The following is a 225,614-nucleotide window of genomic DNA, read 5'->3' as shown; positions in this document are numbered from 1 at the left end:
CCCCGCGACCGGCGTGGCGATGCTCGACCCGCAAGGCAAGCCGATGCGTGAGGCCAACCCGGTGTTCGCCCCGGTGTTCACCTTCGATGCGATCCACCAGCAGATAGAAAAAGTCCCACCCGTGGTGGCTACGCCGAAGAAGGAAGACGCCCAGTACAAGTTCACCTGGCTGACCGCCACCGGTAGCGGCATCTTCCTCGCGGCGATCCTTGGTGGGTTGCTGATGGGGTATTCGCCGTTGGCGCTGGCTCAGCAGTACCTGCGCACGTTGTGGGTGGTGCGCTACTCGCTGATCACCATCGTCGCCATGCTCGCGCTAGGCTTCCTGACCCGCTACTCGGGGCTGGATGCGACCATGGGGCTGGCGTTCGCCGCCACCGGCATCTTCTACCCGATGTTCGGCACATTGCTTGGCTGGCTGGGCGTGGCACTGACGGGCTCGGACACGGCATCCAACGTGTTGTTCGGTGGCCTGCAACGGGTCACTGCCGAACAGCTTGGGCTGAGCCCGATACTGATGGCCGCAGCCAACAGCTCCGGTGGCGTGATGGGCAAGATGGTCGATGCGCAGTCCATCGTCGTCGCCTCCACCGCCACCCGCTGGTATGGCCATGAAGGCGAGATCTTACGCTACGTGTTCTTCCACTCGGTGATCCTGGCGATCCTGGTGGGTGCCCTGGTCACCCTGCAGGCCTACGTCGCGCCGTTCACGTCGATGGTGGTGGGCGCCGGCTGAGGCGTGACCCGCGACCGCTCGATGAACCTGGCCCGCAACCAGCGGGTCAGGGGCACCTCGACCAACCGATAGACGCCGATAGCCACCGCGCAGCACAAGGCGATGCTCACCGGCGTCATCACGTAGGCCAGCAGCCCGCGGCTGTCGAACACGTGGAAGACCTTGTTGAAGACCTTCAGCACATAGGGATGAAACAGATACAGCGAATAGCTGGCATCACCGAGCAGCACCACCAGCGCTGGTAGGCGAATGCCCGCCAGCCCTTGCACGCAGGTCAGCAGGATCAGTGCCGCCGGCACGCCCCAACCCAGCGTGCGCCCCATCAAGGCTGCCAGCGTGCCGGCCAATGGCATGTATACCAGGGCCACCAGCCCGACCAGCAGCAACGCCCCCCGAGCGCTGCGCGCCATGCCATGCTGACGCCAGGCCGAAGTGCGTGCGTATAACGCGTAGCAGCCCATGCCGAGGACGAACTCGGCCAGGATCTCCTGGGTGTAGAAGCGCGCCAGCAAGGCCTCGAACGTCACGACCTGGCCTAGCACTACCAACCCCATCAGCAGGCACGAGCAGATCACCAGTCGGTGCCGCTGGCTGATCGCCATGGACAACGCGAACACGGCATAGAAGAACATTTCGTAGTTCAGCGTCCAGCCCAGGTACAGCAACGGCTGTACGTAGCCGCCCTTCTGGTACGGAATGAACAGCAGCGACTTGACCAGGCCTGCGGCATCGGCCGTGGTGTTGTCCAGCAAGCTCGGTAGCAGCAGCGCCACGGCGAACACCCCAAGGGTCCCCAGCCAGTACAGCGGTACCACGCGGATCAGCCGTTTGCCGAAGAAGTGGCGGCTGGAGCCCGCGGTGACCATGGCCATGATGAAGCCACTGATCACGAAGAAGATGTCCACGCCCCAATCGCCATTGCGAAACAGCGGGATGTGGAAGAACACCACGGCGAGCGCCGCGATGGCGCGCAGCATCTGGATGCTGTCCAGTTTGTCGACAGGCGGATTCATGATGGCAACCCTGCTTGGAATGGGTAGGTTATGGGCTAGCGCTGGTTCAGGGCCGGTTCATTCGGGCGCGTCCCGATCAGCGCCTGGCCGGCGGCTTGCCCGGTCAATTCCACATAGCGGTAGGTGAACATCGAAACCACCACCACACTGGCCACGACCGACAGGGCGACCAGGTTGTTACCCAGCACATCGCCGGTATCGAGGAAACGGGTGCCATCGAGCACCGGCGTGATGTCCATGCCCAGTACCTTGGCCGCCACCATGAACGCCGACACGACGCAGAACAGGATGGCCGCATGGGTCAGGTAGATCGAGTACGACAACTTGCCCAGCAGACTGAAGCCACGCCCGCACAACAACCGCGACAAGGCGCCGCCATCATGGGCGAACACCAGGATGACGCTGCCAAACAGCGGGCTGGCGACCATCGCCTTGGCGTCGAAGTCGTTGACCACGAACAGCAGTACCGCCAGCACCGAAATCGCCTCCAACGCGGTCAGCGCCCAGTATCCCGGCTGCCATGCGTGGGTCAGGTAACGATGCACGGCGTAGGCCAGGCAACCCGTGAAGAAGTACGCCAGGCCCCGCAGGGCTTCGATGGTGAAGAACGTGTTGCCGCTGTAGATCAGCGCCAGGGCCACTACGGCCAGGGTCGCCCAGATCCACTGCCGCAGCCTGGCCGCGCCGACCAGGATCAGGGCGAACAGCATGTAGGTGTAGTACTCGATGCTGATGCTCCAGGACGGGTAATTGAACGACAACGGGTTGCTCAAGTGCGTCCAGGATTGCAGCAGCACAGCATTGGGCAGGATCTGCGACGGCGCGAAACGCTCGGTGAACGGCACGTTGTTGAATACCATGCCCTGTTCATAGGCCACATAGCGGCCGCACTCGAGCAGGATGAAGACACCGAGCATGAACAGGTGCAACGGTAGCAGGCGGAAGGTCCGGGCGATAAAGAAGGTGCGAAACTGAAAGGCGGCGCGCGCGGCGTAAGCATGCGTCAATACGAAGCCACTGAGCACGAAGAAGAAGGCCACGAAGACTTCGGCATTACGAAAGAACGCCCACTCGGTAATACTTTCGCTGACCCGCAAATGATAGAAAACAACGGCAATGGCGAACAATCCACGAAAGCTGTCCAGGGCTTGGAATCTAAGGCCTGCGTGCATTGTCGATCCCTCGATTCAAATAACCTTCCATCGTCAAATATTCGTTCGCCATAAAAATGGCGACGGCGGGGATTTATAAAACTCAAACACCGCGATGACACTAGCAGCGCAGACGCAAAGAGCAAGCGCCCCCGCTAACTTTAAAGCCATTATTTATTGGCGCCGTGAAACTGGCGAAGTGCAACATCAATGCAGCAAGTTGAAACAAATAACGCCGCGCGCCCAGCAAATAAACAACTAATCTTTAGCGCTGTTTCAGCCCATTAACACTTTACTGTCCGTGCGCGAGCGAAAGCCCATGAAACCCATCCTTGCCCTGACGCTGTTCGCTTTCGCCAGTCTTGCCCAGGCGGCCCCATGCGCTGGGGCGATGTGCGCGATGGCAGCCTGTATCTGCAACCCGGCCGCGCCGATACCCTGCATGTGACCTGGGTGCCGGCGTGGCAGACCAGTGCCAACGAAGAGCACCTCTACCTGCTCGACGGCCAGGGCCAGTTGCGCGCCGAGCGGTTCATCCCCGCAAGCGAGGGCCACGGTCTGCAGAACTGGCCGCTGCCGGCCAGCCGCAGCAGTTATCGCGTCGAGGTACCGGGTTATAGCTTCCGGCGCTACCGCTTCGAGCACGACGACAGCACCGTGGCACTGTTCGAGCCGGCCAAGGTGCATTTCAGCGCAGAGGTCAGCCGTGATGTCGAGCTGTACTTCAAGGTGCGCGCCGGCGAGCATGCAGTGCTCGGCGGCAAGTACTTCGGTGGTGTGCGCGCCTTGCAGGCGCAACGCCTGGGCGACGCCAAACGACTCAAACTGAAACTCACGCCCTACCCCGACTACCCACGCTTCGATCGCCTCGAACTGCCGGTGTCCGACCAGGACCAGACCTGGCGCCTGCGCCTGCAGGGCAGCGGCAAGGCGGCCTTCTGGCTCGATGGCAGCGCCAACCTGTTCGCCCAGCGACCGGAGCACCTGCAAGCGCTGCGGCAGGAAGATGGCCGCACCGAATTGACCCTGCATGGCGAGCAGCTCGGGCCCACGCCACATCTGGGCGTCGCCCTACCCTACGTGCTGCCCCCACCGGAAAGCTACGCCGCCCTGGATGCCTTGCAACCCAAGGCAGCAGGCTTCTACAGTTCAGTCGACATCCTTGCCGCTCGCCCCCACTACGAGGATGCGTTCCGGCGCTTCTACCAGGAGCGCGGCAAGATCGACCAGAACATCACCCTGCTCGCCGCCAGCGGGCGCAAGGCCGACCTGGCCATCGACGACCAGAGTTTCAAGGGCCTGGATGCCTGGCTCGCCGGCACCGTGGCCCTGGGCGGCAAGGGTATCCATTACCTGTCGTTCGCTGACGAGCCGAACTACAACTACCCCGACTACGCCACCTACAAAGCCTTTTTCGATGCCATGGACCGGCGCGTGCGGGCCTACCCCGGCGCCCGCGAGGCGGGTGTGCGCATCGCCATGCCGGCCAGCTCGCGTTTCGTCAACGGCCCGTTCACCCCGCACGGCGCCCAGCGCCGTGGCATCGACTGGGCGAAACGGATGCTCCAGGAGTCCGGCCCGCAGATCGACGCCCTGGCCTGGCACGAGTGGATGATCCGCGACCTGTTGGCCACCCGCGTGTACCGCGATAGCGTAAGGCGCGCCGCCGAGGTGGTCGGCCTGGATGCCAACGGCCGGCCGCGCAAGGCGTTGTTGCTGGACCAGACCAACATTTCCAGCGGTGGCAGCGTCAGCCCCTACGATCAGGAGACTCATTTTGCCTCGCTGTGGTGGGCTTCGGTGGCGATCAACTCGGCACAGGACGGGCTGCTGGACATGCTCAACTGGTTCCAGGCCGCCGACGATCCCCACCACCTCAAGGGCATGATCCGCATGCCGGCGCCCAATCGCTTCGAGCTAAAGCCCGTGGGCCTGGCCCAGCAATTCATGCAGGCGCATTGGCTGGATCAGGTGCAGCGCATGGACAACAACGCCTTCGAGGTCGACGCCCTGGCCATGGCCCGCCAGCACCAGCGCAGCATCCTGGGTGTGAACAAAGGCACGCGCCTGCAGCATGTGAGCCTCAGCGGCGCGGCTGGAGCCTGCCCGGCCCTGAGCCTGTTCGGCCCGGACAGCCGCAGCCGCACGATGCAGCCGGTGTGCAACGCCGGCCAGGTCGCCTTCGAGCTGCCGGGCGAAACCCTGTTCGCGCTGAGCTGGCAGGTGCCATGAGGCGGCTTACTGGATCCGGTAGGTGAAGGTGTTCCTCACATTGGCCACCGCCACTGCCTGGCCGTTCACCACTCGAGGCTGGTAGCGGAAGCGCTTGGCCGCCGCCAGCGAAGGCTTGATGAACAGCGGATGGCAGTTGCCGACCACCTGTGGGTCGTTGACCCGGCCCTGGGCGTCGACCGTGTAGGCCACGGTGCACTCCCCTTCGAGCCGTCGATCCAACGCTCGTTGCGGGTAGTCCGGCGCCTCCTTGGCGATTGGCAGGTACTGTCGGCTGGCCGCGTCGGCCTCGGCGCGAGCACGGGCTGCGGCCGCTTGGCGATCTGCCTGGGCCTGGCGCTCCTGATCCAGCCGCGCTTGCTCGGCCTTGGCCTGCAGCGCTTGCTCCCTGGCCAGTCGCTCACGGCGTTCGGCCTCCTGGCGTACTTGCTCGACACGCTGCTGCTCTCGTCGCGCCTGCTGCACACGCTTGCGGGCCAGCGCCGCCTCGTCGATTACCGGTGCAGGGGCAGGCCTAGCGGGCTCAGGTTTGACCACCGGCGCAGGCTCGGCCACCACTGGCGGCGCGGCTGCCACCGGCTCGGAAGCAGGCGCCGGGGATGGCTTGGGCAACTCCACCAGCTGTGTCTGGATTACCGCAGCCGGCGCTGGCGGCAGCACCGGCGCCTGCGACAGGTTGAACAACAGGTAGGCAAGCCCGGCATGCAGGGCCACCGCCGTGCCGAGCGCGGCGCCGTGCTCGCGCCAGGCAGGCCAGCGCAGTTGCAACGGCGGTTGGGCGAAGGTCAGGCTGGTCATGGTCAAGGCGCCTCGGTGATCAGGCCCAGGCGGCTCACGCCGCCGCGCTGCAACTCGGCGATACCGGCGACCACCGCGGCATAGTCGGTGTTCTGGTCGGCGCGCAGGTACACCTGGGTCTGTGGGTCTTCGGCGACGATAGCGGCGATCCTCTCGCGCATCTGCGCGGTGTCCACGGCGCTGTCGGTTTGCGCGGTGGTATCGACTTCGCTGCCGAGGTTCCAGTAGTAGCTGCCGTCGGCCTTCACCGACAGCGTGACGATACGCTGCTGGTTCGGCGTCGGCAGCGCCTCGGCCGCCACCTTGGGCAGTTCGATCTGCACGCCCTGCACCAGCATCGGCGCAGTCACCATGAAGATAACCAGCAGCACCAGCATCACGTCGATGTACGGCACCACGTTCATTTCAGCCTTCAGGCCATGCTTGCGGACGGGTTTGACCAGCATCTGCGTTCTCCTCAGGCCGCCGCGGCCAGTGCCGGATTGGTGCCTTGCAGGCGACGTTGCAGGCGGCCCTGCAACTCGTTGCCGAACGCGTAGTAGCGAGTCAGCAACGCCTGGCTACGCGCCGAGAGTCGGTTGTAGGCCATCACCGCCGGGATCGCCGCGAACAGGCCGATGGCAGTGGCGATCAATGCCTCGGCGATGCCGGGGGCGACGGTGGACAGGGTCGCCTGCTGCACCTGGGACAGGCCAAGGAACGCGTTCATGATCCCCCAGACCGTTCCGAACAGGCCGATGTAGGGGCTCACCGAGCCGACCGTGGCAAGAAACGACAAACCCTTTTCCAGGCGCTCTTCCTGCTCGGCTATCGCCACCAACAGGCTGCGCTCGACGCCTTCGAGCACGCTGTCCGGCTGCTGGCCTGGCTGCAGTTGCTGGAAGCTTTGGTAACCGGCGATGAACAGCTGTTGCAGCCCGGCGTGAGATGGCGCTGGTTGGCTCTTGATCGCCTGGTAGAGCTGTCCGACTTCGGTGCCTCGGAACTGGCGCAGGAACGTCCGGCTGTGGGCGTCGGCACGGCGCAACGCGGTGCCGCGCTGCACGATGAGGTACCAGCTGATCAACGAGGCCAATACCAGGCACAGCATCACGGCCTGGACCACCAGGCCGGCATCGCTGATCAGGCCCCAGACGGTGGAGTGTTCGAGCGGGGTTGGGGTTTGCATCGATTGGTATCCTTCTGGTCGGTGCTGCCATCGATTGCATAGTCAATGGCAGCGAGGTTGCGTCTGCATGACAGCGCCGTTTTTTCTGTGACGGCGCTGTCATGCAGGTTCAGGTCAGTCGAGCTTCAGCGCCCTGGCGATATCGGCCCAAGGCACGTACTTGTAGTTCTGGTTGCCCTCGGGCATGCGCTTGCGCCCGTCCTGCACCACCAGCATTCCCTGGGCCCATGGCCCGCCGAGGTTGGCCGAGGTCACCTCCAGGCCATCGGTTTCCGAGGCGCCGTCGATGCCTCGCGCCGCATCCAGGCCGACCTGGAAGCTGCCGCGCAGGCGATACGGCGCCTGGGCCTCGACCACCACGTAGCGGTCGTTGCCCTGGCTGGAAATCACCAGATAATCGCGCTTGGCGCCGTGGTAGAGCGCCAGGCCTTCGATGTCGTCCTTGACCGGCCCGCCTACGGCGATCACCTGTTGCAGTTGCGCCGGACCCTCGGCGCGGGCGTCCAGGGTCCACACAGCCATGTCTTCCTCGGCCACGAACAGGCGTTGATTGCGGTCGTCGGCGACACAGCCTTCGGACTGGGTGCGGGTGCTGAAGCTGCGTACCAATTCGCCAGCGGCCTTGCCGCCATGGCCGTCAAGGCGGTACTGCACGAAGCGCCCATCCTTGTCGTTGGCGATCGCATGGATCGCGCCCTTGGCTTCCTTGAACAGACAAAGACCGTAGATTTCCTTGAGCGGCGTCTGCACCTGGCCGATGTCGCTGAGTTCGCCATTGGCCGGATCGATAGCGAACAGGTGCAGGGTGTTGTGGTCGCGGTTGCTGGCGACCGCCAGGTCGACCTTGCGCTCGCCCAACTGAAAGCCGCTGCGCACATCGACGTTGTTCAGACGGCCGACACGCAGGTCTTGCAACTGCTTGCCTTGCAGGTCATAGGCGAGCAAACCGCCCTTCTTGTCCGTGCCCAGCACGCGGCTGCGCCCAGGTTCGCTCGGGTGCACCCAGATGGCCGGGTCATCGGCGGCATCCCCCAGGCTCGGCACGCCATCGGTCTGCACGCGCGCACTCAGTTGAACCGGGGACTCAGGCGTGGGCGGAACGCTGGGCAACCAGCCCAGTCGCGCTCGATGGGTGCCCTGATCATCGACCAGCAGCAGATCCACGCCCTTCTCGGCCACGCGGGCACTGACCTGCTCCGGCTCGTCCAGCCCTGGCAACGCCAACTTGCCCGCGCGCTGCCACCGGGCGTCGCTGCGTTGGTAAAGGTGCAGAGTGCCGGCGCCAGGGTCCAGCGCCAACAACCCACCCGGTACCACGGCCATGCCGGCTGCGGCCTTGGCCAGGCTGCCGAAGGGTGCGCGCAGGTCCACAGGTTCACGTACCAAGGGTGCCTCGGAACCCGCCTCGTAGCGCCACAGGCCGACGTTTTCTTCGTTCACGTACAGGCTGTGGGTGCTGTCGTCGACCTGGCAGAACGCGCTTTGCGGCGGCAGGCTCAGGGCCCTTACCTGACGTGCCTCGGGCAATGGATGGCCTGCCTGGGCCACCAGCCACTGCTCGCCGATGCCCGCCTCGCCGACCAGGAACAGGAAATCGTTACGGGCGCTGTCGCGGTACAGGCACAGGCCCTCGACGGCGTAGCGGGTTTTCGGCAGGTACAGCGGCGCACGCCACTGGCCGCCTGCGTCGAGCCGGGCCAGCAGCGCCTGCTGGCGGCGCTTGTCGAGCGTGGCGACCAGCAATCCGCTGTCGTCGCTTCGATGGTCGAGGGCCTCGAAACGACCGGCCAGCTCGCTCAGCACACGGCCCTGGTGATCGACCAACTGCAACGCCTTGGCCGCCAGTTGCACGCGTTCGGCATGCTCGATGAAAGGCAGTGGCGCCAGCCACTGGGAGGATGGACTATCGGTCACCCCCGCTTGCAAGGTGAGGCTCGGCGCCGCCTGGGCGCTACTTTGCGCCAGGGCGACGCACAGCCCCAGCATGGACAAGGTAAACATACGCATGGTCAGGCTCTATCCCTGAAGACGATGGATCAGAAGTGAGTAAGGGTCAGGCCGAGCTTGTAGGTCGGGCCGTACTCTTCGTACTGGGCGTTGTAGCGGTGGCTGCCGGTGTAGACGTAGTAGGACTCGTCGGTGATGTTCTGCGCCTCGAAGGTCACCTGCAGTTCGGGGGTGATGAAGTACCCGGCCTTGAAGTCGACGTGCAGCGAATCATCGACGTACTGGTCATGCGCCTTGTCGTCGATGGCGCCGACCTCCAGCAGGTAGCCGGACTTGTAGTTGGCGGCCAGGCGCATGTTGAAGCGGTCGTTTTCCCAGCCGACCATGAAGTTGCCGACGGTGTCGGACTGGTTGGGCAGGTCGATGTCGCGCTTGCCGCCCGGCCCCTTCAGGGTTGCGTCGGACTTGCTCAAGGTCAGGTTGGCGCCCACCAGCACGCCGTTCCAGGGCGCCGGCAGCCAGTCGAACGTCTGCGAGTAGGCAAGCTCCAGGCCGTACAGCTTGGCGCCATCGCCGTTCTCGTAGGTCAGCGCCTCGTCGAAGTCGACCCATTGGCCGCTGCCGGCCAGGTCGGTGCTGTAGATGAAGTGGTCGATGTCCTTGTAGAACAGGAACGCCGAGGCCACGCCGGCACGGCCCATGTAGTGCTCGATCCCCAGATCCAGGTTCATCGACTCCAGCGGCTTGAGCTCGGGGTTGCCGAACGAGGCATCGGTGTCGTCGATGACGAAGCCCGGCGCCAGCTGGCCGAAGGTCGGGCGCACCACGGTATTGGTCCAGGCTGCACGGACCGCCGTTGCCGGCGTCAGCTGATAGCGTGCGTGCAGGCCTGGCAGCCAGTGGTCGTAGCGGTTGTTGCTGCTGATGCCCTCGTACACGCCATCGCGCAGGCCGGTCCCGTTGGCCGAGAACTCGGTGCCCTCGTAGCGCAGGCCGGCGATCAGGCGCCAGTCGCCGATGTCCAGGGTGTTCATCAGGTAGGCGGCGTTGATGTCCTCGCTCATGTCGAAGTCGTTAATGCGCGATGCTTCCTCGTCGTAGAACGCTGCCTTGTCGAGGCCGCCGATCAAGCCCTTGATCGCGCTGGCACTGATGCCGTTGCCGTAATGCCCCAGGGCATAGTCGACACTGCCGCTCTGGTAGTCGACCAGGCTGATGTCATCGAAGTCATCAAAGACCCAGGTCTCGGTGTCGCTGGTCTTGTCGCGGCGGCTGACCTTGCCGCCGAACTTCACTTGCGAGGCATTGCCTTGCCACTCGTAGTCGCGGGCCAGGTCCAGGCGGATGTTCTTTTCCTGGTCCTTGCCATCGACCTTCTCCCACTCCACTTCGTCGAGGGTGAAACGCGTCGGGTCGTAGAAGTCGCTGCCCACGCTGAGCGTTGGCTTGCGCGTGCCGTCGAAACCGACGTCGTCGAAGTCGCCGACGAACTTGGCGCCGGCGATACCGCCTGGGTCGTGCTCGGTGGCCTGGCTGTAGCCGGCCTGGGCGCTGACGGTCCACTGGTCGATGATGCGTTCGCCACCCAGCACGTAGGACTGGATCTCCTGGGTGTCCTCACGCGACTTGATATCGCGCCAGCCTTCGGCCTCGCCCCGCGCGCCGGAGGCCTGGGGGTCGGCGAACTCCAGGCCCATGGCGTTACGCGTTTCGGTGTCCTTGAACCTGCTGTAGAGGGTGCGCAGGTAATAGTTGGAGAAATCGTCGGGCTGGTAATCGAAGTTGAGCCCCAGACCGGTGCGCTCGCGGGTGATTTCGTAGTCGCGTGCCTCGACTTCCTCGAGCCGGGCGCCGTCGCCGAAGTCCCAGTTGCCACCGGTTTCGACGTTGTCCGAGCCGAACTTGCGCTTCTGCCAGCTGAACGCTGCGGCCACACCGAAGTTATCGATGCCATCACCCAGGCTGAAGCGGTCGCTGACCGCACCGGAAAACTTCGGGCTGTTGCGATCGACGTTGGTGTCGTGGCTGGCTTCGCCGCTGAGGGTGTAGAACAGCCCGTCATGGTCGAAGGCCGACAGGCTTTCGACCTCGATGGTGCCGCCCAGGGAGTTGGCGTCCATGTCCGGGGTCAGGCTCTTGACCACCGACAGCGACTGCACCAGCTCGGCCGGCAGCACATCGAGGGCGACGGCGCGGCGATCGCCTTCGGGGGCCGGCACCAGGGTGCCGTTGATGGTCACGCTATTGAGGTCCGGGGCGATGCCACGCACGCTGACGAAACGCCCCTCGCCCTGGTCGCGCTCCACCGACACACCTGGAATTCGCTGCAGGGCTTCGGCGGCGTTGTCATCGGGCAATTGGCCAACGCCGTCGGCATGCACCACGCTCTCGATATTGTCGGAACGCTTCTGCTCCTGCAGCGCCTTGTCGATGCTGGCGGCCTGACCGATCACCTCGACCCGCTCCACCGTCTCTTCCTGGCCCCAGGCGGGGGCGGCAGTGATGGCGACGGTCAGCAGGCTGACCCTGAATCCGGCATTGCGGATGTGACGAAACGGCATTGCCACCTTGAAATCCTCGCTTGCAGTGGCCCGGTGTGATCCCGGGAATGGCTGCGAAAGCTAGAAATTGTGTGTGGCAGTTACGTGACAGGTTCTGGCTCGAAGGCGCTGAAACGCTCGATTTCAGGGTGTTTCGTGGTGAAGTTGAGCTGATATGACCTGTGTAGGAGCGGGTTTACCCGCGAACACCGGCCCCGCCGGTGCCATCCACCGCGGTGTGTTCTTCGCGGGTAAACCCGCTCCTACAGGGGGCTGTATCGCCCGATAAAATCGCGTTTTTTCTGACAGTCACCTGAGCCAAATCGACCCCCTACCGCGTCACTGAACCGTCATCTGGCTTTGTTTCCTTTGCGCCCCAACACGCCTTACGGGCCTATCGAGGAAACCCCATGCATCGCCCCCTGCTGTTCGCTACCCTACTCTGCGCCGCCCTACCCCTGGCAGCCGCGCCGCCCGAAACGCAACCGTTGCCGCGTTCTGCGGGCCTCCCATACGCCGCCAAAGGGCTGGCCGATCGCATTGTGCTGACCCCCGGGCAGGACGCCGCCACGCAGATGGCTGTCAGCTACCGCACCGACCTGGCCCAGGCCGACGCCGTAGTGGAGCTGGGGCCTGCCCTCGCCGGCCCCTCGCTGGCCGCCAAGGCCGGGCAGGTAGGTGGCAGTACCCAGCGTCTGGACAGCGACAACGGCCCCGCCAACTACCATCAAGTTCGCCTGGACCATCTGCTTCCAGACACGGCCTACGTGTACCGGGTAAAAGGCAGTGCCGGCTGGAGCGAATGGCACCAGTTCCGCACCGCCAAAGCCACTTTCGCCCCCTTCACCTTCGTCTACCTCGGCGACACCCAGAACGACATCCTCGCCATCGCCTCGCGCACCATCCGCCAGGCCCTGCGCAGCGTCGCGCATCCGGCCCTGGTGGTGCATGCCGGCGACCTGGTGGCGTCGCGCGACGACCTGGCCCACGACGACGAATGGGGCGAATGGAACCAGGCCGGCGGCTGGTCGTACGCAGCCATCCCTCAGTTGCCGGCGTTCGGCAACCACGAGTACCTCGACACGCTCAATCCGGACGGCAGCGAAAGCCGGACCCTCAGCCCCCATGTGCCCGCCCAGTTCGCCCTGCCACGCAACGGCGCGGCCGGCACCCAGGCCACCAGTTACTTCAGCGACTACCAGAACGTGCGCTTCGCGGTGCTCGACGGCACCTCCGCCCTTGACCTCGGCACCCTGCAGGCGCAAACCCGGTGGCTGGAAGTCACCCTGCGCAGCAGCAAGGCACGCTGGAACATCGTGGTCATGCACCAGCCGGTCTACACCTGCGCCCGCCCGGACGATACCGAGGTGCTGAAAGCCGCGTGGCAACCACTGCTCGAACGCTACAAGGTCGACCTGGTGTTGCAGGGTCACGACCATTGCTATAGCCGCCTCACCCATGCCGAGGGCCGCGCCGCCACCCAGGCCGCGCAACGCGGCAAGCGCGCCATCGGGCCGGTGTACATGGTGTCGGTCACCGGCTCGAAGATGTATGGCCTCAACGACCGTGCCCTCACCCAGCCCGATCGCATTGCCGAGGATACCCAGCTGTACCAGACCATCGAAGTCGAGCAGAACCGCCTGCGGGTGCGCGCCTACTCGGCCGACGACCAGCTATACGACGCCTTCGACATCCAGCGCGACGCCAAGGGTCGCAAATTCCTGCACACGCCCAAGCTGACCCTGGCCGAGGAACGTTTCTGCCGCGAGAGCGCCGGGCCGGACGGATTGCCCTGCACCACGCGGGGCAAGTGAGCGTCATCGGATTGAGATAAACGCGCTGCATGCTGCGCAAAACGCCTGCGCAACAGGCAAGCCAGCGTCGGCCTCGACGACACCGAAGAAGGATGCTCCGCACATGCGTCTCGCCCCCTTACTCAAACAGCACGGACTGACCCTGGCCGGGCTGGTCGTGGCGGCCAACTGCGGTCTGCTCATCTACCTGGCGGCCGGAACCCTCAAGACCTGGGCCGAGATCAACTGGATGGACGTCGCCGGCGAAGGCGGTACCTGCCTGATTCTCTGCGGCTGGCTGGTGATGCTGCTGCGCGGACGTCCGGCCGGGCGGGTCACCCGCCTGCTGTCGCTGGGGCTATGTTGCATCGCCTTTTCGATGTGGATGGATACCCTCGACGAGTTCATCCGCCTGGCGCCCGAGGCGGTCTGGGACAACTGGCTGGAAACCGCGCCGATGCCGGTCGGCATGTTGCTGATGACCCTCGGCATGTACCACCTGCAGCAGGAACAACGCGCCATTACCGAACAGATGCGCAAGCGCGAGCAGTTGTTTCGTGAACACCGCCTGTTCGACAAGTTGACCCCGCTGGCCGGCGCCCAGTATCTGCGCCAGCACTTGCAGCAGGCGCTGCTGCAGGCGGCGGGTGAGCAGCAACCGCTGTCGCTGGTGGCCATCGACCTGGACAGCTTCAGTGAGATCAACCTGCGATACGGCCAGGACGAAGGCGACCAGGTGCTGCAAGTTGTCGCCCAGTTGCTGTTGCTCAACCTGCGCCAGCAGGACATGCTCTGTCGCCTGGCTGGCGACCGCTTCGTCGCGGTGCTGCCCAACACTGGCGAGCGCCAGGCCCAGGCCATCGCCGAAGACCTGCGCCTGAGCGTGACCCACCTCGCCCACCGCAGCCACCGTCATGGCGAACGCCTGCAACTGTCTGCCACGGTCGCCACTGTAATGGCCTTGGAAGAAGACCCGGCGCAGTTGCTCAGGCGCCTCAACCTGGCGTTGAGCCGAGCCAAGCCGCGCCAGGTACGCAGCGCATGAACGGCTACGAAGGCGACAGCCGTTTCATTGCCGCCCACCACCTGCCAGCGGGGCTCATCGACCTGGCCCGCTCGCGGGGTATCGACACGCACCACCTGCTGCGCGGCTGCGAGCTGTTCTATGACGACATCATCACCGGCAACGTGGTGATCAGCCCGCACCAGTTCCTGCGCCTGATCGGCAACGCCCAGCGTCTGCTGGACGCCGCCGACAGCAGCTTTCTCTATGGCCAACGCCTGTGGCCCGGGCACTATGGGCCGGCCAGCCTGCTGCTGGAGCAGGCCGACCATCTGCTCCAGGCCTTGGAGCGAATCGGTCAATATCGGACCCTGCTATCGCCGCTGCTGTCGCCAGTGCTGCACCTGGACGACCGCTACCTGCACCTGCACTGGCGCGAAAGCTGCGCGGTCGATGAGCACCGGGTGTTCCTGCTCGAAGCCAGCATGACTGCGGTGGTGGCACTGGCCCGGCGTCAACAGCAGGTCAAATTGCCCTGGCGCTTCCAGTTCGCCCATGCCGAACCTGAGTATGTGGAGCAATACTGGGTACATCTGGGCGATGCGCTGAGCTTCGACTGTCCGTCGACGGTGATGAGCCTGCCCCGCGAATACCTGCTGCAACCCTGGCCCGCTGCCGGCTCCACCGCCCAGCAAGTCGCTCGCCAGGCCTGCGAGGCACAGTTGGCGGCCTGGGGCTGGCACAGCAGCTTTCTCGACTGCTTGCACGCGCATCTGCTCGGGCTGATCCGCCAGCCGTTGAACCTGGAACGTGTGGCCGCGGCGTTCGGTAACAGCCCCGCGTCGTTCAAGCGGCGGCTGGCCCGGCATGGCACGCATTTTCAGGAACAGCTGGACCTGGTACGCCGGGACTTGGCGTTGTACCTGTATCAGATCAAGGGTTATGGCAACGACGAAGTCGCGCAATACCTGGGTTTCAACGACAACACCAACTTCCGCCGCTCGTTCAAGCGCTGGACTGGCCGGGTGCCCAGCGAGCTTGGGCTGTTACTGGGCTGACCCCATAGGCAGCCACGCGGCGCTCGGATAAAGTTCGCTGCATGGACAAATACACCCCGCGAGCGTGGCTTCCCCACGAAAAACCCACCCTACCCGGTTCGCCCTCGACGCCCCTGCACAGCACGGCCAAACGCCTGGCCTTCGGTGTGGTCGGGTTGCTGGTGGCGATCACCGGTGGGCTGGGCAACGCCCTGGTCACCGCCAACCTGGTGTTTCTCCAGGGCGCCCTCGGTGCCACCAGCGCGGAAATGGCCTGGCTGCCCGCCGCCTACGTGATGACCAACGTCTCGATCAACCTGTTGCTGGTGAAGTTTCGCCAACAGTTCGGCCTGCGTGCCTTCACCGAGGTGTTCCTGGTGCTGTACGCCTTGGTTACCTTTGCCCACCTGTTCGTCAACGACCTCAATTCGGCCATCGCCGTGCGTGCGGCCCACGGCATGGTGGGCGCAGCGCTGAGTTCGTTGGGCTTGTACTACATGATCCAGGCCTTCCCCGAGCGTTGGCGCATCAAGGCCGTGGTGCTCGGGCTCGGGGCATCGCAGTTGGCACTGCCGTTGGCGCGGATATTCTCCGAGGACTTGCTGCTGATCGCCGAATGGCGCGGCCTGTACCTGTTCGAACTAGGCCTGGCACTGACGGCGCTAGGCTGCGTACTGTTGCTCAAGCTGCCACCGGGAGACCGCTACAAAACGTTCGAGCGCCTGGACTTCCTGACCTTCACGTTGATCGCCGGCGGCACTGCACTGCTCTGCGCGGTGCTGTCGCTGGGGCGCATCGACTGGTGGCTGGAAGCGCCGTGGATCGGCATCGCACTGGCGTCGGCCATCGCCTTGCTGCTCACCGGCCTGGCCATCGAGCACAACCGCAGTAACCCGCTGTTGATGACTCACTGGCTGGGCAGCGGCGCAGTATTGCGCCTGGCCTTGTGCGTGGTGCTGATCCGCATGGTCACCTCCGAACAGTCGACAGGCGCGGTAGGTTTCCTGCAGGCGCTGAACATGGGCAGCGAACAGATGCGCTCGCTCTACGCGGTGATGCTGCTCGGCGCCTTGACAGGCCTTGCCATCAGCGCGCTAACCATCAGCCCGCAGCACCTGATGATGCCCCTGGCGTTCTCGCTGCTGGCCATGGCCACGGGCGCGTTCATGGACAGCAGTTCGAGCAACCTGACGCGGCCGCAACAGATGTACCTGAGCCAATTCCTGCTGGCATTCGGCAGCACGTTCTTCCTCGGCCCTGCGATGGTCCTGGGCATGAGCCATGTACGCACCAATCCACGTAATCTGGTGAGCTTCTCGGTACTGTTCGGGATCTGCAACAACCTCGGCGGCCTGATCGGCGCGGCCCTGCTGGGCACGTTCCAGACCTGGCGGGAAAAATTTCACTCCAGCCACCTCACCGAGCAGCTCAGCTACCTCGAGCCGCTGGTCAGCGCGCGCGTGCAAAGCGGCGGCGCGGGCTATGCCGGTATCCTCGCAGACCCGGCCTTGCGCAGCGAAGCCGGCACCCGCCTGCTGGCCACCGCAGCCACCCGCGAAGCCAACGTGCTGGCCTACAACGATGTGTTCATGTTGATCGGCAGCATCGCCGTGCTCACCATGATCTGGATTTTCATGCGCGGCACCTGGCTCTGGTACGCCTCCCGCCAGGCCGCCTCCTCCGATACCACCAGCGGCGCTGCCACCCGATGACCGAAGAAACCCGTACCACGACCACCAACGCCATCGCCGACACCCCGGAAGGCAGCCCAGTGCCCAGCCAACCCGGCCCGCCGCCGCGCTCGCGGCGGGTGCGCATCCTGTCTTCGCTGACCTTCGCCGCCGTGGCCCTGGCCGGCATCCTGCTGGTGCTGTACGCCTGGCGCCTGCCGCCCTTCAGCAGCGCCATCGAAAGCACCGAGAACGCCCTGGTGCGCGGCCAGGTGACCATCATCGGCCCGCAACTGGCCGGCTACATCGTCGACGTGCCAGTGCACGACTTCCAGTTCGTCAAGGCAGGCGACCTGCTGGTGCAGCTCGATGATCGGATCTACAAGCAGCGTCTGGCCCAGGCCATCGCCCAGTTGCAGCAGCAACGGGCAGCCCTGGCCAATAACCTGCAGCAACGCAACAGCGCCGATGCCACCATCGCGCAACGCCGTGCGGCCATCGACGACGCCGCAGCCCAGGCCAGCAAGGCCAGTGCGGACCTGCGTCGCAACCAGGCGCTGGTCACCGACGGCTCGGTATCGCGCAGCGAACTCGACCTGAGCCGCGCGAACCAGGCTGCAGCCGTGGCCAGCCTGGCCCAGGCCAAGGCGGCGCTGGAAATCGCCCGCCAGGACCGCGAGACCGTGGTGGTCAATCGCGCCTCCCTGGAAGCTGCGGTGGAAAACGCCAAGGCGGCAGTGGAACTGGCGCGCATCGACCTGGACAATACCCGGGTCACCGCCCCGCGGGACGGCCAGCTCGGCCAGATCGGCACGCGCCTGGGGGCCTACGTCAACTCCGGCGCGCAGTTGATGGCGCTGGTGCCGGATACCCTGTGGGTGATCGCCAACATGAAAGAAACCCAGATGGCCAACGTGCGCATCGGCCAGCCGGTATCGTTCACCGTGGATGCGCTGAATCACCTGAAACTGCACGGCCATGTGCAGCAGATATCGCCCGCCACCGGTTCGGAATTCGCCCTGCTGCAGTCGGACAATGCCACCGGTAACTTCGTCAAGATCGCCCAGCGCATTCCGGTGCGCATTACCGTCGATGCCGATCAGGCCGACGCCCGTCACCTACGCCCAGGCATGTCGGTGGTGGTGAGCATCGATACCCGTGTGCAACCGACGGCCCAACCATGAAAACCGCGCCATGCAACTGAACAACCTGATCCGCCGCCTCGACCTGGTGACCCTGCAGCTGTTCGTGGCCATCCATGAGGAAGGTAGCCTGACCCGCGCCGCCACCCGTGAGGCGATCGCGCTGTCGGCGGCGAGCAAGCGCCTCAACGAGCTCGAGAGCGCACTGGGCACGCCGCTGTTCGCCCGCCAGGCACGTGGCATGCAGCTGACGCCCGCCGGCGAAACGCTGCTGCACCATGCCCGGCGCATGTTGTTCAACCTGGAGAAGATCGGCCTGGAACTGGGTGAACACCTGCAAGGGGTGCGCGGCTATGTACGGATGCTGGCCAACCTGTCGGCGATCATCCAATTCCTGCCCGAGGACCTGGCCGAGTTCTCCGCGCGCCACGAGCGGATCAAGGTCGAGCTCGAGGAGCGGCCGAGCAACGGTGTGGTCCAGGGGCTGCTCGACGGCGTCGCAGACCTTGGCATCTGCTCCAGCGATTGCGATACGCGCGGGCTGCACACCGTGTGCTACAAGCGCGACCAGCTGGTGCTGGTGGTGCGCGCCGGGCATCCGTTGGCCGAGGCCCGCCAGGTGGCGTTCAGCGACACCCTGGACAACGACTTCGTCGGGCTGCATGCCGCCAGCTCGATCAACATGCGCAGCGTCGAGGCGGCACGCCGGGCCGGCAAGGTACTGCGCCTGCGCATCCATGTGCCGAGCTTCGACGCGGTGTGCCGCATGGTACAGGCCGATATGGGCGTCGGCATCCTGCCGCGCAAGGCCTTCGAATTGTTCGGCGCGGCGCTGGGGCTGCATGCAGTGGCCTTGCAGGACGAGTGGGCCGAGCGCGAGTTGCTGCTGGTGGCGCGTGAGCGCGAGGCCCTGTCGCCGGTGAGCCGCCTGCTGTTCGAGCACCTAAGCGCTGCACAACCCTGAGCCAGCCTTCGCGTTTGGCGAAGGGTTGTTGCCAACACAGGAGTGGTGCGGTAAGCGGCGGCTGCTTAGGCTCTACCTCAAAGTCCAAGAACAAAGAGGTACGCAGCATGCCTGCTCCGCTCGAAGGTATAAGGGTCCTGGAAATCGGCACCCTGATCGCCGCCCCCTTCGCCGCTCGCCTGCTCGGTGAGTTCGGCGCCGAAGTCATCAAGATCGAAGCCCTGGGCCAGGGCGACCCCCTTCGCAAGTGGCGAAAGCTGCACGAGGGCACCTCGCTCTGGTGGTACCTGCAATCGCGCAACAAGAAGTCGCTGGCGCTCGACCTCAAGGCCGCTGAAGGCCTCGACATCGTCAAACGCCTGCTGGCCGAAACCGACGTGTTGATCGAGAACCTGCGCCCCGGTGCCCTGGAAAAACTCGGCCTGGGCTGGGACGTGCTGCACGCGCTCAACCCCAAACTCACCCTGGTGCGCATTTCCGGCTACGGCCAGAGCGGCCCGTACCGCGACCGCCCCGGTTTCGGCGCGATCGGCGAAGCCATGGGCGGTATCCGCTATACCACTGGCGAACAAGGCTCGGCACCGGCCCGCGCCGGGGTGAGCCTGGGTGATTCGCTGGCCTCGCTGCACGCGGTGATGGGCGCCCTGCTCTCGCTGTTCAACGTACGCGCCAATGGCGGCGTCGGCCAGGTGGTCGACGTGTCGTTGGTAGAAAGCGTGTTCAACCTGATGGAAAGCCTGGTGCCCGAGTACGACCTGCTCGGCCATGTCCGCGAGCGCAGCGGCGGCTCGCTTCCGGGTATCGCACCGTCCAACACCTACCGCACCGCCGATGGTGCTTTCGTGGTCATCGCCGGCAACAGCGACCCGATCTTCCGTCGTCTGATGCAGGCCATCGGCCGCCCGGAACTGGGCGAAGCGCCAGAATTCGCCCACAACGATGGCCGCGCCGCGCAGTCCGCATTGCTCGACGACGCCATCGAAACCTGGACCCGCCGCCATGGCATCGACCAGGTGCTGGCCGCGCTGGAAGTGGCAGAAGTACCCGCCGGGCGCATCTACTCGGTGGCCGATATCGTCAACGACCCGCACTACAATGCCCGCGGCATGCTGCTCGACAGCCAGTTGCCGGATGGCACACAGGTGCGCATGCCGGGCATCGTGCCCAAGCTCTCCGCCACCCCGGGGCGAGTCGACTGGCAGGGCCCGGCGCTGGGCGAGCATACCGACGCGCTGCTCGGCGGCCTTGGCCTGGATGCCGAACGGATCGCCCAACTGCGGGCACAGGGGGTGGTGCAATGATCCCTGCCAACCCCGACCGCATGTTGATCCAGGAAGTCGCCCCGCGTGACGGCCTGCAGATCGAGCCCACCTGGGTGCCCAGCGAAGACAAGATCAAGTTGATCGATGGCCTGTCGCAACTGGGCTTCAGCCGTATCGAGGCGGGCTCGTTCGTGTCCCCCAAGGCGATTCCCGCGCTGCGCGATGGCGACGAGGTGTTCCGCGGCATCCAGCGAGCACCGGGCGTGGTCTACGTGGCGCTGATTCCTAATCTCAAAGGCGCGGAACGGGCCCTGGCGGCTGGCGCCGACGAATTGAACATGGTGCTGTCCGCCAGCCAGTCGCACAACCTGGCGAACATGCGCATGCGCCGCGAACAGTCCCTGGCCGGCTTCGGCGATATCGTCCAGGCGGTGCAGGGCCGATCGGTGAGCCTCAACGCCACGGTGGCCACCGCCTTTGGCTGCCCCTTCGAGGGGCGTATCGAAGAAGACCAGGTATTGCGCCTGCTCGATGCCTACCTGGAACTTGGCGTGCAGGGCGTGACCCTGGCCGACACCACCGGCATGGCCAACCCGCGTCAGGTCGAACGCTTGGTCCGGCGTAGCCTGGAGCGCCTGCCAGCGGCGATGCTCACCTTGCACTTTCACAACACTCGCGGCCTTGGGTTGTGCAACGTACTGGCCGCCTTCGAAGCCGGTGCCCGGCGTTTCGATGCCGCGCTCGGCGGGCTGGGCGGCTGCCCGTTCGCCCCGGGGGCCTCGGGCAACATCTGCAGCGAAGACCTGGTCAACCTGTGCATCGAAACCGGCATCGCCACCGGTATCGACCTCGACGGCCTGCTGGCCTTGTCGCGCGGGCTGCCCGCGCTGCTCGGCCACGAAGTCCCCGGGCAACTGGCCAAAGCTGGCCGCAACTGCGACCTGCACCCGCTGCCAGCTGGCCTGCCAGCCTGATTCACCGCTGTAGATCGGGGGCTTGCCCTCGCCAGAAAACAAGAACAACAGGGCCGCCCACGGGTGGCCCGACTGGAGAAACTACCCATGAGTCTTACTGCTCTGCAGTCGGCCGCCGATGGCGTGGCCGACAATGAAAAAGCCCTGATCCGCAAAGTCGCCTGGCGCCTGATGCCGCTGATCATGATCTGTTACCTGTTCGCCTTCTTCGACCGCATCAATATCAGCTTCGCCAAGTTCCAGCTGCAGACCGACCTGGGTTTCAGTGACACCGCCTATGGCCTCGGCGCGAGCCTGTTCGTGGTCGGCTACGTGCTGTTCGAGGTGCCCAGCAACCTGATGCTGTACAAGGTCGGCGCACGCCGCTGGATCGCCCGGATCATGATTTCATGGGGCCTGGCCACGGCGGCAATGGTGTTCGTCACCACCGAATGGCAGTTCTATGCCCTGCGCTTCGTCATTGGTGCGATGGAAGCCGGTTTTGCGCCCGGCGTGCTGTACTACCTGACGCTGTGGTTCCCGCGCCACTACCGGGGCCGCATCACCTCGTTGCTGTTTCTTGCCTCGGCGTTCGCCGGTTTGGTCGGCGCGCCAGTCTCCGGCCTGGTGCTGGGCCACCTGGATGGCGCCTTGCAGATGCGCGGCTGGCACTGGCTGTTCCTGCTCGGCGGGGTGCCGTGCGTGGCCTTGGGCCTGTTGGTGCTGACCCTGCTCAAGGACCGTATCGAGGATGCCGGCTGGCTCGATGCCAGCGAAAAACGCCTGCTGCTATCGCGCATCGACCCGCCACAGGCCGGCCATGGCCAGGGCTCGCTGTTGCAGGCGATCCGCATTCCCGGCTTCCTGACCCTGGGGCTTATCTACTTCCTGATCCAGATCGCATCCTATGGCCTGAACTTCTGGGCGCCTCAGCTGATTCGCAGCGCGGGCACCGAAAACCCTACGGTGATTGGCCTGCTCACCGCCGTGCCGTACATCTGCGGCGCCATCGCTATGATCGTGTGTGGGCGATTGTCCGATGCCACGGGCGAGCGGCGCTGGTTCACTGCCGGATTGATTGCCCTGGGCGCGGTGGGCTTCCTGTGCGCCGGCCTGTTCGATGACAACACGCCGTTGCTGCTCATTTCCTTGGGCCTGCTGGGCGCTGGGGTGGTCGCATCGATCCCGAGCTTCTGCGCGCTGCCACCGAAACTGCTGGCCGGCGCTGGTGCAGGGGCTGCGGGAGGGATCGCGCTGATCAACACCATGGGCCAGTTGGGCGGCATCGTCAGCCCGGTGCTGGTGGGGCGTATCCGCGACCTGACCGGCACGACTACGCCGGCGCTGTACCTGATCGCCGGGGCCTGTGTGGTGACGGCGCTGCTGCTGATGTTCGCCCTGCCTGAAAAATTGCGCAGCCGGGATGTGCCGAATCCGTAAGTCGCTCGTTACCGCATCGCCTCCTTCGCGGGGCAAGCCCGCTCCCACAGGCACGGCACCGGCCATGGTATCAGTGGAGGTCCTGTGGGAGCGGGCTTGCCCCGCGAAGGCAACGCCACGCAGCCTCGGCGCGTTCAGCGCAGATGCCGTCCTGCCATGATTGCGCCGCTCTAGCGCGTGGGGTCTAATTCCGTCCACCGCAACACTTTCGGCAATCCAAGGACGCTTCACCATGCACAGGAAGATCGTACCCCTTGCGCTGTTATCGGCGCTGGCAGGCTGCTCCGGCACCGAGCAGCCCAACAAGGCCACGTTCCAATCGGCCGCCCAGGCCTACCTCGACACGCAATATCCCCACTGTTTCGTGATCAGTGCGTTTCCCACCCAGACCCAGGACTTCGACGTCAACGGCACCAACAAGGCCTTGCACGCCCTGGCCCAGGTCGGTGTGGTCAGCGAAAAGGAAATCTCCCGCACCGAGGTACCGGCCCGCCTGTGGCAACCTGCCCGCACCGACATCTACTACGCCTACGACCTGACCGACGAAGGCCGCAAGTACTACAAGGCCAATGTCGGCAACCTGCCTGATGGCAAGGCCGCCGGCGGCCTGTGCTTCGGCAAGGCCCAGGTCACGGCGGTGGAGCAGTTCAGCGAGCCGATGCAAAGCAATGGTCGAGAAACCTCGCAAGTCACCTACGCCTACAAGGTCGTCGGCTTGCCGCAATGGGCTGCCAACCAGAATGTGCGCGCCGGGATCGCCGAGCTGAACAAGGCCGTCGCCAGCGGCGAGAAACCGGTCAAGGAAACCCACGCCATGGTGCTGACCGACGCTGGTTGGGTACATGAGCGCCTGGTCACGCGCTAGCCCCCCAAACCACCTGCCGCTACGTCTGGAGCCGTCATAGGCTCCACGACAGCACCAGCGGCAACCAGGCGAACGACAGCACCGTCGAGCACATCACCAGGTTCGCCACTTGCTCCGGCGCCCGATTGGCGCGCACCGCCATGAGGTAGTTGAACACCGCTACCGGCATCGACGACTGCACCATCAACACCGCACGCTCCAACTCGCCCATGCCCAGCACCTGGCCAACCACCCAACCTACCGCCGCGCCCAGCACGATACGCAGGCCGCCCAACAACAGGCCACTGCCAACGTGCCGCAGACGCAGGCTGGCCAGCGACACGCCGAGGGTCAGCAACATCAGGGGAATACTCATGCCGCCAAGCAAATCCACGGTATTGGCCAGCCAGCGCGGCAACTCGACGTCGAGGAAGATGATCGGCAACGCCCCAGCCAGGCTGATGACGATGGGGTTGCGCGCAAATGCCTTGAGCGAGGCGGCAGTGCCGGAAATGGCCAGCCCCAGGGTGAACTGGAACACCGACAACGTCAGGAAGAACGCCACCGCCAGCGCCAGCCCGTGCTCGCCGAAGGCGTACAGGCTGATCGGCAGCCCCATGTTGCCGGTATTGGGAAACATGAATGCCGGCAACAATACCCGCCACGGTTGCCCGGACACCCGGCAGACCCCCCAGCCCACCAGGGCCATGCCGACCAGGCAGAGGCTGCACGCGCCGGCCATGCCGAGAAAGGCATCGGCCTGCAACGCAGTGCGGCTCAGCGTCGAGAGCACCAGCGAAGGCGTGCCCACGGTCATGACCATGCGTGCGACGAACTCAGTCGGGTAGTCGAACCCCTTCCGCGCCCAGAGATAGCCTATGCCGGCAACGATGAACACGGGTGCCAGAATGGCCGACAGCGAAGCCAGCATGAACCTTGCCCTCCATGGAAATGCGACATTATGCCGCAGGCATGCCCGGCGTGGGCAGGCTTATGTGGCCGCAGCCGCCATCTACTTGCCTGCCCCGGCCATGAAACAGCGACATTGCGGCGTGCGGCGTCTCGTCGCAGGCGCCAGCCCCTTGGGCAAATCGATTTCAGGGCTTAGAATCGCGCCTCCTTTTCGCCCGTCGCCTTGAACGGTGGCAACCGGCAGCAACGACAGAGTCCGTGCCTGAACACATGCCCGCACATGTGCAATAGGCTCAACCGACCCCGCCCGACCTACTTCCTGACAGGTTTAGCGGTTGAGTCTTGCCCAGGTCGCATCCAGCCCAGGCACACCCGTGCAGCCCACCGGCCCTCCATGGCCCGGTGCGCCGTGCGTGTTCGAAGAGGCGCTCATCCCGTCTTAACCAATTCGAGGTAACTATGTCTCCGCGTTTGCTGGCCATGGCGCTGGCACCCCTGCTCGGGCTGTTCATCATCGCCCTGGGCAATGGCTTCATGTCGTCCCTGACCACCCTGCGCCTGGGCGCCGCCGGTGAATCGGCGACCATGATCGGTATCGTCTCGTCGGCCTATTTCATCGGCCTGACCCTGGGCGCCGTGTTCAACGACCGCTTGATCCTGCGCATCGGCCATATCCGCGCCTACAGCAGTTTCGCCTCGCTGATCGCCGCGACCATCCTGGCCCAAGGCCTGTTCTACGACACCACCTGGTGGATCGCCCTGCGCCTGATCAACGGCTGGGCCACGGTGGGCGTGTTCCTGGTGATCGAGAGCTGGCTGCTGCTGGCCGGCGACGCGAAGATCCGTGGCCGCCTGCTGGCGTTGTACATGATCGCTTTCTACGGTGCCGGCGTGATCGCCCAGGCCACCCTGGGCGAAATCACCGGCTGGGGCGCGACTGCGCCGTTCATGGTCGCCGGCATGCTCGCCGCGCTGTCGGTAATGCCGATCGTGATCCTGCCGCAGGTATCGCCACTGCTGGAGCAGGTCGAGCCGTTGAAGCCACGCCAACTGCTGGGCGTCGCACCAACCGGGCTGGTCGGCTGCTTTGGCTCGGGCGCGGCGATTGCCGGTATCTACGCCCTGCTGCCGTTGTACCTGCAGCGCATCGGCATGGACGTGGGCGAGATCGGCAACATGATGGCCTGGGTGATCCTGGGCGCGATGCTCCTGCAGTATCCGGTGGGCCGCTGGTCCGACCGCAGGGACCGGCAGGACGTGCTGATCGCACTGGCGGCGTTGTGCACCGTGCTGTCGGTGATCATCGTGCTGCTGCCGGCCAACTCGATGCTGTTGCCGGCGATGCTGTTCCTGCTAGGCGGTGGCGTGTTCGCGCTGTACCCGGTAGCGGTCAGCAGCGCCGCCGACCGGGCGCCCTCCGACGCGCTGGTGCCGATGATCCAAGGCCTGTTGCTGATCAACTCGCTGGGCTCGGCGTTGGCACCGCTGGCCATTTCGCCGGTGATGACCTCCTACGGCGAGGTCGGGCTGTTCTGGGCATTCACCGTGATCAACGGGGCGATGTTCGGCTTTTTCCTGTGGCGCCGCGGCAAGCGTCCGAAAGCCGAACACCCGGCACCGTTCGCCGCCACCGCGACCTTCTCGCCTACCGGTGCCGAACTGCGCGTGACCGAGGACCTGATGCACGCAGCCCAGGAGCACCCGCCCTTGGAGCCGGCAGAGGAAATCCCGCCGCAGACAGCGGCGCGTGCCGAGCATCCTTGACCGACACGGTCGTAAAGAAAGGGCCGCGATCGCGGCCCTTTTCATGACCGCCCGTCGGTCAAGCGGCACTGGGCCATCAACCCAAGGCCCAACGAATGACAGATCATTCCCATAGGAGATTGACCATGATCCGCATTCGCCCGCTTTCGCTCAGCCTTGCCCTGGCCCTCGGCTTGACCTCGGCGGCCAGCTTCGCCGCCGGCGAAGGCAGCACCGATACCCGACCCAATGCCACGCAATCGAGCGACCCGACGCCAGGCAAGACCGCCGGTGAAGGTAGCAGCGTCAATACCCCGGGCGGTACTGGCGACAACGACAGCGCCGACACCGGCAGCAATAACGATGGTGCCGACGGCGCGGCTGGCGGCTCCAACAGTACCGGCGAAGCCACGGGCTCCGGCGCCGGTGCCTCGGGCGGCACCGCCGAGGATCAGGACAGCCGCTGACAGGGGCTGGTCTACACTGGCGCTCATTGACCCGGTTGATGCAAGGACACGCCATGACCCTCAAGCCCTGGCTGCTCGCTGCCCTGCTGCCCTGTTGCGCGGTGGCAGCGAACTTCGACGAGGACACCTCCGCTGGCGCCCTGGCGATCAGTTCGACGTCGTTCACCGATGGCGGCATGATCGGCCTGCGACAGGTCGGGCCTGATCCGGCTTGCGGCAGCGGTCAGGAGCTGACGCCGCAATTGAGCTGGGAGAATCCGCCGCAAGGTACACGCTCGCTGGCGCTGGTGATGTTCGACCCCGACGGCGGCAAGGGCCTGGGCGTGGTTCATTGGATCGCCTACAACATCGATCCGCAATCGGACGGGTTACCCGAAGGGGCTGCGGGGCAGACCTCGCAGGCCGCGACGGTGGGACGTAACTCGCGTGGCACCCTCGCCTACCGTGGACCTTGCCCGCCGGCAGGCGACAACCCGCACCATTATGCCTTGACCCTGATCGCTACCGACCTCGCACCGGGCAGTCTGCCCGAAGGGCTGGATCGCCAGGGGCTGCTCGAAGCGTTGCAGGGGCATGCGTTGGCGGCGCAGAGCCTGGTGGGGCGCTATGGGCATTGACGTGTTTGGCACGGGCCATGCCCGTGCCAAACAGCGCCGGTCACTTACCGCCAGTAACGCTCGTCGTCCACCACCTGCTCATGGCCCTTGAACAGCGCTGGTAATTGTTCCTTGAGGTAGTCGATCCAGGTGCGCACCTTGGCATCCAGGTAATGCCGCGACGGGTAGATCGCATACAGCATGCTCTCGCGCAGCCGGTACGGCGCCAGCAAACGGCGCAAGCGGCCCTGCTCGATGGCCTGGCTGGCGGTATAGAACGGCAACAGACCTATGCCCATGCCCAACTCGCTGGCCACCAGCATGGCGTCGGCGACATTGGTCAGGAAGCTGTCATGCGGGGCGATCACGCACTGGTCCACACCCTGGGCGAACACCCAATCCCCTTCATACATCGGGTACGCCATGCGCAGGCAGCGGTGCTCGTGCAAGTCTTGCGGACGCTCCGGCACGCCATGGGCCTCCAGATAGCTGGGCGCTGCGCAAGGAATACTGAAGATATTGCCCAGCGGCACGGCAATCAGCTGCGAGTCGGGCAGCGCTTCGTCCACCGTGATGACCACGTCATGCCCTTCGGCCAGCGGATCGGGATTGCGCTGCGACAGCGTCAACTCCACCACCACCTCGGGGCACAGGGCGTTGTAGCCAGCCACCAGCGGCATCAGCAGCATGCCCAGGCCATGCGGGCAGTGCAGACGCAAGCGCCCGCGCGGCGTCAGGTGCGCACCCCGGGCCTCGTCCACGGCTTCTTCGGTCAGCAGCATGATCTGCCGCGCCCGCTCGAGAAATCGCTCCCCCGCCTCGCTCATGCGCAAACGCCGCGTGGTGCGATGCAGCAAGCGGGTCTGAAGTTGGTTTTCAAGCTCCGCGACAATCCTGGAAACCTGCGCCGCAGAGATATCCAGGGCATTGGCAGCAGCGGCGAAGCTGCCGCACTCGATAACCCGGGCGAAGGTGCGCATGGCGTGCAACATATCCATCAGGCTGGAATCCTCGTTTTATTCTTACGCCAAAGGCAGGAATCTATCACGGCATAGCCCATTTATTGTGGATGACCAATGAATACATCATAAGACACACACAAAAAAAGGAGCCCGTCATGAAACGTTCGATCGCTTTCCTTGCCCTGTCTGCCACCCTCTCCTCGTTCGCTGCACTCGCTGCCGAACCCGCCAGCCAGGCAGTGGAGACCAGCAACTATCAATACGGCATGCCGGTGGATGTCGCCAAGGTCGTATCCATCACGCCAGACAGCAACGCTGCCGATTGCGAAGTGGGCACCACGCACATGGTCTACGTCGACCATCAGGGTGAAACCCACGAAATAGCCTACAAGGAAATGGGTAACTGCTCGCGCCTGTAACTCAGGCCAGGACCTCGCTGATCCAGCTGACCTGCCGCTCGAAATCGCGGGTCTTGTGCTCCGGCACTGCCTCCCGGGCGCGTTTGAAATTAGCCAAGGTCTGTTGTTTCTGACGCAGCATGCGTTGCCATTTGTTCAAGAACGCGGGGCTGCGCTGGCGTAGCAAGACTGGGCCGAAATACAGCTCCTGCTCGCTGTAGGCTGCCCCCTCGCCAGGCTCGGCGACGATGATCTCGTAATCGAAACGGTGTTCGCGCAGCAGCTCCTCGCTGACGATGCGGTAGCCGTTTGCCGCCAGCCATTCACGCAGTTCGCGCTCATCGCCATTGGGCTGCAGGATCAACCGCTCGCGGCCGTTGAGAGACTGTCGGCCACGCTCGAGGATATCGCGAATGGTCTGGCCGCCCATGCCGCAGAAGGTGATGGCGGTAATCCGATCACCCGCCTCGATGGCCGCCAGGCCATCGGCCAGGCGTACGCTGATGCAAGCCTGCAGGCCGTTCTCTCGCACCGTGCGCTGGGCCGAAGCGAATGGCGTCTGCGCCACTTCACCCGCCACTGCTGCCTCGATGACCCCACGCAGGCGCAACGCCACTGGCAGGTAGCCATGGTCCGAGCCGATATCGGCCAGGCGCGCGCCCTGCGGCACATGCGCCGCCACCCGCTCCAGACGCATCGACAATGTCTGTTCGTTCAACGTAAACCCCTTGCGTCACAATCGGCCGCGATTCTGACCTCCAGGGCCGGCCATTACAATGCTCGATGGCCCAGCGGCACCTTCGCCCGGCCGTTGCGCTCGACCCACCCGCTGCGCTCGCGTAGGCTTGCACTTTTCTTACGTCGCAAGGCAAAACGACCTATGGCAAACGCAGGCATCACCTTTACTCCTGACTCCGACGCCGAGTCCATTTCGTCCGACGTCGCCGAATTCAACGGCATTCTGGTCACCACCCAGGTGCCGATCCGCGCTGACGGCAACCTGGAGTTGGGCGACATCGTCACCCAGTGCGAATGCACCCTGCAGGCCCTCAAGGATGCGCTGGAGAAGGCCGGTAGCAGCATGGACCGCGTGCTGCACCTGACCATCTACCTCACCGACATGGCCGACCGCGCCGCGTTCAACGAGGTTTACCAGCGCTTCTTCAGCAAACCCTGGCCAGTACGTGCTGCCGTTGGCGTGGCTTCGCTGGCGTACGAAGGCATGCGCGTGGAAGTGACCGCGATGGCTGCCAAGGCCTGAGCCGATTCCAGGAATGCTGCACGAGCAGGACGCTACCCCATGCCCGCTACCTTTTTTCGCCGCAAGGCGCTGACCGCCCTGCTCCCGGGCCTCGGCCTGTGCTCCCTGGCACAGGCCGAGGCTCCCGGCAGTTTCCAGTTGCTGGAGCCGGTGGTGATCACCGGCACCTATGTGCCCAACCCGACCTTTGACCTGCCGTACTCGATCGACACGGTCGACCGAGCGCAGATCGCCGATGGCCAGTTGGGCGTGAACCTGTCGGAAGCGCTCAACCGGGTACCGGGGTTGGTGGTGCAAAACCGCCAGAACTATGCCCAGGACCTGCAGATATCCTCGCGGGGCTACGGCGCCCGCTCGGCATTCGGCGTGCGCGGCATCAAATTGCTCAGCGATGGGATCCCGGCCAGTACGCCGGACGGTCAAGGCCAGGCCGCCACCTTGAACCTGGATGTGGCCGACCGCATCGAAGTCTTGCGCGGCCCGGCCTCGGCCATCTACGGCAGCAATGCCGGCGGCGTCATCCAGATGTTTTCCCGCGATGGCGCCGGGCCACCGAAGGTGGGGGCCGAAACCACCTTCGGCAGCGATGGTTTCAACAAGAACCACGTCTACAGCGAGGGCGGCGACGATAAGGCCGGCTTCCTGGTAGACGCCTCGCGGATGGACACCGATGGCTACCGCGACCATAGCTCCGCCCGCCGCGACCAGACCTTCGCCAAGGTGCACGTGCGGCCCGACGAGGACAGCCGCCTGGCGCTGATCCTCAGTACGCTGGAACAGAACGGCACTGAGGATCCGCTTGGGCAAACGTGGGAGGCGTACAAGCATGACCCGAGGTCGGTGTCCGAGCGAGCCGAGGAGTACAACACACGCAAGAGCATTCATCACCAGCAGTTGGGCATGAACTACGAGCGCGCGTTTGGTGATGCAACTCTCCAGTTCAACCTTTATGGCGGCAAGCGCAGCGTAATTCAGTATCTATCGATTCCGAGGTTTACCGCCTCCGGTTCGCCCAATCCCGCCAACGAACGTGGCGGTGGCGTGGTCGACTTCGACCGTGAATTCCACGGCGGCACGTTGCGCTGGATCCAGCCCATCACCGCCGCGCCCGGCAACCTCACCGTGACCGTCGGCGCCGACTACGACCGCAGCACCGACGACCGTCGCGGCTACCAGAACTTCAGCGGCGACACTCTGGGCGTCAAGGGCGAGTTGCGACGCAAGGAAAAGGACACCGCCACCAGCCTCGACCCTTATATCCAGGCCCACTGGGAGCTGGACCGCTGGACGGTGGACGCGGGCCTGCGTCATAGCACCATGAAGATGGAGGTCGACGACCACTACCTGGCCAACGGCGACTCCAGTGGTTCGAAGAAATACCAGCGCACCACGCCGACCTTGTCGGTGATGTACGCCTTCACGCCGGACCTGCACGGCTACGTCAGTGCCGGCAAGGCTTTCGAGACCCCGACCCAGGCCGAGATGGCCTATGCCCCGGGCGCGGTGGAGGGCTTCAACTTCGGCCTGGATCCAGCCACCAGCACCCAGTACGAGCTGGGCCTGAAGGCGCGCCCGGATGAACGCACCCGGATCAACGCCGCGATCTTCGAGATCCGCACCAAGGACGAGATCGTCGTCGTTGCCTCGGAAGGTGGGCGCACCAGCTATCGCAACGCCGGCAAGACGCTGCGCCGCGGTTTCGAACTGAGCGTACAGCGTGAGTTGAACGCACAGTGGCAGGCCAACCTCGCCTATACCGTGCTCGATGCCACCTATGACGAAGACTTCAACCAGGGCACGACGACCATCGACAAGGGCAACCACCTGCCAGGCGTGCCGCAGAGCAGCTTGTTCGGCGAGTTGGTGTGGAAGCCGCGCGACGGCGTCAGCATGGGGCTGGAGGGGCAGTACCGGAGCAAAGTCTATGTCGAGGACACCAATGACCAGCATGTCGCGCCCAGCTATGCCGTGTTCAACTGGCGTACCCGCTTCGAGCAGCACTACGGGCCGTGGACCTTCCACCAGTTGGTGCGGCTGGACAACCTGCTGGATCGCCAGTACGTCGGCTCGGTGATCGTCGGGGACAGCAATGGGCGCTATTACGAGGCCGCGCCGGGGCGGTCCTGGTATGCGGGGGCTGGGCTGGAATACCAGTTCTGACAGTGGGGGCGCTTTGCGCCCCTATCGCGACACAAGGCCGCTCCCACAACAGGTTTTGCGCTGTTCCTGAGACCTTGTGGGAGCGGCCTTGTGTCGCGATAGGGCCGCGCAGCGGCCCTGACAATCCCCCGCCTAGCGCTGCACCTGCATCCGCAACACAGCCGCCCCCAGGCACTTGCCATGTGCATCCAGGGCCAGCGACCGCGTCACGCCACCGCGCAGCAGCCCCGGCAACACGAAGTTCAGCGCCTGCAACTGCGGCATCTCGTAGCGCCGTACCGGCCCTGCATCGGCATCGCGCAAATGGGCGAACCAGGCCTCGACCTTCTCCGCCGTGACCTCACGCAACAGCACGGCATAGTCCTCCGTGCGATAGGCAACCAAGGAAATATTCGAGGTATCACCCTTGTCCCCGGTTCGGGTGTGGGCAATTTCATGCAAGGCAACGGTCATGGGCAGACCTCCAGATGGACTTGGGCAATGGCGAACTCACGCGGCAGGTACAGGCTCGCTACCGCCAGCACTTCGCGTACCTGGCGGGTGGCGCCACCGCCACCGGCCGGGCCGTTGGTGTACAAGGTCTCCACTTCGTTGGCCAAGGCCTGGGCTGCCGCCCGCGTGGCGCAGCGACCGGCCACACGCAAACGCACCTCCCAAGGCTCGCCAGGCTGGCAGAAATCACTGCCGTGCAGCGAATCGACGCCCATCAGTTCACAACGCAGCTCCTCGACCGGCACGCCGGTCAAGGCCAGCCGTTGCTCGACGATCTGCCCGGCCAGGCGCGCCCGGGCCAGCGCATTGGGGCCGCCATAGGAAATCTGCCCTTCGCCGATCCAGCCGTCGCGGTAGCCAACGGTCACTTTCAGTTGCTCGGGGCGCTGAGTCCCGGTGGCGCCGCTGACCGCTACCGAGTCCGCGCCCTGCAAGGCAAAGTGCACGCCGGAAAAGTCCGCCACCACATCGGGCGTCAGGTAGCAGCGCGGGTCGTGCACCTCGTACAGCAACTGCTCGGTGCAGGTCGCCACATCGATGCGCCCGCCACTGCCGGCGACCTTGGTGATACGTGCCTGGCCATCGGCATCGATCTCGGCGAGCGGAAAGCCCAGCCGTGCGAGATCTGGCACATCCTTCACGCCGGGGTCGGCGAAATAGCCGCCGCTGACTTGCCCTGCGCATTCGAGCAAATGCCCGGTGAGCGTGCCACGGCCACGGCGCAGCCAATCGTCCGCCGCCCAGCCGAAGGCATGCAGCTGTGGCGCGAGGAATAACGAAGGGTCGGCGACGCGCCCGGTGATCACCACATCGGCATCCTGGGCCAGCGCCTGGAGAATGCCTTCGACCCCAAGGTAGGCATTGGCCGAAACCATGCGTTCGCCCAGGGCCGCCACGCTCAGGCCATTGTCCAGTTGCCAGTGTGGGTGCTCGCGCAGTACGGCGAGCACATCGTCGCCCTCCACCGCCGCCACTTTGAGCCCACCTAGGCCGAGCTCGGCGGCGATGGCCAGCACCTGGCGCGCGGCACCGCGAGGGTTGGCGGCGCCCATGTTGCTGATGATGCGCAGCCGCCGGCCACCCTGGCGAACGAAGGGCAGCACTGCACGCATGCGCGTGGCCAGCAAGGGGTCGAATCCGGCCTCGGGGTCGGCCAGGCGCGCCTGCTGCGCCAAGGCGATGGTCCGCTCGGCCAGGCATTCGAAAATCAGATAATCCAGTTGGCCGTCACGGGCCAGTTCGACGGCAGGCTCCACACGGTCGCCGGAGTAACCGGCGCCGGCGCCGATGCGCAGGGTGTTCATCTTCAGAATACTCCCAGTGCCAGCGCGGTCAGGGTCATCAGCACCGACGCGGCAAACAGTAATGGCAGGGTGAAACGTTGGTGGTCGGCCAGCTCCAGCTTGCACAGGCCAACCAGCAGGAAGGTCGCAGGGGTCAGCGGGCTGACCGGGAAGCCGGTGGTGTGCACGCCCAACAGCGAAGCCTGGGCCACCTGTACCGGGTCCACGCCGAGCGAGCGGCCGACTTCGGCGATCACCGGCATCACCCCGAAGTAGAACGAATCGGGGTCGAACAGCAGGCTCAAGGGCATCGACACGAAGCCCACCAGCGCCGGGATCAGCTTGCCGTGCCCTGGCGGGATCTGCTGCACAGCTACCTCGGCCATGGCCTTGAGCATGCCGGTGCCCTGCATGATGCCGGTGAACACACCTGCAGCCAGGAGGATGCTGGCCATGGTCAGCGCGGTCTTGGCGTGGGCATCGATGCGTTCGCGCTGATGGTCGACGCGGGGGTAGTTCAGGCACAGCGCCGCCACGGTGCCGAGCATGAACATCACCACCGGATCGACCCACCCGGCGATCATCACGGCCATCACCAGCACGGTCAGCAACAGGTTCGGCCAGAACATGCGCGGGCGGCGCAAGGCCTGTTCCTCGGCGCTCAGTACCCGCTGCGGCGCGGCGACATCACTGCCGGCCATCAGCCCCAGGCGTTTTTCCTCACGCCGGCCCAGCCACCAGGCGCAGGCGAAGACGAACGCCAGGCCCACCACTTGCACCGGGATCAAGGGTTGGAACAAGTCCGCCACCGGCACGTGCAGGGCAGCGGAGGAGCGCAGCACCGGGCCGGTCCAAGGCAGGAAATTGACCCCGGCGGCCATCGCCGCGACGCAGGCCAATACACGGCGGTCGATGCCCAGGCGGGTATACAACGGCAGCATTGCCGGCACTGTGACCAGGAAGGTAACCGCGCCCGAACCGTCGAGGTGCACCAGTAGGGCCAGCAGCGCGGTACCGCAGACGATACGCGTGGGCCGAGTGCCGACGGCACGCAGGATGCGGTCGATGATCGGGTCGAGCATACCGGCGTCGGTCATCACGCCGAAGAACAGGATGGCGAAAATGAACATGCCCACCACTGGGGCGACATTCTTGATGCCGGTGAGGATGAATCCACTGGTCTGCAGGCCGAAGCCGGCCACCAGGGCAGCGATTACGGGAAAGGCGATCAGCGCTACCAGCGGTGAAATGCGTTTGCTCATGACTGCAACGAGCAGAGACAGAATGGTAATGACGCCGTATAGGGCGAGCATGGGCGACTCCAGCTTGTGTTTTTTGTTGTTGGCTGGAGTATCGGGAACGGCTGGCTTACGTGTAAATTGCAATTTAACGACGATCACGTTCGAAAAAACAAAATGAAGAATGCCCTGCAACACATCCGTGCCTTCATCACCGTCGCTCAGCGCGGCAACTTCGCCCGCGCTGCCGACGACCTGCACCTCTCGCCCTCGGCGCTGACCGTGCAGATCCGCCAGCTCGAAGGCTGGTTGGGCGTAGAGTTGCTGGAACGCAGCCCGCGTCATGTGGCCCTGACCGCAGCTGGGCGTGAGGCGTTGCCGGCGATGGAGAAGCTGCTGCTCGACCTGGGTAACATCGTCAATGCCAGCCAGGACCTGGCCGCCGTGCGCCGTGGCGTGATCAGCGTGGCCGCCCTGCCCTCGCTGTGTGCCGGCGCCCTGGCCGAACGCCTGGCAGTGTTCCGCCAGCACTACCCCGGCATCGAAGTGCGCCTGCGTGATCTGGTGGCCGAGCGCATCACCGAGCGGGTACGCGAGGGTGATGTCGATTTCGGCCTGGGGGTGCGCGCCAAGCTTGGCCATGGGCTGTCTTTCAGCCCGTTGCTGCACGACCGCCTGTGCCTGTTCGTGCCTGCGGGGCACCCGCTGGCCAGCGGCGAGTTGCACCTTGCCGACCTGCACGGGCAACCGATGATCCTCACTGGCCGCGACAGCAGCGTGCGGGCGCAGATCGAGCAGGTTTTCCAGGCGCGTGGGTTGACCTTGCGGGTGGCCATGGAAGCCAACTACATGTCCACGGTATTGGCGCTGGTGCGCAATGGCTTGGGTATCGCGTTACTGCCGGAGTCGGCGGATGACGGAGAGCGGCGCCTGGTACGTAGGTATCTGCCCGAGCCTGGCCTGGAACGGGAGCTGGGGGTGATCACCCGCAGCGAGAGCAGCCTGTCGCCGGCGGCATTGCGGTTGGTGGAGTGTTTGAAGGGGATCAGCCTTTGATCCTTGGTGAAAGGGCCGGCACAGGCCACCCACCTCTTGGTAGTCAAAGGTGCCACCAACCCATTTCACCGCTACAATGCCGCCCTAAACCGTGACCGCCCGAAACCATAACGATATGTCCCTTCCAAAGAATCACCTGGAACTGCTCAGCCCTGCCCGTGACGTCGCCATCGCTCGCGAGGCGATCCTGCACGGCGCTGACGCCATCTACATCGGCGGCCCGAGCTTCGGCGCGCGCCACAACGCCTGCAATGAAGTCGGCGAGATCGCCGAGCTGGTCGAGTTCGCCCGTCGCTACCATGCACGCATCTTCACCACCATCAACACCATCCTCCACGACAACGAGCTGGAACCTGCGCGCAAGCTGATTCATCAGCTGTACGACGCCGGTGTCGACGCCTTGATCGTCCAGGACCTGGGCGTGATGGAGCTGGACATTCCGCCGATCGAGCTGCATGCCAGTACCCAGACCGACATTCGCACCCTGGAGCGGGCAAAATTCCTCGACCAGGCCGGTTTCTCCCAGCTGGTGCTGGCTCGTGAGCTGAACCTGCAGCAGATTCGCACCATCGCCGCCGAGACCGACGCCGCCATCGAGTTCTTCATCCATGGCGCGTTGTGTGTGGCCTTCTCCGGCCAGTGCAACATCTCCCATGCCCAGACCGGCCGCAGCGCCAACCGTGGCGACTGTTCCCAGGCCTGCCGCCTGCCATACACCCTCAAGGACGACCAGGGCCGTGTGGTCGCCTTCGAGAAACACCTGCTGTCGATGAAGGACAACAACCAGACCGCCAACCTGGCTGACTTGGTGGATGCCGGCGTGCGCTCGTTCAAGATCGAGGGTCGCTACAAGGACATGGGCTATGTGAAGAACATCACCGCCCACTACCGCCAGCAGCTCGACGCCATCCTCGAAGGCCGCCCGGAACTGGCCCGAGCCTCCAGCGGCCGTACCGAACACTTCTTCGTGCCCGACCCGGACAAGACCTTCCACCGCGGCAGCACCGACTATTTCGTCAGTGAACGCAAGGTCGACATCGGCGCGTTCGACTCCCCGACCTTTACCGGCCTGCCCGTGGGCGTGGTGGAAAAGGTCGGCAAGCGCGACATGCTGGTGGTCACCGAAGTGCCGCTGACCAATGGCGACGGCCTCAACGTGCTGGTCAAGCGCGAAGTGGTCGGGTTCCGTGCCAACATCGCCGAGCCTCGTGGTGAATTCGACGAAGACGGCCAGAAGCGCTACCGCTATCGCGTCGAGCCCAACGAGATGCCCGAAGGGCTGCACAAGCTGCGCCCGAATCACCCGCTATCGCGTAACCTCGACCACAACTGGCAACAGGCCCTGCAGCGTACCTCGGCCGAACGCCGGGTCGGCGTGCAATGGCAGGCCGTGCTGCGCGAGCAACGCTTGGCACTGACCGCCATCAGCGAGGAAGGCGTCAGCGTGCAGGTGGCCCTGGATGGCCCGTTCGGCGTGGCCAACAAACCCCAGCAGGCACTGGATCAACTGCGCGACCTGCTCGGCCAACTGGGCACTACCCAATACCATGCCAGCGCCATCGAGCTGGATGCACCGCAGGCGTTCTTCATCCCCAACTCGCAGCTCAAGGCCCTGCGCCGTGAAGCCATCGAGGCCCTGACCGAGGCGCGGGTCAAGGCGCACCCGCGCGGCGGGCGCAAGGCCGAGACCACGCCACCGCCGGTGTACCCGGAGTCGCACCTGTCGTTCCTGGCCAACGTGTACAACCAGAAGGCCCGCGACTTCTACCATCGCCATGGCGTGCAGTTGATCGACGCGGCCTACGAGGCCCACGAGGAACACGGCGAGGTGCCGGTGATGATCACCAAGCACTGCCTGCGCTTCTCTTTCAACCTGTGCCCCAAGCAGGCCAAGGGGGTTACGGGTGTGCGCACCAAGGTGGCGCCGATGCAGTTGATCCAGGGTGACGAGGTATTGACCTTGAAATTCGACTGCAAGCCCTGCGAGATGCATGTGATCGGCAAGATGAAGAGCCACATCATCGACCTGCCGACTCCAGGCAGCGCGGTGGCGCAGGTGGTAGGCCACATCAGCCCGGAAGACCTGCTCAAGACCATTCCCCGCGCGCCGCATTGATCGGCCTGTAAGAGCGGGCTTGCCCGCGAAGAGCCTACCTCGGAGCCTGGCACGGGCTGCGCCCGTGTTCGCGGGCAAGCCCGCTCCTACAGCTACGGCGCTGGTTGGGCGACGGTGGAGTCCTGTAGGAGCGGGCTTGCCCCGCGAAGAAGACACCGCGGTGCAGGCTCCTACAGGGTCTGATCCACTTAGTCGAGCACCTTGCGCACCAGCAGCATGATTGGCTGCTCACCCAGCGATGCCTCCCACAGGCACCGCTCTGCACACGCCACATGGGTGCGCAAGCGTTCGCGCACCAATGCCTCGCCACACAGCGCCAGCATCGTCGACTTGCCATGATCCTGGCCAGGGTCCTTGCCGTTGCCTGGGTCGCCATCGCGCAAATCGTCATGCAGCTGGAAGGCTTGGCCCAGCTCGACGGCAAACCGCTGCAACGGCGCTTGCACCGAAGGCTGCGCTTCGGCCAAGCGCCCCGCCATGGCCAGAATCGCGCCGAACAATGCCCCGGTCTTCAGTTGGTTGGTCTCGGCGATCTGCTCGGCGCTGCGCGGCAAGGCGCCGTCGCGCAGGTCCTGCAACTGACCCTTGACCAAGCCCTGGCTACCGATCGCCTCGGCCAGGGTCGCCACCAGATCGGCTCGCACCAGCGGTGCCACGCCCTCGACACTGGCGACCAGGCCGAACGCCCGGGACAACAGGGCGATAGCCGCCAGCAGCGCGACATCCTCGCCAAACGCCAGGTGCAAGGCGGCGCGCCCGCGGCGCAGGGTGGCGTCGTCCATGCACGGCAGGTCGTCGAGTACCAGCGAGGCGGCATGCACCATTTCCACGGCGCAGCCGACATCCAGAGCCGCCTTGGGGCAGGCTCCCAGCCCTTCTGCGGCGAGTACAAGCAGCAACGGCCGCAGCCGCTTGCCAGGAGCCAGGGTGCAGTCACGCATCGCTGCGGCTACCAGGTCGCGCTCGCCGCCGGCCACCGGCAGCAACGCCTCCAGGCGGGTTTCGATGGCGTGATGCAAGCGCACGAGCGCATCGTGCGGGTCAGTGAGCGCAGTCGATTGGGCGATGGTGGTCATCCTTGCCTCGTAGGTTGTGCGGCACCCGGGCCGCAAAATCGAAGGAACGACTGGCGGGCGCCGTTGCCTCACATGCTGTGTCGTTTTGAGCTTAGCTATACAAAGTGGGCTGCGTTGTACAACGCCTGTCTTTTGCACAGACCCTGCCCACCTCTGGATGATTCCCCTGGCAATGGAGCCGGCATGAAGAAAAGCCTGCTGAGTCAACGCAAGGACGACCACCTGAACATCGTGCTGACCCCTGGCAAGTCATCTTCCGGGGTCGATCCAGGGTGGTCGGCAATCCGCTTCGAGCATTGCGCCCTTCCGGAAATGGCACTGGACGAGGTCGATCTGGGCACTTCGCTGCTGGGCATCGACTTGCGCGCTCCGCTACTGATCAGCTCCATGACCGGCGGTGCGCAGCGCGCCGAGCACATCAACCGTCACCTGGCCGAAGCAGCTCAGGCCCTGGGCATCGCCATGGGCGTCGGCTCGCAGCGGGTCAGCCTGCGCGGCGGGCCGGCCCAGGGGCTGACCGACGAACTGCGACGCCTTGCACCGGATATTCCGTTGTTGGCCAACCTGGGCGCGGCGCAGTTGCGCGAAGCCGATGGCCTGGACCTGGCACGGCGGGCGGTCGATACGTTGCAGGCCAACGCCCTGATCATCCATCTGAACCCTTTGCAGGAAGCGGTGCAGCCCGAAGGCGACCGTGACTGGTGGGGCGTATTGGCGCGGATCGAAGCCGTGGTCGACTGCATTGGCGTACCGGTGATTGCCAAAGAAGTCGGTGCCGGCCTCTCGCCCAGCGTCGCCCGCCGCCTGGTCGATGCCGGGGTGCAGATGATCGACGTGGCCGGCGCTGGCGGTACCAGTTGGGCCGCAGTCGAGGCGCAGCGCGCAGACAGCGTCGCCCAACGCGCGGTAGCCATGGCCTTCAGCGACTGGGGCATCCCCAGCGCGCAATGCCTGCTGGCGGTGCGCCGGGCCTTGCCCGAAGTCGGCCTGATTGCCTCCGGCGGTATCGGCAACGGCATCGACGCGGCCAAGGCGATCCGCCTCGGTGCCGATCTGGTCGGCCAGGCGGCGGGGGTATTGGCCGCAGCCACCACGTCGACCGAGGCCGTCATCGAACACTTCGAGATTCTCCTGCAGCAGCTGCGCATCGCCTGTTTCTGTACCGGCTCGCGCAACCTGGCGCAATTGCGCCGGGCACCGCTGCTTGGGCCGGGGTTGCAACCGGCATGAGCCACTATGCACTGGTCGCACCGCCCTACCCCAGCCACTTCGAAGTGATGCAGACGCTGGCCGGCGAATTGATCGAGCGCGGTCATCGGGTCAGCTTCCTGCACCAACCCGACGCCCAGCGCTGGCTGCGCGACCGGCGCATCGGTTTTCATGCCATTGGCCACGCCGATCACCCTGCCGGGAGCCTCGACCATGCCCTGCGCCTGGCTGCCAACCCTTCTGGCCCCTGGCATATGCGCCGCATGATCCGACAACTGGCGGGCACCAGCCGCATGCTCTGCCGCGAGCTACCCGGTGCGCTGACCGCGCACCAGGTGGATGCCGTGCTCTGCGACCAGATGGAGCCGGCCGGTGCCCTGGCGGCCGAGGCGCTCGGGCTACCCTGCGTGTCGCTGGCTTGCGCCTTGCCCATCAACCGCGAAGCCGGGCTGCCGTTGCCGGTCATGCCCTTTGGCTATGGCCGTGACCCGCGCAGCCAGCGGTTGTTCGAGGCCAGCACACGGGTGCATGACTGGTTCATGCGGCCGATGGCCGAGGTCATCGACGACGCGTGTCGGCGTCATGGTCTGCCTCGGCGCACCGGGCCGCAGGACTGTCTGTCGTCGCTGGCGCAGATCAGCCAGACCCTGGCTGCGTTCGACTTCCCGCGCCAGGCACTTCCAGGGCATTTTCATGCCCTCGGCCCACTGCGCAAGCCACCTGAGCAGGCCGAAGGGCACTGGCCGCTGGACGTGCGCAAGCCGTTGGTGTTCGCCAGCCTCGGCACTTTGCAAGGCCATCGTTTCAGCCTCTTCGTACGCATTGCCAAGGCCTGTCGGCTACTCGATGTACAGCTGTTGGTCGCCCACTGTGGCGGCTTGGACCTGCCCCAGCAAGCGCGCCTGCTGCAACTGGGTGCCAGCGTGGTCACCGATTTTGCGCCCCAGCAGTGGGCGGTGCAGCGAGCCGACGCGGTGATCTGCCATGGGGGGCTGAACACCGTGATGGACGCGCTGGCCGCAAAAACGCCCCTGCTGGTGCTGCCGATCGCCTTCGACCAGCCCGGCGTCGCTGCACGGGTGGCGTACCACCAACTGGGCCTGGCCCTGTCTCGCCATGCCAGCGTCAGCCGCATCGCCGGGGCGCTGGCACGTCTGCTCGCAGAGCCGATGCCCGGCCTCGCCAGGTTGGAGCCGGCATTGCAGGGTCTGGACGACAGCGTGCGCAAGGCCGCCTCGATCATCGAGACAGCCGTGCACGCTGGGCGCCCGGTACCCGCACAGGACGCAGCATGGCCCATGACCTGATCCTCGTCGGTGCAGGCCTTGCCAACGGCCTGATCGCCTGGCGCCTGCGCCAGCTTCGCCCGGACCTGCACATTCTCTGCCTGGAGCAGGCCCAGCAGGCCGGTGGCAACCATACCTGGTCGTTTCATGAAGCCGACCTCACCCCGGCCCAGCATCACTGGCTGGCGCCTTTCGTGGTCAAGCGCTGGCCGGCCTACCATGTGCACTTCCCGGCGTTTTCGCGGCGCTTTGCCTGCGGGTACGCCAGCCTCACCAGTGACCGCTTCGCCACCTGCCTCGAGCAGGCCCTGGGGCCTGCGCTGCGCACCGACTGCCAGGTGGCGCAGGTGTCGGCCGACAGCGTGACGCTGGCCTGCGGTGAGCGATTGCAGGCCCGCCTGGTGATCGATGGTCGTGGCCCGCAAGCCAGCCCGCACCGCGTGCTGGGCCAACAGGCATTCCTTGGCCAACTGCTGCGCCTGACAGCGCCCCACGGCCTGCAGGCGCCGATCATCATGGACGCCCGGGTCCAACAGGGCGAAGGCTACCGATTCGTCTACGTGCTGCCGTTCAGCCCCGACACCCTGCTGATCGAGGACACCCACTACGTCGACCGACAAGCACCGGACCACGCACAGCTGCGCGAGCATATCGCCGACTATGCGCGTCAGCACGGCTGGCACGTGGCGGGCTGCCTGCGCGAGGAGCACGGGGTATTGCCAATTACCCTGGCTGACGACTTTCCCGCCTGGTGGGCAGAACAAGCCGGCCAGCCCGTCTCGGGCCTGCGCGCTGGGCTTTGCCATTGCACCACCGGCTATTCGCTGCCAGAGGCCGTACGCCTGGCCGACTGGCTGGCGACGCAGCCGTTGCTCGATGCCCACACGCTGACGGTCGACCTGGGCCGCTACCTGCAGCAACGCTGGCAAACCCAAGGTTTTTACCGCCTGCTCAACCGCATGCTGTTCCTCGCCGGCAAGCCCCACCAGCGCTGGCAGGTGATGCAGCGTTTCCATCGCCTGCCCGAGCCATTGATTTCGCGCTTCTATGCCGGGCGAAGCCACTGGGGTGATCGCCTGCGCATCCTCACCGGCAAGCCTCCGGTACCTGTTGGCCAGGCGCTGCGCGCGGCGTTGCGCCATTCTCCCCGCTCATTCAAGGAGCCTGCATGATGCAAGGAAAATCCGCCCTGGTGGTGGGCGCCGGGCTCGGCGGCCTGGCCCTGGCCATCCGCCTGCAAGCCAGCGGCATCCGCACCACGCTGCTGGAGCGCCGCGATCAACCGGGTGGGCGCGCATACGTCTATCGCGACCAGGGTTTCACGTTCGATGCCGGGCCCACGGTCATCACCGATCCAACGGCCATCGAGGCGTTGTTCGCACTGGCTGGCAAACCCATGAGCGAGTATGTCGAACTGCTGCCGGTCAGCCCGTTCTACCGTTTGTGCTGGGAAGACGGCGCAAGCTTCGACTACAGCAACGACCAGGCCGAGCTGGAACGGCAGATCCACGCCCTGGAACCCGCCGACGTGGAAGGCTACCGGCGCTTCCTGGCCTACTCCCGGGCAGTGCTCGAGGAAGGCTATGTGAAACTTGGCGCGGTGCCCTTCCTGTCGTTTCGCGACATGCTCCAGGCTGGCCCGCAACTGGCTCGACTTCAGGCCTGGCGCAGTGTGTATGCCATGGTCGCGCGCTTCGTGCGCCACGACCGGTTGCGCCAGGCGCTGTCGTTCCATGCCTTGCTGGTGGGCGGCAACCCCTTCGCCACCTCGTCCATCTACACCTTGATCCACGCCCTGGAGCGCCAGTGGGGTGTATGGTTCGCCAAAGGCGGCACTGGAGCGCTAGTCAACGGCCTCGCCCGGCTGTTCCGCGACCTGGGCGGCACCCTGGAACTCAACGCCGAGGTGACCGCCTTCGAGACCCAGGGCCAACGCCTGACCGGCGCGCGCAGCCGCGATGGCCGCCGATGGACCGCCGACGCCGTGGCCTCCAACGCCGATGTGGTGCACACCTATGCCCAGTTGCTCGGCCAGCATCGGCGCGGCGCCCAGGAGGGGCGCCGGCTGATGGGCAAACGCTTCAGCAACTCGCTGTTCGTGGTGCATTTCGGGCTCAAGCGGGCCCAACCGCAGTTGCGCCACCACACCGTTTGCTTCGGCCCGCGCTACCAGGCGCTGGTCCAGGAGATCTTCAACGGGCCGGCCTTGCCGGAGGATTTTTCGCTGTACCTGCATGCGCCCTGCGCCACCGATCCGAGCCTGGCGCCGCCGGGCTGCTCCAGCCACTACGTGCTGGCCCCGGTGCCGCACCTGGGCAACGCACCGATCGACTGGGAAAACGAGGGGCCACGCTACCGCGACCGCATCCTCGACTACCTCGAGCGTCAGCACATACCCGGTCTGCGTGAAGACCTGGTGACCTGTCGCACCTTCACCCCGCTGGACTTTCGTGATGAGCTCAACGCCCACCTGGGCTCGGCCTTCTCGTTGGAGCCCGTACTGACCCAGAGCGCCTGGTTTCGCCCGCACAATCGCGACGCGCAGTTGCACAACCTGTACCTGGTCGGTGCCGGCACCCACCCAGGCGCGGGCGTGCCAGGGGTGATCGCCTCGGCCAAGGCCACCGCCGGACTGATGCTGGAGGATTTGCAAGGATGAACGACCCTCTGTTGCAGCACGCCGAGCACAGCATCGCGGTAGGCTCGAAGAGCTTCGCCGCGGCTGCCCGGCTGTTCGACCCGGCCACGCGCCGCAGTGCCATGTTGCTGTATGCCTGGTGCCGCCATTGCGATGACGTGATCGATGGCCAGCAAGCCGGCCATGACGCCCTGCCGCTGCCCCCCGAACAAGCCCGGCGGCGCCTGGCCGAGTTGCAGCGACAAACCCGCGAGAGCTATGCCGGGCTCCCGCCCGAAGACCCCGCCTTCGCCGCACTGGGAGAGGTCGCCCGCCGTCACGGCATCCCCCAGGAGGAAGCCTTCGACTTGTTGGAGGGCTTCGCCCAGGATGTATCCGGGCACCGCTACCCGGCCCTGGCGGACGTACTCGGCTACTGCTATCACGTTGCCGGCGTGGTCGGGCTGATGATGGCGCGGGTGATGGGGGTCCGCGACCCGGCGGTGCTGGACCGTGCCTGCGACCTGGGCCTGGCGATGCAACTGACCAATATCGCCCGCGATATCGTCGAGGACGCCCGTGTCGGGCGCTGTTACCTGCCCCAGGCCTGGCTGGTGGAGTTCGCCGTACCCGCCTCGGCCCTGGCCGACCCGCGCCATCGGCTGGCTGTTGCGCGCATGGCGCAACGCCTGGTGGAACAGGCCGAGCCGTACTACCAGAGCGCCCAGGCCGGCCTGGCCGCCCTGCCCTGGCGCTCGGCCTGGGCGGTGGCGAGCGCCGCTGTGGTGTACCGACGCATTGGTGTGAAGGTCCAGGCAGCAGGTGTAGCTGCCTGGGATGGGCGGCTATCGACCTCGCGCTGGGAAAAGCTCGGCGCGATCCTCAGCGGTCTGTGGCGTTCACTGACGCGTCGGCTGCATCGTTACCCGGCGCGTGACCACCAGTTGTGGCAGCGTCCGCTTGGCGCAGAGGCCCACCATGACGCGCCCGCAACTGTCGACGCAAGCGTTCGATAGGCGGCGCGTAGAGAAACCCGAACGACACGCAGCCTGAACGGCCCTGTACCGCGTGGTGCATCAGGTGGGCTTGGTACAAGCGTTTCAAATAGCCGCGCCGAGGCACTACCTTGAGCGGCCAGCGGCGATGTACCAGGCCGTCGTGGGCAACGAAGTACAGCGCGCCATAGGCGGTCATGGCGGCACCGACCCATTGCAGCGGGTACAGGCCGGCATTGCCCAGGGCGATCAGCACGATCGCCAGCACCGCGAACACCACGGCATACAGGTCGTTCTTCTCGAACCAGCCCTGGCGCGGCTGATGATGGGAGCGGTGCCAGCCCCAGCCGAAGCCATGCATGATGTACTTGTGCGCCAGGTAGGCAATGCCTTCCATCGCGGTCAGGGTACCGAAGAAGCTGAGCAGGCTGATGAGCAAGGCAGGGTCTCCATCGTTCGCCATTCGCCATTGCTGCAATGGAGTGCAGCATGGGGCGCAGCGTTCCACGACCGTTCGATGAATTCAACTGAACAGTCCTGGCATGTCCGTGGCCTACCCCTCATGACATCACTGCACAGGAGGCCTGTCATGTCCGATCCCAACCATCCCGATCCGTACGTCGACGATATACCGCACAATCCCGGTGAACCGGTGCCAAAGCCCGACCCCGAGCAGGAAGCGCCGGATTGGCCTGAGGGTCAGGTTCCGCCCGAGGAGCAGTCCGACGGTTGAGCGGCCGGCGCGCGTCATCTGTGGCATGATCGGCGCCACCGCCATTCGAGCCCGTGTGCATGCTGATCGACGAAGAACTGACCCTGAAAAAGCTGGAGACCTTTCTCGCCTTCATGCGCAGCGGCAACCTTGGCCGGGCCGCCGCGCAGTTGTCGACCAGCGCGGTCAGCGTGCACCGCGCCATCCATTCGCTGGAAAGCGCGCTGCGCTGCCCGCTGTTCAAACACGAAGGTCGTCAGTTGATTCCGCTGGAAAGCGCCTACGTGCTGGAAAAGAAGGCCCGCCAGTTGATCCAGGATGCCGAACAGATGGTGCGCCAGACGCGCGAAGCTGCAGGCTTCTATGCCGAGCGCTTTCGCCTCGGCGCGCTGTACTCGCTCACCGTCAGGACCGTGCCGAAACTGGTGATGGGCCTGAAACTGCGCCGCAGCGAACTGAATATCGACCTCAACCTGGGCTCGAACGTCGACTTGCTGGAGCGCCTGAAGAACCACGAGCTGGAGGCGATCCTGGTGTCGCTGGACGACAGCATCAACGACCCAGCCTGTGCCCAGTTGCCGCTATTCTCCGATGACATCTTCCTTGCCGTACCCACCGACTCGCCGTTTGCCGAGCAGGCCGAAGTGGACCTCGCCGACTTCGCCGACTCGACCTTCATCACCCTGACCCAGGGCTTCGCCACCCATCGCGATGGGGCGCGGGTGTTCCAGCAGGCGGGTTTCGAGCCGAAGGTGGCGATGCAGGTCAACGATATCTTCACGTTGCTCAGCATGGTCAGTTCGGGGGTAGGTTTCGCGCTGCTACCGGGAAGGATCGCGGCGGTGTACGAGAATCGCGTGAAGTTGATCCCGCTGCAGCCGCGCTATCGGCTGCAGCAGCATATCGGCGTGGTGTTCCTGAAGGCCCGCGAACGGGAGCCGAACCTGCTGGCATTGTTGGCCGAATGCAGGATGTACAGCCGGGAAAGCTGATTGGCAGCATTCGCGGCGGCGTACCGCCGCGATCAAGCCGCTATTAACCCACCAACCCTCTGACACAGAAGTACAGGATCGAAGGCCCCATCAGGCAACCCAAGCCGGTATGGAAGGTCGCGGTCAGTGCACCATAGGGCACCAGCCGGCGATCGGTAGCCGCGAGACCTGCAGTCACCCCCGACACGGTCCCGGCCAAGCCACCGAACACCATCGCCGAACGCGGGTTGTCCAACGCCAGCAGGCGCGCCGAAACCGGGGTGAACACCATCACCAGAATCGCCTTGATCAACCCCGTGGCAATCGACAGGGCCATCACGTCCGAGCTTGCGCCCAACGCCGCGCCGGTCACCGGGCCGACGATGTAGGTCACCGCTCCGGCGCCGATGGTGGTCATGCTCACCGCATCGCGGTAGCCGAACGCATACGCCACTCCGGCACCGACGATGAATGGCAGCACGGTGCCCAACAGCAACGACACCGCACCAATCATCCCGGCCTTGCGTGCCTCGGTGGCCTGCACCTCGAAGGCGGTGGCGACGATCGCGAAATCGCGCAGCATGGCCCCGCCCATCAGGCCGATGCCAGAGAACAGCGCCATGTCGGCCAGCCCTTTCTGCCCCCCGGTGATGGTGCCGCCGACCCACGCCAGCACCAGCCCGATGACGATGGCGATGGCCGAGCCATGGACGCGGCCGAACGTCAGGTACTTGGACAGCAATACCGACAACCACATGATCCCACCCACCACCGCGAACGCAGTGATCAAGCCGTTATGCTCCAAGGCATTGTCAATGAGTGCCCACATATCAGCGACCTCCCGCAGGTGCTACCTGCGCAGGTGGAGCCGCTGGCACATCGAGCGGCGGCAAAGGCTCACCGCGGTGGCTGCGGCTGATCAAAGCGATGGTCAGCCCACATACCAGTACCGCACCAATCGCCGCCAGCAAGGCCACCGGGCCGCCATGCAGGGCAGTGACGACGTTCTGCTGGGCGGCCATGGCCACCACCACAGGGATGTACATGGCGCCCCAGAAACCGACACCGAACTCGCATTCCTTGCTCATGCCGCCGTTGCGGTGCATGTACAGCCGCGCGCAGATCAGCAGGATCATGGCGATGCCGACACCGCCCACATTGGATTTGACGCCCAGCAGGACGCCCAGGAAGTCGCCGACGATAACGCCGGCCAGAGTGCACACCGCCAACAGGGCCACGCCATAGATGATCATTGTTGTTGTCCTCAGCTTTATGTCGAAGTTGCTTGTTGTTGTTCTTCGCATTGCCGTGCCGTCATCGATTGTGAGCCACCTCCTGGCGCAACAGCGCATCGAGGGTATCGGCCCGGGTCGACTCGACAGGCAACACCCGGCCCTGGTCGAACACCGAACGGGCCAGGCCGCTGAGCACGCTGCCCGGCGGCATTTCCAGGTGCAGACGCACGCCGCGTTCATAGGCGTTGCGCAACGTAGCACGCCAGTCGACCACCCGGGCCATGTTGCCAGCCAGGTCGTCGCGCAGGCGCTGTGGATCGAAGATCGGTCGCGCGCTGCTGCCGCTCAGGTAGGTGATACGTGGACGCCGCATGGGGACGCTGGCGAAGGCGGCGGCCAGTTCGCTGGCCGGGCCGTCCAACAGCCTGCAGTGCGACGGCACGCTCACCGCCAGGCGTCGGGCCACGCCCTGGCCCCGGCTGCGAGCGCGGGCGGCGACCTCGGTCATGGCGGCATCGGCACCGGCAATGACGATCTGGTTTTCACTGTTGAGGTTGGCAACGAACACCTCGCCGCCGACCTCGTCCAGCAAGCGTTCGACACTGGCCAGGTCCAGCCCGCTCAGGGCCGTCATGCCGTAGCCTTGCGGGTAGGCTCGTTGCATCAGTTCACCGCGCAGTGCCACCAGGCGCACGGCGTCGTCGAAGTCCAGGGCTTCTGCCACCACCGCTGCCGGGTAGGCACCGATGGACAAACCGGCCACATAGTCCGGCGCCGGGCTGCGCTGCATTAGCCAGCGCGCCCAGGCGACCCCGGCGAGCAACAGGCACAGTTGCACGGCACGGGTGGACTGCAAGGCCTGCTGGTTGTCCAGGCTCAGTACCTGCTCACCGAGGGCGTCGCTGGCGGCCTCGAGCAAGCACTCGGCGCCTTCGGGCAGGCGATGCAGCATGCCTGCCTGCTGAGCGCCCTGGCCCGGGAAAGCGAACAGGCTGCTCATGCCGCGTCCTCGCAGGCCTGCCAGGGATCGGCCAGCAAGCGTGCGCCGTCGGCGGACTTGAGCAACACGCGCAAGGCGCCGCTGGCCCATTCACGCAAGGCAATGGCGCCGGCGGGCGTTTCCAGTTGCACATCGATGCGGCAGGGACCGCGGTCGAGACTATCGAGCAGGTCACGCGCCGTGCAGCGCGCAAGCGGATGCGGCGTGCGCAACACCAGGTCGAGGTCGCTGCCCTGGTGCAGCACTTCTCTGCCGGTCGCCAGCTGGTAGCCCACCCCGCCGGTCGGCCCCCACGCCAGGCCAGTGGCATCGAGCACCGGCGTGGCACTGGCCAGCGCCTGGAGTGCCGGCCAGGCGCTTTCGCCCTGCCAGCGCAACGCCTCCGGACTGAGCTGGCGCTGCACATCCGCCGCACGCATGCGTGTGCCGAGGCGCTGCTCGCGCCCCTGCCCGCGCACGCCCACCGCAATCCAGCCGGGTGCGCACAACGCCCGGCGCACCACCACCGGCTGCCCTGCAGCCAGTACCTGGCGCGCCCAATCCGGAGCATCGTCAGGCAATGCCGAGGCGGGCATGCCCCAGAGCAGGTCGTGCGGGCGCGCTGGGTTCATTTCAGGCCTCCTGCCACTGCTTGCGCAACTCGGCCCGCACCTCACGCGAGGCGCGGCGGTTTTCCCCGGCCAGGCGTGAGGTCAGGTCGGTGGAGGTGCCGATATCGCGCACCGCTTCGGCGAGGCAGGCGCGGACCTTGACCAGGTCGGCCTGGCTCGGCGAGTCAGCGCTATCGACACTCAAACGGCGCCACAACAAGCCCAGCGAGGCGTAGCTGTCGAGGTCATAGGCCATCGGCGGAATCTCAGCCGCCAGCGCTTCGAGCTCCTCGACACTGCGCAGGGTGATGCGCGCCGCAGCTGCCTTGCCCATGGCATGCACCAGCACGCCACTGTCGTCCAGGGCAATCAAGCGCTGCGCCTGGTACCCATGGGCCAGGAACGCGCCGGACATCGCCTTGCCCACCAGCAGGCCGATCACCGGGTGCCCTGCCAGGCGTGCCTGGGCGTAGGCCTCGACCGCGCCGGCCAGGGCCTGGTGAATGCCCAGCGCCTCCTCCCGGCGGCCATAGGCCTGGCTCGGCACATCGATGATGGCGACGATCGCGCGCTTCTCGCCGTGCTGGTCGGCGGCGACCGCTTCGCTGACGGCCTTGGCCAGGCCCCAGCCTTCGAGTACGCCTACTTCACCATTGCGGGCGCGGGGGAACGGGTTGTCACCATCCGGCACCACGGCGATGAAGCGCGCCAGGCGGTTGTCCAGTTCGGCGTCGATGACCCGCAGCGACGCGGGATAACCTGGCAGGCACTGGCCGGCGGCCAGGCCTGGCAGCCAATCGAGGGCACGGTTCATTGGGCATCTCCTTGGTACAGATCGCGCACGGCGGCGCCATCCAGTTGCATTACATCCAGGCCCAGTCGCGACAGGCGCTCGAGGAACCAGGCATGGCGGCCGGCACGTGCAGCGCTGGGCGCCTCCAGCAGTCGCAGCAATTGCTCGCGTATGAGCTCGAGATCATCGGCCACATAGCTGTCGGCCAGGCCGCTTGCGTAGCGTTGCTGGCCACCGCTGAGGCTCCAGATGAAGGGGCGGTCCTTGGCGTCGTACTCGCCGATGCCGGCCTCCTGCTCGATCACCTGGGGGCCATTGAGCCCCAGGCGCGCCTCGCGGGTGACCAACAGATGGCTGCACAGTCCGGCGGCGATGGACATGCCACCGAAGCAGCCGACCGAACCTGCGATCAGGCCGATCACCGGCTGATGGGCACGCAGCTCGACGATCGCCGCCTGGATCTCGGCAATCGCCGCCAGGCCCAGGTTGGCCTCCTGCAGGCGCACGCCACCGGTTTCCAGCAACAGCACGGCGCAGGTCGGGATGCCATTGCGATTGTCCTCGATGGCCAGCTCCAGGGCGCCGGCGATCTTGGCACCGCCCACCTCCCCCATGCTGCCGCCCTGGAAGGCGCCTTCGATGGCGGCCACCACGGCGTTGCGCCCGGCCAGGCGGCCCTTGGCGATGACCACGCCGTCATCGGCCTGGGGCACGATGCCCTGGCGTGGCAGCCAGGGCGACATGAAGCGGTCGAACGGACCCAGCAGTTCGCGGAAGGTACCAGGGTCGAGCAGTGCCTGGGCGCGCTGGCGGGCGCCCAGTTCGACGAAGCTGCGACTTTGCAGCAAGCGTTCGGTATCAGTCATGGGCGATCTCCTCGAAACCTTGCTCCAAGCGCAGGCGTACCACGCCAGGGGTGGCGCCGAAATCATGGATGTCGATCTTCATGGCCGGCAGCTCGCGGCCTTCGAACAGGCGCTGGAACACCTGCGTCCAGCGGGCAGCGCTACCGTTGACCGAAGTCACCACCTGGATCTGCAAGGTGCCGGGATTGCCCGGTTCGATCAGCACTTCGAGGTCGCCGGAACTCACGCAGCCCACCAGGGTGCGGCCGCGCCCGGGTTCGGCGGCGGGGTATTGAAAGGTCAGGGTTTCCATGTCACAGGCTCCCGGCTTTGTCGAGGAACAGGCAGGCGGCCAGCAGGTCGGCGGCGCCCCCGGAGAAGCGTTGAGTTGCAGCAGCTGGGCGTCCAGCAGGCGCAGTTGGCGACGGCCTGCGAGCGTGGCGCTGCCACCGGCGGTGAGCACCTTGCGCGCACCCTGCTGAACGACTTGCAGCCCCTCGGGGCCGGCGCGCCAGAGGACGCAGGTGTCGCTGAGCGCGGCCATGATCGCCAGCAAGGCGTCGAGCCGTGCGTGGGTTTCGCTGGCACCGCAGGCGCGGCTGCGGCGCAGTTGCGGCAAGCCATGGCCGATCACTGCCGGGAAGCCTTGCTGGGCCTGCTCGCGGGCGCCGCCTGCGCCATAACGTTGGCGTACCTGGCTGCCATGGCTGGTGCTGGCGGCAACCGCTGGGTCGTCGATCAGGGCGATACGCCCTGCCCTTGCAGCCAGTGTTTCGGCGCTGGCCTGGTGGTCCAGAGCACTGGCCGCCACGAGCAAGCCGAGCGCCCAGATAGCGCCGCGGTGGGTATTGACCCCGCCGGTGGTGGCCAGCATCGCCGCTTCGCCTTCGCGGCCGATGCGGCCAAGGGCGGCGCGCAGTGGAACGCCGATCTTGCCGTGGGATTGTGCTGCTTCGGCCATCTGCCGCAGGCACGGCCACAGGGCGAGTGCCGAGGCATGCATGAGGGCCAGGCTCATGTCAGTGTGTACGCCGCTACCGCGACGGTCGACCAGGCCCGGCTTGGGCGACAGGTCGGCTTCGTCCATCAGGGCCTCTACGGCCAGGTCGGCCAGGTGGTCGGCCAGGGCGGTTGGGGCTACCAGGTTCAGGGACTGTGCGTTCATTACCAGCTCCTGAACCGTGCAGGTGGGTTGTACAGGCCACCGGACCACTCGACCAGGTCGGCGATGCTGCGTGCGGCCAGTAGCTCGCGGCTGGCATCGGTGCGGCGGATGCCGAGGTCTTCAGGCAGGGCCACGAGCCCTTGCTGGCGCAGCCGCAAGGTGTCCTTGGGATCGTGCCGCAGGCCGATGGCGGTGACCCCGGCCACGGCAGCGATCATCTGCCGGCGTTCTTCCAGGCTGCGCGCCTTGTACAGGTAGGCGATGCCTTCCTCGGTCAGCAGATGGGTGACGTCGTCGCCGTAGATCATCACCGGCGCCAGTGGCATGCCGGCTTTTTTCGCCACGCCGACGGCGTCCAGGGTCTCGACGAAGGTGGGCTTGCCACCCTCCTGGTAGGTCTCGACCATCTGCACCACCAGCTTGCGGCCGCGTTCGAGCAGCGTGTCGGGCACCGTCATGTCGAGCCAGGCTGGCGTCGCATGGCGCCGCCCACGAGGGTCGTGGCCCATGTTCGGAGCGCCGCCGAAGCCGGCCAGGCGGCCTCGGGTCACGGTCGAGGAGTGGCCGTCGCCATCGACCTGCAGCGTGGCGCCGATGAACAGGTCGACCGCGTACTGCCCGGCGAGCTGGCACATCATGCGATTGGAACGCAGCGAGCCGTCGCGGCCGGTGAAGAATACGTCCGGACGCTGGGCGATGTAGTCCTCCATGCCCAGCTCGGTGCCGAAGCAGTGGACACTTTCGACCCAACCGGTTTCGATGGCGGGAATCAGTGTCGGATGGGGGTTGAGGGTCCAGTTGCGGCAGATCTTGCCTTTCAGGCCCAGGGACTCGCCGTAGGTGGGCAGGATCAGTTCGATGGCCGCGGTGTTGAAGCCGATGCCGTGATTGAGCGACTGCACCTGGTGTTTCTCATAGATACCGCGGATCGCCATCATCGCCATCAGCACGTGCACCGGCTTGATGTGGCGCGGGTCGCGGGTGAACAACGGCTCGATGTAGAACGGCTGGTCGGCCACCACCACGAAGTCGATCCACGAGGCCGGGATGTCCACGCGTGGCAGGTCGTCCACGCGGTCCACCAGTTGGTTGACCTGGGCGATGACGATGCCGTCGCTGAACGCCGCGGGCTCCACCAGCGCCGGCGTGTCCTCGGTGCTGGGCCCGGTGTAGAGGTTACCGTCGCGATCGGCCATGAAGCCGGCCACCAGGGCGACGTTGGGAATCAGATCCACCAGCAGGCGTGAGTACAGTTCGATGTAGGTGTGGATGGCGCCGACTTCGAGCAGGCCATCTTCCAGCAACTGGCCGATGCGCAGGCTCTGCGGCCCGGCGAAAGAGAAGTCGAGCGTGCGGGCGATGCCGCGTTCGAACAGGTCCAGGTGCTCCGCGCGGCTGACGCTGGGCATGATCATGTGCAAATCATGCAGGCGCTCGGGGTCGGCCTTGGCCAGCGAGCGGGAGAGAAAATCGGCTTGCTTCTGGTTGTTGCCCTCCAGCACCACACGGTCGCCAGGGGCGATGAGCAGCTCCAAGGCCTCGACGATTCGCTCGGTGGGCAGTACCCGGCCGTCGGCGAGGTGGCTGACCCGGTCCAGGCGGCGCTGCTTCTCGGCGCGCCGCCGCGACCATTGCGGCGGTGGATTCTTCATTGTGGTCATTGGTGACTCCACGGGTTCGCTGTCGTGCAGGCACATTAGGCGCCGGGGAACGGGAGGATCAATCAAGGTGGGTGGACGATCGTTACGGTTGGAGTAATGAATAGCAGTGATGCTGCCGGCCCCTTCGCGGGCAAGCCCACTCCCACAGGGAGGGTGCAGGATGAATGGAAACGGGCTTGCCCCCGAATAGGGCCTGCTCGGAAAACTTGCTATTGTCAGCGGACGCAAAAATGCACGATGCCCCTGCACTTTTATCCATTGTGCAAGGCAATTACGCATGACAGGATCCCAGCATCCTCCAGCGCACTCCAGAATCACTTGGAAAATCAATAAAAAAGCAGGGAGAACGCGATGACCGCGCACGCTCACATCTCGGCAACGGAACATGTACTGGCCGAGGTTCGCAACCAGATTGGCCGCCTCACCCTCAACCGCCCTTCAGGCCTCAATGCCTTGACCCTGGACATGGTGCGCAGCTTGCGCCAGCACCTCGATCAGTGGGCCGACGACAACCAGGTCCGCGCCGTGGTGCTGCGCGGCGAAGGCCCCAAAGGCTTCTGCGCCGGCGGCGACATTCGCTCGCTGCACGACAGCTACAAGGCTGGCGACGGCCTGCACGACACGTTCTTCGTCGAGGAATACGCCCTCGACCTGTGCCTGCACCACTACCGCAAGCCGGTGCTGGTGCTGATGGACGGCTTTACCCTCGGCGGAGGCATGGGCCTGGCCCAGGGTTGCGACCTGCGTATCGTCACCGAACGTAGCCGGCTGGGCATGCCCGAAGTCGGCATCGGCTACTTCCCGGATGTGGGCGGCAGCTACTTCCTGTCGCGTATTGCCGGCGAGCTGGGTACGTACCTCGGCGTCAGCGGCAGCCAGATCCAGGCCGCCGATGCGCTGTACTGCGGGCTGGCCGACTGGTACCTGCCCAGCGACAAGATCGCCGCGCTGGAGCAGGGCCTGGACCGCGTGCAGTTGGGCGACCATCCACTCAAGGATCTGCAAAAACTGCTGGCCGGCCTCGGTTCGCAGACCCTGCCTGACGCACCGCTTGAGCGACTGCGCCCGGTGATCGATCACTTCTTCGCCCTCCCCGACCTGCCGGCGATCATCGAGCAACTGCGCGCCGTGACCATCGGCGACAGCCACGCCTGGGCCCTGGCCACCGCCGACCTGCTGGAAAGCCGCTCGCCGCTGGCCATGGCGGTAACCCTGGAAATGCTCCGCCGTGGCCGCCAACTGCCGCTCGAAGCCTGTTTCGCCATGGAGCTGCACCTGGACCGTCAGTGGTTCCAGCACGGCGACATCATTGAGGGCGTGCGCGCCCTGATCGTCGACAAGGACAAGCAACCGCGCTGGAATCCGCCAACCCTGGCTGGCCTCGAGCGCCAGCGGGTCGACCAATTCTTCGAAGGCCTGTGAGCCGGGAGTACGCAGATGCAAGACCTGGAACTTAACGAAGAACAGATCATGATCCGCGACATGGCCCGGGACTTCGCCCGGGGCGAAATCGCCCCGCACGCCCAGGCCTGGGAAAAGGCCGGCTGGATCGACGATGGCGTGGTTCGCAAGATGGGCGAACTGGGCCTGCTGGGCATGGTGGTGCCGGAGGACTTCGGCGGCAGCTACACCGACTACGTGGCCTATGCCCTGGCGGTCGAGGAAATCTCTGCCGGCTGCGGCGCCACTGGCGCGATGATGAGCATTCACAACTCGGTGGGCTGCGGCCCGCTGCTAGCCTACGGCACACCCGAGCAACAACAGGCCTGGCTGCCGCGCCTGGCCAGCGGCGAGGTGATCGGCTGCTTCTGCCTGACCGAGCCGCAGGCCGGTTCCGAAGCCCACAACCTGCGCACCCGCGCCGAACGGGTGGAGGGGCACTGGGTGCTCAACGGCGCCAAGCAGTTCGTCAGCAACGCACACCGTGCCGGATTGGCGATCGTCTTCGCGGTCACCGACCCTGAGCTGGGCAAGAAAGGTCTTTCGGCCTTCCTGGTCGAGACCGACAACCCTGGGTTCAAGGTCGACCGCAGTGAACACAAGATGGGCATCCGCGCCTCCGACACCTGCGCGGTAACGCTGGACAACTGCCGCATCCCCGCCGCCAATCTGCTCGGCGAGCGCGGCAAGGGCCTGGCCATCGCCCTGTCCAATCTTGAAGGCGGACGCATCGGCATCGCCGCCCAGGCCCTGGGCATCGCCCGAGCGGCGTTCGAGGCAGCGCTGGCCTACTCGCGTGAGCGCATCCAGTTCGGCAAGCCGATCAACGAGCACCAGAGCATCGCCAACCTGCTGGCCGACATGCAGGTGCAAGTCAATGCCGCACGCCTGCTGATCTTGCATGCGGCGCGCTTGCGCAGCGCCGGCAAGCCGTGCCTGTCGGAGGCCTCGCAAGCCAAGCTGTTCGCTTCGGAGATGGCCGAGCGGGTGTGCTCGATGGCGATCCAGGTGCATGGCGGCTATGGCTACCTGGAAGACTACCCGGTGGAGCGCCACTACCGCGATGCGCGCATCACCCAGATCTACGAGGGATCCAGCGAGATCCAGCGGATGCTGATCGCCCGGGAACTCAAGCACTATCCGTTGTGAAACCGCTTCGCTCGATCAGATCGATAGCATTTAACCATTGAACAGCCCGGGCCACCTGCAGTAAGCTCGGGCTCATTCACTGGAGAGCAACATGTCGAACCCCACCCGCAACCACGCCAACCACACCGGTCGCCCTCAGCGCCGCGTGCTGGCTGTTGCCGGTCGCAAAGCTCCCGCAAGCTTTTATTTTGGGTATTGGTTTAGCCACTAGGCGCCGCTGATACCCACACGGCGCCCACCTTCGAGGGCCGCCGAATACGAGAATACTCAAACCCCCGGTCGGCTCCCCGACCGGGGGTTTTGCTTTTCAGGCTTTCAACAAACACCGATTCGCACCGAGGACAGACTCATGAACTACGCCACCTACTACTACGCAAGCACCTACGCCTGGCGATTTAGCCAATCCCGCTCGGGCCAGCCTGCCGCCTCCGATCGGTCCATCTCCGGTGGCAACGCTGCAGACAACGCACAATCAACGATCAGTCGAACACCTCGATAGGGCCGACCGCGCGGGATAGAACCCGCCGTCCGCCCAGGGAACCTATACGCCATGCAAGCTTCCAACCTCGCCCTGCCCTGACCCAACCGCAAGCTGCCAACACCACCGTCAGCCAGCGCCTGCCCAGCCCGCACCTGCTCAAGCAGCAGATGCCGCTATCGACCGAACTCACCCAACAGGTGCAGCAGCACCGCCTGGCCATCCGCGCCATCCTCGAAGGACACGACCCACGCCTGCTCGTGGTGGTTGGCCCCTGCTCGCTGCATGATCCGCGCTCGGCCATCGAATACGCCGATCGCCTGGCCGCGCTCAGCCGCGAGGTCGACGAGCAACTGCTGCTGGTGATGCGCGCCTACGTCGAGAAGCCGCGTACCACGGTGGGCTGGAAAGGCCTGGCCTACGACCCGCACCTGGACGGCAGCGACGACATGCACGCGGGCCTGGCGCTGTCGCGTGGGTTGATGCTGAACATGATCGAGCGCGGCCTGCCGGTAGCCACCGAACTGCTGCAACCGATGGCTGCGGGCTACTTCGACGACCTGCTGGGCTGGGCGGCGATCGGTGCACGCACCACTGAATCGCAGATCCACCGCGAGATGGTCAGCGGCCTGGAGCTGCCGGTCGGGTTCAAGAACGGCACCGACGGCGGGATCGGCATCGCCTGCGACGCCATGCGCAGCGCGGCCCATCCGCATCGTCACTTCGGCATGGACGCGCAGGGCTACCCGGCGATCATCGAGACCTTGGGCAACGGCGACACCCACCTGGTGCTGCGCGGCGGCCACAAAGGCCCCAACCACGATGCCGCGAGCATCGCCCAGGCACGCCAGGGCCTGGACAAAGCCGGGTTGCAAGCACGCATCATGGTCGATTGCAGCCACGCCAACAGCGGCAAGGACCCGGCACGCCAGCCTGCGGTGTTCGAGGACGTACTCGGTCAGCGTCTGAGCGGTGACCGCTCGATCGTCGGGGTGATGCTCGAGGGCCACCTGTTCGATGGCTGCCAGGCACTGGGCAAGGGCCCGCTGAAATATGGCGTGTCGATCACCGACGGTTGCCTGGGCTGGGAGGCCACCGAAACGCTGCTACGCAACGCTGCAGCGCGCCTGGAGACAGCGCCCCGGCAAGTGCGTTAGGCTTGACCCTTTCAACCCAAGGAGTAGTACCCCATGGCACGCGCAACCGCCCGTCACATCCTCGTTGCCAGCGAAGACAAGTGCAACGAACTCAAGGCCCAGATCGAAGCCGGTGCCGACTTCGCGGAAATCGCCAAGGCCAACTCCACCTGCCCGTCCAGCCGCCAGGGCGGTGACCTGGGCTCGTTCGGCCCAGGCCAGATGGTCAAGGAGTTCGACACCGTGGTCTTCAGCGCACCGGTCAACACCGTGCAGGGCCCAGTGAAAACCCAGTTCGGCTACCACCTGCTGGAAGTGACCAGCCGCCAGGACTGATCGGCTGAGTCCGCTCATGGCCCTATTGCCGGCAAGCCGGCTCCTACAGGCGGTGCACACCTCCTGTAGGAGCCGGCTTGCCGGCGATGACGCCGGTAAAGCCAACCGATATCCGGCACCTACACATCTTCTTCTGGGGCTCGCGCTATCCTGCCTGAGCGTCATCACCCAAGCCGCCCCAGCCACGCCCTCACCGTCTACGGCGAAGCCCCGCGCTATGCCGAAAGCTTCCGCCACTTCGACTACGCAAACCCCGACGCCCCCAAAGGCGGTAGCCTGCGCCGCTCGGCAATCGAGATCGGCCAGTTCGACCACATTCTGCCCTACATCGACAAGGGCATCGGCGTCAGTGAGGTCGACGGTTGGCTGTACGCGCCGCTGGCCATACGTTCGTTGGACGAGCCCTATACCGTCTACGGCCTGATCGCCCAGCGCATGGAGCGCGACCCCTTTGATGCCTGGCTACGCCTGGAACTCGATCCACGCGCGACCTTCGCCGATGGCAAGCCGGTGCGTGCCGAGGATGTACGTTTTACCTTCGAGCGCCTGATGAGCCAGGGCAGCCTCAAGTACCGCACGCAGTTCGCCGACGTGCGCGAGGTCACCGTGGAAGGCCCACGGCAGATTCGTTTCGACTTCAAGCAACCCCACGGCCGCACCCTGGCCCTGGACCTCGCAACCCTCCCGGTACTCCCCGAACACGACTGGCACGACCGCGACTTCGCCAATGGTGCAGGCTTCGACAAGCCGGTCGGCAGTGGCCCCTACCGCATCGGCCGGATCGACAACGGCCGCAGCATCACCTTCGAGCGCGACCCGACATGGTGGGCCAAGGACCTGCCGGTCAACCGCGGGCGGTACAACTTCGAACGCCTGCGCATCGAATACTTCGGCGACACCGAGGTCGCCCGCCAGGTACTCAAGGGCGGCGGCTACGACTACAACCGCGAGTTCTCCGCCACTGCCTACACCCTCGGCTACAACGGCGCGCAACTGGACGACGGCCGCTTGCGCCGCGCCCACCTCGCACCTGCCAAACCGCAGCCGGCGCAAGGTTTCGTCTTCAACCTGGACCAGCCACAGTTCAAGGACCGCCGGGTGCGCCAGGCGCTGGCCATGCTCTGGGACTTCGAGTGGAGCAACCGGCAGATGATGCGCAACCTGTACATCCGCCAGCAAAGCGTGTTCTCCAATACCCCGCTGGCTGCCCGCGATCTGCCCGATGCCGCCGAACTCGAACTGCTCGAGCCTTTGCGCGGCAAGGTTCCTGCCGAGGTCTTCAGCGCGGTCTTCAAGGCGCCGGTCAGCGATGGCTCGGGCATCATCCGCACCCAGCAGTTGCAAGCGCTGGCCCTGCTCCAACAGGCCGGCTGGCGCCCTGAAGGCGACCGCCTGGTGAACGCGGCGGGCGAGCCGCTGGCGTTCACCTTCCTCAATGGTCAGTCGGGCCTGGAGCGCCTGTTGCTGCCCTGGAAGCGCAACCTGGCGCAGATCGGCGTCACGCTCAACATCCGCAACGTCGACTCGGCGCAGTACGTTAACCGCCTGATGGCCCGCGACTACGACATGATCGTCACCGGCTACCCGGTCACGCTGTCACCCGGCGCCGAACTGTACAATTACTTCGGCTCGGCGGCAGCCAACGACCCCGGTTCGAACAACCTCATGGTACTCAAGGACCCGGCGGTGGACAGCCTGATCGATGGCCTGGTACGCGCCGACAGCGAAGCCGACATGCTGCGCCACGCCCATGCCCTGGACCGCGTCCTGCAGTGGAACTACTACTGGATTCCCAACTACTACCCACCGGGCACTTCGACCGTGTGGTGGAATCGCTTCGGCCTGCCCAAGGTCCAGCCGGCCTATGACGAAGGCCTGGACAGCTGGTGGGAGATCAGCCCCAAGGCCCTGACCACCGAACAGATGGCCGAACGTATCAAGGGCTCTCCATGACCTCCTACATCCTGCGTCGCTTGCTGTTGATCATCCCGACCCTCCTGGCCATCCTGCTGGTCAACTTCGCCATCGTCCAGGCCGCCCCCGGTGGCCCGGTCGAGCAGGCGGTGGCCCGTTTGCAGGGGCTGGGTGGCGGTGCACCGGGCGCGCGCGTCGAGGCCGTGCAAGGCCAGTCGCGGGCCACCCGCGGGCTGGATCCGAAGCTGATCGAGGAAATCAAGCATCAGTACGGCTTCGACAAGAGCGCACCCGAGCGACTGTGGCTGATGCTCGGCCAGTACGCCCGGCTCGATTTCGGCCAGAGCTTCTTCCGTGGCGCCAAGGTCACCGACCTGATCCTCGACAAATTGCCGGTCACCCTGTCGCTGGGCTTCTGGGCCACGCTGATCACCTACCTGGTGTCGATCCCGCTGGGTATCCGCAAGGCGGTGCGCCATGGCAGCCGCTTCGATGCCTGGAGCAGTGCGCTGATCGTGATCGGCTATGCCCTGCCCTCGTTCCTGTTCGCCCTGTTGCTGATCGTGCTGTTCGCCGGTGGCACCTCGCTGAATTGGTTCCCGGTACGAGGCCTGGTCTCGGACGATTTCGACCAACTGAGCCTGCTGGGCAAGATCGCCGACTATTTCTGGCACTTGGTGCTGCCGGTCGGCGCCCTGGTGATCGGCGGCTTCGCCACCCTGACGCTGCTGACCAAGAACGCGTTCCTCGACGAGATCTCCCGCCAGTACGTGGTCACCGCCCGGGCCAAGGGCCTGAGCGAGCGCCGCGTGCTCTACGGGCATGTGCTGCGCAACGCCATGCTGCTGGTGCTGGCCGGGCTGCCCCAAGCGCTGATCACGGTGTTCTTCGCAGGCTCCCTGCTGATCGAGGTGATCTTCTCGCTCGACGGCCTCGGGCGCATGAGCTACGAGGCAGCGGTATCGCGGGACTACCCGGTGGTGTTCGGCACGCTGTTCATCTTCACCCTGGCAGGCCTGCTGATCCGCCTGATCGGCGATCTGTCGTACACCGTGCTGGATCCGCGCATCGACTTCGACGCGAGGGCGCACTGATGCTCTCGCCGATTTCTCGTCGCCGCCTGCAGCGCTTTCGTCGCAACCGCCTGGGCTGGGTTTCGCTATGGCTGTTCGCGGGCTTGTTGCTGCTGAGCCTCGGGGCCGAGTTGGTGGCCAACGACAAGCCGCTGCTGCTGGGCTACAAGGGCGAGCTGTACGTTCCCGCGCTCAAGCGCTACAGCGAGCAGGCGTTCGGTGGGCAATTGCCGTTCCAGCCCGACTACCGCAGTGCTTACGTGCGCCAGTTGATCGAGGGCCAAGGTGGCTGGATGCTGTTCGCCCCCATCCCCTTCAGTGCCGATACGCCAAACTACGATTTGCAGGTGCCGACCCCCAGTCCTCCGAGCGCCAACAACTGGCTGGGCACCGACGACCAAGGTCGCGACGTGCTGGCCAGGGTGCTCTACGGCACGCGCGTGTCACTGCTGTTCGCCTTCGCCCTGACGCTCGTCAGCGTACTCATCGGCGTGGCTGCCGGCGCTCTGCAGGGCTACCACGGCGGCTGGGTCGACCTGCTCGGGCAGCGCTTGCTGGAAGTCTGGTCGGGGCTGCCGGTGCTGTACCTGCTGATCATCCTCAGCGGCTTCGTCGAGCCGGATTTCTGGTGGTTGCTGGGCATCATGGCGCTGTTCTCGTGGCTGACCCTGGTGGACGTGGTCCGCGCGGAGTTCTTGCGCGGGCGCAACCTGGAATACGTCAAGGCTGCCCGCGCCCTGGGTCTGCCGGACAGCCAGGTGATGCTGCGGCATATCCTGCCCAATGCGCTGAACGCCACGCTGACCCTGGTCCCGTTCATGCTCACCGGGGCCATCACCACACTCACCGCCCTGGACTTCCTGGGTTTCGGCATGCCGGCCGGCAGCGCCTCCCTGGGCGAACTGGTGACCCAGGGCAAACAGCACCTGGAGGCACCTTGGCTGGGCTTCACGGCGTTTTTCGCCTTGGCACTGATCCTTTCGCTGCTGGTATTCATTGGCGACGCCCTGCGCGAGGCCTTCGATCCACGCCGCTGACCTGGCCGGCGAGCGAGGTTACGGACAGCTTCTACACTACCGGCATCGACCAAGGAGCGACCCATGACCCTCAAAGGCAAGACAGCACTCGTGACCGGTTCCACCAGCGGCATTGGCCTGGGTATCGCCCAGGTCCTGGCCAAGGCCGGGGCGGATATCCTGCTCAACGGCTTTGGCGACCCGGCCGAGGCCCTGGCGCGGATCAGGCAGCATGGCGTGAAAGCCGTGCATCATCCGGCGGACCTGGCGGATGTCCGCCAGATCGAGGCCCTGTTCGCCCTGGCTGAGCGCGAATTCGGTGGCCTCGACATCCTCGTCAACAACGCGGGTGTCCAGCACGTGGCGCCAGTCGAGCAGTTTCCGGTCGAAGACTGGGACAGGATCATCGCGCTTAACCTGTCCGCGGTGTTCCATGGCACCCGCCTGGCCCTGCCAGGCATGCGTGCGCGCGACTGGGGGCGGATCATCAACATCGCCTCGGTGCATGGCCTGGTCGGCTCCACCGGCAAGGCGGCCTACGTGGCAGCCAAGCATGGCGTGGTCGGGCTGACCAAGGTCGTTGGCCTGGAAACCGCCACCAGCAACGTCACCTGCAACGCCATCTGCCCAGGCTGGGTGCTGACCCCACTGGTGCAAAAACAGATCGACGAGCGAGCCGCCAACGGCGGCGACGCCCTCCAGGCGCAGCATGACCTGCTCGCCGAGAAGCAGCCCTCGCAGGCATTCGTCACACCTGAACATCTGGGCGAGCTGGTACTATTCTTGTGCAGCGAGGCCGGTAGCCAGGTTCGCGGCGCCGCCTGGAACGTCGATGGTGGCTGGTTGGCCCAGTGAAGGGCCAAGCGTGCCTGGCAGAGCCCGCCCCCCCATTCTTAGCAAGGAGGCCCTATGCGCCTGAGCCAATTGTCCGCGATCCTCTCCCTGAGCCTGGCGGCCACCGCCCCGCTGATGGCTGCCAGCCTCAAGGATGTCGCCCCGTACCCCGAGGCGGAAAAAGGCTTCACCCGGCAGGTGATCCACCTGCCGGCACAAACCGATGAGTCCGCCTACAAACTGGAAGTGCTCGCTGGCAAGACGCTCAAGGTCGACTGCAACCGCCAGCGCCTGGGCGGTAGCCTCGAAGAACACACCTTGCAGGGCTGGGGCTACCCGTACTACCGCCTGGAAAAAGTCAGCGGCCCCGCCAGCACCCTAATGGCCTGCCCCGATGGCAAGAAGACCGATGCTTTCGTGCCAGTGATCGGTGACGGTTTCCTGCTGCGCTACAACAGCAAGTTGCCGGTGGTGGTATACGTGCCTGAGGGCGTCGAAGTGCGCTATCGCGTGTGGTCGGCAGCGGACGACGTGCAAAAGGCTACAGTGGAGTAAAGCGTTACAGTCGAGGGCCCTACCGCCTGTTGCAGCCGGCTTGCCGGCGATAGGGCCCCACAGGCAACGACAGGAGGTTCGGCATGACCGATGTGCTCTGGCGCCCCTCCACGGCGCTCATCGAGGCCAGCCGGATGGAGGCCTTCCGCCGCCGGGTCAACCTGCGCTACAACCTGCAACTGGCCAACTACGCCGCGCTGCACCGCTGGAGCATCGAGCAGCGCCCGGCGTTCTGGCAGACCGTCACCGACACCTTCCATGTTCGCTGGCACACCCCGCCCACCCAGGTGCTCCACGAGGGCGAGCAAATGCCCGGCGCCCAGTGGTTCGCCCATGCCACGCTAAATTTCGCCGAACATCTATTGCAACGCCGCGACGACCGCACCGCCATCGTCACCGTGCGCGAGGACGGCGGTCGCAGCGCCTTCACTCACAATCAGCTCGCGGCCCAGGTCGCCGGCCTGCAGAAGGCCTTGCTGGCGGCAGGCATCGGCCCAGGTGACCGCGTCGCCGCATTGATGCCCAACACCTGGGAAACCCTGGTGGCCATGCTCGCCTGCACCAGCCTCGGCGCGGTGTGGTCGACCTCGTCCCCCGATTTCGGCCTGCACGGCATCATCGATCGTTTCGGGCAGATCGAGCCAAAACTGCTTATCGCCTGCGCGGGCTACGACTATGCCGGCAAGCACATAGACCTGGTCGACAAGATCAACCAGGTCTGCGCCCAGTTGCCGGCACTGGAGCAGTTGGTGGTCGTGCCCTACACCCGCGAGCACACCACCGCTGGCGAATTCACCGCCCCTCGCGTCAGCCTGTGGCAGGACTTCTACCAGCCTGGCGGTGAACCCCGTTTCGCCTCGCTGCCCTTCGACCACCCGCTGTACATCCTTTATTCCAGCGGCACCACCGGCGTGCCCAAGTGCATCGTCCACTGCGCCGGAGGCGTGCTGTTGCAGCACCTCAAGGAACATGGCCTGCACAACGACCTCAAGGCCGACGAGGTGCTGTTCTACTACACCACCTGCGGCTGGATGATGTGGAACTGGTTGGTCAGTGGCCTGGCGGTCGGTGCCACCCTGGTCCTGTTCGACGGCTCGCCTTTGCATCCTGGCCCCGAGCGCCTGCTCGACCTGATCGACACCGAGGGCATCAACGTCTTCGGCACCAGCGCCAAGTACCTCGTCGCCCTCGAACAGCAGGGGCTCACGCCGGCCCTCAGCCATGACCTGGGCAGCTTGCGCATGATCCTGTCCACGGGCTCGCCCCTGTCGCCGCACAGCTACGACTATGTCTATGCCAAGGTCAAACCCGACCTGTGCCTGGCGTCAATGTCCGGCGGCACCGACATCGTCTCGTGCTTCGTGCTGGGCAACCCGACCTTGCCGGTGCGTCGCGGGCAGATCCAGTGCAAAGGGCTGGGGATGGCCGTGGAGGTCTGGAACGAGCATGGCCAGCCGGTCATCGAGGAAAAAGGCGAACTGGTCTGCACCCGCAACTTCCCGAGCATGCCCCTGGGCTTCTGGAACGACAGCGATGGCAGCCGCTACCGGGGGGCCTATTTCAGCCAGTTTCCGGGAGTCTGGGCCCAAGGCGACTATGCCGAACAGTGCGCCTCGGGCGGCCTGATCATCCACGGCCGTTCGGACGCGGTGCTCAATCCCGGTGGCGTACGCATCGGCACCGCGGAAATCTACCGCCAGGTGGAAAAGGTCGAAGAAGTGATCGAAAGCGTTGCCATCGGCCAGCAATGGCTAGGTGACGTACGCGTGGTGCTGTTCGTGCGCCTGCGCGAAGGCCTGCAACTCGACGAGCCCTTGCGCCAGCGCATCCGCCAGGTCATCCGCCAATACACCACGCCGCGCCACGTGCCGGCAGTGATCGCCCAGGTCAGCGACATTCCTCGCACCCTCAGCGGCAAGCTGGTCGAACTGGCGGTGCGCAATGCAGTGCATGGCCTGCCGATCAAGAATACCGACGCCCTGGCCAACCCCGAGGCGCTCGAACAGTTCCGTGACCGCACGGAATTGCGCGATCAGGCATAATGACGGCCTTTTTTTGCCCGAAGTACAGGTGCCCCATGAAAGCTCAAGCCCGCCATATCCTGGTCAAGACCGCTGAAGAGGCCGAAAAGCTCAAGCAGCGTATCGCCAACGGCGAGGCCTTCGACGTGCTGGCCAAGAAGTTTTCCACCTGCCCCTCGGGCAAGCGCGGTGGCGACCTGGGCGAAGTTCGCCCAGGTCAACTGGTCGGCGCCATCGACCAGGTGATCTTCAAGAAACCCCTGCGCGTGGTGCATGGGCCGATCAAGAGCAAGTTCGGCTATCACCTGGTGCAGACCTTCTACCGCGACTGAGGCTCAGCGCCGCGCGGCCAGCAAGCCCAGGCCCGCGCAACCGAGCAGCGAGGCACTGACCCGGTTGAACAGCCGCCGTGGTCCAGGTTGCTCGAACCAACGCTGCAGATAGGCGCCAAGCCCTGCGTAGATGGCGATGGCCGCCCATTCCAGCAGCAGGAACAGCACGCCCAGCCAGAGAAATTGCTGGCTCACCGGGGTGCTGCTGTTCACCGCGACGAATTGCGGCAGGAAGGCCGTGAAGATGAGGATCGCCTTGGGGTTGCCTGCGGCCACCCAGAATTCCTGGCGCGCCAGGCGCCAGCCGCTGCGGGGCTGCTCGTCGACGTGGGTTGCCGCACCCACCGGTGCCCGCCACAGCTGCCAGGCGATGTAGAACAGGTAGGCGGCGCCGACCACCTTGATCGCCAGGAACAGGTATTCGCTGGTGTGCAGCACCACCGCCAGGCCCATCGCCGCCAGGGCGATCATGCCGGCGAAGGCCAGCAGACGTCCGCCACCGGCCAGGCAGGCGGTGCGCAGGCCGAAGCGGCTGGCATTGTGCAACGACAGCAGGTTGTTCGGCCCCGGCGCCATGTTCAGGGCGAAACAGGCGGGAATGAATAGCAGCAGGCTCGACAGGTCCATTTCGTTCTCCTTGCAACAGCCTGCTACTGTCGAGGCGCCGCAGGCTCGGGTCAAGGTACAGCTGCCGGAGAAATCTGTACGGCCGCACGCCCTGCACTGCTAAGCTGACGGCCTGTCCGAGGAACCATCGATGTCTCGTAACGAGCTTTGGCGCGATCCGGCGCTGCCCTTCGTGGAGAGCCGCCGTGCCTGCCACAGCCGCGCCTGCTACAAGGCCCATAGCCACCCGACCTTTTCCATCGGCGCAGTGGATGCCGGCTACAGCCAGTTCACCGGCGCCGCTGGCGGCCAGCAACGCCTGACGCCTGGTACTCTGGTGTTGGTGCCGGCGCAGCGGGTGCATGCCTGCAACCCCGAACCCGGCCAAGCCTGGAGCTACCAGATGCTGCACGTGCATGCCGACTGGCTGACGGAACTGCGCCTGGAAGCGGGCCTTGCCTGCGCCGCGCCTGGCGCTGCGGCGCGCATCAGTCGCTGCCCGCAGCTGTATCGGCAGTTCTGCGAGCTCAACGATGTGCTGTTCTCCAATGCCGCCACACTGGAAAAGGAAGCTGCGCTGGTGGCCTTCCTGGGTGATCACGCCTTTGCCCAACAGCCTACGCTGGAGGCGGCTCCTGCGCCCGCCCTGGCACCGGCAACGCTGCGTGCACTGACCTCCCGGATCGACATCGAAGGCCCGGCCCAGCTCAGCCTCGACGTGCTTGCCGAAGCAGCCGGTATGGGCCGCTACCAACTGATCCGGGCGTTCCGCGCCGCCACTGGGCTGACCCCACATGCCTACCTGCTCAATGCCCGGGTGAACCAGGGCCGACAGATGCTCGGCCAAGGCCTGGCCCTGGCCGATGTCGCCTACCACCTGGGGTTTGCCGACCAGGCGCACTTCCAGCGGGTGTTCAAGGCCCACGTCGGGATCACACCGGGGCAATATCGCCAGGCTCACGCGCCGGCGCAATAATCTTCAATACGGGTAGGCGCCACACTCGCAGACTGCGCTTTCTTCCACCAGAGAAAGCCAGTTCCATGGAGCAGTTCGTGATCGTCGCCCTCGCCCATTTCCTTGCCCTGCTGTCTCCCGGCCCGGACTTCTTCCTGGTCGCGCGCACCTCGATCAACGCCGGTTGGCGAGCCGCCAGCGGAGCCTGCCTGGGCATCGCCCTGGCCAACGGGCTGTTCATCGCCATGGCATTCGCCGGCCTCGGGGTGCTGCGCGAAGGCAGTGCGTGGTTCATCGCCCTGCAACTGGCGGGCGCCGCCTACCTGCTATACATCGGCGGATTGTTCCTGCGTCATGCCGGGCAATCCGACCTCACCGCCATCGATGGGCGCGCCACCAGCACCAGCGGCTGGCGCAACCTGGGCATGGGTTTCGCCTCAGGGGTGCTCAACCCGAAGAATGCATTGTTCTACGCCAGCCTGGCGAGCATGGTCGCCAGCTCCAGCCTGGCCTGGAAACTGACCTATGCCGGCTGGATGTTCACCATCGTGCTGTTATGGGACCTGCTGGTGGCGCTGGTGATCGGCAACCGTCGCGTGCTGCGGCGCTTCACCCGCGCCCTGCCCTGGCTCGAGCGCGCTTGCGGGGCGATGCTGATAATGCTGGCCTCGGCGCTGCTCATGCGTCTGGCGTGGGGCTGATCACCCTCAAGGAGCCCAGTTCCATCAGGCTGAAATAGCCGTTGGTCCAACCGCCGGTGTCCAGGTGCCAGACATTGCCCAGGCACTTGGCGCGCAGCACCGGCGTGTGGCCCACCAGCAACGCACGCAGGCCTGCGACCGGTTCGCTGTCACCGTCCTTGAGCCGGCGCCGCGACCACTGGCACACCTCGATCACCTGCGGATCGGCCATCGCTTGCAGGCTGGCGCGCAGGGTGGCCCAGTCGGCGAAGGGACTGTCGGCGTGCAACAGGCCGACCAGGCCGGCTTCGGTTTGCACCTCCATGGCAATGGGCAACTGCGCGAACGCCTCGACATAGCGCTGCTGCTGCACCGCCGGCATGTCGATGAACCAACTACCGCCCGCCGCCCGGTACATGTCCAGCTCCAGGCGGCCGCCGCGCAACAGGGTAATCGCCAGCGACTCATGGTTGCCTTGTACCGCATGGAACCAGGGGCGTGCGAGCCATTCCAGGGCCTCTTCGCTATGGGGCCCACGGTCGACCAGGTCGCCTACGCTGAACAGTCGATCGCGGGCCGGATCGAACCCCACGGCCTCGAGGCTTTGCTCCAGGCGCCGGAAGTGCCCATGGATATCACCGACGGCGAGATCACGCCCGTGGGCGTTGGCTGTCACTTGCCGAAACCGGCTCATTACAATGTTCCTCTGCGGTTGCGCCACGGGCAGGGGTAAAATGATCGAACACACAGCCAGCCCGGAGGTGCATCATGCGTACATCCCTTGTGTATGCCGTGCTCGTGGCATTGGCAATGGACAGCATGGCACAAGCCGCCCCCAGCGGGCAGGTCGAGGTCCGTTTCGACCATCCGGAAAAATTCCGCGACGCCAGCCTCGACAGTGCTGGCTACGAGCGCGGCGCCGATGCGTATGTGATGAAAACCCTGACCGAGTACCTGCAGAAGCTGGGTCAGCGTTACCTGCAACCCGGCCAGCACCTGGCCATCGATATCCGCGACATCGACCTGGCCGGCCGTTATGAACCCTGGCACGCCAATGCCTACGATGTACGCTACATGCGCGACATCACCTGGCCGACCATCGACCTCACCTACACCTTGAGCCAGCCGGGCAAGCCCGACCGGCAGGCCCAAGAGCGGGTCAGCGACAAGATGTACCTGAGCCGCCCTGGCCGCGCGGCGAGCAGCAGCGACCGCCTGTATGCCGAGAAGGCCATGCTCGATGACTGGTTCCGCCAACGCTTCGCGGATCGTCCGACGTCTTGACATCCGTGCTGGTACTGGTGAAGCCAGCGGTAGTATGCTCGCTGTTCGATCGGACCAGGGATGGGCACCACCATGAAGCTATGCGCCGTGCAATTGGCTGCATACAAGGGCGACCTGCAGCGCAATCTCGAGCGGCACCTGTACTGCATCGATCAGGCTGCAGCACAGGGCGCAGGGCTGGTGGTGTTTCCCGAGTTGTCACTGACAGGCTACGAGCCTGCACTGGCGCGTCAGGTGGCATTGCCGCTGTCGTCGTCCCGGCTCGATCCCTTGCAGGCGGCCTGCGACCGCCATGGCATCACGGTGGCCGTCGGCCTGCCATTGCCCACCCCCGACGGCATTCGCATCGGCATGCCGATCCTAAGTCCCGGCGCGCCGCGCCTGGAGTACGCCAAGCAACGCCTGCACGCCGATGAGTTGCCGTTCTTCAGCCCGGCAAGCCAGCCGGTGGTGTTCGGGGCCGGTGTGCACCGCATCGCCCCCGCCATCTGCTACGAGTCGATGTTCATCGAGCACTCTGCCCAGGCGCAGGCGCTGGGCGCGGATATCTACCTGGTGAGCGTGGCCAAGACCGCAAAAGGCCTGCGCGAGGGTTATGAGCACTACCCTGAGGTTGCACGTACCCTGGGCATGAGCGTGCTGATGGCCAACTGCGTCGGGGCCTCGGACTGCTTCATCGGTGCTGGCGGCTCTGCGGCCTGGGACAGCCAGGGCCGCATGCTGGCGGCACTTGACGAGCACAGCCAGGGCCTGGTGCTGTTCGACACCATCAGCGCCAGCGCTGTCACCCTGCCGCTGGATGGCCTGTCTTGATGAAGTACCTGCTGTTGGCATTTGCCAGCTATGCCTCGACCTACTACTTCGTGGGTTTGTTGATCCGGGGCCAGTTGGCGAACATCGCCGAAGGTCTGCGCCACCGTCCCGATGCCCCGCCACCAGGGCAGTACCTGCGTGAAGTACGTGACCATGCGCAGCGTGCCCACCGGCACTACACGCTGATGGCCGGCTCGTTGCTCGCTGTGGTGGTGTGCCTGGTCGCTGCCTGGATCAGCTAGAAGGCCAAGGCCAGGCTCTGACGCCCTTCCAACGCCAACAGATACTGCTTGGCCGGCAAGCCACCGGCAAAGCCGGTCAACCCGCCACTGGCGCCGATCACGCGATGGCATGGGGTAATGATCGAGATCGGATTGCGACCATTGGCAGCCCCTACCGCACGCACGGCGCTGGGGTTGCCGATCTGTCGGGCGATGTCGCTGTAGCTGCGGGTTTCGCCAAACGGAATGGTCAACAGCGCCGCCCATACCTGACGCTGGAACTCGGTACCGGCGAAGTCCAGCGGCAAGTCGAAGTGCTGGCGGCTGCCGGCAAAGTACTCGCCTAGCTGACAAGCCGCCTGCAGCAACACCGGATTGGCGTCATCACGGTGCAACTCGCCCAGGCGCACGCGGTTTTCCCGCTCTTCTTCCCACAGTACGGCCGCCAGGCAATCACCACGGGCAACCAAGGTCAGGGTGCCGACCGGAGATTGCATAAAAGAATAGGCACTGGACATGCGCAGGCTCCTGCGAAGATGGCGTTGTCGGCACTGTACGCATCCGCCAGCCACCACGCATCCGCTTTCTTGCGCCACCAACTGGCGGGCCCAGGCCCGAAAAAGTGAATCCCGTGCTTAACCAGCCAGTCAAGAAATAGGAATGCAGGCAATCTCACGAGGTGATAGCCATGACCATCGAAGCAGAGACTCTCGCTCAATTGACCCAGGCATTGCGGGTACGCGGCATGAAACGAGTCGCCGACATCCGTTTCATCCGCGCCCCCTACCGCTGCAACCACCGCTGGGTCTGCAGCGTGCAAAACCTGCGCACCGACGGGCGGTATATGGCGGGTTCATGACGCAATCGATTGCCACCCCATGAGTGAACTTGCTGGTTTACGCCAGCCTGGCTAATACTAAAGTCTCTGCCTGGGGAGGCACGAAACATGCAATCAAGATTCGTTATCGTTCCGGCCGTGCCGATCGAAAAGGAGTCTTTTCGCATCGGTAGCCGCTATTACGCGGCAACCGTATGCGGCGGCTTCGACATCTATGACAACCACGCCAAGGAACGCCTGAAACCCAGTTACCCCAACAAGGCCGAAGCCGAGCAGCACTGCTTGCGCATGAATGCCGAGGCGCCGGTGGTTGAGGGCGGGCTGGAATTTCCCTTCAAGGCGGCGTTTCCGAGCGGTTGACAGCAGCGACGGTGCGCGAGTGGCTTGCCGGCAGTCCAGCCGGCACGGCCATGATTTTTCGATGTTTTGGAACGTTTTCCAATCCCGCATAACCAATAGGTCTTATGCCCCCGCCCGGCTCGAACCGGTACAAGGGACAAGGACACTATTCCAGGGAGTGGAAAACGATGAGCGTCACGCTCAAATGTCTCGAATGCGATGCCACAGACATCGTCAAACCGGTGCGTCCGCACAAGAAATCCATTGTTACCTGCCGATCTTGTGGCGCCATCGCCATTTATGCCGAGGTACTGGAAGCGACCGGTCAGCGTCTGATGGCCGAACTCCAGCAAAAACTCTCGTCACTGAAGGTGGGTTGACTCGTCCCGATTGCCAGCGTCATTCGCGAGGCCTTTAATGATCAGGGGGCCAGTGTTCATGACCTAGGCAACAACGGGAGCACGCCCATGAAAACCCTTCCTCTCACGCTGGCCGCTCTGCTTTTCGCCAGTGCAGGCTGTACCACCAACGCTTCGCGTTACCACGATCAGCCGCTGGTTTCACGCGTCGAAACTGGCATGAACCAGGCGCAGGTCATGCAGATCGGCGGCCCTCCGCTCGGTCAGTCCGCACGCAGTGAAGGCCCGGGCACTTGTTTCGACTACCAGTTCACCAGTGCCAACGAGCACCAGCCCTACAGCGTGAGTTTCGACGCTGCGGGGAAGGTCGAGCAGAAGAGTTTCATGACTTGTGCGCAAGCGGGCCAGGCGGTGCAAAGGAGTCGCGAGCGTGCTAGTAGCATGGGGGGCATGGGGGGATCGGGATACTAGTTGGTCGAAAAAAGCACGGGGTCGGGTTTGTGGGAAAACTCGCCGCCAAGGCGGGTTTTATCCTGGACTTTCGCAGCCAGGGCCTGATGCCTTAAAAAAGGAAGCGTCCTACAGACTGGGCAAAGCTGCGGGCTGTATGAACCCCATACAGACATAGGAGCTTTGTCATGGTCAGCAAGGATCTCAGCCAACTTTCGGTAGATGGCGTGATGTGCATCAGTTTGAACGAGCGGGAGGACCGCCGGAATCTCCTGGCAACACAATTCGCCGAGGCCGGCATCAAAATTGAATTCATGCTGGTCGATCCCGACCCCCACAACCCCGAGCGAGGATGCTTCGAGTCGCACATAAAGTGCGCATGTCTTGCACTTGAACGAGGTTATCGAAACACCTTGGTCCTGGAGGACGACGCCACGCTGGTCGCCTTCCCGTGCGCCAGGATCCAGCAGATCAACCGCTTTATCGCGAGCGACAATCCGGAGCTGTTTTTTCTTGGCGCAACGCTTGGCAAGGTATGGCTCACTTGGCATCGTGGAATTGCCAGGTACAGGGCCAAGGGCACGTTCGCCTATATCTTGTCGGAAGGCGGATGTAGGAAGCTCATCGGTCACGCGCCGTACTCCGGCACTGCGATCGATAAGGTACTGTCGAAAACCTTCAAAGCCTATGGCGTGTTTCCGATGATCTGCCAGCATCAACCGGAATGCCTGGCCAAGAGCGACATCCTTCAATTTCGATCAGCTGGCGACACTGGTGCCGAAGCGGACTTCTGGCAGTCGAACTGGAGGCGTCAATACCATCAGGTCGTGCGCAATCTCGGGAAGACCATATTGTGTCGCGACCTATGAATTAATAAGGTTCTTCACGGATTGGTGGGGGCTTGGCTTGGCTTGGCATTGAGATTGGGAACGGTCCATACATCTTGGGAAAAGTAGGCAAAACCGCTTGCTCCTGCATCCGGCCCTCCGCTGCGCTACGGGTCCCCTCGCTACGGCGCCTTCCGGGCCCGCGCGGCCTACGACTTGCTCCGCAAGTCTACATCTCGCGCCTTCGGCTACGCCGAAGGGTGCTGCGCACCTGGCCCTACTGGCGCCTACGCTCGGCCTCCTGACGTCGCGAAGTTAGGGGCGGCGCCTGCACTGGCGTTATCTTCGAAAGACAGAACGCGCCAGCCGCTCCAGCACGAAGCGAAGGTAAACCGCGAGAGCGCAGCGATTCGCCTGCCGTTGCTCTTGCTCTTGATCTTGATCTACCCGCGACCTCAGGAGGCCGAGCGTAGGCGGCTGGAGGGCCAGGTGCGAAGCACCCTCCGGCGTAGCCGGAGGCGCGAGATGTAGACTTGCGGAGCAAGTCGTAGGCCGCGCGGGCCCGCAAGCCGCCGAAGCGAGGGAACCCCGAAGCGCAGCGTAGGGGCCGTATGTGGGAGCAAGCGGTTTTGCGCTCCTTTGTCCAAGAACAAAGGAGCCCGCCGTAAAGGCGGAAGGGGCCAGTAGCGCCGCTACACTCCTCGGATCAACCACCCAACCTCAATGCCAAGCCAAGCCCCCCACGACAATCCATGAAAAAACAATCAAGAAGCGCTGAACTTGACCTTGGCAACCCGGCTCAGTGCCCACCCCGCGAACACATAGAAAGTGTCCAGGTAAAACAGGCCTTCATAGTTGGGCAAGGACTGCCCTTTTACCAGTAACTCCGGCGTTGGCGGGAACAGCGCATGGACGCCATTGGGCAAGACCGCGAGTGCCAGCAACAACAGGTAGGTCACCACCCGCAGCAGGTTCGACCGGGTAAGCGAGCGATCAGCCCATTTCAGGCCGAAATCGGCGATGACCCCGGCTGCAGGCAATACCCAAAAATGCGTCGGGATGCCAATGAACATTTCTGCCACGATACTTCTGGTTTCCACTCGCAGGCCTCCGCGCAAAGAGCTGAATTATCGCGAGTGGGACTGGCGAATGCAAAATTTGCGCAGCCGCAGGTACTGACCGCCGACTTCAGACCCTGCGACGACGAGACCAGAAACCGCTTGCGAGCAGGATGATGCCCGGCACCAGCAGCCCGACTGCGGTGTAGCCGAATGCCGGCTGGCCAGATGCGCCTATCGCGGCGAATGCAGCACCAACGGCGACCAGCGGTGCGCCTACGAAAATGAATGGGGTCTTGGCTTTCTTGGCCATCTTGGGTCCTCCTTGAAGAAGGCACATTAAATCACATTCATCGCGGTGTCTGCTTCGCGGGTAAACCCGCTCCTACAAGGTTTGTAGGTGTTCTCGTGGGCGCGTTTCAGTCGAGGCATTCCCGCGCTGCCGTGCGCAGCTTGTCCGAGGACAAGAAGCTGCCCTTGTAGAAGGTCGCCCGGCTACCGTCGTGATACGCCACTACCTCCAACACCTCGTCAGACGTCACCGAACTCGGTGCGGTAATGCGGTAGCCATGGGAAATCGATTTCTGCGTGGTCTGCGGCGCCACGGCTTGCCACTTGGGCATTACGCACGCAGCGTAGGCCTCGGGAGATTTGTTGGTGGTTTTACTTCCGGTTGGTTTTCCAGGTGTCGCGCAACCTGCAATGAACGCGATCAGAACCGAGCAACTGAGAATACGAAATATAGGCATTTGAAGTTTATCCATATGAGCTGATGGATTCTACCAATTGCCGCGAAACCGCACTAACCCACCAAGGTAGAACGGTTCGGTTATTTGCTGTCATGAATGACTGTTGAACCCGATATGGCTGAGCGCATAGAGCAAATACGCCGATTGGCCAGTGATGATTGGCAGTTCGATGGCTTCTCGTCGCTGCCTGTCGAGAATGCCCCGCAACCCCTCTGCCACGGTGTGACAAGCCGGGTTGAAGTTACCTTGCGCCTCATAGATACCGCATACCGGACACTTGACCGAGCAGCCGGATGATTCATTCTTTAGAAGTAACGCTTCATTGCCACAGATGAAACAGTCCATTCGGTCTCCTTTCGAGCACGTGGATTGTTATTTAGGCATAGTCGACACCCTGGGCACTTTCCACCCCCTGCTCCCGCGCCAATACAACCTCCTCAAGTTCAAGTTGCGGCAGACGGTTGCCCATCATTGAGCACGGCACCACCAGGACTGCGCATACAGCACGCCGTCGATTTCCTCCATGCCGGTGATGTTCATACCGCCCTGGGCCATGCCGGTAACCCTGGCATCGAGCAGACGGGGAATGATGTCCGGCCCAGGCGTCGGGTTGTGCACCCAGGCCTGGGTGGCGATGCGGCCGAGTGCCTGGCTGTGATGGTCACCAATATGAACGTCAGCCCTCAGCGCCTGTATCTGGCCCAGGTGCCCGGATGGAATAGCCACACCTTTTACGCGGCGGCGGACAAGAAGGAAAAACATAGCGCACCAAGATACTGTATATGGATACAGTATTTCAGCATTCGGCGAGCAGAAAATCCACTACCGCGCAGCGGACTATGCTTAGTTTTTCCAGCGCAGGGACTCAGCCATGTGTGGTCGCCTGACCCAATACCGCGGCATCCATGATTTCGTCGAAACCCTGAGCATGCCCGACGCCTGGCAGAACAATGTCGGTGATGCCCAACTTGGCCGGTTCAACGTGGCGCCGAGCACGCCAGTGGCGGTGCTGCGGGTCGATGACAGCGGCCCACGAGCGGACCTGGTGAAGTGGGGATGGCGGCCACATTGGGCCATCGATCGCCCACCGCCGATCAATGCCAGGGTCGAAAAGGTTGCCCACGGTGCATTCTTCCGGGCGATCTGGCCCCATCGGGCAATCACCCCCGTGGACGGCTGGTACGAATGGGTCGATGAAGGCGGCCCGAAAAAGCAGCCCTACTACATCCGGCGCCGAGACGGTCGCCCTGCCCTTTGCGCCAGCATTGGCCAGTTTGCCGGCAACGAACACGATGGTTTCGTGATCATCACTGCCGACGCGCTGGGCGGGATGGTCGATGTGCATGATCGGCGGCCGGTTGTGCTGTCGCCGGAGTTGGCGAGGGAGTGGATGTCTTCAAGGATGGTTGCAGCGCAGGCCGAACAATTGGCGCTCAACCTGGGGGAGCCGCCGGAAGCATTCATGTGGCATCGGGTTGCAATGCCCGTTGGCAATGTGAGGAACGAGGGGCCCCGGTTGATTGAGCCGATCTGACCCTGCAGACAGCCTGTAGCGCAGCTGTTACACACCGCTTGTCTCGACTTGTGCACCGCCTCCGATCCAGGTCCACGCTTAAATATGCAACTCACACGGAGGCGTTTAACAATGACTTCAAGAATGATGAACGCTCTACTGTCCGGTGCACTGGCAGCAGCTTGCCCTTTGACGTTCGCTGATCAGCAGGAAAAGGAAAGCACGATCAGCGCCGAAGGAACTGCCTTGCCAGCCGACTCGGCCCCTGTGGCGACTGACTTGCAAAAAGCCAGTATGTCCGAGGCTGGAGATGGACAGGTTGAGAGGGTCGGAAGGACTTCTTCCGATTCAATGCATCCAAAAGGCAAAACGAAAAACCAGGTTGCCGACGACTATAAGATCAATACCTTCAGGCGTGTTTACTGAATGATTGTCGCGCCTCACGATGAGGCGGTGATCACCCCTGATTAGCCCGGCTCAGGCCGGGCTTTTTGCACCCAGCCAGGGCCTCGCCAGGATGGCCGGAGCAGAGAGGTGCTTGGCTTTGGCGGCCATATCGGTTTTCCTATTGGCCTTTTAGGCATCACCCGCCAACACGTGCGGTACAAGGACGAACCATGATCAGTTTCCTCGCCAGCCTGTTCAAACCGAAGAAAAAACCGCAGCGCAAAGCCAGGCACCAAGCTGTCAATCGCGGTACTGACTTTGCCACTGGCCAGCCTCAGCCCACCGCTCCACTCAGTACACTCGACAGCTTCGAGGCGTCACGCGGCCACGGCAGTTGCTCGCACCGCGACCACAGCCGATACGACAGCGATAGTGGCTCATCGTCGAGTGACAGCGGTTCGAGCGACAGTGGTTCAGGCGACAGCGGCGGCGGTTGCGACTGAGCGGCCGAAGTGGGCGCCAAGTGTCGCGCTCATCAGCAACGACTTGCGAGCCTGCGCAAGCGCTTGCTCAACCAGAAGCAGATGTTGGGCAGCATGAGGATGACGAACATCTCCCACAGCCCAACCTGCTCGGTGCAGTACAGCACCACGCCTAGAACGGTAATGACCAGGGTGGCCACCCCTGGCAACGTCAGCACGCTCTGCTTCTCTCTCACGTTCGCTCCATCCAACTACCGCAATCCAATGTCACCATCTGCCTGCCAGGTAGAACGCGCCACCGGTGAAACCTGTGACGAACAGCCCACGGAACACATCCATCAGAGAGCCATCGCCCACCAGGTAGGCTTCGAGCTTGGCAGCCAGGAAGAATACCGCGAAGAACAGCGCGACCCCCATGATGCGCCGCTGCAACCTGAACCTGGATTCGTTACTTCCGATCCACACTTTCTCAACTCCTTTGAGTGAAACCATCCCGGGTCCAATGGACATTGCGTCGATCTGGCACTTTGGCAACGATACCGCAAGGAAGCAATTCAAATGAAGTACGCAGGTTTCTGGAAATACGCGTTATGGGCCACTGCACTGGTCTGCAGCGGCATGGCCAGCGCCACGCCCTTGCCACAAGGCTGGCAAATCCGCCCCAGCAATGCCGAGGACATGGCAAGGGGCCTGCCATCGGCACTGCAAACACCCGAGCTGGCAAAGGACGGAAGCAGGCTCCCCGGGGTGGAGATGGTCGTGGACCTGCCCTTCAGCCAGGTACTGCCGGTGGTCGTCGACGCGTTGCGCCCGCTTGGCCCGCTGCGCGACGAGCTTGAACTCCGTTCGCTGTCGACGATGAGCGATGGCTGGGGCAGCGTGTTGTTGTCCCGGCGCCCTGAACTCGCTGCGCAACTGGTCCGCCAAGTCGACCTGCCCAAGCTGCAGGAATACGTACGCGAGGGCGCCCTGGCGGAGTCGGAGGTCCCCGAGCGCCTTGCCGATCTCGAGCGGACCCTGAGGTTCCAGTCCGGCGGTGAACGCATGGCCCCCTTGACCGAGCGCTACAAGTACTGGACCGGGAGCATCAAGCGTGACCATGGATTGCGAGGCAACAGTACGAGCATCGCCATTGCCAGTGTCAGGCAGCTTGACTCTGTCTTCGGGCGCCCCGCCACCGCGATCCACCTGACGCGCAATGACGAATTCCCCAACCCGGACAACAACTTCATCGGCCAGCTGCGCGGTCTCGCCAATTTCGATGTATTCGGGGCCCATGCCCCAAGCCGCCTGGCGCGTAACAGCGTGCCGGAGGCGATGTTCCGGCCAGTGTTCGAGGCATTGAGCCAGCTTCCCGGTGCCAACCTCCAACTTGGCCTGAGCGCGGAGCACTGGCAGGTCCCAGTCGCAACCAAGCCGCTCGCCTTGGTCCGTGAACCCAAGCTTACCCTGCCCCAGCCGAACGCCAAGGAAATCCAGGCCCAAGTGCTGCTGCCGATCAAGGCCATGGACAACTTCTTGGTCATGGCCGATGGCGGCGTCTTGCTGATACGCAGCCATCCCCAGGCCCTGATGCACTGGACACCCGCGCCGGGAAACCAGCCACAGGTGGTGTGGACGCCCTCGGACTTCTTCACCAAGGGGCTGTTGTCACGCGATCCGAGTGGGCAGTCAGCCTACCTGGCGGTCAATCGGCAGCTCGTGCGCTTCGATGTGGCTACCCAGAAACTGGCCACGCATCCCATCGTGTTCAAAAGCTCGCGCGAAGTGGACAAGTACATCGACTACTTCCACCTGGGTGACGGCGTGCCAATGGCGTACGACCACAGCTACCGGGACAAACGCGACACCTTCGACGTCTGGCAGCCAACCACTCAGCCCGCTGGCGATGGTGCCCCGTGGACCTTTGAAAAGCGCTTTGCTTCCCTGCGCCAGGACATGATCCGCGAGCCTGCCCGCGGCAACCGGCAGATCAAGCCCGTACGCTGGGACGGCGAGGTCCCCGGCTTCTGGGTCGAAGACCTCTACGGACTGGCCGAGCTCGACGCCAGGACCGGCAAGGTGCTGCGCGTGGTGCGCTTGCCGCGTCGCTTTGGCGAGGTCGATCCGCACGACGATAGCGGCATGGCACAGTGGACGCCGGAGCCCTTCGGGTCGGCAAAAGGTGGCTGGATTGGAGTCGGCTTCGTACTGATCGAAGGACAAAGACGCACCCCCGGCGTGCATGTCGTCGACATAGCCAGCGGCAAGGTGCGCTACTCGCTGACCCTGCCCGGACAGGATTCGCTTGGCACCGCGGCAGCCTCGCCCGACGGCCGGTTGCTGGCCCTGGCCACCGGCTCCCGGGACAACGCCGCCGTGCTATGGGACCTGCAAACCGGCCGCTCGCTGACCCTACGATCCGACAAGACCGGATGCAGTGACCTCAAGCAGCTGCAATGGACTCCCTCCGGGGATCTTTTGGTAGGACGCTGCTGGAACGGGCTGCTCGGCTGGGATGTGCCTTCGAACGGGTAGATCGAGACGCAGGATGCGGCTATGTTCAAAGCATTCCGGCATCGACCGAGGAGCGACCCATGAGCATCCGCAGCCTGGCGAAAAACCTTCCGGCAGACCCGAGGAACGAGGGTTGGGTGCTCGGTTGGGGCGTGTTGCGAGACCGTCACCCCTGGCATTTCGTCGACGTCTACGCCGACCAGACGACAGCGCAAGCCGAGGCCGAGCGCCGTGGTGATGGCTATGTCGTGGAGTACGGCTCGCACCGCCTGGGGTCGAAAGAGTTCATCTGTGGCGTGACACCACCTGAAGGCTGAACGCTTGCCCCCATGCAACTGCCACCTCACCTATGCGACAATACGCTCAATGTTCGGCCTCAACCCCCGCATTTATCGCCCAACAGCTCGGGCATAGCGTGCAGATGCTCTTATCGACTCATGCGCGCTGGATTAACTCGTCCAACGACTGGCAGGTGCTAGCCAAGCGCCAGATTGGTCCGAAATGGGTCCGCAGCTGCGACGAAGCCACGTAAGTTATTGATAGGTAAGCTCCTTGATCTCCACCGCTAATATCACGATGCAGTTCGGCTCCAAGCCGCTGTTCGAAAACGTTTCCGTCAAGTTCAACAACGGCAACCGCTACGGCCTGATCGGTGCCAACGGCTGCGGCAAGTCCACCTTCATGAAGATCCTCGGTGGCGACCTCGAGCCGTCCGGCGGCCAGGTCATGCTCGAGCCGAACACCCGCCTGGGTAAATTGCGCCAGGACCAGTTCGCCTACGAGCAATTCTCCGTGATCGACACCGTGATCATGGGTCATGGCCAGCTCTGGGAGGTCAAGGCCGAGCGCGATCGCATCTACTCGCTGCCGGAAATGACCGAAGAAGACGGCATGGCCGTCGCCGAGCTGGAAACCGAATTCGCCGAAATGGACGGCTACACCGCCGAGTCCCGCGCCGGTGAGCTGCTGCTGGGCCTGGGTATCCCGCTGGAACAGCACTTCGGCCCGATGAGCGAAGTCGCTCCAGGCTGGAAACTGCGCGTGCTGCTGGCCCAGGCGCTGTTCTCGGATCCGGACGTGCTGCTGCTCGACGAACCGACCAACCACCTGGACATCAACACCATTCGTTGGCTGGAAACGATTCTGACGGCGCGTAACAGCACCATGATCATCATTTCCCACGACCGGCACTTCCTCAACAGCGTCTGCACGCACATGGCCGACCTGGACTACGGCGAGCTGCGCCTGTTCCCGGGCAACTACGACGAGTACATGACCGCGGCCACCCAGTCGCGCGAACAGCTGCTGTCGGACAACGCCAAGAAGAAAGCCCAGATCGCCGAATTGCAGACCTTCGTCAGCCGCTTCTCGGCCAACGCCTCCAAGGCCAAGCAAGCGACCTCGCGCGCCAAGCAGATCGACAAGATCCAGCTGGCCGAGGTCAAGCCGTCGAGCCGCGTGAGCCCGTTCATCCGCTTCGAACAAACCAAGAAGCTGCACCGCCAGGCTGTCGTCGTCGAGAAAATGGCCAAGGCCTTCGACGACAAAGTGCTGTTCAAGGACTTCAGCTTCACCATCGAAGCGGGTGAGCGCGTGGCGATCATCGGCCCCAACGGCATCGGCAAGACCACCCTGCTGCGTACCCTGGTCGGCGAAATGACCCCGGACAAGGGCGAAGTGAAGTGGACCGACAGCGCCGAAGTGGGCTACTACGCCCAGGACCACGCCCACGACTTCGAGGACGACGTGACCCTGTTCGACTGGATGGGCCAGTGGACCAGCGGCGAACAGGTGATCCGCGGCACCCTCGGGCGCATGCTGTTCTCCAACGACGAGATTCTCAAGTCGGTGAAGGTGATTTCCGGTGGTGAGCAAGGCCGCATGCTGTTCGGCAAGCTGATCCTGCAGAAACCGAACGTGCTGGTGATGGACGAGCCGACCAACCACCTGGACATGGAATCGATCGAGGCGCTGAACCTGGCGTTGGAAAACTACCCAGGCACGCTGCTGTTCGTCAGCCACGACCGTGAATTCGTGTCGTCGCTGGCCACCCGCATCATTGAGCTGACGGCCGACGGCGTGGTGGACTTCAGCGGCACCTACGACGATTACCTGCGTAGCCAGGGCGTGTTGGTGTAAGCAATCGAGATCGCCGGCAGCCGGCTCCTACATGCCTGCGTAGGAGCCGGCTTGCCGGCGAACACGGGCAAAGCCCGTGCCATCCCCCAAGGGGCGATCAATTTCGAGCAAGAACGTCCCAGCATGTGGGACTTCCATATGAATAATTCGTTAGCCTGCTTTCATTTATCCTTCGCAGCGGCCATGATGGGGTCACGCCCAACCGCCCGCCCGCGAACGAGCCCATGACCGCGCAAGAACCCGCTCCCACCAGCAGTACCTTCGGCATCACCCGGCAAATACTCTCGATCGTCCTCTACACCTTCGTTGCGTTTCTCTGCATCGGCCTGCCGATCGCGGTGCTGCCCAGCTACGTGCACGACCAGTTGGGCTTCGGCGCTGTCATTGCCGGGGTCACGATAGGCCTGCAGTATCTCGCCACGCTGACCAGTCGCCCCTTCGCCGGACGCGTGGCCGACACGCTTGGCGGCAAGCGCGCGATCCGCTATGGGCTGCTGGGCATCGCCGGCTGCGGCGTTCTCACGCTGTTGTCCGCCTGGACCGTCGCGACCCCACAATTGAGCCTCGCGCTACTGCTGGCCGGGCGCTTGCTGCTGGGCGTGGCCCAGGGCCTGATCGGCGTCGCGACCCTGAGCTGGGGTATCAACCAGGTCGGCGCCGAGCACACCGCGCGGGTCATTTCCTGGAACGGCATCGCCTCCTATGGCGCCATCGCCATCGGTGCGCCAGTCGGCGTGCTGGCCGTGGATCATTTGAGCTTCGCGGTGCTCGGCCCGGCACTGCTGGTGATGGCCGTATTGGCCCTGTTGGCGCTGCGCAAGCGTGACGACGTGGTGGTCACCCGCGGCGAGCGCTTGCCGTTCTGGTCTGCCTTCGGCCGGGTGGCGCCGTGCGGTCTGGGCCTGACCCTGGCGTCCATCGGCTACGGCACGCTCACCACTTTTGTCACCCTCTATTACCTTGAACGTGGCTGGCAGGGCGCGGCCTTGTGCCTGAGCGCCTTTGGCCTGTGCTTCATTGTCTCGCGGCTGCTCTTCGTCAACGCGGTCAACCGCTTCGGCGGCTATAACGTAGCAATCGCCTGCATGGCCACCGAGGTATTCGGCCTTGGCCTGTTGTGGCTGGCCCCTGCTCCAGTCTGGGCGCTGGTCGGCGCTGGGCTGGCCGGATTCGGCCTGTCACTGGTGTACCCGGCGTTGGGGGTCGAGGCGATCAAACAGGTGCCTGCCAGCAGTCGTGGCGCGGGCCTGGGCGCCTATGCGGTGTTCTTCGACATGGCATTGGCCATTGCCGGCCCGGTGATGGGCGCGGTGGCCGTGCACTTGGGGTATGCCTCGATCTTTGGCGTTGCCGCCCTGCTCGCCCTGGCTGGCGTCGGCCTTTGCCTGCTACTTGCCCGACGCCGCTGAGCGCTCGGCCGGCTCCGGCGCACCTAGGGCCTGGCTGAAGAAAGTCGCGGTATCACGCTGCAACGAGTGATGGATATGTTGGCGGTCGACGCCGTCGGCATCCTTGCACAGTGCCGGCATGCGCGCGTGCTGTTCGGCATCGCAGCGGGCCATGAACACGAAGTGCCCGGCGCCGGCCAGCAGCCGGTAGTCCGGCGTCACCGGCAGCTTGCGCGCCAGCGCTTCGGCGTTGCGGTCCACCGCCACCAGTTGGTCGCTGTCACCGCTGTAGATCAGGGCCGGCACCTGCACCCCGGCCAGGGCATGGCGGCCGAACAACAAGCTCAACGGCGCCATCAGCATCACCGCTCCGACCCGTGGGTCGGCCTGGGGTGCCAATTCGCTGCGGTCGGCAATCAACACCCCATGGGTCTTGCAGGCGTCGTGATCCTCGGGCCGCTCCAGGCAGTAACGGCGCAGCCGGTCGAGGTCGGGCTGGGCGCCAGATAGGATGAGCGCCGTCTCGCCCCCAGCGGAATAGCCGATCACTCCAACCTTGCCATCGTTCAGGTACGGCCCTAGCAGGGCATCGTCACGTGCGGCGGTGATCGCTGCACTGACCTGCAACGGGCGGCCATAGAGGTTGCTCAGCGTCCCCAGGCGGCTCGGGTCGCGTGCGTTGTCGCCTGGATGGATCACCGCCACCACGACGAAACCCTCACGCGCCAGCGACGTGGCCAGGTAATGCAGGGCAAGGGGGCTGCCAGTGTTGCCATGGGACAACACCAGCAAGGGGAACTGCCCCATCGCAACCGGCGCTTCCTCGGCCACCCGCAAGGGGTAGCCATCGATGCGCTGTTCGTGGGGTTGGCCGCTGGCCGGATAGAACGCCAAGGCCTGCATGGGCCGGGCATCGACCGGATCGGCCAGGGTCATGTGGTGCAGGCCGGCCACGAATGGAGCGGCCTGGGCGTGGCCGAGCACACCGCTCAGCAGCACCAGGGCCAACAAGGTACGGGGGGCGTTCATCGGCTGGTGTCCCCGCGAGGAAGGATCAGGCCAGCATATGCCGGTCTTGAGCGGGGCAAGATGAAAACTGGATGAAAAGATCGGGGCGCGAGCGGCGCCCCTTTCAAGCGGCGATCAGGCCGCGGCGAACAGCTCGTTGGCGATCTGCGCCTGGGCCTCGTCGATGGCCTTGCTGCGCTGTTCCGGGCCATAGGCCAAGCCGTGGGCGCGGACCACTTCCAGGTCGGTGATGCCGATAAAGCCGAGGAACACCTTGAGGAAGTCCTCATGGCCGACACCGGTAGGCTGGCCAGCGTGCAGGCCGCCGGCGGTGGACACCAGCACCACTTTCTTGTCACCGCACAGCCCTTCAGGGCCGGCTTCGGTGTAGCGGAAGGTCTTGCCCGCGACGGCAACGCGGTCGATCCAGGCCTTGAGCTGGGTCGGCACGCTGAAGTTGTACATCGGCGCACCGATCACCACGGCATCGGCCGCAAGGAATTCTTCCAGGGTCTCGGCGCTGAGCTTGGCCTCGAAGGCCTGGGCGGCATCACGTACGTCTTCCGGAGTACCGGCAGCCACCAGGGTAGCGGCGGAGAAGTGGGCGATGGCATCAGCGGCCAAGTCACGGTAGACCACTTCGACGCTCGGGTCAGCGGCCTTCCAGGCCTCGACCACTTCGCGGCTCAGCTGACGGGAGGCGGAATTGTCGCCCAGGATGCTCGAATCGATATGCAACAGTTTCATGGGACTCTCCTGTGAGTGAAGACCGCGGCGGTGGGCGATCACGATGGGGAGAATCCTACCGAACCCGCTAATAGCTGATAAGACGGCAAAAATGCGTTAGTTTGTCCCATACGTAGGACAGTGGATAAAAAGTGTGCAAGACCTCAACGATCTTTTCTATTTCGCCCGCGTAGTCGAGGCCGGTGGCTTCGCCGCAGCCGGACGCCAGCTTGGCATCCCCAAGTCGCGTCTGTCCCGGCGTATCGCCGAGCTCGAAGAGCGCCTGGGCACCCGGCTGCTGCAGCGCACCACGCGCCAGCTCAAGCTCACTGCAGTGGGCGAGCGCTATCTGCACCATTGCCAGGCCATGCTCATGGAAGCCGAGGCTGCCGACGAAGTGGTGGCGAGCATGAGCAGCGAGCCGCGCGGGCGCTTGCGGGTGTCATGCCCGGTGGCGCTGGCGCACGCCTTCCTGCCGGCGGTGATCAGCCGCTTCCTCGAGCAGTACCCACTGGTGCAGCTCGACATGGTCCTGCTCAACCGCCGCGTCGACCTGATCTCCGAAGGTATCGACGTGGCCTTGCGGGTGCGCGACCTCGGCGACGAGGACCCGACCCTGGTCACCCGCCGGCTGCGCCAGGCGCAGATGCAACTGGTGGCGGCACCGGGCTTTGCCGATCATATCCGCGACCCCGCCGAACTGGCCTCGCTGCCGGTACTGGGCGCTGCCGAGGCCGATCGCCTGGTGCACCTGCGCCTGCTCGGCCCCCAGGGCCGCCAGCAGGAGATCGCCCTGGAACCGCGCCTGGCCATCGACGACTTCGTGGTGCGCAACGCCGCCGTGCGCGCCGGCCTCGGCTTCACGGCCCTGCCGAGCATGTTCTGCGAAGAGGAGCTCGAACGCGGCGAACTGGTCCGCCTGCTGCCGGAATGGTCGCTGCCGGGTGGTTACCTGCAAGCGGTGTATCCGCACCGGCGCGGCCTGCTACCCGCGGTGCGGGCATGGATCGACCACCTGGCGGTCTCGTTCGAGGCCTGTGGAGAGCGCTATGTCTGAAAGCAAGATGAACGAGCAGCAGGTGGCGGCGTTCTGCCTGAGCCTGCCCGGCGCTCGGGAAGACTACAAATGGGGCGGCATTCGGGTGTTCTCGGTGGCCGGCAACAAGATGTTCGCGGTGCTGGACCTGGCGGGAGCAGGATTGTCGTTCAAGGTGGCGGACGAGTTGTTCCTGGGCTACTGCGACCGCCCTGGCATACGCCCTGCGCCGTACCTGGCGCGGGCCCGCTGGATCAGCATGGCGCCACCCTACCCTATGGGCCGTGACGAACTGACCGACCTGCTGCAGCGCTCGCACCAGTTGGTGGTGCGGCGCCTGCCGAAGCGTTTGCAGGTCGGTTTGCTGCTGTAGTCAGCCAAGGCCGCCGAACAGTCGCTGCCACGGCAGGCGGCCGCCCAGCCACAGGAAGTCCAGCCAGAACACCTGGTGCGCCAGGACGATGCCCCAGAACACCAACTGATAGGAGAGCTTGCGGGTCTTGTGCCTGAACAGCTGCTGGGCCACCAGTGCACCCGGCCAGCCGCCCAGCAGTTCACTGGCGTGCAGGACCTTTTCCGGCGTACGCCAGGCCTGGCTGCGCGCCTGTTGCTTGTCCTGCCAGTACAGCAACAGCGTCACCAGGCTCACCAACGGATACAGCGCCAGCGGCACCCAGCCCTGCCCCGACAAGCCCATGCGCGCCGCGCCGAACAGGGGCAGCAGGCACAACGCGGCCAATGCCAGCAATTTCAGGCGTACGTTGCGCACGCCTTGTTCGCGTCCATTAGCGCGCCGCTGTGGCGCTTGCTCGCGGGCCATGCTCAGCCGTGCGCCGTGGACCAGTCGACCCAGCCGAACTGCCAGGTGGCGAGGATCAACAGGCCAAACACGATGCGATACCAGGCGAACACGGCATAGCTGTGATTGGCGATGAACTTGAGCAGGGCACGCACGGCGATCATGGCGAAGATGAACGAGGTGACGAAGCCCAGGGCGAAGACCGGAAGGTCGCTGGGTTGGAACAGGTCGCGGTACTTGTAGCCCGAATACACCGCCGCACCGACCATGGTCGGCATGGCCAGGAAGAACGAGAACTCGGTAGCGGCCTTGCGCGACAGGCCGAACAGCAAGCCGCCGATGATGGTCGAACCTGAGCGCGAAGTGCCTGGAATCATCGCCACGCACTGCACGAAGCCGATCTTCAGGGCATGGCTCCAGCGCATGTCATCGACATGGTCGACCTCTATCCGGTGCTCGCGACGCTCGGCCCAGAGCATGATGAAGCCCCCCACCACCAATGCCAGGGCAACGGTGATCGGGTTGAACAGGTACTCGTGGATCAGATCTGCGAACAACACACCGAGCACCACGGCCGGCATGAACGCCAACAGCAGGTTGCCGGTGAAACGGCGAGCAGTGGGCTGGCTGGTCAGGCCGAACACCACATCGAGGATCTTGCGTCGAAACTCCCAGACCACGGCCAGGATAGCCGCGAGCTGGATGATGATGTTGAAGGCCATGGCCCGTTCACCACCAAACCCGATCAGGTCGGCAACGATGATCTGGTGGCCGGTGCTCGAGATGGGCAGGAACTCCGTCAGCCCTTCGACCACGCCCAAGATGATTGCCTGAAAGGCGCTCCAAAAATCCATCCATTCCCCCGTTGGAGCGCTGCCTTCATGGGCAGCCCTCTAATTCTTGATTTTGCTTGTGTTTGCCACGCATGGCCCAGCGGTTTTTACAGCGACAGGTGGGACAAATGCCAGCAGAAAAGTTCACCCCACCTAAAGGTTTCATCTGACGCGGCCGAGATCCTATCAGAGCGCCCCTGCCAAGGCTTGTGTCGCCAAAGAATAGCGCCCAATAATGGCAGTTAGCCATTGGTCGAGTTTGGCGCGACGCCCAGGCATGTTTGGATGTACCTGAATAAAAAGAACAATCAGGGAGTAGTGATGATGAAGGCATTGAGGTCGATGTCGATCAGCCGCCGTTTGTGGCTGATTCTGCTGGTGGCAATTGCGATGTTGGTGGCCTTGGGCCTGTTGATGCTGCGCCAGATCCATGGCGACCTCTACCAGGCCAAGGCCGAGAAGACCCGTCATGTAGTGCAGACCGCCGCGGGCGTACTGGCCTACTACCAGGGGTTGGAGGCCGCAGGCAGCCTCAGCCGGGAAGCGGCCCAGACCCAGGCGCTGCAGGCCGTGCGCGGGCTGCGCTACGCCAAGGACGACTATTTCTGGATCAACGACCTGGGGCCCAGGATGATCATGCATCCGGCCAACCCCAAGCTCGATGGCCAGGACCTTTCGGCTATCCGCGACCCCGACGGCTTTGCCGTGTTCAACGAGATGGTCACCCTCGCCCGCAGCCAGGGCGAAGGCCCGGTGAACTACCGTTGGCCCAAGCCGGGCGCCGCCGACCCGGTACCCAAGACTTCGTACATCCAGCTGTTCAAGCCCTGGGGCTGGATCATCGGCTCGGGCGTCTACGTCGATGACGTCCAGGCAGAATTCAATCGTCAGTTGCGCGACAGCCTCCTGCTCGGGCTGGGCATCGTCCTGTTGATGGCGCTGGTGGTGATGATGATCGCCCGCAGCATCGCCCAGCCGTTGCAGCAGGCGGTGCAGGCCATGGGCAACATCGCCAGTGGCGAAAGCGACCTGAGCCGGCGCCTGGACACCCACGGCCGCGACGAACTCAGCCATCTCGGCGAGCATTTCAACCGTTTCAACGGCAAGCTCCAGGGCGTGGTCGGGCAGTTGCAGAGCACCGCCCATGCCCTGGCCCAATCGGCTGGCGATGTCGGGGACAACGCCGGTGCCACGCAAGCGCACAGCAGCCAGCAGTCGCTTCAGATGGACCAGGTGGCCACTGCGGTCAACGAAGTCACCTATGCCGTGCAGGACGTGGCCAAGACTGCTGAACAGGCCGCTGGCGAGATGCGCGCCGCGCAGCAGCAAGTGGTACAGGGTCAACAGGCCATCCATGGCAGCTTGCAGCAGATCGACCGCCTTTCGGCGACCATCGAGCAGGCGGTGCAGGTCATTCGCGACCTCGCCGGGCACAGCACGCGGATCGGTGGCGTGCTGGAGGTCATCCGCTCCATCGCCGAACAGACCAACCTGCTGGCCCTGAACGCAGCCATCGAGGCGGCGCGGGCCGGTGAACAGGGTCGAGGCTTTGCCGTGGTTGCCGATGAGGTCCGCCTGCTGGCCCAACGTACCGCTCAGTCGACGGCCGAAATCCACACCATGATCGAACACCTGCAAGGGCAGTCCGATGCGGCAGTGCGGGCCATCGACACCAGCAGCGAGGCCTCGCGGCAGACCGTCGAGCAGGCCCGCGAAGCGGGCTCCAGCCTGGATGCGATCAGCCAGGCCCTGCACAACCTGACCGCGCTCAACGCCTCGATCGCCAGCGCCACCTTGCAGCAGTCGCATGTGGTCGAGGAAATCAACCGCAACGTGCTCGACACTGCCGGGCTGTCGCAGCAGACCGCCGATGCCGCCCGCCACTCCAGCGAAGCCGGCGCCACCCTGGCACGCTTGAGTGAGGAACTGGAGCAATTGCTAAGACAATTCCGCGTTTGAATGCGCGGTGGGTGATGGCATCGACCTGGCATTTCTGCCAGTAGACGCTCTTATCAGGCCGCAACATGGTGAAGCCTCCATCTCCAGGAGGTTCATCATGGACGTTCGTTACCTCGCTGCCACCTTGCTGGTCATCGTGCCCCCTATCGTGACGGCTGATCCTCTCACCACAGCACTCGACCCGCTCGCTACGGTAGAACGCGTCAACCGCAACTACAACACCGTCGACAACCAGTGCCGCGAGCCTGATACCGGAGCACCGCGCGGACATTACTACTGCAGTGGCGTAACGCTGCGCATGGTCGACGACGGTCCTTTCAATCCCTGGGATTACAGCGACTACGCACAACGGACGGGGGCCACATCGTTCAGTTGGATCCGCAAGGACCTGAGCACCAATCGATTGATCCGTCCTGCCGGTTTCATTCTGCGAACCCCCATGGATGCCCGAGCCTTGAACCTGCCGGTTATGGAGACAGGTTTCGTGTGCCTTTACACCTTCGATGGTTTCACCGGCCCCGAGCGCAAATGGTATGGCTGCGGTCGCTATAACAAGCCGCTACCAGACAACTTCCAGAAGCATTCCGGCACTACGCCTGCCAACCGCAACCAGCACCTGGCCTACGGTAGCTGCGACAGCATGGGTGTCGATAATGCCGACCAATGGCACAGGAACTATCGATATGCACGCACCGACATGAATCGGATCCAGGTGACTCAGTGCTCATGGAATGTCGAACAACCCAGTGATTGGAATGCCATGATTCATGCCCACGAGAACCCCAGGACAGTGGCGCGCAACCTGCTGGGCAGGGAAGTGCCGGCCCGCGACAATTTCGCCAGGAAAGAGGCGCTGAACGAAATGTTGCTGCGTAATGCCAGCGACAGCGGGGATGGCAGTGCTCGCTTGCCCTATATCGACGCCGTGGTGTGGGACGTCAATAGCACGTATGCAGCAACCGTTCGAGGGGCGAAACAGAAGGCCAAGCCCGTCAAAGGGCTTGAACCTGCACGCAACTTCCAACGCAAATTGTACGCCCAGGGATATGCCGTGCCAGTACTGCGCCTGGACTTCACCAAACCTGCCAGTCAGCGCTTCAGCTATGCCCCCGAGGATCAGGTAGTTACCCTAGGACATCCCGGCGAGCCTGAGCCTTCCACGCCAGGCAAACCCGCCGCCAACTACATCAAGTCTGCGCAGTGGGTATTGCGCCTAGACCCAGGCACCGGCCGCCAGGAGTGGACCTTGAGCGTAGTGCCTACTGCGGCAGGCAAGGCCTCCCAGCTGAGCGACCAGCAGGCGGTATACGACGAATTGGTGAAAGCCCACGGCAACGACCCGCAATGGCGTGACCACGAGTCGAGTACGGGCAGCATGCGCGAGCAGTTGGCATGCCTGGTCGCCAACTATCCGAAGAAGGACGTCTGGAACCTTGAGCCGTTCCGGCCCAACGTCGGTGCCAGCGAAGCCGCCAAAGCGGGTTGTAATCCCTATGTCGCACAGAGTTCCAGCCTGATCGCCTCTTCAAGATGGTCGCAGTTCCGCGATCAGGACAGCGGCGAGTTGATCTGGGGCTTGCGCGTGGTACCGAGCGAAAAAGGGCGAGCTGCCAGCCAGGAGGCGCTATATGACGAACTGCTGCGACTGCGTGGCAAGGACGTGGAGTGGCAGGAAGGTGGCGAGGGCAGCATGCGCGTGCAGTTGGCCTGCCTACAGGCCAACTACCGCAACAAGGCCACCTGGAACCTCGAACCTCACCGCCCTGCCGTTAGCGCCGAGCAAGCCAAGGCGCAGGGCTGCAATCCCACATGAGCAGGATGGACTAGCCGACCCTGCTCAGATACTGCCGAAAGCGTCTTAGGCTCTGTTCGAAAAGCCTTGATACTCGGTGATGCTGCGTTGAAAACAGCCTCGGAATGCTCATTTACAACCCGTAAACTCCGCTTCCTCGGCTGTGTTCGCCTTGCCTGACCTTCGTCTCAAGACTTTTCATACAGAGCCTAGGGATAACGGACCGCTGGGTGGGGATTGCAACCATCAGATAACGATTGCTGGTGCGTTACGTCGCGACGCACCGGCTCAAGGTTATAGACGGTTTTATCACGCACGGGGCGCCCCTTGTCGAACATCGCCAAATGACAAACCAACTGGCGGCGCATCCCGCCGCCGTAGTTGGCGCCGCTCCAACGCGGATCATTGGCATACTTGCGCACCAGTTCACCGTACATCGCCTCGGTCTCGCTCTTGCTCACCCTGCGTCCGCACGCTGTAGGCGTGACGGACAGACTCCAGGTACCTCGACCGAGATATGGATCGTCACGCTTGACCCACTCTGCTTTTTCAATATAGGAGGGGCAAGAACGGACGGACTCATCGAATGGGCGAGGAAGATCGCGGTGCTGAGCCGTGGCGTCACAGGAAAACCGCGTTTTACGTTGGGCATTCGCGGGAAAGTCCATTTTCACGACCGGAACCCACCGGCCCGTACGCTGGTAGTAGTCGAACTGATTCTTCATCGCATCGCCCTTACCCTCACGATTGCTGTAGAAGAAAGCGGCAATCGGCACATCTTCGTTTTTCTTCCAAGCGACGACCCGAAGTTCGGTCTGGACCTCCCGGCCTTCCCGCGTCTCGGCGATGGACTGACGCGCAGCGATGAACTGTTTGAATGCATCTCGCCGCGCCGTGCGTGGTATCCCGCCAGTCATGCTAAAGGCGCATTGGCGTCTATGCCGGTCCTGCCGGTTGGCGCTCCCCCCCAACGCCGCGTACTGATCCTTCCAACCCGTCAAATCGTCGATGCCCAGACTCTGGCAACTTTGTTCAACCCGCTTCGAACCTGAATAGTCACCGCAACCGCGCTGATCACGGTGATCGGTCCAGGCGTCAATCGGAAATGCACAATACACATCAAGTTTCTTCTGTGGAGCGGCTACAAACTGCCGGGGCGTAAAAAGAATGCCGTTATTGGCTTTCAAACCGGGGTCTTCATAGCCAATTTTATCGCTCCGCATCCAGGAAACAGAAACCCCTCCGGACTTTTCAGACTGTGGGCTTGGATTCCACACGTCATACTCTCCCTTGGGCGCCCGGTGAGTTGCTCTTAACATGATGCCCGAGCAGTCCACCGCGGGGTCGGAACCACAGCCATCGGGGGTGCTGTTGTACCAGGTATCCAGTTTACGTACGACTGCCTCACAACTTTCGGCACCCACTGCACCACTATAGGTAACTAGCAAAATACAAAACACAGGTAATAATTTGCCCGACAATGCGTTCATAGCATCACCTCAAAGTGTCAAATTGATAGATCGACTTACCACTCCGAGGCTATGGCACTGAGCGTTCATTACAACTGGTAAAAATGCTAGTTTTTCAAGTATTGAAACGGCCCAGGCAGCGCTGTACTGATCGCACTCGCAGCATTTCCAGTTTGATAAACAATTACCTGTTCCTGTCTTGGCTACCGGGCTACAATCGCGCCCCTCTTTCACTGTGCTGAGGAGCGCCGATGTCCGGCCTCGAACTCATCGCCGCCGTCCTCGGCGTGACCGCCGTCTGGCTCACCGTCAAACAAAACGCCTGGTGCTGGCCAATCGGCCTGGTCATGGTGTTGATCTATGGCTGGCTGTTCTTCGAGGTGAAGCTGTATTCGGGCATGCTCCTGCAACTGGCGTATGCCGTGCTGACGCTGTACGGCTGGTGGCAATGGAAACGCCCGGACCGGGTCGAGGATGCCCGCCGGGTATCGCGCCTGGGTAGGTCGACGTTGCTCGCCGGGCTCGCCGCAGGCGTGCTGATGAGCCTGGCGCTGGGGGCGAGCATGGCCACCTGGACCGATGCCGCCCTGCCCTGGCTGGACGCAACCTTGACCGGCTTCAGCCTGGTGGCGCAACTGTGGATGGCGCAGAAGCGCCTGCAATGCTGGCCGCTGTGGGTGGTGGTGGACATCGCCTATGTCGGCCAGTACCTGCATCAGCAGATGTATTTCACCGCCGGATTCTTCGCCGTACTCACGGTCATTGCCGTGCGCGGCTGGCTGGAATGGCGCCGCGATCCGGCGTTGGTGCAGGCATGAAGGTACTGGTGCTGTGCGGGCCGGAATCCAGCGGCAAGAGCTGGCTGAGCGGCGTGATCCAGGCGCATTTTGGCGGCGTGGTGGTGGCCGAGTACGTGCGCCACTTCATCGAGCAGGAGCGCCGCGATACCTGCTACGCCGATATTCCTGTCATCGCACGCGGGCAACTGGCCTGGGAAGATCACGCCCGCGAACAGACCCCAGAACTGCTGATCCTCGACACCCACCTGCTCAGTAACATGCTCTGGAGCCAGGCACTGTTCGACGACTGCCCGGCATGGCTGGAGCAGGCGCTGCTGGCTCGTCATTACGACCTGCACCTGGTGCTTAGCCCGCAAGGCGTGGGCTGGGTCGCCGATGGTCAACGCAGCCAGCCGGAGCTGCGTGAACGCCAGCTGTTCTTCGACGACAGCCTGGCCTGGTTGCGGCGCCATCAGCAACCTGTGCAGATCATCGGGGGTGATTGGCCAGCGCGCGAGAGCGCTGCATTGGCGGCGGTGCAGCAGTTACTGGGGGGAAAACGCCCCGATTGCCCTGTCGAGTGTTAACCCGGCGCAACACGTAGTGGGGACCCAGCCCCCGTATCTGCGGGCTTTGCACCAGTTTCGGGGGCAGTGAAAAATTCGTGAAACACCCTCGGCCAATCACCCTCAAACGACGTGATTGCTGGGCCGAAGGGTGATTGGGCGAATAATTTGTATCACCCCTGATACAACGAACTACTCGCCCACTCTAGGAAATATCACTAACCCGTTGAATATCTTCAACTAAGCAAAACCGGCACACCTTCTGCTCTAGCCCATCGCAATGCTGAACGGGACCAGCGCACACAAGAAGGAATTGCCATCGTGGGGAATTTCGACAAAGGCTTCTACAGCCTCCTACTGATCGGTTGCACAATCGGCGCCAGCCTCAGCCTGCCGGCCCAGGCGGAAAACGGCATCATTGTCATCACTCGCGATGTGCAACCGCGCAACGCCACGCGCCCGCCACTGGTCCCCGACCCCTACCCGACCACTGCCAACGCCAACCCTTCCGCACAGGTGCTCAAGCAGACCAATGAACTGAGCGACGGCGATTTCGCCAGCATCAGCAGTGGCGCCGGCATCTCCGCATTGGTCACCCAGCAGACCAACAACATCAACGCTCAGGTGGGCAACCCGCAGCAGCTACCGAACATGGCCGGTGGTCGCTCCGGCGGTGGCGGCAATGGGATCTCCAACATGGTCAACTCGAGTGTCCAGCGCGGCATGGGCGCCCTGAACATCCTCACGGGAGGCAAATGACATGAGGCGCTCACTGCTGATCCTGGCCGTGTGCTGCAGCACCTCGGCCTTCGCCCAATCTCCCGTGGTGGACACCGCTGTCATCGACAGCTCAGCCAGCCGCTACCAGGGCAACATGGCAGTCAACCAGGCTGCCGGCGACCAACAGCAACAGGCCAACGCCCGCGCCTTTGCAGTGGGCCCAGGCGCCAGCGCCAACGTCCAGATCCGCCAGAGCCTGAACACCGTGGCCGACCCTGCACGCGATACCCGCTCGCAGATCAATGGCGATGCCTTCAGCCACGGCAGCGGCGCCCTGGGCGTGAACCAGAGCGCCGGGGCCAACACCCAGCAAGCCAACGCGCTGCGCATCAGCATCGGCTCGCAGCCACAAAGTATCGACGACAGCGTCCTCTTGCAGCAGAACGTGGCGCTGGTCAACAACTCCGAATCACCTGGATCCGTACCCGGCTATCGCCAGGTCACCACCAGCGACCGGGCCTTCACCGGTAGCCGTGGGGTCATCCAGGTGAATCAGAGCGCCGGGGTAGGAAACCGAACTGCCAATACCCTCAGCGTCCGGGTCGCGGACTGACCCAAAACAGGTAAAGACAACACTTAACCTAAAACAACGTACGGAGAATCACCATGAAACCCTCGATGGCACTCAAGCCTCTGGTTTTCGCAATTGCTGCGGTCATGGCTGTTGCTGTACAAGCCGCCAACAACAATAACGGCCACAACGGTGGCCATAACGGCGGTCACAACGGTGGTCACAATGGAGGCCATAACGGCGGTCACAACGGAGGCAACAACGGCAACGACGATCCGACCGTGATCTACATCTCGGCGACCGCCAATGCCATTGATGACCAGGACAGCTCGGACAACAAGATCCTCAACGAAGGCACCCTCAACGGTGCCGAGATGAGCAACTCGGCCACCGGTACCAGCGGCAACGTGGGTGTCAACGTGGCGGCAGGCTCTGGCAACCAGCAGGACAACGCCGCCGCCATCGCCAACGCTGCAGCCGAGTCGAGCCTGGACAACAGCTTCGTGTTCGGTACTGCCACTGCCACCGCCTCGGTCGTTCAGACCAGCAACAACAACAAGGTAAACAACTACGGCTCCCAGGCCGCTGCAGTGATGAGCGGTTCGGGTAACACCGGTAGCGGCAACATGGGCATCAACATCGCTGGCGGCGACCTGAACCAGCAGAAAAACACCATGGCCATCGCCAACGCCGGTGCCGACATCGGCAATGCGGTAGCCACCGCGTCGGCCAGTCAAAGCGGCCCAGGCCTGGAGGTGAACAACCGCGCCGACCGTACCTATCGGGTGGATACGCTGACTTACACCACTCGTTATACCGGTTCCAGCGAGCGTAACAAGGATTCGGAACTGCACGTCGACAAGACCTCGTCCTGGAACAAGTTCGCCAGTGGCAGCAGCAGCTGGGGCGTCACGGGCCATGCCGATTCGGACCTGACCGTCACCAAACACAAGGAATCCACCGCCACCAGCAACTCCACCTTTGGCCTGGAAGTGGGTGCCAATTTCGAGGCCTCCAAGACTCATAGCTGGGAGGGTGGCCGCCGCGATGGCAGCACAACCGACACCGTCAGTGGCGAGCTGACCGCGAACGTTGATGTCGTCAAGAACAGCGAGAAAGGCAACACGTACGACTCTTCCTTCGAGAAAGCCTACGAGTCCAACTTCAACAAGTCGGGCACTTCGGAATTCGAGAAAGAGAAAGGTGGCAACTCCGAGTCGCACAAGGACGTCGTGAAGAGCTACAGCGAGAGCAGCTCCTACGACCTGAGCAACACCGTGTCGTTCCAGGTTCTGACTCCAACCGGCTGGGCCAACCCTGTAACCAACATCGCAACCCTGAGCGGTTCGGTCAATGGCGGCAGTGGCAACCTCGGTGTCAACGTGGCAGCGGGCGTGGGCAACCAGCAGAGCAACTCGCTGGCCATCTCCAACGTCTCGTTCTAACCACTGTGTAGCAGAGGCCCCCTTCGGGGGCCTTTTCCACGAGAGGCGTTCGACATGCGCATTTTGGCCTTGGCATGTTTGCTGTGTGTGGCAAGTGTTGGCGAAGCGGCGCAGATGCCGCTTTCCGTGCTTCCCGGTGGCGCAGTCATCTACAAGCCGATCCAGAGCATCCGCGAACGCAAGTTCGCCGACCTGGTACAACAGAAAACCGACTTCAGTTGCGGCGCCGCCGCACTGGCGACGATCCTGCGCCAGGCCTACTGGCTGGACGTCGACGAACATCAGATCATCGAAGGCATGCTCGCCCATGCCGACCCCGAACTGGTCAAGGTCCAGGGCTTTTCCATGCTGGACATGAAGCGCTACGTAGAAAGCCTGGGCATGCGTGCCCGCGGCTATCGGGTAGCAGCGGACACCCTGACCAGCGTGCGCATCCCGGTGGTAGTGCTGATGGACATCCGCGGCTACAAGCACTTCGTGGTGATGCAGAAGGTCGACAAGGGCTGGGTGTACATCGGCGACCCGGTCCTGGGCCACAAGCGCTACAAGGTCGACGACTTCCTCAAGGGCTGGAACGGCATCATCTTCGCCGTGATCGGCCAGGGCTACGACAAGGGCAACGCCTTGCTCGACCCACCCATGCCGCTGACCGCCAAGAACCGCATCAACAACTTCACGCCGGTACAGGACGCGGAGCTGATGGACTTCGGCTTCATCCAAAGCGACTTCTTCTAACGACTCTTATAACAATGGGCAAGAAGCTCGGGGAGCATCCCATGAAGATTCCAACCTGGCTGACCCTGGCCTGCCTCGCGGCGAGCCTGCCAACCCAGGCGCAGACGTTCGCGCCTATCGAGCTCAAGGACCAGGAACTGGCCAACCTGCGCGGGCGCTTCGTCATGCCCGGACGCATCATCAGTTTTGGCGTGGTCATGTCCAGCACCTGGCAGAACGCCAAGGGCGAGGTGATTGGCGTCAGCTCGACCATGCAGATCCAGCAGAACACCATCAAGCCGCAATTCTACGTGTCGATGATCGATGAAAAAGCCCCCACCAGCGGCCAGTCTTCCGGTAGCGGCAATGTCGCCACCGGCACGGGTAGCGTTTCCGGCGGCGCCGGTCTCGGCACCACCACAGGTGTGACGCAGGTGGTGCGCGCCGCCGGTGACAACAACGCTGCCAGCAACGATGTCGCCATCAACGTCACCAAGGCCAACCAGGCAACCAGCTCGGCCTCGACCACGCCCAAAGGCCAGGTCCTCACACCCGGCTCCACATTGTCCGCCAGCAACGGCGCGGGCTCGATGAGCGTTTCCTCCACCAGCAGCGGCGTACAGATGAACATCGTCGCCAACAATAACCAGGGCGCCACGCTGCAACGGATCGCCCAGGGCGGCTTGCTGCAGAACGCCACATTGCTGGGTGCCGGCAACCAGGTGAAGAACTTCACGTCGCTCAATGTCGTGCTGCGCGACAACGTGTCGACGGCCGGTGCCGTGAGCGGCAATCTGGACCAGCTCAAAGGCCTTCGAACTCTCGGATACTGATCTACGCTTCGTCTCATCAAATGCAGTCGGAAGGGACGGTTAACCATGCACCGATCTTTGACGTTAAAAGCTGTCGTTTGTTTGACGACCCTGGCGCCGGCCAGCTTGCTGTATGCAGCGAGCGACCCGCAGGTCGAAGCTCTTAAACAGGAACTCATGGCGCTCAAGGCACGCTATGAAGCGCAACAGAATGCATTGATGGTGCTCGAACAGCGCCTGCGCCAGGTCGAAGAGGCGCCCCCTGCCCCGGCGCCCCGGCGCCTGACCAAATCCCCCGCCCAAACCGTTCAAGGGGGGCAGTCCGTCGCGGCAGGCGCCCCGGGTACCACCGGCAGTTCATACGGCCAGTCGCTCAAGGACGACTCCGAACCCGCGCAGAGCGTGTCCAACCTGTATGACGAAGCCAGCGGCTTCTTCGGTGGCGGCAAGTTCAGCGTCGAGACCGGGCTCACCTATACTCACTACGACACCCGCGCCCTGGTGCTCAACGGCTTCCTGGCCCTGGACTCGATCTTCCTCGGCAACATCAACCTCGACCGCATCAAGGCCGACAACTGGACCCTGGACCTCACCGCCCGCTACAACCTCGACCAGCGATGGCAGTTCGACATCAACGTGCCGGTGGTCTACCGCGAGTCGACCTACTCCTCCGGCGGTGCCGGTGGCGCCGGCCCGGTCACGTCCGATGCCACGGTCACCCGCGACCCGACCATTGGTGACGTCAACGTCGGCGTTGCGTACAAGTTCCTCGACGAGTCCGAAAGCCTGCCCGATGCAGTGGTCACGCTGCGGGTAAAAGCACCGACCGGCAAGGACCCGTATGGCATCAAGCTGGTCAACGACCCGACCAACGACAACCTCTCGGTCCCCGAAGACCTGCCCACCGGCAACGGTGTCTGGTCGATCACCCCGGGCCTGTCGCTGGTCAAGACCTTCGACCCAGCGGTGCTGTTCGGCAGCCTTTCCTACACCTACAACATGCAGGACTCGTTCAGCGACATCAGCCCCACGGTCAACACCAAGGTGCCGGGCGACGTGAAGATCGGCGACTCCTGGCAGATCGGTGCCGGTATCGCCTTTGCCCTGAACGAGAAGATGAGCATGTCGTTCTCGGTGTCGGATCAGTTCGCCCGCAAGAGCAAGATCAAGCCCGACGGCGGCGACTGGCAATCGGTGCCCAACAGCGACTACAACGCGGCCAACTTCAACATCGGCATGACCTTCGCCGCCACCGACAACCTGACCATCGTCCCCAACCTGTCCATCGGCCTCACCGAGGACTCGCCGGACTTCTCCTTCAGCCTGAAATTCCCCTACTACTTCTGACTGGGCGGGGCGCGCAACGCGCCCACTGTCGGTCTGCCCGCCTTGTTCGCCCTGGCCTGTTATCATCAAGCACAGTTGTGTGACGGTTTAATGGCAAATAAGGAATGCTTGTGAACAACCTGCTCGGCCACCCCCGTGCCCGCCTCGCCAGCCTGGCGATCCTGGTACTGGTCATCCCACTCGGCGCCCGCGCCCTGCTGGGCTGGTCCGATCCGTTCGGATACCTGTCGGACCTGGCGATCGGCAGCCTGCTGCTGTTGCTGCTGCATCGACGTGCGTGGTGGCTGGCATTACCGCTGCTATTGGTCTGGGGCGCCCTGTGGGTGGCTTCAGCGGAGTTGGTCAGTGCCGTTGCCAGGTTACCAGCCGCTGCCGACCTGGGCTATCTAGCCGACTCGCAATTCATGGAGAACTCCACTGGCAGTGGCCTGGCCCATCCTTGGCTACCGGGGCTGCTGGGCGTGGGTCTTGCCGCCTGGCTGACAAGCGTCTGGTGCAGCTGTGGGCAACCCCGCATCGCCCTGCCCCGCAAGGCCTGGGGCTTGGTGCTGGTGTTGTTCGCAACCCATTGGGCAGGCCAGCACCTGGCCCCCTCCGACGCCGACCAATGGCGCCAGTACAACCTGCCGCATCAGGCACTCGCTGCAGGAGTCAGCACTGTGCAACACCAGGCTTGGGGCTGGTTGGGCCAGCATACACCAGTAACGCCGCTGCCCAGCAGTGGCCTGACCCAGTCCGACCTCAACGGCCATAAATTACTCCACGCACCGGGGCAGGCCCGCAATCTCTTGGTCATCACCGTCGAGGGCATTCCCGGGGCCTACTTGCGGCCCAACCGCGAGGCTCTGCCCAGCCATTACGACGCCGATCTCATGCCCAGGCTCAGCCGCTGGGCCGAGCGTGGCATGAACACCCCGGACTACGTACTGCATACCCATCAAACCATCCGCGGCCTGTATGCCATGCTCTGCGGCGACTACGACAAACTCGCCAACGGGACGCCCAAAGGTGTGGAACTGCTGACCCAGAACCTACGCAACCAAGCCTGCCTACCCGCGCAGATGCGCGACGCCGGCTTCAGCACCCACTACCTGCAAGGCGCCGGCTTGCGCTTCATGGCCAAGGACCGAATCATGCCGCATATCGGCTTCGACCAGGTACACGGGCAGGAATGGTTCCGCAACTCCAACTACCTGAAGTTCCCGTGGGGCAAAGATGACCGCGCCTTTTTCGAAGGTGCCCTGGGCTACATCGGCGATCTTCGCAAGCAGGACAAACCCTGGATGCTGACCTTGCTGACCGTGGGCACCCATCAGCCCTACTCCGCCCCCAAGCAGTACCTGCAACGTTACGATAGTGCCAAGGACGCAGCGGTGGCCTACCTGGACGATGCGCTAGGAGCCTTTCTCGACGACCTGGAGAGCCAAGGTGTGCTCAAGGATACCTTGGTAGTGGTGACCTCCGATGAATCTCACGGCATCGATGGCGTACGCCTCGCATCGTCCTGGGGCTTCAACCTCACCCTGGCACCAGAACAGGCTGAACTGCCACGGATCAAGCGCGGCACATACGGACATATAGACCTGGCCACATCCCTGCTCGACTATTTCGCTCTGCCGATTCCCGCCGACCTCGGCGGACGCTCGTTATACCGCGACTACGATAGCGGTCGCGAGATGATCTCGTACACCAACAACATGCTGCGCTACCACAACGGCCATGGCGTGTTCACCGAATGCGACTTCCAGCAACGCTGCCGTGCCTACGCCAGTGAAGGATTCATCGCCGATCGGGCCAGGTACCTCGGTACCGGCAACGACGGTACCGGCCAGCAGATCAGTGACCTCGCGGCAGTACTGGACCAGTCCTTGCTGCGGACCCCACTGAACCTGCGCTACCAGTTCGGCGGTCCGGCTCGTATCAAGCTGCAAAAGAGGATCCACGATGATTGGGCTGATAACCTGATCGGCGCGACATACCTTGAAATGCCCGAAGGGTCGCACACGCGAGTTCGCATCAAAGTGCGCTCACTGGATCGGCGTCACGATGCACTCATCCAACTCAAGGTCAAGGAGCGAGAACAAGACGTGCCTTTGGGCCCTTCAGGGGAAATGCGGGTTACCGTCGACAAACCGCTGGAAATGGAATTCGGCTTCGACAACCCTAGCGTACGCAAGGCGTTTTCCTTCCACCTGCTCGGCTATGGCGGTGGCGCGGTCGAGATCAGCGACTTCAGCGTGATTACCGGGATGCCGGGGGACGAAGAGCCAGCTGCCGAGACCGCTGACGCGGCGGCTGAGCAATCGAGTTGATTGGGCGGATGGGCAGTGTTGCCGATGGCGCTATCGCCGGCTAGCCGGCTCCTGCAAGCCATAGGGCCGGGTGGAAACGCACTCAACGGATCTGGTGCTTGTGCAAAAGCCGATAGAACGTCGGTCGAGACACGCCAAGCACCTTGGCGGCAATGCTCAGGTTGTCGCTGTGCCGGTTCAGTACATCGCACAAGGCCTGACGCTCGGCCCGGTGCTTGTAGTCCTCGAGCGTGCCAAGCGGTTGCTCCTCGGCGTCTATGGTATGCAGACCGAGGTCCTGTGCCTCGATCTGCCGGCCCTCTGCCAGCACCAGGCCACGCCGGACCCGGTTGGCCAGCTCGCGCACGTTGCCGGGCCAGGAATGCCGGCCCATGGCCGCCAGGGCGCTGTCGCTGAACGAACGTGGCCGGCGCCCGGTCTCCAGGCTGTAGAAGTGCGAAAAATGGTTGGCCAGCATCGACAGGTCGCCATGCCGATCACGCAACGGCGCAGTGACCACCTGCAACACATTGAGCCGGTAGTACAGGTCCTCGCGAAAACGCCCTTGATGGATGGCTTTCTCCAGGTCGACGTGGGTGGCGGCCAATACCCGCACATCCACCGGAATCGGCTGGCTACCGCCCACCCGCTCGATGTGTTTTTCCTGTAGGAAACGCAGCAGGTTCGCTTGCAACTCCAGCGGCAGGTCGCCGATCTCGTCGAGGAACAGCGTGCCACCGTTGGCCGCCTCGATCCGCCCCACCTTGCGCTGGTGGGCACCGGTGAATGCGCCCTTCTCGTGACCGAACAGCTCGGACTGGATCAGGTGCTCCGGGATTGCCCCGCAATTGATCGCGATGAACGGCTGCTCGTGGCGCAACGACTGCCGGTGCAGGGTGCGCGCCACCAATTCCTTGCCGGTGCCGCTTTCACCGCGGATCAGCACCGGCGATTCGGTCGGCGCCAGCTTGCCGAGCAGCTTGCGCAGCTCACGGATCGGCCGGCTTTCACCGAGCAGTTCGTGTTCCGGTTCATCGACCCTGACCGTGCCCTTGCCGCGCAGGCGTGCCATGCCGAAGGCGCGACCCAGGGTCACCTGCACCCGCGACACGTCGAAGGGCAAGGTGTGGAAGTCGAAAAACCATTCGCAGACGAAGTCACCGACATTCTGGATACGCAGCTCCTCCGCGCTGAGCACGGCTATCCATTCGGTGTTGCTGCGCTTGATCATGTCCTTCACAGCGTCGGGATGACGCAGGTGCGAGGCCTGCAAACGCAACAGGCCGACATCGCAGGGATACTCCAGGGCAAGATCGAGGCTACAGCTGTGCACGTCCCACCCGGCGCTACGCAAACCGGGTAGAAGGCGGTGGCAGTCGTCGCACGGGTCGACGATGAGCAAGCGGCGTTGGGCTGCGGTTTCGTGCATGACCGTTCCTTGGCGCCAAATTATGGTTTTTTGCGTGAAAACAGTAAGTTGCGACGCCCGAATTAACAGTAGCAACGAACTTGACGCACCCCCCTACCGTTTGTCTGCTAAATGCTGTCGCGCCAAGAGCACCTGGGAATTTTCCCAACTTAACGACGTCACAGGCGGCGGCGGGCAAGAAACTTTGATAACGCCGTAAAAAAATTTACAACTGCCGTGTGACTTGAACACCGACTTGGAGCATCAGTACGAATAACCCCGCGCTGCGCATCGCGATAACACCAGCGAGCCAGAAGCCACGCGGACTACATTTCGATGTTTGGGACCATAGAGAGACCGAACCATGAACGCCCCGCTCCGTGTCAACGAAGCACTGCTGATTGCCGACCACGCCTTCGAACCCTTCCAGTGTGTAGCCTGGGATGCACCCAACGGCACTGGAGAGCTGAGCCTGGCAGTGATCGACCGGACCAGCACGCGTATCGGCAGCAAGCAAGTTTCCTCGCGCATCTATTCCGACCCTGCGCAATGGGCCTGCCTGATCGAAGAAGTGCGAGCCGAACTGTGCGAGAAAGGTTACGACCTGCAACCCTGGTCGATGCCAAAGTAATATCGGGCCTTGCCTTCAAGTGCGTGCATGGCACGCACTTGGGTAACTTCCCCCACTGCGCCCCCTTGTCGGGGATGGCAACTTTCCTTATTGCGACATAGTGTCGCGCCCCTTCTTTAATTACTCTTCAGCGCAAAATGCTCAAGGTGCTGGTAATCGGCCAGTAGTTGCTCGGCCAGTTGCCGTGCCCGGCCAAGGCGCACAGGCGCCAGCTCCATATCGACCAGCACCGTGTCACACGGCATCGGTGCTGGGGCCTGCCAGCGTTGCAGGCGGCCATCGGTAAACACCAGGCATCGCTGGCGTTCATGCGGGTGCGCCTTGCGCCGCGCCAGCAGCCAGTCGCGGGCCTGCTCCAGCGCAGCCAACAGAGGGGTGCCGCCACCGGCACCCAAGGCACGCAACCAAGGCTGCAACGCCGCCGACGCCTTCAACCCGTGCCGTTGCCATTGTGGCGCGCCGCCACTGGCGGTGAGCAGAGCCAGCCGCGCGCGCTGGCGGTATGCCTGGTCGAACAGTTCCGCCAGTACGCCCTTGGTATTGGCCAGTGCCTGATGACGACGGGTCGACGCCGACGCATCGACGATCACCAGCCACAATGCCGGCGCCTGGCCTCGGCGCTGCTGCCAGCACAGGTCCTGGCGCTGACGTGGCCGCCCCTTGAGCAAGGTCGGCAACCAGGCGACGCGACCGCTCGACGAAGGCCGGGGCGCCCACCACGCGGGCCTGTCAGGTTTCCGACATTCGGTCTGGCATCCGCCGCCTGTGGGTGCCGACGGATGCTCAGGGCTTTTTTGCCCAGTTCGGTACCTCGCGGCGCGGGCCGGTGCTGACTGGCTGGGCCGGTAATGCCCCCCAATCACCCTGCCCGCCTTGCTCCTCGGCACTTTTTCGGTCGCCGCTGGTCCGGTCACTGCTGGCTGACGCGGCCGGCGGGCTGGACTGGCTGTCGGGTGGCACACCGCGACGCCGATGGCGCAAGGCGAATTCGGCGACTGCCTCGACATCTTCCTCGGCTATGGTTTCTGCGCCGCGCCAGGCACAATGCGCACGCGCCGCCCGCAGCCAGACCAGGTCGGCTCGCAAGCCATCGACCCCCGCCGCGTAGCAGCGCTCGGTGATCCAGGCCAGAGCCTGGTCGTCGAGGCCGATGGCCGACAAGCGCTGGCGTGCGTCGTGACAGCGCTGGCGCAGTTGCTGCTGCGCCGCTGCCCACTGGGCGCCGAAGGCTTGCGGATCGGTATCGAAGGCCAGGCGCCTGCGAATGATCTGTTGCCGGGCTGCAGGCTCCGGCAATCCGTCGAGCAATACATTCAGCCCGAAGCGGTCGAGCAATTGCGGCCGCAGTTCGCCTTCCTCGGGATTCATCGTGCCGATCAAGACGAAGCGGGCGCTGTGTCGATGGGAGATGCCGTCGCGCTCGATCCGATTGGTGCCGCTGGCCGCCACATCGAGCAGCAGGTCGACCAAGGTGTCGGGCAGCAGGTTGACTTCATCGACATACAACACGCCGCCATCGGCCTGGGCCAGCACACCAGGCGAGAATTGTGCCTTGCCCTGCCCCAGCGCGGCATCCAGGTCCAAGGTGCCGACCAAGCGCTCCTCGCTGGCACCCAGCGGCAAGGTCACGAACGGGCCTTCGCCAAGCAGGTCGGCCAAGCCGCGGGCCAGGGTGCTCTTGGCCATGCCGCGTGGGCCTTCGATCAATACGCCGCCGATCTTCGGGTCGATGGCGGTCAGGCACAGGGCCAGTTTCAGGTCGTCCGCGCCGACCACGGCTGCCAGCGGAAATTGCACGGGTTCAATCATTTCAAGCCTGTTCCTCGCCGTCGAGCAATTGCGCCTCGAGGGCCTCGCGGTAGTCGCCGGGCTGCTCCCAAAGGCCACGCTGCTGGGCTTCCAGCAAGCGTTCGGTCAGGTCGCGCAGCGCTTCGGGGTTGTGTTCGCGCATGAAGTCGCGTGTCGCCGGGTCGAGCACGTAGGCATCGGCCAGCGACTGGTAATGGTGGTCGTCGATCAGATGGGTGGTGGCATCGAAAGCGAACAGGTTGTCGACGGTCGCCGCCATCTCGAACGCGCCCTTGTAACCGTGGCGCTTGGCGCCATCGATCCACTTGGGGTTGAGTGCGCGGGCGCGGATCACCCGGTTCAGCTCTTCCTTGAGGGTGCGTATGCGGGGCCGGTCGACCTGGCTGTGATCACCGTGGTAGCTGGCTACCGTGGCCTCTGCCAGGGTTTCCGAGGCCGCCAGCATGCCGCCCTGGAACTGGTAGTAGTCATTGGAATCGAGCAGGTCGTGCTCGTGGTTGTCCTGGTTGTGCAGCACCGCCTGGACCTGGCTCAGGCGCGTGGCGAACTGCGCCCGGGCGGGGGTGCCGTCATCCTGGCCGCCATAGGCATAGCCACCATGGTTGAGGTACACCTCGGCAAGGTCCTCGCGGCTGTGCCACAGGCGCCCGTCGATGGCGTTCTGCACACCTGCGCCGTAGGCACCCGGCTTGGCCCCGAACACCCGCCAACCGGCCTGGCGGGCGGCCTGCTCAGCGTCGATGCCTTGTGCCTGCAAGGCCTGGCGCTCGGCGCGCACGCGCGCAGCGAGAGGGTTGAGGTCGTCTGGCTCGTCGAGCGCCGCGACCGCCTGCACCGCCGCATCGAACAGGCGGATCAGGTTACCGAAGGCATCGCGGAAGAAGCCCGAGACGCGCAGCGTCACATCGACCCGTGGGCGGTCGAGCAGGCTCAGCGGCAGGATCTCGAAATCGTCGACGCGCTGACCGCCGCTGGCCCATACCGGTCGCACACCCATCAATGCCATGGCCTGGGCGATGTCGTCGCCACCGGTGCGCATGGTCGCCGTGCCCCACACCGACAGGCCCAGTTGGCGCAGGTGGTCGCCGTGGTCCTGCAGGTGGCGTTCGAGGATCAGGCTGGCCGAGGCGAAACCCAGGCGCCATGCCGTGGTGGTGGGCAAGTTGCGCACGTCCACGGTATAGAAGTTGCGCCCGGTCGGCAGTACATCCAGGCGCCCACGGCTGGGCGCCCCACTCGGCCGGCCGGCACGAAGCGCCCGGCCAAAGCGGCGAGCAGGCCATCGCGCTCGGCAGCGCCGCAGGCATCCAGATTGGGCGCGACCTCCTCGCACAGCGCCTGGATCACCTGACCCACGGGTTGCCAGGGTGCATCCAGCGGCAGCTGCAATTGACCAGCCAGGGCCTGTTCGATCAACTGCAGGGCAAACAGCTCCAGGCGTTCGCGGGTGTCCCCGCACGTGCGCCAGGTGCTGTCGTCGAGCGCCTGCAACAGTGTTGGCCGTGGCCCCGTCCAAGGCTGGCCAAGGTCGCAATCGAGCGGATCGAAGCCCAGCGCCAGCGCCTTGGCCAATGCCCGTGGCAGGCTGGCGTTGCCACCACGCCCGTCACCGCGTTCGACACGCAGCAGCGCCAGCAAGGTATCGCGGCGCAGCCGACCTTGCGGCGACTGGCCGAACACATGCAGGCCATCGCGGATCTGCGATTCCTTGAGGTCGCACAAGTAGGTATCCAGACGCGGCAGCCATACAGCGGCGTCGTCCAACTGGCCCTCGAGCTGCAGTTCGCGGTCGATGTGGTTGGCCTTGACCAGTTCGAGTATGTCGCGCTGCAGTTCACGCGCTCGGCGAGGGTCGAGCAACTGCGCCTCGTAGTATTCGTCGGCGAGCCGCTCGAGGTGACGCAGTGGCCCGTAGGTCTCGGCGCGGGTCAACGGTGGCATCAGGTGGTCGATGATCACCGCCTGGGTGCGGCGCTTAGCCTGGGCGCCCTCGCCCGGATCGTTGACGATGAACGGATAGATGTTCGGCAGAGGACCGAGCAAGGCGTCCGGCCAGCACTGCGCCGAAAGGCCCACGCCCTTGCCCGGCAACCATTCGAGGTTGCCATGCTTGCCGACGTGGATCACCGCATCGGCAGCAAAGGCGTGGCGGAGCCAGAAGTGAAACGCCAGGTAGGCATGCGGCGGCACCAGATCGGGGTCGTGATACACGGCGCTGGGGTCTACCTGATAACCCCGCGCCGGCTGGATGCCGACGAAGGTCTGGCCAAACCGCAGGCCCGCCACCATCAATCGGCCTTGGCGGTACATCGGGTCTTGTTCGGGCGGACCCCAGCGCTCCAGCACGGCCTGGCGGTTGGCTTCGGGCAGCCGCTCGAACACGGCCTGGTAGTCGGCCAATGCCAGGCTCTGGGCGCAGGGGCGCAGGTCCAGGTGGTCGAGGTCGTTGGTCACGCCGCCGAGCAAGGCGTGGATCAGTTGCGTGCCGCTTTCGGGCAGGTCGGCCACCGGATAGCCCTCGTCACGCAGGGCAGCGAGTATGTTCAGGGCGGCTGCAGGAGTGTCCAGGCCCACGCCGTTGCCGATGCGGCCGTCGCGGGTCGGGTAGTTGGCCAGCACCAGGGCCACGCGCTTCTGCGCGTTGGGCAGGCGTGCCAGGGCTACCCAGCGCCGCGCCAGTTCAGCGACAAAGTCCATGCGCTCGGGGTGGGCGCGGTAGCAGACGACATCTGCCTGGCTGCGCTCGCTGCGCCAGGCCAGGTCCTTGAAGCTGACGGGGCGGGTAATGATGCGCCCGTCCAGCTCCGGCAAAACGATGTGCATGGCCAGGTCGCGGGCACCCAGGCCCTGCTCGCTGGCCTCCCAGGCCGGCTGGTTGTCCTGGGCACAGATGGCCTGCAACACCGGAATGTCACGGCGCAGCGGCCGCAGGTTGGGGCGCTGCGGACTGGACAGGGCGAAACCGGTGGTGTTGACCACCACTTCAGCGCCCACTTCGTCCAGCCACTGCTCGAGCTGTTCCAGGCAGGCGCTTTCCTTGAGGCTGGCCAAGGCTATAGGCAAAGGGTTGATCCCCGCCGCCTGCAGGCGCTTGCAGAACACGTCGATGAAGCCGGTGTTGGCGGCTTGCAGGTGCGAGCGATAGAACAACAGCGCCGCCACCGGCTGCTCCGGGTGCCACTGGCGGTACCAGTCTTCCAGGGTCGCGCCACCCTTTTCGGGATGGTAGACGGCCGTACGCGGCAGTGCTTGCGGTTCTTCCCAGGGATACTCACGCCCCAGCCACAGACTGGCCATGCAGTTGAGCAGGTTCAAGGCGTTGGCCTTGCCACCCTGACGCAAAAAGTGCCAGAGGCGTTCGGCCTGCGCCGGTTCGACCGTGCCCAGCCCGGTAAGCTCAGGGTCGGGGCGGTCGTCACCTGGCACCAGGATCAACTGCACGCCCCGGGCGGCCAGCTCTACCAGCTGTTCGACCCCATAACGCCAGTAGCCGACACCGCCATGCAGGGACACCAGGATCACCTTGGCATGGCGCAAGACCTGGTCGACGTAGAGGTCGACCGAGGCATGGTTCTGCACCTGCATGGGGTTGGCCAGGCGCAGTGAGGGGAAGTCGTCTGGCAACTGCTCGGCGGTATCGGCGAGCAACGCCAGGTGCGAATCGCCGCTGCATAGGATCACCAGCTCGGCAGGTGTCTGGCCAAGATCGGCAATGCTGTCGTCCGGCACGAAGCCGCCGGGCTGGGTGCGCAGCAGGTGCATCGGTCAGGCGCCCAGGGCCTGGCGCAGGCGCGCCTCCAGTTGAGCTGCGTCCAGGTCCTGGCCGATCAGCACCAGGCGGGTGATGCGCGGCTCGCCTTCGCGCCAGGCGCGGTCGAAGTGCTTGTCGAAACGCGTGCCGACGCCTTGCACCAGCAGGCGCATCGGTTTGCCGGGAATGGCAGCGAAACCCTTGGCGCGCAGGATGCCGAACTCGACCACCAGCTGCGTCAAGGCGTCGAGCAGCAGACTCTCGTCGGCTTCGGGCAGGTCGATGGAGATGGAGTCGAAGGCGTCGTGATCATGGTCGTCATGATCGTCGCCGTCATGATGCGAGTCGTGGTGCGTGCGGCGGCCGTCGATGTGTGCTTCGGCCTCGGCGCCCACACCGAGCAGGACGTCCAGCGGCAGACGACCGCTGGCGGCCTCGATCACCTTGACCGCTGGCGGCAGTTCCTCGGCCACTTCGGCGCGGACCTTGGCCAGGCCTTCGGCATCGATCAGGTCGGCCTTGTTCAGCACGACCAGGTCGGCGCTGGCCAACTGGTCGGCGAACAGTTCGTGCAGAGGCGACTCGTGGTCGAGGTTGGGGTCGAGCTTGCGCTGGGCATCGACCTGCTCGGGATAGGCGGCGAAGGTGCCAGCAGCCACGGCCGGGCTGTCGACCACGGTGATGACGGCGTCGACGGTACAGGCGTTGCGGATTTCCGGCCACTGGAAGGCTTGGACCAGAGGCTTGGGCAGCGCCAGGCCACTGGTTTCGATGAGGATGTGGTCGAGGTCGCCACGGCGGGCCACCAACTCGCGCATCACCGGGAAGAACTCTTCCTGCACGGTGCAGCACAGACAGCCGTTGGCCAGCTCGTAGACGCGGCCGCTGGCTTCTTCCTCGGTGCAGCCAATGCTGCACTGCTTGAGGATCTCGCCATCGATGCCGAGTTCGCCGAACTCGTTGACGATGACCGCGATACGGCGTCCCTGGGCGTTGTCGAGCATGTGGCGGAGCAATGTGGTCTTGCCGGAGCCGAGGAAGCCGGTAACGATGGTGACGGGGAGCTTGGCCAGTGTTTTCATGTCGCGTTGCCCTTGGCATGATGGCGCGGGCATGCGGGACGACAGCCCCAGAGCCTGGCCGGCCGGGCTCGTTCGCCACCGGATCACCCCGCCCGGTTGAAAGTCGAAATCGTCTCGAGGCAGGTCTCCTGGCTCGCACCGGTAGGCCCTGCGCTACAGGGCTTGCGGATGACGCCTTCCCGCACCGGGGCGCAGTGGCTGTGTCGATCCATGGGTGCTTACAGTTGCGGGGGCAGCCGCGGCTTTGACCGCGTTCCCATCTTAGCTTCGGCATGGCCGAAGAACCTCGAAGCGGCAAGGCTACGCGGGGGGTCGCCGGGGGTCAACCGATGGCTGGGAATTTGTGCCGGGGCGTGGTTGACGCGCCCCCCGCCCCGTGCTCTTCTTATGCCCTGCGTTCAGGTGCCCCTACGGGGGTGAAACGGGAAACCGGTGCGTCGCAGGCCCTCGATACTTTCGCTGTACAGGGCCCGACAATTCCGGTGCTGCCCCCGCAACGGTAAACGAGTGAAGGGTCTGGACCACTGTGCCACGCAGTTCGGCATGGGAAGGTGACCCCCTCAGGAGCCCCGCTCCTCCTCGTAAGCCCGGAGACCGGCCTGGCGTTCATGTACACCCCGCGGAGGGCGGGCGCTGTCGCATTCCCCATTCCTGGGGCCCAAGGCGCCGATCGCGCCCGGGGCGACCGCGCCTGCTGCCTACAATAAATGCAGAGGAACGCGTCATGCCCGTCACCACCCTCAAAAACAGCGTCGCCACCCCCACTACCCAGAGCCAGCGCATCATCGTCGCCGTCGGTGCCAGCCTGCTGGGTCTGTGCCTGGTCTACTTCGCCGGCTTCTCGCACATCGAAGCGGTGCACAACGCCGCCCACGACACCCGCCACAGCGCCGCCTTCCCCTGCCACTGAGCCCGCCCGCATGATCAAGCGCATCGCACGTACCGCAGGGTTCAGCGGCCTGCTCGCTGCCCTGTTGCTGACTCTGCTGCAAAGCTTCTGGGTCGCACCGCTGATTCTCCAGGCCGAAACCTATGAAAACAGTGCCCCGGCAACCGAGCACCACGACCATGGCCAGGAAGCTGCGCCAGCACACAGCCATGACGGCGAAGCCTGGTCGCCCGAGGATGGCTGGCAGCGCATCGTCGCCAACACCGGCGGCAACCTGGTCGTGGCAGTCGGCTTCGCCCTGATCCTCGCCGCGCTGTACAGCCTGCGTGAGCCCAACCGCACACTTTCTGGCGGATGGTGGGGCTGGCCGGGTTCGCCGTGTTCTGCCTGGCACCCACCCTGGGCCTGCCGCCGGAACTGCCCGGCACCGCAGCCGCCGAACTTGGCCAACGTCAGGCCTGGTGGATCGGCACAGCCGCCGCCACCGCCCTGGGCCTGGCATTGCTGGTGTTCGCCCAGCACTGGCTGCTCAAGGTACTCGGTGCAGTGCTGCTGGTGCTGCCGCACATAATCGGTGCGCCACAACCGGAGCATCATTCGAGCCTGGCGCCCGCAGAGCTGGAAACCCAGTTCAAGATCGCCTCGTGGCTGACCAACGCCGCGTTCTGGCTGGCGCTCGGCGTGCTCAGCGCATGGCTCTATCGTCGCGCCAACCCGGCCTGATGGCGGCACTGTACATCGGCCTCGGCTGTCGCCGGGGCTGCCCGCTGGAAGTACTCGAATCACTGCTGCAACAGGCGCTGCAGGCCAACGGCCTGCAGCCTTCGGCGATGCGCGGCATCGCCACCCTGACGGCCAAGGCCGATGAGCCGGCGCTGGTGCAACTGGCCCAGCGCCATGGGCTGACTCTGGAGCATTTCGACGCCCGCCAACTGCAGGCCTTCGAAGCGCAGCTCAGCCATCGCTCGGCCGTCGTCCATGCGCATACCGGCTGCTGGGGCGTAGCCGAGAGCACCGCCCTGGCCCTGGCCTGGCAGGCCGAAGGCCAGGCCAGCCTGGTGCTCACTCGCCAGGTGCTCGGCCCGGCTACCCTGGCCGTAGCGCGTGGACGATAATCGCCCTTCATCGTTCAAGGAATCACCATGACTGTTTATTTCATTGGCGCAGGCCCGGGCGACCCCGAGCTGATCACGGTCAAGGGCCAACGCCTGATCCGCCAGTGCCCTGTGGTCATCTATGCAGGCTCCCTGGTGCCGGCGGCGGTGCTCGAAGGTCATCAGGCCGAAACCCTGATCAACAGTGCCGAACTGCACCTGGAACAGATCATCGCAGCGATGCGCGCAGCGCATGACAAGGGCCAGGATGTGGCGCGTGTGCACAGTGGCGACCCGAGCCTGTACGGCGCCATCGGTGAACAGATCCGCCACCTGCGGGAACTGGGCATCGACTACCAGATCATTCCCGGCGTCACCGCCACCGCCGCCAGCGCAGCGTTGCTCGGCTGCGAGCTGACCCTGCCAGACGTGGCGCAGACCGTTATCCTGACCCGCTACGGCGATACCTCGCCAATGCCCGCCGGTGAGCAACTGGCCGATTTGGCGCGCCACCGCACCACCCTCGCCATCCACCTGGGCATCAAGCACCTGGCGCGGATCGTCGACGACCTGCTGCCGCACTACGGCCACGACTGTCCGATCGCCGTGGTCCACCGCGCCACGTGGCCCGATCAGGACTGGGTCCGTGGCCGTCTCGACGACATCGTCGGGCAGGTCGCCGCCAAGGGTTTTCGCCGTACCGCGCTGATTCTGGTGGGGCCTGTGCTCGGCGATGCACCTTTCGCCGAATCGGCCCTCTATCGCGCCGGGCATGCCCACCTCTACAGGCCGCGAGACTGACATTGCCAAGCGTCGGTGGCCCATAGCAGACTCCAGGTTCACGCCCACGACCTGGAGTTCTACCCATGCTGGAGCTGCGCCCCAATTGCGAATGCTGCGATGCCGATCTGCCTGGCGATAGCCCCGACGCCGTGATCTGCTCGTTCGAATGCACCTTCTGTCGTACCTGCGCCGACCAACGCTTGCACGGCCAGTGCCCGAATTGCTCGGGGCAACTGGTCGCCAGGCCAACCCGGGTCGGCTTGGCCCTCAACAACAACCCCGCTTCAATCCAGCGCGTACACAAACCCCACACGCACTGTGCCTGACACCTGCGCCTTGACATGAAATGCGCTCGTTTATAACGCGGGCGCGACCTTTTCCATTCTCCCTGTAGGGTTTTTCAACAGAGTAAGGTGTGATTTTCCACAGTTCTATACTCGCCATTACCAAGGCGGCGGAATGGCCGTATCTTGCGCGCTGCCAGCTATCGTCTGCAGGCCTCTTCCCGCCAGACGCGAGAAACGGACCACATTCCGACAGGAGTTTTCTACATGACCACCGTACTGATCGTCGATGATCATCCTATCGTGCGCCTCTCCCTACGCATCATGCTGGAACGCGATCGCTTCCAGGTTGTAGGAGAAGTCGATGATGGGAAGGAAGTCGCCCAGGCCGTACGTGACCTTGAACCGGATGTCGTCATCCTCGACATTGGCCTCCCCGGGCTCGATGGCATGGAGGTGATCAAACGCCTGCAAAAGCTTGAACCGCAACCGAAGATCATGGTGCTCACCGGACAGGCAGGCGACCTTTATGTCAGGCGCTGCCTGGACGCCGGCATCGCCGCCTTCCTCACCAAGGACGAAGACCTCGACGCCGTGGTGTTCGCCTTGAAGGCGCTGGTGAAGGGCTATTCCACCTTCCCACAGATGTCGGTCAACAGCAGTACGCTGGAAAGCGAAGCCTATCGCCTGGGCAGCTTGTCCAACCGCGAGATGGAAGTGCTGCGCCGCCTTGCCCGTGGCGAAAGCAACAAGTTCATCGGGCAGCAGATGAACGTCAGTGCCAAGACCATCAGCACCTACCGTGGCCGGATCATGGAAAAGCTGCGAACCGAGTCGCTGGTGGAAATGGTCGACCTGGCCAAACGTAACCAGGTGAACTGAACGGGCGCTGTGATGAAAGTCGTCCTCTGCTGCCTGCTCCTGCTGCTCGCCTGCCTCGCCACCGACGCCATCGCGCAGGCCGATGGCCAGCCGCGCCACCTGCTGGCGCGCTCGATCAGTGCCGTACCGCCGGTCAAACTCGACGCCCAGGACCGGCAGTGGCTTCAACAGCGCAAGGTGTTGAGGCTGGGCAGTTCGGCGCCCGACTACCCCCCCTTCGAAATGAATGCCAGCCTGGCAGACTATGAAGGCCTGAGCGCCGATTACGCCGGGCTGATCGCCGAACAGCTTGGCATCACCATCGAGGTCCGGCGCTTCGCCAGCCGCCACGAGGCGATTGCCGCGTTGCGTGAGGGACGCATCGACCTGCTGGGCAGCTCCAATGCCTTCGAAGCTGCCGATGCCCAGCTCGCCTTGAGTCAGCCCTACGCCGATGACCTGCCGGTAATCGTCGTCCGCGAAGGACGCAGCCTCGAACACAACCGCGACCTCGAAGGGCTGCGCTTGGCCATGGTCGACCACTACCTGCCGGCTGCACAGGTCAGGGCGCTTTATCCCAAGGCTCAGCTCAGCCTGTATCGCTCCACGCTCACTGGCCTCGCGGCCGTCGAACTGGGGGAAGCGGACGCCTACCTCGGCGACGCGATCAGCACCGACCACCTGATCGGCAAGAGCTACCAGGGCACCTTGAAGATCGACCATTTCTGTCAGGCACCCTCTGCGGCGTTCGCTTTCGCTCTGACCCATGACAATTCGCGCTTGCATCGCCTGGTCGACGCGGCCCTGCTGAGAATCACCGAAAGCGAGCGGATGAACATCCTGCGGCGCTGGAGCAGCGGCAACACCAGCCTGTTGCTCAATCGTTACCCTGCGACGCTGACCGAGCCAGAACGCAGTTGGATCGCTGCCCACCCCACCGTCAGTGTACTGGTCAACAGCGCCCTTGCCCCACTCACATTCAACGACAACCAGCAGCACGCCAGCGGTATCACCCTTGACCTGCTAAAGCAGATAACCCTGCGCACCGGGCTGCACTTCGACATCGTCGAGTACGACTCGGTACAGAAGATGGTCGACCTGGTAGCGCGCGGCAAGGCGCAGATGATCGGCGCCTTGGGCTATGGCGCCGAACGCGCCACCAAGGTGCGCTATACCCGCCCCTACCTGGTCAGCCCGAGGGTGCTGGTGACCCGCGCCAAGGGTGTCTTGCCCAGCCAGGCCAAGGCCCTCGATGGCAAGCGCGTGGCATTGCTACGCGGCTCACCACAACGCGTAGAGATCCAGCGCCAGTATCCCCGCGCCGAGGTAGTCGAGGTGGACAACCCGCTTGGCCTGATGGAGGCCGTGGCCAATGGCGATGCCGACGTCGCCCTGAGCAGCCACATCAACGCCAGCTACTACATCAACCACGTTTTCAAGGGCACGTTGCAAATTGCCGCGGTACTTGGCGATGACCCGGCCGTCGCGGCATTCGCGGTGGCGCCCGACCAGCCAGAGTTGCAGGCGATCCTCGACAAGGTACTGCTGAGCATTCCCCCGGACGAGCTGGACCAACTGATCAATCGCTGGCGAACCAGCACCCTGGTCAGCGACAGCCCCTGGCGCAACTACCGCACCCTGGCCCTGCAGGTGCTGATCCTGTCCGCCCTGCTGCTGGCCGGCGTGGTGTTCTGGAACAGCTACCTGCGCAAGCTCATACACCAGCGCACCGAGGCCCAGCAAGCCCTGCAGACCCAGCTGGGGCTGAGCCGAGGCCTGTTGGAACAGTTGCGCCAGGCCAAGGACGACGCGGTGCGCGCCAGCCAGACCAAGAGCACCTTCCTGGCTACCATGAGCCATGAAATACGCACCCCGATGAACGCTGTCATCGGCTTGCTGGAACTGGCACTGGAAGACAGCCGGTCCGGTCGCTGCGACATCGAGACGCTGCGCACCGCGCACGACTCGGCCATCGGCCTGCTCGAACTGATCGGCGACATTCTCGACATTTCGCGCATCGAATCGGGGCACATGACCCTGCAACCGGTGCCGGTCGATCTGGTCGCCCTGGTCAACGCCTGCGTGAGGGTATTCGAGGGGAGCGCGCACCTGAAGGGGCTGCACCTGCACAGCGAGGTGCCGAACGAGCCTTGCTGGGTACGCGCCGACCCACTGCGGCTCAAGCAGATTCTTTCCAACCTGCTGAGCAACGCGATCAAGTTCACCGACCGTGGCGAGGTCCAGATCAGCTTGCGGCTCACGCCGCGTCCCACCGACATCGGCGTAAGCCTGGCCGTACGCGACACCGGCATCGGTATCGCCGCGTCCGATCAGGCCCGCCTGTTCAGCGCCTTTGCCCAGGTCCAAGGCCCAAGGGCCCAGCAGGGTGCCGGGCTGGGTCTGGTAATCAGCCGCACGCTGGCACAACTGATGGGCGGCGAACTTCATCTGCAGAGCGTCGAAAGCGTCGGTACCCGTGTCGAGGTACTGCTGAACCTCCCCCCCTGCGAGCCTCCCGAACTGCCCTCACCTGCCACCCACACGCCTCCAGAGGCCGCACGTGCGCTGGATGTCCTGGTGGTGGACGACTTCCCGGCCAACCTGATGCTGCTGGAAAAGCAGCTCGCCAACCTTGGCCATCGCGTCACCCTGGCCGAAAACGGCGAGCAGGCATTGGCATTGTGGCAATCGACGCCGTTCGAACTGGTGCTCACCGATTGCAGCATGCCGGTCATGGACGGCCATGCCCTCGCCCGCGCCATCCGCGCCAGCGAACAGTCGCGGGGCCTACCGCCCTGTCGAATCCTGGGCATCACCGCCAATGCCCAGGCTGAAGAGCGTGAACGTTGCCTGGCCAGCGGCATGGATGATTGCCTGTTCAAGCCGATCGGATTGCAAACCCTGAGACAGCACCTCACAGGCGCGACGCCGGGTGCCGCGACGCCCCGCTACTTCAACCTGGACGAACTGCGTCACCTGACGCAGGACGACGAGCAACTGACCCGCAGACTGCTGGAACAACTGGCCAAGAGCGCTGGCGAGGACCTCGCCGCCCTCCAGGCACTGAGCGACGAAGCCAGCGATACGGCACTGCGCGCGTTGGCCCACCGTATCAAGGGCGGCGCGAAGATGCTCAAGGTGCGCCGCATCGTCAGCCTCTGCGAAGCCATCGAGCAGGCCCAGGCCCGGGGCGAACCCACTGGCGAGCTTCGCCAGCAATTGCAAGTCGGCCTGCAGACCCTGAGCGACGAACTGGCCGAAGTCCTCAATGCAATTGCAGTGTCGAGGTGATCTCCCCGATCGCATCCACTACATGTCGCGAGCCCTGCTGAATCTCCATGATCACCGTGCCGGCTTCGTTGGCCAACTCGACCCCACGGCCAGTACGCGACAGGCTCGACTGCATACTGGCCACCGCGGTGAGCGAAAGGTCGTGGTTCTGTCGCACCACGTCGACGATTTCCAGCGTCGCCTTGCTGGTACGCGCCGCCAGGCTGCGCACCTCGTCGGCCACCACTGCGAAGCCGCGCCCATGCTCGCCGGCCCGGGCAGCCTCGATGGCCGCGTTCAGGGCCAGCAGATTGGTCTGATCGGCGATGCCGCGGATGGTCAGGACGATCTGCCCGATCACATCCGACTGCTTGCTCACCGCATCGATGCTGCGGGCGGCGTCGTTGAGCTCCCGGGAAATCTGTTCGATCACCTGCACGGTCTGCTGGACCACTTCGGTGCCCTTGCGGGCGCAGGCGTCGGTCTGCACGGAGCTTGCGTGGGCGGCCTCGGCGGCGCTTTGCTGGGTGGTGACCTGGGCGGTGATGTCGCTGGCGAACTTGACCACCTTGTACAGGCGGCCCTTGTTGTCGAAGATCGGGTTGTACGAAGCCTCGAGATAGACGGTCTGCCCTTGCTTGTTGATGCGCTCGAAGCGGTGCGAGTGGTACTCGCCCCGGTTGAGTGAGGCCCAGAACTCGCGGTAGGCCGCGGACTCGCGCTCGTGGGGCAGGCAGAACAGGCCATGGTGACGACCGAGCACCTCCTCAGCGCGGTAGCCCATGGTCGCCAGGAAGTTGTCGTTGGCCTTGATCACGCGCCCTTGCGGGGTGAACTCGATCACCGCCATCGACCGACCGATGGCCTTGAGCAGGCTCTCGCTCTCGTGCTCCTCGATCACCCGTCGGGTAATGTCCGAGGCCACCTTGATGACGCTGGTGACCTGCCGCTGCGCATCGAACACCGGCATGTAGCTGGCCTCCAGCCACACCTCCCGGCCTGCCTTGTCCAGGCGCTCGAAGGTGCCGCTGATCGGCTTGCCCTCGCCCAGGTCGTGCCACAGCCGTTGGTAGTCAGCGCTTCTGGCGTAGGCCGGGTCGCAGAATATCCGATGGTGCTGGCCGCGCAGCTCGTCGGCGCTGTAGCCCAGGGTCTCGCAGAAATGCTCGTTGGCTTCGAGGATCGTGCCATCCGGGGCGAACTCGATCATGGCCATCGAGCGACTGATCGCTGCCAATTTGGCCTCGGCACCGGCCAAGGCCTGCCGACTGAGTTGGATCTCGATCAAGTCTGACTTGCGATGGAAATCGAACATGACGCGGGCCCCTCACCGTGAGATGCCCTGAGCATAGATCGTTCGCGCATGAGCGCCAGCAAAGTGCTAGCACTTAGTACTTAACCGCTTGTGACTGGCAAGCGGTCTTCACGAGCTCTCCCGCACCACCAACTCGAAGCCCAGGTCCTGCCGCTCGACCGCCACGGGCTTGCCATCGAGCAATGCCAACAGTGCCTGCGCGGCATGCTTGCCGACGGCGGCGCGGGGGGTGCGGATGGATGTAAGGCGCGGCACCATGTGCGCAGACGCCGGCAGGTCGTTGAAACCGACCATTGCCACCTGCCCCGGCACATCGATGCCTTGACGCAGCGCCTGGAGCACCGCCCCCTGGGCCAGGTCGTCGTTGCAGAAGAAAATGCCGTCGACCTGCGGCGCCTGTGCCAGCAATCGAGTGAACAACGCTCCCCCCAGGGCGATGGACGAAGGCTGCGGTGCGAGCAGTTCCAGATCGTCGGCCTGAAGACCAGCCTCGATCAATGCCTGGCGGAAGCCCTCGGCCCGCTGCATCACCCGCGGGTCGAGTTGTGCGGCGATGAATGCCAGGCGCCTGCGACCCCGCGCGATCAGATGCCGGGCCGCGGCGCGTCCGGCCTCCTGCTGGGAAAACCCCACCGAGAACATGCCCTCGCCGCCCAGCTCCATCATGTGCACGCATGGCACGCCGCTGGCGGCCAGCATCTGCCGCGCAGCGTCGCTGCGTTCGAAGCCGGTGAGCAGGATTCCGCATGGCTGGTAGGCCAGGTAGTTGCGGATGAGGTTTTCTTCCTCGGCCACATCGTAGTGGTAGTTGCCGATCAGCACTTCGAGCCCTCGCGGGCGCATGACCTCGTGAATGGCTTCGAGGGTATCGATGAACAACTGGTTGGACAACGATGGGATCAGCACTACCACCGACTGGCTGCGGGCAGAAGCCAGCGCTCGCGCAGCGGGGTTGGCAACGTAACCGAGGCTGGCCGCGGCGGCCGCGACCTTTTCCGCCAGGGCAGGCGCGACCGTGCTGACGCCGCGCAAGGCGCGGGAGGCGGTGATCGGGGAAACCCCGGAAAGCCTGGCGACTTCCGCCAGGGTGGGGCGACCGGTAGTGCGAGAACCTGTACGAGACATGATTGTTGTAATTTTACTACTTGCAAAGAGACGGGAACGGCCACTAAGGTAGCGCTGTCTCAGGACGCAGGCAATGTAATCTTTGGTCGCAACGGTAGCGACTGAGCGCCAGGCGTCCATACTGCGTAAGGACAAGATCAACAACACCGGGAAGACAGCCTCGCGTTACAACCAAGACAGCGCTGTCTCGCCCCGCAGGAGGTATCGATGAATGCTCCACTGTCCGCCATCGTGGTGATGGGCGTGGCCGGCTGCGGCAAAAGCTGCATCGGCTCTGCCATCGCTGCCCTAAGCGGCGGTCGCCTGATCGAAGGCGATGCTTTCCACCCCGCCGCCAACATCGCCAAGATGAGCGCCGGAATCCCCCTCGACGACGATGACCGTGCGGGCTGGCTGGTCAGCCTGGGCGAGGAGCTCAAACGTGTGGCCAAGGATGGCGTACGCCCCATCCTCACCTGCTCGGCACTCAAGCGTAGCTACCGCGAGACCCTGCGCGCCTCCATGCCGGGCGTCGGCTTCGTATTTCTCGAGCTGACGCCAGCCGACGCCGAGCAACGCGTCCTCGCCCGTCCCGGCCACTTCATGCCGGCCAGCCTGATCGACAGTCAGTTCGCCGCGCTCGAACCGCCCCATGGCGAGCCACTGACCCTGGCGCTGGATGCCACCCGGTCAGTCGAGGCCTTGGCCCAGGCGGTAGACACCTGGGTAAAGCCCTGCGGTGAACGGGAACTGGCGCGAACTGCCTGATTTCGGTGGTTTTTTCCGCTCACCAAAGACAGCGCTACCTTTACATCGCAAAGCGATGAACGTTCAAAAAAGCTACGCCAAAAACAACGATAAGACCGAGGCATAAACACCATGTTCGGACTGGCTACTGATACCTACCTGCTGCTCGACGCTCTCGTCACCATCGTCGGGCTGATTCTGCTGATCACCCATTTCAAGGTTCACCCCTTCGTCGCTCTGACCCTGGCCGCGGGCTTTCTCGGCCTGACCTCGGGCATGCCCGTAGCCAAGGTCATGAAGTCGTTCCAGGACGGTTTCGGCGGCGTGCTCGGCTTCGTCGGCATCGTCCTGGCGCTGGGCACCATGCTCGGCAAGCTGATGGCCGACTCCGGCGGTGCCGACCAGATCGCCCAGACCCTCATCCGCGCCTTCGGCAAGAAGAACGTCCACTGGGCCATGATGTTCGCCGCCTTCCTGGTGGGCATTCCATTGTTCTTCGAAATCGGCTTCGTGCTGCTGGTGCCGCTGGTGTTCATCGTCGCCCGGCGTTCCGGAGTGTCGCTGATCAAGATCGGCATCCCGCTACTGGCCGGGCTGTCGGTGGTCCACGGCCTGGTGCCGCCACACCCTGGGCCGCTGCTGGCCATCGGCATCTTCCACGCCGACATTGGCCGGACCATCTTCTATGGCTTGCTGGTGGCGCTGCCGACAGCCATCATTGCCGGCCCGCTGTTCGGTAACTTCATCGCCCGCTACATCCCCGGCAGCCCCTCCCAGGAACTGATGGACCAGATTGCCAAGGAGTCCGACCGCGGCAACCTGCCCAGCTTCACCATCACCTTGGTCACCGTGCTGCTGCCGGTGGTGCTGATGCTGCTCAAGACCTTCGCCGATGTGGTACTGCCGGCTGAGCACGTGGTGCGCCAGTGGATGGACCTGATCGGCCACCCCATCACTGCCCTGCTCGCCGCCCTGCTGCTGGCCTTCTACACCTTTGGCTCGGCGCGCGGCTTCACTCGCCAGCAGATCATGAAGATGCTCGACCAGAGCCTGGCGCCTACCGCGGCCATCGTGCTGATCGTCGGTGCCGGCGGCGGCTTCAAGCAGATGCTGGTGGACACGGGCGTCGGCAATGTGATCGGGCAGATGGCCGTGCAGGCGCAGATTTCGCCGATCCTGCTGGCCTGGCTGGTGGCAGCGGTGATCCGCATCGCCACAGGTTCGGCGACCGTGGCGACCATCACCGGTGCCGGCATCGTCGCGCCGGTGATCGACCTGGTGCCGGGGGTCAACCGCGAGCTGCTGGTGCTGGCCACGGGTGCCGGCTCGCTGATCCTGTCGCACGTCAACGACGCCGGTTTCTGGCTGGTGAAGCAGTACTTCAACATGACCGTCGCCGAAACCTTCAAGACCTGGAGCATGATGGAGACCATTCTTTCGGTGGTCGGCATCATCTTCATCATGTTGCTGTCGCTGGTGGTCTGACCGCTGATCGGGGTGATGGCACCTTGGCGCCCCGGGTAGGCCGAACGAAGGAAGACGCCTACCCATGCAAAGGAGCCTGCCCGATGAACCGATCGACCCTGCTACTCGCCGCCCTGCTCGCCTCACCCCTGGCCTGGGCGGTGGGCACCGGCCCGACCTACCCCGACGACCCGCACAACCCGGCGCCGCAGCCGGGCGTCGACAGCACCCTCAACCCAATCGAACAGCCCATGCCGCGCGATACCGATCCGCGCCTGCAAGGCACCGACCCGCAAGACCCTCCAGCCCAACAGAACGACAACCGCGACCTGCCGGGAATGGATGGCAGCGGCTCGGAAGGTACGGGCGGCCAGGGCGGTGATGCGGGCAGCGGTAAACCCTGAAGCCGGTACCGCCCATGCCGCCGGTATCGGCCGCATGGGCGCCACGGGCTACCATTGCCGCCTGTCCGGCCGGGTCAGGCCGAGTTTTTCGATGCGATAACGCAGCATGTCGCGTGAGAGCCCGAGCATCCGTGCCGATTTGGTGACATTCCAGTCGGTACGGTCGAGCGTCCGGCACACCAGGTCACGCTCCATGTCGGGCAGGCTGGTACCCGGTTCCGGCTCGTGACGCGGCACCTCCAGAGGCATCGCCGCAGGGGGCGACATGGGTTCGTCGATCAACGTCAGGCACAAGTTCAGTTGGTGCGCCTGGACGACTTCATGGGGCGCCAGCAGCACGGTCTGCTCGAGCATGTTGCGCAGCTCGCGCACGTTGCCTGGCCAGCTGTAGCTCAGCATCATGGCCTCGGCCTCGGCGCTGAAACGCAGGTTCGGCTTGCCATAGCGGCGCCCGTGATGGGCCAGGAAATGCCGCGCCAACAACAGGATATCCTGACCGCGGGCGTACAGCCTGGGCACCTTCAGGGCGATGATGCGCAAGCGGAAAAACAGGTCGCGACGGAACTTGCCCTGTTGCACCATCTGCTCCAGGTTGCAGTTGGTCGCGCTGATCACCCGCAGGTCGACCTTGCGTTCCTTCACCGCGCCGATACGGCGAATGCTGCGGTCTTCCAGCAACTTGAGCAGCTTGGCCTGCAGCAGCAGGTCCATTTCACCGATCTCGTCGAGGAACAGCGTGCCGCCATCGGCGGCCTCGACCAGACCGACACGGCGGTCCTTGGCATCGGTAAAGGCACCTTTTTCGTGGCCGAACAGTTCAGCCTCGAGCAGGTTGGCCGGGATCGAGGCGCAGTTGAATTCGATGAACGGCCCCTTGCTGCGCAAGCCATCGAAATGTAGGGCGCGGGCCACCAGTTCCTTGCCAGTACCGGTCTCGCCCTCGACCAATACCGGCGGCAGGTCATCGCTGGCCATACGCCGCTCGGCGTCGAGCACCTGGCGCAAGGTGTGCTTGAGGCCGAGCATGGCCGGCGACTCGCCGATCAGCGCCTGCAAACCGGACTTCTGCGCTTCGCGCTCCTGATAGAACGACAAGGTGCGCTCCATCCGCTCGGTGGCCAGGGCCTTGTCCAGGGTCAGTTTGAGCTCGGCCAGCACCACCGGTTTGGTCAAGTAGTGGAACGCGCCCTCCTTCATGGCCTGCACGGCATCTTCGACATTGCCGTAGCCGGTCATCATGATCACCTTGAGGTCCGGCGACTGGGCCACCAAGGTACGCAACAAATCGTGGCCACTCATGCCAGGCAACGAGTTGTCGGTCAGCACCGCATCGGGCTGCGCCCGCTTGATCTGCTCCAGCGCAAGCTCGGCGCTGTGGCAGACGGTGACCTCGAACCCCTTGAGGCCCAGGTAGGTCTGAATGTTTTCGGCAAGGATTTCATCATCCTCGACTACCAGGATGCTGTGCTCCATGGTCCCCTCCCGCTGCGATATTGAAAATGAGGCTGACGCGGGTTCCTTCCTCTTCGCGGCTGCTCAGGCTGACCGAGCCGCCAAAACGTTCCATGATCCGTTTGACCAAAGCCAGGCCGACGCCGAGGCCGCCTTGCTTGGTCGTGTAAAACGGTTTGAACACCATGCGCTCCTGTTGCTGGGTCATGCCTTTGCCGGTATCGGTCAGCAGCAACTGGGCACGTTGCCCATCCAGCTGGCTGACTTCGGCGCAGAGCGTACCGCCCTTGGGCATGGCTTCGAGCGCATTGGAAAACAGGCTGTTGAGAATCTGCGTGAGCTGCAGCGGCTGGCTGGCGACCCACTGCACTGCTGGGCCTTCGAAGCGAAACTGCACGCCGTTGCGCTCGATCTGTTGGGCGAAGGCCAGTTGGGCATCCTCGACCGCCGCCACCAGGTCCACCGCCTCGGCTTCATCACTGGTCGGGCGCAGCGACACCAGCAGGTCGCGCACCCAGCGTGACATGCGGTCGACCTGGCAGATGATGTCGACGATGTTCTTCTGAGCCAGGGGGTTGGCGATCTCCTGGGCAAGTTCGGCGCTGGAGCGAATGTTGGCCAGCGGGTTGCGCAGGCTATGAGCCACCGCCGAGGACATCTCGCCAAGGGCCACATAGGTTTCACTGGCCACCAGGCGGTCCTGTTGATTGCTCAGCAACTGCGCCGCGCGGCGCACGATCCAGAACAGGCCGAAGTAGATCAGCGCACCGCCGACCAGGGTCGAGACCCAGATCAGCACGTAGCCACGCTGGATGCGTCGCACCAGGTCGTGCGGCTCCTTGTAGATCTCGACCATCGACATCACCTGCTCGCCCTGGCTGTCGAACAGCGGGATGTAGTTCTCGATGAACAAATACTGGGGCTCGCGCTGGAACTTCTGTTCCTCACGGTCCTCATCGGCCTTGTGGTAGCTGGCCGACACCGCCTTGCGCGAGCGGAACGCATGATCGAGGTCGCCGTCGGCCTCGATTCGCTTGCCCAGCAACTGTGGATTGGTCGACCAGACGATGGTGCGGTCGCGGGCATAGACATTGGCCAGGAGGATGTCCGGCAGATGGGCGACGTGGTCGAGAAACTCCGAGCGGGTCGCCTCGGCGAGCGCCGGGGTGAACTGCAGGTGCTGTTGGTCCAGCCGCGGGTCGAGCAGTTCGCCCATGGTCGTACCCGGTGGCAATTGCGAATGGCGCACCTCGGCCTGGGCGATGGCCTGGATGAACTGGGCCGTCAGCATGGCATCGCGCTGGACGCTGTCGCGCACCACGAAACGGGTCGACACATACCCCAGTCCGCCCGCTACCGCAGCGATGATCAGCAAGCTGATCACCGAAAACCAGCGCAGCAGATTGAACTGGCTGACCGGCGTTGCCGGGCTGCTGGTGGGTGCTGCCGCTGGGGAAACAGGGTCTTCCAGCATCTGCATCGGTTGGGTTCCACACAGGGAGTCCGTTCGAAAAGCGCCTTCGACACGACTGCTACCCAGGGTAGCAATTTAGTGGCGCCTCGCCATGGCAGCCAAGCTGCCGAACATTGCGTATGGGGTGCTGCAAAAACTCAGCCAGGCTTATATCGATAACTGCGAATACATGTAAATCAATGACTTAAATAACCAATAAGATATCAATTCGAGGATAATTCCCCACTTTTGGGTATTTTTCACCCAAAATACTGCAAATACTTATTAATCAGATAGTTAGGAATCTATTCTAAGAACATTTATGAAGACCTAGCCAACTTGAAACTCAGCGATACCCGTGTGCCATGCCCCTCGCTACTGCTAAGCCGAACCGAGCCGCCGAACCGCTCCATTATCCGGCGTACCAATACCAGTCCGACCCCCAAGCCACCTTGCTTGGTGGTGAAGAATGGCCTGAAGGCCAGGCGCGCTTGCTGCTCGTTCATGCCTCTGCCGCTGTCCGCCAGGCGCAGGGTGATACTGCGCCTGTCATGGCGCACGACCTCAACCCGCAGACGGCCGCCCTGCTCCATGGCCTCCAGGGCATTGGCGATGAGGCTGTTGAAAATCTGCGCGAGCAGCGCCGGGTGGCCGAGGACCTGGACTGCCGGTAGCGGCTGGAGGTCGAGGGTCACGCCGCTGCGGGCCAGGGGTACAGCGAAGGCCTGCAGGCTTTCGTTCAGCGCCTGGGCAAGGTCAACCGGCACGGCCTCGTCGTTCAGTGGGCGCAGCGACTGCAGCAACTGGCGGATCCAGTGCGACATACGGTCGACCTGGCTGATGATGTCGTTGACGTTGCGCTGCGCCGGACCTTCGTCGAACGCCTGGGCCAACTCGGCGCTGGAACGGATGCTGGCCAGGGGATTGCGCAAGCTGTGCGCCACCGCCGAAGACACCTCGCCCAGGGCCACATAGGTTTCATTGCTGATCAGTCGCTTCTGCTGTACCGCCATTACCCGGGCGGCGCGACGCATGATGCCGTACAGGCCGACATAGACCAGCCCGGCCCCCACGGCGATGGCCAGCCAGATGAGGATCAGCCCGTGCTCTATGCGCACGATCAGGTCATGGGGCTCCTTATAGATCTCGACCATGGCCGTTACCCGCTCGCCATCGGCGTCGAACAGCGGAATGTAGTTCTCGATGAACAGTTGCTCGGGCGGTGTGACGAATTTCTGCTCGGCCCGGGCCTGCTCGAAATCGTGATAGCTGGCCGAAACCCGCATCTTGTACTCGAAAGCCCGGTCCAGGTCGCTGTCGCCCTCGATCAGCTTGCCCACCAAGGCAGGGTTGCTCGACCAGATCACCGTGCGATCCGGCGCATAGATATTGGCCAGGAGCATGTCGGGCAAATGGGCGATATGGTCGAGGAACTCGCCGCGCGCCTTGCGCCGGGCATCCGGGTCGACATCCGGCAAGGCTGCCTGGTCGGTCCGTGGATCGAGCAACTCGCCCATGGTACGCACGTTGGGGATCGATACGTGGCGCACCTCGGCATCGGCGATCGCGGTAATGAACTGGGCGGTGAGCAGCGCATCGCGCTCGATGCTCTCATCGATAATGAAGCGGCTGGAAATCAGCCCCAGGCCGGCAGCTACCGAGACGATGATGGCCAGGCTGACCCAGGCGTACCAGCGCAGCAGGTCGAAGGGCCGGCGCCCGCTGGAAGCATCAGCAACGGCAGGCATCATGGCGGTCTCGGAACGGGGGGCGATGTCCATGGCGGACTCCACTGCTGGGCACCTGTGAAAGGTTATAGCCCAGAGTTGGGGAGTCGATGGAGAGAATCTGCGGGCGGCCCATGGTCAGCGCTCCTAGAGTGGCGAATCCGCCGCCAGCCCTTGCAGCTTGCGGTACTCGCGCAGCACTGCGGGGACATAGCGACGGGTTTCGGCGAACGGCGGTATCGCGCCACGGCGCAGCACTGCGTCGGGTCCGGCGTTGTAGGCAGCCACCGCCAGGGTGATGTCGTTGTCGAAGAGCTTCAGCATGCGCTTGAGGTAGCGCGCACCGCCCTTGATGTTGTCCTCGGGGTCGAGCCTGTTTTCCACCCCCATCTCTCGGGCGGTGTCCGGCATCAGCTGCATCAACCCCACTGCCCCCGCCGCCGAACGAGCCCGGGGGTTGTAGCCTGACTCGGCCTTGATCAGGGCATGCAGCAACGCCTGGGGCACATCATGGATGCGAGCCGCCGCAGCCACCACGTCGGCATAGGGGCGCCCGGTGATCAACTGGGCGTTGCTCGGCCCGGCCTGGGCGATCGGTTCGCTGATCACCCGTTCATAGTGGCGTCCGGGTCGATGGACGTTGGTCAGTACGTAGCCGCCCTTGGCATCGATGGAAATGTACACATCGGCTTGGGCGATCGTCGCCGCCAGCCACAATGAAACCAGGATGAGTCCACGCATGTCGGTCGCCTCCCCGCCGTGCCCCCGATATGGGGGAAATGCCCCGCAAATCCGGGACTTTATGGCTACGACGCAAGCACCGTGCCGCTTGCCATGGCGCATGGCGCAAGGCCCCGAGGCAGACGTGCACGGCTGTTGCATGGCGACTGCCAGGCATGTCCCAGCAGCGGAGGATTCACCATGCAACGCAGACCCAATCCCCAACGTGGCTTCACCCTGCTCGAGCTTTTGGTGGTACTGGTGGTACTCGGCCTGTTGGCCGGTATCGTCGCGCCCAAGTACTTCAGCCAGCTCGGCCGCTCCGAGGCAAAGGTGGCGCGGGCGCAGATCGAAGGCCTGGGCAAGGCCCTGGATCTGTACCGGCTGGAGGTCGGCCACTACCCCAACAGCGAGCAAGGCCTGCAGGCGCTGGTCGCCGCCCCCAGCGGCGAGGCGCGCTGGTCGGGCCCGTACCTGCAGAAGGCGGTACCCCAGGACCCATGGGGGCGGCCATATATCTATCGCCAACCGGGGGAGAACGGCGGCGAGTACGACTTGTTATCCATGGGCAAGGACGGCCAGCCCGGCGGCGATGGCGAGAACGCCGAAATCACCAGTTGGCAGTGAGGGAGACGGCTCATGCGCTATCACCTCAAGGCCCTGGGCAGCCGGGGCGTGGTGCAACTGCAAATCGAAGCCGAGGACGTCGAACAGGCGCGCAGCAAGGCCACCGAGCAAGGTTTGAAAGTGGTCAGCATTCGCAGCCAGGGCAGCGCCCTGCGTGGCATCGCCTGGCGTCGCGAGGCGGCGTTCGACCTGGTGCTGTTCAGCCAGGAACTGACGACTTTGCTAAACGCCGGCCTGCCACTGATCGATGCGCTGGAGAGCCTGGCGGAAAAAGCCCCCGGCGCAGGCGCACGCAAGGTGCTCGAAGCGCTGGTCCGGCAGCTCTATGAAGGCCGTTCCCTGTCTCAGGCGCTAGGCCAGCAGCCCCGCGTGTTTCCGCCGCTTTACGTGGCGCTGGTGCAGTCCAGCGAACGCACCGGCGCGTTGGGTGATGCGCTGGCGCGCTACATCGGCTACCGGCAGCGACTGGACCTGGTTCGACAGAAGCTGGTGGGCGCCTCGGTCTACCCGTTGCTGCTGTTGCTGGTGGGCGGAGGCGTTGTGCTGTTCCTGCTCGGTTACGTGGTACCACGCTTCAGCCTGGTGTTCGAGGGCATGGGCAGCGAGCTGCCTTGGCTGTCGCGGGTGCTGATGCAGATTGGCCTGTTCCTGCATGCAGAGCAGGTCCCGCTGGCGCTGGGTGCGGCCGGCGCCAGCGGCGCCCTGGTGATGCTGCGCCGCCACCCGTTGGTACGTCGCTGGGTGGCTCGCCAGTTACGGCGCATGCCGGCGCTGCATCAACGGCTGATGATGTACGAACTGGCACGCTTCTACCGCTCGCTGGGCATCCTGCTGCAAGGCGGCATTCCCATCCTGACCGCGATGGGCATGGCCCGCGGGCTGCTGGGCAGTACCTCGGCGCAGGGCCTTGAGCAGGCCAGCCAGCGGGTTGGCGAAGGCTTGCCGTTGTCCGATGCGCTGGAAGCGGCCAAGCTGGTGACCCCGGTCTCGTTGCGCCTGCTGCGCGCCGGGGAGCAATCAGGCAACCTCGGCGAAATGCTCGAGCGCTGCGCGGATTTTCACGACCAGGAGATAGGCCGTTGGGTGGAGTGGTTCGTGAAGCTGTTCGAGCCGTTGCTGATGACCTTCATCGGGCTGCTCATCGGGCTCATCGTGATCCTGATGTACATGCCGATCTTCGAGTTGGCATCGAGCATTCACTGACAACCTCGACGCCTCTACTCAATAGTCGAAACGATCCACCGCCCGCCGCCGCTCGTTGTCATCCCTGCGGTCGTAGCTGGCGGTGGTCTGGATGTTGACGTGGTGCGCCAGCTTCTGTGCGATCGACAGGTCGTGTTCCTCGATCACCCGGGTGATGAAGGCGCGGCGGAAGTCATGCGGCATGATCTTCACCCCCACCTGTGCGCCGCGCTGGCGGGCAATGTAGTAGATGGCATGCTTGGTGATGCGCGCCCGGGTGATGTGGTTGCCACGGCGGATGCGATTGAACAGGAACGGATCGTCGCTCGCCCCTTCGGGGAGCATCTCGCGGCGCAAGTCGAGCCAGGCCTGCAGCTTCTCGAACGCCCAGGCGGGGGCGTACTTGATCAGCTGCCGATTGCCCTTGCCCACCACCTGTACGCTACGGGCCTCGAAGTCGACATCGTCCAGGTCGATGTCCACCGATTCCGACTTGCGCATGCCGGTGCCATATAACAGCGCGATGATCGCCGCATCCCGCACACCCTGGGGACGCGGATCGGCAGCGCACAACTCCATCAGCTCGCGGATCAGGCTGCGGCGCAGGTTGCGCCCCGGTGGCAGACGGCTGCCGGTATCAGGCTTGACCTCGCGAATGCGCAGCAACTGTTCGTGGTCGATCAGGCCCTGACGCCAGGCTTCGTTCATCACGCCGCGCACTGCATTGACATAAAGCGAGGAACTGTTGGGCGCGTAGCCGTCGGCACGCAGCGCCGCGACCAGGCCGATGACATGGCCAGGATCGAGCCGGTGCCAGGGCACGTCGGCGATATCATGGTCGACGAAACCCAACCGGTCGGCGGCATCCTGAAGCACATAGCGCATGGTCTGTTGGCTGGACGGTGCAAGGCGGGCCAGATATTGCAGCAGCGGGTTCTGTGAAAGCTCGGACAAAACGTGGATCCTGTGTCGCGATAGCGGGTCAAATCGACTTCAGCCGAAAGCGAAATAACTACGAAACCTTAGGTCATCGAGACCCGGAAAACAGTGCCATCACCTTGATATTCAAAGGCTTTGGCGATGGCGCGGAGCGTGATAGTACCTCATTGGAGCGCACTTGCAGCCCTGTCGATGCCACCAGCACGCGCCCTTGCTGGTGCAGTCGGACACGCGGCGTCCTCAAAGCGGTCTGCGACCTGGCGCGGTGCCATTGGTCTGATAGTACAGCGCACGGCAAGCGCCAAGCGGCGTCCAGGAAAACGTTTGCAACGTGCGTGCACGCGGGATAGCGCAACTCACGCCCGCGTGATCGGTATCAATTATTTGCGAATTTCTCTTGTTTTCCGGGTGACACGGGATTTTCCGGTGCTATGGTTAGATTCCCGGTGGTAAAGCCCGGGCTACCCTCACCACGTCCAGGAACGGACAAGGAGGCTGGCATGAACAAAATGACGTTCCCCAACGCCTGCCAGGTGATGCGTTGGCACTTCCACCCGCTAGGGTTCGAAGCCAGCATGGACGCACCACGCAGCATGGTTGCCCGCCTGTTCGATCGGGCCAGCGGTGAAACGTTGCTGGCGATTGCCGGCATCCCCTGCACGGCGGTCATGCCGGCAGCCGATGTCGAGCGCATCATCGAGGCAGTCGAGGCGGAGATGGACGCGTTCATACCCAACCTGATGCTCAAGGACGCCGTTTAGGCGGGCACCTCGCGCCCCTGCCCCAACGCCTGCAATCTCGCCATGAACTGCTCGGCCGGCACCGGCTGGCCGAGCAGATAGCCTTGCAATGAATCGCACCCCAGGCCGGTCAGGAACGCTTGCTGGCCATCGGTCTCCACTCCCTCGGCAACGATTCGCAGCCCTAGCGCCTGACCCAGCGCGACGATGGCCGAGACGATCGCCGCGTCGTCGCCATCCTGCTCCAGGTCGCGCACGAAGCCGCGGTCGATCTTCAACTCGTTGGCTGGCAGCCGCTTGAGGTACATCAGGCTGGAATAACCCGTACCGAAATCATCGATGGACAGGTCGACGCCCATGTCGGACAGACGCTGCAGCACCATCAGGCTGGCATCGGCGTCGTGCATGGCAGTGGATTCGGTGATTTCCAGGGTCAAGCGGTTGGCAGGCAGGCCGTTGTCCTGCAGCGCCTGAGCCACGCTGTCGACCAGCCCCACATGGCAGAACTGCAAAGCCGAGAGGTTGACCGCCATGCGCCATTGCTCATGCCCCTGGTCGAGCCACTGTCGCATCTGCCGACAGGCTTCGCCCAGCACCCACTCACCGATAGGAATGATCAGGCCGGTTTTTTCCGCCTGGGCGATGAACCGGTCCGGCAGCATCAGCCCGTGTTGCGGATGCTCCCAACGCAGCAGCGCCTCGGCGCCGATCGGCTGGCACCCCTGGGCGGCGAACTTGGGCTGGTAGTGCAGGCGGAACTGGCGATGTTCCAGGGCCAGGCGCAGGTCCTGAAGCAATTGCAGCTGCTGGCGGGCGTTGCTGTTCATCGACGCGTCGAAGAAGCTGTAGCCGTTCTTGCCGGCGCTCTTGGCGTGGTACATGGCGGCGTCGGCGTTGCGCAACAGTTCGTGCTGATCCAGGCCATTGCCCGGATAGAGGACGATACCCAGGCTGGCCGTGACCTGCAGGTCGTGGCCCGCGACCTCGAACGCCCGCGACACCAGGTTGACCTGCTTGACCGCCACGCCCATGGCGTCATCGGGCTCCTGCAACTCCACCAACAGGACGAACTCATCACCGCCGATGCGCGCCAGTGTGTCCTGGCTGTGCAGGTGCCCGCGCAAACGAGCCGCCACGGCCTTGAGCAGGAGGTCACCGACATGGTGGCCGAAGGCGTCGTTGACCGGCTTGAAGCCGTCCAGGTCGATGAACATCAAGGCAAAACAGCCGCCCTGCTCGGCCACTTTGCCGATGGCCTGGTCGATGCGGTCCGCCAGCAGCGTGCGGTTGGGCAGCCCGGTCAGGGTGTCGTGCAGGGCCAGTTGGGTCAGTTCCTGGTTGGCCAGGGTTAGCGAACGGGCAAGCTCAGCGGTGCGTGCCTCGAGGCGGGCGTCCAGCACCGAGGTCAGCAATGCCACCGCTAGCACCGCCAGGGTGGTGATCAATACCAGGTAAACCAGTCCGTCGCCTTTCAGGCCAGTGGCCAGGGCGCCGCAGTAGCTGCCTTCCGGGAAGTTGGCAGCCGCCATGCCGGTGTAGTGCATGCCGACGATGGCGATGCCCATCAACACTGCCGCCAGACCTCGGATCTGCCGTACATAGGGGGTGTGCTGGCGCAGGCGGAAGGCGATCCACAGCGCCGCTGCCGAAGCGCCGACGGCGATGGCCAAAGAGGCGCCGAACAGGGTCGGATCGTAATCGATGCCCGGCAACATGCGCAGCGCGGCCATGCCGGTGTAGTGCATGCAGCTGATCCCGGCGCCCATGATCAGTGCGCCAAAGCCCAGTTGCAGCCATGGCAGGCTGGGCTGGCTGACCATCCACAGGGCAAAACCTGCGGACAACACGGCGATCAACAGGGAAAACGCGGTCAGCCCGATGTCATAGCCAAGGTCCACCGGGAGGCTGAAGGCGAGCATGCCGATGAAGTGCATCGACCATACGCCGATACCCATGGCCAGTGCCCCGCCACCCATCCACAAGTACACCGCCCGGCCCTTGGCGGTGGCCAGGCGACCGGTCAGGTCGAGGGCGGTATAGGACGCAAGAATGGCCACGCACAGCGAGATCAACACCAGCGAGGACGAATAGCTACCGATCAGCATTTGCAGTTCCAGCGGCAGGCGCAGAAAGCGCCCGGACAAAACTGCAGATTGTACTCAAGCGCTGGCGAAACGCCATGGGGTTTTCGCGAATGGGAATGGGTCCGGCTGACGCCCGCATGTACTGTGATCGCGGCGCAGGCGGCGCAGTGGTGTATGGCACCGGCTTTGCCGTGTTCGCGGGCAAGCCCGCTCCTACAGGTAGCGCATAGTATTTGACGACCGCGCACCCTGTGGGAGCGGGCTTGCCCCGCGAACACCGGCGTAGCCGGTGCCATCGAGCTCAGTCCTTGGCTTCAGCGAACGCCTGTTCGGCCTCCCAGCCACCGCCCAGGGCGGCGATCAACTGGACGCTGGCCACCAACCGCCCTTCCAGCAACGACAGCACGCTGCGTTCGTTGCTCAAGGCGGTGGTCTGTACGTTGACCACATCCAGGTAACCGATCAGCCCGGCCTTGTACTGGTTGTCGGTCAGTCGCAGCGACTCGCGGGCAGCCTCCAGGGCCTCCTGGCGCACCACCGCCTCGTCGGCATACACCTTCAACTGCACCAGGTAGTTTTCCACTTCCTTGAAACCATCGAGCACCGTCTGCCGATACTGCGCCACGGTCTGGTCATAGGCAGCCACTGTGCGGTCCACTTCGGCGCTGCGCTTGCCGGCATCGAACAGGGTCAGCGCCAGCTGCGGCCCTACCGACCAGTAGCGGTTCGGCAACTCGATCCAGTTGCTGAAGCTGCTGCTCGAGTAGCCCCCGCTCATGCTCAACGACAAGTCGGGGAAATAAGCCGCCCGCGACACGCCGATCTGCGAGTTGGCCGCCATCACATTGCGTTCGGCAGCAGCGATGTCGGGACGGCGCTCAAGCAGTTGCGACGGCAACGCCAGAGGTATCTCCGGCAAGGCCGGGATCGACTTGCTGTCGGCCAGGGCGAAATTGGCGGGCACCTTGCCCAACAACACCGCGATGGCGTTCTCGAACTGGGCGCGCTGCCACACCAGGTCGATCAGGTCGGCCTGGGTGCTCTTGAGCTGCGTGCGCGCCTGGGCCACCGCATCCGGGCCGGACACCCCGGCGCGATACTGGTTCTCGGTCAGGCGCAGCGACCGCTCGTAGGTGGCAACGGTGGCCTCCAGCAGGCGCTTCTGCTCATCGATGACCCGCAATTGCAGGTAGTTCTGCACGAGCTCCGACTGCTGGCTCAAGCGAATGGAGGCCAGGTCGGCGAGGCTGGCCTCGGCGCTGGCCTGGTCGGCATTGAGCGTTTCGCGCAACTTGCCCCACAGGTCGATTTCCCAGCTGACGCCGAGCTGCGCATTGTAGGTATTGCGGATACCGCTGCTGTTGTTCGACAGGCTCGAGCTGGAGCTGCCGGTGCCTTGCGCGGAGCGGTTCTTGCTGGTGGTCAGGTCCAAGGTGGGGAACAGCGACGCACGGCTGCTGCGCACCAACGCCTGGGCCTGGCGATACTGGGCCTCCGATTGCGCAACGGTCTGGTTGCTGCGGTTGAGCTCCTCGACAAGCGCGTTCAGGCTCGGATCGCCATAGACCTCCCACCAGGCGCCACGGGCCATGGCATCGGATGGGCTGGCCTGGGTCCAGCCCTCGGCCTGCTTGAACTGCGCGGGCGTGTCCATGTCCGGACGATGGTAGTCCGGGCTCAGGGTACAGGCGCTGAGCATGGCCACGCACAGCCCGGCGCCGATCAGGCGCGAGCCGCGCCCACGGGTCAACGACTGCAGGGCACGGTGTAGGGGAGCTTGGGCAAAGGTCATAGCGGGGTTTCCAGGGCGGCATCGGTGCGCACACCGCGCCAATGGTTGAAACGGTGACGCAGGCGGTCGAGGTACAGGTACACCACCGGCGTCGTATACAGGGTCAGGACCTGGCTGAAGACCAGGCCGCCAATGATGGTCAGGCCCAGCGGCTGGCGCATCTCCGCCCCCTCGGCGCGGCTGAGCAGCAGCGGCAAGGCGCCCAGGATGGCTGCCAGGGTGGTCATCAGGATCGGTCGCAGGCGCAGCAGGCAAGCCCGGCGAATCGACTCTTCGGGCGTGAGCCCCTGGTGACGCTCCAGTTGCAACGCCAGATCGATCATCAGGATGGCGTTTTTCTTCACCACGCCGATCAGCAGGAACAATCCCAGCAGCGAGATCAGGCTGAATTCGCCGCCGGTCAGGTACAGCGCCAGCAATGCCCCGACGCCCGCCGAAGGCAGGGTCGAAAGGATCGTCAGCGGGTGGATGTAGCTCTCGTAGAGAATGCCCAGCACCAGGTACACCAGCACCAGTGCGCCCAGGATCATGAACGGCTGGCCCTGCTGGGTCTTGGCGAACGCATCCGCCGTACCGCCCAGGCGGGCGATCACCGACTCAGGCAGCCCCATCTTGGCAACCGCACGCTCCAGCGCGGCCATGGCCTGGTCGGTGCTGTAGCCCTCGGCGACGTCGAAGTTGATGTCCTGGGAGGCGAACTGGTTCTCGTGGCTGACCCGGTCGTCGGCCAGGCTGTTCTCGTAGCGGGCGATGGTCGACAGCGGCACCCGAGCACCCTCGCTGGTGATCACCTGTACCTGTTCCAGGGTGCTGGGGTCCCAGGCGTACTTGGGGTTGATCTCCAGTACCACTTGATACTGGTTGAGGCTGTCATAGATGGTCGAGATCTGCCGTTGGCTGTAGGCGTTGTTGAGCACCGTGGTGATCATGTCCATGTCGATGCCCAGGCGCTTTGCCTGGTCGCGGTCGACCACCAGGGTCACCTGCTGGGTCCCGCCGCCATCGCGGGCATCGACCGAGGTCAACTCGGGCAGCGTTCGGACCACGGCCGTCACCTTCGGGAACCATTCGCGCAAGGCGCTCAGGTCATCGCTCTGCAGCGTATACACATACTGCGAGGAACTCTGGTCGCGACCACCGCCGCCCAACTGCAGGTCCTGGTCGGCCATCAGGAACAAGCGCCCGCCCGGTACCTTGGGCAGGTCCCGGCGCAAGCGGTCGATGACCTTCTGCGCGGAGATCTTGCGTTCGGCAATCGGCTTCAGGCGCACCAGCACCATGGCATTGTTGGTGCCGCTGTTGCCACCGATGAAGCCAGCCACGCTCTGCACCGCAGGGTCGGCCAGCAAGGCGCGTCGGTAGATTTCCATCTTCGGTTGCATCACGGTGAACGACAGGCCGTCATCGCCACGGATGAACCCCATCAGTTGCCCGGTATCCTGCTGCGGCATCAACGTCTTGGGAATCACCACGTACAACGCGACGTTGACGCCGATGGTCACGAGTAGGCTGCACAAGGTCAGACGCTTGTGCCGCAACGCCCAGCCCAGGCTGCGATCGTAGGCGTGGACCAGGCGCTGGTGCTGCCTTTCGCTCCACTGTTGCAGGCGATTGTGTTGAGCCTTCTGCGGCTTGAGCCAGCGTGCGCAGAGCATCGGCGTCAATGTCAGCGACACCACCAGGGAGACGATGATCGCCGCCGCCAGGGTAATTGAGAACTCCTGGAACAGATTGCGCACGATCCCGCCCATGAACAGGATCGAAACGAACACCGCCACCAGCGAGACGTTCATCGACAGCAGGGTGAAGCCAACTTCCTTGGCTCCAAGGAACGCCGCCCGCATCGGCGGCTGGCCGTCCTCGATGTGCCGCGAGATGTTCTCGAGCACCACGATGGCATCGTCCACCACCAGGCCGGTGGCCAGGATCAACGCCATCAGCGACAGGTTGTTGAGCGAGAAGCCGCACAGGTACATGACCGCGAAGGTACCGACCAGCGACACTGGCACCGCGAGGCTTGGGATCAGCGAGGCGCGCAGGCTGCCGAGGAACAGGTAGACCACCAGGATCACCAGCACCACGGCGATCAACAGGGTGTGCTCGGCCTCCTTGAGGGTGGCCTTGATCACCGGCGAGCGATCCATGGCCACGTCCAGCTTGACGCTGGCTGGCAGCAGCGACTGCAACGCTGGCAACTGCGCCTTGATCTGGTCGACGGTTTCGATGATGTTGGCGCCGGTCTGCCGGTTGATCACCAGCAACACCGCGCTCTGGTCGTTGAAGAAGCCGCTGTTGTAGCGGTTTTCGACGCCATCGGTAATGGTGGCCACGTCGGACAGGCGCAGGATGGTGCCGTTCTCCTGGCGGATCACCACCGGCTCGTAGTCCTTGGCCTTTTCCAACTGGTCGTTGGCACGTACCTGCCAGTTGCGCTCGCCATCCTCGACGAAGCCCATCGGCCGGCGCTGGTTGGCATTGGCCACCGCGGTGCGCACGTCATCGAGGGCAAGCCCGTACTGGTTGAGCAACTGTGGCTCCACCGCCACGCGTACCGCCGGCAACGAGCTGCCGCCGATCTGCACTTCCCCTACCCCGGTCACCTGGGCCAGGCTCTGCGACAGGATGGTATCGGCCAGGTCGTACAACTGGCCCTTCTGCAGCACGTCGGAGGTCAGCGACAGCACCATGATCGGCGCCTGCGAGGGGTCGATCTTCTTGTACGTGGGCATGCTGCGCATGCCGCTGGGCAGCAGGTTGCGCGTGGCGTTGATCGCCGCTTGCACTTCGCGGGCGGCGCCGTCGACGTCGCGGCCCATCTCGAAGCCGATGATGACCCGGGTCGAGCCTTGGCTCGAGTTGCTGGTCAGCGTGGTGACCCCGGCGATAGTGCCGAGCTTGCGCTCCAGCGGCGTGGCCACGGTAGCGGCCATGACCTCGGGGCTGGCGCCGGACAGGTTGGCTTGCACCACGATCACCGGGAAGTCCATCTTCGGCAATGGCGCCACCGGCAGCAGCCCGAAGCTCACCCCACCCAGCAACATGATCGCCAGGCTCAGCAGCATGGTCGCCACTGGCCGCCGAATGAATGGCCCGGACAGGTTCATGCCTGGGCCTGCTGGCTATCGGTGGCCGGGCGCCAGCGGCGGGCAAGGCGGTCGAAGTACAGGTAGATGACCGGGGTGGTGAACAGCGTCAGCACCTGGCTGACCAACAGGCCGCCGACCATCACCAGGCCCAGCGGCTGGCGCAGCTCGGCGCCGGAACCGGTGGCGAGCATCAGCGGCACGGCACCGAACAGCGCTGCCAGGGTGGTCATCAGGATCGGACGGAAGCGCAACAGCGCCGCCTGGTAGATGGCATCGGCCGGCGCCATGCCCTGGTTACGTTCGGCCTCGAGGGCGAAGTCGATCATCATGATCGCGTTCTTCTTGACGATGCCGATCAGCAGAATGATGCCGATGATGGCGATCATACCCAGGTCGTTGCCGCTGATGATCAGCGCCAGCAAGGCACCGACCGCCGCCGACGGCAGGGTCGAGAGGATGGTCACCGGGTGGATGTAGCTCTCGTAGAGCACGCCCAGCACGATGTACATGGTCACCACCGCTGCCAGGATCAGCAGCAAGGTGCTCGACAACGACGCCTGGAACGCCTCCGCCGCGCCCTGGAAGCGGGTCTGCACGCCGATCGGCATGCCGATCTCCTGCTGAACCTGCTCGATCACCTTCACCGCCTCGCCGAGCGAGGCGCCATGGGCCAGGTTGAACGACAGGGTGATGGCCGGGAACTGGCCGATGTGCGAGATGGCCAGTTGCGCCTGGCGCTGCTCGATGCGCGCCAATGCCGAGAGGCGAACCTGGCCGCCGTCGCTGGCCTTGACGTGGATCGATTCCAGCGCCTGTGGGCCGATGCTCCCGGCATCCTGCGACTGCAAGACCACGCGGTACTGGCTGGCCTGGGTATAGATGGTGGAGATCTGCCGTTGGCCGAAGGCGTCGTACAAGGCGTTGGTGATCTGCGAGACGTCGATGCCCAGGCGGCTGGCCATGTCGCGGTCGATCACCAGGTACACCTGCAACCCCTTGTCCTGCAGGTCGCTGGCCACATCCTGCAGCTCAGGGCGCTCCTGCAGGGCGTCGACCAGCTTGCCGCTCCACAATGACAGCAGGTCGGCGTCGGGCGAGGACAGGCTGAACTGGTACTGGGTACGGCTGACCCGGTCCTCGATGCTGAGGTCCTGGACCGGCTGCATGAACAGGCGGATGCCGACCAGCTTGTCGACCTGCGGTTGCAGGCGGGAGATCACTTCACTGGCCGTGACGTCACGGTCGCCATGGGGCTTGAGGTTGATCAGCAGGCGACCGCTGTTGAGCGTGGCGTTGTCGCCGTCGACACCGATGTAGGACGACAGGCTCTGCACAGCAGGATCCTGCAGGATCAGCTTGCTCAGTTCCTGCTGGCGTTCACTCATGGCATTGAACGAGATCGACTGCGGCGCCTCGGAGATACCCTGGATAACCCCGGTGTCCTGCACCGGGAAGAAGCCCTTGGGCACCACCGTGTACAGGAATACCGTGAGTACCAGGCTGGCCACCGCCACCAGCAGGGTCAGCGGCTGGTGCTTGAGGACCCACTGCAAGCCACGCCCGTAGTGTTCGATCAGCCAGTCGATCCACGCACCGCTGGCACGGTAGAAGCGCCCCTGCTCCTCCTCCTTGGGTTCACGCTTGAGCAGCCGTGCGCACATCATCGGCGTCAGCGTCAGCGAAACCACCAGGGAAATCAGGATGGCCACCGCCAGGGTGATGGCGAACTCGCGGAACAACCGGCCGACCACGTCGGCCATGAACAGCAGCGGGATCAGCACCGCGATCAGCGAGAAGGTCAGCGATATCAGGGTGAAACCGATCTGCCGGGCGCCCTTGAGCGCCGCCTGCATCGGCGTCTCGCCTTCCTCGATGTGCCGGGAGATGTTCTCCAGCATGACGATCGCGTCGTCCACCACGAAACCGGTGGCGATGGTCAACGCCATCAGGGTCAGGTTGTTGATCGAGAAGCCCGCCAGGTACATCACCCCGAAGGTGCCGATCAGCGACAGCGGCACGGCAATCGAGGGAATGATGGTGGCACTGACGCGGCGCAGGAACACGAATGTCACCATCACCACCAGGACGATGGCGATCAGCAGTTCGTGCTGCACGTCTTTCACTGCGGCGCGGATGGTCTGGGTGCGGTCGGTGAGCACCGAGACGTCCAGGCCTGCCGGCAGGTTGTCGGTGATCGACGGCAGCATCTGCTTGATACGGTCGACCACTTCGATGACGTTCGCCCCCGGCTGGCGCTGGATGTTCAGCAGCACCGCCTGGTTCTGGTTGGCCCAGGCCGCAAGCCGCTCGTTCTCGGCGCCATCGACGATTTCGGCAACGTCCTTCAGGCGCAGCGGCGCGCCGTTGTTGTAGCTGAGGATGAGGTTGGCGTATTCCTCGGGCGAGCGCAGCTGGTCGTTGGCATCGAGCATCGACACCCGCGTCGGGCCGTCGAAGTTACCCTTGGGCTGGTTGACGTTGGAGGCGCCGATCAGTGTGCGCACGTCGTCCAGGTTGAGGCCGTTGGCGGCCAGGGCATCGACGTTGACCTTGATCCGCACCGCCTGGCGCTGGCCACCGGCAATGCTGACCATGCCCACGCCGCTGATCTGCGCGAGCTTTTGCGCCACGCGGGTGTCGACCAGGTCGTTGAGTTTGGGCAGCGGCATGGTCTTGGAAGAGATCGCCAGAGTCAGCACCGGCGTATCGGCCGGGTTGACCTTGTTGTACACCGGCGGCGCCGGCAGGTCGCTGGGCAGCAGGTTGCTGGCGGCATTGATGGCCGCCTGCACCTGTTGCTCGGCGACGTCCATGTTCATGTCGAGGTTGAAGCGCAGGGTCAGCACCGAGGCGCCGCCGGAGCTGGTCGAAGCCATCTGGGTCAGCCCGGGCATCTGCCCGAACTGACGCTCCAGTGGTGCTGTGACCGCGCTGGTCATCACCTGGGGGCTGGCACCGGGATACAGAGTCATGACCCGGATGGTCGGATAGTCGACCTGGGGCAACGCGGAAACCGGCAGTAGCTTGTAGGCGATCAGGCCGGCCAGGACGATGGCCAGCATGCTCAGCGTGGTGGCGACCGGCCGCAGGATGAACAGGCGCGAGAGGTTCATGCGCCCGCCTTGCCCGGCTCATCGACCTTGCCCTTGGCCTCGCCGCCCTGCAGCTGCGAGCCGGGGGTGGTCGGCACCTGCGAGCTGTCCTGCACGACTTCGACCTGGGTGCCTTCACGCAGCCGGTCGGTGCCTTCGAGCACCAGGCGGTCGCCAGCGGCCAGGCCTTCGAGGATCACGCTGCGCTCGCCATCGCTGGCCCCCACCTTGAGTTTGTGGATGCTGACCTTGTTGTCGGCATTGACCACATAGGCGAAGGAGCCGTCATTGCCGAACTGAACGGCAGCAGAAGGCGCCAGCACCACCTGCTTGAGGGTATCGGCCAGCAGCCGCACGTTGACGAACTGGTTGGGGAACAGCGACAGGTCCTTGTTCTCGAAGCGGCCCTTGAACTTCAAGGTGCCGGTGGTGGTGTCGATCTGGTTGTCGATGCTGCCCAGCACGCCGCTGGCCTGCAGCTTGCTGTCACTGCGGTCCCAGGCTTCGACTGGCAGGCTGGCGCCGCTGCGATAGCGATCGAGCACGGTGCTCAGCTCGGTTTCCGGCAGGGTGAAGGCGACGCTGATCGGCTCGGTCTGGGTGATGACCACCAGCGCGGTGGTGTCGTTGGCCGCCACCAGGTTGCCCAGGTCGAGTTGGCGCAGGCCAACCCGGCCGCTGATCGGCGCACGGATCTGGGTGAAATCGAGGTTCAGGCGGGCGTCGCTGACCTGCGCCTGATTGGTCTTGACCAAACCCTGGAATTGCGCCACCTGCGCCTCCGCGGTATCCAAAGTCTGCTTGGCGATGCTGTCTTCGGCATACAGGCCGCGGTAGCGGGCGACATCGACCTGGGCATTCTTCAACTGCGCCTGGTTCTGCGCCAGGGTGCCCTCGGCTTGCTGCAGCGCAATACGATAGGGACGCGGGTCGATCTCGGCGAGCAGGTCGCCGGCCTTGACCTGCTGGCCTTCCTTGAAGTGAATCTTCACCAACTCGCCGGCCACGCGGCTACGAACATTGACCGTATTGACCGCAGTGACAGTGCCCAAGGCTTTGTAGTACAGCGGAAAGTCGCCGACGGTGGCGGGCTCGACGCGCACCGGCACAGGATCGGTGGAGGCACCGAAGCCTGGACGCCCGTTACCACCTGTTCGTCCTTTCGCTTCCTTATGAGGCATGGACGCGGGCCACAGCCACCATGCCAGCAGGGCCACCAGCAGCAGAATCAGCAGGCCCACGAGCCAGCGACGGGGAGAACGGGAGACGGAAGCTTGCATGGGTTGAACGAGCCTTGTTCGGAAAAGCGACTTGGGGAGGGTGAACGATAAGCATTGGTATCGTTTTAGCAAAGCGCCTTTACAGGGCATTTACCTTAAGCTGACGATGCCAAGATCCTGAACTTTAAATGAAAACGGCCCGGAGGGGTTCCGGGCCGTTACAGGGTGTTGCTTTGAGGGGCGCGCGGCCAAAGAGTTCCTCGCCTCGCCCTCCCCCAAGGCAGTCCTTACTTCAGGACTGCCAGTGCCGCATCGTAGTTCGGCTCTTCGGCGATTTCGCCGACCAGTTCGCTGTGCAGGACCTTGTCGTTTTCGTCCAGCACCACCACAGCGCGGGCGGCCAGGCCGGCCAGCGGGCCGTCGGCGATGGCGACGCCGTAGTTTTCGAGGAACTCACGGCCACGCAGGGTCGACAGGTTCTTGACGTTGTCCAGGCCTTCGGCACCGCAGAAGCGCGCCTGGGCAAACGGCAGGTCGGCGGAGATGCACAGCACGACGGTATTGGCCACGTCGTTGGCCTGGGCATTGAACTTACGCACGGAGGTAGCGCAGGTCGGGGTGTCGACGCTCGGGAAGATGTTCAACACCTTGCGCTTGCCGGCGTAGTCTTTCAGCGACTTGTCGGCCAGCCCCTCGCCTACCAGGGAGAAGGCTGGAGCCTGGGCGCCGGCCTGTGGCAGGTTGCCTTTTACCTGAACCGGGTTGCCTTTGAGAGTCACTTGAGCCATGACGGAAATCCTTATGCGGGGTTTGAAAAGGACAATGAGTTAACCATGAAGGCAGCCGGGTGCCTATGGGACCCAGCGAAATTGTTGGACGTTTTTTTCGACGCAGCGGCCTTTGCTCAAGCCAGGTCCAGCGCGTGGGTCAGGTCGCCCAACAACACCTGGCCGCGTGCCGCCATGGCCTGGTCGCGCTGGGCGTAGGCATCCCTCGCCCACTGTGCCAGCGGGCTCTGCAAACCCGGGCAATCGGCGAACAGGTTGTTGAAGCTGCGATTATCGGCATAGAGCACCCCTACGGTGCGAACTTTCTCGCGCAGCGCCTTGTCCAGCGCGGCCCCGTCGGTTGGGCTCGCGGGGCAGCGTCCGAGGGGCGATCGGTGCGGCCACAAGCTGCCAGGCCGGCACCTGCGCCGAGCTCCGCCAGGCCACCGAGGAAGCCGCGGCGCGAGGTGCCTGGCGCGGGTCTTTGATCGTCCTCGTTCGCTGCTGCGTCGTGCTCGGGTGCGTCGTGCATTGCCTGATCCATGAGTTGTGACATTTTGTGTCGGCGCAGGCTAGCGAGGCTTCATGACGGTTTCGTGTCGACAGGCAAACGAGCAACTTGCCCCGCCGTGCATGAAAAAGCCCGGAGAGCGGTATGCCATCCGGGCCTGGGTGTCACGCGCAGTTAATCAGCCGAGCAGGCTGTAAACCAAGCTGTACACCACCGAGGTCAGCGCCACCAGCCCGATCACCACGACGAACACGTTCGACAGCGCACCACTGTATTTGCGCATCGAAGGTACACGGCGAATGGCATACATCGGCATCAGGAACAGCAGCACGGCGAGGATCGGGCCGCCCAGCGACTCGATCATGCCAAGGATGCTCGGGTTGAGGGTGGCGACGATCCAGCACACCACCAGCATCAGCGCGGCGACCAGGCGATCCAGCGCCTTTGCCGACGGGCGCGCGCCGGTCTTGACAATGATGCCCTTGAGGCCTTCGCTGGCACCGATGTAGTGCCCCAGGAAGGACTTGGCGATAGCCACGAAGGCGATCAGCGGCGCGGCGAAGGCAATGGCCGGGTTGCTGAAATGGTTGGCCAGGTACGACAGGATCGACAAGTTCTGCGCCTTGGCCTCGGCCAGCTGGGCGCTGCTCAGGGTGAGCACGCAGCTGAACACGAAGAACAGCACCATGGCCACCATCAGCAGGTGGGCACGTGCCAGGATCTGGCCGCTGCGCTCGTCGGCGTGTTCGCCGTATCGGCGCTTCTGGTCCACCGCGAAAGCCGAGATGATCGGCGAATGGTTGAACGAGAACACCATGACCGGGATCGCCAGCCAAATGGTGTGCAGGAAGGCCGAGCCCGAGGGCACCTGGCCGACGCTGTCGAGGATGCCGCCAGTCCAGTGCGGCACCAGGTACAGCCCGAGCAACCCGAGAGCGACGATGAACGGGTAGACCAACAGGCTCATGACCTTGACCGTGGCCTGCTCGCCGCAGCGTACGATGGCCAGCAGGCCAAGGATCAGCACGAACGACAGCAGCGCGCGTGGCGGCGGCACCATGTGCAACTGGTGCTCGATGAAGCTGCTGACGGTATTGGTCAGCGCCACGCTATAGATGAGCAGGATCGGGAAAATGGCGAAGAAGTAGAGGACGGTGATCAGCGCACCGGCCTTGATGCCGAAATGCTCCTCGACCACCTCGGTGATGTCGCCGCCGGCGCGGCCGGACAGCACGAACCGGGTCAGGGCGCGGTGGGCATAATAGGTCATCGGGAATGCCAGGGCGGCAAGTATCAGCAACGGCCAGAAACCGCCAAGGCCGGCGTTGATCGGCAGGAACAGCGTCCCTGCACCGATGGCGGTGCCGAACAGGCCGAGCATCCACGTGGTGTCATGACGCGACCAGCTGCCGAGGGCGGCGGGGGTCGATTCGAAGCGTTGTTCGACGCTTGGGGCCTGCTCATTCATTCCGGGTGCAACTCCACTCGCAAGACTGCAACAGGCTGAGAATGGCGAAACAGATGCTTCGCGCACCTCAACCGAAAAAGGGGGCGCGATTGTGCACTGAATGAGGGCAATTGCGAAGCCCCGTCCGAGGGACGGTTGCACTTGTCATGACAATGAAGGTTGCACCAGACCTTGCAGGCCCGGCGTCGATACGCCGCACCTGCAAGGCGGAAGGGCCGCAAAGCAGCCCCCTGGCTGATTACTTCTGTACGGCCGCGAAGGCTTCGGCTACCTGTTGCAGGTTGGCCGGACGCAGGCCGGACATGCACACGCGGCCGCTGTCGATCAGGTACACACCGAACTCGTCACGCAGGCGACGGACCTGTTCGACGCTGAAGCCGGTGTAGCTGAACATGCCGCGCTGGCGCAGGAAGAACTGGAAGTCCTGGCCAGGCAGCAGTTGCCCCAGCGCATCGACCAGCGCCTGGCGCATGTCGAGGATGCGCTTGCGCATGACGTCGACTTCCGCCGCCCACTGTGCATTCAGGGTGGCGTCGCCGAGCACGCCTGCCACCAGCTGGGCACCGAAGTTGGGCGGGCTGGAGTAGTTGCGGCGTACGGTTGCCTTGAGCTGGCCGAGCAGGCTCTGCATGGTGGCCTCGTCGTCGCAGACCACCGACAAGCCCCCTACCCGCTCGCCGTACAGCGAAAAGATCTTCGAGAACGAGTTGCTGACCAGGCATGGCACGCCGGCACGGGCCATTTCGCGGATGGCGAAGGCATCCTCCACCAGACCCTCACCGAAGCCCTGGTAGGCGATATCGAGGAAGGGAATCAGCTGGCGCGCCTTGACCACTTCGACCACTTGCTGCCACTGGCCCTGGGACAGATCGGCGCCGGTGGGGTTATGGCAGCAGGGGTGCAGCAGCACGACGCTATTGGCCGGCAAGGTGTGCAAGGTCGCGAGCATGCCGTCGAAATCGACGCCACGGCTGGCCTGATCGAAGTACGGGTAGGTGTGCACCTTGAACCCGGCGCCTTCGAAGATGGCGCGGTGGTTGTCCCAGGTCGGATCGCTGACCCAGACTTCCGACTGCGGGAAGTAGCGCTTGAGGAAGTCGGCACCGACCTTGAGCGCACCCGAGCCACCCACGGTCTGCACGGTTGCCACGCGGCCGGCGGTCACTGCCGGGTGATCGGCACCAAACAACAGGGCCTGAATCGCCTGGCGATAGCTGGCCAAGCCTTCCATCGGCAGGTACAGCGAGGCTTCGTGAGCCTGGCCAGCCAGGCGCTTCTCGACCGCATCCACCGATGCCAGCTGCGGCACCACGCCGGCCTCATCGTAGTACAGACCGATACTCAGGTTGACCTTGTTGGCGCGTGGATCGGCCTTGAAGGTTTCCATCAACGAGAGAATCGGGTCGCCGGCATAGGCATCGACATGTTTGAACACAGCGTGCAGCTCCTTGGATCAGGACAGTTCGGAAAGGCAGCCCTGAGCATACCCGCTGTTGCGGTGGAGGAACATCACTTGCGTGCAAGGGTGTCTATGCAAGCGTGCATGACTAGGCTCTGTACGAAAAGCCTTGATACTCGGTGATGCTGCGTTGAAAACAGCCTCGGAATGCTCATTTACAACCCGTAAACTCCGCTTCCTCGGCTGTTTTCGCCTTGCCTGACCTTCGTCTCAAGACTTTTCATACAGAGCCTAGGGCCGGCTCAGCCCGCCAACTCCTTGAGCCCCTGCAACTCAAGCTCGCTCAACGCCACCCCTTCGCGCGCGGCAACCTCGCGCTCACGGTAACGACGCTCGCCCGGCATGCGCGACAACCCCACCGCCTGCATCTGATCCACCAGTTCACGGCTGCGTAACGCGAAGCGCTCGCCCTCGGCCTTGCTCGGGTCGATCACGATGATCAACTGCCCGGTCCAGGGCGTCTTCGCCCCAGGGTGCCCCGACCAATCGAACTCCCAGGAAAAGTGCCCGCCGGTGAGCGCCGCAGCCAGCAACTCGACCATCATCGACAGCGCCGACCCCTTGTGCCCGCCAAACGGCAGCAAAGCACCGCCATCGAGTATCGCTGCCGGGTCGGTGGTCGGCTGCCCCGCCGCATCCACGCCCATGCCTTCGGGCAGTTGCTGGCCAGCCCGGGCGGCAATCTGCACATCGCCGTGGGCCATGGCGCTGGTGGCCATGTCGAACACGATCGGGGCATGCCCGGCGCAGGGTGCGGCGAAGGCGATCGGGTTGGTCCCGAACAGCGGCTTGCGCGCGCCATGGGGCACCACGCAGGTCATGCTGTTGACCACGCTCAGGGCCACCAGCCCCTCGTCGGCGAACGGCTCGACGTCTGGCCAGAGGGCGGCGAAATGGTGGGAGTTATGAATCGCCAACACGGCGATGCCGGCGCTGCGGGCCTTGTCCACCAGCATTGCCCGGGCCGCAGCCAGGGCCGGCTGGGCAAAACCGCCCTGGGCATCGGCGCGTACGTAGGCCGGTGCCACATCGCTCACCTGTGGCGTGGCGCGGCCATCGACCCAGCCACTCGACAGCGTCGAGACATAGCCCGGGATACGAAACACTCCATGGCTGTGGGCGCCATCGCGTTGCGCGCTGGCGCAGTTGTGCGCAAGCACACTGGCGACCGACTCGCTGCAGCCATGCTGTTGGAAGATCGCCTGCAACAGCCCCGACAACTCGGCAAACGGCATGCGGACTACGGGGCTGGAGGAAGGTGAGGACATCGGCGGCTCCTTTCTTGGAATGATGGTTGGGCTGCGACATTCAGTTATGCCCACTTCGGTTGGGGCAGGCAAGTCGACTGGCACCCACCTTCTTTGCATCGCTGCAATGATCCGACTGCATCGTTAAATATAATTGACCTATACCTTCGGCAAACCCTTGTCGCCACAGGCTCGCAGCTTCTTCACCCCCCGAAAACAGGGGTGAAACCCGGGTTTGGCCGCCTGAGAGTCGTTTGACATATCGAACGGCTCTGGCAAGCTATCGATAAGCCCCGACCGGATCCCTCTCCGGCAGTGCTCGGGGCTTCAGGTAGCACAATGGCCCAAGCCGTGCACCTGCACGACAACGGCAGGCAGGACCTGCCCCAAGGTGACATATGTCCAACAGCAACATTGGCAACAAGCAACCTTCCCTGCGCAAACCCGTCGTTCTGATGACCATGGGCAGCCAAGAGCGCAAAGGCCATGACTACCAGGTCATGACCCACAAATACATCACCCCGCTGGTCGACTTCGCCGATTGCATCCCCGTGCTGGTGCCGACCTGCTGTGGCACCGAGGCACTCGAGGCCTACCTGGACATGGCCGACGGCGTGTACCTGACCGGCGCCGGGAGCAACATCGACCCTGCCCTGTACGGCCAGGAAAACCAGACCCCCGGCAAAGCCCAGGACAAGGACCGCGACCTGTTCGACATCCCGCTGGTCAAGGCGGCGATCAAGCGCGGCCTGCCGATCTTCGGCATTTGCCGTGGCATGCAGGAAATCAACGTGGCACTGGGTGGTGACATCTACCAGAAGGTCTACGCCGAGCCTGGTTTCAACGACCACCGGGAAAACCCGGAGGACCCGGTCGATGTGCAGTACGCCCAAGTCCATGGCGTGAAGATCAAGCCTGGCAGCTGGCTGCGTGACGCTTTGGGCAGCGACGAGATTCGCGTCAACTCGCTGCACGGTCAGGGCCTGCACAAGCTGGGCGCCGGTATCGAGCCAATCGCCCACGCCGAAGATGGCTTGGTCGAGGCGATTCACGCCCCGAGCATTTCGCCGTTCCTGTTCGCCGTGCAATGGCACCCGGAATGGCAGGCTGCGAAGAACCCTGACTCGATCAAGATCTTCCAGGCCTTCGGCGACGCCTGCCGCGCCCAGGTGCGCAAAGCCCAGGTCAAGCGCCAACAGGCCGCCTGAGCCTAAGCTTCGTTAGCTTTGATCGCGGGGCGGCGCAAGGCCGCCCCCGCTTCCCCGGTCACCCTCTGCTGGTCCCAGAACATCTCCCGTGGAAGCGGGCGGCGGGTTCGTGCCTGTCTCCGCGATCGTTTTTTCTTATCCTCCTCTAGATATACGACGACTGATCGTGGGTTGATCCGATTCACCGGGATTTCCTGTGACCTGATTGTCGTCTGCGCCGGCCCTTTCGCGGGCAAGCCCGCTCCCACAGGGGCGGCGGTGATCTTGTAGGAGCGGGCTTGCCCGCGAAAGGGCCGGCACAGACATACCCCCCACTCCTTTCATCCCCCAACAAAAAATCTGCGCAAGGGGACTAGTCATCGCACAAGTTGTACGATAACTTACCTCTCACCTTAGCTCTCACCCCAAAGCGCCACAGGATGCCTATAACAATGAATCCACAAGAACTGAAATCCATCCTCTCCCACGGCCTGCTGTCGTTCCCGGTTACCGACTTCAATGCCCAGGGCGACTTCCACCAGACTGGCTACATCAAGCGCCTGGAATGGCTGGCCCCATACGGCGCCAGCGCTCTGTTCGCAGCCGGTGGCACCGGTGAGTTCTTCTCCCTCGCCGCCAGCGAGTACAGCCAGGTGATCAAGACCGCGGTCGACACCTGCGCCAAGTCGGTACCCATCCTGGCCGGCGTCGGCGGCTCCACCCGCCAGGCCATCGAATACGCCCAGGAAGCCGAGCGCCTGGGCGCCAAGGGCCTGCTGCTGCTGCCGCACTACCTGACCGAAGCCAGCCAGGACGGCGTTGCCGCCCACGTCGAAGCCGTGTGCAAATCGGTGAACATCGGCGTTGTGGTGTACAACCGCAACGTCTGCCGCCTCAACGCCGACCTGCTGGAAAAACTCGCCGAGCGCTGCCCGAACCTGATCGGCTACAAAGACGGCCTGGGCGACATCGAACTGATGGTGTCGATCCGTCGCCGCATGGGCGATCGTTTCAGCTACCTGGGTGGTCTGCCCACCGCCGAGGTGTATGCTGCTGCCTACAAGGCCCTCGGTGTGCCGGTCTACTCCTCGGCCGTATTCAACTTCGTGCCTAAGACCGCGATGGACTTCTACAACGCCATCGCCCGTGACGACCACGCCACCGTGGCCAAGCTGATCGACGATTTCTTCCTGCCGTACCTGGACATCCGTAACCGCAAGGCCGGCTATGCCGTGAGCATCGTCAAGGCTGGCGCCAAGATCGCCGGTTACGACGCAGGCCCGGTGCGTACTCCACTGACCGACCTGACTGGCGAAGAATACGAAATGCTCGCAGCGCTGATGGACAAGATGGGCCCGCAATAAGCGCCCAAGCGGCCTGCCATTGCCGCGACCGGAGTGGGCTGCCCCCACTCCGGCTACAACTCGTGAGCCCGCACAAAAATAACTAGTGGGAGTATTACCAGCATGCAAGCGACGAAAAAGACGCATGTGCGCTACCTGATCCTGTTCATGCTGTTCCTGGTGACCACGATCAACTATGCAGACCGAGCCACCATCGCCATCGCCGGCTCCAGCCTGCAGAAAGACCTCGGCATCGATGCCGTGACCCTGGGTTACATCTTCTCCGCCTTCGGCTGGGCCTATGTCGCCGGCCAGATCCCTGGCGGCTGGCTGCTCGACCGTTTCGGTTCCAAGAACGTCTACGCCTTCAGTATCTTCACCTGGTCGTTGTTCACCCTGCTGCAGGGCTTCGTCGGCGGTCTGCCGGTAGCCTGGGCGGTGGTGACCCTGTTCACCCTGCGCTTTCTGGTCGGTTTCGCCGAAGCCCCGTCGTTCCCGGGCAATGCCCGAATCGTCGCGGCCTGGTTCCCTACCCAGGAACGCGGCACGGCCTCGGCGATCTTCAACTCGGCGCAATACTTCGCCACCGCGCTGTTCGCCCCGATCATGGGTTGGATCGTGTTCAGCTTCGGCTGGGAGCACGTTTTCGTGGTCATGGGCGCGCTGGGCATCGTGTTCTCGATGGTCTGGCTCAAGACCATCTACAACCCGCGCCAGCATCCGCGCATCAGCCAGGCCGAACTCGAACACATCGAGCAGAACGGTGGCCTGGTCGACATGGACCAGAAGCGCGGCAACGACGGTCCGAAGTGGGGCTACATCAAGCAACTGCTGACCAGCCGCATGCTCCTGGGCGTGTACCTGGGCCAGTACTGCATCAACGCCATCACCTACTTCTTCCTGACCTGGTTCCCGGTGTACCTGGTGCAGGAGCGCGGCATGACCATCCTCAAGGCAGGCTTCATCGCCTCGCTGCCGGCGGTGTGCGGCTTCATCGGTGGCGTGTTGGGCGGCGTGATCTCGGACTGGTTGCTGCGCCGTGGAAATTCGCTGACTTTCTCGCGCAAGCTGCCGATCGTCTGCGGCCTGCTGCTGTCGACCACCATGGTCTTCTGCAATTACGTCGATGCTGAATGGATGGTGGTCGGCTTCATGACCCTGGCCTTCTTCGGCAAAGGCATCGGCGCGCTGGGCTGGGCGGTAGTGGCAGACACCTCGCCCAAGCAGATCGCCGGGCTGTCCGGTGGCCTGTTCAACACCTTCGGCAACATCGCCTCGATCACCACGCCGATCGTCATCGGCTACATCATCAGCGCCACCGGTTCGTTCAAGTGGGCCCTGGTGTATGTGGGTGCCAACGCCCTGGTGGCGGTATTCAGCTATCTGGTGATCGTCGGCCCGATCAAGCGTATCGAGCTGCGCGACGACCCAAAGCCTGAGGCCGAGGCCGCCGGCAACGGTAAACTGGCCACCTCGCAACAATGAGTGAACACGCCCACCCCCGGCCCTGCCGGGGGTGGGCGGAAGTACAAAGCCTGAGCAATCGAAAAAGGGCACGACCATGCAGTTGATCGAACATTCCGACTCGCCCCGCTACGTCCGCCTGCACGACGACGACAACGTCGTGGTCGTGGTCAACGATGGCGGCCTGGGCGAAGGCGCCCGCTTTCCCGACGGCCTGACCCTGGTCGAGGCCGTACCACAGAGCCACAAAGTGGCTACCGTCGCCATCGCCAAGGGCGAGCCCGTGCGTCGCTACGGGCAAATCATCGGCTATGCCCTGGAAGACCTGCGCCAAGGCAGCTGGGTACAGGAGAGCCAACTGGCCATGCCGTCGGCACCCGAGCTGGACAGCCTGCCTCGCTGCGACGCAGTCCCCGCCCCGCTGCCACCGCTCGATGGCTTCACCTTCGAAGGCTACCGCAATGCCGACGGCACCGTCGGCACCCGCAACATCCTTGGCATCACCACCACCGTGCAGTGCGTCACCGGCGTGCTGGAACATGCGGTCAAGCGCATCCGTGAAGAGCTGCTGCCCAAATACCCCAATGTCGACGACGTGGTCGCCATCACCCACAGCTATGGCTGCGGCGTGGCGATCAACGCCCGCGACGCCTACATCCCGATCCGTACCGTGCGCAACCTGGCACGCAACCCCAACCTGGGCGGCGAAGCCCTGGTGATCAGCCTGGGCTGCGAAAAGCTCCAGGCCGGCCAGGTGATGCATGAGAACGACCCTTCGGTCGACCTCAGCGACCCCTGGTTGTATCGCCTGCAGGACGCGAGCCTGGGCTTCGGCGAAATGATCGAGCAGATCATGGACCTGGCCGAAACCCGCCTGAAGAAGCTCGACCAGCGCCGCCGCGAAACCGTGCCAGCCAGCGAGCTAATCCTCGGCATGCAGTGCGGCGGCAGCGATGCGTTCTCCGGCATCACCGCCAACCCGGCGCTGGGCTATGCCGCCGACCTGCTGGTACGTGCCGGCGCCACCGTGCTGTTCTCGGAGGTGACCGAAGTACGCGATGCCATCTACATGCTCACCTCCCGCGCCGAGAACCAGGAAGTCGCAGAGGCCCTGGTGCGCGAGATGGACTGGTACGACCGTTACCTGCAACAAGGGGCGGCGGATCGCAGCGCCAATACCACGCCTGGCAACAAGAAAGGCGGGTTGTCCAATATCGTCGAGAAGTCCCTCGGCTCCATCGTCAAGTCCGGCAGTGGCGCCATCCAGGGCGTGGTCGGGCCGGGCGAGCGGGTTCAACGCAAGGGCCTGATCTTCTGCGCCACCCCGGCCAGCGATTTCGTCTGCGGCACCCTGCAGCTGGCAGCCGGCATGAACCTCCACGTGTTCACCACCGGCCGTGGCACCCCCTACGGCCTGGCCATGGCCCCGGTGGTCAAGGTCTGCACCCGCACCGAGCTTGCGCAGCGCTGGCCGGACCTGATCGACATCGACGCCGGGCGTATCGCCAGTGGTCGTTCGAGCATCGAGGAACTGGGCTGGGAGCTGTTCCACTACTACCTGGACGTGGCCAGCGGCCGCAAGCAGACCTGGGCCGAACAGCACCGCTTGCACAACGACATCACCTTGTTCAATCCGGCACCGATTACCTGATGCAGCGGGCGTGCGCTGTTTGGCTGTACACCTTCCCCCCTGTGGGAGCGGGCTTGCCCCGCGAAGCAGACCACACGGTGCCTGGCACCGGCTGCGCCGGTGTTCGCGGGGCAAGCCCGCTCCCACAGAGCTTCTTCAATTTCTTCCTTCAAGCAACAGGAGCATCCCATGCCTGAGATCCTCGGCCACAACTTCATCGCCGGCCAGCGCAGCGCCGCTGGCCCACAGCGCCTGCAAAGCGTGGACGCCACCACTGGCGAGGCCCTGCCCTACAGCTTCGCCCAGGCCCTGGAAAGCGAAGTGGACCAGGCCGCCAAGGCCGCCGCCGCTGCCTTCGCCGAGTTCCGCCAGCTGTCGCCGGCGCGCCGCGCCGAATTCCTCGATGCCATCGCCGCAGAACTGGACGAGCTGGATGACGCCTTCGTCGCCATCGTCTGCCGCGAAACCGCCCTGCCGGCGGCCCGTATCCAGGGCGAGCGCGGCCGCACCAGCGGCCAGATGCGCTTGTTCGCCCAAGTGCTGCGCCGTGGCGACTTCCTCGGTGCTCGCATCGACCTGGCGCTGCCCGATCGCCAACCTCTGCCAAGGGTGGACCTGCGCCAGATGCGCATCGGTGTCGGTCCGGTCGCCGTGTTCGGCGCCAGCAACTTCCCGCTGGCCTTCTCCACCGCTGGCGGTGACACCGCCGCCGCCCTGGCTGCCGGCTGCCCGGTAGTGTTCAAGGCGCACAGCGGCCACATGGCCACCGCCGACCTGGTCGGCTGCGCGATCCAGCGCGCAGCCGAACGTACCGGCATGCCCAAAGGCGTGTTCAACATGGTCTTCGGCGGCGGCGTCGGCGAATGGCTGGTCAAGCATCCGGCCATCCAGGCGGTCGGCTTCACCGGTTCGCTCAAAGGCGGCGACGCCCTGTGCCGCATGGCCGCCGAGCGCCCACAGCCGATCCCGGTGTTCGCCGAGATGTCCAGCATCAACCCGGTGATCGTGCTGCCGGGCGCCCTGGCCAAGCGCGGCGATGCCATCGCCCGTGAACTGGCAGGTTCGGTGTGCATGGGTGCCGGGCAGTTCTGCACCAACCCGGGCCTGGTGATCGGCCTGCAGTCGCCACAATACAGCCAGTTGCTGGCCGACCTCGGCCAGCACCTCGACCAGCAAGCCGGGCAGACCATGCTCAACGCCGGCGGCCTGCGCAGCTACGTCGGCGGCCTGGAGCACCTGCACGCCCATGACGGTATCCAGCACCTGGCCGGCCAGGCCCAGGAAGGCAGCCAGGCCCGTGCCCAGCTGTTCAAGGCCGACGCTCGCCTGCTGGTGGAATCGGACCCGCTGCTGCAGGAAGAAGTGTTCGGCCCCACTACCGTGGCGGTCGAGGCCGTGGACAATGCCCAACTGCGCGCCGCCCTGCTGGGCCTGCGTGGCCAGTTGACCGCGACCCTGATCGGCGAACCGGAAGACTTCGAAGCTTTCGCCTGGCTGGTGCCACTGCTGGAAGAGAAAGTCGGCCGCATCCTGATCAATGGCTACCCGACTGGCGTCGAGGTGTGCGATGCCATGGTCCACGGCGGACCGTATCCTGCTACTTCCGATGCCCGTGGCACCTCGGTGGGCACCCTGGCCATCGACCGCTTCCTGCGCCCGGTGTGCTACCAGAACTACCCGCAAGCCCTGCTGCCTGAGGCACTGCGTGACGCCAACCCGCTGGGGCTGCGTCGCCTGGTCAATGGCCAGTGGAGCGAAGCGGCACTCTGATTGCCCTGAAACGAAGAAGCCCCGCATTCGCGGTAATGCTGTTCACCTAAGAATGCCGGGGCTGCTGCGCAGCCCTTTCGCGACACACGGCCGCTCCCACATCGTCCGTGCTTGCCCCGTAGATAAGGGCTTTCACGGTCATTGTGGGAGCGGCCTTGTGTCGCGATGGGCCGCAAGGCGGCCCCAATGCCGGCGATGCAGAGCTTAAGTGAACAGCATTACGCATTCGCGGGGCTTTCTTTTTTCTGCAGCGAACCTATCAGGCCCTCTGCGCCTCGGCCGCTTCGTGCGCCTGGCGCAGCCGCTCACGGCTATTGCTCAGGTGCATGCGCATGGCCATCTTCGCCCCTTCGCTATCGCGCCGGGCAATGGCCTCGTAGATCGCCTCATGTTCGTGCATCAGCCGGCTCAGGTAATGGGCTTGGTCGTCGTGGGCCAGCCGCGCCGAATTCAGCCGAGTGCGCGGAATGATGCTGGTACCCAGGTGATTGATGATGTCGGCGAAGTAGTGGTTGCCGCTGGCCTGGGCGATCCGCAGGTGGAATTGGAAGTCTGCGGACACCGCATCGTTGGCATGGGCGGCGCCCTCGTTGAGCTCGTCCAGCGCGGCGCGCATACCCGCCAGTTGCTCGTCGGTGCGGCGCTGCGCGGCCAACCCGGCCGACTCTATTTCCAGGGCGATGCGCAGCTCCAGTACCGCCAGCACTTCACGCAGGGTCACCACCGTTGCCGGGTCGATGCGGAAGCCGCCAGTGGCTGGCGCATCCAGCACGAAGGTGCCGATGCCATGGCGGGTCTCGACCTGACCAGCAGCCTGCAGCCGCGAGATGGCTTCACGCACCACGGTGCGGCTGACGCCCTCCTCGGCCATGATCTGCGACTCGGTCGGCAGCTTGTCGCCGCGCTTGAGCTGGCCACTGCGAATACGCTCGGTCAGCACCGTGACCAGTTCCTGGGCAAGGCTGCGCGGCTTGCGCCGGACCCGTGCCTGTACCTGCTGCTCTGTCATGCCCTGAATTTCACCTTGAAAGACTGCGGTCATCATAGCGCAAGCAGTTGTACGATCACATACGCCGAACGCGGTATTTCCAGGCGTGAACGCCAATCATCGACTGCATAACGGCAAATTGCTGGCCCCCGGCCGTTCGAAGCGGAGGCAAACTCCGTTCTCCATCAGTAGCTTAGGACAGCAACATGCGAGTACTTCTAGCAACGATAGCCGGCGCGGTACTGGCCTCGGCCGCTTGCATCGCACAGGCGAAGGCGCTTAGCCAGAATGAGCGCCAGGTGTGTGGATGGGGCTCGCAGATCGCCGCCGAGGCTCAACAGGCCAAGCTTTCTGGGGTCACGCTATATGCCACGCGAAAAAAGCTGCAGGTCCGCAGGTTCCCCAAGCCGTGGATGCGCATGACCGCCTTCGGCATTACCGAACAGACCTACAATAGCCGCTCGCGGCTCAAACCGGCGGCCATCAAGCAGACCTACTTCGAACAATGCGTGCAGCACGCTGTTGCGAAAAGATAACGTATAAAAACAAAAGGTTAGGAGAAACTCTTAACACACGAAATTAACATCCTCGTGGTTGAGAGCGCTCCTAACCGAGGCGAGCGACTCAGCAGCCGCTCAGGGTCGCCGGCCGACGCTCGCCGACGAAGAACAGTGGGCGCAGGCGCACGCCGATGACGTTGCCGGCATACGCCGCCACCAGCCACAGCCAACCGTGCACGCTACCTGAGGCGATGCCGCTGAAGTAGGCGCCGATATTGCAGCCGTACGCCAGGCGCGAACCATAGCCAAGCAACAGACCGCCAATCACCGCAGCGATCAGGGACGGCAACGGAATCTTCAGGCTTGGTGCGAAACGCCCGGCCAGTCCAGCGGCGAGCAAGGCCCCCAGGACGATACCGAGGTCCATGACGGTGGTGACGTCCTGCCACAGTGGCGAGGCCAGGGCCTTGGCGTTGACCGGCGCCTGCCAGAACACCCAGCTGCCGACATCGATACCCAGCCCCTGGAGGGTCTTGGCGCCCCACAGGGCGAACGCCGAGGTGATGCCCCATGGGCGGCCTGCCAGTGCCAGGGTCGCGTAGTTCAGCAGCGCCAGGGCAATTGCGCCCCACAGCAGCGGCCAAGGCCCACGCAGGAAGCGGCGCAGGCCCTGGTGCTCACTGCTGATCGGTGCCTCCAGGGCGCCGTGGCGGCGCTTTTCGAGCACGATCGTGGCCCAGGCGATGACCGCGAACACCGCCACGCTCACCAGCAGCGCAGGGCCGACACCCCAGCTCTGAACGATAGAGGTTGGCGGCAACGAAGGCAGCGCGAACCACCAGTCGGCATGATGGGTGGCAGTGACCGAGCCGATGATGAAGAACAACAGGGTCACGAGCATCCGCGCATTGCCACCGCCCACGGTGAACAGCGTGCCTGAAGCACAGCCGCCGCCCAACTGCATGCCGATACCGAAGATGAAGGCGCCGAACACCACCGATACGCCCGCAGGTGCCACCAGGCCGGTGACCGGGTTGCCGAACAGGCTGCCGGCCGACAAGGCCGGGAAGAACAGCAGCACCGCTAGGGTCAGCATCACCATCTGCGCACGCAGGCCAGCGCCTCGGCGTTCGTTGATGAACACCCGCCACGCCGAGGTGAAGCCGAACGCCGCGTGGTACAGGGTCAGCCCAAGGGCTGCGCCCACCACCAGCAGCAGCACCTGCTTGAAGCCGGCGTTGAGGTTGAGGAACCAGGCGCCCGCCAGCAGCAGGGCCAGGGCGATCAGGGGTGCGCCCAGGCGGCGCTGTTCGGGTGTGGCGGTTGCAGAAAAACCCATCGGAATACTCGGATTACTATGAAACGGAAAGCGAGTATAACGCCGCCAACGGATCCATGCTGCGCAGTCTTGGAGATTCGGGCCTCGTCGCCGGCCAATCGGCGCCAAGGCCCCTGCCCCACGGTGCCTGGCTCAGGTCAGCGCGAGGTCTCGACGCGCAGCACCTCGGTATAGATCGCATCGACCGTCTGGCCGACCTTGAGGTTTTTCATCCTGGCTTGAAGGTCCGGGTTCTCGACCTTGACCACCTGCACCTTGCCTTGCGGCGGCAGCAAGGTCACTTCGTGCGTGGTGAGGTCGATCTTCTCGACCTTGGAGGTCACCCGCACCTGGCGGAAGGCCTCACCGCCGGGGTTCGGGTTGTCGGCGGTGGCGCGGATGGTGCCTTGCTCGGCGCTCGCTTTCGGCGCCCCACCGACGTTGCTGTTGAGCACATAGGCCACGGCGCGGGTAACGTAGATATCGACGTTGTCACCCACCTTCAGGTTGGGCAACGACTTGGCGTTTTCCGAAAGCTGGAAGGTCACGTCCTTTTCATGCGGCCCTTTCACCGTCACCAGGCGATTGGGCAGGTCGATGGCCGTGACCTGGGTCTTGACATGGCTTTCCAGCGCCTCGGCGCCGATCGGAATTTCGTTGGCCTGCACCGCGAAGCTAGCGGCACCAACCAGGGTAGCGAGGGCAAAGGCACGAGCAAGTGGGCGAATCGGGTTCATAGGCCTGCTTCCATGTGATCGAAACCGGATTGGCGCGTGAACCATTCACGCGCCGCTCCTTCACAATAGCCGGACTTACCGATTACGCGTGACGCGCCACACCGTATTGGCCAGGTCGTCGGCGATGATCAACGCGCCACGTGGGTCGACCGTCACACCCACCGGGCGGCCGCGGGTCTTGCCATCCTCGCCGCGGAAACCGGTTGCGAAGTCCACCGGCTCTCCGGCCGGCTTGCCATCGCTGAACGGCACGAAGATCACCTTGTAGCCCACCGGATTGGGCCGGTTCCAGCTGCCATGCTCGCCGACGAAAGCCCCCTCGGCGAACTGCGTGCCCATGGCCGGGATGGAGAAGCTCACCCCAAGCGCTGCAACGTGGGAACCGAGGCTGTAGTCAGGCTTGATGGCCGCCGCGACCTTGTCCGGGTTTTGCGGTTTGACGCGTTCGTCGACGTTCTGGCCCCAGTAGCTGTAGGGCCAGCCATAGAAGGCGCCTTCGCGCACCGACGTCAGGTAGTCCGGCACGAGGTCCGGGCCCAGCTCGTCGCGCTCGTTCACCACGGCCCACAGCTGCCCGCTGCCCGGCTCAATGGCCAGCGCCGTGGGGTTGCGCAGGCCCGTTGCGTACGGCCGGTGGGCGCCGGTCTGGCTGTCGATCTGCCAGACCATGGCACGGTCGGCTTCGACTTCCAGCCCTCGCTCGGTGATGTTGCTGTTGGACCCGATGCCCACGTACAGGTAACGGCCATCGGGGCTGACCGCCAGGGACTTGGTCCAGTGGTGATTGATCTCGGCTGGCAATTGGGTGAGCACGGTTGGCGGGCCGCCTGCCTTGGTCTGGCCTTCCTGGTAGTCGAAGCGCACCAGGGCATCCTGGTTGGCCACGTACAGCTTGCCGTCGGCGAATGCCAGGCCATAGGGGGCGTTGAGGTTTTCGGCGAATACGCTCATGGTCTCGTAGGTGCCGTCGCCATCGGCATCGCGCAGCAAGGTCAGGCGGTTGCCGCCTTTGACCTGGGTGTTGCCCTTGGCCTTGATCTGGCTTGCGATGACGTCCTTGGGCTTGAGCTTGGCGGCATTGCCTCCCCGGCCCTCGGCCACGAGGATGTCGCCATTGGGCAGTACCAGGGTCTGGCGCGGGATCTTCAGGTCGGTGGCAATCGCCGTGATGCTGAAGCCCTCGGGCACGGTGGGTTTCTGCTCGCCCCAGTGCGTCGGTTCGGCGATCTTCATGCTTGGCAGCAAGCCGCGCTCTGGCGATGGCAGTTTCGGGTCGGGGCCACGCGACTGGGTGGCTTCGCCTTCGCCACCACAGGCGCTGAGCAGCACCGCCAGGCTCAATACGCTCAATACAGGTAGGTGGTTCATGCCGCACCTCCCGAACGCAGGTTGCTCATGCCGGTCCATGCGGCGACACAGGCGAGCACGCTGACGATCACCGACAACACCAGGCCCGACGGCATCACCGCCCAGGCGTCCTTGGCATGCTCGAAGGCGTTGATCAGGCCGAGGATCCAAGTCGCTACCAGCAACAGCAGGTAGACGGTTGGCCGGCCACCCTTGCGCTCGGCCCGCACCAGGTTGGCCAGCGCGAACAGTATCGCCAGCCCGCAGCACAGCAGGGCTCCGGCGATCAGCCAGGCGGCGAAGTTGGCCCATTGGATCTGGTAGCTCTGGTAGTAGGCGATATCGCTCAGCAGTGCGCCGAGGAACAGTGGAACCGAGCCGGCCAGCAGGATCGCGTGCAGCGGGCTGGGCGTGCATCGATAGAGGGTTTGGTCTGGTGCGGTCACGGCGCCTCCTTATCATTCGGTGACCTGGTGCCGATGAACGAGCGCAGTGCCCGGTCCATCAGGCTTGCGCGGGGTGCGCCTAGGAGAAGATAGCCCAGAGGGCTGATAGTTCAGGTTTATCGGACAGCGGCGGTGTGATAAGCGGCAAGCGAAGCGTATTATCGTCAGGCCCAGGATTGGAGACCCGTATGAATAGACTTGCATCGCAGCCCTACGCCCGCTGGGCATTGGGCGCCCTGCTCGGCCTGAGCCTGGTGCTGACCGGGGGTTGTTCGAGCAAGCCCAAGCAGGCCCGCTATGCGGCGGTGGGTTCGAACTGCTATGCCAAGGCCGTACCGCAAAGCGGCGAAGGCGGCCTGGCCTGGGGCAACACCATGAGCATTGCCCGGCAGAAGTCGCTGAACAACTGCATTCGCTATGCCAGCCGCTCGGGTGGCACGCCGGACACCTGCCAGGTGGTGTTGGCCAAGTGCAAGAACTGACTTGGAGCAGTGGGCATCGGCCTTGTGCGAGGACGAGTACCTTGGGGTATGGCACCAGCTTCGCAGGTGTTCGCGGGTGAACCCGCTCCTACAGGTACATCGCCGGCCTTGGCAGCGGTGAAGATCCTGTAGGAGCGGGCTTGCCCGCGAAGAGGACAACGCGGAGCATGGGAAGGCTCATCTGCGGGTAATGACCACCTCCAGGTACTCGCTGGGCACTACCAGCGAATCCCCTCCTCCCCGGTTGTTGTCCTCAAGCAACCGCGCCAGGTCGCGCTCCAGGGCCTCGCCAGCCTGCACATCCAGCGCCGCAAACGCCTTGTGCACCGGTCCATACCAGGTGCGGAACACCTCGATGAAGTGCGCCGCGCTGCGATAGCGGAAGTTGAATTGCTGGCGACTCACATCCATCGCCCCGATCGCATCGCCGAACATCGCCCTCAGCTGTTCCTCGTCCCCCCAGCGCGAGGGCGGCAAAGCCCCGGCAGGTGGCGGTACGTGGCGTCCCAGGGTCTTGAACATCTGGCCGACGAAGCCTTGCGCAGTCCAGTTGGCCAGGCCGATGCGCCCGCCAGCGCGACAGACCCGGGCCAATTCACGCGCCGCCTGCAGTTGATCCGGCGCGAACATCACGCCGAAGGTGGAAAGCACTGCATCGAACGCACCATCGGTGAACGGCAACGCCTCGGCATCGGCCACCTGGAACTGCACATCGAGGCCCTCGGCTTGCGCACGCGCTTCGCCGCGCCTGAGCAATTCGGCCACATAGTCGGTGGAAATGACGCGACAACCGCGCCGCGCTGCAGCCAGGGTGGCGTTGCCGTTACCAGCGGCCACGTCCAGGACCTGTTCGTCCCAGCGCAGGTCACAGGCTTCGGCAAGCCGCTCGCCAACCAACTGCAAGGTGGTACCGATTACCGCATAGTCGCCGCTGGCCCACGCCGCCTGCTGGCGGGCCTTCAGGGCATTGGTATCCAGAGGAGTACTCATGGTCTGCGCCTTCCTGCTGTGCGCGGCCGAGGTCCTTCTGGCGGTCATCGCGCCATGGGTAATGGGAAGAAAGATGGCCGGGCCATGGCCAACCCCCAGCTAAACCCCGCAGCGCGCTGGCGACAACCACCAGCGCGCGAGCGGCAAGATCGATTGGCTATAGGGCCAATGATCGCCAGGTTTATCGCGCGGCCTTGGCGCGTGCGGCGTGCAGCTTCTTGTAGCTCTCGATCAGGCGCAGATGGCGATCGAGGCCTTCGAGCTTCATGCTGGTCGGGGTCAGGCCGTAGAAGCGCACGCTGCCATCCACCGAACCAAGCGCCGCGTCCATGCGCGCATCGCCGAACATACGGCGGAAATTGGCCTCGTAGTCGGCCATCGCCAATTCGTCGTCCAGCATCACCTCCAGCACCACGTTCAGCGCCTGGTAGAACAGGCCACGCTCGACGGTGTTGTCGTTGAACTGGAGGAACGCCTCGACCAGTTCCTTGGCCTCGTCCAGGCGCTGCACGGCCAGGCAGATCAGTAACTTGAGCTCGAGCAGGGTCAGTTGGCCCCAGGCCGTGTTCTCGTCGAACTCGACCCCGATCAGCGTGGTGATGGTGGTGTAGTCATCCACATCACAGTTGTCCAGGCGCTTGAGCAGCAGCTTGAGGCTGCGGCTGTCGAGGCTGTGCAGGTTGAGGATGTCGGCACGGAAATCCAGGGCCCGGTTGGTGTTGTCCCAGATCAGGTCCTCGACCGGATAGATCTCCGAATAACCTGGCACGAGGATGCGGCAGGCGTTGGCACCGAGGTCGTCGTACACCGCCATGTAGACTTCCTTGCCCATGTCTTCGAGGATGCCGAACAGCGTTGCCGCTTCCTGGACGTTGGAGTCCTCGCCATGGCCCGAGAAATCCCACTCGACGAACTCGAAATCGGCCTTGGCGCTGAAGAAGCGCCAGGAGACCACGCCGCTGGAGTCGATGAAGTGTTCGACGAAGTTGTTCGGTTCGGTCAGCGCATGGCTCTCGAAGGTAGGCTGCGGCAGGTCGTTCAGGCCTTCGAAGCTGCGACCCTGGAGCAATTCGGTAAGGCTGCGCTCCAGCGCCACCTCGAAGCTTGGGTGGGCGCCGAACGAAGCGAATACGCCGCCGGTGCGCGGGTTCATCAGGGTCACGCACATCACCGGGAACTCACCGCCCAGCGAAGCGTCCTTGACCAGCACCGGGAAGCCCTGCTCCTCCAGCCCCTGGATACCGGCCAGGATGCCGGGGTACTTGGCCAGCACCTCTTGCGGCACGTCAGGCAGGGCCAGTTCGCCTTCGAGGATCTCGCGCTTGACCGCCCGCTCGAAGATTTCCGAGAGGCACTGCACCTGCGCTTCGGCCAGGGTGTTGCCGGCGCTCATGCCATTGCTCAGGAACAGGTTTTCGATCAGGTTGGATGGGAAGTACACCACCTCGCCGTCCGACTGGCGCACGAACGGCAGCGAGCAGATGCCGCGGGCGGTGTTGCCCGAGTTGGTGTCGTACAGGTGCGAGCCACGCAGCTCGCCGTCCGGGTTGTAGATCTCGAGGGTGTACGGATCGAGAATCTCGGTCGGTAGCGCGTTCTTGGCGCCCGGTTTGAACCACTGCTCGTTGGGATAGTGGACGAAGTCGGCGTTGGCGATGTCCTCGCCCCAGAACTGGTCGTTGTAGAAGAAGTTGCAGTTCAGCCGCTCGATGAACTCGCCTAGCGCCGAGGCCAGCGCCGCCTCCTTGGTACTGCCCTTGCCGTTGGTGAAGCACATCGGCGACTGGGCATCGCGCACGTGCAGCGACCAGACGTTGGGCACGATGTTGCGCCACGAGGCGATCTCGATCTTCATCCCAAGCCCAGCCAGCAGGCCCGACATGTTGGCGATGGTCTGCTCCAGCGGCAGGTCCTTGCCCGGAATGTAGGTCGTGCTGTCGGCCACCGGCATCAGCAGACCCTGGGCGTCGGCATCGAGGTTGTCGACTTCCTCGATGATGAATTCGGGGCCGGTCTGCACCACCTTTTTCACGGTGCAGCGGTCGATCGAGCGCAGGATGCCCTGGCGGTCCTTTTCGGAAATGTCCTCGGGCAGCTCGACCTGGATCTTGAAGATCTGGTTGTAGCGGTTTTCCGGGTCGACGATGTTGTTCTGCGAGAGGCGGATGTTCTCGGTCGGGATGCCGCGGCTCTGGCAGTACAGCTTGACGAAGTAGGCCGCGCACAGTGCCGAGGAAGCCAGGAAGTAGTCGAACGGTCCAGGAGCCGAGCCGTCCCCCTTGTAGCGGATGGGCTGGTCGGCGATCACCGTGAAATCGTCGAACTTGGCTTCGAGCCGGAGGTTGTCGAGAAAATTGACCTTGATTTCCATGCGGGGATTACCGTGAGTTAAGCGTGCAAAACGAAATTGGCCGGCATTATCCGGTTTTTTGCCCGGGAAGTCCTGCTTGCCGGCGCAGCACCCGTCAGAGGCTTGCGCATTTCACCGAATTGCTTGCCCGATCCTCCGAACGTGGCGCGCCGGTCGGACAGCCGGTCATGCCGCTGTGCTAGCTTTTCTGGATTGGGGAACGACGTATTCCCCACCAGATTGCAAACGCCATCAACCGATGATCAGCAGGTGAGCCACGGCGCTCCCTTTCATGGAGCTACCCAACATGGAACTATCCATCATCGAACTACGCATCAACCAGAAGACCTACCAGGTCGAGGCCGAGGCCGACACGCCCCTGTTATGGGTGATCCGCGACGACCTGGGGCTGACCGGGACCAAGTACGGCTGCGGCCTGGCCCAATGTGGCGCCTGCTCGGTGCTGGTGGACGGCAACGTGGTACGCGCCTGCGTGACCCCGGTCGCCGGCGTGGTCGGGCGTGAAGTGACCACCATCGAGGCGATCGAGGAAGACGCGATCGGCAAGCGCGTGGTCGCCGCGTGGGTCGAGCACCAGGTGGCGCAGTGCGGCTACTGTCAGTCGGGCCAGGTGATGGCGGCCACCGCGCTGCTCAAGCACAGCGCCCAGCCCAGCACCGAGCAGATCGATGCCGCGATGGTCAACCTGTGCCGCTGCGGCACCTACAATGCCATCCATGCCGCCCTGCACGACCTGGCTCAAGGGGAGAAGGCCTGATGAACTCGCCTGTCGATACCCCCGCCGATCTGCTCAAGCTGCAACTGGGCGAAACCGTCAACCTGTCGCGCCGGCGCTTCCTCGCCGGTACCGCGGTCGGCGCCCTGGTACTGGGCTTCGGCCTGCCGTTGGGCTCGGCCCGGGTCCAGGCGGCAGCTGCCACCACCGAACGCGGCACCCAGGTGCCGGCGTTCCTGGAAATCCGCCCGGACGGCAAGGTGCGCCTGCTGAGCCCGTTCATGGAAGGCGGACAAGGCCCCTTCACCGCCATGGCGCAGATCGTCGGCGAGGAACTGGACGTCGACCCGGCCAATTTCCTGGTCGACAGCGCACCGCCCGGGGAAGCCTACGTGGTGATGGAAAACGGCATGCGCATCACCGGAGGCAGCATGTCGGTGCGCATGAGCTACCCCACCATGCGCCGCCTCGGCGCCCTCGCCCGGGCTATGCTGTTGCAGGCCGCGGCCGAGCAGTTGGGCGTGCCGGTCAGTGAGCTGTCCACCGAGCCTGGCAAGGTGCTGCACAGTGCCTCGGGCCGCTCGTTGAGCTACGGCGAACTGGCTGGGCGGGCCATGGACCTGCCGGTACCGGACCCTGCGAGCGTCAAGCTGCGCGACCCCAGCCAGTTCCGCTGGATCGGCAAACCGGTGCGCCGCCTGGACGCCTACGACAAGTCCACCGGCAAGGCCGTGTACTGCATCGACATCAAACTGCCGGACATGCTCCATGCCGCCGTGCAGCATGCCCCGCGCCTGGGCATGACGGTCGGCAAGCTGCGCAACGAAGACCAGGTCAAGGCCATGCCGGGCGTCCACTCCTTGCATCAACTGCCGGGCGCGGTGGCCGTGGTCGCCGAACGCTGGTGGCACGCCAAGCGCGCGGTCGAAGCGTTGCAGGTCGACTGGCAGGAGCCAGGCACAGGCAGCAAGGTGCGGCCAATGCCGGCCGACTTTTCCAGCGACGGCTGGCTCGAGCACCTGGCCGCCGCCCAGGGCCCAGCCCGCGATGACGAGAACGAGGGCGACGTGGCCAAGGCCCTGGCGGGCGCCAAGACCACGCTCGAAGCGACCTACCACAACCAGTACCTCAACCACGCCCAGCTCGAGCCCCCTTCCGCGCTGGCCCGCTTCAACCCCGACGGCTCGCTGGAGGTGTGGTTGCCGAACCAGGCGCCAGACATGTTCCGCGACGACATCGCCAAGCGCACGGGCCTCGACCCGGCCCGCATCACCCTGCATTCACCCTTGCTCGGCGGCTTCTTTGGCCGCCACTTCCTCTACGATTCGGCCAACCCCTACCCCCAGGCCATCGCCCTGGCCAAGGCGGTCGGACGGCCAGTGAAACTGATATGGAGCCGCGAAGAAGAGTTCCTGCGCGATGTGCTGCGCCCGGTTGCGGTGGTCAAGTTCCGCGCTGCGCTGGACGCCGATGGCCTGCCGCTGGCGATCGAAGCCGTGAGCGCCACCGAGGGGCCCACCGAGGCACTGGCCGGCAAGCAAGGCGACAAGATCGATCCCACCGCCGTCGAAGGGCTGTCGGGCAAGTCCTACGCCATCGCCAACAAACGTATCGCCCAGATCTACGTCAAGGGCCCGGCCATGCTCGGCTACTGGCGTTCGGTAGGCAATTCGTTGAATGACTTCTTCTACGAATCATTCCTCGACGAATTGGCCGACAAGGGCGGCAAGGATCCCTTCGAACTGCGCCTGCACCTGTTGCGTGACAATCAGCGCCTGACCAACCTGCTCAATGCAGTAGCGGACTTGTCCGGCGGCTGGAAACGCGGGCCGTTTACCGCACAGGATGGCTCCAGACGCGCCCGCGGCATCGCCATGGCCTCGCCGTTCGGCTCGGAAGCGGCGGCCATTGCCGAGGTGTCGATCGAGAATGGCCAGGTCAAGGTGCACGACATCTGGCAGGCCATCGACCCCGGCAGCATCGTCAACCCGGCGATCATCGAGCACCAGGTCAATGGTGCCGTGGCGCTGGGCCTTTCGCAGACGCTGGTCGAGGAAGCGGTATACGTCGACGGCAAACCGCGCGCGCGTAACTACGACCTGTACCCGATCCTGCCGCCTTCGCGCATGGCCCGCGTGCATGTACGCATCGTCGAGAGCGGCGCGAAGATGGGCGGCATCGGCGAACCGCCGCTGCCTGCGGTGGCGCCAGCGGTAGCCAATGCCGTGGCCCAGCTCACTGGCCAGCGCGTGCGCAGCCTGCCCCTGAGCCGCCATACCTTCAGCTGAACGGACAAGGAACGCCCATGCCCAAGAGTCGATTGGCAACAACCGCTGCCTGGCTGGCCCTGCCTTGCCTGGTCGCCGCCGGCCTGCTGGCCTGGTACGTCACCCGCGAGCCAGACACACCCTTCGCTGGCGAATCCTCCCAGGCCCCGGACATGGCGCTGGTCAGCCGGGGCGAGTACGTGGCCCGCCTGAGCGATTGCGTGGCCTGCCACAGCCTGCCCGAGGGCAAGCCATTCGCCGGTGGCCTGGAGATGGCGACGCCGTTGGGCGCCATCCACGCCACCAACATCACCCCGGACAAGGCCACCGGCATCGGCGGCTACAGCCTGGCCGACTTCGACCGCGCGGTGCGCCAGGGCGTGGCACCTGGCGGCCGGCGGCTGTACCCGGCCATGCCCTACCCGTCCTACGCCAAGCTCAGCGATGACGATGTGCGGGCGCTGTATGCGTTCTTCATGCAGGGCGTGCAACCTGCCGAAAAGGCGAACATCCCCAGCAGCATTCCCTGGCCACTCAACCTGCGCTGGCCAATCGCGCTGTGGAATGGCCTGTTCGCCGCCGACACGCCCTACGCCGAAAAGCCCGGCCAGGACCCACTGTGGAACCGTGGCGCCTACATCGTCCAAGGCGCCGGCCATTGTGGCAGTTGCCATACCCCTCGCGGGCTGGCGTTCAACGAGAAAGCCCTGGACGAGCACGGCGACGCGTACCTGGCCGGCGCCCTGCTCGATGGCTGGTATGCGCCGAGCTTACGCGGCGACCACAACACCGGCCTGGGCCGCTGGAGCGAGGGCGAGATCGCCGAGTTCCTCAAGACCGGGCGCAATCGCCACGCGGTGGTGTTCGGCTCGATGACCGAAGCCTTCAACAACTCCACCCAGTTCATGAGCGACCAGGACCTGGCCGCCATCGCTCGCTACCTCAAGTCACTACCTGGCGACCCAGGGCGCGACGGTACGCCCTGGCAGTACCAGGCCGCCGTGGCCAACCCGGATGCCCCTGGCGCCCACACCTATGCCACCCGCTGCGCCTCGTGCCACGGCCTGGACGGCAAGGGCCAGGCACCGTGGATGCCACCGCTGGCCGGCGCGACCTCGGCCTTGGCCAAGGAAGACGCCTCGGCGATCAATATCACCCTCAACGGCTCGCAACGCGTAGTCGCCGCAGGCAGGCCCGATGCCTACCGCATGCCGGCGTTCCGCCAGCAGTTGTCGGACCAGGACATCGCCCAGGTATTGAGCTACGTGCGCAGCGCCTGGGGCAACCACGGCAGCGCGGTCGGGGCCCAGGCGGTCGGCAAGCTGCGCGGCCACACCGACCCGGCCAGCAGCAGCCCGATCATCCTGCACATGCGATGAATTGAGCCCAGGCCACGCTGCAGTGGTCCATACCTTGCAGATAGCCTGATCGACAGAGGTGCAAAGGAGCCCATGGAAAGTATTGACCTGCTGGTACTGCGTACCGCCTACGAATGGCGCAAGGCTGGCGAGCGTGTGCTGCTCGCCACCGTCGCCCGCACCTGGGGCTCGTCGCCCCGGCCGGTGGGTTCGATGATGGCCCTGCGCGGAGATGGCCGGGTGGTCGGCAGCGTCTCCGGTGGCTGCATCGAAGATGACCTGATCCACCGCTACACCACCGCCTACGGCGGCCCCGGGATGCAGGTGGGGCTGCCCGACGTGGTGCGCTATGGCGTCAGCGCCGACGAGGCGCATCGTTTCGGCCTGCCATGTGGTGGCACCCTCGCGCTGGTATTGGAGTTCGACCCCAGCTGGCAAGTCCTCGAGCAACTGCTGGAACGCCTGGATGCCGGCCACCTGGTGCAGCGCAGCCTCGACCTGAACAGCGGTATCGCCAGCCTCGCAGCCAGCGATGCCCCGGCGCAGTTCGACTTCGACGGTCGGCGCATGGTCAACACCCTTGGCCCGGGCTACCGCATGTTGTTGATCGGTGCCGGTGCGCTGGCCGAGTACCTGGCGACCATGGCGCTGTTCAACGGCTTCAAGGTGTCGGTGTGCGACCCGCGCCCCGAATACATGAGCGGCTGGAACGTGGCCGGCGTGGAGAAGATCGTCGGCATGCCGGATGACGTGGTCCGCGCCTTCGCGCCCGACCTGCGCACCTGCATCGTCGGCCTCAGCCACGACCCCAAGCTCGATGACCTGGCATTGCTCGAAGCCCTGCACAGCCCGGCGTTCTATATCGGTGCCATTGGTTCGCGACGCAACAGCCAGTTGCGTCGCGAACGGCTGATCGAACACTTCGGCGAGACCGAGGCCTCACTGGCACGCCTGCACGGTCCCATCGGCATCTACATCGGCAGCAAGACGCCGCCGGAAATCGCCGTCAGCGTCATGGCGCAGATTCTTGCCGCAAAAAACCACATCGCGCTGCCCGGCGAGGTCAGCGTGTCCGTGGCCAAGCGCGCCCGCGAGGTGCAGGTGCCGGCGGCCTAGCCGGCCAGCACCTTGTCGAGAGTGATCGGGAAGTCGCGCAAGCGCTTGCCGGTGGCGTTGTAGACCGCGTTGGCCACCGCTGCGGCGACGCCGAGAATACCGATTTCCCCTACCCCCTTGGAGCCCAGCTCATTGACGATGTCGTCGGGCTCGTCGACGAACAGCACGTCGATGTCGCCGATATCGGCGTTCACCGGAATGTGATACTCGGCCAGGTTGTGGTTCATCGGGCGTCCCAGATGATGGTCGACCTCGGTCTGCTCGTGCAGGGCCATGCTCAAGCCCCAGACCACACCACCGAGAATCTGGCTACGCGCGGTCTTGGGATTGATCACCCGGCCTGCGGCAATGGCACTGACCACCCGGCTGACCCGTATCGTGCCCAGCGTCTCGTCCACTCGCACTTCGACGAACACTGCCGAATGCGTGGCGGTAGAAAAGCCTTGGCGGCGGGCGCCAGGCTCGGCCTGCAGTTGCACTTCGAGCACACCGCCGGGCATGTCCTGCAGCAAGGCGCCCAGGTCATAGCTGCGGTCCCCAACTTGCAAGCGGCCTGCGCTTATGCGAAAACGCTCCGCGGGCTCGCTGGCCACTTCGCCAAAGCGCGACCTGGCGACGTCAACCAACTTGCCGCGCAACACCTCGCAAGCCTGTCGCACAGCGGATCCGACCGAAGACACGGTGAACGAGCCGCCTTGCAGCGGCGCGGTCGGCAGCGAGCTGTCACCCAGCTGGAACGTGATATCGCCGACTGCCATCAAGGCCGCGTCAGCGGCAATCTGGGTCATCACGGTATAGGTGCCGGTGCCGATGTCGGTGGTCGCGCTGCTGACCCACAGGTGCCCATCGGCATCCAGCCGCGCCTTGGCACTGGCCTTCATCTGCATCGCTTCCCAGACCCCACCGGCCATGCCCCAGCCGATCCGTTCGTGGCCTTCGCGCCTGCTACCTGGGCGCGCATCGCGGGCAGCCCAGCCAAAGCGCTCGGCGCCCTGCCGGTAGCAGTCGAGCAAGGCCTTGCTGGAGTATGGCTTGCCCTCATTGCCGTTGCTGTCGGCGAAGTTGGCCTGACGCAAGGCGATCGGGTCCATTCCCACGGTCTCGGCCAGCTCGTCCATGGCGCACTCCAGGCCGATCAAACCGAGTGCCGCGCCCGGAGCACGCATGTCCAGAGGGGTGTAGACATCCAGCGGGACCAGTCGATAGTCCATCGCCACGTTGTCGCAGCGGTAGAGCATGCCGCTCCATTCCACGACGTGCTCGGTGAAGTCCTCGAAGCGCGAGGTCTGGGCCGTCGCCTGGTGGCGCACCGCCTGCAGGCGGCCCTGGTCGTCGGCAGCCAGTTGCAGGCGCTGCAAGGTGCGGGGCCGATAGCCAAAGGTGAACATCTGCTGCCGGGTCAATGTCACGCGCACCGAGCGCCGGAGTTTCAGCGCGGCCATGGTCGCCAGCGCCAGCTGGTACTGAGGCCGCAACCCCGAACCGAAGGCACCGCCGACATAGGCCGCGCAGACCCGCACCTTGTCCTTGGCCAGGCCGAATACCTTGTGCAGGTAGTCCTGGCTGTTCTGGGTGCCCTGGGTCTTGTCGTGCACCTGCAGGCTGCCATTGGCCTGGTAGATCACCGTCGAGGCGTGCGGCTCCATCGGGTTGTGGTGTTCGCTCGGCGTGCTGTACGCCGCGTCCACCTTGAACCGGGCGGCGTCGAAGGCCCGCTGGAAATCGCCGCGGGGCTTGGGGAGCTCGGCAGGCGCCGAGTGAGCACGATCAAGGGCCGCCAGCAGATCGGTCTCGAAGGGCTCAGGCTCTATCTCGACGCGCAGCAGCGCACCTGCGTGCCGGGCCAGTTCCAGGCTCTGCGCGACGACTAGTGCCACGGGCTGGCCACTGTACAGCACGCGGTCGTTGAACAACGGCCGGAACGGCTTGCCGTCAGCGGCATCGGCGTCCTGGTACGGTTCGTCGTCACCGGCCATCGGCGGGCGGTCCAGGTGGTGCAACACGGCGATCACGCCGGGCACCGCCAGCGCAGCACTACAGTCGATGTGGCGGATGCGACCACGGGGCATGTGGCTGCAGACCACGCTGCCGTGCAACAGGTCATCGGCGGGGTACTCTGCTGCATAGCGGGCCTGGCCGGTGACCTTGGCCGGGCCGTCTATGCGATTGAGTGGCTGGCCGCTGCTGGGTTCGAAGTGGGTCATTGGTCGTCTCCCTGAGCCTGTGCCTCGGTCAGTGCGCGAATGATCGCCTGGGTCGCCAACGCGACCTTGAAGGCGTTGCCAGACAGTACCTGGGCGCCCTGCAGCAACGCTCTTGCGACGTGCGCGTAGGTCTGCGGGTTTGCCGGCTGGCCGGTAAAACGCTGTTCCACCCCCGGGTCGCGCCACGGCTTGTGCGCCACGCCGCCCAAGGCCAGACGCAGGCTGCCGATGTGCTCGCCATCGAGTTCGAGCCCGGCTGCTACCGAGACCAGGGCGAAGGCATATGAAGCCCGGTCACGTACCTTCAGATAGTGGCTACGCGCGGCGAACCGGGGCGCGGGCAGCTCGATGGCCAGGATCAGCTCGTCGTCGGCAAGGCAGTTGTCGCGTTCGGGATGCTCACCCGGCAGACGATGGAACTCAGCGAAAGGCACCCAGCGCTCTCCACCCAGCCCACGCACGTGCACCACGGCATCCAGCGCTGCCAGGGCCACGCACAGGTCCGAGGGGTGCACCGCCACGCAATGCACGCTCGCGCCGAGGATCGCGTGGTTGCGGTTGAGCCCGTTGCGCGCTGGGCAGCCGCTACCGGGCAGGCGCTTGTTGCAGGGGCTGCCGACATCGTAGAAGTAATGGCAACGGGTGCGCTGCAGCAGGTTGCCGCCGGTGCTGGCCATGTTGCGCAACTGCGGCGAGGCCCCCGCGAGAATGGCTTGGGCCAGCAGCGGGTAGCGCTGTTCGACAAGCGGATGCCAGGCCAGATCCGCATTGCTCACCAGCGCACCGATGCGCACGCCGCCTGCGGCCGTTTCGCTCACCTCGCGCAGCGGCAGGCCGGTGATGTCGATGATCGTGCGCGGGTTGGCGATGTTTTCCTTCATCAGGTCGAGCAGGTTGGTGCCACCGGCGATGAAGCGCGTCTGCGGCCCGGCCTGGTGCAAGGCCTGTTCGATGCTGGAGGGTTTGCTGTAGGCGAACGGGGTCATGGGCGCGGCCCTCGGCCATCGCGATGAATCAGCGGCAACGCCTGTTCCACGGCCGCGATGATGTTGCCGTAGGCGCCGCAGCGGCAGAGGTTGCCGCTCATGGCTTCACGCAACTGCTCAGGCGAATGGGCCCTACCCTCGTGGGCCAGGCCCAATGCCGAACAGATCTGCCCCGGCGTACAATAGCCGCACTGGAACGCGTCGTGATCGATGAACGCCTGCTGCAAGGGGTGCAGGTGGTCGCCTTCGGCCAAGCCTTCGATGGTGGTCAACTGGTCGCCATCGCACATCACCGCCAGGGTCAGGCAGGCATTGACCCGAACGCCATTGCGCAGCACCGTGCAGGCGCCGCACTGGCCATGGTCGCAGCCCTTCTTGGTGCCCACCAGGTCCAGTTGCTCACGTAGCAGGTCGAGCAGTGTGGTCCAAGGCGCTACAGTCAATCGCCTGGGCTGGCCATTGATGGTCAGGCCAATCGACAGGCCTGGATTGGCATCTTGCAATTGAGTCATCACGAATTGCCTCACGGTCGGTATGCTTGTGTGCAGCGGATGCTGCTTTTTCAGGTCCGACCCAAGGGCTCACAAATGCGTTCAAAGCAATCGACCACTCACGCCTGCCCCTGCCATGCCCTGGTGCTGGCGGCAGGCCAAGGCATTCGTTTTGGCAGCGACAAGCGCCAAGCGCGCTTGACGAGCGGCCAGACCGTGCTCAGCGCCACCCTTGCGCGGGCGCTGGAACACTTCGATGAAGTCACCGTCGTGCTACGTCCAGGGGATGACAGGCAAACGCTGGACATCGATTCACGCGTGACCGTGGTCCGGGCGCAGCAAGCTGCAAGCGGGCTTTCCGCGAGCCTGGCTGCCGGGATCGCCGCGTTACGTGGCTCATCCGCCCAGGCAGCGGCCGTGCTGCTGGGCGATATGCCATGGATTGCCCAATCGACGCTGCGCACGCTCTGTGCCAATGCCCATGCCCAACGCATCGTGATGCCCGTCCACCAGGGGCAACGAGGTCACCCGGTCATCTTCGGGCGGGCATTCTGGGCCGCGCTGGAGCAGGTACAGGGCGACCAGGGCGGTCGCCAGGTGGTCGCGGCCCATGCACAGGCCTGCATGCGGGTCGAGGTGGACGACCCCGGCGTGCTGCTGGATATCGACACTCCGGCGGACCTTGCCGGTCGATTCAGCTCACCTGGTTGAATCCGGCCGCACCTTCGCCGCGCAGTATCCACACCGAAAGGTGCGGCGCGGCACCGGCGCGCATGGCATGCAACTGGTTGCCGGCGTTGTGCACCAGGTTGCCGATACCCGGCGTCCACCAGCCTGCGTCTTCGCGCCACCACTCTCCAGGCGACAACACCACGTAGCACTCGTCCGGCGGATGTCGGTGCACGGGATAGCTGACGCCACTGGCCATCAGCGAAACGCCGATCAATACCGGCCCCAGCGACGCCAGCCCCGCATTGCCGACGATGATGGCATTGAAATGGCCCGCATCGAAGCCTGTGTCGGAGCCATCGCTGGGCCGTTTATACCAATCGAGCTCGGGCACCAGTGCCGCCAAAGTCGTGACCACGCCCGCCAACGCCGGCGTAGTGGTCAAGGCCCGCGTGCTGCTATCGGCAAACCACGCCTGGACCTGTGCAGGAACTTCGGCGGTGGCTCTGCCAGGCACCATCGCCACTTGCTCGCTGGCAAACCCCGTGGCTCCGCGCTGGCGCAGCCAGCGGTCGATTTCGGCGATAAAACGGGCTACGGGTGGGATCGGTTCTGACGAGGTCACTCTGCGTCTCCTGTAGATTGCTGCTGCTCCCAGCGTTGCAGGTTGTGCTCCAGCAGTTGCCGTGGCAATGGCCCCGAGACGATCTGCCTCATCTGCTTCGCCAGAAGCTCACGCAACCGCGGCTGGTTGCAGGGTGAAGCATGGGACAACGCCAGGTAAAGCCCCTCGCTGGACACCGCCGGCGCGAGCACCTTCAGGCGCCCGTCCATGTTCAACTGGCGCGCCAGGGCCATGCCGGGGTACTGCTCGTACACCACGTAGTCGCTCCTTTTGAGCAACAATTTCTCGAATGCCTGGCGGGCGCTGGGCACTGCCTCGAGGTCGAGGTTGGCCTTGGCGAAATCGTCGAACTGCTGGCCATGGCTGTTGTTGACCAGCGTGCCGCCCCTTCGGCCTTTGAGGTCGTCCCATTTCTCATAGGCGAATGCGCCGTCCTCGCGTACCCAGACCACGCTGGGCGTATACAGGAAGGCTGGACTGATGAAGTCCATCGCCTGCTCACGGGCCTGGGTGATGAAATAGCCGGCCAGCAGATCGATATGCCCGGTGCGCACTTCTTCCTGGGCGCGTGACCAGGGACCAGCGTAGACCACCTTCACGTCCAGGCCGAGCGCATCGCCCACTTGCCGGAGCAGGTCGGCATTGACGCCAATCAGGCGCTGCGGGTCCTTTGGGTCGCGCCACAGGTAAGGGGGATATTCGGGGTTGCCGGTGGCGGTCAGTTGCCCGCAGCTTTCCTGCGCCAGCACCCCAGCGGCCGCCAGGCACAAGCACAGCAGCAGGCATGGCCAGCGGTAAGCTCCACGCCCGTGCATTGTCCAGTCCGCCCTGGAGTCAGGCTCAGATCAACGACTTGCCTTGCTTGAGGACCTGTTCACACACCTGCTTGGTGACCTTCTTTTTCATCCCGGCAACGCTGTAGTCGCCCTCGGCACCTGCTTGATAGTCGCTATCGGAGGTACCACCCGAGACCTTGCTGAGCAGCTTGTCCTTTACCGCCGTGGCGGCATCGGCACTGAGGTAGTTGTTTTTCACGCAGTACTCGAGCACTCCGGCGACCTTGCCGGTTCCGCCGGAGGTCAGCCCCCCCAGGTCGGAGAGCCCTGCCCCAAGCGCCCAGGGCGAACCGATGGAACAAGCCAGAGCGATGCAAAGGGTGGAACGTCGAATGGGACTCATGTTGCCTCCTGTAGCGCGTCCGGGATGCGCAGGTATTAGACTCTAGCAGCTATCTGGAACATGGCCTGCTGGCCCCGCTACTGAACCTCTGAATCCGTTGCACCCTCTCACCCCATATGCAGTGCGACTGGCGCGCTGCGTCGACCCTGCTGGAGGATGGCGTAGATGATGAAGATCCTGATGGTCCTGACATCCCACGATCAACTGGGCGATACCGGCAAGAAGACGGGCTTCTGGCTGGAGGAATTCGCCGCGCCCTATTACGTATTCATCGACGCTGGGGCCGATGTCACCCTCGCCTCGCCCAAGGGCGGCCAGCCGCCGCTGGACCCCAAGAGCGACGAGCCGGACGCGCAAACGGCGGCCACCCGGCGCTTCGCCAGCGACACCGAAGGGCAGATGGCACTGGCCGATACCGTGCCGCTGGGGGAAATCGACCCGTACCAGTTCGATGCCGTGTTCTACCCAGGTGGCCACGGCCCGCTGTGGGACCTGGCGGAGGACAACGACTCGAAAATCCTCATCGAGGCCTTCTACGCCGCCAACAAACCGGTAACGGCCGTTTGCCACGCCCCTGGGGTGTTGAAGAACGTCAAGGCGCCCGACGGCCAGCCCGTGGTCAAGGGCAAGAAAGTGACCGGTTTCAGCAACTCGGAGGAAGACGCGGTCGGCCTGAGCGCGGTGGTGCCATTTCTGGTCGAGGACATGCTCAAGGGTCAGGGGGGTCAGTATTCGAAGGCAGCCGATTGGCAGAGCCACGTGGTCGAGGATGGCCACCTGATCACCGGTCAGAACCCGGCATCCTCCGAAGGCGTCGCCGAGGCACTCATCAAGCGCCTCAAGGCCGAGCCCAGCGCCTGAAACGTCCAGCGCGCCGGAGCCTGCATTGCACCGGCTCCGGCGCGCGGGTTAATGCTGTTCACTTAAGAATGCCGGGGCCGCTGCGCAGCCCTCTCGCGACACAAGGCCGCTCCCACATTTTCCGAGCTTGCCCTGTAGATAGAGGCCTTCACGGTCAGTGTGGGAGCGGCCTTGTGTCGCGAGAGGGCCGCAAAGCGGCCCCAATGCCGGCGATATCGTGCTTAAGTGAACGGCATTACGGCGCGCGGGTCGACTGCGGGCGTTACTCGCTCGCCAGGGTCGCGCGGACCTTGGCGACACTGGCCGCGGTCACTTGCGGCGCCTGGTTGCCCCAGCTGCTGCGCACGAAGGTCAGCAACTGCGCCACTTCCTCATCGCTCATGCGCCAGGCGAAGCCCGGCATGCCCAGTTCCGAAGGCGCGCTGGCGGTAGCTGGCAGCTTGCTGCCGTGCAGGACCAAGCGAATCATCGAAACAGGGTCGGCAGACAGCACCGAGGAGTTGCCGGCGATCTTCGGGAATACCCGCGCATAACCCAGGCCATCGGTACGATGGCAGGCGGCGCAGTTATCGACGTACAACTCGGCGCCCCGGCCGCTCTCCTGACCGGCCTGCAATGCCTTGGCGGTCGCCGGATCGGCCTTGAATGACGACACCGAGTCGGCGCTCGCCGGCAGGGTCTTGAGGTACGCGGCAATGGCCAGCAGGTCATCGTCACCCAGGTGCTGGGTGCTGTGCACCACCACATCGCCCATGGCCCCGCCGAGTACCGCATGGGTAGGACTGCGCGCACTGCGCAGCGTCGCGACGATGTCCTCGGCGCTCCAGGCTCCCAGGCCGTCGGCCTGGTTGCCGCGCAGGTTCACCGCCAACCAGCCGTCGATCACCGGGCCACCGGCAAGGAAGGCCTCGCCCGACTCGTCCAGGGCCTTTTCCTGCAGGGTCGCCGCCCTCGGCGTATGGCAGCTGCCACAATGCCCCAGGCCTTGCACCAGGTAGGCACCACGGGCGACTTGCGCGTCCGGGTAGCGGCCGGCGTCGAAGGCCACGGCCTGCGGGGTTGGGGCGAACAGCTTGCGCCAGATCGCCAGCGGCCAGCGCATCGACAGCGGCCAGGGTACATCGTTGGCACGGTTTTCGGCCTGGACCGGTGCCACCCCTTGCATGAAGTAGGCATACAGCGCCCGCACGTCGTCATCGCTGACACGGGCGTAGGCCGGATACGGCATGGCCGGGTACAGGCTGTCGCCGTTGGCGGCGATACCGTGGCGCAAGGCGCGGTCGAACGCGTCCAGCGAGTAGTTGCCGATACCGGTGTCCTTGTCCGGCGTGATGTTGGTGCTGTACAGGGTGCCGATCGGCGAGGCGATCGCCAGCCCACCGGCGAACGGCTTGCCGTCCTTGCTGGTGTGGCAGGCGGTGCAGTCACCGGCATCGGCCAGGTAGCGACCCTTGTCGATCAGCGCCTGGTCAACGCTGGCGATCGGTGCCACCGGCGCCGTTTTGGTCGGCCACAGGGCATACGCCAGCACGGCGATGAACACCAGCAGCGCCAGGCCGAGCAAGCGCAGGAGAAACTTCTTCATGGTCATTTCTCCTTAGGCGTGGACCAGCGGGCCAGGGTTTTTAAGGTACTGCTCGCGAATCGCCTTGGCCGACCAGTACGCCAGCGCACCGACCATGCCGGTCGGGTTGTAGCCATTGTTCTGCGGGAAGGCGTTGGCACCGATGGCGAACACGTTGTGCACGTCCCACGATTGCAAATAGCGATTGAGCGCCGAGGTTTTCGGGTCGCTGCCCATGATCGCGCCACCACAGGTGTGGGTGCTCTGGTACTTGGTGATGTTGTAGTGCTCGCCCGGCTTCTTGGCGTCGCCGGAAAGCGCCGTCGGGTTGAGCACCTTGGACATCTCCAGGGCTTTGCCCACGAGGAACTGCGAGGCCTTGACCTCGTTGTCGTGCCAGTCGAAGGTCATGCGCAGCAGCGGTCTGCCGAAGGCATCCTTGTAGGTCGGGTCGAGGCTCAGGTAGTGCTGCTTGTACGACATGCAGGCACCCTGCACCTCGAAATAGAACGAGTGACGGAACGCATCGCTGGCCGCCTGTTTCCAGGCCGTGCCCCAGTTGGGCGTACCCGGCGGCACATTGATCCCGCGCACAGGCCCCGCGCCCGGCTGGCGCGCCCAGATGATGCCGCCACCGACGAAGCCGGCGCTGGCATTGTCGAGCTGGTTGCCGTTGAGGTTGTCCATGGTGGTGCCGGCACCGCCGATACCGATGAACTGGTTGGCCTGCACGTCCTTGTCGAAGAACAGCACCACACGGTTGAGGTTCTGGTACGAGTAGTTGCGGCCCACCGTGCCTTCACCGGTCTGCGGGTCGTAGGGTTTGCCAATGCCCGACAGCAGCATCAGGTGCACGTTGTACAGCGAGAACGCGCACAGCAGCACCAGGTCGGCCTGCTGTTCGACTTCACGGCCCTGGGCGTCGAGGTAGGTCACGCCGGTGGCCTTCTTGCCGTCGCTGTCCAGGTTCACCTTGAGCACCTGGGCGTGGGTGCGCAGTTCGAAGTTCTTGCGCTGGCGCAACACCGGCAGGATGCTGATGTTGGGGCTGGCCTTGGAGTAGTTCAGGCAGCCATAGTCGCTGCAGAAACCGCAGGCGTTGCATGGGCCCATCTGGCAACCGTACGGGTTGACGTACGGGCCCGAGGCGTTGGATGCCGGGATCGGATACGGATCCCAGCCCATTTCGCGGGCGCCCTTGTAGAACATCTCCGCGCCCAGGTAGTTGGGGTTGGGACCCAGCGGGAACTCACGCGAGCGCGAGCCTTCGAACGGGTTACCGCCCGGCTGGCGCACGCCCTTGATGATGCCGGCCTTGCCCGAGGTCCCGCACACATGCTCGAAGTGGTCGAAATGCGGCTCGAGATCCTCGTAGGTGATCGGGAAGTCCTGGATGCTCATGTCCGACGGGATGAACTTGGCGCCGTAGCGCTGCTCGACGTTGCTGCGCAGCTTGAAGTCCTCCGGCAGCGCACGGAAATGGCAGCCGGACCAGTGGCTGCCGGCGCCGCCGACGCCGGTACCCGGCTTGAACGAACCCATCTGCCGATAAGGCACGGCTGTGCTCCCTGGGTTGTGGCGCGCGGTGACGGTTTCCTGGGCCAGGCTTTGCAGGTAGCGGCGGTGCACCGAACCCTCCAGTTCGTCGACCACCTTGGGATAGGCGAAGTCCGGTTGGGTGTCGCGGTCGGCGCCACGTTCGAGCACCACCACGTGCAGCCCGGCGTCGGTCAGTTCCTTGGCCAGGATCGCCCCGGTCCAACCCATGCCGACGATGACGGCGTCCACTTTCGGTTTTGCATTTGCCATGATCAGCCTCTCCGTCCGGCCAGGTCCACGGGTGGGAACGGATACGGCTTGTCACGCACCGTCACCCAGTCCATGTAATCGGCACGCATGCCGGGGTAGCCGATCATCTTCCAGGCCCCCATGTTCTTGTTGCCACCATGCGAGGGGTCGGCAAAGTAGCCATTGCGCACTTCGGCGAGCAGGCTGCTGAAGAACAGCTTCGAGGAGATGTCGTCCAGCGCCAGCTTGCCGGCCTCCGCGGCCTTGAGCAGGTCTTCCTGCTGGGCATCGGACAGCTCGGCGAAGGCCTTGCCGTCGAACGCCTTGCGGCAGTGGCCGTTGAACGCCTTGATGCCGATGCGCAGGGTTTCGCGCAGGTTCAGTCGCCCCTGGTAGCCGAACTCCGGTGCGGCTTCGAGGAAGGGCCCTTGCATGTACCAGATCGCCCCGTTGGCGTACGGCGTCTGCATGTGCCGGTCGAGGAACTCGGGCACGCCCAGCTCCACGGCGCCAGGGCCGACATGGTCGGATGGAATCAGCCGATCGCACGCGGCGATCACGAAAGCCCATTCCTCTGGGGTGAAAAAGGTCGGTTGGTATTCACCCGCCGCTTGCGCGGGTACTGCCGTGGGCTTGGCCGCTGCGTCGCTGGCGGGTGTCTGGGCGAAGGTGGCGGTGGGAACGCCGGCGCCGGCCAGGGTGACAACCGGGATCAGCGTCAGCGATTTGCGCAGGAAATCGCGCCGTGCGGGGGATGTATCGTCATCGAGCATCTTGCTTCTACTCCTTGGGCTAAACACGGGGAGTGCTTTTTTCTTATGTTTCTCGTCATGAGTCGGGCGGACCGATCCTCGGCACCGCGCGATATGATCGCCAGCTAATCATTACGTAGCTAAGCAATCAGTCGTCACTAAACCAGCAATTGCTGCCCGCGACCACCGCCGCGGACGGCTGAAACGTTTATTCAGATCTTGAACTGGCGGACCAGGGCGCTGAGGTTGCCGCCCAAGGTCGAAACGTCGCGCATGGTACTGGCGCTCTGTTCGGTTTCCTCGGCGAGATTTTCGACGGCACCGGCAATCTGGTGCACGCTGCGGTTGATTTCCTCGGCCACTGAGGTTTGCTCTTCGGCGGCACTGGCGATCTGCGCGTTCATCGCATTGATGGTGGCGATCAGGCCGGAGATCGAGTCCAGCGAGGCGCCGACGGCGTTGGTCTGCTCGTTGGCGCCCTGCCCGGCTTCGGTGGAACGGCGCATCGCCTCGACCGAGGCGTGGGTGCCGGTTTCCAGGCGGGTGATCATGCCCTGGATTTCCTGGGTGCTTTGCTGGGTGCGGCTGGCCAGGGCGCGGACCTCGTCGGCGACCACGGCAAAGCCACGTCCGGCCTCACCGGCGCGGGCGGCCTCGATGGCCGCGTTGAGCGCCAGCAGGTTGGTCTGCTCGGCAATCGAGCGGATAACGTCGAGTACCGAGACGATCGAGCGCACGTCCTGTTGCAGGCTGTCGAGGCTGGTGCCGCTGAGCTGGATGTCCTCGACCAGCGAACTCATGCCGCTGATGCTCGACCCCACCACCTTGCGCGCGGCCTGGCCTTGCTGGTCGGTTTCCGAGGCGGCCTCGGCGGCGCGCTGGGCGCTGCGCGCGACTTCCTGCGCGGCGGCGGACATTTCGTGGATGGCGGTGGCGACCTGGTCGGTCTCTTCGCGCTGGCGCTGCATGGCCTGCTCGGAGCGAAGCGTCTGCTGGGTGGCCTGCTCGACCAAGCCTGCAAGATCGGTGGTCATCTGCGCGATCTGGCGGACCATGCCATGGATCTTCTCCACGAAGCGGTTGAACGAGGCAGCCAGGTCGCCCAGTTCATCGCGGCTGGTGATGGCCAGGCGATGGGTCAGGTCGCCGTCGCCGGCGGCGATGTCGTCGAGGTTGGTCTTGAGCACGCGCAGCGGGCGCACGATGCTGTTGGCGATCCAGGCGCCGACGGCGGCGGTGGCCAGCAGCAGCACCAGGGTCACCACGAATACACTGACCAGGATACTGCGGGTACGTTTGTCGACGGCTGCCTGTTCCAGGGCCATGGCAGCGTCGATGTCGTCCATGTTGATCGCGCTACCCAGCACCAGGTCCCATTTCGGCAGGTACACGGTGTAGCCGAGCTTGGGTACCTGCACCGCTTCGTCACCCGGTTTGGGCGCCTGGTAGTCGATGTAGTGGGTGCCGTTCTTGGCCACCTCGACGAAGGTCTGGTAGTGGTACGAGCCGTCGGGGTCGCGGGTATTCCAGAAGCTGGTGCCGACGCCGGCCGGGCTGTCGCCGCGGAAGACCCGCACGCCCTTGGTGTCGTAGCCGAAGAAGTAGCCCTCGTCACCGAACTTGACCGGCTTGAGCAACTCCAGCGCCTTGTCGCGGCTCTGCATATCGCCCTGGGTGGAGGCATCGTGCAGGGGTTGGATGGTGGTCAGGGCCACGTCCACGTAGTTTTTCAGTACCTGGCGGTTGCGCTCCACCAGTTTTTCGCGTCCTTCCTTCATTTCTGTCGTGGCGCTGCGCTGCAACATCCAGGAGGCGACGCCACTGAGAATCAGGGCAAATAGCAACGCTGGGACGATGGCTAGGCAGAGCAGCTTGCTCTTCACTGTAAGCTTCATGGACAGATCACCTCCTGGTCGTGTGGACTTGTCCTATCGGCCAGATGTGAAACATCTTGAAAGCTTTTGATGGCATTTTGACGTCAAATTTCAGGAAAATCGATTCAGCAGCCCTTTTGCGCGGCGACCTGCATCCGCTGCTCGTCAGCGCTTGACCCGCCGCTCATACGCCGCCAGCACGATGCGCTCCGACTGCACCAGGTAATTCTCCAGCATGCGCGTCGCCTCCTCCGACCGTCCTTCCTCGACACACCGCAAGATCGCCGCGTTCATGTCCAGATAAGGCAGGTGCAGGAACTCCGGGTCGTTGAGTACCCCGAATGCCAAGCGCAGTTCGGCCGAGATCTGCCCATAGAACACCAGCAACCGGGGGCTGTCGGCCAACTCGACGACAGCCCGGTGGAACAGCATGTTCGCCGTACCCACGCCGACCCAGTCCTTGGCTTCGCGCGCCTGCATGCCCGCCTCCACCGCCTCGCGCATGTGCAGCGTCCCGGGATGCAAAGGAAACCCCTGGGCGATGGCCTTGCACTCGATGAAGCGACGAACGCGGTAGATGTCAATGATCGACGCCATGTCCGGCTCGGCGACGGTCACGCCGCGATTGGGTTCGTGCTTGAGCAGGCCTTCGCGCGTCAATACACGGAACGCCTCGCGCAGCGTGTTCCGGGAAATTTGCAAGGTCTCGGCCAGCGCCGCCTCGGAAAGGCGTTGCCCCGGCACCAGCTCGCCTTCGACCAGCATCCTGCGAATGTCTTGCGTGATGGATTCACCCAGAGTGCGTGGGAGTGAAGTGTCAGCGTCGTTCATGGGCAATCCAGGGTAAGGAGACGGATGGATGTTCCCTGAGACCTCGTTACCTGGCAAGGCACAAAGCCACGGCGTGCTTCATCAGGTAGCACGAATGAGTGAAAGTGTAACAATCCGGTGCATAATGCTCATCCATCAAACATAGATTGTTGAACAATCAATGCCGCATGATTCACCGAATAGACACAAATATGAGGTATGTGGCACGGCGCTTGCTCGGCGAAGTCATCTCTCATTGTAGGAATGCTGCTGTGACACAGACCGCTCTAGAGTTCAGCAAGGCCCGGCGATCGTCCCTGATCGCCGCGATCTTCATGATGGCCACCTCAGCCATTGGCCCGGGTTTCCTCACCCAGACCGCCACCTTCACCGCTACCCTCGGCGCTGCGTTCGCCTTCGGCATCCTGGCCTCGATCCTGATCGACTTCGTCGTACAGTTGAACGTCTGGCGCATCGTCACCCTGACCCGCATGCGCGCTTCGGACCTGGCCAACGCCGCCATTCCTGGCAGTGGCTACCTGCTGGCGGTGTTGGTGATCTTCGGTGGCCTGGTGTTCAGCCTGGGCAACATCGCTGGCGCGGGGCTGGGCCTCAACGCCCTGACCGGCATGGACCCGAAATGGGGTGGCGCGCTGAGTGCGCTGGTGGCCATCGGCATCTTCTCTTCGCACCGCGCCGGCGTTGCCATGGACCGCATCATGATCGTGCTCGGCACGCTGAAGATCGGCCTGATCGTGTTCGCGGCGTGTTCCACCCACCCACCGCTGGGTGAAGCCCTGCGCCAGGCGGTATGGCCCGATTTCGTCGACTTCGCCGCGATCACCACCATCGTCGGCGGCACCGTGGGCGGCTACATCACCTATGCCGGCGCGCATCGTCTGCTGGACAAGGGCACCGTGGGCGTGGAAAACATCGAGGTGGTCTCCAAGGCTGCCCTCACCGGCATCCTGGTGACCGGCGTGGCGCGCTATGTCCTGTTCCTGGCCATCCTCGGCGTAGTCGCCAGCGGTGTGGTGATCGACGTATCCGGCCAGGCCGCCAACCCTGCAGCCCAGGCCTTCAGCGCGGCGGCAGGCAATGCCGGGTTGATCGCCTTCGGCCTGGTGCTGTGGGCAGCGGGGATCAGCAGCGTGATCGGCGCTTCCTATACCTCGATGTCGTTCATCACCGTGTTGTCCAAGCAGATCAACGAGCGCATCCGTCACCGCGCCACGGTCGGTTTCATTCTGGTCGCACTCGCCGTATACCTGACAGCAGGCAAACCGCCCGCGGCACTGCTGGTGTTCGCCGGTGGCTTCAACGGCCTGATCCTGCCGCTGGGCCTGAGCATCTTCATGTACGTCGGCTGGCGCCGCTCCGACCTGATGGGCGGCTACCACTACCCGCGCTGGCTGCTGGTACTGGGCGTGCTGACCTGCCTGTTGTCGTGGTACATGGCATTCAAATCGGCCGGTGCCATCTTCGCCTTCATCAACGCAGCCTGAGACTGCCACGGAGACCCTTTTCATGACTGCCATCGACCTCAATAGCGACCTCGGCGAAAGCTTCGGCGCCTGGAGCATGGGCGACGACACCGCGATGCTCGAAATCGTCACCAGCGCCAACGTCGCCTGCGGTTTCCATGCCGGCGACCCCGCCGGGATCCTACGCACCCTGGAGGCTGCGGCCGCACGTGGCGTGGCCGTGGGTGCCCATGTGTCCTACCCCGACCTGGTCGGTTTCGGCCGCCGCAACATGAACGTGCCCGCCGAGCAGCTCCGCGCCGACGTGATCTATCAGATTGGCGCCCTGCAAGGCCTGGCCCGCAGCGTCGGCACCCAGGTGAGCTACGTCAAGCCCCACGGCGCGCTGTACAACACCATTGCCGCCGACCCGGTCCAGGCAGCGGCGGTGATCCAGGCGGTGCTGCGCATCGACCCGCAGCTCAAGCTGGTGTGCCTGGCCAACTCGCCGCTGATCGGCTGGGCGACCGAAGCCGGGCTGAAGTGCGTCGCCGAGGCCTTTGCCGACCGCGCCTACACCGCCCAAGGCACCCTGGTTTCGCGTGGTCGCCCTGGCGCCGTGCTGCACGATGCCGAACTGATCGCCCAGCGCATGCTGCGCCTGGTGCGCGATGGCGAAATCGAAGCCGAGGACGGCCAGGTGATCCGACTGCAGGCCGACTCGATCTGCGTGCACGGCGACAGCCCCGATGCCGTCGATATCGCCCGCAGTGTCAAGCACCGCCTGCTCGAAGCGGGCGCCACCCTCCGCGCATTTTCCTGAGGTTGACCATGAACCCATTCCAGCAAGCCCGCGAAGCCGCCGCTGCCGCCCGCGCCCGTTACCGTGATGGCCTGGTCTCGCCCACCGCCGGTCATGCTCCCGGCCTGACCCAGTGCAACATGATCTGCCTACCACGCGCATGGGCGTACGACTTCCTGCTCTTCGCCCAGCGCAACCCGCAAGCCTGCCCGGTGCTCGACGTCACCGAGCCAGGCGAGCATTCGACGTTCCTCGCCGCTGACGCCGACCTGCGCACCGACCTGCCGCTGTATCGCGTGTGGCGTGACGGGCAGTTGGTCGAGGAAGTCAGCGACGCTCGCCAGCTGTGGGCCGAGCACGACGATCTGGTGAGTTTTCTGATCGGCTGCAGCTTCACCTTCGAGAACGACCTGCTCGAGGCCGGTATCGACGTGCGCCACATCAGCGAAGGCTGCAACGTGCCGATGTACCGCACCCATCGTGCCTGCCGCCCCGCTGGCCGCCTGCAAGGCAACATGGTGGTGTCGATGCGCCCGATCCCGGCCGACCGCGTCGCCGACGCGGCCAAGATCACTGGCCGCTACCCCGGCGTGCACGGTGCGCCAGTGCATGTCGGTGAGCCCGGCCTGCTCGGTATCGCCGACATCGCTCGCCCCGATTTTGGCGATGCGGTGACCATCAATCCAGGGGAAATCCCCGTGTTCTGGGCGTGCGGGGTCACCCCCCAGGCCGTGGTGATGGCCTCGAAAGTGCCGTTCGCCATCTCCCACGCGCCAGGGCACATGTTCATCACCGACGTTCCCGACAGCCATTACCACGTATAGGAGTGGATCATGCGTTTCTATCCGGTCAGCCTGGATGCGCTGTTGGTCGAGCTGGCGAACCTGGACGAGACCCTCGCCCTGTTCGACGCCTTGCAGCAGGCGCCCATCGCTGGCGTAGAAGAGATCGTGCCCGCGGCGCGCACGTTGCTGGTGTATTTTCGCCCCAGTGCGGTCAGCCGCGAGGCGCTCGCCGCACAGATTGCCGGGCGCGATATCAGCGCCACGGCGCGTGAGGCCGGCAAGCTCATCGAGATCCCGGTGCACTACGACGGCGAAGACCTCGACGACGTGGCGCGCGAGCTGGGCATCGGCCGCGACGAAGTGATCCGCCGCCACACCGGCAGCGACTACAGCGTAGCCTTCTGTGGTTTTGCCCCAGGCTTTGCCTATCTCAGCGGCGGTGCCGGCTTCGTCGTGCCCCGGCGCAGCACCCCGCGCACCCGCATCCCGGCTGGCGCGGTGGCGTTGGCCGGCGGTTTCAGCGGCATCTACCCGCAGGCCAGCCCCGGCGGCTGGCAGATCATCGGCGTCACCGCGACCCGCATGTGGGACCTGGACCGCGCCGAGCCGGCCCTGTTGCAACCTGGTTATCGCGTGCGCTTCGTCGATGCGGGGCCGCAGGCGGCGGTGCAGGTGCAGGTGCAAGCTGCCGCCGCGCCGGCCGATTCGGCCACTGACGGCCACCTCGAAATCCTCTCGCCAGGCCTGCAGACCCTGTTCCAGGACCTCGGTCGCCCTGGTCGCGCCGGCCAAGGCGTATCGGCCTCCGGCGCCCTGGACCGGGGCGCACTGCGGGCAGCCAACCGCGCCGTGGGCAACGACCCGGGCAGTGCCTGCCTGGAAGTGCTCATGGGCGGCCTGAGCTTCATTTGCCGAGGCCATACCGTGGCAGCCGTCACCGGTGCCAGCACCGTGATCGAAGTCCGTACCGCCAGTGGCCAGGTGCTGCGCCCTGCCCTGTATGCGCCGTTCACGTTGCAGGCGGGCGATCAGGTCAGCTTGCAGGCGCCCAGCGCCGGCTTGCGTAATTACCTGGCCATCCGTGGCGGCTTCAGCGCTACTCCTGTACTGGGCAGCCTGGCCACCGACACCCTCGCCCAGGTCGGCCCCAAGGCCGTGGCTGCAGGTGATCGCCTGGGTTTCAACGCCCGCGTTGGCGGCGCCGCTGTCTCGCTCGATGAACAACCCGCGTTCGCCATGCCGCGCTCCGGCGAGGTCGTCACCCTGGATGTGGTGATGGGCCCGCGCAGCGACTGGTTCACCCCCCAAGCCCAGGCGCTGCTGGCCGAGCAGCAATGGCAAGTGACCCCGCAGTCCAATCGCATCGGTATTCGCCTGGCAGGCGATCAGCCGCTGCAACGCGCCATCGACGGTGAGCTGCCCAGCGAAGGCACCAGCGTCGGCGCCATCCAGGTGCCCCCCAGCGGGCAACCGGTGCTGTTCCTGGCCGACCACCCGCTGACCGGTGGCTACCCGGTGATCGGCGTGGTCGCGCCGTATCACCTGGACCTGGCCGGGCAGATCCCGGTCAACGCGCATATCCGCTTCAATCCGCTGGGCGCCTTCGAGCCCGTGCGGCCTGCCCATTCCGACGAGATCCAAGCCCGATGAAAAAGGTCCTGATTGCCAACCGTGGCGAAATCGCCGTGCGTATCGCCCGCGCCTGCCGTGACTATGGCGTCGCCAGCGTGGCGGTGTACGCCGATGCCGACATCGATGCCCTGCACGTACGCCAGGCCGACGAAGCCTATGCACTCGATGGCCAGCGCCCAGCCGACAGCTACCTGAACATCGACAAGCTGCTGGCCGTGGCGGCCCGTGCTGGTGCCGATGCCGTGCACCCGGGCTACGGCTTTCTTTCCGAGCGTGCCGATTTCGCCCGCGCGGTGCTCGATGCCGGGCTGATCTGGATCGGCCCCAACCCCGACACCATCGATGCCCTGGGCGACAAGGTGCAGGCCCGGCGCATCGCCCTGAAGGTCGGCGCACCGCTGGTGGCCGGCACCGAGGACCCGGTCAAGGACGCCTCTGAAGTCCTGGCCTTCGCCGAGCAACACGGCCTGCCGATCGCCATCAAGGCAGCCTTCGGTGGTGGCGGTCGCGGCCTCAAGGTGGCCTGGAAGCTCGACGAAGTCAGCGACCTGTACGCGTCTGCAGTGCGCGAGGCGGTCACTGCCTTTGGCCGTGGCGAATGCTTCGTCGAGCGCTTCCTCCACCGCCCACGCCACATCGAGGCGCAGATCATTGCCGACCGCCATGGCCGCGTCGAGGTGGTCGGTACCCGCGACTGTTCGCTGCAGCGGCGTAACCAGAAACTCATCGAGGAAGCCCCGGCGCCATACCTGGATGACGCCCTGCGCCAACGCATTCACGACTCGGCCCGCAAGATCTGCGCCGAGGCCGGTTATGTCGGCGCCGGTACCGTCGAATTCCTGCTGAGCAGCGATGGCACCCTGTCGTTCCTGGAGGTCAACACCCGCTTGCAGGTGGAGCACCCGGTCACCGAGGAAACCAGCGGTATCGACCTGGTGATCGAACAGTTGCGCGTCGCCGATGGCTTGGCGCTGTCGTTCCAGGGCACCCCTGCCCCGCGTGGCCACAGCTTCGAGTTCCGTATCAATGCCGAGGATGCGGGTAACGGCTTCCTGCCCACACCTGGGGCCATCGAGCGCTTCCAGCCACCGAGCGGCCCAGGTGTACGCCTGGACAGCGGCGTGGTCGAGGGCTCGCGGGTGTCGCCCAATTTCGATTCGATGATCGCCAAGCTGATCGTCACCGGTGCCACCCGCGAGCAGGCCATCCGCCGTGCCCGCCGCGCCCTGGCTGAATTCGGCGTCGACGGCGTGGCGACCGTGTTGCCGTTCCACCGAGCGGTGATGGATCACGCAGATTTCACCGCCGACGACACCTTCTCGGTGCACACCCGCTGGATCGAGACCGACTTCGCCGAACACATCACCATTGCCCCGCGTGCCGCCAGCACTGCTGACGCAGGCGTGCTGCGCACCTTCGTCGAAATCGATGGTAAACGCCACGAACTGGGTCTGCCGGCCGGCTTGCTGGCGGGTATCAATCTTGGCGGTGCGGTGCCAGTGGCAGATACCCCTGCCTCCGCCGAAGCCGTGGACGAGCGCGCCGTGGTCACGCCCGTGGCCGGCAACCTGCATGCCTGGGTGGCTGAAGACGGTGCCCAGGTGGAAGCCGGCCAGGTGATCGCGGTGATGGAAGCGATGAAGATGGAAACTTCGATCCTGGCGCCTTGCGCCGGCACGCTGAAAATCACCGAGCAGCCCGGCACTTACTACGATGCCCGCGCCCGTATCGGCCACATCGACTGATCCACCCCGCCTCATCCTGAAGTAACACGCGCACTCGGGCCTTCGCGCCCGAGGGGCCGCGTGCTGCCGGAAAGTGAACTTATGCGCACCTAGAAGCGAGAGCGAAGCGCTGACTCAATGTTTGTTTTTGGCTATCTCGATATCGTTCATAAGCGCCTTCGCCAGAGCATTGAGATAATCCGCAGCCCCTAACAACTTATGGTCATCTTCCATATCGCCTTCGCGTACCAGATGCTTGATGTAACCCAACAGAATGGAGACTTGTTCGTAGGCATCATCGATCGGGATGCCGGGTTGCACGCGGAGCAGGTCCAGAGGTGGGTTGCCGACATCCAGGAAGGTTTCCACGCCGGCGGTCGTAACGGGTTTGGCCTTGTCTGCCATGTCTTCATCCCTCCGGCTGCGTGTGTTCACGGGGGAAGCAGGCCAGTACGTGTTCGACCAGTTCGTGGGCGACTTCAGTGGCGTGCATGGCGTTGCTCAGCATGCCCATGCCGGGTTCGCCTGCACGTGCGCGGCAGTGTTCGTCGATGGTTTCGGCGACGCCACGCAGGAGTTCGCTGGTGTGGGCCAGGGCGTCGGGTGGGTACATGTCGGATTGGACGGTGAAGAATGGGGTGCGGGGGGATTTGCGGTGGGGTGGGTCAGGGACGAGTTTTTTCATGGTGTTGGTCCTTCACTTCGTTAGAGGAACCACCACCTGAACCTTCTCACGGGTTTGGGTGGCGGCCATGCACGGGGTGAGAACCGAGGAAGCAAAGGAAACTCGGCCAGACCGGAGTCTGCCCGCGCACGGCCACCATTAACGCTGACCGCGTCTGCTAATCGTCGGGTTCTCACGCCCGGTCGCCTAAACGACCTGAGAACGTTATCTCTGGGCTATTTGCCCGACAACAGCGATAGTTCAGCAGCGGTCGTAGGATAGATCTCATTCAAATCAATCTTGAAGCATTAAGTTTCAAGTTCGGAAATATCTTACGGAAGATCGGTGTTGGGGCGGCCAGGTGCTTGCCTTGGGAATTATGGCGTTCTTGAGATCGAGCGCCGCCCGCGCGGCGCATCGCGACACAAGGCCGCTCCCACATCTGTTTCGGGCCAATCATGTCTGGTAGGCCATGGTTGTCGGCCTGGTGGGCCCGGCGCGATATTTGTGTTGGCGCAGGGCGCACCCCGATATCCCGTGGTGCCACCAAAAGCGAGCAACCATGGCCTGACAGACAGTGGCACGTTGCAACAAATGTGGGAGCGGCCTTGTGTCGCGATGCGCCGCGCGGGCGGCGCTCGATTTATGCGGCGCTGCGACTCTCCAGCCGGGCACTCTTCAATCCAATCCCCCCTGCACCTCCCGAGGCAACCGACCCCATCCGAGTGCCCAAAACCACCTATCCTTCCAAATGCCATTCCGTCCGTTTGGAGGTGTGCGATGCGTACGTTCTTCCCGGGCTCCCTGGCACTGTGGCTGCTCGCAGTGCCTGCCGTACAAGCTCAATCCGTGACCCCACTCAAGGGCCAGAGCAGCCAGCAGATGCAGCTGGATATCAACGACTGCAACACAGTAGCCACCAACGCCGCGAACAGCGCCTCAACTTCGAGCCCCCACGTCGGTGGCAGGGTCAAAGGCGCTGCCACCGGCGCCGTGGCCGGTGCAACCGCGGCCCAGGTGCGCGGCAACCGTCACGATGAGGTCTACGACCGCGTTGGCGACGACGCCAAGCAGGAGTACCGGCAAAACCGCGCCGGCGACGCTGCCGCAGCCGGCGCCGTGGTTGGCGCCTCGCGCCAGCGCCAGGAGCGCCGTGAGGATCGACGTAACCAAGGCCAGGCGCAGGCTTCGGCACATGCCAGCGCCTACACTGGCTGCCTGCAAGGACGCGGCTATCAGGTCAACCCCTGACAGCAACTGCTGAACCCGGGCGGCGCCCTGGGTTCAGCAGCGTCCTCCGGGCGCAACTGTTCGCCCAGCAACAGCACTCCAACACAGTGTCCTCCACGCTACAGCCGCGCATTGCCCCGCCCGCCTGCAAGCCCGCCAAACAAGGAGATGGCGCAATGGCATGACCCCTGCAACCGCATTGTCACACCTTCACTCGACTGGATTTCGCAATGCGTCTGAACACCCTGCCCCGCGCCCTCAAGGCCCTGAGCGCCGCCGGCCTGCTGGCCCTGGCCTGCAACCCCTGCGCCTACGCCGAAAACGCGCCCAAGGAAGTGCGCCTGGACTACGCCTATTACTCGCCCGTGAGCCTGGTGCTCAAGCACTTCGGCTGGCTGGAACAAGCTCTGCCCGACTCCAAGGTCAGCTGGGTGTTCAGCCAGGGCAGCAACCGCTCGCTGGAATACCTCAACAGCGGCGGCGCCGACTTCGGCTCCTCGGCCAGCCTCTCCGCCGTGCTGGCCCGCGCCAACGGCAGCCCGATCAAATCGGTGTACGTGTATAGCCGCGCCGAATGGACCGCACTGGTGGTAGCCAAGGACTCGCCGCTGAAAACCGTGCAAGACCTCAAGGGCAAGAAGATCGCCGCCACCAAGGGCACCGACCCCTACCTGTTCACCCTGCGCGCCCTGGAAAAGGCCGGCCTGAAGAAAGACGACGTCGAACTGCTGCACCTGCAGCACCCGGACGGCCGTACCGCGCTGGAAAAAGGCGACGTCGATGCCTGGGCCGGCCTCGACCCGCACATGGCTGCCAGCGAACTGCAGGCCGGCTCGCGCTTGCTGTACCGCAACAAGGACTTCAACAGCTATGGCGTGGTCAGCGTCACCGAGACCTTCGCCAAGGAGCATCCGCAAACCATCGCCACCGTGATCAAGGCTTACGAAAAAGCCCGTCACTGGGCCGTCGCCCACCCCGATGAGTTCGCCAAACTGCTGGCCGACGAGTCCAAGCTGCCGTTGGACGTGGCCAAGTTGCAACTGTCGCGCACCGATCTATCCGCCCCGGCACTGACCGCCCAGGACGTGACCGCGTCCAAGGCTGCGGCGCCGATCCTGGTTTCCGAGGAACTGGTCAAGCGTGGCGTCGACGTCAACCAGGTGATCGATCAGCTGATCGACCCCACCTTCGGCAAGGCCAGTATCGAGTGATGAGCACCTCCAGCAAGACCCTCGTAGCCAGCGCCACGCCGGCGCAGGCACGGCCCAGCCAGTGGCCCCGCCGCCTCAAGGGGCTGGCGTTGCCACTGGCGCTGATCCTGCTGCTCGAAGCCGTGGTGCGCCTGGGTTGGATCGCCTCGTACCAGATGCCCGCCCCCAGCGAAGTCGCGCAGACCCTGGTGCAATTGGCTGATGGCGCCTTGTGGAAACACATCGGCGCCAGCCTGTCGCGGGTGCTGGCCGGGTTCGCCATCGGCTCTCTGCTCGGGCTGCTGTTCGCCGCCTGGGTGGGCCTGAGCCGCGAGGCCGAGGCCTGGCTCGAGCCCACTTTCGCCAGCCTGCGCGCGATCCCGAGCCTGGCCTGGGTGCCGCTGTTGCTGCTGTGGCTGGGCATCGGCGAGACCTCCAAAGTTACGCTGATCGCCATCGGCGCGTTCTTCCCGGTGTACCTCAACGGGGTGGCGGCGATCCGCAACATCGACCGCAAGCTGGTCGAGGTAGGCCGCATGTACGGGTTCGGGCCCTTGCGCCTGGCCCGGCGGATCCTGTTGCCGGCGGCCATTCCTGGCGTGTTCACCGGCTTGCGCAGCGCCCTGAGCCTGAGCTGGATGTTTCTCGTGGCGGCGGAGCTGATCGCCGCCACCCGCGGCCTGGGCTACCTGCTCAGCGATGGCCGCGAGACCTCCCGCCCCGACCTGGTGCTGGCGGCGATCATCGTCCTGGCGCTGCTGGGCAAGCTCAGCGATGGCCTGCTGGCCGGGCTGGAACGACGCTGGCTGGCCTGGCGCGACACCTTCGACGGCACGGACCAAGGAGCCTGAAGCATGAACCAACCCTTGCGCGTCACCCCGCAACCTGCGCCTGCGGCGCCACTGCTCGACCTGCAGGTCGAGCGCAAGGCCTTCGGCGATACGCCCGTGCTCGGTCAACTCGACCTGCAATTGCAACCGGGGGAGATCGTCAGCCTGCTGGGCCCCAGTGGCTGCGGCAAGAGCACCCTGCTGCGCCTGGTGGCGCAGCTCGATCACGAATTCACCGGCACCTTGCGCCGCCGCCCGGAACAGGTCGGTTTCGTGTTCCAGGAGCCGCGGCTGATGCCATGGCTGAGCGTTGCCGACAACATCGGCTTCAGTGCCGACAAGGGCTATGACCACGAGCGCGTGGCCCGGCTGATCGATGAAGTTGGCCTGACGGGCTTTGCCGACGCATTGCCCAAGGCGCTGTCGGGCGGCATGGCGCAACGTGTCGCCATTGCCCGCGGGCTGTACGGTCAGCCGCAATTGCTGCTGCTCGACGAACCCTTCAGTGCGGTCGATGCCTTTACCCGCTTCAAGCTACAGGACCTGTTGCTGGAGTTGGCCCGGCGCCACCACACCGCCTTGCTGGTGGTCACCCATGACGTCGACGAAGCGCTCTACCTCAGCGACCGCGTGCTGGTGATCGGCAACCGCCCCGGGACCATTTGCCGGGAACTGCGGGTAACGTTGCCCACCCCGCGTGACCGCCGCGACGAACGCCTCGGCCGCCTGCGCGCAGAGGCCCTGGAGGCCCTGCACAGCGCCCGGGTGATCTGATCCTTCAGCGTTTGCTGAAGGCCAGCCGGGCAGCGAACAGGACGAAGATCAGGCCAGTGGTGCGGTCCATCCACTGGATCACCCGTGGGCGCCGCAACATGCCGGCCAGGGGCTGGGTCGCGGCGATCAGGACAATCGCCCAGAGCAGACCGAGCAGCACGTGGATGCCCACCAGACCGAAGGTCCAGGCCACCAGGGGTTGGCCTTGGGGAATGAACTGCGGCAGGAACGAAACGTAGAAGATCCCAACCTTTGGATTGAGCAGGTTGCCCAGCATGCCCTTGATGAACCAGTTGGCCCCTGCCCCATCGGTAGTGGCGGCAGGTGCGAGCGACTGCCGTGGGCGCAACAGCATGTTGACGCCGAGATAGGCCAGGTACCCGGCACCGCAGTATTTCAGCACGCTGTAAGCCAGTTCCGAGACTGCGATCAACGCCCCGAGGCCGAAGGCCACCGCTGCGCCCCAGAGCAGGCAGCCGGCGTTGATGCCCAAGGCAGCGCGCATCGCCTGCTGGCGGCTTTCCACCGCCGCGGTACGCAGGATCAGCGCGGTGTCCAGGCCGGGAGTGAGCGTCAGCACGGTGGCGGCCAAGGTGAAGGCGATCAGATTGTCGGCGATGGACATATGCTGAGGATCCCGGCAGGTCGGAGGGGCGATTATGCCGGGACAGGCAAGGCATGATCCAGTGCCTGCCCAAGCAAGGTCATTGCGGCCGGCGCATGACCATCAGCTTGCTGACCATGCGCTGGCACACTTCGTCGTGCTGGTTGAGGGTCAAGCACTCGGTGGTCACCATGCCCCGGTCCGGCTTGGAGTTCGAGGGCTGGATCTGCAGTATCTTGCAGATCACATGCAACGTGTCGTTGGGCCGGGTCGGGCGCGGCCACTGGATATCGCCACCGGCACCGATCACGCCACTGCCGATCGGCAGGCAGCTGGTCAGCAGGCGCATGGTGATGGCTGCGGTGTGCCAGCCGCTGGCGGCCAGGCCTTTGAAAAACGTGCCCTGCGCGGCTGCGTCATCCAAGTGGAAGGGCTGCGGGTCGAACTGGCGGGCAAAATCGATGATCTGCTGCGCATCGAGGGCGAATTCGCCGCTGGTGAAGGTCTGGCCTACGTGCAGGTCGTCAAGGTAGATCGCGTTGCCAACGGACATGTCATGCCTCTTTTCGGGTGGTGTCGTCGGCGTTCAGGCTAGCGCAAAGCGCTGCCGGATGGGATCAATCGTTGCCTTGGCGCTTGGCGGCTTTCTTGTTGATGGCCTTCATCCGGGTAGCGGCGCGCTGCACGGTGGCCATTTTTTCCGGGCGCTTCATGCCGCGCCATTTGCGAATTTCCTCGCGGGTGCGGCCGCAGCTGACGCACAGCTCGCTGTTGAGCTGGCAGAGCGAGACGCAGGGGTTGTCGATGTCTTTGGCCATGGGGAGGTTTTCAGTCGAAAGGCGCGCAGGATACTTGAAAGCGCGGCAAGCGCCAAAACACCCCACGCTCGATGTGGGAGCGGCCTTGTGTCGCGAAAGGGCTGCGCAGCAGCCCCAGGATCTTCGCGGCGCTGCCGAAATACTGGGGCCGCTTTGCGGCCCTTTCGCGACGCAAGGCCGCTCCCACATCGACCGGGGCGCATTCGGCTAGAGCCGTGGCAGCTCGATACGCACGTGCAAGCCACCCTCGGCGCCTGGCTGGGCAGGGGAGGTTTTCAGTCGAAGGGCGCGCAGGATACTTGAAAGCGCGGCAAGCTCCAAAATACCCCACGCTCGATGTGGGAGCGGCCTTGTGTCGCGAAAGGGCTGCGCAGCAGCCCCAGGATCTTCGCGGCGCTGCCGAAACACCGGGGCCGCTTTGCGGCCCTTTCGCGACGCAAGGCCGCTCCCACATCGACCGGGGCGCATTCGGCTAGAGCCTTGGCAGCTCGATACGCACCTGCAAGCCACCCTCGGCGCCTGGCTGTGCAGGGGAGGTTTTCAGTCGAAGGGCGCGCAGGATACTTGAAAGCCCGGCAAGCTCCAAAACACCCCACGCCCGATGTGGGAGCGGCCTTGTGTCGCGAAAGGGCTGCGCAGCAGCCCCAGGATCTTCGCGGCGCTGCCCAAATACTGGGGCCGCTTTGCGGCCCTTTCGCGACGCAAGGCCGCTCCCACATCGACCGGGGCGCATTCGGCTAGAGCCGTGGCAGCTCGATACGCACGTGCAAGCCACCCTCGGCGCCTGGCTGGGCAGGGGAGGTTTTCAGTCGAAGGGCGCGCAGGATACTTGAAAGCGCGGCAAGCGCCAAAACACCCCACGCTCGATGTGGGAGCGGCCTTGTGTCGCGAAAGGGCTGCGCAGCAGCCCCAGGATCTTCGCGGCGCTGCCGAAATACTGGGGCCGCTTTGCGGCCCTTTCGCGACACAAGGCCGCTCCCACATCGACCGGGGCGCATTCGGCTAGAGCCTTGGCAGCTCGATACGCACCTGCAAGCCACCCTCGGCGCCTGGCTGTGCAGTGATCGTGCCCTGGTGCAGGGCAACGGCCCGCTGGGCGATGGCCAGGCCCAGGCCGAAACCATCGCCACCGGTGTCGTGCCCCCGGTCGAAGGGCTCGAAAATGGCCTTCAATCGCGCCGGATCCACGCCCGGCCCGCAATCGCTGATGCACACCTGCAAGCGCTCATCGGCCAACAGCGTCGCCTCCACCCGTACCTGCGTGCCCGGCGCGGTATAGCGCACGGCGTTGCGGATGACGTTCTCGAACGCCCGATACAACAGTTCTTCATGGCCCTCGGTGAGGAATGGCCCCTGTGCGGCGAGTACCACCTGACACTGCTTGATACCCGCCTCGAAGCGGGCATCCTCGACGATCTGCGCCAACAGCTCGACCACATCCAGCGCCGAGCACGCGCCCTCGCCCTGCTCTGCCTGGACCCGCGCCAGGGTCAGCAGTTGCTCGATCAGGTCATCCATGCGCCGCGACTCGCGCTCGATGCGCTCGAGCATCTCGTGTCGCTCCGGTTGCTGGCGCAATAGCCCGATGGCAGCGTGCAGGCGCGTCAGCGGCGAGCGCAGCTCGTGGGAAATGTCATGCAGCAGGTTCTGTTGCGCCTGCACCAGCGCCTTCAGTTGGCCGGCCATGCGGTCGCAGTCCTCGGCCAGGTCGACGATTTCGTCCCGGCGCCGGCCCAGGCGCGGTCGCACCCGCACGTCGAAGCGGCCTTGGGCGACCTGGGCCATCGCTGCGCGCAGCCAAGCCAGCGGACGGGTCAGGTAGAAGCTGCAGAGCAAGGCGAACAGGGCGCTCATCAGCGTACCGGTGACCAGGGGGCCCATGCCGCGTGGACGAGGTCCCTGGTCAAGGCTGGTGGCGGCCGATGCCCGCAGCAGCAGTGGTCGACCCTGGGCGTCGAATACCTTGTGCTCGAAACGCGCGTGCGCAACGGCGCGCCCGGCCAGCAACCGGCCCTGTTCGTCGTACAAGCCGACCTGCACATCCGGCGCTTGCGGCGAGACGTCGAGCAACTGCCGCCCGGCCTGTTCGCCATAGCGCTGCAACATGTTCAGTTCGGTGGACAGCAGCGAGCGCAGCGCTGGGGTGTCGCCGCGCAACTCGTCTAGCATGAACGCGCCGGCGCCCACCAGGAAGGTCAGGCAGTTGGCCAGCCAGAAGGCCAGGAACAGCTTCCAGAACAGGCGCCGGCGGATCATTCGACGATCAGCATGTAGCCCATGCCCCGCACGCTCTGGATCCAGCTGCTGCCATCGGCGCGGGGGCCGAGTTTCTGGCGGATGCTGCTGACGTGCACATCGATGCGCCGGTCGTAGCGGGTCAAGGGGCGGCCCAGGGCATTGAGCGACAGGTCCTGTTTGCTCACCAACTGCCCGGCGTTACGCGCCAGGGCTTCGAGCAGGCTGAACTCGGTGCCGGTGAGCTCCAGCCCAATTGCGCCCCACTGGGCCTGGCGTCGACCTGGCCAAAGGGTCAGGCCACCACTGCTGACCCGCTCGGGCACCACGGTTTCCAGTACCACCTGCGGTTGCACCCGACGCAGGATCGCCCGCATGCGCGCCACCAACTCACCGGGCGAGCTGGGCTTGGGCACGTAGTCGTCGGCACCCAGCTCCAGCCCGGCAATGCGGTCGATGTTGTCGCCACGAGCGGTCAGCAGCAACACAGGCACCTGACTGCGCGCTCGGATGCGCCGCAGCACCTCGATACCTGAGATGTCCGGCAGCATCACGTCCAGCACCACCAATTGGTAGGCACCGCCCAGGGCCTGCATCTCGCCTTCCTCGCCAGTGCCCACGGCGGTGGCCGCAAAGCCTTCGCGGGCCAGGTAGAGAGCGAGCATTTCGGTGAGTTCGCGGTCGTCGTCGACCAACAGCACGGGGGTCATGGTGGGTACGTTGCCAGTTGTTTCGAAAGGCCAATGATCGCCCCAGGGGGCCGGGCTGTCACCGCCGGCCACCGCAACTTTACACATCTTTACCCAGGGTTAACGGCGCCGTACACAGCCCGCCCTTATTCTCATCGCCCGCTTGCTGGCAGCCGCCGTGCGCCTTCGGTGACACCTGTCACCTCCCCCACCCGCTCGTCTGGAACCCCCCATGAACTACCCGCGACTGTTGCTCTCCATCCTGCTGCTAAAAGCCTCCCTGGCCCAGGCCGAGCCATTCAGGATCGCCGACATCCGCGTGAATGGCTTGCAGCGGGTCTCCGCCGGCAGCGTGTTCGGCGCCCTGCCCCTGAACGTGGGCGACCAGGCCGACGACAAGCGCCTGGTGGAATCGACCCGCTCGCTGTTCAAGACCGGCTTCTTCCAGGACATCCAGCTCGACCGCGACGGCGACGTGCTGATCATCAACGTGGTCGAGCGCCCCTCGGTGTCGGGCATCGAGATCGAAGGCAACAAGGCGATCAGCACCGAAGACCTGATGAAAGGCCTGAAACAATCGGGTCTGGCAGAAGGCGAGATCTTCCAGCGCGCCACCCTCGAAGGCGTGCGCAACGAGCTGCAGCGCCAGTACGTGGCCCAGGGCCGCTACTCGGCCGAGGTCGATGCCCAGGTCGAGGCACAGCCACGCAACCGCGTGGCGCTGAAGATCAAGATCAACGAAGGCACCGTGGCCGCCATCGCGCACATCAACATCGTCGGCAACGATGTGTTCGACGACGACACCCTGAAACAGCTGTTCGAGCTTCACACCACCAACTGGCTGTCGTTCTTCAAGAACGACGACAAGTACGCCCGCGAAAAACTCTCCGGTGACCTGGAGCGCCTGCGTTCCTACTACCTGGACCGCGGCTACATCAACATGGACATCGCTTCCACCCAAGTGTCGATCAGCCCGGACAAGAAGCACGTGTTCATCACCGTCAACATCAACGAAGGCGAGAAGTACACCGTCCGCGACGTGAAGCTGTCCGGTGACCTCAAGGTGCCGCAAGACCAGGTCAAGTCGCTGCTGCTGGTACAACCTGGCCAGGTATTCTCGCGCAAGGTGATGACCAATACCTCCGACCTGATCACCCGTCGGCTGGGCAACGAGGGCTATACCTTCGCCAATGTCAATGGCGTGCCACAGCCCAACGACAAGGACCACACCGTCGATATCACGTTCGTGGTCGATCCGGGCAAGCGTGCCTACGTCAACCGCATCAACTACCGCGGCAACACCAAGACCGAAGACCAGGTGCTGCGCCGCGAGATGCGCCAGATGGAGGGCGGCTGGGCCTCGACCTACCTGATCGATCAGTCCAAGACCCGCCTCGAGCGCCTGGGCTTCTTCAAGACCGTCAACGTCGAGACTCCACAGGTTGCCGGCAGCGACGACCAGGTCGACGTCAACTACAGCGTCGAGGAGCAAGCCTCCGGCTCGATCACCGCCAGCGTCGGATTCGCCCAAAGCGCGGGGTTGATCCTCGGCGGCTCGATCAGCCAGAACAACTTCCTCGGCACCGGCAACAAGGTCTCGATCGGCCTGACCCGCTCGGAATACCAGACCAAGTACAACTTCGGGTTCACCGACCCCTACTTCACCGCCGATGGCGTGAGCCTGGGCTACAACCTGTTCTACAGCAGCACCGACTACAGCGACTACTACGACGATGGGGTGTCGTACTACGCCATCAACAGCTATGGCGCCGGCGTCAGTTTCGGTTACCCGATCAACGAGACTTCGCGCCTGAGCTACGGCCTGACCCTGCAACACGACGACATCTCGCCCGGCACCTACAGTGCCGACGAGATCTACGACTTCATCGATCGCGAAGGCAAGAGCTTCAACAACCTCAAGGCCTCGATCGGCTGGTCCGAGTCGACCCTGAACAAAGGCGTACTGGCGACCCGTGGCCACTCCCAAAGCCTGACGCTGATGGCGACCACGCCCGGTAGCGACCTGTCGTTCTACAAGATCGACTACACCGGCCAGACCTACCTGCCGGTCAGCAACAGCAGCAGCGTGCGCCTGCACACCAGCCTGGGCTACGGCAACGGCTATGGCTCGACCGATGGCCTGCCGTTCTACGAGAGCTACACCGCAGGTGGCCAGGGCTCGGTGCGCGGCTTCAAGGACGGCACCCTGGGGCCACGCAGCACCCCAGCCACCGGCACCTACGCCAGTGCCGGGCAAGCGTACTACTCCGACCGCGATACCGACGTGCTGGGCGGCAACATCCTGATCACCGGCGGTGCGGAGTACATTTTCCCGATGCCGTTCATCAAGGACCAGAGCCAGTTGCGCAGCTCGGTATTCGTCGATGCCGGCAACGTGTATGCCGATACCTGCTACCTGTCCACCACCCAGGGCTGCGGCACGGTCAGCCTCGACCAGCTGGCGGTGTCGCTGGGCTTCGGAGTGACTTGGTACAGCCCGATGGGGCCGTTGAGCTTCAGCCTGGCGATGCCGATCAAGAAACCGGATAACGCCGAGACCCAGGTGTTCCAGTTCTCGCTGGGGCAGACGTTCTGAGTGGTCGCGGGTATTACTCGTTTTTACCCGCGCTTAACCCTCCTTGACCCTTGGCTCGCCTAATCTTGTAGCCATACGCAAACACCAAAGCAGAGACCCACCATGCCCCCATTCGCCCCCAACGTTCTAGCCTGCGCGGTGCACGACGAGATGCCCGTCTCGTTGCTCGACCTGATACAGCAGCGCCTGGCGAGCCTGCTCGGTACCGGCTACACCGTGGTGCTGGCCGGCAGCGGTGACGGCCTGGGGGCAAACCAGTACCACCTGGCCATCCAGCACGGCCGCAGTGGCCTGTCGTTGGAGGACAACGGCCCAGTGGGTCCGGAGATGGTCGAGCACCTGCTGGCCCTGGGCTGGCGCACCAAGGCCATGCTCGAATCGGACACCTTCAAGCGCATGGGCGGTGATGATCCGACACGCCTGGTTGCCTGGATCAGCGACCTGGACTGCCCGCAAACGCTGAAAGCCTCCGCGCGCCAGTTGCAGGCTAAGAAGTCGTAACGCAGGTTCATCATGCGCAAGGTGTGCAAAGGCAGCGTGGCGCAATCGTTTTCCAGCCCTGGTACTGCACCGACCGCCCGTCGTCCAGCACGCATATCCGCTCCAACCCCCGGCAGTCATGCTTTTCCAACGCAGCAGGTACATCACTCACTGCAGGAGAGCACCCATGCCCAGCTACCCGACGCCTCCCTTCCCAGCGCAGCCGCAAAAGGTTCCAGGCACCCAGCACAAGATGGACCCGCTTCCCGATTGTGGCGAACATAGCTATACAGGTTCCGGCCGCCTGGCCGGCAAGATCGCCTTGATCACCGGTGGCGACAGCGGCATCGGCCGCGCCGTGGCCATTGCCTACGCTCGCGAGGGCGCCGACGTCGCCATCGCCTACCTGGACGAACACGAGGACGCCCAGGAAACAGCCCGTTGGGTCGAAAAGGCAGGCCGCCAATGCCTGCTGCTTCCCGGTGACCTGGCCGACAAACAGACGTGCTACGAAGTGGTCGCGAAAACGGTCGGGAAGTTCGGTCGCATCGATGTCCTCGTCAACAATGCAGCGTTTCAAATGAGCCACGAAACGCTGGAAGAAATCGATGACGATGAGTGGGTGAAGACCTTCGACATCAATATCACCGCCATCTTCCGCATCTGCCAGGCAGCGCTGCCTTCGATGCCCAAGGGCAGTTCGATCATCAATACCAGCTCGGTCAACTCCGATGACCCCTCGCCAAGCCTGCTGGCGTATGCCACCACCAAAGGCGCCATCGCCAACTTTTCCGCAGGTCTTGCACAGTTGCTCGGCAGCAAGGGGATCAGAGTCAACAGTGTCGCACCCGGTCCGATCTGGACCCCGCTGATTCCGGCGACCATGCCTGAAGATGCGGTGTGCAACTTCGGCTCGAAGACGCCATTGGGCCGTCCTGGGCAACCGGTGGAAGTGGCGCCGATCTACGTACTTCTCGGGTCGGACGAAGCCAGCTATATCACCGGTTCGCGGTACGCGGTCACAGGCGGCAAACCGATCTTGTAAACGGTTTGCGCGGCCTGTCGACTCCACGACAGGCCGCCTTGGCCTGCACCCTACCGTGCGTTTTGCCGACCTTTGTCCCGGGCGGTCTTCTGTGCAGTGGAATCGTGAGACGTGCCGCCCGAGCCATCCGGGCGCTTGGCGTCGTTATCCCGCTCAGCTTCGCCATCGGGTCCCGCCCCGGCACCGGGCATCGGCTTTTTGTCGTTCGGCTTGTTCATGATCCTGCCTACCCTTTGCTGTGTTCAGGTGAGCTCGGGCCAGTGCCCCGCTTGATCCCACGCGGGCCGGCAACACCCCAGATGACCAGCCCGACCACCGGGAATATCACCAACAGCAAAGCCCACATGATCTTGGTGGCATCGGATTTGTCGCTACGAAACACGCTGACGATCGCCCATAGGTCGACCAGCAGGATGATCGCTACCACGGCAATCCAGAAATACGTCACGGGGTCAGTCATGACCACTCTCCTCTTCCAATGGCGAACGCAATGACCGGCGCGCGGAGCGCGAGGCCTCTACCAAAGAGGAAGCCATGGCCGCCAGCAAAGTTCAGCCGGCCTCGATGCTGCAAGGATGAGTGGACACCAACATTCCCTGAACCAAAGGCCGGACGTGCACGTCCATCGCTAGGAGGCGCTTGGCGTCTGGGAGACGAAGATGAACGAAGACGAGCAGGTTTCCAGGCAGTATCCGGTCGAAGAGAACATGTCGATGCAGCGCCGTGTCTGGCGCTTCGAACGGGTCGGCTGGTATGTGCTGTTGCTGATCGTGCTACTGGCCCTGGCCGGCGTCTTCGGCAATGGCCCGCTGAGCGATGCCAGGGTCGTGAGCAGTGATGGCCGGCTGCAGGTGGACTACCAGCGGCTGAGTCGCGTGGGCACCACCGACAGCCTGCGCATCACCGTGCGTGGCACTCCCGGCGAGCCGGTGCAGTTGCTGCTGGGTGGCTCGCTGCTGCGCGAGGCCAGCATCGAAACCCTGCAGCCCGAGCCACAGGCCTCACGTTCGCACGGCAAGGCGCTGCTGCTGCAACTGGGCACCAGCGACGACGGCGTCGCCACACTGTACCTGACCTTGCGCAGCGAGCACGTCGGCGGCCTCGAGGGCGTGGCCAGGATCGGCCCGACCACTGCCGTGCGCTTTTCCACCTTCCTCTACCCCTAGGAGCGTTCCATGGACTCGATCCTGCGCGCCGCAGGGATGTACCTGGCCTTGATGGTGCTGTTTCGTGTGGCAGGCAGGCGTTCGTTGGCCGACCTGACCACGTTCGATTTCGTGTTGCTGATGATCATCGGCGAGGCCACCCAGCAGGCCCTGCTCGGCGACGACTTTTCCTTCATCAACGCCATGCTGGTGATCGCCACGCTGATCGTGCTGGATGTGGGCCTGTCGCTGGCCAAGCTCAATTCAAAGCGCCTGGCCCGGCTGCTCGACGGCCATGCCACGCTGGTGGTCGAACAGGGCCGCTTCCTTCACCAGCGTATGCGCCGTGCACGCCTGACCGAGGACGACATCCTCGAATCGGCGAGAGACAGCCAAGGCATCGAGCAGGTCGAACAGATCAAGTTCGCCATCGTCGAGCGCAACGGCAAGATCTCCATCATCCCCCGGGACTGAGCGCCCGCATCGGACTCGAACTCTGCAGCAAGCGAGTCGGTCGGAACTGGATACCCAGGCTAGGAGGCAAACCGTGGACGGAATTTCGATGGATGACAGGCAACACGGCGAACCTCAGCGGGACGACGGCGGATGGCTTGCCCTGGAGGCCTATGCGGCGCTTGGCGACGGGCGCTCGGTGGCGCTCATCGGCCTGGACGGCTCGATCGACTGGTGGTGCGTGCCGCACATGGACTCGCCGCCGCTTTTCGACCGGATACTGGCGCCGCAAACCGGGGGCTACTTCGCCATCACCCCACGCGAGCCGTTCACCTGCGAGCGCCGTTACCGGCCGGACAGCAATGTCCTGGAAACCCTGTTCATCACCGCCAACGGCCGCGCGCGCCTCACCGAATCGCTCAACAGCGGCCCGGCCGGACGCCTGCCCTGGGCAGAGCTGGCGCGCCGCGTCGAATGCCTCGACGGGCATGTCGACCTGGACATCGCCATCGACTTCGGCACCCAGGCCGACACCGTCAGCCCTTACCTGGCGGCCAACGGCAATGGCTGTGTATTCCACGCCGGCGACATCCTGGGGATGTTCCTGCACGACGACCGTTTGCAGATCGAACGCAAGGACGACATGGGCGTGCGCGCTTTCATTGGCCTGGCGCGGGGTGAACGCAGCGTGCTGGCGATGATCGCCGGCCGCAACGAGCCGTTGGTGGTGCCGCCGCTGGAGCTGGTGGACGAGCGTATCGACGGCTCGGACCGGGAGTGGCGGCAATGGTCGCGCAGTCTGGTCTACGATGGCCCGTACAAGTCCTTCGTGGTACGCAACGCCCTGGCACTGAAGTTGTTGCTGTCCTCGCCCAGCGGTTCGATCATGGCCGCCGCGACCACCTCATTGCCCGAGCGTATTGGCGGCCCGAAAAACTACGACTACCGCTTCGCCTGGGTGCGCGACGCCGGCTATACCATCGAGGCCTTTCTCGCCATCGGTGCGCAGCCCGAAGCCAAGGCCGCCTTCACCTGGCTGCTGCGCCGCCTGGCAGAACATGGCGCGCACGTTTTCTACACCCTCGACGGAGCGCTGGGCGACTGCACCCGCGCCATCGACCTGCCCGGCTACAAACAGTCGCCGCCGGTGGTCGGCAACGACGCCAGGGACCAATTGCAGCATGGGGTGTTCGGCGACATCTTCGAGACCGCGCGCTGCTTCATCGACAGCGGCAACATCCTCGATGCCCACAGTGCGCAGTTGCTGGCGAGGCTTGCCGACCAATGCGCGGACTGCTGGCGCCAGGCCGATGCCGGGATCTGGGAACTGCCCCAAACCCAGCACTACACCACGTCAAAGATCAGCTGCTGGCAAGCCCTGAGCCGTGCCATCGAGCTGGCCGATAACGGCCACCTGCCCACAACCTGCCGTGAACGCTGGGACCGTGAGCGTGAACGGATTCGCGATTGGATCGAGCAGCATTGCTGGAGCGAGACTCACCAGGCGTACCTGTTCTACCCCGGCAGCGCCCGCCTGGACGCCTCGATCGCCCTCGCCGTGCGTTTCGGCTACCCCTCGCAGGATCGGCTGCGCAGTACCCTGGAGGCAGTGCAGCGCGAACTCGCTGCCGGGGCATTCCACTACCGCTACAGTCAGGCAGCCGAGGAAGAAGGCTGTTTCCTGGCGTGCACTTTCTGGATCATAGAAGCCTGGGCCCTGCTCGGCCAACGCGAACGCGCCGAAACGGCGTTGCGGCAGGCCGTGGATGGGCTTGCCCATGGAGTGGGCATCTACTCGGAGATGATCGACCCGGACAACGGCCAGTACCTGGGCAACCTGCCCCAGGGCCTCTCGCATCTCGCGGCGCTGCGCGCAGCGCTGGCTATCGCCGGTTACGGCCCCCAGCGCTGAAATCGACCTGCGCGCCGGAGCCGGCGCGCAGGCATCAGGTCACTCGGTCGGTGATTCGGTATTGATGTAGTCCGGCGCGCTCGCCAGGGCAAACGTGCGGCGCTGCTCGCGCCGAGGTTGCTGGCGCGGCGGTAGCGATTCCAGGCGCTGCGGTTGCCCGGTTTCGAGCGCCTGCTCGATGGCCAGGATCACCCGTACGTCGCGCCAACCCTCCTCGCCGTCAGGCTCGGGGGTTTCATCGTTGAGGATGCAATCGGAGAAATAGGCCGTTTCGCCGGCGAACTGGTCCACCACCGGATTGACGTGGACCCGCGTCTCTCCATCGATGGTGGCGCGATAGCTGATCGACACCCCTTCGCCATAGCCAAAGCACGGCGACGCTTCGATTTCGCCCTTGGTCCCCAGCAACTGGAAGCGCTCGGTATCCGGCAGGCTATAGCTCACGGTGAACTGCGCCAGGCGTTCGTCCGGGAAGCGCAGGCTCACCGTGACAGTGTCCCAGGTGTTCATTTGGCTGCCTGGGCTACGGACGCCGAGCGCGGACACCTCGATCGGTTCGGCATTGAACAGTTGGCGCACCATGTTCAGCGGGTACGGCCCCATGTCCGGCACCGGGCCGGCGGCGAAGCCGTTCTGAGTACGATGATTGCTGGCCTTGACGGTCTGGGTGAAGGTCGAGGTGAACAACCGTGGCTCGCCGAAGTTGCCCGCATGCACCCGTCCGATCATGTCCAGCGTGCCGGGTTCGCAGTGCAAGCGGTAGGCGACCATCAGCTTGGCGCCCGAGCGCTTGGCGGCCTCGATCATGGCCAGGCAATCGGCTTCGGTGGTGGCCATGGGTTTTTCCAGCAGCACATGGATGCCCGCCTCCAGCGCCGGCACCACGAATTCGCGATGGCGGAAGTTGGGCGTGGCGACATACACCGCGTCGATTTCACCCGAGGCGAGCAGCGCCGGGTATTCGTCGTAGGCGTAGGCCAACAGGCCATAGTGGCCCGCCAGCACCCGCGCCTTTACCGGGTCACCGGTAACCAGGGCCGTCATCACCGAATTGTCGGTCTGGCCGACACCTGGCATGAACGCACCTTGGGAAATCGCCCCCCCGGCCACTACTGCATAACGAACCTTGCCTTGTGCGTCAGGCATTGACTCCTCCTCGTTTGCGGACAAATGCGGAACTCACGAGGAAGTTGGCAAGCGCAGCAGCGCCGCAGTTCCATCTTTTTGCCCACGGCTGTCACGCCATCAGGCGCGTCGCCTGCTCCACTGCGCCATCAGCGGTCCCTTTCCACCTGCCAGGGGGTCTTCCTCGGGCAGCGGCACCTGGGCGATGCGCATCAACGTGCGGGCGTGGGAGCCCGAAGCGGGCCGCTGGATCTCATAGTTCTCCTGCCCTCGCGGGTAGGCACCGACGACGAGAAAATCGTCGCTGTGCTCGATGCAGCGATGGCCAGTGCCGGCCGGCAGCACCAGCACGTCGCCTGCGCGAATGGTCAGTGTCTGCCCCGACTGGCCGCCCAGGGTGACCCGGGCATGGCCGCTGGCGACCCCGAGGGCCTCGTGGGCGTTGGGGTGGAAGTGGTGGTAGTCGAAGATGCCGCCGCGCCACAAAGCACTCCAGCGGTGCTCGGCACACAGGGCCTCGAATTCGGCGGCTTTATCTTGCGTCGCACCCAGCCGCGAGGGGTACAGCAGGACCGGCAATGCGCTGTTCGGGGTAGCGCCGTCATCGCCAAAGTAAAGGGTTTGCACGGATTTGCCTGGTGCAGGGGACATTGGCCTCTCCTTGGTTGCCAATCGGTGTGGGACATCTATCGCGGTTGGCAAGCCGGAAGCGGTCGGGGTTCCATCTTTTCGGTGATTGGATCCAACTCACTCGAACTCCAAGCTGTAACCCACCCCATACACCGAGCGCAGCGGATCCTGCCCAGGCGCGATCGCCGTCAGCTTGCGCCGCAGGTTCTTCACATGGCTGTCGACCGTACGGTCGGCCACCACGCGGTGGTCCTGGTAGATATGGTTCATCAGCTGATCGCGCGAGAGCACCTGCCCCGGGCGGGCCGCCAGCGCCGCCAACATGCGAAATTCCACCGGCGTCAGGTCCAGCGCCACGCCTTGGTAGCGGGCATGGAACGTGCGCGCATCCAGCTCCAGCCCGAGGGTCGGTGCCTGCGCGCCGCTGCGGCGCAACACTGCCTTGACCCGCGCCACCAGTTCGCGGGGCGAGAAGGGTTTGCAGATATAGTCGTCGGCGCCCAGTTCCAGCCCCAGCAGCCGGTCGATCTCGTCGACCCGGGCGGTCATCATGATCACCGGCATATGGCTGAAGCCACGCAGCTCCCGGCAGATATCCAGGCCATCGCGGCCCGGTAGCATCAGGTCGAGCAACATCAGGTCGTAGTGCTGCTGGCGGATCGCCGGGATCACCGCCAGGCCATCGGCCAGATGTTCGACCTGGTAGCCACCTGCGCGCAGGTAATCGCCTACCAGCGCTGCCAGCTTGGGTTCGTCCTCGACCAGGAGAATCTGCGCCTGGGTCATTCATCATCTCCTGCAACGGGAAGTGCCAGGGCCAGCAACAGGCCGCCCAGGGCCGAAGGTTGGGCAGTGAGCTTGCCGCCGTGCACCTCGGCGATGCCTCGGCAAATGGCCAGACCCAGGCCGGTGCCGCCGCTGGCCCGGTTGCGCGAGCGTTCGGCGCGATAGAAGCGCTCGAACAAGCGCGCCAGCGACTCGGCATCGACGCCCGGCGCGCTGTCTTCGCACTGCACCAGGATCTCATCGCCGACCTGCAACGCGCGCAATATCGTCTGCCCGCCCCGGTCAGTGTAGCGTCGGCTGTTTTCCAGCAGATTGTGCAGCAGTTGGTTCAACCGCGACTCGTCACCCAGCACCCACAAGGGCTCCCCAGGCAACTCCAGGTGCAACTGCAGGCCGCGTTCGGCGAAGCTGGCGGCGAACGCCTCGGCGACCACCGGCAACAGCACGCACAAGTCGATGCGTTCACGCCGGTAGGTGGGCCCACCGACTTCGGCCAGCGACAGGTCGAACAGGTCGTCGACCAGCTTGCTCAGAGCCCCCACCTCGCCCTGCAACGAGCGCAAGGCCTGGCCATCGAGCGGGCGGATACCGTCTTCCATGGCCTCGAGCTCGGCGCGCATCACCGCCAGCGGGGTGCGCAGCTCGTGGGAAATATCGGCCATGAAGTCGCGGCGCATACGTTCGTTGCTGGCCAACGTCGCCGCCATGCGATTGAAGTCACCCGCCAGTTGCCCGGCCTCGTCCGCCGAGCGCACCGGCAGATGAATGGCGTAGTCCCCGGCAGCCAGGCGGTGGGTGGCACTGGCCACTTCACGAATCGGTCGCAACAACGCCCGGCTGAGCCACCATGCAATCACCGCCGTGCCCAGCAGGCAGGCCAGGCCGATGAGCAGGCTCGAGCGCAGTTGATTGAGCTGGAAGCGCCGGTCGCCGACGCTGGCCACCGACTGCAACGGCGCCAGCGCCATCCAGCCGACCACCTGGTCCTGGTGATGAATCGGGCGCAGGGTCATCTCCGCTTCGGGCGCCTGGTAGCCGATGATCGGCCGCCGCTCGGCGTCGAGCAGGGCAAAGCGCACGAACGCGCCGGTCAGGTCGGACACAGTCAGCAGCCGGGGGTCGAAGGTCTTGTCCGGGGTGGCATCCTCTGGGCGCAGCAGTTCGAACCATTGGTCCTTGTCCTGGCGGATGAAGTCCCAGCTACCGTGCTCGGCATAGGCCTGTTCGACCCGCGGGACGATGCGGTCCATGCGCTCCTCGGCCTGCTGGTTGAGATAGCCGAGAAAGCCGTACTTCAAGCTCAGATAGGCGGCGAAGACCATGCCCAGCACGGCGAAGGTGCACACCGCGAGCATGGCGAGGAAAAACTTGCTGGAAAGGTTGATTCTCATGGTGACGCCGCGCTGCGTAATTGCCGACATTGAAGCGCGCCACTCCCCTGCCCGCAAGGCGCATTGGCCAATCTCCATGCTTTCTGCACATTGCCTGCACAATTGCCGAGCACCCTGGCACCAGTCAAATTTCCTGGCTCGGAGCCCTCGGATGCCCACACTGTTCCAGACCCTGTTCATTACCCGCTCGCCCCTGGCGCGCGCCTTTCTGCTGGGCGCCGGCCTACTCGCCATGGCAGGTTGCCGCGAGGACAATCAGCCACCCCCCGCCGCCGTACAGGAAGTGGCCGTGCTCGACGTGAGCAGTGAACCGCTGGCCCTGAGCACCACCTTGCCCGGCCGGGCCAATGCGCACCTGATCGCCGAGATCCGTCCGCAGGTGGGCGGCATCATCCAGAAGCGGCTGTTCACCGAAGGTGACACGGTCAAGGCCGGCCAGGCCCTGTACCAGATCGATCCGAAGCCGTTTGAGGCCACCCTGGCCCAAGCTGACGCCTCGGTCAATTCGGCACGCGCCACACTGAAGGCTGCCGAGCTCAAGGCCAAGCGCGACGCCCAATTGGTCAAGCTCGACGCCATCAGCGCCGAAGACAACGAAAGCGCCCAGGCCGCCCTGCTCGAAGCACGCGCCAGTCTGCAATCGGCCCAGGCCAGCCAGCGCACGGCCAAGATCAACCTCGACTACACCCGCATCAACGCCCCGATCGAGGGCCGTACCGCCACCTCGTCGGTCACCCCCGGCGCCCTGGTAACGGCCGAGCAGACCACCGCCCTGACCACGGTGCAGCAGCTCGACCCGATCTACGTCGACTTCACCCAGCCCAGCGCCACCCTGCTGCGCCTCAAGCGCGAGCTGGCCGAAGGCAAGCTCGCACCGGCCGAGCAGAAGGATGCCGCACGCATCACCCTGCAACTGGAAGACGGCAGCACCTACGAGCACGAGGGCACCCTGACCTTCAACGGCGTGAGCGTGGACGAGAGCACCGGCAGCGTGACCTTGCGCGCCCTGGTCCCCAACCCCGAGGGCCTGCTGTTGCCGGGCATGTACCTCAAGGCCACCTTGCAGGAGGGCGTGCAGCAGAACGCGATCCTGGTGCCGCAACAGGCCGTGGCCCGCGACGAGCGCGGCGGCGCCACCGCGCTGGTGGTGGTCGACGGCAAGGTGCAGCAGCGCGAACTGACCCTCGACCGCGCCGTGGGCAACCGCTGGTGGGTCAGCCAAGGGCTCGCCGAAGGCGACCAGGTGATCGTCCAGGGCCTGCAGAAAGTGCAGGTCGGCCAACCGGTCCAGGTGCGCGATGCCAGCCTGACCGCAACCAACGACAGCCACTGAGGGCGCTCCCATGGCACGCTTCTTCATCGACCGACCGATCTTCGCCTGGGTCCTCGCGATCCTGGTGATGCTCGGCGGTGGCCTGGCGATCTCCACCTTGCCGCTGGCCCAGTACCCCAATATCGCGCCGCCGCAAATCACCCTGAGCGCCACCTACACCGGTGCCTCTGCCAAGACCATGGAAGACTCGGTGACCCAGGTCATCGAGCAGCAGATGACCGGCCTGGATGGGCTGACCTACATGTCGTCGAGCAGCAGCTCGGCGGGCAGCGCCACCATCACCCTGACCTTCGAGGCCGGGACCGACATCAACACTGCGCAGATGCTGGTGCAGACCAAGCTCGAGCAGGCCAAGGCGCGGCTCCCCGACACCGTGCAGCAGCAAGGGATCAAGATCCGTAACTCGGCCAGTGACTTCCTGATCATCGTCTCGCTGGTTTCGGACAACCCCAACGTCAGCGCCACCGACATCAGCGATTTCATCTCCAGCACCCTTTACGACCAGATCAGCCGGGTCAACGGCGTGGGCCAGGTGACCACCCTGGGTTCGAGCTATGCCATGCGCATCTGGCTCGACCCGGACAAGCTCAAACAGTACTCGCTGATGCCGTCCGACGTCACCAGTGCCCTCCAGGCGCAGAACGTCGACACCTCCGCCGGCCAACTCGGCGCCCTGCCCGCCCGCACCGGCCAGCAACTCAACGCCACCATCAGCGCGCGCAGCAAGCTGCAGACTGCGGCGCAATTCCGCGACGTGGTGCTCAAGCATTCCAGCAATGGCGCTGTGGTGACCCTGGCTGACGTAGCGCAGGTGGAACTGGGCAGCGAAAGCTACGATGTGGTCGCCGAGCACAATGGCCAGCCTTCCGGGGGCATGGCAGTGAGCCTGGCCACCGGCGCCAATGCCCTGGATGTATCGGAAGCGGTACAGGCCAAGCTTGCCGAACTGGAGCGGTTTTTCCCCAGCAACCTGCAATTGCGCACCGAGGTTGCCTACAACACCGCGCCCTTCGTGAAGATTTCCATCGAGGAAGTGGTCAAGACACTGTTCGAGGCCATCGTCCTGGTGGTGTTGATCATGTGCCTGTTCATGCAGAACCTGCGCGCCACGCTGATCCCGGCCATCGCCGTGCCGGTGGTATTGCTGGGCACCTTCGGCGTGCTGGCATTGCTGGGTTACTCGATCAATACCCTGACCATGTTCGGCATGGTGCTGGCCATCGGCCTGCTGGTCGACGATGCCATCGTGGTGGTGGAAAACGTCGAGCGGATCATCGCCGAAAAAGGGCTGCCGCCGCGTGAGGCGACACGCCAATCGATGGGCGAAATCAGCGGCGCGCTGGTCGGCATTGCCGTGGTGCTGTCGGCGGTGTTCGTGCCGATGGCCTTCTTCGGCGGCTCCACCGGGGTGATCTACCGGCAGTTCTCGGTGACGCTGGTGGCGGCCATGACCCTGTCGGTACTGGTGGCCATGACCTTGACGCCAGCGCTGTGCGCCACCCTGCTCAAGCCCGGTGCCACCCATGGCGAGCCTCGTCGCGGATTCTTCGGTTGGTTCAACCGCAACTTCGAGCGCACCGCGCAACGCTACCAGCGCGCTGTCGGCGGCGTCTTGGCCAAACCCCTGCGCAGCCTGCTGGTGTACGCGCTGGTGCTCGGCGGCGTGGCGCTGATGTTCCACAAACTGCCGACCGCGTTCCTGCCCGAGGAAGACCAGGGCATGCTGATGATGCAGATCACCCTGCCGGTAGGCAGCACCGACGAACGCCTGCAGACAGTGATCCGCGAGGTCCAGCAATACATGTTGCAACAGCCGGAGGTGGCATCGCTGCTGAGCGTACGCGGCCTGGGCAATGGCGGTAACGCGCAGAATGCCGGGCGTGGTTTCATCAAGCTCAAGGACTGGGACGAGCGCCAGGGCGAGGAGCACAGCGCCGCCGCCGTGGCGCGCAGGGCCAACATGGCATTGTCGAAGATCCTCGATGCCAACGTGTTCGTGATCGCGCCTCCCGCCATCCAGGGTCTGGGCCAGAGTTCTGGCTTTGACGTGCAACTGCAAGACCTCGGCGGCCTGGGCCATGCGCAGTTGCTCAAGGCACGCGACCAGTTCATCGCGCTGGCCGCCAAGGACCCGCGCCTGGCCAACGTGCGCGCCCAAGGCCTGGAAGACACGCCGCAACTGAACATCGACATCGACGACCGCAAGGCCGGTGCCATGGGCGTGGCCGCCAGCGATATCAACGACACCCTGAGCACGGTGATGGGCGGTAGCTACGTCAACGACTTCCTCGATGCCGGGCGGGTGAAGAAGGTCTACCTGCAAGGTGAGGCCAGCAAGCGCATGCAGGCCGAGGACATCGGCGACTGGTACGTGCGCAACGACAGCGACGCGATGGTGCCGCTGTCGGTATTCACCAGCACCCACTGGACCACCGCTTCGCCGCTGCTCGAACGCTTCAACGGTTTCGGCTCCTACGAACTGGTTGGCGAACCTGCCTCGGGGGTGAGTTCGGGCGATGCGATGGCTGGCGTCGAGGAGATCATGGCGCAGTTGCCCGAAGGCATCGGCTATGCCTGGACCGGGCAGTCCTACCAGGAACGCCTAGCAGGCAACCAGGCCCCGTTGCTGTACGCCATTTCGATGTTGTTCGTGTTCCTTTGCCTGGCGGCATTGTACGAAAGCTGGTCGGTGCCGTTCGCGGTGATGCTGGTGGTGCCGGTGGGTATCCTCGGCGCCCTGCTGCTGACCGGCCTGCGCGGGCTGTCGAATGACGTGTACTTCCAGGTCGGCCTGTTGACCACCGTGGGCCTGGCGGCGAAAAACGCCATCCTCATCGTCGAATTCGCCAAGGAAGGCTACGAGCGGGGCCAAGGCCTGCTGGAGGCAACCCTGGAGGCCGTGCGGATCCGCCTGCGGCCGGTGCTGATGACATCGCTGGCGTTCATCCTCGGCGTGCTGCCGCTGGCATTGAGCAGCGGTGCCGGTGCCGGCGGGCGCCAGGCGATCGGTACCGGGGTACTGGGCGGCATGCTCGCCGCCACGGTGCTCGGCCTGTTCTTCATTCCTTTGTTCTATGTGCTGGTGCAACGCCTGGCTGCACGCCGCGTTAACGCCCAAGCACCGACTCCTGCTAGCGGAGAAGCCTGATGCGCCTGTCCCCTCTGTATTTGTTGTGCGCCCTGGCGCTGACCGGTTGCGTCAACCTGGCGCCGGACTACCAGCAACCGGCGGCGCCGGTGGCCGAGCAATGGCCGGCATACGCCAGCAGCGGCCAGCAGAGCGCCGATATCGCCTGGCAGTCGCTGTTCGTCGACGCCCGCCTGCGCGATACGGTGGCGCTGGCCCTGGCGAACAACCGCGACCTGCGGGTAGCGGCGCTGAACGTCGAGTATCAGCGGGCGCAGTACCGCATCCAGCGCGCCGAGCTGTTCCCTGCGGTGTCGGCCAGCGCTGACGGCAGCCGCCAGCGCTCGGTGTCGAGCAGCAGTTCCGGGGTCAGCAGCCAGTACAGCGTCGGCCTTGGTGTGAGCAGCTACGAGCTGGACCTGTTCGGCCGCCTGGACAACCTCAAGGATGCCGCCCTGCAAGACTACCTGGCGCTGGAACAGACCCGTCGCAGCACCCAGTTGAGCCTGGTGGCCGAAGTGGCCACGGCGTGGATGACCTTGGCCGCCGACCAGCAATTGCTGGCCCTGGCCAACGACACCTATGCCAGCCAGCAGAAAACCTACGCGCTGGTGCAGCAAAGCCACGCCCTGGGCGGTGACTCCGGGCTGAGCCTGGCGCAAGCGCGCAGCACGGTGGAGTCGGCCCGGGCCGATGCCGCCAACTATGCGAGCCAGGTCGAGCAGGACCGCAACGCCCTGGAACTGCTGGTCGGGCAGCGCCTGGAGGACCGGCTGCTGCCCGATACCGGCAAGCTCGACACTGCGGTGCTGGTCGGCGTGCCGGCGGGTCTGCCGTCGTCACTGCTGCAGCGACGCCCGGATGTGCTGGCCGCAGAGCATACGCTCAAGGCGGCGAACGCCGACATTGGCGCCGCACGCGCGGCGTTCTTCCCCAGCGTGACCCTGACCGCCACCGGCGGCAGCGCCAGCGGCGAGTTGTCCGGGCTGTTCAAGGGGGGCAGCAAGGCCTGGAGCTTCGCCCCATCGATCAACCTGCCGATCTTCAATGCCGGCAGCAACCGCGCCAGCCTCGATGCCGCCAAGGTGACCCGCGAGATCGAGGTGGCGACCTACGAAAAGACCTTGCAGACCGCCTTCAGCGAGGTGGCCGATGCGTTGTCGGTGCGGGCCCATATCAGCGAGCGGCTCGACGCCCAGCGTAACCTCACCGAAGCGACGGACAAGGCCTTTGAGCTGTCGTCAACGCTCTACAAGCAAGGCTCGGAAAGCTTCCTGGAAGTACTGGACGCGCAGCGCTCACTGTACTCGGCGCAGCAGTCGCTGATCAGCCTGGAACTGGCCGAGCAGGTCAACCGGGTGACCTTGTACAAGACGCTGGGCGGCGGCTGGGAGGGCTGACGCCATCATTGGCGCCCCTGCAGAAACATCACGCCAACTGCACGAACAGCGCATAGACACCCAGAAATATCCAGCACACCAGAAACACCCACGGCGTGCGCAAGGAAAATAGCAACGCTTTGCGATAGCCACGCTGTGAGGTTTCGGTGTCGCTGAACAGGGGGGATTCGTCGTACGCTATGCCCATCATCGGCTCGCTGCGCAGCAACTGGCTCTGCTTGAACTGCCAGTGTTCGATGATCTTGTAGGCGGCATGAATCCCGGGCCAGGCGTTCAAGGAGCTGAATGCACCGAGCAGGGCCAGAAACGGCGGCACCACCAAGGTGAAAGCCTTACCCCAGTCCGGGTTGAGGTTGGCCATCGAGGAGCAGAAGGCGATCACCAGGAACGCCTGGGCAGCCAGATAAGCATCGGTGCGGTTGGCGAGGATGCTGGTTTCGTACTGGATCTCACGCCGGTAGAAATCCAGACGGTCCTTGGGCGAGCCGAATACTTTGCTGTTGCTTTCGGTCAGCTCGCTGATTTCATGGTCGGGGGTTGCGGGCGTAATGATACGTGGCACGGTACGGGCTCCTCGGCGATCGGCCTTGGCACAGGAGCGGCGTCACCTTTCGCCACTCCCGCAGCTGCCAGTTACAGCGATTCCGAGAACTTCTTAGGGTCCACGGGCAACGGCACGAACTCAGGGCCTTGCCCCGACCGATGCCAGCGCACATTGGACAATCCGTAGCGTTCGGCCATGGGCCGACTGACCTTCTTGATCTTGTGTTGCCCAAAGCGCGGAATGATGCCTACGCCAGCATCGCAACTGGCCCAATGCCAGGCTTCGGCGTTGTCCATCCGCTCGGTACGCAGGATAAACGTTCGGTACTCCCCGTGAAGCTCGTATTCAATTACGTACAGGTTGGTTCCAGCCATTAGTGACTCCTCAGTCAGCACTCGCCTAATGGAGCAGAGCCATGAGGAAAAAATTCAATCGGATCGCCCGGCGTAGAGGTCTGCCCCAGGTTTGCCGAATGCATCCGCTGAACCTGCACGTCACGGAACGAACAAGCCTCGCCTCGGTACAACCCCTGCAGGTAGCTGCGGGCCTGCTCCATGCTCAGCGCGTGGTCTTCACTCTCCATATGGCAATGTCCAGCCTGGTTGTCACAGATGTAGCTGATCAGAAACGGATTCCTGGCCATGTTCGGTCTCTTCACAGGAGGATTCTGGAAGCCGGGGCATAGCCGCCCCGGCCTGGTTCAGGCGTACTCAGCGCTCGCTGTCTTCGCTTTTGCGACCACCGCCGTGGCTGTGCTGGCCACCCATGCGGCCGGCCTCGGAGGCGCGTTCGTGATCGTTGGCGAAGTTGCCACCGGAGGACTTGCCACCTTTGTGTCCGGCCTCGGATGCTTTTTCAGAATCCTTCTCGAAGCTGCCGCCGGACATCTGTCCACCTTTGTGTCCGGCCTCGGAGGCCCGTTCTCGGTCATTGGCAAAATTGCCACCCGAAGCTTGTCCGCCCTTGTGACCGGCTTCGGAGGCTTTCTCGCGGTCGTTGGCGAAGTTGCCGGGGTTGTTCTGGGCGGTACCGCCCTGCTTGCCATGTTTGTCATCGTGGCTGTTGGTCATGATCCTTCACCTCATGTCATCACACAGGAAAGTCTGTGTTCAGCTACGACGCCGCAATCCGGCCCGATCCCCAGTTTGATTCGCACCTGCCTGACGAGGTGCACGAAAGGACTGCCGGGCCAATATCCATCGCGCTGTTGGCCCACACCGGGTATGCCGCTCCCCGAAAAGCAGCGAGCCTCTCTGGCCAGCGCGCCAAAGGTCCGCGCCCAGCGCGATCGATAGCCATCCCAGAGCGCTTGAAATCTCCCCCCGGCAACCGCTAGCCTGCGTCACCTGCCCTGGATGGACCCTGCCGTATGCAACCGCGCGACATTGCCGCCTACCTGTTCCTGGCCATTGCCTGGGGCTTTTCCTTCCTGGTGGTGTTGAAAGTGGTGCATGCCTTCGGCTGGGTGGGGGCCGTCACCTTCAGGGCATTCGTCGCTGGCGGCACCTTGGCGTTGCTGGCCGCCCTGGTCGGCCGCAGCCTGCGCCTGCGACCGCTGCTCAAACCCTTGCTGGTAGTGGGTGCCACGACCGTGGCCGGGCAGTTGGTCGGCCTGTCCTATGCCACCCCGCGCATCGGCACCGCCATGTCGGCCATCCTGGTGGCCACCATCCCGCTTTTTTCGATGATCATCGGTCGCCTCTGGGGGTTGGAGAAGATCACCGTGCGAGGATTGTTCGGGCTGCTTCTGGGCGTGCTCGGCATCGTCATGCTGGTGGGTTTCCCGGCCCAACCGGTCACCGAGACGTTCATCCACGGCTGCATCGCCTCGCTGTTCGGTTGCCTGTGCGCAGCCTTCGGCAGTAACTATGCCAGCCTCCACCTGCGTGGGCAGGACCCTTGGACCGTGACCGGCGGGGCGTTCCTGGCCGGCGGCGTGCTGACCTTGCCACTGCTCGTGCTGGTACCGGTACCTGCCATGCCACAGGCCAGTGACTGGCTATACCTGCTGCTCAGCGGCAGCGTGATGAGCGCGACCACCTATGTGCTGTACTTCGGACTGGTGGCCCGCATCGGCGCGACCCGCACCATCAGCGTGGAGTTCGTGGTCACGCTGGTCGCCGTGCTGATCGGCGCACTGTTCCTCGACGAAGCGCTGAGCCTGCTGCAAGCTGCCGGAGGCGTGGTGATCCTGATAGGCTGCATGCTGGTGCTGGGGCTGCTACCGACCCGCTCCCGGCGCCTGCCAAGCTGACCCAACGGCAAGCCCAGCAACCCTTGAGTGCCTATGCTAGAGGCCAGCCACTGCCCGGGAGCATACGATGCGCGACCCTGAAAACGCCTTGCTGCAAAGCTGGCAACACAATGCCCGGGCCTGGATCGACACCGTGCGCGGCGGCGCCATCGAAAGCCGTCGGCAGGTTACCGATCAAGCCATCCTCCTGGCGATCCTTGGCCGCCAGCCCGAGCGGGTGCTTGACCTGGGCTGTGGCGAAGGATGGTTGCTGCGGGCATTGGCAGACCGCGGTATCGACGCCACTGGCGTAGATGGCGATGCCGCACTGGTCGCCGCTGCCCAGGCAGCGGGCTCGCCGCGTGTGCATCAGGCCAGCTACGCGCAACTGGCCAACGACGGAGTGGATGTCGGCAGTGGATATGACCTGATCTGCGCCAACTTCGCCCTCCTGCATCAGGACATCATCCCATTGCTGGCCGCGATGAAAGCGCTGCTGGCGCCAGGCGGGGCGCTGCTGATCCAGACCTTGCATCCCTGGAGCGTGGCGAACGGGGACTACCAGGATGGCTGGCGCGAGGAATCGTTTGCCGGTTTCAGCGGCGATTGGCAGCCGATGCCGTGGTACTTCCGTACCCTGGCCAGTTGGCTGAACGCGCTGGACATGGCCGGCTTCGGCTTGCTTAGCCTACAGGAACCGCAGCACCCGCAGAGCGCCGTGCCGCAGTCGTTGCTGATGGTCGCCGGCTGAACCTCAGCGCTGGGCCGTGACTTTTTCTGCCGGTGGCGTCAGCTGCAACACTCGGTTGCGACCACCCTCGGCCAGCAGGTACCCCCCCTTGCCATCGGGCACGATGGACTGCGGGGCCTTGAGGAACGTCAGCACCGTGTGCTGGCTGCCATCGGCGTCGACCCGCACCAGGCGTGAACGGTGGGTATTGTCCTCGCTGATCCACAGGCCTCGCTGGTCACAGAGCAAAAAGGTAGGGTTGCGCAAGCCACTGACCACCACCGGGTCCTGGCCATCATCGGACAGCGCGCGGACGACGCCCGCGGCTTTCTCGGTGTACAGCAACCGACCATCACCGCAGCGCGTCAGGCCTTCGGTTTCACTCAGGCCCGAGCGCAGCACGTCGAGCTGGCCGCTCTGCCAGTCGTAGCGCAGCAGACGGCCATTGCCCTTGCGGTCTTCGATGGCGAACAAATGATCGGCTTCGTTCCACAAGCCCTGCACGCTTTCGCCATCGAACAAGCGAGTCACCTGGCCGTTACGTGACAGGCTCACCGGCGCGTGCCCGCCTTCCTGGCTGAATACCCATCCCCCCTGCGCTGCCACCATGCCGTCGGGCTTGGACAGGTTGGCCACCAACACCACTCGATCGCCTTGCGGGGTGATCTTGAGGATGCTGCCGCGACCATCATCCAGCTCACGGCTGACGATCAGGCTGCCGTCGGCCTGGGGCAACAAGGACGCCGCCTTGTCGACCTTGCTGTGCAGTACCTCGACTGCCCAGCCATCGGAGGCCTGCACCGGATAGAAGGTTTGCCAGGCGAAGAAGCCCAAGGTGGCGGCAAGCAGGCCTGTGGTGGTGGTCAGGGCGACGCGAACGCCGCGCCGGCGCAGGATGGGCATGTAGTGGCTCCTTGATTGGCGCAAGGATCCTAGCAAGCGGATGTGAAAAAAATGTCGTGACCGGCCCGGCAACCGGGCGTTGCCAGCACGCTCCCCACGCGACACCGCGATAAAACACAAAAAGATATAAAAAGAACAAAACATTCTAACCAAATGGAATTAAAAAATTGAAAGCCCAACGCCACCTGCTTAGGCTGAGGCTCTCTTTCATTCTCGCTCAAGGAGCGTCGTTCATGCCCGCCCGCGTCTTCTCTCCCCTGCGCCGCCTGTTGGTAGGCGGCCTGCTGGCCGGTGTCGCCAGCGCCCTGTTGCCTTGGTCCAGTGCGCTTGCCGATGACGGCAAGACCCTGCGCATCGGCTACCAGAAGTTCAACAGCATCAACATCCTCAAAGGCAGTGGTGCCTTGGAAAAAGCCCTGGCGCCACAGGGCGTGAAGGTAAGCTGGCACGAGTTCGCCGCCGGCCCGCAGCTGCTCGAAGCACTGAGCACCGGCGCCATCGACCTTGGCCACGCCGCCGACGCCCCCTCGGTGTTCGCCCAGGCTGCAGGCAAACCCGTGGTCTACCTGGCCGCCGAGCAGCCCTACCCACGCGGTATCGGCCTGGTGGTGCGCGAGCAAGACCACCTTACCGGCGTGCAAGACCTCAAAGGCAAGCGCGTGGCCACCGGCCGTGGCTGGAACGCCCAGTACCTGCTGGCCGTTGCGTTGGAGCAAGCTGGCCTGAGCTACCAGGACATCACCCCGGCCTACGTCAACAATGCTGCCGACGCCGTGGCCGCCCTGCAATCGGGCAGCGTCCAGGCCGTGACCTTGTGGGATCCGTTCCTGGCGGCTGCCGAGAGCCAGCCTGGGCTGAAAAACCTGCGCGATGGTAGCGGGCTCTCCAACAACCGTACCTTCTATCTGTCCACCGCCGACTTCGCCGACCACAACCGCGACCTGCTCAAGACCTTCTTCGGCGAACTGGCCAAGGTTAGCCAGTGGGCCAACGCCAAGCCTGCCGAAGTCGCCGCACTGCTGGCACCACAACTGGGGATCAAGGCCGACGTGCTGGAAATCGCCAGCGAACGGCGTAACTACAATGCCGTGGCCATTACCCCGCAGATCGTCGCCGAGCAACAGAAGCTCGCCGACACCTTCCAGGGCCTGGGCCTGATCCCACACAAGCTGCAAGTGGCCGACGCGGTCTATCCCGCTTCCGTACTGCCCTGACAGGAGTTTGCCGGCAATGCCCCGTCCGATCCGCTTCAACGCCTTCAGCATGAATGCCGCCAGCCACCAGTCCCCTGGCCTGTGGCGCCATCCGCGCAACACCAGCGTGGCCTTCAACCGCCTGGACTACTGGACCGACCTCGCCCGCCTGCTCGAACGCGGGCTGTTCGATGCCCTGTTCATCGCCGACGTACTGGGTATCTACGACGTCTACCAGGGTGGGCCCGAGGCGGCCTTGCGCGGCGGCGTGCAAGTGCCGGTCAACGACCCGCTGCTGCTGGTGCCGGCAATGGCCGGGGTGACCGAGCACCTGGGTTTCGGCATCACCTTCTCGCTCACCTACGAACACCCCTACCCCTTCGCCCGGCGCATGTCCACGCTCGACCACCTGAGCAACGGTCGGGTCGGCTGGAACATCGTCACCGGTTACCTCGACAGCGCCGCACGCAACCTTGGCCTGCCACGCCAGCTGGGTCACGATCAGCGCTACGACCTGGCCGAGGAATACCTGGAGGTGCTGTACAAACTCTGGGAAAAAAGCTGGGAAGATGACGCGGTGCTGCTCGAGCGCGAAACCGGCCGCTATATCGAGCCCACGCGGGTTCACCCGATCGGCCACGTTGGCGAACACTTCCAGGTACCGGGCATGCACCTGTGCCAGCCCTCACCGCAACGCACGCCGGTCCTCTTCCAGGCAGGCGCCTCGGCGCGGGGCCAGCAGTTCGCCGCCAGGAACGCCGAGTGCGTGTTCATCAGCGGGCCGACCCCGACGGTGCTGCGCCGCTACGCCGATGGCATCCGCCAGGCCAGCGAGGCGGTCGGGCGGGGCCGCGACGAGGTACTGATCTACGCCCAGGCGCTGCTGATCGTGGCCCCCACGCACGAGGAGGCCCAGGCTCGTTTCGCCGAGTACCGTCGCTACGTCGACCTCGACGCCGCCCTGGCGCTGCTCTCGGGCTGGACCGGCATCGACTTCGCCGGACTGGAACCGGACGCGCCCATCGATTATGTGGAAAACGACGCAGGCCGTGCTGCCCTCGCAGCATTCACCGCAGCAGACCCGAACCGCCGCTGGACGGTCCGCGAGGCTGCAGAGTTCATCGGCCTGGGGGGCCGCGGACCGGTACTGGTTGGGTCGCCGAGCGACATCGCCGACCAGCTCGAGCAGTGGATCGACCAGACCGGCATCGACGGCTTCAACCTGACCTATGCCGTGCAACCAGACGACCTGACCCAGGTCGTCGATCTGCTGGTGCCTGAATTGCAGCGGCGCGGCCGCTATCCAAGCGCGTACCGCGACGGCACCTTGCGCCACAAGCTGTTCGGCCAGGGCGATCGCCTGGCAGAGACACATGCTGGGCAACAGGTCAGCATTCAGTAAATGGATACTGGGTATTTCAACATTTAATTTGTGGATGCTGCGGACAGGCTCTTATGCTGTCCGTACATCCCCTGCGCGCACCGGCCGGTGTGGTACCAGGCATGGGGAGAGAACAACAAGTCGAGATCGTCCATGTCGAACCATTCGTACTTCGCCCCCCACGGTGGGCACCCGGCTCAAACCGA

General features: G+C 64.5%; 209 protein-coding genes, 10 pseudogenes and 2 riboswitches (2 of these 221 running past the window's edge). Of the genes and pseudogenes, 119 read left to right on the top strand and 100 right to left on the bottom strand.

Features of this window, described 5'->3' with window-relative positions; all coding sequences use genetic code 11:
• Positions 1–736, top strand: partial view of an L-lactate permease gene (locus E6B08_RS13755; RefSeq protein WP_136914519.1) — the final stretch only. It extends 1,022 nt beyond the left edge of the window; 736 of the gene's 1,758 nt are visible here — the last part of the coding sequence; the start codon falls outside the window, past its left edge; its stop codon occupies positions 734–736.
• Here the strand turns inward: E6B08_RS13755 and E6B08_RS13750 are convergent.
• Positions 694–1,749: an acyltransferase family protein gene (locus E6B08_RS13750; protein WP_136914518.1), complete on the bottom strand. Its 1,056-nt coding sequence runs from the start codon at positions 1,747–1,749 to the stop codon at positions 694–696. The two genes, E6B08_RS13755 and E6B08_RS13750, sit on opposite strands and share 43 nt — an antisense overlap.
• Before the next feature lie 35 nt (positions 1,750–1,784).
• Positions 1,785–2,921, bottom strand: coding sequence for an acyltransferase family protein (locus tag E6B08_RS13745; protein ID WP_136914517.1), 1,137 nt, complete (start codon positions 2,919–2,921; stop codon positions 1,785–1,787).
• A 357-nt stretch (positions 2,922–3,278) separates the two neighbouring features.
• On the opposite strand from E6B08_RS13745, the gene E6B08_RS13740 reads away from it, so the two are divergent.
• Positions 3,279–5,132 carry a hypothetical protein gene (locus E6B08_RS13740; RefSeq protein WP_136914516.1) on the top strand — a complete coding sequence of 618 codons (1,854 nt, stop codon included), beginning with the start codon at positions 3,279–3,281 and terminating at the stop codon, positions 5,130–5,132.
• Positions 5,133–5,138: 6 nt separating this feature from the next.
• Here E6B08_RS13740 and E6B08_RS13735 read toward each other — a convergent pair whose 3' ends face one another.
• The 5 genes from E6B08_RS13735 to E6B08_RS13715 all read right to left on the bottom strand — a co-directional run bounded on the left by E6B08_RS13735 (position 5,139) and on the right by E6B08_RS13715 (position 11,606).
• Entirely contained in the window at positions 5,139–5,930 is a 792-nt protein-coding gene (locus tag E6B08_RS13735) for an energy transducer TonB (protein WP_136914515.1), read from the bottom strand.
• A gap of 2 nt (positions 5,931–5,932) precedes the next feature.
• Positions 5,933–6,376, bottom strand: a complete 444-nt coding sequence (gene tolR, locus E6B08_RS13730) for a protein TolR (protein ID WP_136914514.1) — start codon at positions 6,374–6,376, stop codon at positions 5,933–5,935.
• An 11-nt stretch (positions 6,377–6,387) separates the two neighbouring features.
• Positions 6,388–7,098 (bottom strand): protein TolQ, encoded by a 711-nt coding sequence (gene tolQ / locus E6B08_RS13725; protein ID WP_136914513.1) that lies wholly within the window; start codon positions 7,096–7,098, stop codon positions 6,388–6,390.
• Positions 7,099–7,212: 114 nt separating this feature from the next.
• Complete coding sequence (locus E6B08_RS13720; protein ID WP_416194383.1) at positions 7,213–9,105, bottom strand: phytase; 1,893 nt, start codon at positions 9,103–9,105, stop codon at positions 7,213–7,215.
• A gap of 29 nt (positions 9,106–9,134) precedes the next feature.
• Complete coding sequence (locus E6B08_RS13715; protein ID WP_136914512.1) at positions 9,135–11,606, bottom strand: TonB-dependent receptor; 2,472 nt, start codon at positions 11,604–11,606, stop codon at positions 9,135–9,137.
• A 389-nt stretch (positions 11,607–11,995) separates the two neighbouring features.
• Here E6B08_RS13715 and E6B08_RS13710 point away from each other — a divergent pair, with 389 nt between their 5' ends.
• The 10 genes from E6B08_RS13710 (at position 11,996) to E6B08_RS13665 (ending at position 23,714) form a co-directional block, all read left to right on the top strand.
• Positions 11,996–13,399, top strand: a complete 1,404-nt coding sequence (locus E6B08_RS13710) for a purple acid phosphatase family protein (protein WP_136914511.1) — start codon at positions 11,996–11,998, stop codon at positions 13,397–13,399.
• Between the two features lie 103 nt (positions 13,400–13,502).
• The gene (locus E6B08_RS13705; RefSeq protein WP_136914510.1) at positions 13,503–14,423 is read left to right on the top strand and encodes a GGDEF domain-containing protein; all 921 of its coding nucleotides are present in this window, start codon (positions 13,503–13,505) and stop codon (positions 14,421–14,423) included.
• Positions 14,420–15,439: an AraC family transcriptional regulator ligand-binding domain-containing protein gene (locus E6B08_RS13700; RefSeq protein WP_136914509.1), complete on the top strand. Its 1,020-nt coding sequence runs from the start codon at positions 14,420–14,422 to the stop codon at positions 15,437–15,439. Before E6B08_RS13705 ends, E6B08_RS13700 begins: the two co-directional genes overlap by 4 nt.
• Before the next feature lie 41 nt (positions 15,440–15,480).
• Positions 15,481–17,130, top strand: coding sequence for an MFS transporter (locus E6B08_RS13695; RefSeq protein ID WP_136914508.1), 1,650 nt, complete (start codon positions 15,481–15,483; stop codon positions 17,128–17,130).
• Complete coding sequence (locus E6B08_RS13690) at positions 17,127–18,272, top strand: HlyD family secretion protein (protein WP_136914507.1); 1,146 nt, start codon at positions 17,127–17,129, stop codon at positions 18,270–18,272. Before E6B08_RS13695 ends, E6B08_RS13690 begins: the two co-directional genes overlap by 4 nt.
• Positions 18,273–18,282: 10 nt before the next feature.
• Positions 18,283–19,194: a LysR family transcriptional regulator gene (locus E6B08_RS13685; RefSeq protein ID WP_136914506.1), complete on the top strand. Its 912-nt coding sequence runs from the start codon at positions 18,283–18,285 to the stop codon at positions 19,192–19,194.
• 107 nt (positions 19,195–19,301) lie between these two features.
• The gene (locus E6B08_RS13680; protein WP_136914505.1) at positions 19,302–20,495 is read left to right on the top strand and encodes a CaiB/BaiF CoA transferase family protein; all 1,194 of its coding nucleotides are present in this window, start codon (positions 19,302–19,304) and stop codon (positions 20,493–20,495) included.
• On the top strand, positions 20,492–21,430 hold the full coding sequence (locus E6B08_RS13675) for a hydroxymethylglutaryl-CoA lyase (RefSeq protein WP_136914504.1): 939 nt from the start codon (positions 20,492–20,494) through the stop codon (positions 21,428–21,430). Before E6B08_RS13680 ends, E6B08_RS13675 begins: the two co-directional genes overlap by 4 nt.
• An 87-nt stretch (positions 21,431–21,517) precedes the next feature.
• Positions 21,518–22,849 (top strand): MFS transporter, encoded by a 1,332-nt coding sequence (locus E6B08_RS13670; protein WP_136914503.1) that lies wholly within the window; start codon positions 21,518–21,520, stop codon positions 22,847–22,849.
• A 232-nt stretch (positions 22,850–23,081) separates the two neighbouring features.
• Positions 23,082–23,714, top strand: coding sequence for a hypothetical protein (locus tag E6B08_RS13665; RefSeq protein ID WP_136914502.1), 633 nt, complete (start codon positions 23,082–23,084; stop codon positions 23,712–23,714).
• Between the two features lie 34 nt (positions 23,715–23,748).
• Here the strand turns inward: E6B08_RS13665 and E6B08_RS13660 are convergent, their stop codons facing one another.
• The gene (locus E6B08_RS13660; protein WP_136914501.1) at positions 23,749–24,624 is read right to left on the bottom strand and encodes an AEC family transporter; all 876 of its coding nucleotides are present in this window, start codon (positions 24,622–24,624) and stop codon (positions 23,749–23,751) included.
• A gap of 440 nt (positions 24,625–25,064) precedes the next feature.
• Between E6B08_RS13660 and E6B08_RS13655 the strand changes: the two genes are divergently transcribed.
• From E6B08_RS13655 to E6B08_RS13645, 3 genes are all read left to right on the top strand, one after another.
• A complete protein-coding gene (locus E6B08_RS13655) occupies positions 25,065–26,369 on the top strand; it encodes an MFS transporter (RefSeq protein WP_136914500.1) in 1,305 nt (434 codons plus the stop codon).
• Between the two features lie 125 nt (positions 26,370–26,494).
• Positions 26,495–26,815, top strand: a complete 321-nt coding sequence (locus tag E6B08_RS13650) for a hypothetical protein (protein ID WP_136914499.1) — start codon at positions 26,495–26,497, stop codon at positions 26,813–26,815.
• Between the two features lie 53 nt (positions 26,816–26,868).
• Complete coding sequence (locus E6B08_RS13645; RefSeq protein WP_136914498.1) at positions 26,869–27,432, top strand: YbhB/YbcL family Raf kinase inhibitor-like protein; 564 nt, start codon at positions 26,869–26,871, stop codon at positions 27,430–27,432.
• A gap of 44 nt (positions 27,433–27,476) precedes the next feature.
• On the opposite strand, the gene E6B08_RS13640 is transcribed toward E6B08_RS13645, so the two are convergent.
• Positions 27,477–28,409: a LysR family transcriptional regulator gene (locus E6B08_RS13640; RefSeq protein ID WP_136914497.1), complete on the bottom strand. Its 933-nt coding sequence runs from the start codon at positions 28,407–28,409 to the stop codon at positions 27,477–27,479.
• Between the two features lie 119 nt (positions 28,410–28,528).
• Here E6B08_RS13640 and E6B08_RS13635 point away from each other — a divergent pair, with 119 nt between their 5' ends.
• Positions 28,529–28,792, top strand: coding sequence for a DUF2790 domain-containing protein (locus E6B08_RS13635; protein WP_136914496.1), 264 nt, complete (start codon positions 28,529–28,531; stop codon positions 28,790–28,792).
• Position 28,793: 1 nt separating this feature from the next.
• On the opposite strand, the gene E6B08_RS13630 is transcribed toward E6B08_RS13635, so the two are convergent.
• Positions 28,794–29,489, bottom strand: a complete 696-nt coding sequence (locus tag E6B08_RS13630; RefSeq protein WP_136914495.1) for a tRNA (adenine(22)-N(1))-methyltransferase — start codon at positions 29,487–29,489, stop codon at positions 28,794–28,796.
• A gap of 162 nt (positions 29,490–29,651) precedes the next feature.
• On the opposite strand from E6B08_RS13630, the gene E6B08_RS13625 reads away from it, so the two are divergent.
• Positions 29,652–30,032, top strand: coding sequence for a RidA family protein (locus E6B08_RS13625; RefSeq protein ID WP_136914494.1), 381 nt, complete (start codon positions 29,652–29,654; stop codon positions 30,030–30,032).
• A 39-nt stretch (positions 30,033–30,071) separates the two neighbouring features.
• Positions 30,072–32,192, top strand: a complete 2,121-nt coding sequence (locus E6B08_RS13620) for a TonB-dependent receptor family protein (RefSeq protein WP_136914493.1) — start codon at positions 30,072–30,074, stop codon at positions 32,190–32,192.
• A 132-nt stretch (positions 32,193–32,324) separates the two neighbouring features.
• On the opposite strand, the gene E6B08_RS13615 is transcribed toward E6B08_RS13620, so the two are convergent.
• From E6B08_RS13615 to E6B08_RS13605, 3 genes are read right to left on the bottom strand one after another with little or no spacing between them, the layout of a single operon-like run.
• Positions 32,325–32,645, bottom strand: coding sequence for a hypothetical protein (locus tag E6B08_RS13615; RefSeq protein WP_136914492.1), 321 nt, complete (start codon positions 32,643–32,645; stop codon positions 32,325–32,327).
• Entirely contained in the window at positions 32,642–33,988 is a 1,347-nt protein-coding gene (locus E6B08_RS13610) for an acyclic terpene utilization AtuA family protein (RefSeq protein ID WP_136914491.1), read from the bottom strand. Before E6B08_RS13610 ends, E6B08_RS13615 begins: the two co-directional genes overlap by 4 nt.
• A gap of 2 nt (positions 33,989–33,990) precedes the next feature.
• A complete protein-coding gene (locus E6B08_RS13605; protein ID WP_136914490.1) occupies positions 33,991–35,280 on the bottom strand; it encodes a CitMHS family transporter in 1,290 nt (429 codons plus the stop codon).
• 102 nt (positions 35,281–35,382) lie between these two features.
• On the opposite strand from E6B08_RS13605, the gene E6B08_RS13600 reads away from it, so the two are divergent.
• Entirely contained in the window at positions 35,383–36,261 is an 879-nt protein-coding gene (locus tag E6B08_RS13600; RefSeq protein ID WP_136914489.1) for a LysR family transcriptional regulator, read from the top strand.
• Between the two features lie 115 nt (positions 36,262–36,376).
• Complete coding sequence (locus tag E6B08_RS13595; RefSeq protein ID WP_136914488.1) at positions 36,377–38,377, top strand: peptidase U32 family protein; 2,001 nt, start codon at positions 36,377–36,379, stop codon at positions 38,375–38,377.
• Between the two features lie 188 nt (positions 38,378–38,565).
• On the opposite strand, the gene E6B08_RS13590 is transcribed toward E6B08_RS13595, so the two are convergent.
• Positions 38,566–39,453, bottom strand: coding sequence for a polyprenyl synthetase family protein (locus tag E6B08_RS13590; protein WP_136914487.1), 888 nt, complete (start codon positions 39,451–39,453; stop codon positions 38,566–38,568).
• Positions 39,454–39,636: 183 nt separating this feature from the next.
• On the opposite strand from E6B08_RS13590, the gene fni reads away from it, so the two are divergent.
• From fni to E6B08_RS13565, 5 genes and pseudogenes are all read left to right on the top strand, one after another.
• The gene (gene fni / locus E6B08_RS13585) at positions 39,637–40,683 is read left to right on the top strand and encodes a type 2 isopentenyl-diphosphate Delta-isomerase (protein WP_136914486.1); all 1,047 of its coding nucleotides are present in this window, start codon (positions 39,637–39,639) and stop codon (positions 40,681–40,683) included.
• On the top strand, positions 40,680–41,969 hold the full coding sequence (locus E6B08_RS13580; RefSeq protein ID WP_136914485.1) for a glycosyltransferase: 1,290 nt from the start codon (positions 40,680–40,682) through the stop codon (positions 41,967–41,969). The genes fni and E6B08_RS13580 overlap by 4 nt, the downstream gene beginning before the upstream one ends.
• Positions 41,954–43,120: a lycopene beta-cyclase CrtY gene (gene crtY / locus E6B08_RS13575; protein ID WP_136914484.1), complete on the top strand. Its 1,167-nt coding sequence runs from the start codon at positions 41,954–41,956 to the stop codon at positions 43,118–43,120. The genes E6B08_RS13580 and crtY overlap by 16 nt, the downstream gene beginning before the upstream one ends.
• Positions 43,117–44,607: a phytoene desaturase gene (locus tag E6B08_RS13570; RefSeq protein WP_136914483.1), complete on the top strand. Its 1,491-nt coding sequence runs from the start codon at positions 43,117–43,119 to the stop codon at positions 44,605–44,607. The genes crtY and E6B08_RS13570 overlap by 4 nt, the downstream gene beginning before the upstream one ends.
• Positions 44,604–45,524, top strand: a pseudogene (locus E6B08_RS13565) (phytoene/squalene synthase family protein); the annotation flags it as partial. The gene E6B08_RS13570 and the pseudogene E6B08_RS13565, both read left to right, overlap by 4 nt.
• On the opposite strand, the gene E6B08_RS13560 reads toward E6B08_RS13565, so the two are convergent.
• A complete protein-coding gene (locus tag E6B08_RS13560) occupies positions 45,448–46,023 on the bottom strand; it encodes a sterol desaturase family protein (protein WP_416194382.1) in 576 nt (191 codons plus the stop codon). The pseudogene E6B08_RS13565 and the gene E6B08_RS13560 sit on opposite strands and share 77 nt — an antisense overlap.
• 126 nt (positions 46,024–46,149) lie before the next feature.
• Here E6B08_RS13560 and E6B08_RS30845 point away from each other — a divergent pair, with 126 nt between their 5' ends.
• Both E6B08_RS30845 and E6B08_RS13555 read left to right on the top strand, forming a co-directional pair.
• The gene (locus E6B08_RS30845; protein ID WP_192938662.1) at positions 46,150–46,293 is read left to right on the top strand and encodes a hypothetical protein; all 144 of its coding nucleotides are present in this window, start codon (positions 46,150–46,152) and stop codon (positions 46,291–46,293) included.
• A 59-nt stretch (positions 46,294–46,352) separates the two neighbouring features.
• Positions 46,353–47,264, top strand: coding sequence for a LysR substrate-binding domain-containing protein (locus E6B08_RS13555; protein WP_136914482.1), 912 nt, complete (start codon positions 46,353–46,355; stop codon positions 47,262–47,264).
• Between the two features lie 43 nt (positions 47,265–47,307).
• On the opposite strand, the gene madM is transcribed toward E6B08_RS13555, so the two are convergent.
• The 9 genes and pseudogenes from madM to mdcA form a co-directional block, all read right to left on the bottom strand.
• Positions 47,308–48,072 carry a malonate transporter subunit MadM gene (gene madM, locus E6B08_RS13550; protein WP_136914481.1) on the bottom strand — a complete coding sequence of 255 codons (765 nt, stop codon included), beginning with the start codon at positions 48,070–48,072 and terminating at the stop codon, positions 47,308–47,310.
• 1 nt (position 48,073) lies between these two features.
• The gene (gene madL / locus E6B08_RS13545) at positions 48,074–48,496 is read right to left on the bottom strand and encodes a malonate transporter subunit MadL (protein ID WP_136914480.1); all 423 of its coding nucleotides are present in this window, start codon (positions 48,494–48,496) and stop codon (positions 48,074–48,076) included.
• Between the two features lie 61 nt (positions 48,497–48,557).
• Positions 48,558–49,478 carry a malonate decarboxylase subunit epsilon gene (gene mdcH / locus E6B08_RS13540; protein ID WP_136914479.1) on the bottom strand — a complete coding sequence of 307 codons (921 nt, stop codon included), beginning with the start codon at positions 49,476–49,478 and terminating at the stop codon, positions 48,558–48,560.
• On the bottom strand, positions 49,475–50,089 hold the full coding sequence (locus E6B08_RS13535; protein ID WP_136914478.1) for a malonate decarboxylase holo-ACP synthase: 615 nt from the start codon (positions 50,087–50,089) through the stop codon (positions 49,475–49,477). Before E6B08_RS13535 ends, mdcH begins: the two co-directional genes overlap by 4 nt.
• A 1-nt stretch (position 50,090) precedes the next feature.
• Positions 50,091–50,882: a biotin-independent malonate decarboxylase subunit gamma gene (gene mdcE, locus E6B08_RS13530; protein WP_136914477.1), complete on the bottom strand. Its 792-nt coding sequence runs from the start codon at positions 50,880–50,882 to the stop codon at positions 50,091–50,093.
• Positions 50,879–51,727: a biotin-independent malonate decarboxylase subunit beta gene (locus E6B08_RS13525; protein ID WP_136914476.1), complete on the bottom strand. Its 849-nt coding sequence runs from the start codon at positions 51,725–51,727 to the stop codon at positions 50,879–50,881. The genes mdcE and E6B08_RS13525 overlap by 4 nt, the downstream gene beginning before the upstream one ends.
• Positions 51,720–52,019: a malonate decarboxylase subunit delta gene (locus E6B08_RS13520; RefSeq protein WP_136914475.1), complete on the bottom strand. Its 300-nt coding sequence runs from the start codon at positions 52,017–52,019 to the stop codon at positions 51,720–51,722. Before E6B08_RS13520 ends, E6B08_RS13525 begins: the two co-directional genes overlap by 8 nt.
• A 1-nt stretch (position 52,020) precedes the next feature.
• Positions 52,021–52,871, bottom strand: a pseudogene (locus tag E6B08_RS13515) (triphosphoribosyl-dephospho-CoA synthase).
• Positions 52,871–54,532 carry a malonate decarboxylase subunit alpha gene (mdcA, locus tag E6B08_RS13510; protein WP_136914474.1) on the bottom strand — a complete coding sequence of 554 codons (1,662 nt, stop codon included), beginning with the start codon at positions 54,530–54,532 and terminating at the stop codon, positions 52,871–52,873. Before mdcA ends, E6B08_RS13515 begins: the two are co-directional and overlap by 1 nt.
• 351 nt (positions 54,533–54,883) lie before the next feature.
• On the opposite strand from mdcA, the gene E6B08_RS13505 reads away from it, so the two are divergent.
• The 11 genes and pseudogenes from E6B08_RS13505 (at position 54,884) to E6B08_RS13455 (ending at position 66,816) form a co-directional block, all read left to right on the top strand.
• Complete coding sequence (locus tag E6B08_RS13505) at positions 54,884–55,954, top strand: enoyl-CoA hydratase/isomerase family protein (protein ID WP_136914473.1); 1,071 nt, start codon at positions 54,884–54,886, stop codon at positions 55,952–55,954.
• A gap of 15 nt (positions 55,955–55,969) precedes the next feature.
• Positions 55,970–57,121, top strand: coding sequence for an acyl-CoA dehydrogenase family protein (locus tag E6B08_RS13500; RefSeq protein ID WP_136914472.1), 1,152 nt, complete (start codon positions 55,970–55,972; stop codon positions 57,119–57,121).
• Positions 57,122–57,671: 550 nt separating this feature from the next.
• Positions 57,672–58,756, top strand: a pseudogene (locus E6B08_RS13495) (3-deoxy-7-phosphoheptulonate synthase).
• A 33-nt stretch (positions 58,757–58,789) separates the two neighbouring features.
• Positions 58,790–59,071, top strand: a complete 282-nt coding sequence (locus E6B08_RS13490; protein WP_009686645.1) for a peptidylprolyl isomerase — start codon at positions 58,790–58,792, stop codon at positions 59,069–59,071.
• A gap of 150 nt (positions 59,072–59,221) precedes the next feature.
• A complete protein-coding gene (locus tag E6B08_RS13485; RefSeq protein WP_136914470.1) occupies positions 59,222–61,024 on the top strand; it encodes an extracellular solute-binding protein in 1,803 nt (600 codons plus the stop codon).
• On the top strand, positions 61,021–62,079 hold the full coding sequence (locus E6B08_RS13480) for a microcin C ABC transporter permease YejB (RefSeq protein WP_136914469.1): 1,059 nt from the start codon (positions 61,021–61,023) through the stop codon (positions 62,077–62,079). Before E6B08_RS13485 ends, E6B08_RS13480 begins: the two co-directional genes overlap by 4 nt.
• Positions 62,079–63,095 carry an ABC transporter permease gene (locus tag E6B08_RS13475; RefSeq protein WP_136914468.1) on the top strand — a complete coding sequence of 339 codons (1,017 nt, stop codon included), beginning with the start codon at positions 62,079–62,081 and terminating at the stop codon, positions 63,093–63,095. The genes E6B08_RS13480 and E6B08_RS13475 overlap by 1 nt, the downstream gene beginning before the upstream one ends.
• A 63-nt stretch (positions 63,096–63,158) precedes the next feature.
• Positions 63,159–63,929: a 3-hydroxybutyrate dehydrogenase gene (gene hbdH / locus E6B08_RS13470; protein ID WP_136914467.1), complete on the top strand. Its 771-nt coding sequence runs from the start codon at positions 63,159–63,161 to the stop codon at positions 63,927–63,929.
• A 54-nt stretch (positions 63,930–63,983) separates the two neighbouring features.
• Positions 63,984–64,463 carry a serine protease inhibitor ecotin gene (gene eco, locus E6B08_RS13465; RefSeq protein WP_136914466.1) on the top strand — a complete coding sequence of 160 codons (480 nt, stop codon included), beginning with the start codon at positions 63,984–63,986 and terminating at the stop codon, positions 64,461–64,463.
• A gap of 83 nt (positions 64,464–64,546) precedes the next feature.
• A complete protein-coding gene (locus E6B08_RS13460) occupies positions 64,547–66,505 on the top strand; it encodes an acetoacetate--CoA ligase (protein WP_136914465.1) in 1,959 nt (652 codons plus the stop codon).
• A gap of 35 nt (positions 66,506–66,540) precedes the next feature.
• On the top strand, positions 66,541–66,816 hold the full coding sequence (locus E6B08_RS13455) for a peptidylprolyl isomerase (protein ID WP_046786145.1): 276 nt from the start codon (positions 66,541–66,543) through the stop codon (positions 66,814–66,816).
• A 3-nt stretch (positions 66,817–66,819) separates the two neighbouring features.
• Here the strand turns inward: E6B08_RS13455 and E6B08_RS13450 are convergent, their stop codons facing one another.
• On the bottom strand, positions 66,820–67,443 hold the full coding sequence (locus tag E6B08_RS13450; protein WP_136914464.1) for a LysE family translocator: 624 nt from the start codon (positions 67,441–67,443) through the stop codon (positions 66,820–66,822).
• Between the two features lie 130 nt (positions 67,444–67,573).
• Here E6B08_RS13450 and E6B08_RS13445 point away from each other — a divergent pair, with 130 nt between their 5' ends.
• Positions 67,574–68,398: an AraC family transcriptional regulator gene (locus E6B08_RS13445; RefSeq protein ID WP_136914463.1), complete on the top strand. Its 825-nt coding sequence runs from the start codon at positions 67,574–67,576 to the stop codon at positions 68,396–68,398.
• 65 nt (positions 68,399–68,463) lie between these two features.
• Positions 68,464–69,078 (top strand): LysE family translocator, encoded by a 615-nt coding sequence (locus E6B08_RS13440; protein ID WP_136914462.1) that lies wholly within the window; start codon positions 68,464–68,466, stop codon positions 69,076–69,078.
• On the opposite strand, the gene E6B08_RS13435 is transcribed toward E6B08_RS13440, so the two are convergent.
• The gene (locus E6B08_RS13435) at positions 69,056–69,751 is read right to left on the bottom strand and encodes a metallophosphoesterase (protein WP_136914461.1); all 696 of its coding nucleotides are present in this window, start codon (positions 69,749–69,751) and stop codon (positions 69,056–69,058) included. The genes E6B08_RS13440 and E6B08_RS13435 overlap by 23 nt on opposite strands.
• Before the next feature lie 74 nt (positions 69,752–69,825).
• On the opposite strand from E6B08_RS13435, the gene E6B08_RS13430 reads away from it, so the two are divergent.
• The 3 genes from E6B08_RS13430 to E6B08_RS13420 all read left to right on the top strand — a co-directional run bounded on the left by E6B08_RS13430 (position 69,826) and on the right by E6B08_RS13420 (position 71,396).
• Positions 69,826–70,341 carry a DUF3016 domain-containing protein gene (locus E6B08_RS13430; protein ID WP_136914460.1) on the top strand — a complete coding sequence of 172 codons (516 nt, stop codon included), beginning with the start codon at positions 69,826–69,828 and terminating at the stop codon, positions 70,339–70,341.
• 72 nt (positions 70,342–70,413) lie between these two features.
• Entirely contained in the window at positions 70,414–71,154 is a 741-nt protein-coding gene (locus tag E6B08_RS13425) for a carbon-nitrogen hydrolase family protein (protein WP_136914459.1), read from the top strand.
• Positions 71,154–71,396 carry a hypothetical protein gene (locus E6B08_RS13420; protein ID WP_136914458.1) on the top strand — a complete coding sequence of 81 codons (243 nt, stop codon included), beginning with the start codon at positions 71,154–71,156 and terminating at the stop codon, positions 71,394–71,396. The genes E6B08_RS13425 and E6B08_RS13420 overlap by 1 nt, the downstream gene beginning before the upstream one ends.
• On the opposite strand, the gene E6B08_RS13415 is transcribed toward E6B08_RS13420, so the two are convergent.
• Positions 71,393–71,893 (bottom strand): methylated-DNA--[protein]-cysteine S-methyltransferase, encoded by a 501-nt coding sequence (locus tag E6B08_RS13415; protein ID WP_136914457.1) that lies wholly within the window; start codon positions 71,891–71,893, stop codon positions 71,393–71,395. The genes E6B08_RS13420 and E6B08_RS13415 overlap by 4 nt on opposite strands.
• Positions 71,894–72,063: 170 nt before the next feature.
• On the opposite strand from E6B08_RS13415, the gene E6B08_RS30840 reads away from it, so the two are divergent.
• From E6B08_RS30840 to E6B08_RS13395, 5 genes are all read left to right on the top strand, one after another.
• Entirely contained in the window at positions 72,064–72,234 is a 171-nt protein-coding gene (locus tag E6B08_RS30840) for a hypothetical protein (protein ID WP_192938661.1), read from the top strand.
• A gap of 87 nt (positions 72,235–72,321) precedes the next feature.
• On the top strand, positions 72,322–72,573 hold the full coding sequence (locus E6B08_RS13410) for a hypothetical protein (protein WP_136914456.1): 252 nt from the start codon (positions 72,322–72,324) through the stop codon (positions 72,571–72,573).
• 167 nt (positions 72,574–72,740) lie between these two features.
• Positions 72,741–72,932 (top strand): hypothetical protein, encoded by a 192-nt coding sequence (locus tag E6B08_RS13405; protein WP_136914455.1) that lies wholly within the window; start codon positions 72,741–72,743, stop codon positions 72,930–72,932.
• A gap of 87 nt (positions 72,933–73,019) precedes the next feature.
• Positions 73,020–73,382, top strand: a complete 363-nt coding sequence (gene osmE, locus E6B08_RS13400) for an osmotically-inducible lipoprotein OsmE (RefSeq protein ID WP_136914454.1) — start codon at positions 73,020–73,022, stop codon at positions 73,380–73,382.
• A gap of 167 nt (positions 73,383–73,549) precedes the next feature.
• The gene (locus E6B08_RS13395) at positions 73,550–74,230 is read left to right on the top strand and encodes a hypothetical protein (RefSeq protein ID WP_136914453.1); all 681 of its coding nucleotides are present in this window, start codon (positions 73,550–73,552) and stop codon (positions 74,228–74,230) included.
• A gap of 722 nt (positions 74,231–74,952) precedes the next feature.
• Here E6B08_RS13395 and E6B08_RS13390 read toward each other — a convergent pair.
• The 5 genes from E6B08_RS13390 to E6B08_RS13370 form a co-directional block, all read right to left on the bottom strand.
• Complete coding sequence (locus tag E6B08_RS13390) at positions 74,953–75,261, bottom strand: hypothetical protein (protein ID WP_136914452.1); 309 nt, start codon at positions 75,259–75,261, stop codon at positions 74,953–74,955.
• A gap of 115 nt (positions 75,262–75,376) precedes the next feature.
• Entirely contained in the window at positions 75,377–75,559 is a 183-nt protein-coding gene (locus E6B08_RS13385; RefSeq protein ID WP_136914451.1) for a hypothetical protein, read from the bottom strand.
• Positions 75,560–75,665: 106 nt separating this feature from the next.
• Positions 75,666–75,995 (bottom strand): hypothetical protein, encoded by a 330-nt coding sequence (locus E6B08_RS13380; protein ID WP_136914450.1) that lies wholly within the window; start codon positions 75,993–75,995, stop codon positions 75,666–75,668.
• Positions 75,996–76,085: 90 nt separating this feature from the next.
• A complete protein-coding gene (locus E6B08_RS13375) occupies positions 76,086–76,340 on the bottom strand; it encodes a hypothetical protein (RefSeq protein ID WP_136914449.1) in 255 nt (84 codons plus the stop codon).
• Positions 76,341–76,463: 123 nt separating this feature from the next.
• Positions 76,464–76,757, bottom strand: coding sequence for a hypothetical protein (locus tag E6B08_RS13370; RefSeq protein WP_136914448.1), 294 nt, complete (start codon positions 76,755–76,757; stop codon positions 76,464–76,466).
• Between the two features lie 109 nt (positions 76,758–76,866).
• On the opposite strand from E6B08_RS13370, the gene E6B08_RS13365 reads away from it, so the two are divergent.
• The 3 genes from E6B08_RS13365 to E6B08_RS13355 all read left to right on the top strand — a co-directional run bounded on the left by E6B08_RS13365 (position 76,867) and on the right by E6B08_RS13355 (position 78,398).
• On the top strand, positions 76,867–77,529 hold the full coding sequence (locus tag E6B08_RS13365) for an SOS response-associated peptidase family protein (RefSeq protein WP_136914447.1): 663 nt from the start codon (positions 76,867–76,869) through the stop codon (positions 77,527–77,529).
• Positions 77,530–77,652: 123 nt separating this feature from the next.
• A complete protein-coding gene (locus E6B08_RS13360) occupies positions 77,653–77,934 on the top strand; it encodes a hypothetical protein (protein ID WP_192938660.1) in 282 nt (93 codons plus the stop codon).
• A 191-nt stretch (positions 77,935–78,125) separates the two neighbouring features.
• Positions 78,126–78,398, top strand: coding sequence for a hypothetical protein (locus E6B08_RS13355; protein WP_136914445.1), 273 nt, complete (start codon positions 78,126–78,128; stop codon positions 78,396–78,398).
• A 32-nt stretch (positions 78,399–78,430) separates the two neighbouring features.
• On the opposite strand, the gene E6B08_RS13350 is transcribed toward E6B08_RS13355, so the two are convergent.
• Together E6B08_RS13350 and E6B08_RS13345 are read right to left on the bottom strand one after the other, a co-directional pair.
• Entirely contained in the window at positions 78,431–78,613 is a 183-nt protein-coding gene (locus E6B08_RS13350) for a hypothetical protein (RefSeq protein ID WP_136914444.1), read from the bottom strand.
• A 31-nt stretch (positions 78,614–78,644) separates the two neighbouring features.
• Entirely contained in the window at positions 78,645–78,842 is a 198-nt protein-coding gene (locus E6B08_RS13345) for a hypothetical protein (RefSeq protein WP_136914443.1), read from the bottom strand.
• 93 nt (positions 78,843–78,935) lie between these two features.
• On the opposite strand from E6B08_RS13345, the gene E6B08_RS13340 reads away from it, so the two are divergent.
• The 4 genes from E6B08_RS13340 (at position 78,936) to E6B08_RS13320 (ending at position 84,421) form a co-directional block, all read left to right on the top strand.
• A complete protein-coding gene (locus E6B08_RS13340) occupies positions 78,936–80,894 on the top strand; it encodes a WD40 repeat domain-containing protein (RefSeq protein ID WP_136914442.1) in 1,959 nt (652 codons plus the stop codon).
• 59 nt (positions 80,895–80,953) lie between these two features.
• A complete protein-coding gene (locus E6B08_RS13335; RefSeq protein ID WP_136914441.1) occupies positions 80,954–81,190 on the top strand; it encodes a hypothetical protein in 237 nt (78 codons plus the stop codon).
• Between the two features lie 235 nt (positions 81,191–81,425).
• Positions 81,426–83,012, top strand: coding sequence for an ABC-F family ATPase (locus E6B08_RS13325; protein ID WP_136914439.1), 1,587 nt, complete (start codon positions 81,426–81,428; stop codon positions 83,010–83,012).
• Between the two features lie 167 nt (positions 83,013–83,179).
• On the top strand, positions 83,180–84,421 hold the full coding sequence (locus E6B08_RS13320) for an MFS transporter (protein WP_265411753.1): 1,242 nt from the start codon (positions 83,180–83,182) through the stop codon (positions 84,419–84,421).
• Here the strand turns inward: E6B08_RS13320 and E6B08_RS13315 are convergent.
• Positions 84,401–85,429 (bottom strand): alpha/beta hydrolase family protein, encoded by a 1,029-nt coding sequence (locus tag E6B08_RS13315; RefSeq protein WP_136914437.1) that lies wholly within the window; start codon positions 85,427–85,429, stop codon positions 84,401–84,403. The genes E6B08_RS13320 and E6B08_RS13315 overlap by 21 nt on opposite strands.
• Before the next feature lie 114 nt (positions 85,430–85,543).
• Positions 85,544–86,155 (bottom strand): FMN-dependent NADH-azoreductase, encoded by a 612-nt coding sequence (locus E6B08_RS13310; protein WP_136914436.1) that lies wholly within the window; start codon positions 86,153–86,155, stop codon positions 85,544–85,546.
• 133 nt (positions 86,156–86,288) lie between these two features.
• Between E6B08_RS13310 and E6B08_RS13305 the strand changes: the two genes are divergently transcribed.
• Entirely contained in the window at positions 86,289–87,191 is a 903-nt protein-coding gene (locus tag E6B08_RS13305) for a LysR substrate-binding domain-containing protein (RefSeq protein WP_136914435.1), read from the top strand.
• Positions 87,184–87,543 (top strand): MmcQ/YjbR family DNA-binding protein, encoded by a 360-nt coding sequence (locus E6B08_RS13300; protein WP_136914434.1) that lies wholly within the window; start codon positions 87,184–87,186, stop codon positions 87,541–87,543. Before E6B08_RS13305 ends, E6B08_RS13300 begins: the two co-directional genes overlap by 8 nt.
• Here the strand turns inward: E6B08_RS13300 and E6B08_RS13295 are convergent, their stop codons facing one another.
• Both E6B08_RS13295 and E6B08_RS13290 read right to left on the bottom strand, forming a co-directional pair.
• Positions 87,544–87,990: a DUF1294 domain-containing protein gene (locus tag E6B08_RS13295; protein WP_136914433.1), complete on the bottom strand. Its 447-nt coding sequence runs from the start codon at positions 87,988–87,990 to the stop codon at positions 87,544–87,546. It abuts the gene before it with no gap.
• A 2-nt stretch (positions 87,991–87,992) separates the two neighbouring features.
• On the bottom strand, positions 87,993–88,823 hold the full coding sequence (locus E6B08_RS13290; protein WP_136914432.1) for an undecaprenyl-diphosphate phosphatase: 831 nt from the start codon (positions 88,821–88,823) through the stop codon (positions 87,993–87,995).
• Positions 88,824–89,087: 264 nt separating this feature from the next.
• Here E6B08_RS13290 and E6B08_RS31520 point away from each other — a divergent pair.
• The 3 genes and pseudogenes from E6B08_RS31520 to E6B08_RS13280 all read left to right on the top strand — a co-directional run.
• Positions 89,088–89,888 (top strand): annotated as a pseudogene (locus E6B08_RS31520) (cache domain-containing protein); the annotation flags it as partial.
• Between the two features lie 138 nt (positions 89,889–90,026).
• Positions 90,027–90,761 (top strand): methyl-accepting chemotaxis protein, encoded by a 735-nt coding sequence (locus E6B08_RS31515; protein WP_416194400.1) that lies wholly within the window; start codon positions 90,027–90,029, stop codon positions 90,759–90,761.
• Between the two features lie 97 nt (positions 90,762–90,858).
• Positions 90,859–92,574, top strand: coding sequence for a DUF2599 domain-containing protein (locus E6B08_RS13280; protein ID WP_136914431.1), 1,716 nt, complete (start codon positions 90,859–90,861; stop codon positions 92,572–92,574).
• A gap of 188 nt (positions 92,575–92,762) precedes the next feature.
• On the opposite strand, the gene E6B08_RS13275 is transcribed toward E6B08_RS13280, so the two are convergent.
• Positions 92,763–94,043: a DUF2599 domain-containing protein gene (locus tag E6B08_RS13275; RefSeq protein ID WP_136914430.1), complete on the bottom strand. Its 1,281-nt coding sequence runs from the start codon at positions 94,041–94,043 to the stop codon at positions 92,763–92,765.
• Positions 94,044–94,273: 230 nt separating this feature from the next.
• Here E6B08_RS13275 and pnuC point away from each other — a divergent pair, with 230 nt between their 5' ends.
• The 9 genes from pnuC to E6B08_RS13230 all read left to right on the top strand — a co-directional run bounded on the left by pnuC (position 94,274) and on the right by E6B08_RS13230 (position 103,288).
• Positions 94,274–94,840: a nicotinamide riboside transporter PnuC gene (pnuC, locus tag E6B08_RS13270; RefSeq protein WP_136914429.1), complete on the top strand. Its 567-nt coding sequence runs from the start codon at positions 94,274–94,276 to the stop codon at positions 94,838–94,840.
• On the top strand, positions 94,837–95,388 hold the full coding sequence (locus E6B08_RS13265) for an AAA family ATPase (protein WP_136914428.1): 552 nt from the start codon (positions 94,837–94,839) through the stop codon (positions 95,386–95,388). Before pnuC ends, E6B08_RS13265 begins: the two co-directional genes overlap by 4 nt.
• Positions 95,389–95,688: 300 nt before the next feature.
• Positions 95,689–96,126 (top strand): hypothetical protein, encoded by a 438-nt coding sequence (locus E6B08_RS13260; protein WP_136914427.1) that lies wholly within the window; start codon positions 95,689–95,691, stop codon positions 96,124–96,126.
• A 1-nt stretch (position 96,127) separates the two neighbouring features.
• Entirely contained in the window at positions 96,128–96,700 is a 573-nt protein-coding gene (locus E6B08_RS13255) for an adhesin (RefSeq protein WP_136914426.1), read from the top strand.
• 53 nt (positions 96,701–96,753) lie between these two features.
• A complete protein-coding gene (locus tag E6B08_RS13250; protein WP_136914425.1) occupies positions 96,754–98,103 on the top strand; it encodes a heme utilization protein in 1,350 nt (449 codons plus the stop codon).
• Positions 98,104–98,157: 54 nt separating this feature from the next.
• Positions 98,158–98,838, top strand: a complete 681-nt coding sequence (locus E6B08_RS13245) for a C39 family peptidase (protein ID WP_136914424.1) — start codon at positions 98,158–98,160, stop codon at positions 98,836–98,838.
• Between the two features lie 41 nt (positions 98,839–98,879).
• Positions 98,880–99,650, top strand: coding sequence for a hypothetical protein (locus E6B08_RS13240; RefSeq protein ID WP_136914423.1), 771 nt, complete (start codon positions 98,880–98,882; stop codon positions 99,648–99,650).
• A 45-nt stretch (positions 99,651–99,695) separates the two neighbouring features.
• Positions 99,696–100,976, top strand: a complete 1,281-nt coding sequence (locus E6B08_RS13235) for a transporter (protein ID WP_136914422.1) — start codon at positions 99,696–99,698, stop codon at positions 100,974–100,976.
• A gap of 110 nt (positions 100,977–101,086) precedes the next feature.
• A complete protein-coding gene (locus E6B08_RS13230) occupies positions 101,087–103,288 on the top strand; it encodes an LTA synthase family protein (protein ID WP_136914421.1) in 2,202 nt (733 codons plus the stop codon).
• A gap of 82 nt (positions 103,289–103,370) precedes the next feature.
• On the opposite strand, the gene E6B08_RS13225 is transcribed toward E6B08_RS13230, so the two are convergent.
• The gene (locus tag E6B08_RS13225; RefSeq protein ID WP_136914420.1) at positions 103,371–104,696 is read right to left on the bottom strand and encodes a sigma-54 dependent transcriptional regulator; all 1,326 of its coding nucleotides are present in this window, start codon (positions 104,694–104,696) and stop codon (positions 103,371–103,373) included.
• 343 nt (positions 104,697–105,039) lie between these two features.
• On the opposite strand from E6B08_RS13225, the gene E6B08_RS13220 reads away from it, so the two are divergent.
• Positions 105,040–105,306, top strand: coding sequence for a hypothetical protein (locus E6B08_RS13220; RefSeq protein WP_016392598.1), 267 nt, complete (start codon positions 105,040–105,042; stop codon positions 105,304–105,306).
• 116 nt (positions 105,307–105,422) lie between these two features.
• Here E6B08_RS13220 and E6B08_RS13215 read toward each other — a convergent pair whose 3' ends face one another.
• From E6B08_RS13215 to cobW, 4 genes and pseudogenes are all read right to left on the bottom strand, one after another.
• Positions 105,423–105,983: a vWA domain-containing protein gene (locus E6B08_RS13215; protein ID WP_136914419.1), complete on the bottom strand. Its 561-nt coding sequence runs from the start codon at positions 105,981–105,983 to the stop codon at positions 105,423–105,425.
• Positions 105,984–106,089: 106 nt separating this feature from the next.
• Entirely contained in the window at positions 106,090–107,115 is a 1,026-nt protein-coding gene (locus E6B08_RS13210; protein ID WP_136914418.1) for an ATP-binding protein, read from the bottom strand.
• Position 107,116: 1 nt separating this feature from the next.
• Positions 107,117–110,877: pseudogene (cobN, locus tag E6B08_RS13205) on the bottom strand (cobaltochelatase subunit CobN).
• 3 nt (positions 110,878–110,880) lie between these two features.
• Positions 110,881–111,948 carry a cobalamin biosynthesis protein CobW gene (gene cobW, locus E6B08_RS13200; protein WP_136914417.1) on the bottom strand — a complete coding sequence of 356 codons (1,068 nt, stop codon included), beginning with the start codon at positions 111,946–111,948 and terminating at the stop codon, positions 110,881–110,883.
• Positions 111,949–112,048: 100 nt separating this feature from the next.
• Positions 112,049–112,252: riboswitch (cobalamin riboswitch) on the bottom strand.
• A gap of 79 nt (positions 112,253–112,331) precedes the next feature.
• A riboswitch (cobalamin riboswitch) is annotated at positions 112,332–112,566 on the top strand.
• A 106-nt stretch (positions 112,567–112,672) separates the two neighbouring features.
• On the opposite strand from cobW, the gene E6B08_RS13195 reads away from it, so the two are divergent.
• The 7 genes and pseudogenes from E6B08_RS13195 to E6B08_RS13165 all read left to right on the top strand — a co-directional run bounded on the left by E6B08_RS13195 (position 112,673) and on the right by E6B08_RS13165 (position 119,150).
• The gene (locus E6B08_RS13195; protein ID WP_136914416.1) at positions 112,673–112,858 is read left to right on the top strand and encodes a CbtB domain-containing protein; all 186 of its coding nucleotides are present in this window, start codon (positions 112,673–112,675) and stop codon (positions 112,856–112,858) included.
• A 10-nt stretch (positions 112,859–112,868) separates the two neighbouring features.
• Positions 112,869–113,560 (top strand): annotated as a pseudogene (locus E6B08_RS13190) (CbtA family protein).
• Positions 113,560–113,952, top strand: a complete 393-nt coding sequence (locus E6B08_RS13185; protein WP_136917394.1) for a cobalamin biosynthesis protein — start codon at positions 113,560–113,562, stop codon at positions 113,950–113,952. The pseudogene E6B08_RS13190 and the gene E6B08_RS13185 overlap by 1 nt, the downstream one beginning before the upstream one ends.
• Positions 113,953–113,979: 27 nt before the next feature.
• Positions 113,980–114,732 (top strand): precorrin-4 C(11)-methyltransferase, encoded by a 753-nt coding sequence (gene cobM / locus E6B08_RS13180; RefSeq protein WP_136914415.1) that lies wholly within the window; start codon positions 113,980–113,982, stop codon positions 114,730–114,732.
• 65 nt (positions 114,733–114,797) lie between these two features.
• Positions 114,798–115,040 carry a DUF1272 domain-containing protein gene (locus E6B08_RS13175; RefSeq protein WP_136914414.1) on the top strand — a complete coding sequence of 81 codons (243 nt, stop codon included), beginning with the start codon at positions 114,798–114,800 and terminating at the stop codon, positions 115,038–115,040.
• A 225-nt stretch (positions 115,041–115,265) separates the two neighbouring features.
• Complete coding sequence (locus tag E6B08_RS13170) at positions 115,266–115,880, top strand: response regulator transcription factor (protein ID WP_136914413.1); 615 nt, start codon at positions 115,266–115,268, stop codon at positions 115,878–115,880.
• A 12-nt stretch (positions 115,881–115,892) separates the two neighbouring features.
• The gene (locus tag E6B08_RS13165) at positions 115,893–119,150 is read left to right on the top strand and encodes a transporter substrate-binding domain-containing protein (RefSeq protein WP_136914412.1); all 3,258 of its coding nucleotides are present in this window, start codon (positions 115,893–115,895) and stop codon (positions 119,148–119,150) included.
• On the opposite strand, the pseudogene E6B08_RS31510 reads toward E6B08_RS13165, so the two are convergent.
• The 3 genes and pseudogenes from E6B08_RS31510 to E6B08_RS13155 form a co-directional block, all read right to left on the bottom strand.
• Positions 119,125–119,553 (bottom strand): annotated as a pseudogene (locus tag E6B08_RS31510) (methyl-accepting chemotaxis protein); the annotation flags it as partial. The gene E6B08_RS13165 and the pseudogene E6B08_RS31510 sit on opposite strands and share 26 nt — an antisense overlap.
• Positions 119,554–119,661: 108 nt before the next feature.
• A pseudogene (locus E6B08_RS31505) lies at positions 119,662–120,444 on the bottom strand (PAS domain-containing protein); the annotation flags it as partial.
• A gap of 108 nt (positions 120,445–120,552) precedes the next feature.
• Positions 120,553–121,569: a LacI family DNA-binding transcriptional regulator gene (locus tag E6B08_RS13155; protein WP_136914410.1), complete on the bottom strand. Its 1,017-nt coding sequence runs from the start codon at positions 121,567–121,569 to the stop codon at positions 120,553–120,555.
• Positions 121,570–121,776: 207 nt separating this feature from the next.
• Between E6B08_RS13155 and E6B08_RS13150 the strand changes: the two genes are divergently transcribed.
• The 3 genes from E6B08_RS13150 to E6B08_RS13140 all read left to right on the top strand — a co-directional run bounded on the left by E6B08_RS13150 (position 121,777) and on the right by E6B08_RS13140 (position 124,163).
• Positions 121,777–122,316 (top strand): gluconokinase, encoded by a 540-nt coding sequence (locus E6B08_RS13150; protein ID WP_136914409.1) that lies wholly within the window; start codon positions 121,777–121,779, stop codon positions 122,314–122,316.
• Positions 122,317–122,427: 111 nt separating this feature from the next.
• A complete protein-coding gene (locus E6B08_RS13145; protein ID WP_136914408.1) occupies positions 122,428–123,780 on the top strand; it encodes a GntP family permease in 1,353 nt (450 codons plus the stop codon).
• 83 nt (positions 123,781–123,863) lie between these two features.
• The gene (locus tag E6B08_RS13140; protein ID WP_136914407.1) at positions 123,864–124,163 is read left to right on the top strand and encodes a hypothetical protein; all 300 of its coding nucleotides are present in this window, start codon (positions 123,864–123,866) and stop codon (positions 124,161–124,163) included.
• 48 nt (positions 124,164–124,211) lie between these two features.
• Here E6B08_RS13140 and E6B08_RS13135 read toward each other — a convergent pair whose 3' ends face one another.
• From E6B08_RS13135 to E6B08_RS13120, 4 genes are all read right to left on the bottom strand, one after another.
• Complete coding sequence (locus tag E6B08_RS13135; protein WP_136914406.1) at positions 124,212–125,636, bottom strand: sigma-54-dependent transcriptional regulator; 1,425 nt, start codon at positions 125,634–125,636, stop codon at positions 124,212–124,214.
• On the bottom strand, positions 125,605–127,095 hold the full coding sequence (locus tag E6B08_RS13130) for a sensor histidine kinase (RefSeq protein ID WP_136914405.1): 1,491 nt from the start codon (positions 127,093–127,095) through the stop codon (positions 125,605–125,607). Before E6B08_RS13130 ends, E6B08_RS13135 begins: the two co-directional genes overlap by 32 nt.
• Positions 127,096–127,388: 293 nt before the next feature.
• Positions 127,389–128,849, bottom strand: coding sequence for an ATP-binding protein (locus E6B08_RS13125; protein WP_136914404.1), 1,461 nt, complete (start codon positions 128,847–128,849; stop codon positions 127,389–127,391).
• Positions 128,850–128,942: 93 nt separating this feature from the next.
• Entirely contained in the window at positions 128,943–129,536 is a 594-nt protein-coding gene (locus tag E6B08_RS13120; RefSeq protein WP_136914403.1) for a transglycosylase SLT domain-containing protein, read from the bottom strand.
• A 180-nt stretch (positions 129,537–129,716) separates the two neighbouring features.
• On the opposite strand from E6B08_RS13120, the gene gspG reads away from it, so the two are divergent.
• Both gspG and E6B08_RS13110 read left to right on the top strand, forming a co-directional pair.
• A complete protein-coding gene (gene gspG, locus E6B08_RS13115) occupies positions 129,717–130,142 on the top strand; it encodes a type II secretion system major pseudopilin GspG (protein ID WP_136914402.1) in 426 nt (141 codons plus the stop codon).
• Positions 130,143–130,154: 12 nt separating this feature from the next.
• Complete coding sequence (locus E6B08_RS13110; protein WP_136914401.1) at positions 130,155–131,345, top strand: type II secretion system F family protein; 1,191 nt, start codon at positions 130,155–130,157, stop codon at positions 131,343–131,345.
• An 18-nt stretch (positions 131,346–131,363) separates the two neighbouring features.
• On the opposite strand, the gene E6B08_RS13105 is transcribed toward E6B08_RS13110, so the two are convergent.
• Positions 131,364–132,278: a site-specific integrase gene (locus E6B08_RS13105; protein ID WP_136914400.1), complete on the bottom strand. Its 915-nt coding sequence runs from the start codon at positions 132,276–132,278 to the stop codon at positions 131,364–131,366.
• A gap of 485 nt (positions 132,279–132,763) precedes the next feature.
• On the opposite strand from E6B08_RS13105, the gene E6B08_RS13100 reads away from it, so the two are divergent.
• The gene (locus E6B08_RS13100; protein ID WP_136914399.1) at positions 132,764–133,024 is read left to right on the top strand and encodes a DUF1652 domain-containing protein; all 261 of its coding nucleotides are present in this window, start codon (positions 132,764–132,766) and stop codon (positions 133,022–133,024) included.
• On the opposite strand, the gene E6B08_RS13095 is transcribed toward E6B08_RS13100, so the two are convergent.
• The 11 genes from E6B08_RS13095 to E6B08_RS13050 all read right to left on the bottom strand — a co-directional run bounded on the left by E6B08_RS13095 (position 133,021) and on the right by E6B08_RS13050 (position 149,750).
• A complete protein-coding gene (locus tag E6B08_RS13095; protein ID WP_136914398.1) occupies positions 133,021–135,108 on the bottom strand; it encodes a putative bifunctional diguanylate cyclase/phosphodiesterase in 2,088 nt (695 codons plus the stop codon). The two genes, E6B08_RS13100 and E6B08_RS13095, sit on opposite strands and share 4 nt — an antisense overlap.
• A 280-nt stretch (positions 135,109–135,388) precedes the next feature.
• Positions 135,389–136,879 carry an efflux transporter outer membrane subunit gene (locus tag E6B08_RS13090; protein WP_136914397.1) on the bottom strand — a complete coding sequence of 497 codons (1,491 nt, stop codon included), beginning with the start codon at positions 136,877–136,879 and terminating at the stop codon, positions 135,389–135,391.
• The gene (locus tag E6B08_RS13085) at positions 136,876–139,983 is read right to left on the bottom strand and encodes an efflux RND transporter permease subunit (RefSeq protein WP_136914396.1); all 3,108 of its coding nucleotides are present in this window, start codon (positions 139,981–139,983) and stop codon (positions 136,876–136,878) included. Before E6B08_RS13085 ends, E6B08_RS13090 begins: the two co-directional genes overlap by 4 nt.
• On the bottom strand, positions 139,980–143,078 hold the full coding sequence (locus E6B08_RS13080; protein ID WP_136914395.1) for an MdtB/MuxB family multidrug efflux RND transporter permease subunit: 3,099 nt from the start codon (positions 143,076–143,078) through the stop codon (positions 139,980–139,982). Before E6B08_RS13080 ends, E6B08_RS13085 begins: the two co-directional genes overlap by 4 nt.
• The gene (locus E6B08_RS13075) at positions 143,075–144,337 is read right to left on the bottom strand and encodes an MdtA/MuxA family multidrug efflux RND transporter periplasmic adaptor subunit (RefSeq protein ID WP_136914394.1); all 1,263 of its coding nucleotides are present in this window, start codon (positions 144,335–144,337) and stop codon (positions 143,075–143,077) included. Before E6B08_RS13075 ends, E6B08_RS13080 begins: the two co-directional genes overlap by 4 nt.
• 227 nt (positions 144,338–144,564) lie before the next feature.
• Positions 144,565–145,065 (bottom strand): thiol peroxidase, encoded by a 501-nt coding sequence (tpx, locus tag E6B08_RS13070; protein ID WP_136914393.1) that lies wholly within the window; start codon positions 145,063–145,065, stop codon positions 144,565–144,567.
• A 116-nt stretch (positions 145,066–145,181) separates the two neighbouring features.
• Positions 145,182–145,451 carry a hypothetical protein gene (locus tag E6B08_RS13065; RefSeq protein WP_238349375.1) on the bottom strand — a complete coding sequence of 90 codons (270 nt, stop codon included), beginning with the start codon at positions 145,449–145,451 and terminating at the stop codon, positions 145,182–145,184.
• Positions 145,355–145,576, bottom strand: coding sequence for a twin-arginine translocation signal domain-containing protein (locus E6B08_RS31145; RefSeq protein ID WP_238349356.1), 222 nt, complete (start codon positions 145,574–145,576; stop codon positions 145,355–145,357). Before E6B08_RS31145 ends, E6B08_RS13065 begins: the two co-directional genes overlap by 97 nt.
• A 157-nt stretch (positions 145,577–145,733) precedes the next feature.
• Complete coding sequence (locus E6B08_RS13060; protein ID WP_136914392.1) at positions 145,734–147,023, bottom strand: serine/threonine transporter; 1,290 nt, start codon at positions 147,021–147,023, stop codon at positions 145,734–145,736.
• 238 nt (positions 147,024–147,261) lie between these two features.
• Complete coding sequence (locus E6B08_RS13055; RefSeq protein ID WP_136914391.1) at positions 147,262–148,458, bottom strand: aromatic amino acid transaminase; 1,197 nt, start codon at positions 148,456–148,458, stop codon at positions 147,262–147,264.
• A 266-nt stretch (positions 148,459–148,724) separates the two neighbouring features.
• Positions 148,725–149,750, bottom strand: coding sequence for an Ldh family oxidoreductase (locus E6B08_RS13050; protein WP_136914390.1), 1,026 nt, complete (start codon positions 149,748–149,750; stop codon positions 148,725–148,727).
• Positions 149,751–150,127: 377 nt separating this feature from the next.
• Here E6B08_RS13050 and E6B08_RS13045 point away from each other — a divergent pair, with 377 nt between their 5' ends.
• From E6B08_RS13045 to E6B08_RS13020, 5 genes are all read left to right on the top strand, one after another.
• Positions 150,128–150,937, top strand: coding sequence for a gamma-glutamyl-gamma-aminobutyrate hydrolase family protein (locus E6B08_RS13045; RefSeq protein ID WP_136914389.1), 810 nt, complete (start codon positions 150,128–150,130; stop codon positions 150,935–150,937).
• A gap of 431 nt (positions 150,938–151,368) precedes the next feature.
• Complete coding sequence (gene kdgD, locus E6B08_RS13035; protein ID WP_136914388.1) at positions 151,369–152,280, top strand: 5-dehydro-4-deoxyglucarate dehydratase; 912 nt, start codon at positions 151,369–151,371, stop codon at positions 152,278–152,280.
• Between the two features lie 102 nt (positions 152,281–152,382).
• Positions 152,383–153,744: an MFS transporter gene (locus tag E6B08_RS13030; protein WP_136914387.1), complete on the top strand. Its 1,362-nt coding sequence runs from the start codon at positions 152,383–152,385 to the stop codon at positions 153,742–153,744.
• Positions 153,745–153,820: 76 nt separating this feature from the next.
• A complete protein-coding gene (garD, locus tag E6B08_RS13025; RefSeq protein WP_136914386.1) occupies positions 153,821–155,374 on the top strand; it encodes a galactarate dehydratase in 1,554 nt (517 codons plus the stop codon).
• A 168-nt stretch (positions 155,375–155,542) separates the two neighbouring features.
• Positions 155,543–157,123, top strand: coding sequence for an aldehyde dehydrogenase (NADP(+)) (locus E6B08_RS13020; protein WP_136914385.1), 1,581 nt, complete (start codon positions 155,543–155,545; stop codon positions 157,121–157,123).
• 259 nt (positions 157,124–157,382) lie between these two features.
• Here E6B08_RS13020 and E6B08_RS13015 read toward each other — a convergent pair whose 3' ends face one another.
• Positions 157,383–158,132, bottom strand: a complete 750-nt coding sequence (locus E6B08_RS13015; RefSeq protein WP_136914384.1) for a FadR/GntR family transcriptional regulator — start codon at positions 158,130–158,132, stop codon at positions 157,383–157,385.
• Positions 158,133–158,317: 185 nt separating this feature from the next.
• Here E6B08_RS13015 and E6B08_RS13010 point away from each other — a divergent pair, with 185 nt between their 5' ends.
• Positions 158,318–158,647 (top strand): hypothetical protein, encoded by a 330-nt coding sequence (locus E6B08_RS13010; RefSeq protein ID WP_136914383.1) that lies wholly within the window; start codon positions 158,318–158,320, stop codon positions 158,645–158,647.
• Between the two features lie 88 nt (positions 158,648–158,735).
• Here E6B08_RS13010 and E6B08_RS13005 read toward each other — a convergent pair whose 3' ends face one another.
• The 4 genes from E6B08_RS13005 to E6B08_RS12990 all read right to left on the bottom strand — a co-directional run bounded on the left by E6B08_RS13005 (position 158,736) and on the right by E6B08_RS12990 (position 162,459).
• Positions 158,736–159,950 carry a YeeE/YedE family protein gene (locus tag E6B08_RS13005; protein WP_136914382.1) on the bottom strand — a complete coding sequence of 405 codons (1,215 nt, stop codon included), beginning with the start codon at positions 159,948–159,950 and terminating at the stop codon, positions 158,736–158,738.
• 137 nt (positions 159,951–160,087) lie between these two features.
• A complete protein-coding gene (locus E6B08_RS13000; RefSeq protein WP_136914381.1) occupies positions 160,088–160,666 on the bottom strand; it encodes a hypothetical protein in 579 nt (192 codons plus the stop codon).
• A gap of 75 nt (positions 160,667–160,741) precedes the next feature.
• Complete coding sequence (locus E6B08_RS12995; RefSeq protein WP_136914380.1) at positions 160,742–162,034, bottom strand: PQQ-dependent sugar dehydrogenase; 1,293 nt, start codon at positions 162,032–162,034, stop codon at positions 160,742–160,744.
• Entirely contained in the window at positions 162,031–162,459 is a 429-nt protein-coding gene (locus E6B08_RS12990; RefSeq protein ID WP_136914379.1) for a DUF2231 domain-containing protein, read from the bottom strand. The genes E6B08_RS12995 and E6B08_RS12990 overlap by 4 nt, the downstream gene beginning before the upstream one ends.
• Before the next feature lie 188 nt (positions 162,460–162,647).
• On the opposite strand from E6B08_RS12990, the gene E6B08_RS12985 reads away from it, so the two are divergent.
• Complete coding sequence (locus tag E6B08_RS12985; RefSeq protein ID WP_136914378.1) at positions 162,648–162,941, top strand: hypothetical protein; 294 nt, start codon at positions 162,648–162,650, stop codon at positions 162,939–162,941.
• Between the two features lie 177 nt (positions 162,942–163,118).
• On the opposite strand, the gene E6B08_RS12980 is transcribed toward E6B08_RS12985, so the two are convergent.
• Together E6B08_RS12980 and E6B08_RS12975 are read right to left on the bottom strand one after the other, a co-directional pair.
• Entirely contained in the window at positions 163,119–163,931 is an 813-nt protein-coding gene (locus E6B08_RS12980; RefSeq protein ID WP_136914377.1) for a class I SAM-dependent methyltransferase, read from the bottom strand.
• Positions 163,932–164,112: 181 nt separating this feature from the next.
• Entirely contained in the window at positions 164,113–166,302 is a 2,190-nt protein-coding gene (locus E6B08_RS12975) for an OsmC domain/YcaO domain-containing protein (protein WP_136914376.1), read from the bottom strand.
• Between the two features lie 301 nt (positions 166,303–166,603).
• On the opposite strand from E6B08_RS12975, the gene E6B08_RS12970 reads away from it, so the two are divergent.
• The 4 genes from E6B08_RS12970 (at position 166,604) to E6B08_RS12955 (ending at position 171,758) form a co-directional block, all read left to right on the top strand.
• The gene (locus E6B08_RS12970; RefSeq protein WP_136917393.1) at positions 166,604–167,059 is read left to right on the top strand and encodes a (2Fe-2S)-binding protein; all 456 of its coding nucleotides are present in this window, start codon (positions 166,604–166,606) and stop codon (positions 167,057–167,059) included.
• Positions 167,059–169,305: a xanthine dehydrogenase family protein molybdopterin-binding subunit gene (locus E6B08_RS12965; RefSeq protein ID WP_136914375.1), complete on the top strand. Its 2,247-nt coding sequence runs from the start codon at positions 167,059–167,061 to the stop codon at positions 169,303–169,305. Before E6B08_RS12970 ends, E6B08_RS12965 begins: the two co-directional genes overlap by 1 nt.
• 17 nt (positions 169,306–169,322) lie before the next feature.
• Positions 169,323–170,663: a c-type cytochrome gene (locus E6B08_RS12960; protein WP_136914374.1), complete on the top strand. Its 1,341-nt coding sequence runs from the start codon at positions 169,323–169,325 to the stop codon at positions 170,661–170,663.
• 72 nt (positions 170,664–170,735) lie between these two features.
• Complete coding sequence (locus E6B08_RS12955) at positions 170,736–171,758, top strand: XdhC family protein (protein WP_136914373.1); 1,023 nt, start codon at positions 170,736–170,738, stop codon at positions 171,756–171,758.
• On the opposite strand, the gene E6B08_RS12950 is transcribed toward E6B08_RS12955, so the two are convergent.
• From E6B08_RS12950 to E6B08_RS12940, 3 genes are read right to left on the bottom strand one after another with little or no spacing between them, the layout of a single operon-like run.
• A complete protein-coding gene (locus E6B08_RS12950) occupies positions 171,755–173,962 on the bottom strand; it encodes a xanthine dehydrogenase family protein molybdopterin-binding subunit (protein ID WP_136914372.1) in 2,208 nt (735 codons plus the stop codon). The two genes, E6B08_RS12955 and E6B08_RS12950, sit on opposite strands and share 4 nt — an antisense overlap.
• Positions 173,959–174,948 (bottom strand): FAD binding domain-containing protein, encoded by a 990-nt coding sequence (locus E6B08_RS12945; RefSeq protein ID WP_136914371.1) that lies wholly within the window; start codon positions 174,946–174,948, stop codon positions 173,959–173,961. Before E6B08_RS12945 ends, E6B08_RS12950 begins: the two co-directional genes overlap by 4 nt.
• Entirely contained in the window at positions 174,945–175,460 is a 516-nt protein-coding gene (locus E6B08_RS12940) for a (2Fe-2S)-binding protein (protein WP_136914370.1), read from the bottom strand. Before E6B08_RS12940 ends, E6B08_RS12945 begins: the two co-directional genes overlap by 4 nt.
• 75 nt (positions 175,461–175,535) lie before the next feature.
• On the opposite strand from E6B08_RS12940, the gene E6B08_RS12935 reads away from it, so the two are divergent.
• Positions 175,536–176,150 carry a nucleotidyltransferase family protein gene (locus E6B08_RS12935; RefSeq protein WP_136914369.1) on the top strand — a complete coding sequence of 205 codons (615 nt, stop codon included), beginning with the start codon at positions 175,536–175,538 and terminating at the stop codon, positions 176,148–176,150.
• Here E6B08_RS12935 and E6B08_RS12930 read toward each other — a convergent pair.
• The 3 genes from E6B08_RS12930 to E6B08_RS12920 are packed head-to-tail and all read right to left on the bottom strand — an operon-like array spanning position 176,134 to position 177,912.
• A complete protein-coding gene (locus tag E6B08_RS12930) occupies positions 176,134–176,733 on the bottom strand; it encodes a dimethylsulfonioproprionate lyase family protein (RefSeq protein WP_136914368.1) in 600 nt (199 codons plus the stop codon). The genes E6B08_RS12935 and E6B08_RS12930 overlap by 17 nt on opposite strands.
• Positions 176,730–177,548 (bottom strand): substrate-binding periplasmic protein, encoded by an 819-nt coding sequence (locus E6B08_RS12925; RefSeq protein ID WP_136914367.1) that lies wholly within the window; start codon positions 177,546–177,548, stop codon positions 176,730–176,732. Before E6B08_RS12925 ends, E6B08_RS12930 begins: the two co-directional genes overlap by 4 nt.
• 25 nt (positions 177,549–177,573) lie before the next feature.
• Complete coding sequence (locus tag E6B08_RS12920; protein ID WP_136914366.1) at positions 177,574–177,912, bottom strand: DUF2501 domain-containing protein; 339 nt, start codon at positions 177,910–177,912, stop codon at positions 177,574–177,576.
• Positions 177,913–178,080: 168 nt separating this feature from the next.
• Here E6B08_RS12920 and E6B08_RS12915 point away from each other — a divergent pair, with 168 nt between their 5' ends.
• Complete coding sequence (locus E6B08_RS12915) at positions 178,081–178,773, top strand: type 1 glutamine amidotransferase domain-containing protein (RefSeq protein ID WP_136917392.1); 693 nt, start codon at positions 178,081–178,083, stop codon at positions 178,771–178,773.
• Positions 178,774–179,035: 262 nt separating this feature from the next.
• Here E6B08_RS12915 and E6B08_RS12910 read toward each other — a convergent pair whose 3' ends face one another.
• From E6B08_RS12910 to E6B08_RS12890, 6 genes and pseudogenes are all read right to left on the bottom strand, one after another.
• Entirely contained in the window at positions 179,036–180,358 is a 1,323-nt protein-coding gene (locus tag E6B08_RS12910; RefSeq protein ID WP_136914365.1) for a cytochrome c, read from the bottom strand.
• A gap of 12 nt (positions 180,359–180,370) precedes the next feature.
• Positions 180,371–182,146 (bottom strand): GMC family oxidoreductase, encoded by a 1,776-nt coding sequence (locus E6B08_RS12905; RefSeq protein WP_136914364.1) that lies wholly within the window; start codon positions 182,144–182,146, stop codon positions 180,371–180,373.
• 2 nt (positions 182,147–182,148) lie between these two features.
• A complete protein-coding gene (locus E6B08_RS12900; RefSeq protein WP_136914363.1) occupies positions 182,149–182,898 on the bottom strand; it encodes a gluconate 2-dehydrogenase subunit 3 family protein in 750 nt (249 codons plus the stop codon).
• A 191-nt stretch (positions 182,899–183,089) separates the two neighbouring features.
• Positions 183,090–183,584: pseudogene (locus E6B08_RS31500) on the bottom strand (methyl-accepting chemotaxis protein); the annotation flags it as partial.
• A gap of 363 nt (positions 183,585–183,947) precedes the next feature.
• Positions 183,948–184,655 (bottom strand): annotated as a pseudogene (locus tag E6B08_RS31495) (cache domain-containing protein); the annotation flags it as partial.
• Between the two features lie 261 nt (positions 184,656–184,916).
• Positions 184,917–185,516 (bottom strand): GntR family transcriptional regulator, encoded by a 600-nt coding sequence (locus E6B08_RS12890; protein WP_238349355.1) that lies wholly within the window; start codon positions 185,514–185,516, stop codon positions 184,917–184,919.
• 317 nt (positions 185,517–185,833) lie between these two features.
• On the opposite strand from E6B08_RS12890, the gene E6B08_RS12885 reads away from it, so the two are divergent.
• The 5 genes from E6B08_RS12885 to E6B08_RS12865 are packed head-to-tail and all read left to right on the top strand — an operon-like array spanning position 185,834 to position 191,988.
• A complete protein-coding gene (locus E6B08_RS12885; RefSeq protein WP_136914360.1) occupies positions 185,834–187,066 on the top strand; it encodes an NRAMP family divalent metal transporter in 1,233 nt (410 codons plus the stop codon).
• 22 nt (positions 187,067–187,088) lie between these two features.
• Positions 187,089–187,847: a LamB/YcsF family protein gene (locus tag E6B08_RS12880; RefSeq protein ID WP_136914359.1), complete on the top strand. Its 759-nt coding sequence runs from the start codon at positions 187,089–187,091 to the stop codon at positions 187,845–187,847.
• 8 nt (positions 187,848–187,855) lie between these two features.
• Positions 187,856–188,650 (top strand): putative hydro-lyase, encoded by a 795-nt coding sequence (locus E6B08_RS12875; RefSeq protein WP_136914358.1) that lies wholly within the window; start codon positions 187,856–187,858, stop codon positions 188,648–188,650.
• A gap of 9 nt (positions 188,651–188,659) precedes the next feature.
• A complete protein-coding gene (locus E6B08_RS12870) occupies positions 188,660–190,261 on the top strand; it encodes a carboxyltransferase domain-containing protein (protein ID WP_136914357.1) in 1,602 nt (533 codons plus the stop codon).
• A complete protein-coding gene (locus tag E6B08_RS12865) occupies positions 190,258–191,988 on the top strand; it encodes an acetyl/propionyl/methylcrotonyl-CoA carboxylase subunit alpha (RefSeq protein WP_136914356.1) in 1,731 nt (576 codons plus the stop codon). The genes E6B08_RS12870 and E6B08_RS12865 overlap by 4 nt, the downstream gene beginning before the upstream one ends.
• Before the next feature lie 114 nt (positions 191,989–192,102).
• On the opposite strand, the gene E6B08_RS12860 is transcribed toward E6B08_RS12865, so the two are convergent.
• Positions 192,103–192,372: a DUF3077 domain-containing protein gene (locus E6B08_RS12860; RefSeq protein WP_136914355.1), complete on the bottom strand. Its 270-nt coding sequence runs from the start codon at positions 192,370–192,372 to the stop codon at positions 192,103–192,105.
• 4 nt (positions 192,373–192,376) lie between these two features.
• Positions 192,377–192,652, bottom strand: a complete 276-nt coding sequence (locus E6B08_RS12855) for a hypothetical protein (protein ID WP_136914354.1) — start codon at positions 192,650–192,652, stop codon at positions 192,377–192,379.
• A gap of 759 nt (positions 192,653–193,411) precedes the next feature.
• Here E6B08_RS12855 and E6B08_RS12850 point away from each other — a divergent pair.
• The 4 genes from E6B08_RS12850 (at position 193,412) to E6B08_RS12835 (ending at position 196,655) form a co-directional block, all read left to right on the top strand.
• The gene (locus E6B08_RS12850) at positions 193,412–193,882 is read left to right on the top strand and encodes a YMGG-like glycine zipper-containing protein (RefSeq protein WP_136914353.1); all 471 of its coding nucleotides are present in this window, start codon (positions 193,412–193,414) and stop codon (positions 193,880–193,882) included.
• Positions 193,883–194,091: 209 nt separating this feature from the next.
• On the top strand, positions 194,092–195,072 hold the full coding sequence (locus E6B08_RS12845) for an aliphatic sulfonate ABC transporter substrate-binding protein (RefSeq protein WP_136914352.1): 981 nt from the start codon (positions 194,092–194,094) through the stop codon (positions 195,070–195,072).
• The gene (locus E6B08_RS12840) at positions 195,072–195,902 is read left to right on the top strand and encodes an ABC transporter permease (RefSeq protein ID WP_136914351.1); all 831 of its coding nucleotides are present in this window, start codon (positions 195,072–195,074) and stop codon (positions 195,900–195,902) included. The genes E6B08_RS12845 and E6B08_RS12840 overlap by 1 nt, the downstream gene beginning before the upstream one ends.
• 3 nt (positions 195,903–195,905) lie before the next feature.
• Positions 195,906–196,655: an ABC transporter ATP-binding protein gene (locus E6B08_RS12835; RefSeq protein ID WP_136914350.1), complete on the top strand. Its 750-nt coding sequence runs from the start codon at positions 195,906–195,908 to the stop codon at positions 196,653–196,655.
• A gap of 4 nt (positions 196,656–196,659) precedes the next feature.
• Here E6B08_RS12835 and E6B08_RS12830 read toward each other — a convergent pair whose 3' ends face one another.
• From E6B08_RS12830 to E6B08_RS12810, 5 genes are all read right to left on the bottom strand, one after another.
• The gene (locus tag E6B08_RS12830) at positions 196,660–197,280 is read right to left on the bottom strand and encodes a LysE family translocator (protein WP_136914349.1); all 621 of its coding nucleotides are present in this window, start codon (positions 197,278–197,280) and stop codon (positions 196,660–196,662) included.
• A gap of 79 nt (positions 197,281–197,359) precedes the next feature.
• Positions 197,360–197,812, bottom strand: coding sequence for a MaoC family dehydratase (locus tag E6B08_RS12825; protein ID WP_136914348.1), 453 nt, complete (start codon positions 197,810–197,812; stop codon positions 197,360–197,362).
• A gap of 64 nt (positions 197,813–197,876) precedes the next feature.
• Complete coding sequence (locus tag E6B08_RS12820) at positions 197,877–198,077, bottom strand: DUF1289 domain-containing protein (protein ID WP_136914347.1); 201 nt, start codon at positions 198,075–198,077, stop codon at positions 197,877–197,879.
• 1,002 nt (positions 198,078–199,079) lie between these two features.
• Positions 199,080–200,333: a HAMP domain-containing sensor histidine kinase gene (locus E6B08_RS12815; RefSeq protein ID WP_136914346.1), complete on the bottom strand. Its 1,254-nt coding sequence runs from the start codon at positions 200,331–200,333 to the stop codon at positions 199,080–199,082.
• The gene (locus tag E6B08_RS12810; protein ID WP_136914345.1) at positions 200,330–201,022 is read right to left on the bottom strand and encodes a response regulator transcription factor; all 693 of its coding nucleotides are present in this window, start codon (positions 201,020–201,022) and stop codon (positions 200,330–200,332) included. Before E6B08_RS12810 ends, E6B08_RS12815 begins: the two co-directional genes overlap by 4 nt.
• A 211-nt stretch (positions 201,023–201,233) precedes the next feature.
• On the opposite strand from E6B08_RS12810, the gene bamA reads away from it, so the two are divergent.
• The 3 genes from bamA (at position 201,234) to E6B08_RS12795 (ending at position 205,122) form a co-directional block, all read left to right on the top strand.
• Positions 201,234–203,597, top strand: coding sequence for an outer membrane protein assembly factor BamA (gene bamA / locus E6B08_RS12805; protein ID WP_136914344.1), 2,364 nt, complete (start codon positions 201,234–201,236; stop codon positions 203,595–203,597).
• A 102-nt stretch (positions 203,598–203,699) separates the two neighbouring features.
• A complete protein-coding gene (locus tag E6B08_RS12800) occupies positions 203,700–204,098 on the top strand; it encodes a hypothetical protein (RefSeq protein ID WP_136914343.1) in 399 nt (132 codons plus the stop codon).
• A gap of 166 nt (positions 204,099–204,264) precedes the next feature.
• Entirely contained in the window at positions 204,265–205,122 is an 858-nt protein-coding gene (locus E6B08_RS12795; RefSeq protein ID WP_136914342.1) for an SDR family oxidoreductase, read from the top strand.
• A gap of 50 nt (positions 205,123–205,172) precedes the next feature.
• On the opposite strand, the gene E6B08_RS30835 is transcribed toward E6B08_RS12795, so the two are convergent.
• Together E6B08_RS30835 and E6B08_RS12790 are read right to left on the bottom strand one after the other, a co-directional pair.
• Entirely contained in the window at positions 205,173–205,340 is a 168-nt protein-coding gene (locus E6B08_RS30835; protein WP_192938659.1) for a hypothetical protein, read from the bottom strand.
• 8 nt (positions 205,341–205,348) lie between these two features.
• Positions 205,349–205,582, bottom strand: a complete 234-nt coding sequence (locus tag E6B08_RS12790; RefSeq protein WP_136914341.1) for a PLD nuclease N-terminal domain-containing protein — start codon at positions 205,580–205,582, stop codon at positions 205,349–205,351.
• A 199-nt stretch (positions 205,583–205,781) separates the two neighbouring features.
• Between E6B08_RS12790 and E6B08_RS12785 the strand changes: the two genes are divergently transcribed.
• The 3 genes from E6B08_RS12785 (at position 205,782) to E6B08_RS12775 (ending at position 208,632) form a co-directional block, all read left to right on the top strand.
• A complete protein-coding gene (locus tag E6B08_RS12785; RefSeq protein WP_136914340.1) occupies positions 205,782–206,288 on the top strand; it encodes a hypothetical protein in 507 nt (168 codons plus the stop codon).
• A 9-nt stretch (positions 206,289–206,297) separates the two neighbouring features.
• Complete coding sequence (locus tag E6B08_RS12780) at positions 206,298–206,741, top strand: DUF421 domain-containing protein (protein ID WP_136914339.1); 444 nt, start codon at positions 206,298–206,300, stop codon at positions 206,739–206,741.
• An 88-nt stretch (positions 206,742–206,829) separates the two neighbouring features.
• Positions 206,830–208,632 carry a glycoside hydrolase family 15 protein gene (locus E6B08_RS12775; protein WP_136914338.1) on the top strand — a complete coding sequence of 601 codons (1,803 nt, stop codon included), beginning with the start codon at positions 206,830–206,832 and terminating at the stop codon, positions 208,630–208,632.
• A gap of 39 nt (positions 208,633–208,671) precedes the next feature.
• On the opposite strand, the gene E6B08_RS12770 is transcribed toward E6B08_RS12775, so the two are convergent.
• The 4 genes from E6B08_RS12770 to E6B08_RS12755 all read right to left on the bottom strand — a co-directional run bounded on the left by E6B08_RS12770 (position 208,672) and on the right by E6B08_RS12755 (position 212,564).
• Positions 208,672–209,778 carry a Gfo/Idh/MocA family protein gene (locus E6B08_RS12770; protein WP_136914337.1) on the bottom strand — a complete coding sequence of 369 codons (1,107 nt, stop codon included), beginning with the start codon at positions 209,776–209,778 and terminating at the stop codon, positions 208,672–208,674.
• 99 nt (positions 209,779–209,877) lie between these two features.
• Positions 209,878–210,408 carry a cupin domain-containing protein gene (locus E6B08_RS12765; RefSeq protein ID WP_136914336.1) on the bottom strand — a complete coding sequence of 177 codons (531 nt, stop codon included), beginning with the start codon at positions 210,406–210,408 and terminating at the stop codon, positions 209,878–209,880.
• A gap of 96 nt (positions 210,409–210,504) precedes the next feature.
• A complete protein-coding gene (locus E6B08_RS12760) occupies positions 210,505–211,173 on the bottom strand; it encodes a response regulator (RefSeq protein ID WP_136914335.1) in 669 nt (222 codons plus the stop codon).
• The gene (locus E6B08_RS12755; protein ID WP_136914334.1) at positions 211,170–212,564 is read right to left on the bottom strand and encodes an ATP-binding protein; all 1,395 of its coding nucleotides are present in this window, start codon (positions 212,562–212,564) and stop codon (positions 211,170–211,172) included. Before E6B08_RS12755 ends, E6B08_RS12760 begins: the two co-directional genes overlap by 4 nt.
• Positions 212,565–212,715: 151 nt before the next feature.
• On the opposite strand from E6B08_RS12755, the gene E6B08_RS12750 reads away from it, so the two are divergent.
• From E6B08_RS12750 to E6B08_RS12740, 3 genes are read left to right on the top strand one after another with little or no spacing between them, the layout of a single operon-like run.
• Positions 212,716–213,897, top strand: coding sequence for an efflux RND transporter periplasmic adaptor subunit (locus tag E6B08_RS12750; RefSeq protein WP_136914333.1), 1,182 nt, complete (start codon positions 212,716–212,718; stop codon positions 213,895–213,897).
• A gap of 10 nt (positions 213,898–213,907) precedes the next feature.
• A complete protein-coding gene (locus E6B08_RS12745) occupies positions 213,908–217,045 on the top strand; it encodes an efflux RND transporter permease subunit (RefSeq protein WP_136914332.1) in 3,138 nt (1,045 codons plus the stop codon).
• The gene (locus E6B08_RS12740) at positions 217,045–218,424 is read left to right on the top strand and encodes an efflux transporter outer membrane subunit (RefSeq protein ID WP_136914331.1); all 1,380 of its coding nucleotides are present in this window, start codon (positions 217,045–217,047) and stop codon (positions 218,422–218,424) included. The genes E6B08_RS12745 and E6B08_RS12740 overlap by 1 nt, the downstream gene beginning before the upstream one ends.
• Before the next feature lie 28 nt (positions 218,425–218,452).
• Here E6B08_RS12740 and E6B08_RS12735 read toward each other — a convergent pair whose 3' ends face one another.
• The 4 genes from E6B08_RS12735 to E6B08_RS12720 all read right to left on the bottom strand — a co-directional run bounded on the left by E6B08_RS12735 (position 218,453) and on the right by E6B08_RS12720 (position 220,038).
• Positions 218,453–218,986: a hypothetical protein gene (locus E6B08_RS12735; RefSeq protein ID WP_136914330.1), complete on the bottom strand. Its 534-nt coding sequence runs from the start codon at positions 218,984–218,986 to the stop codon at positions 218,453–218,455.
• Positions 218,987–219,057: 71 nt separating this feature from the next.
• Positions 219,058–219,342 carry a DUF6555 family protein gene (locus E6B08_RS12730; RefSeq protein WP_136914329.1) on the bottom strand — a complete coding sequence of 95 codons (285 nt, stop codon included), beginning with the start codon at positions 219,340–219,342 and terminating at the stop codon, positions 219,058–219,060.
• Between the two features lie 14 nt (positions 219,343–219,356).
• Positions 219,357–219,611 (bottom strand): hypothetical protein, encoded by a 255-nt coding sequence (locus E6B08_RS12725; RefSeq protein WP_136914328.1) that lies wholly within the window; start codon positions 219,609–219,611, stop codon positions 219,357–219,359.
• 67 nt (positions 219,612–219,678) lie between these two features.
• Entirely contained in the window at positions 219,679–220,038 is a 360-nt protein-coding gene (locus tag E6B08_RS12720) for a general stress protein (RefSeq protein WP_136914327.1), read from the bottom strand.
• Positions 220,039–220,337: 299 nt separating this feature from the next.
• Between E6B08_RS12720 and E6B08_RS12715 the strand changes: the two genes are divergently transcribed.
• Both E6B08_RS12715 and E6B08_RS12710 read left to right on the top strand, forming a co-directional pair.
• A complete protein-coding gene (locus tag E6B08_RS12715) occupies positions 220,338–221,222 on the top strand; it encodes a DMT family transporter (protein WP_136914326.1) in 885 nt (294 codons plus the stop codon).
• A 67-nt stretch (positions 221,223–221,289) separates the two neighbouring features.
• Entirely contained in the window at positions 221,290–221,952 is a 663-nt protein-coding gene (locus E6B08_RS12710) for a class I SAM-dependent methyltransferase (protein WP_136914325.1), read from the top strand.
• 3 nt (positions 221,953–221,955) lie between these two features.
• Here the strand turns inward: E6B08_RS12710 and E6B08_RS12705 are convergent, their stop codons facing one another.
• A complete protein-coding gene (locus tag E6B08_RS12705) occupies positions 221,956–222,834 on the bottom strand; it encodes a hypothetical protein (RefSeq protein WP_136914324.1) in 879 nt (292 codons plus the stop codon).
• A gap of 233 nt (positions 222,835–223,067) precedes the next feature.
• On the opposite strand from E6B08_RS12705, the gene E6B08_RS12700 reads away from it, so the two are divergent.
• The 3 genes from E6B08_RS12700 to E6B08_RS12690 form a co-directional block, all read left to right on the top strand.
• On the top strand, positions 223,068–224,048 hold the full coding sequence (locus E6B08_RS12700; RefSeq protein ID WP_136914323.1) for an aliphatic sulfonate ABC transporter substrate-binding protein: 981 nt from the start codon (positions 223,068–223,070) through the stop codon (positions 224,046–224,048).
• A gap of 16 nt (positions 224,049–224,064) precedes the next feature.
• Positions 224,065–225,429 carry an LLM class flavin-dependent oxidoreductase gene (locus E6B08_RS12695; protein ID WP_136914322.1) on the top strand — a complete coding sequence of 455 codons (1,365 nt, stop codon included), beginning with the start codon at positions 224,065–224,067 and terminating at the stop codon, positions 225,427–225,429.
• A 132-nt stretch (positions 225,430–225,561) separates the two neighbouring features.
• Positions 225,562–225,614: the 5' portion of a bifunctional allantoicase/(S)-ureidoglycine aminohydrolase gene (locus tag E6B08_RS12690; RefSeq protein WP_136914321.1), read on the top strand. The gene runs 784 nt beyond the window's last position; 53 of the gene's 837 nt are visible here — the first part of the coding sequence; it begins with the start codon at positions 225,562–225,564; its stop codon lies off the right edge, out of view.

Source organism: Pseudomonas putida, from assembly GCF_005080685.1.
GTDB classification, from domain to species: domain Bacteria; phylum Pseudomonadota; class Gammaproteobacteria; order Pseudomonadales; family Pseudomonadaceae; genus Aquipseudomonas; species Aquipseudomonas putida_V.
Note: the sequence above shows the minus strand (reverse complement) of the source record. Positions and strands in the feature narration are given on the sequence as shown.

Coding starts and splice junctions, on each gene's coding strand:
- E6B08_RS13175 (WP_136914414.1), top strand. CDS start 114,798: ATGCTGGAGCTGCGCCCCAATTGCGAATGCTGCGATGCCGATCTGCCT.
- E6B08_RS12905 (WP_136914364.1), bottom strand. CDS start 182,146: ATGGCAAATGCAAAACCGAAAGTGGACGCCGTCATCGTCGGCATGGGT.
- E6B08_RS13335 (WP_136914441.1), top strand. CDS start 80,954: ATGAGCATCCGCAGCCTGGCGAAAAACCTTCCGGCAGACCCGAGGAAC.
- E6B08_RS12750 (WP_136914333.1), top strand. CDS start 212,716: ATGCCCACACTGTTCCAGACCCTGTTCATTACCCGCTCGCCCCTGGCG.
- E6B08_RS13410 (WP_136914456.1), top strand. CDS start 72,322: ATGCAATCAAGATTCGTTATCGTTCCGGCCGTGCCGATCGAAAAGGAG.
- madL (WP_136914480.1), bottom strand. CDS start 48,496: ATGATCATCTATGGCGTGGCCCTGTTGGCGGTGTGCACTCTGGCCGGC.
- E6B08_RS13420 (WP_136914458.1), top strand. CDS start 71,154: ATGAAGTACCTGCTGTTGGCATTTGCCAGCTATGCCTCGACCTACTAC.
- E6B08_RS13745 (WP_136914517.1), bottom strand. CDS start 2,921: ATGCACGCAGGCCTTAGATTCCAAGCCCTGGACAGCTTTCGTGGATTG.
- E6B08_RS13005 (WP_136914382.1), bottom strand. CDS start 159,950: ATGGGTTTTTCTGCAACCGCCACACCCGAACAGCGCCGCCTGGGCGCA.
- E6B08_RS13300 (WP_136914434.1), top strand. CDS start 87,184: ATGTCTGAAAGCAAGATGAACGAGCAGCAGGTGGCGGCGTTCTGCCTG.
- E6B08_RS13360 (WP_192938660.1), top strand. CDS start 77,653: ATGATGAACGCTCTACTGTCCGGTGCACTGGCAGCAGCTTGCCCTTTG.
- E6B08_RS13690 (WP_136914507.1), top strand. CDS start 17,127: ATGACCGAAGAAACCCGTACCACGACCACCAACGCCATCGCCGACACC.
- E6B08_RS13085 (WP_136914396.1), bottom strand. CDS start 139,983: ATGAACCTGTCCGGGCCATTCATTCGGCGGCCAGTGGCGACCATGCTG.
- E6B08_RS13125 (WP_136914404.1), bottom strand. CDS start 128,849: ATGGACATCGCCCCCCGTTCCGAGACCGCCATGATGCCTGCCGTTGCT.
- E6B08_RS13370 (WP_136914448.1), bottom strand. CDS start 76,757: ATGTTTTTCCTTCTTGTCCGCCGCCGCGTAAAAGGTGTGGCTATTCCA.
- E6B08_RS30845 (WP_192938662.1), top strand. CDS start 46,150: ATGTCCGATCCCAACCATCCCGATCCGTACGTCGACGATATACCGCAC.
- E6B08_RS12745 (WP_136914332.1), top strand. CDS start 213,908: ATGGCACGCTTCTTCATCGACCGACCGATCTTCGCCTGGGTCCTCGCG.
- E6B08_RS13750 (WP_136914518.1), bottom strand. CDS start 1,749: ATGAATCCGCCTGTCGACAAACTGGACAGCATCCAGATGCTGCGCGCC.
- E6B08_RS13295 (WP_136914433.1), bottom strand. CDS start 87,990: ATGGCCCGCGAGCAAGCGCCACAGCGGCGCGCTAATGGACGCGAACAA.
- kdgD (WP_136914388.1), top strand. CDS start 151,369: ATGAATCCACAAGAACTGAAATCCATCCTCTCCCACGGCCTGCTGTCG.
- E6B08_RS13500 (WP_136914472.1), top strand. CDS start 55,970: ATGCAAGACCTGGAACTTAACGAAGAACAGATCATGATCCGCGACATG.
- E6B08_RS13265 (WP_136914428.1), top strand. CDS start 94,837: ATGAAGGTACTGGTGCTGTGCGGGCCGGAATCCAGCGGCAAGAGCTGG.
- E6B08_RS13655 (WP_136914500.1), top strand. CDS start 25,065: ATGTCTCCGCGTTTGCTGGCCATGGCGCTGGCACCCCTGCTCGGGCTG.
- E6B08_RS12790 (WP_136914341.1), bottom strand. CDS start 205,582: ATGACTGACCCCGTGACGTATTTCTGGATTGCCGTGGTAGCGATCATC.
- E6B08_RS12995 (WP_136914380.1), bottom strand. CDS start 162,034: ATGAACCACCTACCTGTATTGAGCGTATTGAGCCTGGCGGTGCTGCTC.
- E6B08_RS13715 (WP_136914512.1), bottom strand. CDS start 11,606: ATGCCGTTTCGTCACATCCGCAATGCCGGATTCAGGGTCAGCCTGCTG.
- E6B08_RS30835 (WP_192938659.1), bottom strand. CDS start 205,340: ATGAACAAGCCGAACGACAAAAAGCCGATGCCCGGTGCCGGGGCGGGA.
- E6B08_RS13245 (WP_136914424.1), top strand. CDS start 98,158: ATGCGCATTTTGGCCTTGGCATGTTTGCTGTGTGTGGCAAGTGTTGGC.
- E6B08_RS12810 (WP_136914345.1), bottom strand. CDS start 201,022: ATGACCCCCGTGCTGTTGGTCGACGACGACCGCGAACTCACCGAAATG.
- E6B08_RS12715 (WP_136914326.1), top strand. CDS start 220,338: ATGCAACCGCGCGACATTGCCGCCTACCTGTTCCTGGCCATTGCCTGG.
- E6B08_RS13170 (WP_136914413.1), top strand. CDS start 115,266: ATGACCACCGTACTGATCGTCGATGATCATCCTATCGTGCGCCTCTCC.
- E6B08_RS13045 (WP_136914389.1), top strand. CDS start 150,128: ATGTCCAACAGCAACATTGGCAACAAGCAACCTTCCCTGCGCAAACCC.
- E6B08_RS13015 (WP_136914384.1), bottom strand. CDS start 158,132: ATGACAGAGCAGCAGGTACAGGCACGGGTCCGGCGCAAGCCGCGCAGC.
- E6B08_RS13590 (WP_136914487.1), bottom strand. CDS start 39,453: ATGACCACCATCGCCCAATCGACTGCGCTCACTGACCCGCACGATGCG.
- E6B08_RS13080 (WP_136914395.1), bottom strand. CDS start 143,078: ATGAACCTCTCGCGCCTGTTCATCCTGCGGCCGGTCGCCACCACGCTG.
- E6B08_RS12825 (WP_136914348.1), bottom strand. CDS start 197,812: ATGTCCGTTGGCAACGCGATCTACCTTGACGACCTGCACGTAGGCCAG.
- E6B08_RS13705 (WP_136914510.1), top strand. CDS start 13,503: ATGCGTCTCGCCCCCTTACTCAAACAGCACGGACTGACCCTGGCCGGG.
- E6B08_RS13255 (WP_136914426.1), top strand. CDS start 96,128: ATGAGGCGCTCACTGCTGATCCTGGCCGTGTGCTGCAGCACCTCGGCC.
- E6B08_RS13405 (WP_136914455.1), top strand. CDS start 72,741: ATGAGCGTCACGCTCAAATGTCTCGAATGCGATGCCACAGACATCGTC.
- E6B08_RS13430 (WP_136914460.1), top strand. CDS start 69,826: ATGCGTACATCCCTTGTGTATGCCGTGCTCGTGGCATTGGCAATGGAC.
- E6B08_RS12785 (WP_136914340.1), top strand. CDS start 205,782: ATGAACGAAGACGAGCAGGTTTCCAGGCAGTATCCGGTCGAAGAGAAC.
- E6B08_RS13155 (WP_136914410.1), bottom strand. CDS start 121,569: ATGTCTCGTACAGGTTCTCGCACTACCGGTCGCCCCACCCTGGCGGAA.
- E6B08_RS12940 (WP_136914370.1), bottom strand. CDS start 175,460: ATGACTCAATTGCAAGATGCCAATCCAGGCCTGTCGATTGGCCTGACC.
- E6B08_RS12945 (WP_136914371.1), bottom strand. CDS start 174,948: ATGACCCCGTTCGCCTACAGCAAACCCTCCAGCATCGAACAGGCCTTG.
- E6B08_RS13385 (WP_136914451.1), bottom strand. CDS start 75,559: ATGGCCAAGAAAGCCAAGACCCCATTCATTTTCGTAGGCGCACCGCTG.
- tpx (WP_136914393.1), bottom strand. CDS start 145,065: ATGGCTCAAGTGACTCTCAAAGGCAACCCGGTTCAGGTAAAAGGCAAC.
- E6B08_RS13735 (WP_136914515.1), bottom strand. CDS start 5,930: ATGACCAGCCTGACCTTCGCCCAACCGCCGTTGCAACTGCGCTGGCCT.
- E6B08_RS13555 (WP_136914482.1), top strand. CDS start 46,353: ATGCTGATCGACGAAGAACTGACCCTGAAAAAGCTGGAGACCTTTCTC.
- E6B08_RS13675 (WP_136914504.1), top strand. CDS start 20,492: ATGATCCCTGCCAACCCCGACCGCATGTTGATCCAGGAAGTCGCCCCG.
- E6B08_RS13100 (WP_136914399.1), top strand. CDS start 132,764: ATGAACAAAATGACGTTCCCCAACGCCTGCCAGGTGATGCGTTGGCAC.
- E6B08_RS13415 (WP_136914457.1), bottom strand. CDS start 71,893: ATGTCCAGTGCCTATTCTTTTATGCAATCTCCGGTCGGCACCCTGACC.
- E6B08_RS12765 (WP_136914336.1), bottom strand. CDS start 210,408: ATGTCCCCTGCACCAGGCAAATCCGTGCAAACCCTTTACTTTGGCGAT.
- E6B08_RS12730 (WP_136914329.1), bottom strand. CDS start 219,342: ATGGCTGGAACCAACCTGTACGTAATTGAATACGAGCTTCACGGGGAG.
- E6B08_RS12740 (WP_136914331.1), top strand. CDS start 217,045: ATGCGCCTGTCCCCTCTGTATTTGTTGTGCGCCCTGGCGCTGACCGGT.
- E6B08_RS13535 (WP_136914478.1), bottom strand. CDS start 50,089: ATGAACCCAGCGCGCCCGCACGACCTGCTCTGGGGCATGCCCGCCTCG.
- E6B08_RS12840 (WP_136914351.1), top strand. CDS start 195,072: ATGAGCACCTCCAGCAAGACCCTCGTAGCCAGCGCCACGCCGGCGCAG.
- E6B08_RS13375 (WP_136914449.1), bottom strand. CDS start 76,340: ATGGACTGTTTCATCTGTGGCAATGAAGCGTTACTTCTAAAGAATGAA.
- E6B08_RS13605 (WP_136914490.1), bottom strand. CDS start 35,280: ATGCTCGCCCTATACGGCGTCATTACCATTCTGTCTCTGCTCGTTGCA.
- E6B08_RS13290 (WP_136914432.1), bottom strand. CDS start 88,823: ATGGATTTTTGGAGCGCCTTTCAGGCAATCATCTTGGGCGTGGTCGAA.
- E6B08_RS13140 (WP_136914407.1), top strand. CDS start 123,864: ATGAACCGATCGACCCTGCTACTCGCCGCCCTGCTCGCCTCACCCCTG.
- E6B08_RS12890 (WP_238349355.1), bottom strand. CDS start 185,516: ATGCTGGTCGAAGGCGAGCTGGTGCCGGGGCAACGCCTTTCCGAGGCG.
- E6B08_RS13710 (WP_136914511.1), top strand. CDS start 11,996: ATGCATCGCCCCCTGCTGTTCGCTACCCTACTCTGCGCCGCCCTACCC.
- E6B08_RS12950 (WP_136914372.1), bottom strand. CDS start 173,962: ATGACCCACTTCGAACCCAGCAGCGGCCAGCCACTCAATCGCATAGAC.
- E6B08_RS13635 (WP_136914496.1), top strand. CDS start 28,529: ATGAAACGTTCGATCGCTTTCCTTGCCCTGTCTGCCACCCTCTCCTCG.
- E6B08_RS13110 (WP_136914401.1), top strand. CDS start 130,155: ATGCGCTATCACCTCAAGGCCCTGGGCAGCCGGGGCGTGGTGCAACTG.
- E6B08_RS13275 (WP_136914430.1), bottom strand. CDS start 94,043: ATGAACGCATTGTCGGGCAAATTATTACCTGTGTTTTGTATTTTGCTA.
- E6B08_RS12835 (WP_136914350.1), top strand. CDS start 195,906: ATGAACCAACCCTTGCGCGTCACCCCGCAACCTGCGCCTGCGGCGCCA.
- E6B08_RS12760 (WP_136914335.1), bottom strand. CDS start 211,173: ATGACCCAGGCGCAGATTCTCCTGGTCGAGGACGAACCCAAGCTGGCA.
- E6B08_RS13165 (WP_136914412.1), top strand. CDS start 115,893: ATGAAAGTCGTCCTCTGCTGCCTGCTCCTGCTGCTCGCCTGCCTCGCC.
- pnuC (WP_136914429.1), top strand. CDS start 94,274: ATGTCCGGCCTCGAACTCATCGCCGCCGTCCTCGGCGTGACCGCCGTC.
- E6B08_RS12725 (WP_136914328.1), bottom strand. CDS start 219,611: ATGGCCAGGAATCCGTTTCTGATCAGCTACATCTGTGACAACCAGGCT.
- E6B08_RS13030 (WP_136914387.1), top strand. CDS start 152,383: ATGCAAGCGACGAAAAAGACGCATGTGCGCTACCTGATCCTGTTCATG.
- E6B08_RS31515 (WP_416194400.1), top strand. CDS start 90,027: ATGGACCAGGTGGCCACTGCGGTCAACGAAGTCACCTATGCCGTGCAG.
- E6B08_RS12935 (WP_136914369.1), top strand. CDS start 175,536: ATGCGTTCAAAGCAATCGACCACTCACGCCTGCCCCTGCCATGCCCTG.
- E6B08_RS12965 (WP_136914375.1), top strand. CDS start 167,059: ATGAACTCGCCTGTCGATACCCCCGCCGATCTGCTCAAGCTGCAACTG.
- E6B08_RS12955 (WP_136914373.1), top strand. CDS start 170,736: ATGGAAAGTATTGACCTGCTGGTACTGCGTACCGCCTACGAATGGCGC.
- E6B08_RS13740 (WP_136914516.1), top strand. CDS start 3,279: ATGCGCTGGGGCGATGTGCGCGATGGCAGCCTGTATCTGCAACCCGGC.
- E6B08_RS13620 (WP_136914493.1), top strand. CDS start 30,072: ATGCCCGCTACCTTTTTTCGCCGCAAGGCGCTGACCGCCCTGCTCCCG.
- E6B08_RS13450 (WP_136914464.1), bottom strand. CDS start 67,443: ATGGACCTGTCGAGCCTGCTGCTATTCATTCCCGCCTGTTTCGCCCTG.
- E6B08_RS13120 (WP_136914403.1), bottom strand. CDS start 129,536: ATGCGTGGACTCATCCTGGTTTCATTGTGGCTGGCGGCGACGATCGCC.
- E6B08_RS13625 (WP_136914494.1), top strand. CDS start 29,652: ATGGCAAACGCAGGCATCACCTTTACTCCTGACTCCGACGCCGAGTCC.
- fni (WP_136914486.1), top strand. CDS start 39,637: ATGAAGAAAAGCCTGCTGAGTCAACGCAAGGACGACCACCTGAACATC.
- E6B08_RS12695 (WP_136914322.1), top strand. CDS start 224,065: ATGCCCCGTCCGATCCGCTTCAACGCCTTCAGCATGAATGCCGCCAGC.
- tolQ (WP_136914513.1), bottom strand. CDS start 7,098: ATGCAAACCCCAACCCCGCTCGAACACTCCACCGTCTGGGGCCTGATC.
- E6B08_RS13680 (WP_136914505.1), top strand. CDS start 19,302: ATGCCTGCTCCGCTCGAAGGTATAAGGGTCCTGGAAATCGGCACCCTG.
- E6B08_RS12780 (WP_136914339.1), top strand. CDS start 206,298: ATGGACTCGATCCTGCGCGCCGCAGGGATGTACCTGGCCTTGATGGTG.
- E6B08_RS12860 (WP_136914355.1), bottom strand. CDS start 192,372: ATGGCAGACAAGGCCAAACCCGTTACGACCGCCGGCGTGGAAACCTTC.
- eco (WP_136914466.1), top strand. CDS start 63,984: ATGCGCCTGAGCCAATTGTCCGCGATCCTCTCCCTGAGCCTGGCGGCC.
- E6B08_RS12980 (WP_136914377.1), bottom strand. CDS start 163,931: ATGAGTACTCCTCTGGATACCAATGCCCTGAAGGCCCGCCAGCAGGCG.
- E6B08_RS13020 (WP_136914385.1), top strand. CDS start 155,543: ATGCCTGAGATCCTCGGCCACAACTTCATCGCCGGCCAGCGCAGCGCC.
- E6B08_RS13480 (WP_136914469.1), top strand. CDS start 61,021: ATGACCTCCTACATCCTGCGTCGCTTGCTGTTGATCATCCCGACCCTC.
- tolR (WP_136914514.1), bottom strand. CDS start 6,376: ATGCTGGTCAAACCCGTCCGCAAGCATGGCCTGAAGGCTGAAATGAAC.
- E6B08_RS13195 (WP_136914416.1), top strand. CDS start 112,673: ATGCCCGTCACCACCCTCAAAAACAGCGTCGCCACCCCCACTACCCAG.
- E6B08_RS13235 (WP_136914422.1), top strand. CDS start 99,696: ATGCACCGATCTTTGACGTTAAAAGCTGTCGTTTGTTTGACGACCCTG.
- E6B08_RS13445 (WP_136914463.1), top strand. CDS start 67,574: ATGTCTCGTAACGAGCTTTGGCGCGATCCGGCGCTGCCCTTCGTGGAG.
- gspG (WP_136914402.1), top strand. CDS start 129,717: ATGCAACGCAGACCCAATCCCCAACGTGGCTTCACCCTGCTCGAGCTT.
- E6B08_RS13225 (WP_136914420.1), bottom strand. CDS start 104,696: ATGCACGAAACCGCAGCCCAACGCCGCTTGCTCATCGTCGACCCGTGC.
- E6B08_RS12795 (WP_136914342.1), top strand. CDS start 204,265: ATGCCCAGCTACCCGACGCCTCCCTTCCCAGCGCAGCCGCAAAAGGTT.
- E6B08_RS13695 (WP_136914508.1), top strand. CDS start 15,481: ATGGACAAATACACCCCGCGAGCGTGGCTTCCCCACGAAAAACCCACC.
- E6B08_RS13435 (WP_136914461.1), bottom strand. CDS start 69,751: ATGAGCCGGTTTCGGCAAGTGACAGCCAACGCCCACGGGCGTGATCTC.
- E6B08_RS13700 (WP_136914509.1), top strand. CDS start 14,420: ATGAACGGCTACGAAGGCGACAGCCGTTTCATTGCCGCCCACCACCTG.
- E6B08_RS12880 (WP_136914359.1), top strand. CDS start 187,089: ATGACTGCCATCGACCTCAATAGCGACCTCGGCGAAAGCTTCGGCGCC.
- E6B08_RS13250 (WP_136914425.1), top strand. CDS start 96,754: ATGAAACCCTCGATGGCACTCAAGCCTCTGGTTTTCGCAATTGCTGCG.
- E6B08_RS13580 (WP_136914485.1), top strand. CDS start 40,680: ATGAGCCACTATGCACTGGTCGCACCGCCCTACCCCAGCCACTTCGAA.
- E6B08_RS12870 (WP_136914357.1), top strand. CDS start 188,660: ATGCGTTTCTATCCGGTCAGCCTGGATGCGCTGTTGGTCGAGCTGGCG.
- E6B08_RS13475 (WP_136914468.1), top strand. CDS start 62,079: ATGCTCTCGCCGATTTCTCGTCGCCGCCTGCAGCGCTTTCGTCGCAAC.
- E6B08_RS31145 (WP_238349356.1), bottom strand. CDS start 145,576: ATGCACGACGCACCCGAGCACGACGCAGCAGCGAACGAGGACGATCAA.
- E6B08_RS13570 (WP_136914483.1), top strand. CDS start 43,117: ATGATGCAAGGAAAATCCGCCCTGGTGGTGGGCGCCGGGCTCGGCGGC.
- E6B08_RS13095 (WP_136914398.1), bottom strand. CDS start 135,108: ATGCTGATCGGTAGCTATTCGTCCTCGCTGGTGTTGATCTCGCTGTGC.
- cobM (WP_136914415.1), top strand. CDS start 113,980: ATGACTGTTTATTTCATTGGCGCAGGCCCGGGCGACCCCGAGCTGATC.
- E6B08_RS12710 (WP_136914325.1), top strand. CDS start 221,290: ATGCGCGACCCTGAAAACGCCTTGCTGCAAAGCTGGCAACACAATGCC.
- E6B08_RS13440 (WP_136914462.1), top strand. CDS start 68,464: ATGGAGCAGTTCGTGATCGTCGCCCTCGCCCATTTCCTTGCCCTGCTG.
- E6B08_RS12755 (WP_136914334.1), bottom strand. CDS start 212,564: ATGAGAATCAACCTTTCCAGCAAGTTTTTCCTCGCCATGCTCGCGGTG.
- E6B08_RS13315 (WP_136914437.1), bottom strand. CDS start 85,429: ATGAACGCCCCCCGTACCTTGTTGGCCCTGGTGCTGCTGAGCGGTGTG.
- E6B08_RS12920 (WP_136914366.1), bottom strand. CDS start 177,912: ATGAGTCCCATTCGACGTTCCACCCTTTGCATCGCTCTGGCTTGTTCC.
- E6B08_RS13560 (WP_416194382.1), bottom strand. CDS start 46,023: ATGGCGAACGATGGAGACCCTGCCTTGCTCATCAGCCTGCTCAGCTTC.
- E6B08_RS13525 (WP_136914476.1), bottom strand. CDS start 51,727: ATGACTGATACCGAACGCTTGCTGCAAAGTCGCAGCTTCGTCGAACTG.
- E6B08_RS13010 (WP_136914383.1), top strand. CDS start 158,318: ATGCGAGTACTTCTAGCAACGATAGCCGGCGCGGTACTGGCCTCGGCC.
- E6B08_RS13650 (WP_136914499.1), top strand. CDS start 26,495: ATGATCCGCATTCGCCCGCTTTCGCTCAGCCTTGCCCTGGCCCTCGGC.
- E6B08_RS13460 (WP_136914465.1), top strand. CDS start 64,547: ATGACCGATGTGCTCTGGCGCCCCTCCACGGCGCTCATCGAGGCCAGC.
- E6B08_RS13645 (WP_136914498.1), top strand. CDS start 26,869: ATGACCCTCAAGCCCTGGCTGCTCGCTGCCCTGCTGCCCTGTTGCGCG.
- E6B08_RS12985 (WP_136914378.1), top strand. CDS start 162,648: ATGAATAGACTTGCATCGCAGCCCTACGCCCGCTGGGCATTGGGCGCC.
- E6B08_RS13670 (WP_136914503.1), top strand. CDS start 21,518: ATGAGTCTTACTGCTCTGCAGTCGGCCGCCGATGGCGTGGCCGACAAT.
- E6B08_RS13135 (WP_136914406.1), bottom strand. CDS start 125,636: ATGGAGCACAGCATCCTGGTAGTCGAGGATGATGAAATCCTTGCCGAA.
- E6B08_RS13615 (WP_136914492.1), bottom strand. CDS start 32,645: ATGACCGTTGCCTTGCATGAAATTGCCCACACCCGAACCGGGGACAAG.
- E6B08_RS13390 (WP_136914452.1), bottom strand. CDS start 75,261: ATGTTCATTGGCATCCCGACGCATTTTTGGGTATTGCCTGCAGCCGGG.
- bamA (WP_136914344.1), top strand. CDS start 201,234: ATGAACTACCCGCGACTGTTGCTCTCCATCCTGCTGCTAAAAGCCTCC.
- E6B08_RS13595 (WP_136914488.1), top strand. CDS start 36,377: ATGTCCCTTCCAAAGAATCACCTGGAACTGCTCAGCCCTGCCCGTGAC.
- osmE (WP_136914454.1), top strand. CDS start 73,020: ATGAAAACCCTTCCTCTCACGCTGGCCGCTCTGCTTTTCGCCAGTGCA.
- E6B08_RS12960 (WP_136914374.1), top strand. CDS start 169,323: ATGCCCAAGAGTCGATTGGCAACAACCGCTGCCTGGCTGGCCCTGCCT.
- E6B08_RS13240 (WP_136914423.1), top strand. CDS start 98,880: ATGAAGATTCCAACCTGGCTGACCCTGGCCTGCCTCGCGGCGAGCCTG.
- garD (WP_136914386.1), top strand. CDS start 153,821: ATGCAGTTGATCGAACATTCCGACTCGCCCCGCTACGTCCGCCTGCAC.
- hbdH (WP_136914467.1), top strand. CDS start 63,159: ATGACCCTCAAAGGCAAGACAGCACTCGTGACCGGTTCCACCAGCGGC.
- E6B08_RS13355 (WP_136914445.1), top strand. CDS start 78,126: ATGATCAGTTTCCTCGCCAGCCTGTTCAAACCGAAGAAAAAACCGCAG.
- E6B08_RS13145 (WP_136914408.1), top strand. CDS start 122,428: ATGTTCGGACTGGCTACTGATACCTACCTGCTGCTCGACGCTCTCGTC.
- E6B08_RS13600 (WP_136914489.1), top strand. CDS start 35,383: ATGAAGAATGCCCTGCAACACATCCGTGCCTTCATCACCGTCGCTCAG.
- E6B08_RS13075 (WP_136914394.1), bottom strand. CDS start 144,337: ATGCAAGCTTCCGTCTCCCGTTCTCCCCGTCGCTGGCTCGTGGGCCTG.
- E6B08_RS13150 (WP_136914409.1), top strand. CDS start 121,777: ATGAATGCTCCACTGTCCGCCATCGTGGTGATGGGCGTGGCCGGCTGC.
- E6B08_RS13220 (WP_016392598.1), top strand. CDS start 105,040: ATGAACGCCCCGCTCCGTGTCAACGAAGCACTGCTGATTGCCGACCAC.
- E6B08_RS13395 (WP_136914453.1), top strand. CDS start 73,550: ATGGTCAGCAAGGATCTCAGCCAACTTTCGGTAGATGGCGTGATGTGC.
- E6B08_RS12700 (WP_136914323.1), top strand. CDS start 223,068: ATGCCCGCCCGCGTCTTCTCTCCCCTGCGCCGCCTGTTGGTAGGCGGC.
- E6B08_RS12875 (WP_136914358.1), top strand. CDS start 187,856: ATGAACCCATTCCAGCAAGCCCGCGAAGCCGCCGCTGCCGCCCGCGCC.
- E6B08_RS12775 (WP_136914338.1), top strand. CDS start 206,830: ATGGATGACAGGCAACACGGCGAACCTCAGCGGGACGACGGCGGATGG.
- E6B08_RS12865 (WP_136914356.1), top strand. CDS start 190,258: ATGAAAAAGGTCCTGATTGCCAACCGTGGCGAAATCGCCGTGCGTATC.
- E6B08_RS13660 (WP_136914501.1), bottom strand. CDS start 24,624: ATGCTGGCTTCGCTGTCGGCCATTCTGGCACCCGTGTTCATCGTTGCC.
- E6B08_RS13490 (WP_009686645.1), top strand. CDS start 58,790: ATGGCACGCGCAACCGCCCGTCACATCCTCGTTGCCAGCGAAGACAAG.
- E6B08_RS13455 (WP_046786145.1), top strand. CDS start 66,541: ATGAAAGCTCAAGCCCGCCATATCCTGGTCAAGACCGCTGAAGAGGCC.
- mdcA (WP_136914474.1), bottom strand. CDS start 54,532: ATGACCACAATGAAGAATCCACCGCCGCAATGGTCGCGGCGGCGCGCC.
- crtY (WP_136914484.1), top strand. CDS start 41,954: ATGGCCCATGACCTGATCCTCGTCGGTGCAGGCCTTGCCAACGGCCTG.
- E6B08_RS13365 (WP_136914447.1), top strand. CDS start 76,867: ATGTGTGGTCGCCTGACCCAATACCGCGGCATCCATGATTTCGTCGAA.
- E6B08_RS13210 (WP_136914418.1), bottom strand. CDS start 107,115: ATGATTGAACCCGTGCAATTTCCGCTGGCAGCCGTGGTCGGCGCGGAC.
- E6B08_RS13640 (WP_136914497.1), bottom strand. CDS start 28,409: ATGGATATGTTGCACGCCATGCGCACCTTCGCCCGGGTTATCGAGTGC.
- E6B08_RS13520 (WP_136914475.1), bottom strand. CDS start 52,019: ATGGAAACCCTGACCTTTCAATACCCCGCCGCCGAACCCGGGCGCGGC.
- E6B08_RS12815 (WP_136914346.1), bottom strand. CDS start 200,333: ATGATCCGCCGGCGCCTGTTCTGGAAGCTGTTCCTGGCCTTCTGGCTG.
- E6B08_RS12720 (WP_136914327.1), bottom strand. CDS start 220,038: ATGACCAACAGCCACGATGACAAACATGGCAAGCAGGGCGGTACCGCC.
- E6B08_RS12910 (WP_136914365.1), bottom strand. CDS start 180,358: ATGAAGAAGTTTCTCCTGCGCTTGCTCGGCCTGGCGCTGCTGGTGTTC.
- E6B08_RS13050 (WP_136914390.1), bottom strand. CDS start 149,750: ATGTCCTCACCTTCCTCCAGCCCCGTAGTCCGCATGCCGTTTGCCGAG.
- E6B08_RS30840 (WP_192938661.1), top strand. CDS start 72,064: ATGACCATCGAAGCAGAGACTCTCGCTCAATTGACCCAGGCATTGCGG.
- mdcE (WP_136914477.1), bottom strand. CDS start 50,882: ATGAACCGTGCCCTCGATTGGCTGCCAGGCCTGGCCGCCGGCCAGTGC.
- E6B08_RS12820 (WP_136914347.1), bottom strand. CDS start 198,077: ATGGCCAAAGACATCGACAACCCCTGCGTCTCGCTCTGCCAGCTCAAC.
- E6B08_RS12800 (WP_136914343.1), top strand. CDS start 203,700: ATGCCCCCATTCGCCCCCAACGTTCTAGCCTGCGCGGTGCACGACGAG.
- E6B08_RS12915 (WP_136917392.1), top strand. CDS start 178,081: ATGAAGATCCTGATGGTCCTGACATCCCACGATCAACTGGGCGATACC.
- E6B08_RS12975 (WP_136914376.1), bottom strand. CDS start 166,302: ATGGAAATCAAGGTCAATTTTCTCGACAACCTCCGGCTCGAAGCCAAG.
- E6B08_RS12705 (WP_136914324.1), bottom strand. CDS start 222,834: ATGCCCATCCTGCGCCGGCGCGGCGTTCGCGTCGCCCTGACCACCACC.
- E6B08_RS12855 (WP_136914354.1), bottom strand. CDS start 192,652: ATGAAAAAACTCGTCCCTGACCCACCCCACCGCAAATCCCCCCGCACC.
- E6B08_RS12845 (WP_136914352.1), top strand. CDS start 194,092: ATGCGTCTGAACACCCTGCCCCGCGCCCTCAAGGCCCTGAGCGCCGCC.
- E6B08_RS13720 (WP_416194383.1), bottom strand. CDS start 9,105: ATGCGTATGTTTACCTTGTCCATGCTGGGGCTGTGCGTCGCCCTGGCG.
- E6B08_RS13425 (WP_136914459.1), top strand. CDS start 70,414: ATGAAGCTATGCGCCGTGCAATTGGCTGCATACAAGGGCGACCTGCAG.
- E6B08_RS13310 (WP_136914436.1), bottom strand. CDS start 86,155: ATGAAACTGTTGCATATCGATTCGAGCATCCTGGGCGACAATTCCGCC.
- E6B08_RS13685 (WP_136914506.1), top strand. CDS start 18,283: ATGCAACTGAACAACCTGATCCGCCGCCTCGACCTGGTGACCCTGCAG.
- E6B08_RS13340 (WP_136914442.1), top strand. CDS start 78,936: ATGAAGTACGCAGGTTTCTGGAAATACGCGTTATGGGCCACTGCACTG.
- E6B08_RS12925 (WP_136914367.1), bottom strand. CDS start 177,548: ATGCACGGGCGTGGAGCTTACCGCTGGCCATGCCTGCTGCTGTGCTTG.
- E6B08_RS12770 (WP_136914337.1), bottom strand. CDS start 209,778: ATGCCTGACGCACAAGGCAAGGTTCGTTATGCAGTAGTGGCCGGGGGG.
- E6B08_RS12850 (WP_136914353.1), top strand. CDS start 193,412: ATGCGTACGTTCTTCCCGGGCTCCCTGGCACTGTGGCTGCTCGCAGTG.
- E6B08_RS13090 (WP_136914397.1), bottom strand. CDS start 136,879: ATGACCTTTGCCCAAGCTCCCCTACACCGTGCCCTGCAGTCGTTGACC.
- E6B08_RS13000 (WP_136914381.1), bottom strand. CDS start 160,666: ATGAACCCGATTCGCCCACTTGCTCGTGCCTTTGCCCTCGCTACCCTG.
- E6B08_RS13060 (WP_136914392.1), bottom strand. CDS start 147,023: ATGAATGAGCAGGCCCCAAGCGTCGAACAACGCTTCGAATCGACCCCC.
- cobW (WP_136914417.1), bottom strand. CDS start 111,948: ATGAAAACACTGGCCAAGCTCCCCGTCACCATCGTTACCGGCTTCCTC.
- E6B08_RS13665 (WP_136914502.1), top strand. CDS start 23,082: ATGCACAGGAAGATCGTACCCCTTGCGCTGTTATCGGCGCTGGCAGGC.
- E6B08_RS13380 (WP_136914450.1), bottom strand. CDS start 75,995: ATGCCTATATTTCGTATTCTCAGTTGCTCGGTTCTGATCGCGTTCATT.
- E6B08_RS13130 (WP_136914405.1), bottom strand. CDS start 127,095: ATGCAGATGCTGGAAGACCCTGTTTCCCCAGCGGCAGCACCCACCAGC.
- E6B08_RS13280 (WP_136914431.1), top strand. CDS start 90,859: ATGGACGTTCGTTACCTCGCTGCCACCTTGCTGGTCATCGTGCCCCCT.
- madM (WP_136914481.1), bottom strand. CDS start 48,072: ATGTGGGCACTCATTGACAATGCCTTGGAGCATAACGGCTTGATCACT.
- E6B08_RS12830 (WP_136914349.1), bottom strand. CDS start 197,280: ATGTCCATCGCCGACAATCTGATCGCCTTCACCTTGGCCGCCACCGTG.
- mdcH (WP_136914479.1), bottom strand. CDS start 49,478: ATGAGCAGCCTGTTCGCTTTCCCGGGCCAGGGCGCTCAGCAGGCAGGC.
- E6B08_RS13610 (WP_136914491.1), bottom strand. CDS start 33,988: ATGAACACCCTGCGCATCGGCGCCGGCGCCGGTTACTCCGGCGACCGT.
- E6B08_RS13505 (WP_136914473.1), top strand. CDS start 54,884: ATGACCGCGCACGCTCACATCTCGGCAACGGAACATGTACTGGCCGAG.
- E6B08_RS13185 (WP_136917394.1), top strand. CDS start 113,560: ATGGCGGCACTGTACATCGGCCTCGGCTGTCGCCGGGGCTGCCCGCTG.
- E6B08_RS12900 (WP_136914363.1), bottom strand. CDS start 182,898: ATGCTCGATGACGATACATCCCCCGCACGGCGCGATTTCCTGCGCAAA.